Origin of the sequence: Pseudomonas sp. Pc102 (assembly GCF_018408275.1) — a bacterium.
Classification (GTDB): Bacteria; Pseudomonadota; Gammaproteobacteria; order Pseudomonadales; family Pseudomonadaceae; genus Metapseudomonas; species Metapseudomonas tohonis.
In genome coordinates, this window is record NZ_AP021905.1 from 6152222 (window position 1) to 6380232 (window position 228011).

Consider the following 228011-nt stretch of genomic DNA (forward strand, 5'->3'; position numbering starts at 1 on the left):
GATACAGCAAAAAGCCACTATTGAAGTGACAACTTCGCGCAACTCGCGGTCTCAGGCGCCCTTGCCCTGCCCCTTCAGAAGGCTCAGCGCCATCAGCACCAGCAGCCCCACGCCGAGCAGCAGCACCGCCCACAGGCCGATGCGTTTCCAGGCCAGCGCCGAGTCCTTCTCCGCAGCGACCACCACGGCCTTCTGCTCGGCCAGGCGCAGGTCGCCGTCGAGCTGGGCGCGGCCCATCTTCTCCAGGCTGCCGGGGCCGTAGCCGGGCACCAGGGTGGTCAGCGGCAGCTCGGCGGTCGCGGCTCCCGGTTGGCCGATGGCCAGGGTATAGGGCGGCGTGCCCCGGGCCAGGAACACCACCTGCAGCGCGCGCATGCCCACCTGCAGGGTCGGGGCCTTGGCGCCGAAACCACCGGCACGCGGGTCGACGCTCATCTTCAGGTGCTGCACCGGCGTCCAGCCCGACAGCACCAACTGGTCCTGCACCGCCTCGCTGCCGTCCTGCGGCAGGCGATAGAGCAGCCCGGACGTCAGCCCCTGCCACTGCGCGGTGTCGTTGCGCCGCGCCTGCAGCTGCACCGGTGCCAGGGTATTGGCCTGGTCAAGGGAGAACTTCAGCCGCTCGATCGGCAGGGGCAACGGCAGGTCCCAGGCGTACTCGCCCTTGCCCGTCGTGCTCGCGACCAGCGGCTCGGACCACACCAGCGGTGCCGGGCGGCTCTCCTGGCGGGCACCGGTGACACGGGCCTCGGTCAGCAACGGCGCTTCGCGATCCAGCCAGAGCAGGCGCAGGTAGCGCGCCTTCTGTCCCGGCAGCACCACTTCGCGCTGGTAGATGTGGTCATCGCCGAAACTCAGCCGGGCGATCTGCCCGGTGCCCCAGGAGCGCCAGCCCTGCAGGTCGTCGCTGGCCTCGATGCTGAAGCGCTGGAAGCCTTCGCCCGCCTCGCTCCAGTCGATCACCAGCTTCTCCAGGGGCGTCTTCACCGCGCTGGCGTCCAGCAACCAGCCACGCAGCCGCTCGCCTGTGGCGGCCGGGTCCTCCGGCAGCACCTCGACCACGGTGCCGGTGGTGCTGCGCTGCACCCTCACCCGTGGCGCACCCTGGCCGGCATCGGCCGGGCCACGCAGGGGGAACCACTTGAGCGCCACGTCCTCCTCGTTGCGGGTGACCTCCGATTCGCTGCGGGTCAGCGCATAGGCCAGCGGTTCGCCCTCGGCGTTGAAGATGCGCAGGTCGCGCAGGTCCGCGTGACGGGCGACGAAATGCAGCGACATCGGCAGGTCGACGCGGTACCAGGGCCCGTTGCCCTCGACCTTGAGCGGCACCCGGGCGGCGAAGTCGTCCAGGCTGTCCTGGGCCTGGGCCGGCTGCGTCACGCACAACAGGCCCAGGCAGATATTCAGCAAGAGGGGGAAACGGCTCATGCGTTGACCTGCTCCGATTCGGGCGCCGCCCGCTTGGGCGGGAGCGGCGCGAAATAACCGACGACCAGCAGCAACACGCCGACGCCGATGAAGGAAATGATCCGTTCCAGGCCGCCCCGGTTGCCCAGTTCGACGAAGAACAGCTTGGCCACCACCACGGCGATAAGCGCGGCCCCCACCAGCCAGAGCTCGCGATGGACGCGCCTGTGGCCGCCGATCATCAGGCCCAGGGCGATGCTGGTCCAGACTATGGACAGCCCGGCCTGCACCAGCATCGAATCCAGCTGCGCATCCAGCACGAAGGGCACGCCGCCCCAGTGGTGCGCGCTGCGGAAGACGATGGCCGTGGCCAGGGCGAACAGCGAGGCGCCCACTACCCACTGCGGCGCCAGGCGCTGGACAGTGGCGTCGAGGCCGAACTCGCCGAGGTTGTCGCGCAGCCACAGCCAGACCCCCAGCAGGGCGAACAGCAGCCCCAGCTCCAACGGGTTGACCAGCGGCAGGTAGGGCAGCGGGTCGGCGCTGCCATCGCTCCAGGCGTTGGCGATCCAGAACCAGGCCAGCATCATCGCCGCCAGCGGCATGGCCGCCCACAGGCGGTATTCACGCGCGAAGGCGGCGATCGGCCAGGGCAGGCGCATCACCCGGGTGACCAGCAGCAGGTAGAGGCTCGGCAGCAGCGCCCAGCCCAGCCAGCGCCAGGCGTTGTAATGCTCGGACAGCAGCATCAGCAGGTAGCGCAATTCCAGCGCCAGCACGCCGAGGATCAACCAGCAGCCGAGCACGTGGGCAGCGCTGCGGGCTCCCTCCGGCAGCAGGCCATGCAGCTTGCGCAGCGCCAGCAGGTGCACCGCGAACAGCACGCCCCAGCCCAGCCAGCCAAAGTCGGCGGCGGGATGGTAGTTGGGGTGCCAGGCATGCATCAGCGCCACCAGGGCCGCCGGCACCAGCAACAGGCAGAGCAGGGCTAGGGTGCGCCACTGGGCACGCAGCGCCAGCAGCATCCACAGCACGACGGTCACCGAGGCCGCCAGCAGCGCCAGCGGCACCTGCAGCCCAGGTGCGGCGAAGCGGCCGATCTCGGCGACCCAGGCCAGCGTCCACCAGCCGGCGCTCCAGACCAGCAACAGCTGCGACAGGTGCCCCAGGCTCACGCCTTGCAGGCGCGGGTCCTCGCGCCGGGCCTCGCTGTGCAGGCGCCAGGCGCCGACCAGGGCGGCCAGGGCCAGCACCAGCGGCGTCCAGAAGCCGGCGTGGGCCAGCGGGCGCAGGCCCTCGGCGCTGAGCTGGCCGAGCAGCAGCGGGCTCACGCTGAGGAAGCTGAGGCCGGCGACCACCTGCAGCGCCAAGCCGAAGATGAAGCTGGCGCGCAGTTGCAGGTGCAGGCTGAGCCAGACGATCAGCAGGCCGCTTCCGCCCCAGACCGCACTGGCCGTGCGCCAGGGCAGCACGAAGAGCACCGCGAGGTTGATGAATACCAGGCCCACCAGCAGCACCACGGACATGCTGCGCAGCAGGCGCCGGTCATTGCGCACCATGTCGTCGCGGGCCGCCACCAGCATGCCGCCGATCAGCGCCAGGCCGATCAGCGAGGCGGTGACCAGGCCGTTCCAGCCCAGCGCGCTGCCACTGCCAAGCCCGCTGCGGTCCATGCCCAGGAGGAACACGGCGCCACCGAGCAGCTGTACGGCGAAGGCGCTGAAGAGGAAGGTGCGCGAGGTCAGGCGCAGGCCGGCATACAGGGTCGCCAGGCCCGCCAGGGCCCAGGCGATGGCCGTGCCTTCGGCGCGCAGGCACAGCGGCGCGATCAGGTAGAGGAAGGCCAGCCCGCTGCTGGCCAGCATCGGCAAGCCGCTGCGTTCCCAGGCGGAGGCCTCCTCCTCCTGCGCCCCGCGCAGTTGCCAGAAGCTGAACAGCAGCGCCACGCCCAGCATCAGCGCGCCCAGCGGCGCGCCTTCCAGCAGGCTGTCGACGCCCAGGCGCAGGCTGGCCAGGAAGGCCAGGGCCGCCCCCACCTGCAGCAGCAGGGCGAAGGCGCGGGCCAGCGGCCGGCGCTGGCGCAGGCCCAGCCAGAAGATGCCGGCGCCCTCCACCGCCCAGGCGGCGGAGGTCCAGCGCGCATCCAGGCCCAGCGGAATGGCCAGGGTGCCGAAGACCACGCCGAGGGCCATGCAGGTTTCCACCAGCAGCAGCGCGCGCCCCGGCGCACGGCCCGCCAGCACCCGGGCGATCAGCATGTACAGCAGGCCCAGGGCCAGGGCGCTGAAGGCGGCACCGAACTCGATGTGATGGATCACCGCGTACTGCAGGCCGAAACCGACCAGCGGCGGGCCGAACAGCACGGTGCCGTCGATGTAGTCGCCCTGGCGCGCCGACCAGCGCAGCAGTGCGTCGCGCTCGCCATCCGGCGCGGCGGCCGCCTCGCGCAGCTTGCGCCGGGCGAACAGCAGGCCGATGGCCAGGTACATGAGGAAGAACAGCACCAGGAAGGGCTCGGTACTGGCGAACAGCTCCGGCGTGTAGGAGCGCATGCCCCAGGCGAAGCCGATGCCGAAGGTGCCGACGAAGCCGATCAGGTTGAGCAGGCGCCAGGCCTTGAACCAGGCGATGGCGAAGATGCCCGCGTTGAGCAGGGCGAAGTAGGAGAACAGCGCGACATGGTTGCCGCTGCCGGTGGAGGTGAGGATCGGTGCGGCGAAACCGCCCAGCGCCGCGGCGGCGGCCAGGCCCAGGGCATCCTGCAGCACGGCGAGGATGGCCGAGCAGATCGTCACCACGATCAGCAGGATCAGCGCCATCTTCGGGTCCAGCAGCGGGTGCAGCCGCATCGCCGCGAACACCGTCAGGTAGAGCACCGCGATACCCGCGCCCTGCAGCATCAGGCCGTAGTTGGGATTGCGCCGGCGCAGCCACCAGCCCAGCCCCAGCAGGGCGATGGCGGCAGCCGCGACGCCCGCATAGCGCACCTCGATGGGCACCACCATGCCTTCGGTGGCATAGCGCAGGAGGAAGGCCAGGCCGAGGAACAGCAGCAGCACACCGACCCGCAGCACGGTGTTGCCGCCGAACAGCCAGTTGCGTGCAGCCTCGAAGCCGCGCTCGAACAGCGAAGGTTCGCGAGGCGGCGGCGGTGGAGGCGGCGTGACCGGCGGGCGCGTGACCACGGGTGCGGGCTGGCGTGGCGGCAGTGGCTCGGCGGCGGGCTCGGGCAGCGCCTCGAGGGTCCAGTCGCTGACCTCCGGCTGGCGAGGGGGCGGCGTGACCACCAGCGGCTCGGGCTCCAGCTCCGCCGGCAGCTCCCAGACCAGCTCGCTGTCGTCCACCGGTTTCTCGGGCGCCGCGTCTTGGGCATGGGCGACCGGCACCGCGGGCACCTCGGGCGAAGGCGCTTCGGCAGGCGGCGTGGCGGCGGGTGCGGGCTGCACGCCACTGCGCTCGACCTTGAGCAAGCGTTCGTGGATGGCCTGGGTGCCGACATCGAAGCGGGCGGCGAACTCGCGCAGCTGCTTCTGCAACGCGGCGTTTTCCGCGCTCAGCCCCTGCAGGCGGATCGCCTGTCCGAGGCCCAGTCCGAGCAGGCCGCCCAGCAGGGCCCCGGTGATCGATTCACCGGCTGCCGCTCCCATGGCCAGTCCTACCAGCATGAAGATCCATTGCATGCACTGAATTCCCAAATGACTGAGAAGAAACGCCAGATCCCTGCACGTTCAACGCCGTCGCCCGGCGTAAATAGCGACGAGCCAGTATATCGAGCGAAACGGAACACTCCCTACAGACGAATGCTGGGCATCTCACAGACACAGAAAATTCATCCGCTTGCCCATCAACCGTGAAAATGGCTGATCCGGCCGGCGGCAACCTGTTCACAAATTCGCCAATCCCGCTATGATGCGCGCCCTCCCAGCCCCCACCCGTACCCAAGCCATGAAGACCATGCTCATCGTCGGCGCCGATATCGACCGCACCGAAACCTGGATCCGCTACGAAAAGAGCATGTGCCACGCCTGCGTCTCCAGCTGCTGCACCCTACCGGTGGAAGTGCGCATCAGCGACCTGATCCGCATGGAGCTGGTGGCCGACTTCGAGCGCGGCGAGCCGCCGAAGAACATCGCCAAGCGCCTGATGAGGGACGGCCTGGTGGAGCGCTTCAACCAGAAGTCGGGCATCTTCACCCTGACCCGCATGTCCAACAACGACTGCTACTTCCTCGACCGCAAGTCGCGCCTGTGCACCATCTACGACAAGCGCCCGGAAACCTGCCGCAACCACCCCCGGATCGGTCCGCGCCCCGGCTACTGCGCCTTCAAGCCCAACCCCTGATCCCACGCCCCGCTTCGCTTGCCCTTGAGGGAGCGAGTTCATTCGCGATACCCCGGCCCCTGGCTGAAGCCCGGGCTACGGTCCGAGCGGCGATGCGCGCCCTGAAAAACGAAAACGCCCCGCGAGCCAGAGCCGGCGGGGCGTTTTTTTGAGCGGAATCAGCCCTTGCCGAACAGCTTCTTGGCCAGGCTGACCACGGCCAGCACCAGCGCGCCGGCAACGATGCCCACCACGCCATTGACCAGGGTCGGCACCAACCAGCCTGCGGCGCCCGCCGCTTCGGCCAGGTGGTGGATAGGTTCATGGGCAGCAGGAATGCCGTGGGTGAGGATGCCCCCGCCCACCAGGAACATCGCGGCGGCGCCGATCACCGACAGCCCCTTCATCATGTAGGGCGCGGCACGCAGGATGGCGCGGCCGATGCCCTGCGCTGCCTGGCTGGCCTTGCGACTGAGGTACAGGCCCAGGTCGTCCAGCTTGACGATGCCGGCTACCAGGCCATACACGCCGGCGGTCATGATCGCGGCGATGCCGACCAGCACGGCCACCTGCACGCCGAAGGAGGACTCGGCGACGGTGCCCAGGGTGATGGCGATGATTTCGGCGGAGAGGATGAAGTCGGTGCGGATCGCGCCCTTGATCTTGGCCTTCTCGAAGGCCACGACATCCACATCGCTCCTGGCCAGCGCCTCGACATGGGCGGCATGGCCCTGCTCGTCTTCCTCGGCGCTGTGCAGCCACTTGTGGGCGAGCTTCTCGAAGCCCTCGAAGCACAGGTAGGCGCCGCCCACCATCAGCAGCGGGGTCACCGCCCAGGGCGCGAAGGCGCTGATCAGCAGTGCGGCCGGCACCAGGATCGCCTTGTTCACCGCCGAGCCCTTGGCCACCGCCCAGACCACAGGCAGCTCACGCTCGGCCTGCACGCCCGAAACCTGCTGGGCGTTGAGGGCCAGGTCGTCACCCAGAACGCCGGCGGTCTTCTTCGCGGCGACCTTGGTCATCAGGGAAACGTCGTCCAGGACGCTGGCGATATCGTCGAGCAGGGTGAGCAGGCTGGCTCCGGCCATGTGGAAATCCTTGAGTGGGTAAGCGTTGCGAGGGCGGAATGATGCAACAGCCTACGACGCCGTTCCATGCGTCAGACGGATTTCCGAGCAAAAAGCTGATGGAACGCCACCCCGGCAGGTTGCCTGCCGGGGCAATCGGGCCCAGCCCCTAGCCGCGCGTGCGGTCGGGCCCGCTCTTCAACGGCGGGTCGCCCTCCTTCGCCAGCTCCACCGGCTTGGGCTCGGCCTTGGGTTTGGGCTTGATCAGGCTGAAGTCGATCATCGCCTTCGGCGTGTAGGGGTTGCCGATCATCAGCGGGCGCGCCTTGAAGTCCGCGCTGACCAGGCTGCGACTGGGGTCCAGCTCGTCGAAGCGCAGGCCGGCGAGATCCGCCCAGGTGTGCACCAGGCCGGCGCTGCTGAAGGGACGGTCGAGCGTACCGGCGAAGCTGCGCGGATGGCTGCGCTGCCACGCGGGGCTGGTCCAGACCATGAAGGGGATGGTGTACATCGGCGCAGTGGGCGCCGCCTCGTTACGGCCCAGCACCTGCGGGTGCTCGGGGTCGAACACCGCCTCGCCGTGGTCGGACAGATAGAGCAGGAAGCCGTTCGGGTCGGTGGCCTTGAAGCGCTCGATCAGGGTGGAAACCACGTGGTCGTTGAACAGCACGGCGTTGTCGTAGCTGTTGTAGGTGGGCAACTGGTCGTCGGTGACGTTCGGCGGCACGCCCTGGCGGTCGGTGAAGCGCTCGTACTCCGGCGGGTAGCGGTACTGGTAGCTCATGTGGGTGCCCAACAGGTGCACCACGATGAACTTGCGCGGCGCCTGGTCGGCGAGGACCTTGGAGAAGGGCTCGAACACGTCGTCGTCGTACTGGCGGGCGTTCTGGTTGCGGTTGTTGTTCAGGTAGACCTGCTCGTCGGCCTGCTTGGAGAAGGTGGTGAGCATGGTGTTGCGCTTGGTCAGGGTCTGCTGGTTGGTGATCCAGAAGGTCTTGTAGCCCGCCTGCTTCATCATGTTCAGCAACGACGGCTTGCTCAGGTAGGCGTCCGGGTTGCTCGCGTCGGCGAAGCTCAGCACCTGCTGCAGCGCCTCGATGGTGTAGGGGCGCGGGGTGACCACGTTGTCGAACACCTGCAGCTCGTCGCGCAGCTTGTCGAGGTTGGGGGTGGTCGGGCGCGAATAGCCATAGAGGCTCATGCGCTGGCGGTTGGTGGACTCGCCGATGACCAGCACCAGGGTCGAGGGCTGGTTGCCGTTGATGTCGCGCAGGTTGGCGAGCGGCGCGATGCGGGCGTTGCCTTCCAGCAGCTCCTGCATGTTCGAGAGCTGCTGGCGGTACTGCCGGTAACCCACCGCCAGTTGCCAGGGCGCGGCCGGCTCGAGGCGCTTGTCGATACCGTCCATGGCCTGCTCGAAGCTGTCGTTGACCATGATCTGCTTGGTCACCGGGTAGCCGAGCAACCCGACCAGCAGCGCGACACTGACCACCAGCGCCTGCCGGCGGGGCAGGTACACCGGTCGCAGGCGCCGCCAGATCAGCCAGGCGACGGCGGCATAAGCCAGGAGCACCAGCGGGATCCACCAGGTCATGTACTGGGTCAGGTATTCGCTGGCCTCGGCGGCATTGGACTCGAACATGATGAAGATGACGCTCTGGGAGAATTCCTGGCCGTACACCAGGAAGTAGAAGAGCGCCGGCAGCGAGGCCAGCCAGAGCATCACGCCGATTACCGCGGCGAGGGTGCGGGTGCGGGCCGGGAACAGCAGCACCGGGATCAGCCACAGGCCGCTGAGCAGGAAGGCCTGGCGGAAGCCGGTGAAGCCGCTGGTGTCGGTGGCGAGGATCAGCGCCTGGGTGAGGCCCGAGAAGCACCAGAAGAACAGGAACAGCCAGCCCAACCCGGCCCAGTCGAGTTTCCGGGCCCCTTCATCACGCGCGTGCGACGGCATAAGAACTCCATCAGTCGGATACAGGCTGCCGAACGAGACGGCAGGAACTTCACGGACTGTGCACAAGGGCATGTGAAAACTTCGTCAAGAAGGTGTGCGAGCCCCTGGAATCCGCATCCGCGCATGACGAGCCGTCGCGCAGGCGGGAAAAATCGCTACACTCCCCCGCCACCAGCACCCTCAGGACACGGAATGTCGATGCCCGCCCCCGACCAGAACGCCCGCCTTCGCCAACTGCTCGTCTACTGGCTGTACGCCGCCGCCTTCGGCCATCTCTGTGCCGGCATCGCCCTGACCTGGGCCAATCACCTGCCGCTGTTCGAGCTCTACCAGCAGAGCGTGGAGCGAGCCTTCTGGGCCGGCGCGGTACCGGACGGTGCGCGCGCGCAGCAACTGTGGTGGCAGGCCTTGTTCGGCGCGACCATGCAGAGCTACGCGGTGTTCATGTTCGCCCTGGTGCGCCTCGGCGACCGCCGGCGCAACGCCTCGGCCTGGGGCTGGATGATCCTCGGCATCCTGCTGTGGGCCCCGCAGGACATGCTGCTCTCCGCGCAACGGGGTATCTGGACGCACCTGTGGGTCGACGGCTTCGCCCTGCTCGCCCTGCTGCCGCCCCTGGCCTGGCTGTACCGCCACGATCGCCGCAGCGCCCCGGACTGACCGCTCATCGGCGGCGACGAGCCGCTTCCGGCGCACGCCACGGGCAAAGACCCCTGGAATCCGACGATCGGCGCTGTTTCACTTCTATTTCCCCGGACTTCCCAGCCGTTGCGCTTTGCCACCCCGAAGCCCCGTGGTTACTGGGCTGCAGGCCCTCCCGCCCTGCGCCCGGGCGCCGCGCCAAGCGCAACGGCTGGAAATTGACACCCTGTCAATTCGCGACAAATAACCACCTTATTGCCGAAATTTGCAGAAAATATCGCGATTATTTCTGCAAAATTCGTTGATATCTCTTTCCTTCCGTCTATACCTACCTCCTTGTCGCCCCCCCAACCGGCCATCCGCCGGACACCGGCGTCACCTCGCTCCTAGAGCGCCCACAAGGCCACTGGAGCACCACGGAGATACCCTCCGACCATCACCAAGGAGCTACACAATGCAAAGGAAGTTCGTAGGAAAGTCGTTGATCCTGGCCACTCTTGCCTCTCCCGCGATAGGACTCGCGGCCGAGCTGGTAGATGTCGCCAAACTGCCGACCCGGGCGGGAATAGCCGGTGGCAGCGATATCCACTCCGACCTGGGCCTGGCCGCCGAGGAGCTCGACAAGGGCACCAGCGCGAAGCTGCCGAACGGCACCCAGGTCACCCGCTACCAGCAGTACTACAAGGGTGTGCGGGTCTGGGGCGAAGCCATCACCGAAACCCGCAACGGCAGCACCAAGCGCAGTGGCCGGATGCTCGTGGGCATCGAGCAGGACCTGGTGCGTGACGCCACCCCCACCCTCACCAAGGAGCAGGCCCTGCAGCAGGCCAAGGCCCTGGTGCAGAGCAGCCAGCCGCTGAGCAACGAGCAGAGCGAACTGGTGGTGCGGCTGAACGAGCAGAAGCAGGCGCAGCTCGCCTACGTCGTGTCGTTCTTCGTGGGCGGTGACGAGCCGTCCCGCCCGCACTTCATGATCGAAGCGAACACCGGCGAGGTCCTGCAACGCTGGGAAGGCCTCAACCACGCCGAAGCCACAGGCCCGGGCGGCAACGCCAAGACCGGCAAGTACCTCTATGGCACCCAGTACGGCCCGCTGATCGTCAACAGCCGCTGCGAGATGAACAGCGGCGACGTGATCACGGTGAACCTCAACAACAGCACCAACAACAGCAGCGTCAAACCCTTCCGCTTCGCCTGCCCGTACAACGAGTACAAGCTCACCAACGGAGCCTACTCGCCGCTCAACGATGCCCACTACTTCGGCAACGTGGTGTTCCAGATGTACGGCAACTGGTTCGGCGGGCTGCGTCCGCTCAACGAGAAGAAGCTGTACATGAAGGTGCACTACGGCAACGGCTACGAGAATGCCTTCTGGGACGGCCAGGCCATGACCTTCGGTGATGGCAAGAACCGCTTCTACCCGCTGGTTTCCCTCGACGTATCGGCCCACGAGGTCAGCCACGGCTTCACCGAGCTGAACTCGGGCCTGGTCTACGACGGGCAGTCCGGCGGCATGAACGAGGCCTTCTCGGACATGGCCGGCGAAGCCGCCGAGTACTTCATGAAGGGGCAGAACGACTGGAAGGTGGGCGCCGATATCTTCAAGGGCACTGGTTCGCTGCGCTACATGGACCAGCCGAGCCGTGACGGCAGCTCCATCGATAACGCCAGCGACTACTACGAAGGCATCGACGTGCACCACTCCAGCGGGGTGTACAACCGCGCCTTCTACCTGCTGGCCAAGTCGACCGGCTGGAACACCCGCAAGGCCTTCGAGGTCTTCGTCGACGCCAACCGCTTCTACTGGACCGAGACCAGCACCTACGACCAGGGCGCCTGCGGCGTGATCAAGTCGGCGCAGAACCGCAGCCTGCCGACGGCGGATGTAGTCAACGCGTTCAAGACCGTGGGCGTGACCTGCAAGACCTCGCTGTAGAACGGGCCAAGCCCCCTGCCAAGCCCCCTGCCGGCACCCGCTGCAGGGGGTCATGAAAATGGGCATCGAACAGCGGAACGGGGCATGACGCCTGCACGACGGCCCCAGCGCGGTTCCTCTTTCTAAAAACGGCAGGGTTCAACTGGCCACTCAAGTTCTGTCAGAGTATTCCGAAACAAAAGTAAGCCGCTGCAAGAGCGGCTGGACTCTCCACTCGGATGGAACTGAACCGATGTCATCCCTGCGCTCCGTCAGCCTGCAGACGAAGATCCTGCTGGCCTTCACCCTGGTCAACCTGATCAGCATCGCCACCTTCATCAGCTATGCGCAGTACGTGAAGTCCCTGGACATCCGCGAGCAGATGGACAACCGCCTGCGCGCGGCGGCACACGCGGTGCCGCGCCTGCTGGGCAACGACTACCTGGAGCGCGCCCGGACGGCCGACGGCCTGCGCGAGGGCGAGTACCTGGAACAGGTGCGCAACCTCGGCGAGTACGCAGGCGAGGTGGACCTGAAGTTCGCCTACACGCTGATGGTCGACAGCGGCGACCGGGTGTTCTACCTCTCCGATGGCGCCAGCAGCAGCGAGATCGCCAGCGACAGCTACGCCAAGCACCTGGAGGAATACACCGACGCCAGCCCGGCGGTGACCCGGGCGGCCCGCAGCAACCAGGCGCAGTTCGACGAGTACACCGACAGCTACGGGACCTTCCGCTCGATCTTCCTGCCCATGCGCACCAGCGCCGGCCAACCCTATGTGGTCGGCGTGGACGTGACCCTGAGCAGCCTCGATGAGGCCATCGCCGACAGCCTGCGCAGCCTGCTGCTGATCGGCGCGGTGACCCTGGGCATCGGCCTGCTGCTGTCCTGGCTGGCCACGCGCATGCTGGTCCACGCCATCCGCCAGATCACCGGGCAGCTCAACCGCATCGCCCAGGAACGCGACCTCTCGCACGCCCTCGCCGTCACCAGCAACGACGAACTCGGGCAGATGGGCACGCGCCTGTCCGGCCTGCTGCAGGACCTGCGGCAGACGCTCTCCGGCGCCCTCGGCATGGCCGACAGCAACCAACAACTGGCGGAAACCTTCCTCCACCGCGCCGACGACATCACCCAGCAGATCCAGCAGGCCGCGCACCAACTGGCCGACGTCGACCAGCACGGCCAGTCGATCCAGCAGGCCGCCGGGCAGTCCCACAGCCTCGCCGGCGCGGTGCGCAGCAACCTCGAACGCACCAGCGCCGAGCTCAGCCGCGCCCACCAGGAGCTGCAGCAACTGATCGCCGACGTGCACGGCAGCACCTCGTCCAACATCGAACTGGCCACCGACCTCGACGGCCTCAGCCGCGAGGCCGAGCAGATCGGCCAGGTGCTGCAGATGATCGCCGGCATCTCCGAGCAGACCAACCTGCTGGCGCTCAACGCCGCCATCGAGGCCGCGCGTGCCGGTGAGGCCGGCCGTGGCTTCGCGGTCGTGGCGGACGAAGTACGCAAGCTCGCCGGCCAGACCAAGAGCGTGCTCGCCGATGCCCACCAGGTGATCGACCAAGTGACCGGCGCCATCCGCCAGATCGCCCAGCGCATGGGCAGCACCGCCGAACGCTCGCGCGCCCTGGCCGGCAATGCCGACGAGGCGCTGGACGCCCTCGATGCGCTGGTCCGGCAGATGGACGAGGTGAACGCCAACGTCGAGCAGGCGCTGACCAGCAGCGAGAACATCCAGCACGCGGTGGCCGACATGTCCGGCCGCCTGGGCGACATGCGCGGCGCCTTCGAGCACACCCGCCAGGACGTCGACGCCATCAACCATTCCGCCGCCGAACTGGGCAAGACGGCGCGTGCCCTCAAGAGCGGCCTGGGCGCCTTCCGCACCTGATCGGTGCAGGCGCGAAAACTGACCGCTCGCACAAGATCGCCGGCGCCCCTATAATCCGCGCCCCCCGCAGGAGAGCGAGGCGCCATGCGCCTCCGCCGAAGGCGCAAACTCCCATAATCGCTCAGGCAGAAGTCACTGCGGGTTCCATGATCGCCAACTGGAGAGCGGCCGCCGGCGAGCGGCCCACCGAAGGGGCAAGCGGCCAACGCCGCGCAAACTCTCAGGTACACAGGACAGGGGGAGGGGCAGCACAACGCAGGAGTTCTGTGTGCTTACCTACGTCTACCTGATCGCCATCGTCGCCGAAGCCATGTCCGGTGCCCTCGCCGCCGGCCGGCGCAACATGGACCTGTTCGGCGTCAGCCTCATCGCCTTCCTCACCGCCCTCGGCGGCGGCACCGTCCGCGACATCCTCCTCGGCCACTACCCGGTGAGCTGGACCCAGCACCCCGAATACATCTTCCTCACCATCGGCGCCGGCCTCTCGGCCATGGTCCTGGCCAGGTTCATGCACCACCTGCGCCAGCTGTTCCTGGTGCTCGACGCCATGGGCCTGATCGCCTTCACCGTGATCGGCTGCAACGTCGCCCTGGGCCTGGACTACGCCCTGCCGGTGGTGGCCATGGCCGGGATCATCACCGGCATCTTCGGCGGCATCCTCCGCGACATCCTCTGCAACCGCACCCCGCAGGTCCTGCGCCAGGAGCTCTACGCCAGCGTCTCCCTGCTGGTCGCCCTGCTCTACCTGGGTCTGCGCCAGCAAGGCGTCGACGACGACCTCAACCTGCTCGCCTCCTTCAGCGTCGGCCTGCTGCTGCGCCTCTCGGCGATCCGCTTCGGCTGGTCGCTGCCGATGTTTTCCTATGCGCCAGGGCGTTGGGAGCATTGAACAGCTTTGCCGCCAGCCCCCCCTGAAAGCAGGGAGCGCTGAACGAACAGTCCCGCCCGGGTTTCGGCTCGATATCGGTAACGGGCCGACAGATAGATGCCGAACGGCATAACGCTGGATGCGTGGCGAAATCCCACCATTCCTCCGAAGTCCCCCTGAAACCGATTTCGATGAAACGTCGCGCGAGCGGCTGGCGGTTTCATCGGTTGGCTGATGTCGACGTGACTGCCGCCGCAGGTGTGGCTCTATGCCGCACTCATGGCACTGCTCTCGACGGCGCTGCCGATCGACTGGATGGCCTTGGGGATCCAGAGCGAGGGGTGAACCCAGGCGGCCCCCATGAGCAGCCTGGGGCGGCGCCGAGCGAGGCGGTGTCGGTCTACCCGGTGGGCCGGCTGGCCCTGGCGCGGTCCGGTGTTCCCGTGCGCAGCTGCCGAGCACGGCCGCATCACCAGATCCTGTGTCGCGCGGATGATGGCACTGCGCTGTTTCGGCCTTGGTTTCGCCTTGTCCGAGGGGTAAAATCCACACGTTTTCCGGGCTTTTTCCCGGCCTGTGACGGCCCTGTCCAAAGCCCGTTTTCTCACCACGACGATGCGTCGCCCGTAGGACCCGCTGCAAGGATCGCAGTCGCCTTGAGCGCGCGACCCATCGGGACATGACCCATGCCGTTCGGGCCGCCCCCCAAGCTCAACCTCCGTAACCTCATCCTGCTGTTCGCGCTCGCCGCGACCCTGGCGACGCTCGCCAACAACCTGCTGGTGACCTATGGCATCCAGCGCCAGGCGCTGGTGCAGAACGCCCTGGAGGCCAACCGTGCCTATGCGGCCAAGCTTGCCGCCAGCATCAACGAAAGCCTGGCCGGTGACCTGGAACGCCTGCGCTTCAGCGCCACCCTGCTGGGCAATGCGCCGGGTGACGCGCAGCGGATGGCGCTCGAAGCGGAGCGCCTGCTGATGCAGGACCGCAGCTTCAATACCGTGCTGGTGGCCGATGCCGCAGGCACCGTGGTGGCCTCCAAGCCGGACAGCCTGGGCATCAATGGCCAGGCCCTGCGCTCGCGGGAAGCCCTGCAGCAGCGCCGGGCGATGGTCAGCCCGGCGTTCCGCTCCCTGGCGGGCAACCTCATCGTCTTCGTCTCCCACCCCATCTGGGGCCGCGACGGCCAGTACCTCGGGCTGATCGGCGGCACCATCTACCTGGGCAAGCCCAATGCCCTGGATTCGCTTGTCAGCCAGCACTTCCACCACGACGCCTCCAACGTCTACCTGGTGGACCCGGACCGCAAGGTGCTGTTCCACCCCGACGCCAGTCGCGTCGGCGAACGGCTGGGCGCCAACCCGATCGTCGATGCGGTGCTAAAGGGGGAAAGCGGCGCCATGCAGGCCATCAACTCACGGGGCGTGGAGGTGCTCGCCGGCTACGCCAGCGTGCCGTTGAGCGGCTGGGGCGTGGTGGCGCAGCAGCCCCTGGCGGCAGCCCAGGCGGCGCTTGAAGAACTGATGAAGCGACTGCTTGCCGGGCTGCTGCCCATGAGCCTGCTGGGCATCGGGCTGATCCTCTGGATCTCCGCCCGCATCAGCCGTCCGTTGCGGCAACTGGCCGAAAGCGCCGCGCAGCCGGAGCGGGCGGAGAAGGCCCTGCGGGTGAAGGCCTGGTTCTTCGAGGCGTGGATGATCAAGCGCGCACTGCTGGCGGGCCTGGAAGTGACCCGGGCCAAGCTCGGCCAGCTGGACCTGCAGGCCAAGAGCGACCCCCTGACCGGGCTGGCCAACCGGCGTGCCATGGAGGAGCGCTTGCAGGCCTGGCAGCGGCTGGGCACGCCGTTCTCCGTCATCAGCCTGGACATCGATCACTTCAAGCGGGTCAACGACACCTTCGGCCACGACACGGGCGACGACGTGCTGCGCCAGTTCGCCGAGCTGTTGCGCCAGAGCTGCCGGGAGCGCGACCTGCCGTGCCGTGTCGGCGGCGAGGAGTTCATCCTGCTGCTGCCCGACGCGCCCCTGCGCACGGCAGCAGAGGTGGCCGAGCGCTTCCGCGCCCGGCAGGAGGCCACCCCGATCGACCCGGTGGGGCAGATCACCGTTTCCCTCGGCGTGGTGCACTGGTCGCCCCGAGGCGGGCGCAGCGTGCAGGACGTGCTCAAGCGCGCAGACGAGCTGCTCTACCAGGCCAAGCAGGCCGGGCGTAACCGGGTGATGGCGGACGAAACGCTGCTGTTAGAGCCAATCAGTTGACGTCAAGAATTCATGCTGTAAAAAATTCCTGACAGCCAATTCCTACGTAAAAGTCGCCGTGATATACAACGGCGGCTTTCTCGAGCCCTTCTTGCCGTCAAAGGACTGCTGTCATGAATCGAGCCTTCTCGCTGGTCTGGAATCCCCGTCTGCGTGCCTGGTGTGTCGCCGATGAGCATGCCCGGCGGCGCAAGGCGGGGTCGGGTGCGGTCCTTGCGTGCGCGCTGCTGGCTCCGGTCGCGGCGCTGGCGGCGGACCTGCCCACCGGCGGCCAGGTGGTCTCCGGCAGCGGCGCCATCAGCCAGCCCAACGCCCAGCAGATGGTCATCGACCAGTCCAGCAACAAGCTGGCGATCAACTGGCAGAGCTTCGACATCGGCGCCGGCAAGCGCGTGACCTTCAACCAGCCCGGCAGTGACGCCATCGCCCTCAATCGCGTGGTGGGCAGCGACGGATCGAAGATCATGGGCCAGCTGGATGCCAACGGCCGGGTCTTCCTGATCAACCCCAACGGCGTGCTGTTCGGCAGCGGTGCCCAGGTCCAGGTCGGCGGCCTGGTGGCCTCGACCCTGGACATCGACCCGCAGGATTTCGAACGCGGCCACTACCGCTTCAAGGGCGACGGCACGCCGGCGGCCGTGGTCAACCAGGGCACGATCACCGCAGCCGATGGCGGCGCGGTGGCGCTGCTGGGGGGCACCGTGAGCAACCAGGGGGTGATCGTCGCCCAGCAGGGCAGCGTGGCCCTGGCGGCCGGCAACGCCATGACCCTGGACTTCGCCGGCGACGGCCTGCTCAAGGTCCAGGTGGACGAGGCGGCGGCGGATGCGCTGGTGGAGAACCACAAGCTGATCCGCGCCGACGGCGGCAAGGTGCTGCTCACCGCCGACGCGGGCGATGCGCTGCTCAAGACCGTGGTCAACAACACCGGCGTCATCGAGGCCCGCACCCTGGGCCAGAAGAACGGCAAGATCATGCTCATGGGCGACTTCGACGGCGGCGTGGTCAAGGTGGCCGGCACCCTCGACGCCAGCGCCCCGAACGGCGGCAACGGCGGTTTCATCGAGACCAGCGGTGCCCGCGTGCAGATCGCCGACGACGTGAAGGTCACCACACTGGCCCCCAGGGGCAAGACCGGCGAATGGCTGATCGACCCCTACAACGTGACCATTTCCAACGCCCCCAGCTCCGGCATGGGCGGCTTCAACGGCAACGCCAACGACAGTGTGCTCAACGTCACCACCCTCACCAACGCCCTGGCCAGCACCGGTGTGACGGTGACCACCGGCGTCGGCGGCAGCCAGGCCGGCAACATCACCGTGGATGCGCCCATCAGCTGGAGCGCCAACACTGTGCTGGCGCTCAACGCCGCCGGCAGCATCATCATCAACAAGGACATCACCGCCACCGGCAACAACGCCGGGCTGTCCATGTCCTACAGCGGCAGCTACAGCCTGAACAAGGGCGCCCGCGTGACCCTGTCCGGCAGCAATGCCAGCCTCAGCCTGGCGGGCACCGGCTACACGCTGATCCATGACATCAGCGCCCTGCAGGGCATCAACAGCAGCGGCTTCTATGCCCTGGGCAACGACATCGACGCCAGCGCCACCGCCGGCTGGAACGGTGGCGCCGGCTTCAACCCGCTGGACGGGGTGAGCGCCAACTTCGCCGGGCTTGGCCACAGCATCGACAAGCTGACCATCAACCGCGGGCTGGAGAACGACGTCGGGCTGTTCCGCACGGTGAGCGGTAACGTCCGTGACCTGACCCTGTCCAACGCCCGCATCATCGGTCAGCAGAACGTCGGCGGTGTCGCTGCCACCCTCGGCGGCAACCTCAACAACGTCCACCTGACCGGCAGCGTAGTCGGCGCCGGCGTCTTCGTCGGGGGCCTGGCCGGCTCGGTGAACAACGGCTCCATCCGCTATTCGTCCTCCGCCGGCGATGTGGTCGGCCTGGCCGTGGTGGGTGGGCTGGTGGGCAACGTGCAGAACATCGCCGTAGCCGACTCCTACGCCACCGGCTCGGTCACTGCCACCGTCAGCAACACCGGTGCGTTTGCGGGCGGGCTGCTCGGCGAGGTGAGCGGCAGCGCGACGCTGACCAACACCTACGCCAGCGGCAAGGTCACCGGCTACACCACCACGGGCGGCCTGATCGGCGGCGGCTTCCTGCCGACCATCACCGTCAACACCAGCTACTGGGACATCAACAGCACCGGCCAGTCCACCTCCCTGGGCGGCGGCACCGGCCTGTCCAGTGGCGTGCGCAACCAGTCCACCTACGACGGTTTCGACTTCACCAACACCTGGGTGATGTTCGAAGGCGATACCCGGCCGATGCTGCGCAACGAATATTCCACGACGATCTTCACCCCCCACGCCCTGCAACTGATGGGGCTGGACCTGACCGCCAACTACAGCCTGGGCACCGACCTGAGCCTGGCCAGCGCCATGGCCGCCAGCGGCGGCTACTACAGCGAGGTGTGGGGAGCGTCGGGCTTGCGCCCGATCGGCAACAACGCCCAGCAGTTCACCGGCAGCTTCAACGGGCAGGGCCGCAGCATCAGCGGCCTGGCCATCAACCGTGCGGCCACCAACTACGTCGGCCTGTTCGGCTACACCTCCAATGCGACCCTGGCCAACGTGAAACTGCTGGGCGGCAGCGTCACCGGCAACGACGGCGTCGGTGCCCTGGTCGGGTACATGCAAGGGGGTACCCTGGGCAACGTATCGGCCAGCACCACCATAAGCGGTACCAGCACTGGCGAGGCCAACACCGGCGGGCTGGTGGGCACCAACGACGGCGGCGCCATCGCCGATGCCTCCGCCACCGGCAATGTCACCGGGGCCGGCTACCAGGTCGGTGGCCTGGTCGGCTTCAATGTCAACGGCGGCAGCATCACCCGCTCCTATGCCACCGGCAACGTCACCGGCACCAACACGACCGCAAACCTCGGCTACGTCGGTGGCCTGGTGGGCGCCAACGGCTACAGCGGCGATGGCGGCTCCATCAGCCAGTCCTACGCCACCGGCACGGTGAGGGCGTCCTCGGGGCCGGTCGGCGGCTTCGTCGGCCACAACGAAGGCAGCATCACCGACTCCTATGCCACCGGCGCGGTGATCGGACAGGGTTCCGCCAGCAACATCGGCGGCTTCGCCGGGGTCAACTTCGTCAACGGCACCATCGGCAACAGCTATTCCACCGGCTACGTCACCGGCCCTGCCCAGGTTGGCGGCTTCACCGGCTACAACAACGGTACCAACGGCGCCATCAGCAACTCGTACTGGAACACCCAGACCAGCGGCCAGCTGCAAGGCACTGCCGGTGGGCTGTCGGGCGGCATGACCGGGCGTACCACCGCGCAGCTCCAGGGCGGGCTGCCGTCCGGCTTCTCGTCGTCCATCTGGGGCACTGGCGCCAACCTCTACCCCTACTTCACCTGGCGCTACAGCAGCACACCCATCGCCGTCAGTGGTCGCGTCTTCAGTGACGCCGGCAGCACTGCCCTGGCGGGCGCCACCCTGACGGCCATCTCCGGCAACGCGGCCATCGGCAGCGCCAGCAGCGGGGCGGACGGCTACTACTACATCCTCAGCGACGCCAGCGGTCTGAATGCCAATGGCGCCATCGCCTACCTGGATGGCAACGCCACGACGGGTGCGGCCTTCAGCGATGTGATCGGCACCAATGGGGTCCAGGGGCTGGATGTCTACGGTTCCGCCGCGCGCCTGGTCACCGGTCAGGCCAGCCTCTCGGCCACCCGCAACCGCTACCTGGTCACCCGAGGCAGCTATGCCGACAGCGACGTTGACTTCTTCGGGCTCGCTAACTTCTTCGCCCTGACCAGCAGCGGCTATGGCCTGTACCTGTCTGCCAGCGCTGCCAACTATGCCCTGGACCTCCACTTCGGTTCCGGCGGCCTGCTGAGCCTCGACAGTGGCGGCAGCTTCAGTGTCAGCGGCACCCGCCAGCTGTCGGCAGGCGGCAATCTCAACGTGGCCGACCGCCTGACCTGGGGCGATAACGCCGCGCTGACCCTCAGCACCAGCAATGGCGGCAACGTCGTGCTGGGGGATGGCATCGGCGCCTCCAACGGCAGCCTGACCCTGTCCGCCACCGGTTCCGTGACCAGCAACGGGGGCGTCGACCTCGGCGTGCTGAATCTCACCGGCGGCACCTGGAGCCAGGTGGCCGCCAGCCTGCCCAGCTTCAGCGTCACCGACTTCCGCCTCAGCCCCGGTGCCACCTTCGTGCGCGCCCTGGGCGGTGACGGCAGCCTCGCCACGCCGTACCGCATCACCGATGTCTATGGCCTGCAGGGCCTGGCCTCCACCAGCCTGGCGGGCAGCCGCTTCGTCCTGGCGAACGACATCAATGCCTCCAGCAGCGCACTGTGGAACAGCGGCACCGGCTTCCTCTCCATCGGCAGCCTGGCCAACCCCTTCATCGGCCGGTTCGACGGGCAGGGACATCGCATCGGCGGCCTGGCCATCAACCGTCCCGGCAGTACCTACAGCGGCCTGTTCGGCTACAACGCCGGCTACGTCGGCAACCTCAACCTGGTGGGTGGCAGCGTGGCCGGCGGCACCTACGCCGGCGCCCTGGTGGGCTACAACGCCGCCGCCGGGGTGGTCGAGCGGGTCAGCAGCGACACCGCCGTCACCGGTACGGGCAACGTCGGCGCCTTGGTCGGCACCAACGCCGGCACAATCAGCGAGTCCCTGGCCACGGGCAGCGCCAGCGGCGGCCTCAATGGCGGCGGCCTGGCGGGCAGCAACGCCAGCACCGGCACCCTCCGCGACAGCTACGCCACCGGCAGCGCCCAGGGCAGCGCCACGGCGGGCGGCCTGGTCGGGCTCAACGACGGCAGCCTGCTGCGTGTCTACTCCACAGGCACTGCCAGTTCCAGCGGCGGCGCGGTCGGTGGCCTGGTGGGCAGCAATGTCGGCACTGCCACCGGCAGCTTCTGGAACACCACCACCAGCGGCCTGGCACAGGGCGTCGGGGCCGGCAACGCCACGGGCGTATCGGGGCTGACCAGCACCCAACTCACCAGCCTGGCGCCCTTCGTGGCGGCCGGCTGGAGCATCGATGACGCCGGCGGCACGGGCGCCACCTGGCGGATGTACGAGGGCCACAGCGCACCGCTGCTGCGCAGCTTCATGACCGCCCTCAGCGTCAACGTCGGCAACGCCAGCAAGACCTACGACGGCAGCGCCACCAGCGGCACCGGCGCCCTGGTGTTCCCCATCGGCTACGACCCGGCCCTGGTTTCCGGCAGCACCCTCTACACCGCCAGCAGCGCCAACGCCGGCACCTACAGCGGCGCCAACCTGCGCGCGAGCGGGCTCTATTCGAGCCAGTTCGGCTATGACATCGAGATGCTCGCCGGCACCCTGACCATCGACAAGGCCGCGCTGACCATCACCGCCGGCAATGCCGGCAAGACCTACGGCCAGACCGCTTCGCTGAACGGTTTCACCACCTCGGGCCTTATTGCGGGTGACCAGGTCAGCGGTGTGGATCTCACCAGCCTGGGCTCCGTCTTCAATGCTGGCGTCGGCAACTACGCCATCGTCGCCAGCAACGCACAGGGCAGCGGGCTGGGCAACTACGACATCACCTACGGCAATGGCACCCTGACCATCGGCAAGGCCGCGCTGACCATCACCGCCAGCGACGCCAGCAAGACCGCCGGCCAGGTGGCGAACCTCAGCGGCTTCACCACCGCTGGGTTGGTAGCAGGGGACCAGGTCAGCGGTGTCAGCCTGGACAGCTCCGGTGCCGGGGCTGGGGCCACGGCGGGCAACTACGCCATCGTCGCCAGCAACGCCCTGGGCAGTGGTCTTGCCAACTACGACATCAGCTATGTCGACGGCCTGCTCACCGTCACCGGGACCCTGCCTTCCAGCACCGTCAGCGATCCACGTGTGCAGGTGGCGCAGATGACCGGCAAGCAGCCTGGCAGCGAAACCGAACGGCCCCTGGTGGTGGCCACCCCGGCACTCTTCGCACCGGCTGAGTTCGGCGCGCAGCTCAACCTCGTCAACAACGGCATTCGTCTTCCCGAAGGAATCTGAAGATGCGTTCGAACCCCGTGCTGGCCGGCCTCGCCGCCTCACTGATCAGCCTGTCCGTCTCCGCCGCCACCGCGCCGGATGCCGGCCAGGTGCAGCAGGGCCTCGACCAGCAACCCCTGCAGCTCAGCCCCCGGCAGTCCCTGCCGCTCAACCTGCCGGACGCACCCGCCGACCCGGCGGCCGACGCCGGCCCGCGCCTGCAGGTCAACGGCTTCGCCCTGGAAGGCAACAGCGCGCTGGGCAGCGAGGAGCTGCTGGACCTGCTGGCGGACCTGCCCGGCAAGGAACTCAGCGTCGGCCAGCTGCAGGCCGCCGTCAACCGCATCACCCGGCGTTACCGCGAGCAGGGCTACCCCCTGGCCCGCGCCTACCTGCCGGCCCAGGAGATCGAGGGCGGCGTGGTGAAGATCGCCGTGCTGGAAGGGCGCTACGGCGAGATCAAGGTGGACAACCCGGTGGGCCTGGGCGGCAGCGCCCTGGCGCCGCTGTCCGCACTGAAGACGGGCGATGCCGTGCAGGGCCAGCCGCTGGAGCGCAGCCTGCTGTTGCTGCAGGACACCCCCGGCGTGGAGGTGAAGTCCACCCTGCGCCCCGGTGCCAGCACCGGCACCACCGACCTGCTGGTGGGCCTGCAGCAAGCGCCCCTGGTCACCGGCTCGGTGGACATGGACAACTACGGCAACCGCTTCGTCGGCCAGTACCGACTGGGCGGCACCCTGAACCTGAACAACCCGCTCAACCTCGGCGACCGTCTCAGCCTGCGGGCCATGGGCAGCGACCAGGACCAGCACTACGGCCGCGTGGCCTACCAGTTGCCGCTCGGCCCCTGGGCCACCCAGTTCGGCGTCGCGTACTCGGACATGGACTACGAGCTGGGCAAGGACTTCGACGACCTGCGCGCCCACGGCAACGCGCGCATCGCCAGCGTCTACGCCATCCAGCCGCTGGTGCGCTCGCGGGACTTCAGCCTGTTCACCCAGCTGCAGTTCGACGACAAGCGCCTGAAGGACGACATCGACCTGTTCGACGAGAAGAGCGACAAGCACGCCCGCGTCGTCACCCTGACCCTCAACGGCAACAGCCGTGACGACCTGCTCGGCGGTGGGGTCAACAGCTTCGCCCTCGGCTGGAGCCAGGGCAGCCTGACCCTCGACGGCACCCAGGCCCAGCGCGCCGACGACGCCACCGCCGGCACCCGTGGACGCTTCCACAAGCTCAACCCCAGCCTGGTGCGCCTGCAGCGCCTCAGCGGCCGCCTCAGCCTCTACACCCAGCTCCAGGGCCAGTGGGCCGACGGCAACCTGGACAGCTCCGAGAAGCTTTACCTGGGCGGCGCCTATGGCGTGCGCGCCTACCCCCAGGGCGAGGCCTCCGGCGACCAGGGCTGGCTGGCCAACGTCGAGCTGCGCTACGCCCTCACCGAGGCCTGGCAGCTGTCCACCTTCGTCGACCACGGCGAAGTGCGCCTGAACAAGGACACCTGGACCTCGGACGACAACCACCGCAGCCTCTCCGGTGCCGGCTTCGGCGCGCTGTGGGCGGCCCATGGCTGGCAGGTCAACGCCGTGGCGGCCTGGAAGCTGGGCAACGCCGAAGCCGAGAGCGACGTGGAACGCACGCCGCGGGTCTGGGCCCAAGTGGTGCGCGCCTTCTGAGCCGTTGCCCCTGCCTGATGGGCAGGGGTATCGCTGGGTTTGCCGGTGCCTCGGACGCAGGGTAGAGAAAGGTCGCCCCTATTCGGCGGCGGCCTCATCGCACGGTGGTGAACCGGACCCAGCTTCCAAGTACGTCTTCATCACCGTCGGTGTCGGCTTCAGGGATGAACCTGACCAGGCTCACGCCCCCCTGCGGCATCAGCACTCGATGCCGATCATCCACTGGGTCTTGTCAGCGTTGCTGCGGTCCAGATCGGCACGACGGACGAGCGGTTCCGTGCATCCCCGAGGCTTGATGTACTCCTGCGCTGCGCGCGCCGCCTCATCGATCGACATGGGGTGGCGGTCATCCCGCTCCACGGTGATATAGAAGGGCTTCTGGAACATCACGATGTAGGCATCCAGCGTGTAGCGCTGGCCGGCGATCTCGAGGTTGGCGTGGTACTCGTCGAAGCGAGTGAGATGGCGGGTGTCGATCTCACGGGACAAAGCGCATCCCTGGACCAGCAACACGAAGCCCGACAGGCAGGCCAACGAAGTACTTTTCATGTGCCTCTCCTTATGCAGGCTCCACTCGAGTGCGAAACCCCTCAGTAAAAACGCCGGCTCGCTCCGGCAGGGCCCGTTCAGTTACCAACTGGAGGTCAGCCAAACCATGGCGAATTAGTAGTACAGGCGGACGGGCTTCGGTAATTTAGCGCCACGCATGTTACTGAACTCGTTTTTACCTATGTGGCCGTCCCATACATATGCCCCCTTTCTACTATGGTGCATCCTCGTTTACGTGGATTGGCCAAGAATACTGCGCAGCTGATGATACTGTTTTGCGATTTGCCCCTCTTGAAATTCGAACCTAGGAAAACAACAAGAAGCGCCCCACTTTTTAATGAAGCCACTCTTATTCCTTCTGAAAATCCCCGCTTAGACGATCAGGTAAAATCCACCTCCTTTTCCATCAGTCAAGCCCCCCCTAAAGCACCGCCGGTAAAATATCTAGTATCAATGTCCGCTGCCGGCTCAGTCCACCGTAAAATTCTTTTATATCGAATCTCTTTGATAGACCATCTGCATACACTTGCATAGCAAGCATTATGCGGCCAATATCAAGCGACGGGATTTCATTGAAAGAAAGCTCAACATCCACTTCGCCCTTGTACTTAATCACCCTCAACAGAACCAACGGAAGGCATACCGCCTCCGAAATCTTGAATCCACGTAGCTTTCCCGTAAGGCAAACATCACCCTCATAGGCAAAAAATGCGTCAATTAAGGCCTTATTAATCCCTGCAATGTCAATTTTTCCAAAATCTTCAGAAGCAGCCAAATTAGAGAGCTCTTGGGACTCCGCCTCTATCAACTTCAGCAACATAAATAAGTCGCCAGCTGCAATTTGCTGAAGAACAACCTCATAGGACTCAGACATAAATAATCAATCAACAAAGCCTTTGAAAGTTCCATCCATATTTAGCCGAACACCTCGACCATCAGGCAGCCACTTCCCCATAAAGGTAAGCCCTTTATCTGTTGTAACCTGTTTGAATTCCCCAGGGGCTCGGACAATTTCCCGCAAGTGCTTCATCGCCTGATCGTTCCAAGTGCTCATTGACCCTGTAGTTTTCCCCAGACATCTGGATTCCTACCGGCATGCTTAGATAGGGCGTGTCCGATTACCGTGCTGCCCTTGTAAGGGGCTTGGGCAGACTCAAGAACCGTCTTAACTTCACCGAAAGATGCAGTTGCTTTTGTACCATCGCCCGCCGCACCAGAAGCCACTTTGGAAGCATTCAGCTTTCCATCCACTGCCTTGGCGACCCGCTCGAGAGCCTTGCCACCCACACGCTCCAGCACCAGATCAGCTGCTGCAGATACTACAAACTCACCAATGCTGCCAGCCAGACTCTCGTCACCAGGATGCGTTCCCGGCCTGAATGAGTCGATGGCCTTCTGGCCCTCAATGGAAGTGTAGCCGTTGCTCAAGCGATCTAGACCATCCCTAGCTCCGATTATCAACTGACGGCTTGATGGCTGTCGCTATATCCCCAGCCGCTATTTTTCCTCGAGGTTCCTTCGCTACGAAAATTACAACATCATCCCCATCAACCCTCCCATAAAAACCCTTTACAGCTTGCCCACCTTGATTCATTAGATGATCAACGGTCTTTGTCCGTTTGGTAAGGATCGTCTGTCCCATTTCTTGAGCGGGTGATTAGGTCGTTTGGATCGACTTCCTTTCTTCAAAAACGGCAGGTGCTGAAGTTAGCCAGAACTACCGGACTATTTCAGACTATCCCTTACGATCCGCCAGTACTTGCCCTACGGACTTGTCCAGACACGGCTAGGAGCAACTGGCTGCAACTGAACATGCGCGCGCAAACGCTTCGCCTTCAAATGCCCGATCGAAACCCATGGGTGAAGTGATGCAAAGAAGCTTGGCTATGCAGCATGATGTTCCGGCTTCAATTCATTAGCCGCGTTGCAACTCCTGAAACCGCCAATTCAGGACAGGCTACTTAGTCAGGATTGATCGGCTTGTATCTTTCAAAACCGACAGAAACTGAAATCGATCAAGATCAACAGCCTACTTCAGGGCATCCTTAGTGACATACTTATTTAAACAGTCTCTCACCTCCTGCCCACCCTCCCCTATGATAGCCAATAGCCCACCAGATTTAGTATCTGGAATACTGGCGCCATAGACAAAATAGCCAACCACATCATCTACAGGCTCATCATCATGATATGTAGTAGTAACTTCTAACTCTTCCTCAGCATGAAAATACTCACAACGCTCATAGATAACCCTATCAATCTCATCATGCAAAGCTTCTGAAAACGGACCAGCACAAATAAAGCTTTTAGCACCTCTTCCCAAGAGCATATTAACCAACTTACACAATACAACACCCTCAACCGAGGGTTTACTGTAGGCTGTAATTAAAACCACATACGGCACCCAACCAAACCCTAATCCCTCCTCTAAATATTCAACATCTGTCACGAGTAAAATACGGCCATTTTTGCACTTTTCCATCATGACTCAATCTCTCCTCGCTTTATTTTTTCTATATTATCTTTAAATGTTCTAATTTCTGTCTCCAGATGCTGAATCCTTCTCTGCTGCTGCATTTTAATTGCCTCCTTTGGCATATTTTCCATGCCCGACCTTACAGTTGGATTATCTTTGAAATCTTGGATTTTCTTCTCATGCTTGGCAATTTGCTTCTCAAGAGATCGTATGGATTTTTGCTGCTGAACAGTTAATTCTTTTATGCCAGCTTTTCCAGCGCGTCCTGCTGTATCTTTAGCCAGAGACTCACCGAATTTCTTTTCAAGAGCCTCTGCTGTCTCCTTTCCAATTTTATTAGTTACCTTAGCTGCCACCTTCGCCTTGCCAGAAACATCAGGGAAGGCCAAATCGATCACTAGCGGCAGATTATCAACTACATTTTCTTTAAGGCTTTCTGGGAAATATATTTCATAGCGTAGGTCTTTATCCCTGCGCAACATATATCCAGCGAACGCAACGGCATCTTTATCTAAAGCCCGCGCAGCGGATACATCTTTTCCTCCAATAACCCTCAGTGCCTGAAGTGCTACATCTGTATCAACAGTCTTGGGGCAGAGTGGGTCTGACTTGCAACGCTCCTTGGCCTCTTCAATCGCCTCACGAGCAATCTCTTCATGTAGTAAATAATTATACTGAGTCGCATTTTTGGTCACCCATGCCGTATTTTCAGGATCGCCATTGGTTATCCCTGCGGCAAGGATGCCTACGAGTTGTGACGCCATCTGCAGAAGGGTTTCATTACCTTTCACCAAAGCATTGAGGTCTTCGATCAGCGCCTCGTTCGCTCCGGCCGCCAATGCTCCACTTGCAAAGTCACCGCCTGTTGCCTCACTAAGCAAACCTCCCACAAGGGCGTGGATGGCGACTTTTCCCGGACTCCCATCAGCCAGAACATCCTTCGTGTGGTCTCCCACTGCATTGAAGGCGGCCGCTGCAATCGTGTTGAACCATGCCGTTTGCAAGGCATCCTTGAGCTCCACTTCTCGGCCCAACGCCTTGTTCAACGCTGCCGAAGTGCCCGCCTGTAGTGCCTGGTTGCCGGCAAAGCGCCCAATACCCTCAATACTGCTGAGGTCGACCGTAACCTTGCCGGTGACCGGGTTGGTTTTAGTCTTCAGCACACCGTCATAGAAGCTCTCAGTCAGGCCCGCTGTTACGCCTGCAACCGCTGCGTTTTTCAGGCTGTCGCCGCTGAAGGTCTCCTTGAGAGCAGCCCCGAGGTTGCCTTTGTTGTTGACCGTGCTGATCGTTCCCGTTGTAGCCAAACTGGTAGCCGCGCTACCGCCTACGGTGCCCAATGCTTCAATTGCCATGGGTCCAACAACGGCTGCAATGAAGACAGCGATCGCCAACTGCGCGCCAACGCCTAGTCCCGAGTGGCTGTACCTGAAGGAGTCATGGATCTCTTTAACCCGGCGCCAGTCGACATCGCCGCGCTGCTCGACCTGCTTCAGCCAGGCCAGTTTCGGGTCAGCAGTCACCATCGCATCGATGGTCTGGCTGACGGTCTTCTGATCGATGTGCTTGATGTCGATCTTCAGGCCATCAGCAGCTTTGATGACGATTTCGCCTTGGACAATCAGTTGGCTTTGCAGCACCGTTTCATCGGTGTTGCCCTTCCCCTTCATGGAATTCCAGGCAAGGCCGCTTTTGCTCTTCTCGTGGCTCTCCTGATGCAGGTCCTTCACCGCTTCGAAGGTGATGGCACCACCACTGTCCAGAGTCAGGTCGCCGCCGCTTTCGAGGTGGGCGCGCTGGTAGAGCTGGTCGCCTTCACTGGCAAGGGTCAGGTCGCCTCCGCTGGTGATCTGGCTGCCAACGTTGCGTACGTCGGTCACTTCGTCGCGGCGCGTTTCCTTGGCGCCGAAGCTGCCTTTCTTCTTCTTGTCGTAGAGGCTGTATTCGCTGTCCTGTGCGGCCAGCAGCTGGAGATCTTTACCGGCGTAGAGATAGGCCTCGTCACCGGCCTTGAGCTGGCTGGCGACAACGCTCAGGTCTTCGCCTGCCTTCACCGACAGGTCACCGCCAGCGATGAGTTCAGCGCCCTGCTGGGTCACCCGGCTCTGCTCGATGTCCTCCTTCTTGCCGCGGCTCTTGCGGTGGGATTCGTAGTGGCTCTCATTGGCGGCTGAACCGATCAGGACGTTGCCGTCGGCTTTTACGGTTAGGTCCTCGCCGGCCTTCACGCGGCTGGCTACCACGGCCAGGTCTCGATCGCTGGAGAGTGTCAGGTCACGCCCAGCGCTGACGTCGGAGCCGTACTGGGTAATCTGCTCGCGCCGGCTGTTGCCCTTGCGGTCCTTCTGGCTGCTCAGATCGTGCTGCTCGGCCGAGACGATCAGTAGGTCCCGCCCGGCATCGATCCGCAGGTCTCGCCCCGCGCTGAGGCCGCCACCGACGTTCTGCACATCGCGTCCTGCGCGCAGGTCCAGGTCGTTGAGGGCTTCGATACGCGCCGCACCGTCGACGTAGTCCTTGCGGTAGGTGTAGTTGCTTCCACCGGACTCGAAGGTGGTGACGCTGCGCTCGTTGATGATGTCGCCGCTTAGGGCTTTCACCGAAACATCCCGCCCGGCAATGATCCCGCCCTGGGCATTGCGGATGCTCTCGGTGGCCAACAGGCTCAGGCGTTCGCCGGCCTGCATCGATCCGCTGTTGGTGAGGTTGACGGCACTGGCGCTGAGGTTCTGGCTGGCCTTCAGGGTGCCCTGGTTGTTCAGGCTGCCGCCGCTGATGAGGGTGACATCACGGCCCTGGATAAGGGCCCCGTTAGGTGCCACGCGGCCTTGTGCCTGGGCCAGGTAGAGCACCGGTACGAGGACCTTCTCGCCCTGTATTTCGTGCTCTTCCATCCACACGATGTCGTGGGTCAGGGCCGCGACCTGCTCGGCACTCAGGCTCACGCCCAGGGCGAGGTTGAGGGCCTGCTTGCTGGCGATGGCGTTGTCCATCAGGTAGCGGAACATGGCTTCGTCGCTGGTCAGGCCAGCGAGGTAACGCTGGCCGGTGCGAGCCACCACCGCTTCGCGGATCAACCGCTGCTCGAACAGGCCATCGCCCAGGCGCCTCTGGGCCTGGTCCGGGTCATAACCCAGCTTGCCCAGCATGTAGTCGGAGCTGAGGAAGCGCGCCAGATCGGCGAAAGCCGGGTTGGTTTCAATCAGGTACTTGTGGCCCTTGACGGGCACCTCGCCCAGGGAGACCTGGCCAACCCCCGAGGGGACTCGTGTGCCGGTATCCACCGGGTTGCTGCCTGCAGCCTGGCTGCCCTGCACCTGCCAGCCGCCGCTGTTGGCCAGGCTTTGCGCCTGGCTGGCGCCGTCGTCATTGGCTGCCTGGGTGTTCAGGCGGAACAACCCGTTATCACCTTGCGGCAGGACGAAGCCAGGCAGGGTGAGCGGGTTGACCTGCCGTTGCTGCAGGTCGGGCGGCAATTGGGCGTTCAGCACGACCACGGGCTGGGCGGCTCGGTTCAGCGAAACATCCGCCCCGCGGGCCTGGCCATGGTTGATGGCGGTGTTCGGGTAGGTTTGCAGGTTGTCCAGGTTATTGTTGGCCTGGAGGGTGACATTGCCGCCAGCCTGGATCACCGCAGGTGCGAGTATCTGCCCGCTTCCGGATACGGAAACGGGCGCATCGATCCCCAGGTAGTACGCCGGGCTGAAGCCCGCCTTCATGGCCAGGTAGGCAGCCTCGCTGAAGGTGGCAGCCGTGCCGTGCTGGGCCATGAAGTTCTGTACACGCGCCTGATGGCCGTAATACACCCCGTTGGATTCCTTGGGGTTGGCGGTGATGACTTTCTGCACGCTTCCGGACATGGCCTGGGCGCCGATGTTCTTCAAGTCACCGGCCTTGATGGCAATGTCGTTGCGGGCGGACAGGGTGCTGTAGCGATTGGTGACCTGGTCACCTTCGATCTGCAGGTTGGCGCCTGCCAGGATCTGGCCCGCTGGCGAGTCCTTGGAGATGACAGCCCCCCACTCTTCATTGAGGGTCAGTTGGCCACGCTTATCACCCCAACTGCTTTTGCAGTGCTGAACGCAGATCAGGTACGCCTGGGCCGAGAGCAGCTTGCCCTCCATGGCGAACTCGTCCTTGGCGTTCAGCAGGGTGGTTGCAGCCAAGCGCATGTCCTTGGCGCTTTCCAGCGTAGCGGACAGGTTCTCGAGCAAGTCGCTGCGTGCCAATTGGTCATTGCTGGCGATGCTCAAGGCCCCCAGGCTGTACACGTCGGCATAGCGGTTGGTGAAGCGCTTGACCCGCAACGCCATGTCGTCGCCGCTGAAGATCAGGCCTTTTTCGTTGAGCAGCGATGGCGTCTCGAGGCGCAGCAGGCCGGCGCTGCCGAGGGTGCCGTAGTTGTTGAGACTGCCGGCGCGAGCCGTCAGGCTGCCGGCAGAAGTGATGCGTCCCTGGTTGGCCAGCAGTCCGCTGACGGTGAGGGTGCTGGCCGCGCCCCCTGCGATCCGGGCGCTGCTGGCGATATCGAGGCTGCCCGTGTTCAGAGTCAGCTCGCCCAGGCTGGAGAGCTGTCCCTGGCCGGTGTAGGCGCCGCTCAGATTGAGCGTGAAGCTGCCGTCACTGGCGAGCACGCCGTGGTTGGTCCAGTTCTCCCCGCTGCCGCTGAAGGACTGCCGTGCGACCAGCTTGCCGCTGGCGGTCTGGGTGAAGGTGCCGATGTCGAGGACCAGTTGGTCCGCTTCCAGCACGCCGCTGTTGGTCCAGTTGCTGGCGCTGAGGTTCAGCCTGCCCTGGGTGCTGAGGTTGCCCCCGCCGCCCATGACCTGGGCGGCGCTGAGGCCGAAACGCCCAGCACCGGTGTGGACGATGCTGCCGCCGGTGCCGTAGAGGTCATCGACGTCCAGCGCCAGTTCGGCGTTGGCGGTTTCCAGGGTGCCGTTGCGGTTGTCCAGCGCGCTGCCGAGGATCCGGGTGCTCCCCGCCTGGCCCAGTGCCCGCATGCGGCCGTGCTGGTTGTCGATGCGAGCGGCGGCAAGGCGCAGGGTGCTGCTGCTTTCGAGCAGGCCGTTGCCGTTGCGCAGGGCGCCGGACAGGGTGAAGTCGATGCGCTCGGCGGCCACCTTGCCACCCAGGCCTCGGCTGTCGGCCCGGTTGTCGAAATCGCCGGCGATCACGCTCAGCAGTTGGTGGGCGTAGAGGCCGCCCCCCTGGTTCAGGAGGGTGCCAGTGCCCAGGTCGATGCGGGTTTCGCCGCTGAGTGCAGATAGATGCCCACCCTGGTTGTCCAGGGCCTTGGCGGTGACGGTGACGGCTTGCGCCTGGGCGGTGCCCGAGGCGTTGTCGAACGCTCCGCCACTGGTGACGGTAAGCCCGCCCTGCAGGCTGTTGAGAACACCACCGTGGTTGTCCAGGTCGCCCGCGCTGTGCAGGTCCAGGTCGCCTTGTGCGGTTTCGATGCGGCCACTGCGGTTGTTGAGCGCACCCTCCAGCCTGGCGACGACACCCTGCTGGCCACTGAGGCTGCCGCCCTGGTTGTCGAGGCGTTGCGCCTGCAGGTCGATGAGACCTTCCTGGCTGTGCACTAGGCCATCGGCGCTGTTGTCCAGCACGCCGCTCAGCAGCAGTCCCTGGCCATTGCGAGCTGCCAGGGTGCCACCGGCGTTGTTCAGGTCGCCGGTGGTCAGCTTCATCAGCTGCTGGCTGATCAGGCTGCCCCCGCGGTTGTCGAGGGCGGCAGCCTGGAGCACCAGCGGGCCGCCACTAGCCAGGCGGGCCTTTTGCGCGTTGAGCAACTGCCCGGTCAGGGTGAGGGTCATCGCGGCCTTGCTGGTCAGCTCACCCGCGCTGTTGTCCAGGCGGTTGGCGTGGATGCTGGCCGACTGTTGGCTGCTGATCTGGCCGGTGCGGTTGTCGAGGGTATCGGCGAGCGTGAGGTTCAGGTCGCCCACGCTGGAGACGACGCCCCCTGTGCGGTTGTCCAGGCTCTGTGCGTCGACCGAGACCGTGCCCTTGCCGACCAGGTCACCGGCATCGCGGTTGTCCAACGCGCCGCTCAGGGTGATCTGCAGGTCGCCATCACGGCTGGACAGGGTGCCCTGGCTGCGGTTGTCGAGGCTGCCGGCCTTGACCGTCAGCCCCTTCCAGCCGGAGACCAGCCCGGTTCCGGCATTGCGCAGCGCGCCTTGCCCCAGGTCGATGTCGAGCTGGCCCGTGCTGATCAGCTTGCCCTGGTCGCCGTTGTCGATGGCCTGCGCCGTCAGGTTGTAACCCTGGCGGCTGGACAGCTCACCTCCTCGGTTGTCCAGCCTGGCAAGGCGTTCGAGGGTGAGCGGCCCCTTGGCACTGAGCAGGCCGCCGCGGTTGTCCAGGTCGCCGTCTTGCAGGTCCAGGTGTACGGCGGCTTCGCCGATCAGGCGCCCCTGCTGCTGGATCAGGCGAGCCACGCTCAGGCGCAGGTCACCCTTGGAGGACACTTCGCCTCCCTGGCTGGAGTCCAGGCTGGCGGCCTCGAGGTGCAGGCCGGCGGTGCTGGTGATCAGGCCCTGCTGGTTGACCAGCCCGCCCTGGAGGCTGAGATCCAGGCTGCCCTGCCCGTTGACCACGCCGCCGGCGCTGTTGTCCAGGCTTTCACCCCGGACCACCAGCCGATCACGTGCGGTCAGCACGCCCTTGGTGTGGTTGAGCAGGCGCTGGACGGTCAGGGTCAGGCCCTGGTCGGCCGAGATAAGGCCGGCCTGGCTGTTGTCCAGTACGGCGGGGGCTTGTCCGGCTATGGCCTGGGCGCGGATGTCGGCCTGGCCTTGGGTGGAGATTTCTCCGCTGCTGTTGCGCAGGCGCTCGCTGACGCGCACATCGATGCCTTGGCGGGCAGCGATCAGGCCGCCGCTGAGGTTGTCCAGCTGCCGTGCTTCGAGGCTCAAATGGCCCTGACTGAGCAATTCGCCGCCCTGCTGGGCAAGGGTGTCGACCTTGATCTCGACGTTACCCTTTGCCCCCACCTGGCCGGCGGCGCTGTTGCGCAGCTCGCGGGCAGTGACCTGGAGCGCGCCTTCGGCCACGACACGGCCCGGCCCGGCGTTGTCCAGAACACCCTCTACCGCAACGCTCGCATCGCCCTTGCTGCTGACCACTCCCCCCGGTTGTCGAGGCGCTGGCCAGTGATGTCCAGGCGCTGGTCGGCAACGACGGTACCGCCCTGGTTGTTCAGGGCCGCCTTCTGCACCACCAGGCTGCCACGGCTGCTCAAGGTGCCTTTTGCACTGTTGTCCAGCGCGTCGGCGCTGACGGTCAGGGTGCGGTCTGCGCTGATCTGGCCACCCCGGTTGTCCAGCTGTCCGGCGTCAATGGTGGTCACTGCTCGGCTGGAGAGCTCGCCGTCCTGGTTGTCCAGGCGCTGGGCGACCTTGACGTTCAGGGACTGGTCGGCGGCAATCGCGCCCTTGCGGTTGTCTAGTGATTCGGCATCCACCGTGACGCTGCCCTTGGACAGCAGCAGGCCGTCGTCGCGGTTGTCCAGCGCCCTGGCCGCCACCCGAGTGTTGGCCTTGCCGCTGATGGCACCCGCGCGGTTATCCAGCGTGCCGGTGAGCGCGGCCTCGAGGTCTCGGCTGGCCACCACGGTGCCCTGGTTACGCAGGGAGCCGCCACTGAGCTTCACATCACCCGTGGTATTGCGGCTGTTGTCGCGATTGACCCCCGCTTCGATCACGCCCTGGTTGCCGAGCTGCTCGGCCTTCAGGTCGATCTGCGCGCCGGCCGCCAGGCTCCGGTCTTTTTCCAGCGTCAGGCTCTGGGCCGCTTCGGCTTTGACGTTACGGCCGGCGTAGGTCTTGTTGCCCAGTTCGATCGATTGCGCCTTGAGGGCGATATCCCGGCTGGCGGCGGCCTGGGAAAGGGTCAGCTTGCCGTTGGCGTCGATCTGGATGTCGCCGCCGCTGGCGGCCATGTCGCCGGCCAGTTTGACGCCGACGCCCTGTTCGGTGCCGACGAGGCGGATGGCGCCGGCGTACATGCCGCCCAGGGCGCTGCTGTCGATGGCCAGTTGGGGTTTGTCGGTGCCGTCGTCGGCCTTGGCGGTGGCGGCGAGGGTGGTGGCGTCGACGTCGTTGCGGCCGGTGACCATTGCCAGTTGCCGGGCGTGCAGTGCGGCGTTGATCTGGGCGCTGCGGGTGATCAGTTCGAACTGGTCGACGTTGCTGGCGTTGAGCCCCTGCCCTTCGATGCGGATCTGTCCGCCGTCGACGTCGTAGCGCTTGAGGGCGCCGTTCTCGACCATGGGGGCGCCGGTGCTGAGGGTGGCGCGGGGGGTGTTGATGAAGCCGCAGCCGTCGCAGGTGATGCCGTGGGGGTTGGCGACGATGACGTGGGCGCCCTGCCCGGCCACTTCGGTGTAGCCCTTGAGCTGGCTGGGGTTGGTGCCGGTGACTTCGTTGAGGATGACGCCGGCGGCGCGCCCGTTGAGGTTGGCGTTGCCGAGGATGTAGCCCCCAACTGAGTCGACTGAGTCTTGCCTGTCGCGTTGTTGAGGATCAGCCCCTGCTCGCCGACGTTGTAGTCGCTGAATGTGTTGTGCGACAGGCCGTTGCCATTGGGCGTGGCGATGTTCACCACAGGTACGCCGTTGGCGGCGGCACCGATGCTGGTGTTGCCACCGGCGGCGGCATCCACGGCCAGGTCGGCGGCGATGCTGACGATTGGGTTGAGGAACATGACGCCGACGAGGATGGTGGCGATGTTCTGGAAGAAGGGGCTGCGAACGTCCATGAGGTGAGGCTCCGGGTGACGCGAAATCAGTAGAACAGGTCGAGGCGGGCGTAGATCGGGTGCTCCCGGCGTTCGATGACGCCAGGGCGCTCCAGGGACCGCGCGAAGGTGAGCGAGACGGCCAGGTTCAGGCCACGGGCGCTGAATTCGAGGGCGTTGCCGCTCAGGCGGCCATGGGTGCGGGCGTTGTTGCGGTCGCCCTGGATCTGCCCCAGGTCGTAGGCGAAGGCGAGGCCGTACTGGCGCACGAAGGGCTGCAGCGGTGCCCAGCCCACGGGGCGGGTCCAGCGCAGTTGGTTGCGCCAGTAGCCGCCGCTGTTGCCGGACAGGGATTGGTCCTTGAAGCCGCGCACCGAGCTGAGGCCGCCGATGCTGATGTGCTGGGGGCTGTTGAGTTCGTCTTCGCTGCGCTGGTAGTTGATGAGGCTGTCGACGCTGAGGTTTTCCCCGAGCAGCTGGAAGGGCTGCAGGTAGCTGGCGGTGAGGCCGTATTTGTCTTAGCGGGCGTTGGTGCCGCTCTTGCCGTCGATGCGGCTGTTCTTGGCGTCCAGGGCGCCGATGCCCTGTTGCCAGCCGAGGTCGAGGTTGACGAAAGCGCTGCCGAGCCGGCGGCCGTGGTTGAAGCCCAGCTGGGTTTCGGTGATGCGCGGGCTGGAGTTGCTTAGCAGGGCGTTCTCGATGTAGTTGCGGTTTTCCAGGTGGGCGAGGCCGAGGCTCAGGCCGGTCTTGCTGACGCTGTCGCGGTGCAGGACGCGGTCGGCGCGCAGTTGGTGGGTCTTGCTTTCACCGTCGGTGACGAAGGGGAATCCGCTGCTCTCGTTGCGGGTACGGTAGTAGCTCTGGCTGTAGGCGTAGCTGAAGCTCCACCAGCCATACGGCAGGCTGTAGGAAAAGCTCTGGTTGGCGGAGTGGCGCCAGCGGTCGCTGACAGCGTCGCCGCCGGCGCGCAGGCTGAGCTGGTCGGCCAGGCCCAGGGGGCTGTCCCATTCCAGGCTGGCGCCCCACTGCTGCTCGCCGGTGCTGCGCTGGCCGTCGTTGTGGCGGTTGAAGCCGACCCGCCAGGGCTTGCCGGGCTCGCCCTTGAGCTGGACGCGGCTGCCGCCCACTTCGCTGCCGGGCACCAGTTCCAGTTCGGCGGGGCGCGAGGGCAGCCGGTTGATCTGCTCCACCAGTTGCTCCAGTTCCCGCAGGTTCAGCGGCTCGCCGGTCTGCGCAGGGGAGGCCAGGGCCAGTTCGCGGTCGCTGGCGATCGCCGAGCCTTCCACGCCCTCCAGGCGGCCTTCGACGACGATGACGTCCAGTTCGCCGTCGGCCAGGTCCTGCTGCGGCAGATAGGCGCGGGAGGTGACGTAGCCGCGGTCGATGTAGTGCTGGGTGATGGCCTTGAGCAGGTCGTTGAGGCGCCCGCTGTCCAGGCACTGGTGTTCGAAGGGCTTGAGCAGTTCACGCTGGCGCACCTCGCTGATCAGGTGCACGCCCTGCAGGCGGATGCGCTGGATGTCGAAGCACGGGCCCTTTGCCTGGGGCTGGCTGGGGGCCACCGGCTCGGCGCGGCCGGGCAGTTGCTGCAGTTCCTGCAGGCGCTTGCGCTGCTCTTCCAGCAACCGCTCCTGGCGGTCGCGGATCAGGTCCCGATCGCCTGGAAGCGGCTCGGCAGCCTGCAATACCAGGGGCATCAAAAGTAGCGGTGAAAACAGCGCGAGAAAGGTCGAAAGGCGCACGGCGAGCAGTCCTTGCAAGGGCCTGGCGAAACAGGCGCCTATGAGAGCAACTCGACAAAGACCGGCCTATCGGCCCTGGCCTGATGAGGCCAGGGGAAATTTCTCATGCAAAGGAACGATGCTGTGGCTCACCTGTAGGTCCACCGGGCAGGAGCTGCCGAATGCCCAATAAAAAGCCCCCGCCGGATCGCTCCGGCGGGGGCTTTTCAGTCACTGATCGGAGATCAGACCTTGCTGCGCTCGTAGCGCTTGCGGTCGTTCTCGTTCAGCATTTTCTTGCGCAGGCGGATGGACTTCGGCGTCACTTCCACCAGCTCGTCGTCGGCGATGAATTCCAGCGCCTGTTCCAGGGTGAACTTGATCGGCGGAACCAGGGCGATGACTTCGTCCTTGCCGGAAGCGCGCATGTTGTCCAGCTTCTTGCCCTTGGTGGGGTTGATCACCAGGTCGTTGTCACGGCTGTTGATGCCGGCCAGCTGGCCTTCGTAGATCTCGTCGCCCGGGGCCAGGAACAGCTTGCCGCGGCTCTGCAGGGTTTCCAGCGAGTAGGTCAGGGCGGTGCCGGTGGCCATGGAGACCAGTACGCCGTTCTGACGGTTGCTGACTTCGCCGGCCTTGATCGGGCCGTAGTGGCTGAAGGTCGAGGTCAGGATGCCGGTGCCGGAGGTCAGGGTCAGGAAGTTGTTGCGGAAGCCGATCAGGCCACGCGCCGGGATGGTGTACTCCAGGCGCACACGGCCCTTGCCGTCGGGGATCATGTTGGTCAGATCGCCCTTGCGCAGGCCCATCTGCTCCATCACCGAGCCCTGGTGCTGCTCTTCGATGTCGATGGTGACGTTCTCGTAGGGCTCCTGCTTCTCGCCGTCCTTCTCGATGATCACCACTTCCGGACGGCCCACGGCCATCTCGAAGCCTTCACGGCGCATGGTTTCGATCAGTACGGACAGGTGCAGTTCACCGCGGCCGGAGACCTTGAACTTCTCGGCGGACTCGCCCGCTTCGACGCGCAGGGCGACGTTGTGCAGCAGCTCCTTCTCCAGGCGGTCCTTGATGTTGCGGCTGGTGACGAACTTGCCTTCCTTGCCGGCGAAGGGCGAGTCGTTGACCTGGAAGGTCATGCTCACGGTCGGCTGGTCGACGGTCAGGGGCGGACGGGCTTCGACGTTCTGCGGGTCGCACAGGGTGTCGGAGATGAACAGCTCTTCCATGCCGCTGACGCAGACGATGTCGCCGGCTTCGGCTTCGGCGACTTCGACGCGCTGCAGGCCGGAGTGACCCATGATCTTCAGGATGCGGCCGTTGCGCTTGGTGCCGTCGTCGCTGATGGCGACCACCGGGGTGTTGGACTTGATCTTGCCGCGGGCGATGCGGCCGATGCCGATCACGCCGAGGAAGCTGTTGTAGTCCAGCTGGGAGATCTGCATCTGGAACGGGCCGTCGACGTCGACGTCCGGAACCGGGACGTGGTCGATGATCGCCTGGAACAGCGCGTCCATGTTGTCGTCCATCTTCTCGTGGTCGAGACCGGCGATGCCGTTCAGGGCGCTGGCGTAGACGATCGGGAAGTCGAGCTGCTCGTCGGTGGCGCCGAGGTTGTCGAACAGGTCGAAGATCTGGTCGATGACCCAGTCAGGGCGCGCGCCCGGACGGTCGATCTTGTTGACCACGACGATCGGGCGCAGGCCGGCCTTGAAGGCCTTCTGGGTCACGAAGCGGGTCTGCGGCATGGGGCCGTCCTGGGCGTCGACGACCAGCAGCACGGAGTCGACCATCGACATCACGCGCTCTACCTCACCGCCGAAGTCGGCGTGGCCGGGGGTGTCGACGATGTTGATGTTGTAGCCGTTCCACTTGATGGCGGTGTTCTTCGCCAGGATGGTGATGCCGCGCTCTTTCTCCTGGTCGTTGGAGTCCATCACGCGCTCGGATTCCGCTTCTTTGCGGTCGAGGGTGCCGGAGAGCTTCAGCAGCTTGTCGACGAGGGTGGTCTTGCCGTGGTCGACGTGGGCGATGATGGCGATGTTGCGTAGTTTTTCGATCACTTGTGTATCTCGATCAGAGGATTCGGTTCGCCGCTGAGTCTAGGCGGCCTGTATGAAAAACGTTCGATTCAGCCCGCCCACTGGTCGGGGGGGCGGTGGCGGATGCTGCCGCCGTACAGCCCGGGCTGTTTAGGCCGGGCGATAAACGCGCACATTGGCATGCCCCTCGCTGAGCAGATGGTGAGCATGCAGGCGGCTCATGACGCCTTTATCGCAATACAGGAGGTACTGGCGGTTTTCGTCCAGTTCCTTGAAGCGGCTGTTGATGGCGTAGAACGGCAGGGCCTGGACTTCGATGCCGGGCAGCTCCAGCGGTTCATCTTCCTGGGCATCCGGATGGCGGATGTCGATGACGATCTGGCCCGGCAGCGCCTCGCCCACCTCTTCCACCTTCAGGTCCTGGCCCAGTTCCTCGATCACGCGGTCGATGGGGATCAGGCGGGCACGCTCGATGGCACGCTCCAGCACGGCCATGTCGAACTGCGCCTCTTCGTATTCGATGCGGCTCTGCTTGGCGCGGGTGGTCGGGTTCACCGAGATCACGCCGCAGTACTCGGGCATGTGCTTGGCGAACTCGGCGGTGCCGATCCGGGTGGCGGTGTCGATGATGTCCTGCTTGTGGCTGGCGATCAGCGGGCGCAGCACCAGCATGTCGGTGGCCGAGTCGATCACCGAGAGGTTCGGCAGGGTCTGGCTGGACACCTGGGAGATGGCCTCGCCCGTGACCAGCGCCTCGATGCGCAACTGCTCGGCCATGCGCGTGGAGACCCGCAGCATCATGCGCTTGAGGATCACGCCCATCTGGCTGTTGTCGACCTTGCCGAGGATCTCGGCCACCACTTCCTCGAACGGCACGCTGATGAACAGCACGCGCTGGGACCGGCCGAACTTCTCCCACAGGTAGTGGGCCACTTCCATCACGCCCAGCTCGTGGGCGCGGCCCCCGAGGTTGAAGAAGCAGAAGTGGGCCATCAGGCCACGACGCATCATCTGGTAGGCGGCGACGGTGGAATCGAAGCCACCGGACATGAGCACCAGGGTCTGTTCCAGCGAACCCAGCGGGTAGCCGCCGAGGCCGTCGTGCTGGTGATGGATGACGAACAGGCGCTGGTCGCGTACCTCGATGCGCACTTCCACTTCCGGGTTCTTCAGCGAGATGCCGGCGGCGTTGCACTCGCGACGCAGGCGGCTGCCCACGTGGCTCTCCAGCTCCATCGAGGTGAAGGTGTGCTTGCCGGCGCGCTTGCAGCGCACGGAGAAGATCTTCCCGGGGATCTGGTCGGCGTAGTGCAGCTTGCACTTTTCCAGCACGTCGTCGAAGTCGCCGAGCGGGTACTCGTTGACCTCGAGGAAGTGGGTGATGCCCGGGGTGCAGGTGAGGCGCTCGATCATCTCGGCGAGGAGCTTCGGATCGGTTTGCGTCGTAACCAGCTCCAGGTTGTCCCAGATGCCGCTCACTTCGACTTCCGGGTCGAGATCACGCAGCACCACGCGAATGTTCTTCGCGAGCTGGCGGATGAAATGCTTGCGCACCGGCCGGCTCTTGATGGTGATTTCGGGGAAGACCTTGATGATGAGTTTCATGAAAACAGCGCTTGCTGGGACAACGGAAAAAGAGGGGCGCGGATTATAGCGGAAATTGTTCAAGCTTTGACCAAAATCAATCACACCCCCTGAACGCGCACCAAACAGGTGCAATCACGACGTGCGGAGCACGGAATTGGTGCGCAAAACTGTACACAATCGATCTTCAGCCCCCGGCCTGCCTGTGTTCTAGGGCGCTTGCCCATTCCAGGGCACTGGCACGCAATTTGCTCCCTTGTGAGGCAGGTTGCCCTGGCGGACTATGCCGCCCCGGCTTCACCTTTTATTGGGGGCTCAAACTTTTCCAGCTCCCCATTCACCTGGAGGACACCATGTCGAAGTCGCTTCAACTGATCAAAGACCATGACGTGAAGTGGGTAGACCTGCGCTTCACCGATACCAAAGGCAAGCAGCACCACGTGACCATGCCGGCACGCGACGCACTCGACGACGAGTTCTTCGAAGTCGGCAAGATGTTCGACGGCTCGTCCATCCACGGCTGGAAAGGCATCGAAGCCTCCGACATGATCCTGCTGCCGGTCGACAGCACCGCCGTGCTCGATCCGTTCACCGAAGAGCCGACCCTGATCCTGGTCTGCGACATCATCGAGCCGAGCACCATGCAAGGCTACGACCGCGACCCGCGCTCCATCGCCAAGCGCGCCGAGGAGTACCTGAAGACCACCGGTATCGGTGACACCGTCTTCGTCGGCCCGGAACCCGAGTTCTTCATCTTCGACGAAGTGAAGTTCAAGTCCGACATCTCCGGTTCCATGTTCAAGATCTACTCCGAGCAAGGCTCCTGGATGACCGACCAGGACGTCGAAGGCGGCAACAAGGGCCACCGCCCGGCCGTCAAGGGCGGTTACTTCCCGGTTCCGCCGTGCGACCACGACCACGAAATCCGTACCGCCATGTGCAACGCCATGGAAGAGATGGGCCTGGTCATCGAAGTTCACCACCACGAAGTGGCGACTGCCGGCCAGAACGAAATCGGTGTGAAGTTCAACACCCTCGTTGCCAAGGCTGACGAAGTCCAGACCCTGAAGTACTGCGTGCACAACGTGGCCGATGCCTATGGCAAGACCGCCACCTTCATGCCGAAGCCGCTGTACGGCGACAACGGCTCGGGCATGCACGTTCACCTGTCGATCGCCAAAGACGGCAAGAACACCTTCGCAGGTGAAGGCTATGCCGGCCTGTCCGACACCGCCCTGTACTTCATCGGCGGCATCATCAAGCACGGCAAGGCCCTGAACGGCTTCACCAACCCGTCGACCAACTCGTACAAGCGTCTGGTTCCGGGCTTCGAAGCACCGGTCATGCTGGCCTACTCCGCCCGCAACCGTTCCGCCTCGATCCGTATCCCGTACGTATCCAGCCCGAAAGCACGCCGCATCGAAGCGCGCTTCCCGGACCCGGCTGCCAACCCCTACCTGGCCTTCGCCGCCCTGCTGATGGCCGGCCTGGACGGCATCCAGAACAAGATCCACCCCGGCGATGCCGCCGACAAGAACCTGTACGACCTGCCGCCGGAAGAGGCGAAAGAGATCCCGCAGGTTTGCGGCAGCCTGAAAGAGGCGCTGGAAGAACTGGACAAGGGCCGTGCGTTCCTGACCAAGGGCGGCGTGTTCAGCGACGACTTCATCGATGCCTACATCGAGCTGAAGAGCGAAGAAGAAATCAAGGTGCGCACCTTCGTGCACCCGCTGGAATACGACCTGTACTACAGCGTCTGATCCGGCAGCCTGCACAGGCAGCGTGCCGCGCGAGCGGCACGGACTAGAGAGGCCTCCTTCGGGAGGCCTTTTTTTGTCCCGGGAATGGGCCCCGTGCGCTCGGCATCGGCCACGCCGCAAGCGCAGCGCACTCCGGACGGATCACGATTTTCCGGCTGCGCCGCACAGCCGCATCAGGCCGAACTTGCCAGCCCGGCGCGCCGGTGCAACGCTTAGCGGCATCATCCAGAGGAGACCGGCCCATGCGCCTCCTGCTCACCTGCCTGCTGTTGTCGCTGACGCTTCCCGCGACGGCGCAGATCTACAAGTACACCGACGCCAACGGCAACACGGTCTTCACCAACCAGCCGCCGGATGGCACCCGGACCGAAGAGGTCACCCTGCCCACCACCAACACCGTGGAAGCACAGAAGCCCGCCACCCCGCCCGCCGCCGCGAAGGACCAGGCAGCCGAGGCGGCCTACCAGGAACTCCGCCTGACCGACGTGCCCAGCGACGAAGCCCTGCGCGCCAACAACGGCACCTTCTCCGTCGGCGTGCACCTGGTGCCGCGCCTGCGCACCGGCCACCGGCTGCAACTGCTGCTGGACGGCAAGCCCGAGGGCCAGAAGGTCAACGTGCCGCGCCTGCTGGTGGTCAACGCCGATCGCGGCGAGCACAGCCTCGCGGTCCAGGTGCTCGCAGGCGACCAGGTCGTGCAACAGAGCGAGACCATCACCTTCACCGTGCAGCGGGTCAACACCAGCAGCCCCGCGCTGCGCCCGCCGCCCCCTCCGAAACCCACTCCGAAGCCAGCCACCTGACCCATGCGCACGATCCTGTTCTGCCTGCTGTTCACCTGCCTGCCGGCGATGGCCCAGGTCTACACCTACATCGACGAGGAAGGTAACCGCGTCTTCACCGACCGGCCCAAGCCCGGCAACGCCGAGCGCATCGAACTGGCCCCCTCCAACGGCATGACCGCCCAGCCGGCGGCCCCGGCCGTACTGCCGCCCGCCGCCATCCCCCGCGAACTGGGCTACCAGGTGCTGCGCATCCTGGTACCCGAGCCGGACGCCACGGTGCGCGACATGGAGGGCAACCTCATCGTCACCGCCATGAGCGAGCCCGGCCTGCGCGACGGCCACAACTACCGCCTGGTGCTCGACGGCAAGGCCCAGGGCGAACCCGGTCGCAGCCCGGTCTTCCCGCTGAGCAACCTGGATCGCGGCACGCACCAGCTGGCGGTGGAGATCATCGACGACAAGCAACGGGTGGTGGAGCGCACGCCGAACCAGCCGGTGCACATCATGCGCATCACCCTGGCGCAGAAGCGCCAGGCGCGCCCCTGCAAGAAGGCCGACTACGGCGTACGCCCCGAATGCCCGCTCAAGGACAAGCCCAAGGAGCCGGACAAGGGCATCATCGGCATCCTCCCGTTCTTCTGATCCCGCGACGCACCGCAATGGTGCGCCAGGCTGCACCGATTTCTATACTCTCCCCATTTTGGTTCGCCCGCATGCCGCCGCACTGCGCTGAAAAGCAGCCGCAAGCGGCTGGCGGCCTGTTCCAGCGCGTCTTTTCAGGGCTTGGTTTGCTTCTTGCATTTTCCTGCCCATCGCCGAGATGCCCGACCTATGACCATCAACGACGCCCTGCACCGACTGCTGCTCGACAACCTGACCACCGCGGTGATCCTGCTCAACGCCGACCTGCGGCTGGAGTACATGAACCCGGCGGCCGAGATGCTCCTGGCCGTCAGCGGCCAGCGCAGCCACGGCCAGTTCATCAGCGAGCTGTTCACCGAGTCGCCCGAGGCCCTGACCTCGCTGCGCCAGGCGGTGGAACAGGCGCACCCCTTCACCAAGCGCGAGGCCATGCTCACCTCCCTCGCCGGGCAGACCCTGACGGTGGACTATGCGGTGACGCCCATCCTCAACAAGGGCGCCACCCTGCTGCTGCTGGAAGTGCACCCGCGCGACCGGCTGCTGCGCATCACCAAGGAAGAGGCCCAGCTGTCCAAGCAGGAAACCACCAAGCTGCTGGTGCGCGGCCTCGCCCATGAGATCAAGAACCCCCTGGGCGGCATCCGTGGCGCCGCCCAGCTGCTTTCCCGCGAGCTGCCGGAAGAGCACCTGAAGGACTACACCAACGTCATCATCGAGGAGGCCGATCGCCTGCGTAACCTGGTGGACCGCATGCTCGGCTCCAACAAGCTGCCGTCGCTGGCGATGACCAACGTCCACGAAGTGCTGGAGCGTGTCTGCAGCCTGGTGGAAGCGGAGAGCCAGGGCGGCATCACCCTGGTGCGCGACTACGACCCGAGCATCCCGGACGTGCTCATCGACCGCGAGCAGATGATCCAGGCCGTGCTCAATATCGTGCGCAACGCCATGCAGGCCATCTCCGCCAACAACGACCTGCGCCTCGGGCGCATCACCCTGCGTTCGCGCACCCTGCGCCAGTTCACCATCGGCCACACCCGGCACCGCCTGGTGACCAAGGTGGAGATCATCGACAACGGCCCGGGCATCCCGCCCGAGCTGCAGGAAACCATCTTCTACCCCATGGTCAGCGGGCGCCCGGACGGTACCGGGCTCGGGCTGGCCATCGCCCAGAACATCATCAGCCAGCACCAGGGGCTCATCGAGTGCGAGAGCCATCCCGGCCACACCGTCTTCTCGATCTTCCTGCCGCTGGAACAAGGAGCCGCATCCTCATGACTCGTAGTGAAACTGTCTGGATCGTCGATGACGACCGCTCCATCCGCTGGGTCCTGGAAAAGGCCCTGCAACAGGAAGGCATGACCACCCAGAGTTTCGAAAGCGCCGACAGCGTGCTCACCCGCCTGACCCGCCAGCAGCCGGACGTGATCATCTCCGACATCCGCATGCCCGGTGCCAGTGGCCTGGACCTGCTGGCGCGCATCCGCGAGCTGCACCCGCGCCTTCCGGTGATCATCATGACCGCCCACTCGGACCTGGACAGCGCGGTGGCGTCCTACCAGGGCGGTGCCTTCGAATACCTGCCCAAGCCCTTCGACGTCGACGAGGCGGTGTCCCTGGTCAAGCGCGCCAACCAGCACGCCCAGGAGCAGCAGAGCCTGGAAGCCCCGGCCAACCAGCCGCGCACCCCCGAGATCATCGGCGAGGCACCGGCGATGCAGGAGGTGTTCCGCGCCATCGGCCGCCTCAGCCACTCCAACATCACCGTGCTGATCAACGGTGAATCCGGCACCGGCAAGGAGCTGGTGGCGCACGCACTGCATCGCCACAGCCCGCGCGCCGCCTCGCCCTTCATCGCCCTGAACATGGCGGCGATCCCCAAGGACCTGATGGAGTCCGAGCTGTTCGGCCACGAGAAAGGCGCCTTCACCGGCGCGGCCAACCAGCGTCGCGGTCGCTTCGAGCAGGCCGACGGCGGCACCCTGTTCCTCGACGAGATCGGCGACATGCCGGCCGACACCCAGACCCGCCTGCTGCGGGTGCTGGCCGATGGCGAGTTCTACCGCGTGGGCGGCCACACCCCGGTGAAGGTGGACGTGCGCATCATCGCCGCCACCCACCAGAACCTGGAAAACCTGGTGCAGGCCGGCAAGTTCCGCGAAGACCTCTTCCACCGCCTCAACGTCATCCGCATCCATATCCCGCGCATGTCCGACCGCCGCGAGGACATCCCCGCGCTGGCCCGCCACTTCCTCGCCCGGGCGGCCCAGGAGCTGGCCGTGGAGCCCAAGCTGCTCAAGCCGGAGACCGAGGAATACCTGAAGAACCTGCCCTGGCCGGGCAACGTGCGCCAGCTGGAGAACACCTGCCGCTGGATCACCGTCATGGCCTCGGGTCGCGAAGTCCACGTGGACGACCTGCCGCCGGAACTGCTCACCCAGCCCCAGGACGCGGCGCCGGTCACCAACTGGGAGCAGGCCCTGCGCCAGTGGGCCGACCAGGCGCTGGCCCGCGGCCAGTCCAGCCTGCTGGACAGCGCCGTGCCGTCGTTCGAGCGGATCATGATCGAGACCGCGCTCAAGCACACCGCGGGCCGTCGCCGCGACGCCGCCGTGCTGCTGGGCTGGGGCCGCAACACCCTCACCCGCAAGATCAAGGAACTGGGCATGAAGGTGGATGGCGGCGACGAGGACGACGGCGACGACGCCTGATCGGCCCGGCTCCACCCTCCACTCCGACCTCGCGGGCCTGCTGGCCCGCGAAGCATTTCAGGCGGCCACCCCGCCTCACCGCGTTGTAGGAGCGAGTTCGTTCGCGACGGACCGCCAGCCGGTCCTTGGAAGCCCCTCGGAAAGGCCGCCCGCGAATGGATTCGCTCCTGCTCCCTCCCCCCGCGTCTTTCTCCGTGACGCCAGCTTGAAGCCCGCCCGCTGTCCGGGACGCACCAACGCAGGCGGCAGCCGGGGAAAACGTTCACGACTGGTGCCATGCACCGCTTCGGCGCATCAAAAATGTGCCCAGAAAATGTTCAGGACCTGACTGCCGCCCGCCTGGAGACGGGCATTCCATGATGCTCCCGAAAAAGCCAGGAAGGGCCAGAGCCCAATAACCACGGGGCCTCTGGCCATGAGGCGCGAATTCCAATGGAGGTGGACAGGGGCCGAATGCGAAAACTGGCACAGCCTCTGCATTGGTAGAGACAACCGTTTTCGGGGACCTTGGTACAGGCAGGCCGGGGATCCCTCTTTTATGCAAGACCCTTCACTGCCCCGCCGTCGCGTCGAGCCGAGCTCCGCGGGCGAGCGGTGAAGGACGATGGTTTTGGGGCCTTGGTACAGGCAGGCCGGGGATTCCCCTTTCTTATCCCGCCCGGGAGCCGAGACAACGGCCCCGGACAGCAGCGACGACCCGTTTCGGGGACCTTGGTACAGGCAGGCCGGGGAATCCCCTTTCTTATCCCTCCCGCAGGCTGATCTGCAGCCGCCACTTGCCATCCACCTCGGCACCGCTCCACTCCCCATGCAGGGGGCGGGTCGCCACGAAGTGCAAGAGCAACCCATTGCGGGTCATCTGCAAGCGCCAGTTCAGCGCCTTGCCACCCAATTGCAGGCGGCCCTTCTGCGGCTCGGCGCTGGCATCGAAGATGAAGGCCAGCGCCCCGTCCATGTGCTCGGCACGCTGGCGCGGCTCGCCGTCGAACCACAGCGCCAGCCCGTCGGGCAAGGCCTCCACCCGCTCCAGGTGGATGGGCCCCGGTGCGGTCAGGCGGCCGATCATCAGCCCGACCAGCAGTCCGAAAATCGCCAGCGAACCTAAAAACCGCGGCCACATGCGCCGCCTCGGGTCCTCATCGGGAGTAGAATGCCGCCGGTTTTGGGGCAGGGGGCCACGCATGTTTCACGTCATCCTTTTTCAACCGGAAATTCCGCCGAACACCGGCAACATTATCAGGCTGTGCGCCAACTCGGGCTGCCACCTGCACCTGGTCGAACCCCTGGGTTTCGAGCTCGACGACAAGCGCCTGCGCCGCGCCGGGCTGGACTACCACGAGTACGCCACCCTGCAGCGCCACGCCGACCTGGAGAGCTGCCTGGCGAGCCTGGGCCACCCCCGCGTGTTCGCCTTCACCACCAAGGGCACCCGGCTGTTCCACGAGGTCGCCTTCGAGAAGGGCGACGCCTTTCTCTTCGGCCCGGAAAGCCGCGGCCTGCCGGAAGAGGTGCGCGAGGCCCTGCCGCCCGAGCAGCGCCTGCGCCTGCCCATGCGTCCCGGCTGCCGCAGCCTGAACCTGTCCAACAGCGTGGCCGTGGCGGTCTACGAGGCCTGGCGCCAGCATGGCTTCAGCCTGGACTGAACCGGGCGAACACGCGCCCACAAAAAAGCGCCCCGAGGGGCGCTTTTTCTTCATCCAGCGTGGATCAGGCGTTGGCCGGAGCTTCGCCGGCGGCCTGCAGGCGCGCCATTTCCTGCGCGTACAGGGCGTCGAAGTTCACCGGAGCCAGCATCAGTGCCGGGAACGAGCCGCGTACGACGAGGCTGTCCAGGGTTTCGCGGGCGTAGGGGAACAGGATGTTCGGGCAGAAGGCGCCCAGGGTGTGGCTCATGGAAGCCGCGTCCAGGCCCTTGATCAGGAAGATGCCGGCCTGCTGCACTTCGGCGATGAAGGCGGTTTCTTCGCCGTTCTTCACGGTCACGGAGAGGGTCAGCACCACTTCGTGGAAATCGCCGTCCAGCGACTTCTGGCGTGTGTTGAGGTCCAGCGCCACGCTCGGGGTCCACTCCTGGCGGAAGATCTCGGGGCTCTTGGGGGCCTCGAACGACAGGTCACGCACGTAGATGCGCTGCAGCGAGAATTGCGGGTTCTGAGCTTCCTGGGAAGCGCCGTTGCTTGCTTGTTCAGTCATGGCAGAGCCTTCTTGTTCGTACGTTTTCGAGTGGGGTCACGCCTTGAGCAGAGCATCCAGCTTGCCCGCCCGCTCAAGGGCATAAAGGTCGTCACAGCCGCCCACATGGGTCGAACCGATCCATATCTGCGGCACCGAGGTGCGGCCCGCCTTGCGGGTCATCTCGGCGCGGACGTCGGGCTTGCCATCGACCCGGATCTCTTCGTATTGGACGCCCTTGCTGCCGAGCAATTGCTTGGCCCGGATGCAGTAGGGGCACCAGTCACTGGAGTAGATGACGACGGCAGCCATGTTCACTTCACCAACGGCAGGTTTTCGCCACGCCAGCTGCCGATGCCGCCGGACAGCTTGAAGGCGGTGAAACCGGCTTTCTGCAGGTCACGGCAAACGGTACCAGCGTGCTGGCCCATGGTATCGACCACTATGATGGTCTTGTCCTTATGCTTATCCAGCTCCGCAAGGCGAGCAGCCAGCTTTTCGTAGGGGATGTTCAGCGAGTCGACGATGCGGCCGCTGGAGAAGTCCTTGCTGCTGCGCACGTCGAGGACGATGCCCTGGCCGCTGTTGACCAGCGCGGTGAGCTCGCGGGTGCTGATGCTGCGGCCGCCACGGCGCAGTTCGTGGGCGATCAGGAGCACCAGCAGGACGACGAAGGATGCGCTCAGTACATAGTGGTTGGTGGCAAATTCAATCAGGTGGGCGAACATCGACGGGTCCCGGGACGGTAAAATGCCGGCCAGTATACACAGCACCACAGGTCCACCAAACCCCGCACGGCGGTGACGCACAAGGAACTTGTACGTAAAATGCCGCTCCCTTTTTGATCTTCTTGTGCCATGCGAGTCGGACTTATGACAGCCACGCCCAACCCCCTGGTTCTGATCATCCTGGACGGCTTCGGTCACAGTGACAGTCCCGAGTACAACGCCATCTACGCCGCCACCAAGCCGGTCTACGACCGCCTGCTGGCCACCCAGCCGCACGGCCTGATCTCTGGCAGCGGCATGGACGTGGGCCTGCCGGACGGGCAGATGGGCAACTCCGAGGTGGGCCACATGAACCTCGGCGCCGGCCGCGTGGTTTACCAGGACTTCACCCGCGTCACCAAGGCCATCCGTGATGGCGAGTTCTTCGCCAACCCCGTGATAGTCGAGGCCGTGGACAAGGCCGTTGCCGCCGGCAAGGCCGTGCACTTCATGGGCCTGCTTTCCGACGGCGGCGTACACAGCCACCAGGACCACCTGGTCGCCATGGCCGAGCTGGCCGCCCAGCGCGGCGCCGAGAAGATCTACCTGCACGCCTTCCTCGACGGCCGCGACACCCCGCCGAAAAGCGCCGAGCCCTCCATCGAGCTGCTCGATGCCACCTTCGCCCGCCTGGGCAAGGGCCGCATCGCCAGCCTGATCGGCCGCTACTTCGCCATGGACCGCGACAACCGCTGGGACCGCGTCGAAGCCGCCTACAACCTGATCACCGAAGGCCAGGCCGAATTCACCGCCGCCAGCGCCCGTGAAGGCCTCGCCGCCGCCTACGAGCGCGGCGAGAGCGACGAATTCGTCAAGGCCACTCGTATCGGCGACGCCGCCCCGGTGCAGGATGGCGACGCGGTCATCTTCATGAACTTCCGTGCCGACCGCGCCCGCGAGCTGTCCCGCGCCTTCGTCGAGCCCGGCTTCAAGGAATTCGCCCGTGCTCGTGAAATCGCCCTGGCCGGCTACGTGATGCTGACCCAGTACGCCGCCAGCATCCCCGCGCCCAGCGCCTTCAAGCCCGAGTCCCTGGACAACGTGCTGGGTGAATACCTCGCGGCCAACGGCAAGACCCAGCTGCGCATCGCCGAGACCGAGAAGTACGCCCACGTGACCTTCTTCTTCTCCGGCGGCCGCGAGGAGCCCTTCGAAGGCGAAGAGCGCATCCTCATCCCCTCGCCCAAGGTCGCCACCTATGACCTGCAGCCGGAGATGAGCGCCCCCGAGGTGACCGACCGCATCGTCGACGCCATCGAGAACCTGCGCTACGACGTGATCATCGTGAACTACGCCAACGGCGACATGGTCGGCCACACCGGCGTCTTCGAGGCCGCGGTCAGGGCCGTCGAGTGCCTGGACACCTGCCTGGGACGCATCACCGCCGCCCTCGACAAGGTCGGCGGCGAGGCGCTGATCACCGCCGACCACGGCAACGTCGAGCAGATGGAAGACGAAGCCACCGGCCAGGCGCACACCGCGCACACCTGCGAGCCGGTGCCCTTCATCTATTACGGCAAGCGCCAGGTCAGCCTGCGCGAAGGCGGCGTGCTCGCCGACGTGGCCCCCACCCTGCTGACCCTGATGGGCCTGCCGGTGCCGGCCGAGATGACCGGCAAGAGCATCGTCGAACTGAAATGACCCACGCGCCGACCACCGGCGCCGCGGTTTCGCATCGAACGCCCCGCAGCTCAGGCTTCGGGGCGTTTTTTTTGCCGAGCGCGACGGGCATACTAGGCCCGTCTTCTTCCCTGGTGCCGCACGCCCCCATGTTTCGCGCCCTCACCCTCATTCTCCTTGCCTGCCTACTCGCGCCGGCCGTCGCCGACGAGCGCGCGCAGACCCAGCAACAGCTGGACCAGGCCGCCAAGGACGTCACCGAACTCAAGAAACTCCTCAAGCAGCTGCAGGAGGAGAAGTCCGGCGTGCAGGCGGACCTGAAGAAAACCGAATCGGAGATGGGCCAGCTGGAAAAGCAGGTCAAGGACCTGCAACAGGAACTCGACAAGGGCGAAGGCGAAGTGAGGCGCCTGGACCAGGAGAAAAAAAAGCTCCAGGGCGCGCGCCTTGAACAGCAGAGGCTGATCGGCATCCAGGCGCGCGCCGCCTACCAGAGTGGCCAGCAGGAATACCTCAAGCTGCTGCTCAACCAGCAGCACCCCGAGAAATTCGCCCGTACCCTCACCTACTACGACTACCTCAGCCAGGCCCGCCTGGAGCAGCTCGACGCCTTCAACGAGACCTTGCGCCAACTGGCCAACGTCGAGCGCGACATCGCCAGCCAGCAGGCCGCGCTCGTCGAGCAGAAGAGCGCCCTGGACGGCCGCCGCGAGCAACTCGCCGGCCTGCGCAAGGAGCGCCAGCTGGCCCTGGCCAAGCTCAACCGCGACGTGACCGACCGCGACCAGAAGCTCAAGGCCCGCCAGCAGGAGCAGGCCGAGCTGGGCCGTGTGCTCAAGACCATTGAGGAAACCCTCGCCCGCCAGGCCCGCGAGGCCGAAGAGGCACGCAAGCGCGAACTGGCCGAACGGCAGCGCCAGGAAGACGAGCTCAAGCGCTCCCCGGCCGCCGCCAAATCCCTTTCCGGCCCCCTGGTTTCGAGCACCGGCGGCAACTTCGGCGGCCCCTTCGCCAGTGCCCGGGGCAAGCTGCCCTGGCCGGTCGATGGCCGTCTCGTTGCGAGATTTGGAACTCCTCGCGGCGAAGACGCACGAACTAAGTGGGACGGCGTGCTGATCGGCGCCGCCGCAGGCAGCCAGGTGCGCGCCGTGCATGGCGGCCGCGTGGTCTTCGCCGACTGGTTGCGCGGCGCGGGGCTGTTGGTCATCCTCGACCACGGCAACGGCTTCCTGAGCCTGTACGGCCACAACCAGAGCCTGTTGAAAAATGCCGGCGACATCGTCAAGGCGGGGGAGTCCATCGCCACCGTCGGCACCAGTGGCGGGCAGGATACGCCCGCGTTGTATTTCGCCATCCGCCAGCAGGGCCGCCCCAGCGACCCCGCGCAGTGGTGCCGGGCGCAAGGATAAGCGCCACTTCATTCCGTAGGAGTTGATTCGCATGCCGCATCTGTCCCGCCTTACCTCCCTGGCCATGGCCCTGGCGCTGCTCGGCGGTGCATCGCTCGCCTCCGCCGCCCAGGAGCCCGCAGCGCCGGCGCCCGCCCCGGCACCGGCGGCGAACGGCAAGGCACCGCTGCCCCTGGACGAGCTGCGCACCTTCGCCGAGGTGCTGGACCGGATCAAATCCGCCTACGTCGAACCGGTGGACGACAAGACCCTGCTGGAGAACGCCATCAAGGGCATGCTCAGCAACCTCGACCCGCACTCCGCGTACCTGGAGCCCGAGGCGTTCCAGGAGCTGCAGGAAAGCACCAGCGGCGAATTCGGCGGCCTGGGCATCGAAGTGGGCACCGAGGACGGCTTCATCAAGGTCGTCTCGCCCATCGACGACACCCCTGCCTCCAAGGCCGGCATCCAGCCGGGCGACCTGATCGTCAAGATCGACGGCCAGCCGACCAAGGGCCTGTCGATGATGGAAGCCGTGGACAAGATGCGCGGCAAGGCCGGCAGCCCTATCGTGCTGACCCTGGTACGCGAGGGCGGCCAGCCCTTCGACGTCGAGCTCAAGCGCGCGGTGATCAAGGTCAAGAGCGTCAAGAGCCAGGTGCTGGACAAGAACTACGGCTACATCCGCATCACCCAGTTCCAGGTCAACACCGGCGAGGAAGTGGGCAAGGCGCTGGCCAAGCTGCGCAAGGACAACGGTGACAAGAAACTCGCCGGCCTGGTCCTGGACCTGCGCAACAACCCCGGCGGCGTGCTGCAGTCCGCGGTGGAGGTGGCCGACCACTTCCTCACCAAGGGCCTGATCGTCTACACCAAGGGCCGCATCGCCAACTCCGAGTTGCGCTTCTCCGCCGACCCGGCCGACGCCAGCGAAGGCGTGCCGCTGGTGGTGCTGATCAACGGTGGCAGCGCCTCGGCGGCCGAGATCGTCGCCGGCGCCCTGCAGGACCACAAGCGTGGCGTGCTGATGGGCACCGACAGCTTCGGCAAGGGCTCGGTACAGACCGTGCTGCCGCTGAACAACGACCGCGCCCTGAAGCTCACCACCGCGCTCTACTTCACCCCCAACGGTCGCTCCATCCAGGCCCAGGGCATCGTCCCCGACGTGGAAGTGGCCCGCGCCAAGGTGACCCGCGAGCAGGACAGCGAGAACTTCAAGGAAGCCGACCTCGCCGGCCACCTCGGCAACGGCAACGGTGGCGCCGACAAGCCCAGCTCCGGCAAGGCCAAGGCCGCCCAGGCCCGCCCGCAGGACGACGACTACCAGTTGAACCAGGCGCTGAACCTGCTCAAGGGCCTGAACGTCACCCGCGGGGATTGAGGTGAGCCGGGGAGCCTGGCTGCTGGCGCTGCTGCTCGGCGCGTCGGCGACCCAGGCCCGCGATCCCCTTCCGCCCCTGCCCCGGCTGCCCCTCGCGGCGCCGGAGCAGGCGGCGCCCGCCCAGGCGCTGCCCATCCAGCCCGGCCCCTTGAGACTCGGCCCCGAGCAGCCGGCCACCGCCTCGCCCACCGCCCCTTCCAACCCAGGCCCGGCAACACCGCCCGCCAGGGCCGACAGGCCGGCGAAGACCGCCTCCCCCGCTCCGGCCACCCCGCTCGACAGCCGCCAGCGTCCACGCCTGACGCTGGTGATCGACGACCTCGGCCAGACGCCCGAGCGCGATCGCCGCGTGCTCGCCCTGCCCGGCCCGGTGGCCCTGTCGATCATCCCCGACGCGCCCCACGCCACCCAGTTGGCCAACACCGCCCACGCCGCCGGCAAGACGGTGATGCTGCATCTGCCCATGGACCCGGCCGGCGGCCCCTTCGCCTGGCACCCGGGCATGCCGGTGGACGAACTGCAGCGGCGCCTCGACGCCGCCTTGCGCGTCGTGCCCCACGCCCAGGGCCTGAACAACCACATGGGCAGCCGCATGACCGCCCAGCCCCAGGCCATGGCCTGGCTGATGCACCGCCTGCAGGGCGATCACCGTTTCTTCATCGACAGCCGCACCAGCGCCGCCACCGTGGCCGCCGCCGAAGCACAGAAGATCGGCCTGGCGAGCCTCTCGCGGGACGTCTTCCTCGACGACGACATGCACCCCGAAGCCATCGCCGCGCAGTTCGAAGCCGCCCTCAAGCTCGCCCGCAAGCAGGGCTCGGCGGTGATGATCGGCCACCCCCACCCCGCCACCCTGGCGTTGCTCGAACGCGAGCTGCCGCGCCTGAAGGCGCAGGGCTTCGAGCTGATCGGGGTGCAGCAGATGATCGCCCTGCGCAGCAACCGCGCCATGGCGGCCCACGGCAAGGGCGGCGTCTATCGCTGAATCGGCGTGCGCCAGCGCATGTTCCCCGGCACAGCGGCTGGGCAAACGGACGTCGAGTCCTTAGGCTTCAGCGCTTCTCCCGCAAGGATGCCGTTCCATGCCCCGTCGCCAATCCCTGATCAAGGCCCTCGTCATCCTGGCGTTCGTCATCGCCGCCGTGGTGCCCACGGGCTACCTCTGGATCATCGTCAGCGCCAAGCTGGAACTCGGCGGCGCCAGCCCGGGCGAAGCAGTCGTGGGCACCACCAGCCGCGTCGAGCAGCGGGCCCGGCAGCAATACTGCACCGGCGTGCTGGCGACACCGAAGAACACCTGGCTGGTCGGCCGCATGGACCGCGCGGAAAAGACCGAAGGCCAGCCCGGCATCGACCTCGATGCCCTGATCCGCGGCAATGCTGCCGAACAGGACGACGAGGAGCCCTCGGGCTTCGGCGGCCTCTTCGGTGGCGGCTTGTCCAGCGACCCGCAGACCACCTACCTGTCACGGCTCGACGATAAGGGTGAATTCGTCCAGGTCGCCCACCTCGGCGAAACCGCCTGCCTGGTGGCGACGCCCGATGGCGACACCCTCTACCTGCTCACCGGCGTCAACCGCCCCGAGGATGCGCAGCAGGCGGACATCCGGCAGACGGTGGTCCTGCGCAGCGACGACCAGGGCACCAGCTGGGCGCCCCTGGAACAGGGCCTGCTGGCCGAAGCCAACGACCTGGCCTGGTCGCTCGAGCCCTACTTCTTCGACAACCAGCAGTTCTGGGCCTGGGCCAGCCTGCCGCAGAGCAGCAGCGCCTATGGCGAGCCCGAGAACCTGCGCGGCGGCCTCTACTACTCGCCCGACCAGGGCGCGACCCGCGAGGCGATCATCGCCAGCGACGACCTCCTGGTCAGCCTCGACGCCATCCGCAGCCGCGCACCGGAAGGCGTCAACTGGGGCGACTACAACAGCGGGTACGGCCGCATCACAAGCCATGTCCAGCAGTTCGACGACCAGCACGCGGCGATCTGGGTCTCGCAGTCCTTCCTCTACGGCGAGCCCGACGGCAAGTACCTCACCACCCCGGTGTTCGTCACCAGCAGGGCCCGCCTGGTACGTGACGGCGGCCAGTGGCGGATGGGGCCGCTGGAGCGGGAGTACGGCCTGCACCTGGACGAGGTGGTGAGCAACGACGACGAGCGCGTGATCGCGGTGATCGAGCGCGAGGGGGAAGAAGCCGTCCAGGTCGCCGAACTGGACCGGCAGACCCTCGCCTGGCAACCCCGGGGCAGCCTGCCCAGCCCGTTCTGGCCACTGCCCTCCAGTACCGGCCTGCGCGGGTTCAGCATCGGCAAGGGGGTGCTGCTGGCCAATACCGACAGCAGCTACAGCGTCCCCCTGTGGCTCTACCCCACGGCCGATGGCGAGCCGGCGACCATTTCCTCCGACGCGGTGTTCTATTCACGGGACTGGGGCCGGAGCTGGAGCCGCCTCGCCATCGAAGGCTACCTGGGCGTGCAGGGACTGGACCCGCGCACCGACCGGGTGTTCTGGGCGGAAGGCGACTGGTACGACGTCAACCCGGACAAGCGCATCCACAGCTACCGCCTGGACTGACGCGCACGGCGAATCCTGCCGGAACGGCTCTGCATGAAGGTGTTCATGGGTAATGGGCAGCCCGCATGCATGCGGGGCCTGATCGACAGAACGTCAACGCACCAGAACGGTGCAAGCGCCACCCACCCCTGCTGGGTGGGTGGCGGCAGGCGGGATCACAGGTAGTTCTTGGTCACTTCGTCGACGAAGCCATCGGCGCGCATCTGGTCGAGGGCCTTCTGCAGGCGCTCGATCACCTCGTCCGGGGTGTCCTTGTTGAAGGCCAGGTACAGCTCGGCATCATTGAAGCGCAGCACGGTCTGCAGGCCGGTGACGCCTTCCTGCTTGGCCAGGTAGCGGCCGACCGGGTCGGTGGTGGCCCACAGGTCGATCTGGCCCTTGATCAGCTTCTTCACGTTCTCCTGGTCACGCAGGGCGTTCTGCGGGGACAGGCCCTGGCTTTCCAGGTGCTGGCTCACGGCGTCGTTCTTGTAGGCGCCGATGCGGTACTGGCCGGCGCTCTTCAGGTCCTTGAGGGCGATGTTGTTGCCCGGGGCGGCGAGCAGCACCCAGCCGGTCTTGGCGACGGGGCCGACCCACTTGAACAGCGGCTGGCGCTCGGGGGTGAAGGTGGTGGAGAACAGGCCGTAGTTGGGCTTGTCCAGGGTCAGGCGATACAGCCGGTCCCAGGGGAAGCGCAGGGTGAGGGTGTATTCGATGTTCGCGCGCTTGAACATCTCGCGGACGATATCGGTGCTGATGCCGTCGATGCCGTCGTCGCGGGCGAAGTTCTTGTCGTCCACCGCCATGTTGAAGGGCGGGAAGTTCTCGGTCAGCAGCACGACCTTGTAGTCGGCCGGAAGCTCGGCGCGGGCCCCGAAGGCCAGGAACATCAGGCCCAGGGTCAGGGCGTTTCTCATCAGTTTGTGCATTGTCATCCGCTCGCTTGAATTTGTGGTTATGGCTAGCGACTTCCCTGCATGGGCCTCGGCCCACGGACGTATGGATCGCCCCGTCCTGCCATCCAATGGCAAGCGACCGGCTCTTGGCCGGTCGCTGGGTATCACAGGTAGCTGTTGAGGATCTGGTCGACCAGGCCCTCGGCGCGCATCTTGTCCAGCGCGTCCTGCAGGCGCTTGACCACCTCGTCGGGGGTCTCCTTGTTCAGCGCCAGGAACAGCTCGGCCTTGTTGAAGCGCAGCACGGTCTTCAGGCCCGAGACGCCTTCCTGCTTGGCCAGGTAGCGGCCGGCGGGGTCACCGGTGGCCCAGAGGTCGATCTGGCCTTTCTCCAGCTTCTTGGCGTTTTCCTGGTCACGCAGGGAGGTGGTGGCCTCGATGCCTTTCTCGGCCAGGGCCTGGGAGATGGCATCGCCCTTGTAGGCGCCGACCTTGTATTGCTTGGCCTGCTCCAGGCTGGTGAGGCTGATGGTGCTGTCGCCACGGGCGAGCAGGACCCAGTCGTCGGGGCCGATGGGGCCGACCCACTTGAAGGACTGCTCGCGCTCCGGCAGGCGGGCGGTGACGAAGATGCCGTAGTCGGGCTTCTCCAGCGCCAGCTTGTAGATGCGGTCCCACGGGAAGCGCAGGGTCAGGTTGTACTTGATGCCTGCGCGCTTGAACATTTCCTTCACCACGTCCACGGCGATGCCGTCGACGTTGTCTTCCTGAGCGAAGTTCTTTCCGTTGATCGCCATGTTGTAAGGCGGGAAATTCTCCGTCAGCAGCACCACCGAGTAATTCTCATCCACATCGGCGCGGGCGAATCCGGCCAGCACCATGAGAGTGCCCGCCAGAGCGAGCAGGAGGCGTTTCGACATATACAACTACCTTGTAAGGAGGGATGGGAAAAACCGCTGATTCGGTCCCCGTGGGTACAGGGTAACGACGTCAGCCGCCCAGGCTGCGAACCGGATCACGGTTGCAGCCGAAGCTCAATTAAAGGCAAGAATCGTGCTCAACGCACGACGATGCCGCGACTTGCGAGATAGGCCTTGGCTTCCGGCACGGTGAATTCGCCGAAGTGGAAGATGCTCGCCGCGAGGACCGCGTCGGCCTTGCCTTCGAGAATGCCGGCCGCCAGGTGCTCCAGATTGCCCACGCCACCGGAGGCGATCACCGGGATGCCGACGGTTTCGCTGATGGCCCGGGTGACGCCGAGGTCGTAGCCGCTCTTCACGCCGTCCTGGTCCATGCTGGTCAGGAGGATCTCGCCGGCACCCAGCTCTTCCATCTTCTTCGACCAGGCCACGGCATCCAGGCCGGTGGGCTTGCGCCCGCCGTGGGTGAAAATTTCCCAGCGCGGCGTTTCCCCGGGCGCGGAAACCTTCTTCGCATCGATGGCGACCACGATGCACTGGGAACCGAAGCGCGCGGCGGCCTCGCCGACGAACTCGGGGTTGAACACCGCGGCGGTGTTGATCGAGACCTTGTCGGCCCCGGCGTTGAGCAGGTTGCGGATGTCCTGCACGGTGCGCACGCCACCGCCCACGGTCAGCGGGATGAACACCTGGCTGGCCATGCGCTCCACCGTGTGCAGGGTGGTGTCGCGGCCATCGACGCTGGCGGTGATGTCGAGGAAGGTGATCTCGTCCGCGCCCTGCTCGTCGTAGCGACGGGCGATCTCCACCGGGTCGCCGGCGTCGCGGATGTTCTCGAACTTCACGCCCTTGACCACGCGGCCGTTGTCCACGTCGAGGCAGGGGATGATGCGTTTAGCCAGGGCCATGCTTTTTCTCCGAAAAACAGCTGCAGGCTGCAAGCGGCAAGCTTCAAGAGCGAGCCAGGGCCAGCAGCGCCGTTACGTGTCGCTTAAGGCTTGCCGCCCGTCGCTGCATCGCAGAAGGCCTGGGCCTCGGCGACGTCCAGGGTGCCTTCGTAGATGGCGCGACCGGTGATGGCGCCGATGATGCCGGGGGCCTTGGCGGCCAGCAGCTTCTCGATGTCACCCAGGTTGTGGATACCGCCGGAGGCGATCACCGGGATGCGGCTGGCGGCGGCCAGGGCCGCGGTGGCCTCGACGTTGCAGCCCTGCATCATCCCGTCCTTGGCGATGTCGGTGTAGACGATGGCGGAGACGCCATCGGCCTCGAAGCGACGGGCCAGGTCCACGGCCTGCACGGTGCTGACCTCGGCCCAGCCGTCGGTGGCGACGAAACCGTCCTTGGCGTCCAGGCCGACGATGACCTTGCCCGGGAAGGCCTTGCACGCCTCGGTGACGAATTCCGGCTGCTTCACCGCCTTGGTGCCGATGATCACGTAGCTGACGCCGGCCTTGACGTAGTGCTCGATGGTTTCCAGGGAGCGGATGCCGCCGCCGATCTGGATCGGCAGGTTCGGGTAGCGCCTGGCGATGGCGGTGACCACCTCGCCGTTCACCGGCTGGCCTTCGAAGGCGCCGTTCAGGTCCACCAGGTGCAAGCGGCGGCAGCCACCCTCCACCCACTTGGCGGCCATGCTCACCGGGTCATCGGAGAACACCGTGGAATCTTCCATGCGGCCCTGGCGCAAGCGCACGCAGGCACCGTCCTTCAGATCGATTGCGGGAATAATCAGCATGTCTTTTTTCCTAACGTCAAAAAGAGCGACAAGTTGCGAGCCTCAAGCTGCAAGCAGGCGCATTCGTGTCTCTTGCAGCTTGGCTGCCTGTCGCTTTCAGCTACCTTTTTCGAGCGCCCACAAATCACTCTCGATGCTTTCGAACCTGTCTTTCAGGTGCGCCTGCACATCGGAGATCGCCTTGTTGTAGAAACTCGGGGCGAATTCCCGGGCGAAGAAATCCAGTACTTCCTCGGCCTCGAAGGAGCCCAGCTCCAGCTCGAAGCGCTCCGCCATGAAACGCTTGATCGCCAGCACGGCGCCTTGCGTCTGGGCGGCATCGAGTTGCAGGACGGGGGCTTTCTTCGCGCGGCTCATGGCTTACCAGCGGCCATCCCAGGCGGCGAAGTTCTGCAGCAGCTGCAGGCCGTTGGTGTGGCTCTTCTCGGGGTGGAACTGCACGGCGAAGCGCGAGCCTTCGGCCAGCGCGGCGGCGAAATCCTTGCCGTAGTGGCCGCGACCGGCCACCTGGCGCGGGTTGCCGGCCTCGATGTAGTAGCTGTGCACGAAATAGAAGCGGCCGTGGTCGGGAATGCCGTGCCAGAGCGGGTGGTCCAGGGTACGGGCCACTTCGTTCCAGCCCATGTGCGGCACCTTCAGGTGCTCGCCGTCCTCCACCATGCCCTTGCCGAAGAAGCGCACCTTGCCGGGGAACAGGCCGATGCAGTCGACCCCGCCGTTCTCCTCGCTGTGCTCCAGCAGCGCCTGCATGCCGACGCAGATGCCGAGGAAGGGACGGTCCTTGCTCACTTCGCGCACCAGTTCGTCGAAGCCCAGGCGGCGGATCTCGGCCATGCAGTCGCGGATCGCACCCACGCCGGGGAAGACCACGCGGTCGGCCTCGCGGATGACGTTGGCGTCGCTGGTGACCATCACCCGCCCGGCGCCCACGTGCTCCAGGGCCTTGGCAACCGAGTGCAGGTTGCCCATGCCGTAATCGATGACAGCGACCGTCTGCATCAGAGCACGCCCTTGGTGGAAGGCATCTGGCCGGCCATGCGCGGGTCGAGCTCGATGGCCATGCGCAGCGCGCGGCCGAAGGCCTTGAACACGGTCTCGATCTGGTGGTGGGTGTTGTGGCCACGCAGGTTGTCGATGTGCAGGGTCACCAGGGCATGGTTGACGAAGCCCTGGAAGAACTCCTGGAACAGGTCGACATCGAAACCGCCGACCACGGCGCGGGTGAAGGGCACGTGCATCTGCAGGCCGGGGCGACCGGAGAAGTCGATCACCACGCGTGACAGCGCTTCGTCCAGCGGCACGTAGGAGTGGCCGTAGCGGACGACGCCCTTCTTGTCGCCGATGGCCTGGGCGAAAGCCTGGCCGAGGGTGATACCGACGTCTTCGACGGTGTGGTGGTCGTCGATATGCAGATCACCCTTGCACTCGATGTCCAGGTCGATCAGCCCATGGCGGGCGATCTGGTCGAGCATGTGCTCGAGGAAGGGCACGCCGATGTCGAAGCGCGCCTTGCCAGTGCCATCCAGGTTGATCGAGACCTTGATCTGGGTCTCCAGGGTGTTGCGTTCGACGGATGCCTTACGTTCGGCCATCACCAGCTCCGCAAAAATCATTGGGCAAAAGGGGCGACATTATAGGCCGAGAATGCGACGGGCTTGAAGCCGATCGGCGGGAGGACTGCAGGAGGGCTGAAACGCACGGGGCCGACATGATGTCGGCCCCGGCGATTCACAGGCGTGGCACTCAGCTGAACAGCGCGGCTGTCTTCTGCAGGGTGATCCACACGCCCCAGGCCAGCGGCAGGCCCACGGCCAGCCAGGCGGCGATCACCAGCGGCTTGCTGGACGGATCGGCCGCCCACTCGAGGTCCGCGGCTTCCTTGGTGGCGTCATGGCCGATGGCGCGCTCGGCGGCCAGCTCGGCGTCGGTCATGAAGTGCTTCGGATCGACCGGGCGCACCAGCATGTTGCAGATGAAGCCCAGCACCAGCAGGCCGGCGAGGATGTACAGGGTGATGTCGTACGCGGCGGCACGCTCGACGCCGATGCTCAGCTGGTATTCGCGGATGTAGTTCACCAGCACCGGGCCGAGGATGCCGGCGAAGGCCCAGGCGGTCAGCAGGCGACCGTGGATGGCGCCGACCATCTGGGTGCCGAACAGGTCCGCCAGGTAGGCCGGCACGGTGGCGAAGCCGCCGCCGTACATGGACAGGATCAGGCAGAAGCAGAACACGAAGAACGCGACGCTGCCCAGGTGACCGGTCCAGGGCACCAGCGCGTAGAGCACGAAGCCGAGTGCGAAGAACACGAAGTAGGTCGCCTTGCGGCCGATCAGGTCGGAGAAGGACGCCCAGAAGAAGCGGCCACCGATGTTGAACAGGCTCAGCAGCCCGGTGAAGCCCGCGGCGATGGCGGCGATCTGCGCCAGCTGCGCGGCATCGAGCTGGTTGAAGCTCAGGTGGTTGCCGATCAGCTTGCCGGCGAAGACTTCCTGCAGCAGCGGGGAGGCCATGCCGATGATGCCGATGCCGGCGGAGACGTTGAGGCACAGCACCGCCCAGACCAGCCAGAACTGCGGGGTCTTCCACGCGGTGTTCACGTGGACGTGGCCCTTGGTGATCATCGCGTTGTTGACGCGTTTCACCGGCGCGGTCCAGCCCTTGGGCTTCCAGCCGGTCGGCGGCACGCGGTAGGCCAGGGCACCACCGACCATGAAGACGAAGTAGATCGCCGCCATGACCACGAAGCTCTGCCACACGCCGACGCTTTCAGCGCTGGCGAAGTGGTTCATCAGCTCGGCGGCCAGGGGCGCACCGACCATCGCGCCACCGCCGAAGCCCATGATCGCCATGCCGGTGGCCATGCCGCGCTTGTCCGGGAACCATTTGATCAGGGTCGACACCGGCGAGATGTAGCCGAGACCGAGGCCGATGCCGCCGATCACGCCCAGGCCTACCCACATCAGCCAGATCTGGTGGATATAGACGCCGAACGCCGCGATCAGCAGACCGCCGCACCAACAGAAGGCCGAGACCAGGCCCGCCTTGCGCGGCCCGGCATGCTCCAGCCAGCCGCCCCAGACGGCGGCCGAGCAGCCGAGGAAGATGAAGAACAGGGTGTAGATCCAGCCGAGCATCGAGATCTGCCAGTCGCAGTCGCTGGCGAAGACCTGGGCGAAGAAACCCAGCTCGGGGGCACAGGCGACCGGCGCGCTGATGCCGATGGCCTTGGACAGGGGCAGCCAGAACACGGAGAAACCGTAGGCCATGCCGATGCAGAGGTGGATGGCGAGGGCTGCCGGCGGAACCAGCCAGCGGTTGAAGCCCTGTCGGGCCACCGTCCGTTCCTTCGACAGGAACGCAGGCCGGACGTCACTGCCCGGACTCAAGGTACTGCTCATTGATTATTTATCCTTTATAGGTGCACGCAGGTGGGCGGCCCGTACGAAACTGGTTGCTCCCCAAGCACGGGCCACACGCAAAACCGCAAGTCCCACGAGACTGCGGCATTGCGTCGCGTATTATCCCGCCGTCACCGCCCGCGCCTCAATAAGGACTCGCATGCCCGTCATCGTCGAAACCCCCAGCACGATCAGCGATCAGGACAGGAACGACCTCGCCCGCATCTACGCCGACGCCCCCGATTGGCTGTTCGCACCTTTTGCCGGGACTGAGCACCTGGTCACATCCGCGCTGGCAGAAGGCAGCCTGATCACCGGCCGCTTCAACGATCGCCTGCTCGGTGCCGCGCTGCTGCGCCGAGGCGAAAGGCACTGGCAGCTCTCGCACCTGTGCGTCCGCGCCATCACCCGCCAGCGTGGCGTGGCCCGGCGCCTGCTCGACGAAGCCCGGCGCATGGCCCGCGAGGCCGGCTGCGAGCTGCAGCTGGCGGCCCCCGCCGACCACCTGGAAAGCCAGGCCCTGGCCGCCCGCACCCACCTGCCGCTGGTCGGCTTCTGAGCCTCAGGCCGTCGCGGCGCCCTCCGTCGCGCGGCCCAGCCACCCCAGCCAGGCGAGGCTGCCCAGGCAGAACCCCGCCAGCGCCACAGCCAGCCACCAATACCCCGGCGCCAGCCAGGCGGCCCAGCCCAGGGCCAGCCCGGCCATCGCCACCAGGCGCATCGCCTCGACTCGCCACAGGTGGCCGCGCCCCTCGAACAGCAACCCCAGGCTCAGGCAGCCGGAGAGGATCGCCAGCACAAGCAGCCAGGGCTCCCACACCGCCGCGCGGCGCACGCAGGCGAGAAACCCCAGCGCCAGCAGGTTGATCGCCAGGAACTGCACGAAGGCGTAGGCCACCAGCTGGCGGGGGTAGTTGGCCTCGAAGCGCGCCTCGGTCATCACTGGCCAGGGCCGTTCGCGCACATCCGCCGGGCGCCAGCCGGTAGGCATCCACCACAGGCGCAGCTTGTCCCACCAGGAGCGCGTCGCCCGGGCGTCGGCCCAGAGCAGCCGCCACCAACTGAACTGCAGGCGGATCGGGTCGAAGGTGCGCACCGGCGTGGTCACGCCGTAGATCACCGGCTCGCGCTCCTTGGTGAAGGTGCCGAACAGCTTGTCCCAGAGGATGAACACGCCACCGTGGTTGCGATCGATGTAGCAATCGTTCTGGCCATGGTGGACGCGGTGCAGCGACGGCGTCACCAGCACCTTCTCCAGCCAGCCGAGGCGCCCCACGTGCTGGCTGTGGATCCAGAACTGGTAGGTGAGCTGCACGCCCAGCAGCACCAGGAACAGCGGCAATGGCAGCCCGAGCAGCGCCAGGGGCAGGTAGAACGGCCAGTCGAAGGCGGTCTGGAAGGCCCCCTTGCGCAGCGCGGTGGAGAGGTTGAAGTCCTCGCTGGAATGGTGCGGCTGGTGCGCGCCCCACAGCAGGTTGTAGCGATGCAGGGTGCGGTGGGCCCAGTAGAAGCAGAAATCCACCGCGACGAAGCCCCCCAGCCAGACCCAGGGCGAGGCCGCATCCAGCTCCAGCAATCGTCCGTGCTCGTAGAGCCAGGCATAGGGCAGCACCAGCAGCAGGCGCAGCGGCCCTTCCAGCAGCACCCGCAGCACGGCGGTGTTGATGCTGGTGGCGGCGTCCGCCAGGCGGTAGGTGGAGCGGCCGGAATACCGCTCGTAGGCGAGCTCCAGCAGCATCAGCAGGATGTAGAGCGGGAAGGCCAGCACCGCCACGTTCATGGGCACCTCGTCATCGTCATACCGGTGACGGCCAGACTAGATCAGCGCCACGCCGCCCTTCCCGGCCGCTCGCGCCAAACGGTGGTGCGACGCGCGCCAGGTCCGCCGGGCAGCCGGTGAACCGCCGGGCGATTTCATCATCCAAACACCTGACCTCGCGGGCGCTATACTCGGCGCCCTCAATCCAAATGCATCCACCACAAGGACTCGTCCATGAAATCCATCGGCAAACTCCTGGGCCTCCTTCTCCTCGGACTGTTGCTGATCGTCGTGGCGCTGGGCTTCGCCCTGACCCACCTGTTCGACCCCAACGACTACAAGGACGAGATCCGCCAGATCGCCCGCGACAAGGCCAACCTGGAACTCGACCTCAAGGGCGACATCGGCTGGAGCCTGTTCCCCTGGCTGGGCCTTGAGCTGCACGACACCACCCTGGCCAGCGCCGCCAGCCCGGACAAGCCCTTCGCCGACCTCGCCATGCTCGGCCTCTCCGTGCGCGTGCTGCCGCTGCTGCGCAAGGAAGTGCAGATGAGCGACATCCGCGTCGAGGGCCTCAACCTGACCCTGGTGCGCGACGAGAAGGGCCACGGCAACTGGGAAGACATCGGCCGCCCGGCCCAGGCTTCCCAGGCCGCGCCCGCCGACGCCGCCAAGCCGGGCGCCCCGGGCGATACCCCGGCCCAGCAGCCCGACAGCGCCCCGGCACGCCCGCTGAAGCTGGACATCGACAGCCTCACGGTGAACAACGCCCGCGTCGACTACACCGATGCCAAGACCGGCAAGCAGTACAGCGCCGAAAGCATCGAGCTGACCACCGGCGCCATCCGCGAAGCCGCCAGCATCCCGTTCAAGCTCACCGCCTTCTTCGGCAGCAACCAGCCGCTGATGCGCGCCAAGACCGAACTGGCCGCCAACCTGCGCTTCGACCGCGCCCTCAAGCGCTACCAGCTCGAAGACGCCAGGCTCAACGGCGAAGCCTCCGGCGAGCCGCTCAAGGGCAAGACCCTCACCTTCAACGCCCAGGGCCAGCTGCTGGCCGACCTCGCCGCCAACGTCGCCGAGTGGAACGGCCTGAAGCTCTCCGCCAACCAGCTGCGCGCCCTCGGCGAACTCAAGGTCCACGACCTCGACAAGACCCCGCGCCTGGAAGGCGGCCTGTCCATCGCCCAGCTCGACTTGCGCGAGTTCCTCGCCGGGCTCGGCGTCGAACTGCCGCCCATGCAGGACGCCGGCACCCTGAAGAAATTCGAGATGGCCGCCAAGCTGGCCGGCACGCCCTCCAGCCTCGCCCTGGAACAGCTCAACCTGAAGCTCGACGACAGCACCTTCAGCGGCCGCCTGGCCATCGCCGACCTCGACAAGCAGGCCCTGCGCGTGCAGCTCAAGGGCGACAAGCTCGACCTCGACCGCTACCTGCCGCCGCAGAAGAAGGACAAGGACGCCAGCGCCCGCCAGGCCGAAGTGCAAGGCGCCGTCGCCGCTGCTGGCCAAGCCGGCACCACGCCGCTGCCCGACAAGCCCACCCAGCAGGCCTGGAGCGAGGAACCGGTACTGCCGCTGGAGACCCTGCGCAAGCTCGACCTGGAAGCCGACCTCGCCTTCGGCCAGCTGACCTTCGACAAGCTGCCCCTGGGCGACGCCCGCCTCAAGGCCCGCGGCAAGGGTGGCCTGGTCGAACTGGAACAGCTGCGTGGCGCCCTCTATGGCGGTGACTTCGACGCCAAGGCCAGCCTCGACGTGCGCCCGCCGGTGCCGCTGATCACCGCGCAGAAGCGCGTCAACCACATCCCGGTGGAGAAGATCCTCACCGCCCTGGAACAGAAGCCCCCGGTACGCGGCGCCCTGGACCTCACCGCCGACATCCGCACCAGCGGCAACAGCCAGAAGGCCTGGGTCGACGGTCTCAACGGCACCGCCAGCTTCGTCCTGAACGACGGCGCGCTGCTCGACGCCAACCTCGAACAGCAGCTGTGCCAGGGCATCGCCACGCTCAACCGCAAGGCCCTCACCACCACCTACAGCGGCAAGGAAACCCCCTTCGAGCAGCTGCAGGGCAGCCTGGTGTTCAACAACGGCGTGGCCAGCAACCCCGACCTCAAGGCGCGCATCCCCGGCCTGTCGCTGAGCGGCAACGGTGATGTGGACCTGCGCGTGCTCGGCCTCGACTACCGCGTAGGCATCGTCATCGAGGGCGACAAGGGCGAGATGCCCGACCCGGCCTGCCAGGTGAACAAGCGCTACGTCGGCATCGAATGGCCGCTGCACTGCCGTGGCCCGCTGGAGATCGGCGCCAAGGCCTGCCGCCTGGACAAGGACGGCATGGGCAAGATCGCCGCCAGGCTGGCCGGCGACAAGATCAGCGAGAAGCTCGAAGAGAAGCTCGGCGACAAGGTCAGCCCGGAACTCAAGGACGCGCTCAAGGGGTTGTTCAAGCGATGAGCCCCGAGCAGTTCTCCAGCGCCGTCCTCGACTGGTACGACCGCCACGGGCGCCATGACCTGCCCTGGCAGCTCGGCATCACCCCGTATCGCGTCTGGGTCTCCGAAATCATGCTGCAGCAGACCCAGGTCAGCACCGTGCTCGGCTACTTCGACCGCTTCATGGCCGCCCTGCCCACCGTGCGCGATTTGGCCGAAGCCCCCGAGGACGAAGTGCTGCACCTGTGGACCGGCCTGGGCTACTACACCCGCGCGCGCAACCTGCAGAAGACCGCGAAGATCGTCATGGAACGCCACGGCGGCGAGTTCCCCCGTGACGTCGAGCAGCTCGCCGAGCTGCCCGGCATCGGCCGCTCCACCGCCGGCGCCATCGCCAGCCTGTCCATGGGCCTGCGCGCGCCGATCCTCGACGGCAACGTCAAGCGCGTGCTGGCCCGCTACGTCGCCCAGGAGGGCTACCCGGGCGAGCCCAAGGTCGCCAAGCAGCTGTGGGCGGTCGCCGAGCGCTTCCTGCCCCACGAACGCGTGAACAACTACACCCAGGCGATGATGGACCTGGGCGCCACCCTCTGTACCCGCAGCAAGCCCAGCTGCCTGCTGTGCCCCCTGCAGAGCGGCTGCCAGGCGCACCTGCTCGGCCTGGAGATCCGCTACCCGATCCCCAAGCCCCGCAAGGAACTGCCGCAGAAGCGCACCCTGATGCCCATCCTGGCCAACCGCGAAGGCGCCATCCTGCTCTACCGTCGCCCCTCCACCGGGCTCTGGGGCGGGCTCTGGAGCCTGCCGGAGCTGGACGACCTCGCCGCCCTCGAACCTATCGCCAGCCAGCACGCCCTGAGCCTGGGCGAGCGCAAGGCGCTGCCGGAACTGACGCACACCTTCAGCCACTTCCAGCTGGCCATCGAGCCCTGGCTGGTGCACGTGGAGGGTGACCAAGGCGCCGTGGCCGATGCCGACTGGCTCTGGTATAACCTCGCCACCCCGCCGCGCCTGGGCCTCGCCGCCCCGGTGAAGAAGCTGCTCAAGCGCGCGGCCGATGTACTGAATGCAGGAGAAAAGCCATGACCCGCACCGTCAAGTGCCGCAAATACAACGAAGAACTGCCCGGCCTCGAGCGCCCGCCCTACCCCGGCGCCAAGGGCGAGGACATCTTCAACAACGTCTCCAGGCAAGCCTGGGACGAATGGCAGAAGCACCAGACCCTGCTGATCAACGAGCGACGCCTGAACATGATGAACGCCGAGGATCGCAAGTTCCTCCAGGCCGAGATGGACAAGTTCTTCTCCGGCGAGGAATACGCCAAGGCGGACGGCTACGTCCCCCCGAGCGCGTAAGCGCCCGTAAAGGCTGAAAATTTTTTTCGAAACACGCTTGACGACCCCCGATGAAATCCGTTTAATAGCGCCCCGTTGCCCAGGTAGCTCAGTTGGTAGAGCAGGGGATTGAAAATCCCCGTGTCGGCGGTTCGATTCCGTCCCTGGGCACCACCTTCAAGCTTTCAGGTGGTGCCGGCATCAGCTGAAAGCAAACGAAAAACCCGCCTAGTGCGGGTTTTTTGTTGCCTGCGATTTTCCTCCGGCACGTGCCATCCGGGTTTCGGATTGAACGCCTGCACCGCGGGCACGCTCGAAACAGCATGACCCCAGGAGGTGCCCCATGACCGGAAAAGACGACCTGCCCGCGGACAGGGACCCGCACAAGCCCGGACGCGACCCCGAGCCCGTCGACCCGGACCGCGACGATGGCGAGCAGCCGCGCGACCCGGACGAGTCGCAGGTGGAGTGAAGGGCCTCAGCCCAGGGGCAGCACCAGGCTGAAGGTGGCACCCTCGCCCTTCTCGCTGGTGACGTCGATGCGCCCGCCGTGGGCCGCCACGATCTGCTCGGAGATGTACAGGCCGAGCCCGAGGCCGGCGATCTTCTCCGAGCCGTTGACCCGCTCGAACTGCTGGAAGATGCGGCGCTGGTCGGCCGGCGAGATGCCCACGCCCTGGTCGATCACGTCCACCCAGGCTTCGCCCCCTTCCGCCCGCACCCGCACCCGCACCGGCTTGCCCGGCCCATAGCGCAGGGCGTTGCTCAGCAGGTTGCTGATCACCTGCTCGATGCGGAAGGCATCCCAGACGCCATGCAGCTCGCCTTCCACCTCCAGGCCGAGCTCGCAGCCGGCGCTCTGCATCTGCTGCTCGAAGTTCTCGGTCACGTTGCGCACCAGCCGTCCCAGCTCGGTGCGTTCGGGGCGGATGGACAGCTTGCCGGTGCGGATGCGCGAGACGTCGAGCATGTCCTCGATCAGGCGGATCAGGCTCCTGATCTGGCGCTCGTCACGGTCGAACATGGCCTTGAGCTTGTCCTCGGTGAAGACCGCCGAGTTGCCCTTGGCCAGGTACATCTGGCGCAGCTGGGTGTCGAGGATCAGGCCGTTGAGCGGCGTGCGCAGCTCGTGGGAGACGATGGACATGAAGTCGTCGCGCATCTGCACCGCGCGCTGCAGCTCGGCCTGGGTGGCGCGCAGCTCGGCCAGCAGGGCGTCCTGCTCGCGACGGCCCTGCTCCAGGGCCTCCAGCTGGCAGGCCATGAGCTTGCGCTGGCGGTGCAGCTCGACGAACACCGCCACCTTGCTGCGTACCGCATGGTTGTCCAGCGGCTTGTAGAGGAAGTCCACCGCGCCGCTCTCGTAGCCCTTGAAGGCGTAGTTGAGTTCGCGCCCGGCAGCGCTGACGAAGACGATGGGGATGTGCTTGGTCTTCTCCGTGCCGCGCATCAGCTCGGCCAGCTCGAAGCCGTTCATGCCCGGCATCTGCACGTCGAGGATGGCCAGGGCGAACTCGTGCTCCAGCAGCAGCGCCAGCGCCTCGTCGGCGGAGCCGGCCTTGTACACCCCGCGCCCCTCGCCCTTGATCAACGCCTCCAGCGCCAGAAGGTTTTCCGGCAGATCGTCGACGATCAGCAGCTTGCTCGTTTGGCTAGTCGGCATGGGAGGGGTCCAGTTGGGCCAGGAGTGCGCGAATGCCGCGCAACGGAAGGATGTAGTCGGGCACGTGAGAGGCCAGGGCAGCTTCGGGCATGGTGGGCACCTGCGCCTCGGCCGGGTCCTGGACGATGCTCAGGCCGCCGGCGCGCTTGATCGCGGCGAGCCCGGCGGCACCGTCCTGGTTGGCACCGGTGAGCAGCACGCCCGCCAGCCGCTCCTGGTAGCTGTCCGCAGCCGACTCGAACAGCACGTCGATCGAAGGCCGCGAATAATGCAGCGGCTCCTCGCGACTCAGGGAGAAACTGTGGTCGCTCTCGATCGACAGGTGATAGCCGGGCGGTGCGAAGTACAGCGTGCCGGGGCGCAGGTCCTCCTTGTCCTGGGCCTCCTTGACGCGCAGCGCCAGGCGCCGGCCGAACAGGTCGGCCAACAGGCTGTCGCGGGATTCCGGCAGGTGCAGCACGCAGACCAGGGGCAGGCCGTAGCCGGCGGGCAGCCCGCTGAATACCCTCAGCAAGGCCTCCACGCCACCGGCGGATGCCCCGACCACCACTGCGTCCCGCTTCTGCGCGTTCATAGTTTTCGGAAGACCCTTTCCTGGCGGTTGAGCGCTTCGAAGCGTCCGGAATAGGCGGAGAAGTCCAGGCTCTCCTTGCTACCCAGGCCGAGGAAGCCCCGGTGGCACAGCGATTCGTGGAACAGGCCCAGGGCCCGGTCCTGCAACTGCTTGTTGAAATAGATCAGCACGTTGCGGCAGGAGATCAGCTGGGTCTCGGAGAACACCGCGTCGGTCGCCAGGCTGTGGTCGGCGAAGGTGACGTTCTCCCGCAGCGACTTGTCGAACAGCGCGCCGTCGTACGCCGCAGTGTAGTAATCCGACAGCGACCCGCGCCCGCCCGCCTTGCGATAGTTCTCGCTGTACTGGCGCATGTCGTCGAGGGAGTAGATGCCGCGACGGGCCTTCTCCAGCGACTGCGGGTTGATGTCGGTGGCATAGATCAGGGTGCGTTCCAGCAGCCCCTCCTCGTGCAGCAGGATGGCCAGGGAGTGCACTTCCTCGCCCGTGCTGCAGCCGGCGATCCACACCTTGATGGAGGGGTAGGTGCGCAGGATGGGCACCACTTCCTGGCGCAGGGCGAGGAAGTAGGACGGGTCGCGGAACATCTCGCTGACCGGGATCGTCAGGTACTGCAGCAGCTCGTGGAATGCCTGGGCGTCGTGGATGATGCGTTCCTGCAGCGCCGAGATGGTGGCGCAGTCGAACTGGCGCAGGGCGTAGAGCACGCGACGCTTGAGGGACGCGCCCGAATAGTCGCGGAAGTCGTAGCTGTACTTCAGGTAGATCGCCTCGATCAGCAGGCGCAGCTCGATTTCCTGGGTGCGTTCGGACATCTCAGATGCGCTCCAGCTTCGGCAGCCACACGCGGATCAGCGAGAACAGCCGGTCCAGGTCGATGGGCTTGGCCAGGTAGTCGTTGGCACCGGCCTTCATGCACAGGTCCTGGTCGTCCTTCATCGCCTTGGCGGTGACGGCGATGATCGGCAGCTTGGCCCAGCGCGCGTCCTGGCGGATCAGGCGCGTGGCTTCGTAGCCGTCCATCTCCGGCATCATCACGTCCATCAGCACCAGGTCGATGTCGGCCACCTCGTCGAGCTTGTCGATGGCCTCGCGGCCGTTGCGGGCGATCTCCACCCGCGCGCCCTTCTGCTCCAGTGCGCTGGTGAGGGCGAAGATGTTGCGCACGTCGTCGTCCACCAGGAGGATGCGCCGCTCCTCGAATACCTTGTCGCGGCTGCGCGCGGTCTTGAGCATCTTCTGCCGCTCGCTGGAGAGCTCCGACTCGACCTTGTGCAGGAACAGCGTGACCTCGTCCAGCAGCCGCTCGGGCGAGCGCGCGCCCTTGATGATGATAGAGCGCGAGTACTTCATCAGCTCGGCTTCTTCGTCGCGGGTGAGGTTGCGCCCGGTGTAGACGATGACCGGCGGGAAGGAGCAGATGTCCTCGCTGCCCATGCGCTTGAGCAGGTCGTTGCCCTGCATGTCCGGCAGCTTGAGGTCGATGATCATGCAGTCGAACAACGTGTTGCGCAGCAGCTCGAGGGCCTGCTCGCCGAACTCGACGGCGGTGATCTCGATGTCCTCGTCGCCGATCAGGCGGGCGATGCTGTCGCGCTGGAGGGCGTCGTCCTCCACCAGCAGCACGCGCTTGACCTTCTGCGTGAGCTTGGCCTCCAGCTTGCCGAACACATCCTTGAGCTGCTCACGGGTGGTGGGCTTGACCGCATAGCCGATGGCGCCCAGGTGCAGGGCCGCCTCGCTCAGGTCTTCCACCGAGATGACGTGCACGGGGATGTGGCGGGTACGCGGATTGCCTTTCAGGCGCTGCAGCACCGAGAGCCCGGACTCGTCCGGCAGGCGCATGTCGAGGAGGATGGCGTCCGGCGAATGACCGTCGGCCAGCTGGTAGCCCTCGTCGGCACCATGGGCCACCAGGCAGCGGTAGCCGAGTTCATGGGCCAGGTCGTAGAGGATCTGCGCGAACTTGGGCTCGTCCTCGATGACCAGAACGCAGCGCCCGCCCAGCTCGGCCAGGCCGCGATCATCGGGGAAGCTGGGGATGGGTTCGGCGCGGGGCGCCTCCTGGGCCGGCGGCGGGGCGAGGCGCGGAGCCTGGCGTTCCACCGGCGGGCGCTCGACCAGCGCCAGGGGCCCGGCCTCGGCCTCGCCACGGCTCTGGTAGGTTTCCGGCAGCAGCAGGGTGAACAGGCTGCCCTTGCCCGGCTCGCTGGACACCAGGATGGAGCCGCCGAGCAGCTCGGCGAGGTCGCGGGAAATGGACAGCCCCAGGCCGGTGCCGCCGAAGCGCCGGTTGGTGGTGCCGTCGGCCTGGTGGAAGGCCTCGAAGATCGGCTCGAGCTGGTCACTGCGGATACCGATGCCGCTGTCGCTGACGGCGAAGGCGATGCCGCCCTGGGCGCGGCTGACACGCAGGCCGACGGCGCCGTGGTCGGTGAACTTGAAGGCGTTGGAGAGCAGGTTCTTGAGGATCTGCTCGACGCGCTGGCGGTCGGTGTAGAGCACGCTCGGCGCGTCGGCGTCGATGTCCAGGTGGAAAGCCAGGTGCTTCTCGTCGGCCAGCGGCTGGAACACCCCCTTGAGCCCCTCGACCAGGCGCTGGACGTTGGAGTTCTCGGCGCGCACGTCGAGCTTGCCGGCTTCGACCTTGGAGATGTCGAGGATGTCGTTGATCAGGCTCAGCAGGTCGTTACCGGCGGAGTAGATGGACTCGGCGAACTTGATCTGCTCCTCGTTGAGGTTGCCCGCCTGGTTGTCCGCCAGCAGCCTGGCCAGGATCAGCGAGCTGTTGAGCGGCGTGCGCAGCTCATGGGACATGTTGGCGAGGAATTCGGACTTGTAGCGGCTGGCGCGCTGCAGCTCCTCGGCGCGGGCCTCCAGCTCCAGGCGCGCCTGGTTGAGTGCGTTGTTCTTCTCGTCCAGGTCGTCGCGCTGGGCGGCCATTTCCTGGGCCTGCTCGCCGAGCCGCTCGTTGGTCTGCTCCAGTTCGGCCTGCTGGGTCTCCAGATGGGCCTGGGACTCGCGCAGCACGCGGGACTGTTCCTCCAGCTCCTCGTTGGCGGTCTTGAGCTCCTCCTGCTGCACCTGCAGCTCTTCGTTGAGCTGCTGGGTCTCCTCCAGCACCGCCTGCAGGCGCTGGCGGTAGCGGGACGCCTCGAGGGCGGTACCGAGGTTGCTGGCGATCATTTCCAGCAGCGCACTGTCGCGGGGCTCCAGGCGCCTGAGGAAGCCCAGCTCGATGACGCCATTGACCTCGCCATCGCTGAAGGTCGGAACCAGCAGCACGGATTGCGGTTCTACGTCACCCAGCCCGGAATTGACCTTGATATAGCCTGCCGGCAGAGCATCGAGCACGCGCGCGCGCTTCTCGATGGCCACCTGGCCCACCAGGCTCTCGGCGCTGCCGAAGTTCTGCTCGCGCGCTTCCTGCTCGCGGGAGAAGCCGTAGGAGGCGACGCGCTGCAGGCCGCCATGCTCGTCGCGCCCATAGAGCGCCCCCACGGCCATGTCGAGGTAGCCGGCCAGGAACTCCAGCATGTTGCGCCCCAGCACCGGCGGGGTCTGCTGGCCGATGATGCGCTCGGAGAGCCGCGCCTGGCCGTCACGCAGCCAGGCCTGGCGCTGCAGGTGCTCGCTGTGGGCCCTCTGTTGCTCCAGGGAGGCGCTGTAGGTCGAAGACAGCGAGAGCAGTTCGCGGCGCCCGAAGTAGGCCAGCAGGCCACTCAGGCTGAGGCTGAAGAGCAGGTAGAGGACGATGGTGAGGATCGCCGTATCGCTGGCCTTCTCGTTGCGCTCGTGGCGCAGCTGGCGCTCCAGGTTGATGAAGATGCGGTACTGCTCGCGGATGCCGTCGACCAGTTGCTTGCCGCGCCCTTCGCTGACGGTGTCCACCACGTCCAGGCCGTTGCGCTTGCGCTCGATCATCTCCTTGGCGAAGCGATCCCACTCCTCCTGCAGCGCTTCGATGGTGCGCACGCGCTCCACCTGGGGCGGGTTGTCCTTGACCATCTCGCGCAGGCCGGCCATGGCCGCCCTGATGCGCGGGCGCGCCTGCTCGTAGGGCTGCAGGAAGGCGGCGTTGCCGGAGATCAGGTAACCGCGCAGGCCCGACTCCTGGTCCACGGACAGGCGCAGGCCGTCGTTGGCGTTGCTGATGACGATATCGGTGTGTTCGACCCAGCTCAGCACGTAGAGCAGGTAGGAAATCAGCGCCACGAAGAGCATGGCCCCGAGCACACCGACACCCAGCGGCAGGGCGACGTTGCGGGCGAGAATGCGCCGGAAACTCTTCTCGTCGGTGGAATTTTCGTGAGTCATCTGGGGGTTCCCTGGCCTGGTGCCTAAAATCACCGATCTATTGGGGATATCGAAGGGTTTCGCATGGTAATGCGCCCGTTCCCTTTAACCAATCACCCCCGTCACATGGCAAATCGACACCAAGTGCCAGGGTTCCGCTTGGAACACGGGGAGCGGGAAAAAGGTTCATCAAGAAAAAGGGAATTTTTTCCGGCCGCCCATTTCAAAGTTATCCCGCTCCGGATTGCGCGCATGCGCCTCGAATGAAAGCGATGGAATCCAGCCAAAACGGACACCTCCAGCCCATGCAGGCGACGCCGCCGGACCTTTGCGTCGGGCCTGCGGCAGCGGGTGACTTCCTCACCAGCAGCGGGGCCATGGCTCCACTGATACGCGCCCACGACTGGAGCGCCACGCCGCTGGGCCCCCTGGAGGGCTGGTCGGGGCCCCTGAAGTCGATCCTCGGCGTCGGCCTCAACGCGCGCTTTCCCGTCTGCATCTATTGGGGCCGGGACTACCACCTGCTCTACAACGACGCCTACAGCGCGATTCCCGGCGACAAGCATCCCGCCGCCCTGGGCCGGCCGGCGCGGGAGGCCTGGTCGGACATCTGGGACACGCTCGAGCCGATGTTCGACGGCATCATGCAGACCGGCATCGCCGTGCACACCGAGGACGGACTGCTGCCGATGCAGCGCTTCGGCTATGTCGAGGAGTGCTACTTCAATTACAACGTCAGCCCGATCTTCGGCCCCGACGGCCGCCCGGTGGGGCTGTTCAACACGGTGATCGAAACCACCGCGCAGGTGCTGGAGAACCGCCGCGTACGCCTGCTCAGCGATCTGCGCAGCAGTACCCGCAACGCCACCAATCCCGACGAAACCTGCCAGATCGCCCAGACGATGCTGGCCATGGCCGGCGCCGACCTGCCCTTCTGCCTGCTCTACCGCCTCGACGGGGACGGCCGCAGCGCCCGGCTTGCAGTGCGCTGCGGGCTCGAAGCGGACAGCCCACTGGCCCCCGCGACGATCGACCCGGGCGATGCCGACGGGCCCTGGGACCTGTCGATCGGCATGCCTGCGCAGGATTGCACGCTCGCCACGGCGCTGCCGCTCGCCCCCTGGCCGGAGGCGGTGACCCGTGCACGCATCCTGCCGTTGCTGGAGCCACAGGGTGAAGCCCGGACGCTGGGCTTCCTGGTCTGCGGCATCAGCCCCCGCCGGCAGCTGGATGAGCGCTACAGCGCCTTCCTCGACGAACTCGCCGGCAGCCTGGCGAACGACCTGCAACGCAGCGCGCGCCACGCCGAGGAGGCCCAGCGCCTGCACCTGCGCACCCTGGAGCGCGACCGCATCTGGAACCTGAGCCAGGACCTGCTCTGCGTCGCCGACCAGCAGGGGCGCCTGCTCAGCATCAACCCGGCCTGGACCGCCACCCTGGGCTGGAGCGAGGAGGAGCTGCTGGGCCGCACGACACATTGGCTGGAGCACCCGGACGACATCCCCGGCACCGACAAGACCCGCCAGGCGCTGGCCGAAGGGCAGCGCATCTGGCGCTTCGAGAACCGCCTGCGCCACCGCGACGGCAGCTACCGCTGGCTGTCCTGGAGCGCCACCCCGGAAAACGACATCCAGTACGGCAACGGCCACGACATCACCGAGGAAAAACGCACCGCCGAGGTGCTCCAGCGCACCGAAGAAGCGCTGCGCAACGCCCAGCGCATGGAGGCGGTCGGGCAACTGACCGGTGGCATCGCCCACGACTTCAACAACCTGCTGGCGGGCATCCGTGTCGGCCTCGACCTGATCCGCCGGCGCCTGCCCGACGAGGCGCGCCGGGACCTGGAGCGCTTCATCGACGCTGCCACCGATTCGGCGGAGCGGGGCGCCGCGCTGACCCACAACCTGCTTTCCTTCGCCCGCCGGCAGGCCCTGGACATCCAGCCGGTACGCCTGGAGACCCTGCTCGCGGCACACCGCCAGCGCCTGGCAGAACGGGCAGGCCCTGCGGTCGAGCTGGAGCTGCAGGTGGAGGAGCTGCCCGCCAGCGTGCTGTGCGACGCCGAGCAGTTGCGCAAGGCGCTGGAACACCTGGTGGACAACGCCCGTGAGGCGATGCCCGACGGCGGCCGGCTGCTGATCCGCGCCAGCGCTCCGGAAGCCGCACCGGAAGAATCCGAGGGTGCCCCCATGGGCCATCTGCTGCTGGAGGTCCGCGACACCGGGCATGCCATGGACGAACGGGTGCTGAGCCACGCCTTCGAGCCCTTCTTCACGACGAAACCGCTGGGTCAGGGAAGCGGGCTGGGGCTGTCCATGGTATATGGCTTCATCAAACAGACCGGAGGCCAGATCCGCCTGCAGAGCATTGCCGGTCAAGGCACCTGTGTCAGCCTTCTATTACCGCGAGGTCCCGTTTTGTCGGAACAACCAGAGAACCCAATCGAGCAACCGACGACGGCCGCCAGCCGTGAAACCGTACTGGTGGTGGAAGACGCCGATGTCGTGCGCATGCTGACGGTCGAGGTGCTGGACGAGCTCGGCTACCAGGTGCTGGAAGCCTGCGATGGCCAGCAGGCCTTGGCGATCCTGCGCAGCGACACCGAGATCGACCTGCTGCTCACCGACATCGGCCTACCCGGCATGAACGGCCAGGAACTGGCCGCCGTGGCCCGTGAGCTGCGACCGGGCCTGCGGGTGCTGTTCGCCACCGGCTACGCCGAGATCGTCAGCATCGACGGCAGCGAGCTGGCCACCCAGATGGACATGATCGCCAAGCCCTTCTCCATCGACGAACTGCGCGACAAGGTCGCCAGCCTGCTGGATGGCCGCGGCAAGACCCGCTGAGACGCCCTGCCCCACTTCCGCCTGGCACTGGAATTGCGAGCGGTTTGCGCGTAGGGTGCGCCGCCTTTGCGTCGAACCCAGGCAAAAACCGTCTTTTCTTGCGTTTGCGCGACAATCGTCTGCATCCATGCGACAAGCCCCACAAGCGAGCCGGCGCGGTACCAGTACCGCCCTTGGCGCCCCCTGGGGCCTATGCTAGGTTGGCCTCCTTCGCCAGGAAGGCCGATCGCAGCCGGAGCGCATCCGAACAATAAGAGGAACCCCCATGGCCGAGGCCACGCCCGCGCTAGAAATCCGCAACCTGCACAAACGCTACGGCGATCTTGAAGTGCTCAAGGGCATCTCCCTTACCGCCCGCGATGGCGACGTCATCTCCATCCTCGGCTCTTCCGGCTCCGGAAAGTCCACCTTCCTGCGCTGCATCAACCTGCTGGAAAACCCTCACAAGGGCCAGATCATCGTCGCCGGTGAAGAACTCAAGCTCAAAGCCGCCCGCACGGGCGAGCTGGTCGCCGCCGACAGCAGGCAGATCAACCGCCTGCGCAGCGAGATCGGCTTCGTATTCCAGAACTTCAACCTGTGGCCACACATGACCGTCCTCGACAACATCATCGAGGCACCGCGCCGCGTGCTCGGCCAGAGCAAGGCGGAGGCCACCGAAATAGCCGAGGCCCTGCTGGCAAAGGTCGGCATCGCCGACAAGCGCCACGTCTACCCCGCCCAGCTCTCCGGCGGCCAGCAGCAGCGCGCGGCGATCGCGCGCACCCTGGCAATGCAGCCTAAAGTGATCCTGTTCGACGAACCCACCTCGGCGCTCGACCCCGAGATGGTACAAGAAGTGCTTAACGTGATCCGCGCGCTCGCCGAAGAGGGCCGGACCATGCTGCTGGTGACCCACGAGATGAACTTCGCCCGCCAGGTGTCCAGCGAGGTGGTCTTCCTCCACCAGGGCCTGGTCGAAGAGCAGGGGACGCCACAACAGGTGTTCGAAAACCCGAACTCGGCGCGCTGTAAACAATTCATGTCCAGCAATCGCTAAACACGGAGCAACATCGCATGAAGAACTACAAGAAGATCCTGCTGGCCGCTGCCGCCACCCTGGCCTTCGGGACCAGCGCCGTCGCCGCCGACAAACTCAAGATCGGTACCGAAGGCGCCTACCCACCCTTCAACCTGATCGACGCCAGCGGCCAGGTCGGCGGCTTCGACGTCGAGATCGCCCAGGCCCTCTGCGCCAAGATGAAGGCCGAGTGCGAAGTGGTCACCTCCGACTGGGACGGCATCATCCCGGCCCTGAACGCCAAGAAATTCGACTTCCTCGCCGCCTCCATGTCGATCACCGAGGAGCGCAAGCAGGCCGTCGACTTCACCGACGCCTACTACACCAACAAGCTGCAGTTCATCGCCCCCAAGGACGCTGACTTCAAGACCGACAAGGCCAGCCTGAAAGGCAAGGTCATCGGTGCCCAGCGCGCCACCATCGCCGGCACCTGGCTCGAAGACAACATGGCCGACGTCGTCGACATCAAGCTCTACGACACCCAGGAGAACGCCTACCTGGACCTGTCCTCCGGCCGTCTCGACGGCGTCCTGGCCGACAAGTTCGTCAACTGGGAATGGCTCAAGAGCGATGCCGGCAAAGGCTTCGAATTCAAGGGCGAACCGGTGTTCGACAACGACAAGATCGCCATCGCCGTGCGCAAGGGCGACCCGCTGCGCGAGAAGCTGAACGCGGCCCTGAAGGAAATCGTCGCTGACGGCACCTACAAGAAGATCAACGACAAGTACTTCCCCTTCAGCATCTATTGATGCCCGCCTGACCGGCGCCGCCCACGCGGCGCCGGTCCCCAGCAGTAGCCTTGCAGATGAACCTCGACCTCTACGGATTCGGCCCCGCCCTGGCGGCCGGCACCCTCATGACCATCAAGCTGGCGCTCTGCGCGCTGTCGCTCGGTCTGGTGCTGGGCCTGCTCGGCGCCCTGGCCAAGACTTCCCCCAAAAAGCCGCTGCAGTGGCTTGGCGGAACCTATTCCACCCTGGTACGCGGTGTGCCCGAGCTGCTCTGGGTCCTGCTGATCTATTTCGGCACCGTGAACCTCATGCGCGCCATCGGCGAGAAGATCGGCGTGCCCGGCCTGGAGCTGTCGGCCTTCGCCGCCGGCACCATCGCCCTGGGCCTGTGCTTCGGCGCCTACGCCACCGAGGTGTTCCGCGGCGCCATCCTGGCCATCCCCAAGGGGCATCGTGAGGCGGGCCTGGCGCTCGGGATGTCCAACGGGCGCATCCTCTGGCGCCTGATCCTGCCGCAGATGTGGCGCATCGCCCTGCCGGGCCTGGGCAACCTGTTCATGATCCTGATGAAGGACACCGCGCTGGTCTCGGTGATCGGCCTCGAGGAAATCATGCGGCGCTCGCAGATCGCCGTGACCGCCAGTAAGGAGCCCTTCACCTTCTACATGGTGGCGGCCTTCATCTACCTGGGCCTGACCATCCTCGCGATGATCGGCATGCACTGGCTCGAAAAACGCGCCGGACGCGGCTTCAAGAGGAGCGCGGCATGAACTGGGACGTGATCGTCAAATACCTGCCGCGCCTGTTCGACGGGGCGCTGCTGACCCTGGAGCTGGTGGCCATCGCCGTGGTCGCCGGGCTGATCCTCGCCCTGCCCATGGGCATCGCCCGCTCCTCGCGCCACTGGTACGTGCGCGCCCTGCCGTACGGCTACATCTTCTTCTTCCGTGGCACACCGCTGCTGGTCCAGCTGTTCCTGGTCTACTACGGCCTCGCCCAGTTCGACCTGGTGCGCAAGGGCCCGCTCTGGCCCTACCTGCGTGACCCGTTCTGGTGTGCGGTCATCACCATGACCCTGCACACGGCGGCCTATATCGCCGAGATCATCCGCGGCGCCATCCAGGCCATCCCGCCGGGCGAGATCGAGGCCGCGCGGGCGCTGGGCATGTCGCAGTTCAAGACCCTGGTGCACATTGTCCTGCCGCGCGCTGCGCGCATCGGCCTGCCGGCGTACAGCAACGAGGTGATCCTTATGCTCAAGGCCAGCGCCCTGGCCAGCACCGTGACCCTGCTGGAACTCACCGGCATGGCCCGCACCATCATCGCCCGCACCTACCTGCCGGTTGAAATCTTCTTCGCCGCCGGGATGTTCTATCTGGTGATCGCCTTCCTTCTGGTGCGCGGCTTCCGCCTGCTGGAACGCTGGCTGCGCGTCGACGCCTGCCAGGGCCGCTGACCAGGCGCCGCCCCTCGCCACGAGGGGCGGCGTTATACTGCGCGTCCGACCGCCTTTATCCTCCCCGTCATGCCAAGCCCCGCGCCCCTTCAGGGCCCCCTGCTGCTCGAACGCTTAGCCGCGCTGGATGAGTTCCTCAGCCACGGCTACCCGTTGTGGCACCCGGAGCCTTTCACCGAGCTGCGCCTGGGCTGGGAAGACCAACTGCCCGATCTCGCCCGCTGGCTTCGCAGCCGCAGCCTGGAGCAGGCGGAAGCCAGCCATGGCCTGTTGCAGCTGCCCGATGCGCCTGCGCCCTTCCCCGGGCTGGCCGGCCGCTCGCGCGAGCTGGCCGAGATCGGCGCCTTCGACCAGGCCCCAGCGCGCGAGTGGCCGTCCGCCTTATGCCTCGACGTACCCGGGCGCAAATGGCAGCAGATCCAGGCCTTCGCCGGTAGCCTGCGGTTCAGCCGGGCGCCCCGTCACTGGCTCGACTGGTGTGCCGGCAAGGGCCACCTGGGGCGCAGCCTGGCCCACCCTGATGCGGCGCTCACCTGCCTGGAATTCGACCCCCTGCTGGTGGAAGACGGCCAGCGCCTCAGCGACCGGCTCGGGATCGACGCATCGCACCGGCTGCAGGACGTGATGGCCTGCAACACCGCCGCCCAGCTGCGCCCCGAACACACCGCCATCGCCCTGCATGCATGCGGCGACCTGCACGTACGCCTGCTGCACCTGGCCAGCGACCAGGGCTGTGGACAACTGGCCGTGGCGCCCTGCTGCTACAACCGCATCAGCGAACAGCACTACCAGCCCCTGTCCACCGCCGCGCAACGCTCCAGCCTGCGCCCGGACCGGCGGGACCTGCGCCTGGTGCAGAGCGAAACCGTCACCGCCGGCGCCCGCGTCCGTCGCCAGCGCGACCAGTCCATGGCCAGGCGCCTGGCCTTCGACCTGCTGCAGCGGGAGCAGCGCGGCATCGACCTCTACCTGCCCACGCCCTCGCTACCGGTGAGCTGGCTGGAGAAACCCTTCGAGCGCTACTGCCACGACCTCGCCGAATTGAAGGGCCTGGTCCCTCCCGCTTCACGCGATTGGGATCGGCTGGAAGCCCAGGGCCGGGAACGCCTGGCCCAGGTGCGCAACCTCGAACTGCTGCGCGCCCTCTTCCGCCGCCCGCTGGAGGTCTGGCTGTTGCTCGACCGCGCCCTGTTCCTCCAGGAGCGCGGCTACCGGGTGCAGGCAGGCCGCTTCTGCGAACACCGCCTCACCCCCCGCAACCTCCTGCTGCTCGCGGAGCGCAGCGACTTGCCCACAGAACCTGTGGATAACTTTGTTGATGATTTATGAGCAACTGCCCGAACGCCCATCCGGGCAAGGCCTGCTGAGAATTGATCGCTTTTTGAGCAAAAAATAAATCATCAGAAAAACAGCCAGTTACGCCATTCCGCGATCCGGATCACAGATCGCGAGTACTCCCGTGCCAAAAACCTCACACTTGTGCATAAGCCCACGCCTTCTGATTCTGAGCAGCACCATCAGGTGGTTTACTCAGCCCAGCCAATCGCTATAATGGCCGCCCCTTGCCGGTATAGCTCAGCTGGTAGAGCAACTGACTTGTAATCAGTAGGTCCCGGGTTCGATTCCTGGTGCCGGCACCATATTTCTCTAGGTCTCCAGCCCATCAAGGGCGCGACCAACGCGGCTTAACGTAACAAGCCGCGTAACAAGCAGAACGCATCGCACGTATGCGCATGCGCCCCACGCGCGAAACCTGTTTCTCAGGTAGTGGGGGGTCTGCAAAAAGAGTAATTTTTGTAATCTTTTCCAGAGCCCGAGCCTAACCCCTTGATTTCCGGGGCTTTTCAGGATGGGTAAAAAGGTAATTTCTGAGTAACAAAGTAGTAACCAGATTACCTTTCTGAGATGTGATTTCTCATTTTCAAAAAATCCTTTCCAATCAACGGGTTAGGCGAAAACTGAAATCCTGATTACATAAAGATTACCTACTTTTGTAATCCTGAAAGCCCCGGTTGGCGCGGGCTCCAGGGCAACTAGCCCCTGGGATTACCGAAATTACTCTTTTCAGAAATCGCCCCCCATCCCCAGCATTTCCCTGCTTCATCCGCTCCCCCTCGAAATGCCCTTTGCTGCAGGGTTTCGCAGGTTTTTCGCGCGTTACACATACCCGACCCAGCCCAGCACCTGGGCCTCGCTGGCAGCCCCGCAGGGGTGCAGAAAAAGCGACCCATTTAGCCCGCAGGCGTGGCGGGGGGACGACTCCGCGCCGCCGGGTGCGACGGCCTCGCTTTGGGTCTAGGATTTGGGGTCATGATTGACGCGCGCAGAGGCGCAGCATGCCGGTGGAGGGGCATCATGAACTTGCCAGATGGGGTGTACCGAATCGTGTGTCGAAACGGCTCAGGGATGAATGTGGAGGTTCGGGCAGATCGGGTTCTACCGATCGATCCGGGATATGAGGTACGCGGTGAGATCCTGGTCGAGGACCTGACTTTCAATCTGAATAGGTGGGATGAGCCCCTGGAGCTGGTTGCGGGGCTCATTAAGCAGGGTGACAAGCGCTACTCTTACACGGTACGTGAGTATCTCAGACCTTGGCCGGCAGCTCGGTCGGATTGAACCGCACCACCTCCTCCCCCAACCACTCATTCACCTGCTGAAGCCGCGCCTGTAGCGGCTCCAGCTCGTTCTGCACCCACACCTCCGTCGCCTCCTTGATCGATCCGAAGCCCCCGGCGTTCTGCGGCACGATGCCCATGAGCTGCGGAGGGATTCGTAGTCCCGCGAGCATGTCGTCGCGGGTGATGTTCTTGATCGAGCCGAACTCGTCCTTGGCTGCCACCTCGCTGACCGGGATCAGCTGCAGGCCCTCCTTCTTGCCGTTCGGGGCGTAGACGAACAGGTTGCGGAAGTTGCCCGGGCCCTTGGCGTTCTTGAGGGCGTTGCGCAGCGCGTCGATGTCCTCCTCCTTCTGCGCCGCGTCGGTCATGTACAGGATGAATCCGGCGTGCGAGCCGTTGTTGTAGTACTTGCGGCGGAACAGTGTGGCCGATTCGTTGAGCAGCCCGGACTGGAGGGCCGCCAGCCACTCGGGCATGCCGTAGACCTCCTGGTGAATGTCTGCCTCGCGCAGGTGGCAGATGGTTCCCTTCTCGAATTCGTGCTCGTCCTTCCACCCACGCACCAGGTAGTAGCGCTCCAGGTCCTCGCCGCGTCGCATGTACTTGGCCAGGCAGGGCTGCAGGGCCACCGAGGTGCCCAGCATCGACCGGCGCCGCTCGAGGTAGGCGTTGCCCGACCAGAGCCAGTCGAGGGCGAACTGCTCGAAGGCCGGCCGCGAAAGCAGGCGATGGGGGATGAATGACCGGGCCAGCATGTTGCGTTTGAACGTGAGCCCCGACTGCATGTACACGCTCGCCGTGATCGACCGGGACAGGCCATCCAGGGAGAGCGGCGGCTCATACCAGCGGCCGTTGAAGGCGCACTCCAGGTAGTCGAAGATCTCGCGACCGCTGAGGACAGGGGTCGGGTCGCCAAAGGTGAAGGCCTCAACGCCTGCGGGTACTGCGGCTGGGGTGTCGGTGGTCATTACTGAAGCTCCATGAAGCCGGTGTTGGAGGTGGTCTGGCCCTCGAGCGGCTCGTTCTGCAGGGCGTGGAATAGGGCCCAGGCCAGGTCGGCATGGCCGGTGGTTTCGGTGCGGCCGGCGGTATAGGTCATGTGCCGGCCGCTGGTGGTCATCGTCTTGCGGATGGCCATGAGAGCCTGCGCGAAGTCGGTCCAGCCGGCGTCGAACTCGAGCCGGCCCTTGTGGATCACGTCGTAGGCCTTGAGCACCAGGCGCGTCTTCACCTCCGGCGAGTAGCTGAAGGTCACCAGGTTGGGGAAGAACTGCTTCACCAGCTGCGCGACGCCGGAGCCCATACCGGTGGTATCGATACCGATGTAGGTGACCCAGAAGCGCTCGGTGATCTGCTTGATCACCTTGGCCTGGGCGGCAAAGTCCATGCCCCTGAACTGGTGCTTCTCCAGCACGCGGAAGGTGCCGCCCGGTATCTGGGGCGGTGCCAACACCACCAGGCCGGCGGTGTCGCCGGTTTCGGCCGGGTCGTAGCCCACCCACACCGGCCAGCTGGCATAGGGGCGCTTGGTGAAGGGCTTGTACTCGCCCTCCCACTTCACCCAGCTGTCCACCATGCAGGGCTGCAGCATGGCAAGGGGGAACACCGAAGCGCCGTCGTCGACGAACTCGCACATCAGCAGGTTGGCGAAGGCCTCGGGCGAGTACTCGAAGCGCAGCTCGTCGATATCGAACAGGTCGCAGCCCCGGTCGGCCGCGTCCATGATCGTCACGATCTGCCGCCACATCTTGTCTTCGCACAGCCGGCCCTGCTGCAGCGTGCCGTGGCTCACGTCGACCTTCAGGTGCTGGGCCACCGGCTTGCCCTTGTTGAACCGCTCCCCCGTCCAGAACGAATACGCCTCGTGGGCCATGCTCGAGGGCGTCGAGAAGTAGGTCTTGCGCCACTTCTTGTGCATCGCCATGCCCGAGGCGACCTTGTTCAGCTCGTCGAACTTGAAGGTCCAGAAGAACTCGTCGAAGTAGAAATTGCCGTGGTAGCCCTGGGCCGTGCGGGCGTTGGTACCGAGGAAGTGCAGCTCGGCGCCGTTGGGCAGGATGATCGGGTCGCCGGTGAGATCGACGCCCGTGACTTCGCGCGCAAAGGCCTGGATGTACGCCTTGAAGATGTGCGCCTGGTTCTTCGAGGCCGACAGGAAGATCTGGTTGCGCCCGGTGGTCAGGGCGTCGATCAGGGCCTCGCGGGCGAAGTAGTAGGTGGCGCCGATCTGGCGCGACTTCAGGATGACGCGGGTGCGCTGGTTTCCGGCCCGGTACCAGTCCTTCTGGTAGTCGAAGCAGCCATCAAGGAACGCCTCGACCAGCAGCTCGACTTGGTCCTCGCTGAACTCGTTGCGCCGGGGCTTCTTCTTCGGCTCCGCGTTGCGCTTGGCCAGCTCCGGGTTGAGGTCCGTCTCGCTGCCGCCGCCCTGGTACCGCTCAATCCGCGCCTGCCGCTCCAGCTGCCGGTGCAGTAGGTCAATCTCCTTGAAGTCGCCGCCGGTCTTGCCGTCCTTGAGGATCAGCTGCACGAGCCGCGCCTCCAGCGCCCCCCCGATGCGCTCGACGTTGCCCGCCCGGTCCCACTCGTCCCGGGCCTTCCAGCTGTGCAGGGTCTTTTCCTTCTCGCCCAACAGATCGGCGATATCGGTGACGCGCCAACCCATCCAGTACAGGTGCTTGGCGTGGCGGCGGGGATCAGTGGGCAATTGGGCGATGGCATTCATGGCGCCGATGCTGCCGCCCGCGCGCGAAGCACACCCGCGCCGCCCGTTGTAGAGCCGGCGCGTACAAGCCAGGCGCGTTGCCCGGCTCGCGCCGTCTGCCGACCATGCCCCTCAACGCCGACTGCGGCAAAGCAGCCCAAATTGAGGACAACCCATGAAGAAATTTCGCTCCAAGTGGCTCCGCGTTGCCGTGGAAGGCGCCACTACCGACAAGCGCGAGATCAAGCGCAGCTGGCTGGAGCAGGCCGCCAAGAACTTCAACCAGGCCACCTACGGCGCGCGCATCTGGCTGGAGCACTACCGCAGCCTGCTACCGGACAGCCCCTTCAAGGCCTACGGCGATGTGGTCGCGCTGAAGACCGAAGAGGTCGAAATCGCCGGTGTGAAGAAGCTGGCCCTGTTCGCCCAGCTGGAGCCCTCCAACGAGCTGATCGCCCTGAACAAGGCCAAGCAGAAGATCTACACCTCGATCGAGATCGACGAAAACTTCGCCGACAGCGGCGAGGCGTACATGGTGGGCATTGCGGTCACCGACTCGCCCGCCAGCCTGGGCACCGACGTGCTCGCGTTCTCCGCCGAGAAACCGGAATCCAGCCCGTTCCGCGACCGCCACTACTCCGCAACCTCCATGTTCACCGAGGCCATCGAGGCCAACCTCGAATTCGAAGAGGTCGCCGACCAGGTCGGGCTGTTCAGCAGCCTGAAGACCGCTATCAGCGACCTCGTCAACAAGGGTAAGGACAAGGACGGCAGGGATGCCACTTCCTTCAAGGAGCTGGGCGAGGCCCTGGAGGGCCTGGTCACCTTCGCCACCCAGCAGCAGGAGCGCGCGACCAAGACCGACGCCGCCCTCACCAGCCTCACCCAGAAGCTGGAGCAGATCACCACCGACTTCACCGCGCTGAAGGATCAGCTCGGCACGACCCAGGACCTCAGCCAAAGACAACGCCCGCCGGTCACCGGTGACAAGCAGCACGTCGTAACTGACTGCTGATCCCCAGGAAAAGCACTCAGCCAAGGATCAACCGGAGAGACCCATGCGTAACGACACTCGAAAAGCCTTCAATGCATACCTAGCGCAGGTGGCAGCCCTCAACGGCGTGGAAAGCGCCGCAACCAAGTTCGCCATCGAGCCGAGCGTCCAGCAGAAGCTTGAACAGCGAATGCAGGAGTCCAGCGAGTTCCTGGGCCAGATCGGCATTGTCGGCGTCGACGAACTGATCGGCGAGAAGGTCGGCATCGGCGTCAGTGGCACCATCGCCAGCCGTACCGACACCACCGGCAACGGCGTGCGTACGCCCCGCGACGTATCGGCCCTGGACAACCAGAAGTACGAGGCCAAGCAAACCGACTTCGACACCGCCATCCGCTATTCCCAGCTGGACGCCTGGGCCAAGTTCCCCGAGTTCCAGGCCCTGCTGCGCGACGCCATCATCAAGCGCCAGGCCCTGGACCGCATCATGATTGGCTTCAACGGTACCAGCGTCGCGCCGACCACCAACCGCAGCACCAACCCGCTGCTGCAGGACGTCAACATCGGCTGGCTGCAGCAGTACCGCACCAATGCCCCTCAGCGGGTGCTGAAGGAAGGCAAGGCCACCGGCAAGATCGTCATCGGCAACGGTTCCACCGCCGACTACAACAACATGGACGCCCTGGTATTCGACGCCGTGGCCAACCTGCTGGACCCGTGGCACCGCAAGGACCCCGGCCTGGTCGTGATCCTCGGCAGCAACCTGGTGCACGACAAGTACTTCCCCCTGGTGAACAAGGAACAGCCGGCGTCCGAGAAACTCGCCACCGACATGATCCTGTCGCAGAAGCGCATGGGCGGTAAGCAGCCGGTCGAAGTCCCCTACGTGCCGGACGGCGCCATGCTCATCACCTCGCTGCAGAACCTGGCCATCTACTGGCAGATCGGCGGCCGCCGCCGCTACGTCCAGGAGAACCCGAGCAAGAACCGCATCGAGAACTACGAGTCCAGCAACGACGCCTATGTCGTCGAGGACTACGGCCTCGGCTGCCTGGTCGAAAACATCGAGCTGCTGGAGGCCTGACGCCATGGCCCTTAGCCCCGCCAAACGCCACTTCATCAAGGCATCCGCCGCCCTCGCGGCCGAAACCACCCCGCATGGCGAAACCGTGGAAGGCCTGCCGGCCTACGAGCAGCAGCTCGCGCAGCTGCACCAGGACCGCCTGCGCCTGAGCCAGATCCAGGGCAACGAGCGCAAGGCCGAGCTCAAGCGCGAGCTGACCCCGGCCTATGCGCCCTACGTGGAAGGAGTGCTCGAGGCGGGGCAAGGCGCCCAGGACGAGGTGCTGGTCACCCTGATGGTCTGGCGCATCGACACCGGCGACTACCAGGGCGCCCTGGACATCGCCGAATACGTGTTGGCCCACAACCTCAGCCTGCCTGATCGCTTCGAGCGCTCCAGCGGCTGCCTGGTCGCCGAGGAGATCGCCGAGGCCGCGCTCAAGGCGCAAAAGGCCAAGGACAGCTTCGACCTCGAGGTTCTGCACCGCACCATCGCCATCACCGACGACCAGGACATGCCCGACGAGGCGCGGGCCAAGCTCTACCTCGCCGCCGGCCGCGCCACGCTGGAAGGCCTCACGTTGGACAACCCCGGCCCCGCCGGGAAGGTCCAGGCCGGCGCCGATTTGCTCAAGCGCGCGATCGAGCTGCACAGCATGTGCGGCGGCAAACAGGCCTACGACGCAGCCATCAAGCTGCAAACCAAACTCGCCGCCCTGCAGGGCGGCTAACCGAGCGGTCCCCCGCAACCCGGGCGGCTCGGGGCCGATCAGCAGGTCACTCCATCCTCGCTGTGACGCCCCGACCACCGCCCCCTAATTCCGAGCGCAGCGCATGAGCGGTTTCGTGGCCGGCGGTCCCTCCGCCCCCTTCAACCTGGTCAACGACGGCTTCTGGCCGGATATCGACGCCAACGAGCTGCGCGCTGCCCAGCGCATCGACGGCACCATCACCAACGCCCGGCTCGAAATGGCCATCGTCAACGCCATGCTCAGCGTCAACGGCGACCTAGTGCACCGTCGCGCCGAATGGATCGCCGCCGGCCACGCGACCCTGGCCGATGTGCCGAGCCTGAAGGTCAACGACATCAGCGGCCTGGTGCATGCCTACAACCGCGCCGTCTACAGCGCCGTCAGCGCCGAGGTCGCCGAGCGCTACCGCAGCTTCGACGCCACCAACAGCGGCGAGAAGAAGGCCGCCGAGGAAGTCGACAGCATCGCCGAGTACCGCCGCGACCAGCGCTGGGCCGTTCGCGACCTGCTGGGCATCGGCCGCACCACGGTGGAACTGATCTGATGAGCACCGTGCGCGCGCTCCAGGGCGACACAGTCGACGCCATCTGCTGGCGCCAGTACGGGCGCACGGCGGGCGTCACCGAGGCCGTGCTCGAGGCCAACCCCGGCCTCGCCGACCTGGGCGCGCAGATCCCCCAGGGCACCCTGATCACCCTCCCCGAGCAAGCCCCCCAACCTCAACGCCAGATGGTGAACTTATGGGACTGATCTACCTCGCCCTCTACAAAGCCCGGGGCACACTGTTCAACCGCCTCATTCGCCTGTGGACGCGCTCGCCCTACAGCCACTGTGAACTGGTCATGCCCGACGGCCGCTGGCTATCCGCGTCCGGCCGTGACGGCGGCGTGCGCGCCAAGCGCATCGAGCTGGACCTCGCGCACTGGGACCTGATCCCGCTGCCCTGGGCCGACGCCCAGTTGATCGAGCAGGTCTTCGCCGAGCACGAGGGCAAGGGCTACGACTGGCTCGGCCTGCTCGGCAGCCAGCTGGTACCGCTCACCATCGACAACCCGCGCCGCATGTTCTGCAGCGAGTTCTGTGCCGCCGCCCTGGGCTTCCCCCTGGCGCAGCGCTACAGCCCCGCGCTGCTCGGTGAAGTCGTGCACCGCATCCACTCCATCACCAACGCCGGACAATGGAATGAAGCGCATGCCTGACCGTCCCGAAACCTGGGCCTTCCTCAGCGTCTGGCTGGAGCACAACTGGCCCGGGGTCTATGCCGCCATCCTCGCCGGCATGATCGCCGGCCTGCGCGTGGTCTACGGCGGCGGCAACCTGCGCCGCGTGCTGCTCGAGGCCTCGCTCTGCGGCCTGCTGGCCCTGGCCGTAAGCCACGGCATCGGCCTGGTGGGCATCCCATCCGAAAGCGCCCCGTTCTTCGGCGGCGCCATCGGCCTTCTGGGCGTCGAAGGCACCCGTGCCGCCGCCCGCCGATTCTTCAACCGCAAGGTAGACACCCTATGACCCGGCTCAAACACGGCGATCGCTCGCAGGCGGTCGCGCAGCTGCAGAAATCCCTCAATGCGCGCGGCGCCAACCTGGTGGCCGATGGCGACTTCGGCGACGCGACCGAGAAAGCCGTCCGCGCCTACCAGGCCAGCATCGGCCTGGTGGTGGACGGCGTCGCCGCCGGCAAGACCCTCGCCGCGCTGGCCGGCGCCGATGTGTCGCGCCTGCTCAAGCACCAGGATCTGGTAGCCGCCGCCAAACGCCTGGGCGTTGAGCTGGCTGCCGTCTACGCCGTCAACGAGGTGGAGAGTGCCGGCGAAGGCTTCCTCAGCAATGGCCGACCCGCAGTGCTGTTCGAGCGGCACGTCATGTTCGATCGCCTCAAGCTGGCCCGCGCTCCGGGCGACGACGTGCAGCAGCTGGAGCAGCGCGCCCTGGATCTGGCGGTGAAATACCCCAACCTGGTCAACGCCAAGCCCGGCGGCTATGCCGGAGGCACCGCCGAGCACCAACGCCTGGCCAGCGCCCGTCAACTGGACGACACCTGCGCCCTCGAGGCAGCCAGCTGGGGTGCCTTCCAGATCATGGGCTACCACGCCACGACCCTGGGCTACGCCAGCGTGCAGGCCTTCGTTGAGTGCATGCAGCGCAGCGAGGCCGAGCAGCTCGAGGCCTTCGTCCGTTTTATCGAAGCCGACCCGGCCCTGCTCAAGGCCCTGAAGGGCAGGAAGTGGGCGGAGTTCGCCAAGCGCTACAACGGCCCGGCCTACGCCCGGAACCTCTACGACGTGAAGCTCGAGCGCGCCTACGAGCGCCACAGCGGCACCCACGCGCAGAAGGCGGCGGCGTGACCACGCTGCGCCAGGTCCTCCTCGGTAGTGCCTTGCTGCTCGTCCTGGGCGTGCTGCTCTGGACCCAGCACCTGCGCACCCAGGCCGAAGACGCCCGCGCCGAGCTGGACGGCCAGCGCCTGCTGCATGCCGAGCAGCGCATCGAGCGCCAGGCCCAGACCATCACCCAGTTCGACCAGGCCCTTCAGGCCGAACGCACCGCCCAGGCCGCGCTGCGCACCCTCCAGAACCAGCTGCGCCAGGGCCTGGCCGAGCGCGAGCGCACGATCAAGGAGTTGAGTCATGACGATCCTTCACTTCGGGCGTGGGACGCTGAGCCTTTGCCTGGCGCTGCTCGTGGGCTGCGCGAGCGGCCCGCCCTCACCGGAGCCGCTGCCTATCGCGATTGGCTGTCCCGCAGTGGTGCCGTGCAGCCTGCCGGCAACAGCGCCGGCCAGTAACGGCGACCTGCTCACCGATACCGAGCGCCTCGAGACCGCCTGGGCTGAATGCGCCGCCCAGGTCGACATGATCTACAACCACCAACAGCCGAGGGCTGACCCGTGAACAAGCCCAGCAGTCTGCGCAACCACCTGATCGGCGCCGTTGCCGAGCTGAAGAACGACCCCGACCGGGTGTTGATCTTCATCGACAGCGGCAATGTGCGCTGCACTGCGGCTCCGAGCCTGTCCTTCGAGTACGTCTACGAGCTGCAGGTCATCCTCACCGACTTTGCCGGCCACCCCGACGCCGTCTTCCTGCCGCTGCTGGCCTGGCTGCAGGTGAATCAGTCGGAGCTGCTGCACAACCTGGAGCGCTCCAAGGAGGCCATCCAGTTCGAGGTGGACGTCCTAGCCAACGACAAGGTCGACATGTCCATCAAGCTGCCGTTGACCGAGCGCGTGGTCGTGCAACGCCAGCCCGATGGGCGCTACGACCTCAGCCACCCCGAGGAACCGCAGTACAGCGCGCAGACCGAGGTGGACGGCGACATCCAGGTCTTCGCCAACGGGGAGCTGCTGGCCAGCTGGCCGGCGGTCGCGCCGGCTGATGTCCTCCTGCTCGACATGCCCTTCCCACCGGTGCCAAACCGTGGCTGACACCCTGGACGACCTGAGCACGTGGCTCACCCCGCTGATGCTGCGCCTCGAGCCAGCCCAGCGGGCGCGCCTGGCTCGTGACGTCGCCCAGGCTCTGCGCCGCAGCCAGCAGCAGCGCATCATCGCCCAGCGCAACCCCAACGGCACCGCCTACGAACCCCGCAAGGCGCGGCAGCTCCGTGGCAAAACCGGGCGCATCAGGCGCAAAGCCAAGATGTTCACCAAGTTGCGCACCGCCCGCTACCTCAAGGCCCGGGGCACCGCAGACGAGGCCGCTGTCAGCTTCGCCGGCCGCATCAGCCGCATCGCCCGCGTCCACCAGTTCGGCCTACGCGATCGCGCCGAGCGCGGCGCACCGGATGTGCAGTACGCCCAGCGCGAACTGCTCGGCCTGACCGAAGCCGAGCGCGAGCGCCTCCGCGACCAGGTGCTCGCCTACCTCACGGCCTGATTGCCGCACCTGGTTGATCTGCACTTCGAACGGATGGCAATGTGCCCACTCAACACGACGGGAGTTCAAGGATGTCCTCTGTAGAAACGAAGCGCATTGCGCTGCTCATCGACTGCGATAACGTGAGCCACAACTCGATTGAAGGGGTGCTGGAGGAGTTGGCCAAGTACGGCATGGTCAATATCCGGCATGCACACGGAAACTGGAGCTCGCCGAATCTCGGGGGCTGGACCGAAAAGCTTCACCCTTTCGCCATTCGGCCCATGCAGCAGTTCGCCTTCACCAAGGGCAAGAACGCCACTGACTCCGCGATGATCATCGACGCGATGGATCTGCTGTACAGCAAGAACGTCGACGCCTTTGCTCTAATGACCAGCGACAGCGACTTCACCCCCCTGGTCCTGCGATTGCTCGAAAGCGGATTGCCCGTCTACGGCTTCGGGGAAAAAAAGACTCCAACCCCCTTTGTAGATGCCTGTTCCCAGTTCATCTACACCGAAAACCTGGTCCGCGAAGATGAGGAGAAGCAGGCGGCGGAAGGGCCTAAGCGTCCTCAGAAGCGAACCCGTAATGACCTGCGTAGCGATACCTCGCTGGTACGTCTGCTCAGGACTGCGGCAGCCCAGACTACGGATGTCGATGGGTGGTCCCACCTAAGCAAGGTCGGCGACTACATCCGCAACAACAGTTCTTTTTCCGCCATCAACTACGGCTACAAGACCCTCGGGGACCTGGTGCGGGCTTCTGAGCTATTCGAGATATCAATGCGTCATGGTGGGACTGCCATGTTTATCAAGGATGCCCGCCGCCCGATTGCCGAGCTGGCCGCAGCACTGGACAAAGCGTAAGGCTCTGACTGTGTTGTACGTGGCGTAGCTACAAACCCACCCAGCTGCACCCCTCGCGCGTGACCGCCATCCTCGGCGGCATGAACGAAATCGCCCAACTCAACCGCCTGCTGGAGAACCTGGTCCGCCTCGGCACCGTCGCCGATGTGGATCACCAGGCCGCGCGCGTGAAGGTCCAGAGCGGCCGGCTGCTCACCGGCTGGCTGCCCTGGCTCACCCTGCGCGCCGGTGATGACCGCGAGTGGAACCCGCCGACCGTAGGCGAACAGGTCGTGCTGCTCAGCCCCTCCGGGCAGACCGCCAACGGCGTGGCCATCGTCGGCCTGTTCAGCGACCAACACCCCGCCAATGGCGATCGGCCGGGGCTGCACCGTCGCACCTACCGCGACGGTGCCGTTATCGAGTACGACAGCATCGCCCACCACCTGCGCGCCATCCTGCCAGCGGGTGGCAGCACCGAGCTGGTGAGCACCGGCGGCATCACCATCACCGGCGACATCACCCACCAGGGCAACTACACCCAGACCGGCAACCAGACCGTCACCGGCACCGTGACAGTCTCCGAAGACGTGCTCGCCGCCGGCATCAGCCTGGTGACCCATGTTCATGGCGGGGTCATGCCTGGCCCGGGCGCCACCGGAGCGCCGCAATGAACCGCGTCACCGGCGGCACCATCAGCACCCAGGACCACATCCGCCAGAGCGTGGCGGACATCCTCACCACTCGCCTGGGCAGCCGCGTCATGCGCCGCGAGTACGGCAGCCAGCTGGTGGACTTGATCGACCAGCCCGGCAACAGCAACACCCTGCTGCTGGCCTACGCGGCGATCGCCATGAGCCTGGTGCGCTGGGAGCCGCGCATCCGCCTGAGCCGCATCCAGCTCAGCGCCGCCACCATGGCCGGCCAGTACGAGCTGACCCTCGAGGCCACGCTCGTCGACACCAACGAGGCCACCAGCCTGAGCATTCCGTTGAGCCTGGGGGCCGTGGCATGAGCACGATTGACCTGTCTCGCCTGCCGGCGCCTGACGTCATCGAGACCATCGACTACGAGGAGATCCTCGAGCAGCGCAAGGCCTACATCGTCAGCCTTTTCCCAGAGGATCAGCAGGAAGAGATTGCCGCGCGCCTGGCCCTGGAGTCCGAGCCACTGACCAAGCTGGCCGAGGAGAACGCCTACCGCGAAATGCTGCTCCGCCAGCGCATCAACGAGGCCTGCCGCGCCACGATGCTGGCCTTCGCCGTCGGCAACGACCTGGACCAGATCGGCGCCAACTACGAAGTGGCGCGCCTGCTGATCAGCCCGGCCGACCCAGACGCCTACCCGCCGATACCAGCCGTGTACGAGAGCGACGCCCGCTTCCGCGCGCGCATTCAGCTGTCACTGGAAGGCATCACGACGGCCGGCTCGAAGGGCGCCTACGAGTTCCACGCGCTGTCGGCCTCGGCCGAGGTGAAGGACGTCAACGTCGGCACCCCCGATCCGGGCGTGGTGCGTGTCACCGTGCTGAGCACTACCGGCAGCGGGGTGCCCTCGGCCGAGCTGCTGAACACCGTCAACTTGGCGCTCAACGACGAGGACGTCCGCCCGCTGTGCGACACCGTCCAGGTGGTCGCGGCCGAGATCACGCCCTACACCGTCGACGCCACGCTCACCTTCTACAACGGCCCGGATATGGCCCTGGTGCGCGACGCCGCCGAAGCCGCCGTGCGCGCCTATGTGGACGAACACCACCGCCTGGGCCACGACATCAACCGGTCGGGCCTGTTCGCTGCGCTGCACCAGGTCGGCGTGATGAACGTGACGCTGGCCTCGCCGGCCGTCGACGTCGTCATCGAGGACAGCCACGCCGCGTACTGCACCGCCATCAGCGTGATTGCGGGGGGCTTCGATGTCTGACCTGCTGCCCTCCAACGCCACGCCGCTGGAGCGCGCCGTCGCGGCGGCCGGCCAGCACCTGAACGAGCTGCCTGTCGAGATCCGCCACATCCGCAACCCGGCGCGCTGCCCGGCCCCGCTGCTGCCGCACCTGGCCTGGGAACTGTCGGTCGACGAGTGGAACCCCAATTGGAGCGAGGGCGTGAAGCGACGCGTGGTCGCCGAGAGCCTCGCCGTGCATCGCCGCAAGGGCACCCGAGGCGCGGTGCGCCGCGCGCTGGCGGCGATCTTCGGCGATGGCGGCTTCTCCCTGGTGGAGGGTGCCGATGCCGGCCTCTACGACGGGAGCCGCGTCTACAACGGCGTCTACTTCCACGGCCGCGCCGAGAACTGGGCGAAGTACTCCGTGTTCGTCAACCGCCCCATCACCCAGGCCCAGGCCGCCGAGGTCCGCCGCGTGCTGGCCTGGGTGGCCCCGGCCCGCTGCCAGCTGCTGGCCCTGAACTTCGAGCAGGCGCTCAACGCCTACGACGGCTCGATCCGCTACGACAACACCTTCACCCACGGGGTCGCCTGATGACCAACCTGACCGAAACGCCCGACTACTCCCCCGGCATCTACCAGCTCGAGCTGACCGACCCCGTGGTCGGCGGCCCCGAGGGCATTTCCAACCGCCAGGCGCGGGAGCTGGCCAACCGCACCGCCTACCTCAAGCAGCGCACCGACGCGCTCGAGGCCGGCACCACGCCCGCCGGCAAGGCCGGCCAGTTGGCGACTGCGCGCAACATCGCCATCAGTGGTGATGCGAGCGGCTCGGCGGCCTTCAACGGCACGGCCAACATCGCCATCAGCATTGCGCTGGCCAACAGCGGCATCGGCGCCGGCACCTACCGCAGCGTCACCGTGGACGCCAAGGGGCGCGTCACCGGCGGCAGCAACCCCACCACCCTGGGCGGCTACGGCATCACCGACGCGCAGCCGCTGGACACCAACCTCTCCGCCCTGGCCGCCATCAACGCGGTCGGCTTCTACGTCAGCAACGGCGCCGGCACGGCCCTGGTCCGGTCGCTGGCCTCGGGTACAGGCATCAGCATCAACTACCCCGACGGCGTCAGCGGCAACCCAGTGATCACCAACACCGGCGTCACCTCAGTTACCGGTACCGCCAACCAGGTGCTGGTTTCCGCCTCCATTGGCGGGGTGGTGTTCTCGCTGCCGCAGGCGATCCACGCGGGCGCCACCGTCAACTTCAACCAGGTGCTGCTGGGCAGTGACCCGCTGTCGGCCATGCACGCGGTCACCAAGCAGTACGTGGACAACCTAGCCTCGGGGATTCACGTCAAGGATTCGGTGCTGGTGGCCACCACCGCCAACATCACCCTGTCGGGCACCCAGACCATTGACGGCGTTGCCGTCACGGCCGGCGCCCGGGTGCTGGTGAAGAACCAGACCATCCCCGCGCAGAACGGCCTCTATACCGCTGCGGCGGGCACCTGGACGCGCACAAGCGACGCCGACGTGTGGGAAGAGCTGGTCAGCGTGTTCGTGTTCATAGAGCGCGGCACCGTCAACGCCGACACCGGCTGGGTCTGCACCGCCGACCAGGGCGGCACCCTCGGCACTACGGCGGTGAGCTGGACCCAGTTCGCCGGTGCCGGGGTGATCACCGGCGCCAACGGCATTGTCGTCAACGGCAACCAAGTCAGCCTGACCACCAGTGGCGTGATTGCCGGCACCTACGCCAAGGTCACCGTCGACCAGTACGGCCGCGTCACCAACGGCGGTGCCCTGGTCGCGGGTGACATCCCGTCGCTGCCCTGGTCGATCATCACCAGCGGCAAGCCGACCACGCTGCCCGGCTACGGCATCACGCTGCCGACCCAGGCGGAGGCCGAAGCCGGCACCGACAACACCCTGCCGATGACCGCCTTGCGCGTGGCCCAGGCGATCGCCACCAAGCTGGCTCAGGCCACCGAGGCCGTACTCGGCATGGCCCGCGTTGCGACCCAGGCGCAGACCAACGCCGGCACCGACGACACCACCATCGTCACCCCGAAGAAGTTGCGCGCCGGCGTGGCCATGAGCCTGGGCGCCAACGGCTACCTGGCACTGCCCAGCTGGCTGGGCGGGGTGATCATTCAATGGGGCATCACCAGTGCGGCGGGCCTCACCCGGACGGTGACCTTCCCGTTGGCGTTTCCCACGCGCAACTGCGGCGTACAGGCCAGCGCCAACGCCCTGAACAACGGCAGCGCCTACGAGATCGCCAACCCGGCCGACCTCACCCTCACGGGCTGCAACCTCTACGTGAACAACTCCGCCGGTGACTACTGGTGGTTCGCCATCGGCTACTGAGGACACCGACATGCACTACAGCCCTTCGACTGGCGGCTTCTACGACGCCCGCATCCACGCCGCGATCCCAGCCGATGCGCTGGAGATCACCAGCGAGCTCTATCAGCAGTTGCTGGCCGGCATCGCCTCGGGCCTGGTCGTAACCATCGGCGACGACGGCCTGCCGCGCCTGGCCCCGCCACCGCTTCCCGATGCCGCCGGGATCTGCACCCGGGTGGATGTGGCTGCCGATACAGCCCGGCGCAAGGTCGCGGGTGACCCGCTGCGCGCCGTGGAGTACGAGACCGCCGCCGCCGAAGCCCGCACCTTCGCCGCAGCCGGCTATCCGGCCGATGCGGTGCCCCGTACCGTTTCGGCCTGGGCACTTAACGGCCGCACCGCCCGGCAGGCCGCCGACGACATCCTCGCCGAGGCCCGTGCCTACACCGAAGCCTTCTACCTGATTCGCGAAACCCGGCTGCAGGCCAAGGAACTGGTCCGGGCGGCAATCGCCAACGGTGACGGCCTGCTCGCGCAGGACATCGCCGACGAAGCCATCGCCGCCATCGAGGCCGCCGTCCAGGGCGTGGGCAACGCCCGCGCCTGACCGCTTACCCTGGGGAGGGTTGGCCCCGCTTCGGCGGGGCTTTTTTATGCCCGGCCGTTGTAGCGCACCAGGCTACAACCCCCGCCGCTCGCGGCGCCGTCGCGCGCGCGGCAGCCTGTGCACTGTCAATCCACCACGCAGGCACAGACCATGGCCGACTACCTCCACGGCGTCCGCGTCCTCGAAATCAACGAGGGCGTGCGCCCCATTCGCACCGTCTCTACCGCCGTCATCGGCATGGTCTGCACTGGCTCCGACGCCGATGCGGCCGCCTTCCCGCTGGACACCCCGGTACTCATCACCAACGTACAGACCGCCGTCGGCAAGGCCGGCACCAAGGGCACCCTAGCGGCCAGCCTCCAGGCGATCGCCGATCAAACCAAGGCCTGGACCGTGGTCGTGCGCGTTGCCGACGGCACCGGCACCACCGACGAAGAGAAGGCCACCTCCCTGGTCTCCAACCTGATCGGCACCGTCACCGCCGAGGGTAAGTACACCGGCATGAAGGCCCTGCTCACCGCCAAGGCCAAGTTGCAGGTGGTGCCACGCATCCTGGGCGTGCCCGGGCTCGATAGCCTGCCGGTGGCCACCGCCCTGGCAGCGCTGGCCAAGCAGCTGCGCGCCTTCGGCTACATCAGCGCCTGGGAGTGCAAAACCAAGGAAGAGGCGACCGCCTACCGCGAAGGCTTTGGCGACCGCGAAGTGATGGTGATCTGGCCCAACTTCCTGCGCTGGGACACCACCACCAACGCCACCGTCGTAGCCCCAGCCGTGGCCGTTGCACTGGGCCTGCGCGCCAAGCTCGACCAGGAAGTGGGCTGGCACAAGACCCTTTCCAACGTCGCCGTCAGCGGCGTGACCGGCATCAGCGCCGACGTCTGGTGGGACCTGCAGAGCACCGCCAGCGACGCCAACTACCTCAACAGCAACGAGGTGACGACCCTGATTCACGAGTCCGGGTACCGCTTCTGGGGCTCGCGCACCTGCGGCGACGACCCGCTCTTCGCCTTCGAGAACTACACCCGCACCGCCCAGGTGCTGGCCGACACCATGGCCGAAGGGCAGTTCTGGGCGGTGGACAAGCCCATGCACAGCAGCCTGATCCGCGACATGGTCGAGGGCATCAACGCCAAGTTCCGCGAGCTGAAGGCCCAGGGCTACATCATCGACGGCTTCTGCTGGTACGACCCCGAGGCCAACACCGAGACCACCCTCAAGGCCGGGCAGTGCTACCTGGACTACGACTACACCCCCGTACCGCCGCTCGAGGACCTGACCCTGCGTCAGCGCATCACCGACCGCTACCTCGCCACCTTCGCCGCGAAGATCAGCGGCTGACCCATTACCCGCGCGGCCCCGGCCGCGCCGTAGGAGATCCTCAGCATGGCCATGCCCAGCAAGCTCAAGAACATGATGACGTTCAACGATGGGGTCGCTTACAGCGGCCTCGCCAAGACCGTCACCCTGCCGCCCCTCAGCCGCAAGATGGAGGGTTACCGGGGCGGTGGCATGAACGGCACCGTGAAGGCCGACCTCGGCCTCAGCGACGACGGCATCGTCTTTGAATGGACTGCTGGCGGCCTGGTGACCCATGCGTTGCGCCAGTTTGGGGCTAGCTCCGCCACGGCCGTGCCCATGCGCTTTGCCGGCGCCTACCAGGCCGATGACACCGGCAAGGTCACGGCGGTGGAGATCGCGCTCCGGGGGCGTCACGAGACCATTGAGATGGGTGACGCCGCCCCGGGCGAAGACACCGAGCAGAAGATCACCACCACCTGTTCCTACTACAAGCTCACCGTCGACGGCGAGGTCATCGTCGAGATCGACATCCTCAACTTCATCGAGATCATCGACGGCGAGGACCGGCTCGCCGAGCAGCGTAAGGCCATTGGCGTCTGATCAACCCCGCGCGCCCCGCCCGGGGCGCCTCCCCACCCCAGAAGGAACCGCACCATGACCACCCCCACCGACAACGTCGTCCAGCTCGACACCCCCATCAAGCGTGGCGAGCAGAAGATCACTCAACTCGACCTGCGCAAGCCCCAGGCCGGCGAACTGCGCGGCGTGCACCTGGGCGAGCTGCTGCAGCTCGACGTCAACAGCCTGATCAAGGTCATCCCGCGTATCAGCATCCCCACCCTCACCGAGCCCGAAGTCGCGGCCATGGACCTGGCCGACCTGCTCGCCGTGGGCACCAAGGTCGCCGGTTTTTTGTTGCAGAAAGCGGCGAGGACGGAAGCGTCCCTCGGCGCGTAGAAGACGCCATGGCGGACCTCGCCGTGGTGTTTCACTGGGCCCGGCCGACATGGACCGGCTGGGCCTGCGGGAACTGATGGAATGGCGCGAGCGCGCCCGCTTACGGAGCCAGGCCGATGGCCGCTGATACGTTGAAGCTCCAGGTCGTCCTGTCGGCCCTGGACAAGGCCGCCGCGCCGCTCAAGCGCATCCAGGGCGGCGCGATCGACGCCGGCCGGGAGCTGAAGGCGGCCCGCGAGCGCCTGAAGGAGCTCAACGCCCAGCAGAAGGACATCAGCGCCTGGCGCACCCAGCGCGCCGCCGCCGTGGAGACCGAGGCCGCGCTCGCGGCCGCACGGCAGAAGGTCCAGGACCTGGGCCAGGCCATGGCTGCCTCCGACGTGCCCACCAAGCAGATGACCCGCGACCTCAAGGCCGCCATCCGCGAAGCCACCGCCCTCAAGCAGAAGCACGCCGACAACCAGGTCCAGCTGCAGGGCATGCGCAACAAGCTGGCCGCCGCCGGCATCAGCACCCGCAACCTCAGCGACGCCGAGCGTGACCTGCGCTCGAAGATCGCCAGCACCAACCAGGTGATCAGCGAGCAGGGCCGGCGCCTTGAGCGCATCACTCAGCAGAACAGGCGCCTGGCCAAAGCCCGGGGGCAGTACGACAGAGCCCAGCAGCTCGCCGGCAACATGGCCGGCGCGGGTGCCGGTGCGGCTGCTGCCGGCGCCGCCATGGGCGTGCCGGTGCTGGCTGCGGCGAAGAGCTACATCAGCTTCGAAGACGCCATGCTCGGCGTCGCCAAGCAGGTGGACGGCGCCCGCGACGACAGCGGCCAGCTCACCAGCGTCTATTACGAGATGGGCAACGCCATCAAGGCCATGGCCGAGCGCATCCCCATGGCCACCACCGAAATCGCCGCCCTGGTGGAGGGCGCCGCGCGCATGGGCGTCCAGGGCAAGGACAACCTGCTCGGCTTCGCCAAGGTCGCCGCCAACGCCGCCACGGCCTTCGAGCTGCCGGCCGACGAGATCGGCGAGAACCTGGCGCGCATCGCCGGCCTGTACAAGCTGCCGATCGCCAACGTCGACCAGCTGGGCGACGCCATCAACTACCTGGACGACAACGCCCAATCCAAGGGCGGCGACATCATCGACGTGCTGCAGCGCACCGCCGGCATCACCGCATCGGTGGGCATGAGCTTCAAGGACGCCGCCGCCCTGGGCTCCACCTTCCTCAGCCTCGGCGCCACAGCCGAAGTGGCCGCCACCGCGACCAACGCCATGATCCGCGAGTTGGCGATCGCCGGGCAGCAACCGAAGCGCTTCCAGAAGGGGCTGAAGGCCCTGGGCCTCGAGGCGGATGCCATCCAGGCCGGCATGGCGAAGAACTCCACCAAGACCCTGCAGAGCGTGCTGGACGCCATCAACAAGCTGCCGCAGTCCGAGCAGCTCACCGTCACCACTCAGCTCTTTGGCAAGGAGTTCGGCGACGACGCCGCCAAGCTCGCCGCCAACATGGGCGAATACCGTCGGCAGCTCGAGCTGGCCAACTCCGAGGCGGGCAAGGGCTCCATGCAGCGCGAGGCCGACATCCGCGCCGAGTCGCTGTCGGCACGCCTGCAGATGGCGCAGAACCGCGCCTTCAACCTCTCCGCCACCCTGGGCGAGACCCTGCGGCCGGCGATCATCCGACTGATCGAAGGCTTCAACCGCATCATCGAGAAGGTCACCCAATGGGTGGAGGCCAACCCGGAGCTGGCCTACACCGTGCTCAAGGTAGTCGCAGGCCTGGCCGCCATGGCCACCGTGTTCGGCACCGTCACCCTGGGCCTGGCCTCGCTGCTCGGCCCGTTCGCCATGTTCCGCTACGCGCTGGCGCTGACCTCCATCAAGGGCGTCTCCGTGTTCGGCATGCTCTGGCGCCTCGGCAAGGTCGCGCTGCCCGTCGTTGCCCAGGCCATCCTCTGGATCGGCCGCGCACTGATGATGAACCCCATCGGCCTGGCCATCACCGCCATCGCCCTGGCCGCGCTGCTCATCTACAAGTACTGGGACCCGATCAAGGCCTACGTCATGAGCCTGTGGGCCGAGATCAAGGCCGGCTTCGACGGCGGCCTGGTGGGCATCCTCGGGCTGATCGCCAACTTCAGCCCGATCGGCATGTTCTACCGCGCCTTCGCCGCGGTGATGAACTACTTCGGCTTCGAGATGCCCAGCAAATTCACCGAGTTCGGCGCCATGCTCATGCAGGGCATGGTCACCGGCATCACCAACGGTCTGGCCGCCGTCAAGAACGCCATCACCGGCGCCGGCGACAGCACCATCAACTGGTTCAAGGAGAAGCTCGGCATCCACTCGCCAAGCCGCGTCTTCGCCTCCCTCGGCGGCTTCACCATGGCCGGCCTGGTCCAGGGCCTGGCCGGCGGCGAGGGCGACGTCCTGGGCCAGATCACCAACACCGTGCGTCGCCTCACCGAGGCCGGCGCCGGCATGCTCGGCGCAGGCGGCGGGCTCAGCATCGACACCCGCGCCCCGATCCAGGCCGGCGGCGGTGGCGTCGTCGTCCAGGGCGACACCGTCACCTTCAACATCCAGGCCGCGCCCGGTACCGACGTCGCCGGCCTGCGCCAGATGCTCAACCAGCTGCTCGACGAGCGCGAGCGCAGCAAGGCCGCACGGGTGCGCTCGCGCCTGGGCGACCAGGAGTAACCGCCATGATGATGGCCTACGGAATGTTCGTGTTCAGCCTGCACACCCTGGCCTACCAGGAGTTCCAGCGCCAGACCGACTGGCGCCACCCCAGCAGCAGCCGCGTGGGCAACAACCCCGCGCGCCAGTATGCCGGCCGAGGCGAGGACGCCATCACCCTGCCCGGCATCCTGCTGGCCGAGCTGGCCGGTACCCAGCTCAGCCTCGACACCCTGCGGCTGATGGCCGACACCGGCAAGGCCTACCCCCTGGTGGAAGGCACCGGGCGCGTATACGGCCTGTGGGTGATCGAGAGCCTGAGCGAGACCCGCACCCTGTTCTTCCCGGACGGCGCCGCGCGCCGCATCGAGTTCAACCTCCAGCTCAAGCGCGTCGACGACGGCAAGACCGATCTGCTCGGCGCCGCCACCGGTGCCGGCGCCAACATCCTGCGGCGGATCTTCCTGTGATCGAAGAAGCGCTCCGCTCCGTCCTGGGCGTGGTCAGGGACGCCGCCCGCAGCGCCCTGGGCGACAACGACTACGCCGCCCCCATCTACCGCCTCAGCGTCGACGGCCTCGACATTGCCCAGTTGGTGAGCCCGCGCCTGATCAGCCTCAATCTCACCGACAACCGAGGCATCGAGGCGGACCAGCTCGACATCAGCCTCAGCGACCACGACGGCCTGCTCGCCATCCCACCCAAGGGCGCCGTGCTGCGCCTGTGGCTGGGCTGGACCGATACCGGCCTGGTGGACAAGGGCACCTTCACCGTCGACGAGGTCGAGCACAGCGGCGCCCCCGACGTGCTCAACATCCGGGGGCGTAGCGCGGATCTGCGCAAGCAACTCAAGGTGAAGCGGGAGGACAGCTGGAGCAACGCCACGGTGGCCGACGTCATCCGCCGCATCGCCCAGCGCAATGACTTGGTGCCGGTGATCGCCGACGCCCTGGGCGTGCTGCCGGTGCTGCAGCTGGACCAGGCCAACGAGTCCGACGCCAACATCCTCACCCGCCTGGGGGAGGACTTCGATGCGGTGGCCACCGTCAAGGCGGGTAGGTTGCTGTTCCTGGGCGGCAACGGCGGCAAGACCGCCAGCGGCGCCGCGCTGCCCCACATCACCCTGACCCGGGCGGACGGGGACCAGCACCGCTACCTGGTGGCCGACCGCGACAGCTACGACGGCGTGCGCGCCTACTACTATGACGTGAACAGCGCCAAGAAGCAGGAGGCCATCGCCGGCGGCGGCGACAACCTCAAGGACCTGCGCCACAGCTACAGCGACAAGGCCAGCGCCCTGCGCGCCGCCCGCAGCGAGTGGAACCGACTGCAGCGCGGCACCGCCACCCTCAGCTACAACCTGGCCAAGGGCCGGCCAGACCTCATCCCCGAACTCACCTACACCCTGGTCGGCGTGAAGGGCGAGATCGACGCCATCATCTGGCACGGCGGCAACGTGCAGCACAGCCTCAGCGGCGACGGCGGTTACACCACCAGCCTGGAGCTGGAGAGCAAGCTGCCCGAGGACATGGTCGACGCGCTGTACGAGGACACACCCGGCGACTACACCGGGATCATTGCCTACTACCGGGACAAGAAGACCGGAACCGAGAAGACGCTCACCGCCGGCGACCAGGCCAAGCCGCGACGGCTGCGGCACCTGTACGCCAGCAAGGCGAATGCGAAGCGGGCGGTGGATCGTGAGTGGGCGAAGATGAATCCAGACGGGTGATGGCAAAATAGTAGCCGCTCGGCTATATGTACAGTCCCCCCATTCAAGGATGGAATGTGATGAAGTTTCTACACCTATTGCCGCTCTGTTTTGTCGCCTCGGCACATGCTTACGACTTCACCAATGCGGACTTGTGCAAGGCCGCAGTCGCAATCGACATGGGAAGAGATACGTCCATTATGAAGACGAAAAATGCGGGGGAAATACCCGTCATCTCTTACACACGCGACGACGGGGATTCGTTCACCTATCGCTGTAAGATCGTTGGCAATCAGATCATCTGGTCCGGCTTTATCGAAGGCCAATGGGGACGTTGGAGAGACTCAGTCGAGTATGGTGATACCACTTTTACCTATCGAGTAAGCAATGGAACCTTGATTGTTCACAGTGATATGGCAGAAGCCGAGTCCACCTATCAGGCGAGGGATTTTCAATAGATAGTCGCTCGGTATGCTGCGCATATCGCCCTAATGGTTCATACACTGGGGCGGCCTACACTACTAATTTCCGGCCCACCTTATACATTGCGCTATCAATGCGCATCTCAAGAGGGTAGTCATGTTCAAAGAAATGAAAGAATTGCGACTGCCGTTGTTACTGCTGTTGCTCTTTACCGTTTTGTGCGTATTTCTTTACCAAAAAACAGATAGCGATGAAATCAAAGATATATTTCTTAGTCTAGGGACAGGTTTTATTTCGACAGTTGTGACTGTAATTATCCTTGATATTTTCGTGAGCGCGAAAGAGGCGAGAAGCAAAAGAGAGCTGAGCAGTGCTTGCCTTAGAACATTGCGCCCCGCTTTGGCCATGGTGGCGAATACCATCTTTGAGATGCACAAGGCCACTTCGACAACGAAGGGTAGCGATGGCCTAATGGAATTTCCGCAATTATTTGCTACCGCCGCAAGCTCCAACATACGTCAGCTTCACCCAGGGGCATATGCGCCAGTTTGGCCAGGAATATTATGGCCTCACTATGTTTCAGATTCTCTGGATAAATTTGCAATCAGCGTTAATGACTTTATTGATAAATATTCGGTTCACTTAGACGCCGAAACAATCTCTCTATGTTATACGCTGGCAAATCACGGATTCGTACACATGATGAGATACCCCAAGCAGCACCCCTTTCCAAATATGAATATGCCAATATTTTCAATGGTCACCACAGTTATTGATGGCGGCTCGCCTTTTACAAATTACCTTATAGAACTTTCAAAATTGAGCCGAATTCTTAAAGATGCCTCTTATCCTGACGACTTCCTTTTTGCACCGTGTTGGAGTGACGGGGTTGCACCGGGGCTAGGTTCTGGCCTGCAAGCAGGCACGCCGCCGATAGGCCCTTTCGGTCCGTTTCCACCTAATTAATCCCTTGATATAGAGATAAACACCGGCCACCGATCATGTATCCAGGCAAACTCCTCGGGCGGATCGGTGGTGACCACATACACTCGCCGATCCTCTCCCTCGCCAATCACTAGGCATTCCAGGGCCTGGCCCTCGGGCACATCGAACCAGTGTGACGGCCGGTTCTTCTCGCCCTTGTGGCCTTCCTTCTCCATGAACCGCTGCACCAGGCCGAAGACACGTTGCGGGTGGTACTTGGCCCAGCCGCCGGCCTGCACGGTGCTGAGCCTGGCCCAGCCTCCCTGGGGGCCGATGCCGGGTTGGCCTTCGCGGCGGCCCCAGCCGATCCAGTCGATCTGGCTGCCGCCATCGAGCTGCACCGGGATGGCCGCCTTGGGGTTGGGGAAGTAGATCTTCCACACCTTGTCCGCCTCTCTGGCTTCAACGCCGCCGCACATACGCGCCTCCGGTTTCGGGTGTCAGGGTTCAGCGTAGGACAGGCTCACGGCCTTCCTCCCGTCGGCTGACGGATTGACCGATTAGGGAACCTGAAAAATACTGTATCTATATCCAGTATTCGCGAGTGTGTGAGATGTCGCTTTCGATCCTTGCCCGGGGCCAGCGCCTGCGGGAACGCCTGCTAGCCGAGGCCGCTGATCTACGGATCACCGGCTTCCAATCCCCTGCCGAAGACGAGAAGGAGGAAGGGCTCTCCCTCGACCGCCTTACCGGCCTGGGTGCGCCGCACATCTGGGGCGTGCGGGTGCTGGATGGCTCGCTGGAGGGTTTCGGGGTGTTCCAGGGCGACCGCCTCATCGTCAACCGCGCGGCCAGCCATGCGGATGACCGGCTCGTGGTGGTGGACCTGGGCGGGGAGGGCTACCGGGTGCGCCTGGTGGTGAAGGACATGTTCGGCGGCCGCTGGCTGCGCGCCGCCGAGACGCACATCCATGACATCCAGCTCGACGGTGACGAGCCCATCGAGATCTGGGGCGTGGTGACCTGGGTGGTCAGCCACGTGGCGCCATGAGCGGCCAGCAGGTCTTCGCCCTCATCGACTGCAACTCCTTCTACTGCAGCTGCGAACGCATCGGCCAGCCGGAGCTCAAGCGCCGGCCGGTGGTGGTGCTCTCCAACAACGACGGCTGCGTCATCGCCCGTTCCGCCGAGGCCAAGGAGCTGGGCATCGCCATGGGCGCACCGTTCTACCAGGTGCGCGAGCAGATGCGCCGCAGTGGCGTGGTGGCGCGCTCGAGCAACTACACCCTGTACGCCGACATCAGCAACCGGGTGATGCGGGTGATGGCCGAGATGCTGCCCGGCATCGAGGTCTATTCCATTGATGAGGCCTGGGGCGACATGACCGGCATCACCGACCTCGAGGCGCACGGCCGCGCCATCCGCCAACGCCTGGCGCGCGAGATTGGCATGCCCGTGGGCATTGGCATCAGCACCACCAAGACCCTGGCCAAGCTCGCCAACTGGGCGGCGAAGAAGTGGAAGGCCACCGGCGGTGTACTCGACCTCACCGACCCGGCCCGCCAGGAGCGGCTGCTGCGCCTGGCCCCCATCAGCGAGGTATGGGGCATTGGCCACCGCTCGGCGGCGAAGCTGGCCGCGCTGCGCATCAACAGTGCCTGGGAGCTGGCGAACTTCGACATCGGCACCCTGCGCAAGACCTTCGGCGTCACCATGGAGCGCACTGCGCGCGAGCTGCTCGGCGTGAGCTGCATCGGCTTCAACCAGGGCCCACCGCCGAAGGAGGCCATCTGCAGCAGCAAGATGTTCGGCGTGCGGCAGACGGAACTGGCACCGATCCGCGAGGCACTCGCTGCCTACGTCAGCCGTGCCGCCGAGAAGCTGCGCAGCCAGGGCTCGCTATGCCAGACCATCCAGGTAGGCCTGCAGACGCAACTCGCCGAACGCGAAGGGCCGCGCTTCTGTGAGGCCATCACCCTGGCGTTGCCCGCGCCCACCAACGACACGCGGGAGATCCTCGCGCTCGCGCAACGCGGGCTCGGTGAGATCTACCGACCCGGTTACCGCTTCTCGAAGTGCTCCATCCTGCTGATGGACCTGTGCCAGCCCGGCGAGGTGACGCCGGATCTATTCGCGCCGCAGCCGCGTCGAGGGGCGGAACGGCTGATGGAGGTGTTGGACCGGATCAACCAGCGCGAGGGGCGCGGCACCGTGCGCATCGGCCGGGTGCCTGAGGCACCGGCCTGGAGTATGCGCAGGGAGATGTTGAGCCCGAGGTATACAACACGGTGGGAGGAGGTGATTGGGGTAAGGGGGTAAGCCTTACTTGTTCGTATCGTCGGGCTCTACGAACTTTGCTTCAGGGCGGTGAATTCGCTCAGTCATGTAGTAGAGACCTAGAAGGGTAGTGCAAAGCATATTGTAAATTATAAACATATATATCGCGCAGAATACCCACTTTATATAAGCCGCATATTGTCCCGCTACAGTGTAAACATGGGGCGCGACAACATTGGCCGCAATACCTGAAAAGAACAGCAGTATGGAGATGAAAGATAAATATCCGAAAAGGAAAGAGAGAAATCGCCTGCGAGTGAGAGTCTCAGTGCCGGCCACACCTTTACGCTTATGCTCAAGCGTAGGAGCATCTCCCTTCATCGGCAAATCCATACTTGCCTGATTAAATGTCGCAATTGCAGCGAGAGAGGCAATATAGAAACCACTCACAATCTGCAAGTAGCCACCTACGGCGCTTAAAATACCGTCCTTGCCGAAAACAGTTACCTTCCAATCGATCAGGTACATTGTAATAAAAGAAAGAACAAGCAGAACTAAAGGCAATGCAATTTCGTCGAAGTATTTATCTTCGCGCGAAATCCTCAAATAAAGCAACGGCGTAAGTAGTCGACGAATGCTAGCGATCATTTTGGTCACCAGTAATGTTGCTAGGAGTGTAGCTTATCACTCAAGCTGCAGCATCTTCAAAACAACCTCATCATTAATTTCGTCAGCACATTGCGGCAGTTTCTCCTGAGTCGTGAAGGCTTCCATCTTTCCAAAAACAACATCCCCACATCTTCCCGGAAGGTACTGAGATCAACAGAGCGCTGTTTTCCTTCGGGTCGCTTATAAATGACCTTCATATGATCGAAGCCATTCTTATTGAAAAAATTCTTTACTTTGTTGATGGCGGATATTGCTTCATCACCATAAGTCTTCGGAGCTACTTTGACCTTAACAGTATTGCTTAATCGCTTGAGATAAGGATCTTCATCAAGCTCAGCCACATTGAAATCCTTGACGAACTCAATAAAGCGTAATTCGCCTTTCTCGAGGTCCTCTCTCAAGGTCTGGGAAATATGATGCCCAAGATCGAAGTGGGGATGGCATGCCTTACGCTTATTGTCATCAGGATCAACAAAGTCGCGAGCCAACAAAGCTTTTATCTCTTTATTTAAGAAGGGGAGGATCTTAGTTTTCCCTACGCCTGGCGCGTCTTCTAATAAAAAGAGAAATTCGACTTGCCTGCCAGGAAGAGGATTCAATCTTAGAACCGCATGGGCCGATACAGCAATTCCCTCACCATCTAGTTTAGGTTCCTCTCTTGTTTCACCAGACTGGAGATCGCTAAATGCCGGATCGGACACCTTGGAGTCGGAGTATTGAAACAGAAAAGTTGCAAGTGTGGCGTCGTCGTTGATTTTCAAATCAGTGATTCTAACGCAGGCTGTTTGCCTCTCGATGAGATTGAAACATTTCCCATCATTTGTTTTTTTGCGTAACAGCTCGATGCACTCAATGAGTGTGAAAGGGGGAGCATGAAGTGGGATTGATTGAAGAGTCAAAGTATAAAAATGCACCCAGCGCTCATACTGATCAAGCATTTGAAACTCCCTAGCATTTTATTAGGCGAACCCAAGTTTTCTGAGTTCGCTCCATTCTATTTACACTTGCTTGCCAAACCTTCAACAGCCCGTCGAATGAATGCCCTTTCGGCCAGATCCAAATCACGGTAGTGCTTGATAAGCAACCTTTCCTCTAGTGTTAGCTCATCCAATTTGGACGAAGTGACAGATCTCAATGCTTGTTGCTCCGTCGTTACAACTATCTCCATTCCGCATGCTCCTTCATTGGCAGTTGTCCAACGAAGGTACAGTCACATTCAGATATGCAAACCCGCCTACGACAAGGGTCTATCCCTCCTCAGAAAGCGCTTTCACGATGCGCATGACAGTGCCTCGGGTGACGTTCGGCATCGCCCGATAGAGGCTTAGAAGCTGGTTTTCATCTTGGGTTAGGGCGGATGCGTTTCGATTGCCTGTCAGTACGAACTGAAGGTCGACCCCTATGGCCGCAATCGCCTGAAGGTAATCCGCACTGGGGGATCGCTCGCCGCTTTCATATTTCCCTTGAGCATTCGCTTGCACACCACCGGCCTTTCCGAAGGCGGATTGGCTCATGCCCAAGCGCTGGCGTTCATTTCGTAACCGATCTGCAAACTCATCCTTGAGAAGCATGTGGTCAGCCTTCTGGTGGGGGAGGCATCGCCGCAAGCGCTGCGGCCATACGAGCCAGATGCTCGCGATCAGATAAAGCCAGGGTGCGGAGAGATCTGATGATCTCAGCTTCAAGAGGGCTCAGCTCGCCGGCAGCCACCTCTGGGCGAGTACCAGCCACTACATACAGCACATCGACGCCCGCACTTTGTAAGGCCGCAAGGTACTTCACATCCGGCGAGCTACTACCGAGCTCATAGGCTTTTTGGGTGCCACGGCTCACGCCCGCGATGGCGCCGAAATCGGTCTGGTTCATGCCCAACCGATCACGTTCTTCCCGCAGGCGTTCACCTATTCCAGGGGCTATGAGCATTTTTCTGATCAATACCAGTTGACTTGAACAGATTTCTGCCCAAGAATCCTTGTCGCTGAACACGATTAAACACGGATGAACACTATGCATTCCGCCCTAACCCCCGAGCAAGCCCGCGCAGCTCTTGATCGCGAGGGCATCACCATCGCTGCGTTCTGTCGCAAGCATGAATTGAACAAAAATCTGGTCAGTGACCTGTTGAACGGACGCAAGAAGGGGAGATTCGGGGAGGCGCATCGCGCAGCTGTCCTCCTTGGGATCAAAGACGGTGTGGTAGAGGGGCAACAGTAATGCGCCGCCTGACAGGGGAAAACGAGAAGGCCACACGCCCCGTTCTCGACAGCCGCCGCAAGGCTGTGATGGCTGCCATCGCTGGTTTCCCAGGCGGTCGCGAGTGCGCTGCTGCGAACCTGGGCCTGGAGCTGAAACGCCTCGAGAACCAGGTCTATGAGAACCAGGGCCACCGCCCGCTGACCGACGAGCAGGTCCGCCAGGTCGAGTTGATCGCCGGCACCACCTACCTGCCCGACTACCTCTGCGCCCTGTATGGCGGCGTCTTCGTGCCCATGCCCGAGGCCACCGAGCTGGACAACCTCGACCTCTACACCCGGTCGCTCGCCACAGACGTGGCCGAGGGCAAGGTCGACCAGGTCATCGCCAAGGCCCTGGAAGACGGCCGCATCACCGAGGTGGAGCTGGCGAAGATCATCGCCGCCCACCGCGCGCACATCGCCGCCCGACACGCTGAGGTTGGCGCCGTGATCACCCTGCACCTGGAAGGCCAGGGCGGGAAGGAACAGCAGTAAGGCGCACGACGCGTCGCATTTGACTGGCGAAAGCCATGGCCGCGACTGGTGGCCGGGGAGAAACACGATGAGCACCTACAAGCTGGTATGCCCGCACTGCCAGGGCCCGCTACGCATCCGCACGAGCGCCGGGCAACACGTGTTCCTGCGCACCGCCTACCTGCAATGCGGCAACGAGTCCTGCGGGGCCACCTTCCGCGCGCAGTTCGAGATCACCCACGAAATGAGCCCCTCGGGCATGCCGAACCCCAGTGTTCGCCTGCCGGTGGCGCCTGTTTCCATCCGCCGGGAGGCCATGCGCAAGCCCGACGACGCCCAGCTCGACCTGTTGGAGGCTCACGCATGAACACCGCGACCAATACACTCGACACCCAGGCCTACCGTGACCAGATGCAGCGCGCCGCGCTGGCCTTCCTGCATCGCCACCAGGCCGAGCACCTGGGCGACGACACCCAGCTGATCGAGCGCGCCACCGACTACCTCACCCGCGCCCTGGAAGTGCCGCTGTTCATGGCCAGCACCCTGGTGGAGCGGGCCTTCCTCCAGCTCAGCAGCCCGACCTGGGTCGGCATCGACCTGGCCGAGAGCGGATGCCGCGACGACATCTGCCTGATCGACAGCCGCAACGGCAACCGAACCTGGGTGCGACGCCGGGTGATCCCCGACGCCTTCCTGGCCCGCTTCACCACACCCTGACCCCATTCACCCCCAGCCCACGCCGTGGGTTTGGGCAAGTTGCGTCCAGCGCAAGGAGAGCCGCATGCAAAAGGCCCTGGAAATCCAGCTCCAGCTGTCGCGGAAGGAAGCCGAAGCGCTGCTCGAGGACGAGCGCCAGCGCCTGCAGATGGCCTTCAACGAACTCTGGTACGCCGACTGTTACCGCCACACCCCGGCCGGCCTGCGCAGCGGGGCGATCCTCACCGATCACCCGCATCTGGCCGCCCACAAACGCACCATCGGCGCGCTGAAAGCAGCGCTCGCCGCCAACCTGTAAGGCCCAACCCATGACCACACCCGCCATCACCCCCGAAGCGCTGCCACTCTGCTGCGCCCTGGCAGCCGACCCGCGTCGGCATCACTTCGCGCGTGGCATCCAGCTGCTGCTGAAGTCGAAGTCCTACGAAACCAAGCTCGAGGCCATGCTCCGCCTGCAGGGGATGGTGGACGCCTACTTCGAAGCCGGCGTTGTCCAGGGCGACCAGTACCAGCCGCTGTGCAGCGAACTGGCCGCCTTCGTGTGGGGCCAAGCATGAGCAAGATGGCCGAGAAGCTCCGGGCCGAGGTGCTGCGCCGTGTCGCGAGCGACTACGGCCTCCAGCACATGTCGGGCACCAACTACATGCGCAAGGGTGAATGCCCGAACTGCCACAAGAAGACCCTCTACACCTTCTTCGACTCGCCGTGGATGCTGATCTGCGGCCGCGTGGAGAAATGCACCAACCGTTACCACCCGGTGAAGGAGCTCTACGGCGACCTGTTCAATGACTGGAGCGAGCAGGCACCGGCCACGGCCGAGGACCCGACCGCCACCGCCCGCGCCTACCTGGAAATGGCGCGGGGCTTTCGCATCGAGCTGATTCAGGGCTGGTTCACCCAGGAGAACTACTGGGACCGCGACCTCGGCATCGGCAGCGCCACCGTGCGCTTCCCCCTGGAGAAGGGCGGCTACTGGGAGCGGCTCATCGACCGCCCCGACCGCTTCGGCAAGAAGAAGGCCCGCTTCAAGCCGGGCGATAGCTACAAAGGCGTCTGGTGGTGCCCGCCCTCCGTCAACCCGGTGGAGGCACGCGAGCTGTGGGTCGTCGAGGGCATCTTCGACGCCATCGCCCTGCTGCATAACGACATCGCCGCCGTCTCCATGATGAGCAGCGCGCCCTTCCCCGCCGAATCCATCAAGGCCCTGAAGAAGGCCTGCATCGAGGCGGACAAGCCCCTGCCGCGCCTGGTCTGGGCCTTGGACAACGAGCCGGTGGCGAAGGCCAACATGCGCCGCTGGGCCAAGGAGGCGCGCGAGCTGGGCTTCAAGTGCGACGCGGCCGTGATCCCGCAGAAGGGTGGCAAGAAAACCGATTGGAACGACCTGCACCAGCGCTGGGGCTTCATCGACGACGAGGAAGAACGCACCCATCGCATCGAGCTGGACCTCGCCGCCGCGCGCCACCAGGGCGCCCTGCTGCTGGCCGAGTCGGCCGAGGAAAAAGGCCTGCTGATGTACTGCTGGGAGGAGCGCAAGGAGTTCCACTTCTCCTTCCGCTCGCGCCTCTACTGGTTCCGCCTGGACGAGGAAAAGTATGAGCGCGCGCACAGGGAGCTGGAGAACAGCGAGAGCCAGGAAGCCGCCCTGCTCAACGACAAACAGCGCCGTGACAAGGCGCTGCGCCAGAGCGCGTGCGTGCACCGAATCGGCAACTGCTACTTCCAGGCGCTGTACTTCATGCGCAACGAGGTGACAGACGAAGCCTGGTACTACTTCCGCGTCGAGCGCCCGGACGCGCCCACCATCAAGAGCACCTTCACCGCGGCGCAGATCTCGTCGGCGCCGGAGTTCAAGAAGCGTCTGCTCAACGTGTGCAACGGCGCCTTGTTCAGCGGTACGCCCCAGCAGCTGGAGCGCATGCTCGAGGGGCAGCTCGACATCCTCAAGACCGTCAACACCATCAACTGGATCGGCTACAGCCGCGAGCATGGCGTCTACGTGTTCAACGACCTGGCCATCGCCGGCGGCAAGGTGCACAAGCTGAACGAGGAGGACTTCTTCGACATCGGCAAGCAGAGCATCAAGTCGCAGAGCATGTCGCCGGTGCTGCACATCAACGACAACCTGGCCGAGTACGACGCGGGCTGGTTCGACCTGTTCTGGAAGTGCTTCGGGGTGCGCGGCACCGTGGTGCTGGCCTGGTGGCTGGGCGCGCTGTACGCCGAGCAGATCCGCCAGCTGCAGAAGTCCTACCTGTTCCTGGAACTGATCGGCGAGGCCGGCGCCGGCAAGACGACCCTGGTCGAACTGCTGTGGAAGCTCAACGGCCGCAGCGAGTACGAGGGCTTCGACCCCTCCAAGTCCACCCAGGCAGCCCGGGCGCGGATCTTCTCCCAGGTCGGCAACCTGCCGACGGTGCTGATCGAGTCCGACCGCGAGCAGGCCGAAGGCGGCCCGGTGAAGCACTTCGACTGGGACGAACTCAAGAGCGCTTACAACGGCCGGGGCGTGCGCAGTACCGGCGTGAAGAACAGCGGCAACGACACCAACGAGCCGCCCTTCCGCTCGGCCATCCTGATCGCGCAGAACAACGCCATCAGCGCATCCGAGGCGATGCTCCAGCGCCTGGGCCACGTGAACCTGACCCGCGCCCACCACACGCCGGAAACCAAGAAGTTCGCCGAGCAGCTCGAGCGGATGCCCATCGAGCAGCTGAGCGGCTTCCTGATCAAGGCGCTTCAGCCCGAGGCGGAGATCCTCAAGCTGATGGACGAACGCACCTCGGGCTACGAGCAGCAGCTGCTCGCCCTGCCCGGCATCCGCACCGTGCGCATCGCCAAGAACCATGCACAGCTGCGCGCCCTGGCCGACTGCCTGCAGCTGGTGGTGCCCATGACGGACGAGCAGCTCGCCCTGGTGCACGACGAGATCGCCGCCATGGCCCTGGACCGGCAGGTCGCCATCAACTCCGACCACCCGATGGTGACGGCCTTCTGGGACATGTTCGAGTTCCTCAACGGCCCGCTCGACGAGCCCGGCGGCCGCCTGAACCACTCCCGCAAGAGCAACTTCGTGGCCCTGCATCTCAACGAGTTCGCGGAAATGGCGGCCAACAAGCGCCAACAGGTGCCGCTGCTGCAGGAGCTCAAGCGCCTGCTCAAGACCAGCAAGTCGCCCAAGTTCATCGAGACGAACAAGCCCATCAACTCGGCGATCGCGACCGATGGCATGGACCAACCGAAAACCGTGCGCTGCTGGCTGTTCCAGCTCGTATGACAACACCCGGCGCGGCAACGCCGGCACCCACCCCAAGGAGAAGCACCATGCATGACGAACACGACACCCACTCCCACGAGCTGCTGCTCACGCTGCTCGGCAGCGCCATCGCCCTGGCGCTGCTGATCGCCCTCGGCAACCTCGGCCCCGACCTGCTGCTCGCAGTCCTCAGCTAACCCCCCACCCGGGCGCGGCAACGCCCGGGCACCATCCCCAAGGAGAAGCACCATGGAGAAAGCCAACCTGCAGCTCGCCTTCAAGGCCTGGGCGGTTCCGCGCGGTTACGACCTGACCGAAACCTGCTACGGCGACTTCCTTCACCTCGAGACCCGCAGCGCCTGGCTCGGCTTCGAGGCAGCCCATGGCGAAGCCGGCTGTCGCCCTGCTGGCCAACAGCTCTACGCCCGCATCAAGAAGACCAGCAAGTACGCCCACCAGACCGACAAGTTGTTCCCCGTACGTGTCGGTAAGGCCCCCTACGACAACTTCGTCGTCCATGGCGGCCCGGGAGGCCTGTATGCCCTGCGGGACGTGAGTTTCTACGTCCTGGTCGACGACAAGCCCATGCGGCTCACCTGATTGCACCACCACACGGAAGAAGGCCCCGCCGAGCGGCAACTCGGCAGGGCCTGCCCCCAAGGAGAAGCACCATGCACCACCTGCAACAGCGTCACCGCCTGCCGCTTCTGGCCATGGTCGCCGCACTGGCAGGCGTGACCGCCACCTCTGTGGCGCTGGCGATCGCAGCACTGATCGAAAACACCCTGCTCGCCGCTCTGTTCGCTTCGGCCGCCGTGGTCCTGGACCTGTTCAAGTATGTGGCCTGGCCGCTGGCCCTCGGCCTGCTGGGCATGCGCCGAACCCTGTGCGCGCTGCTGATGATGGCCTGCGCGCTGGCCCTGGGCGGCGTCTCCGGCTGGGCCAGCTATGACCGACTCATGTCTTCGATCATCACCAGCCGCGCCGAGCACCAGGCGCGCCAAGAGCAACGCCGGCTCGACCTGGTGGAGCAGCGCAACACCGACGCCGCGCGCATCGAGCAGCTCGACGCTGAGGCGGTGGTCGTCCACCAACAGGCCAGCGCGCTGCGCGATCGCGGCATGGTAAGTCGCGCCCTGGAGCTGGAAGCCGCCGCCATGGCGCGCATCGACGCCGAGCGTGACCGCGCCCAGGTGCGCCGTGACCTCGCCTCCCAGGAACTCACCGCCCTGCTGGCTCGACCGACCAAGGCCGCTGGCCTGCCACTGGAACTGGCCACCCTGCTCTGCCTCGGCTTTGCCGCCGCGCTGGAGATCGTGCCTGCCCTGATCCTCTCCGCCCTGCGCCCCTCCCCCGCCCAGGAATACGCCTCAGTCGCAGAAACCGCGAAACAGGAACAGCCCCAGGAACGCCGGCAGGAACGACCCGTAACGGAGCGGGAAACCGTGGCCATCGACGGCCTGCCGGCCGAGCTGCTCCAGCTCATCGGCAGTACGGAGAGCGGAACCAAGGTGGCAGTGCGGCAGGTCGCCAAGGTGATGCGGATAGGCAGCGACAAGGCCACCAGGCTGATGCAGAAGGCCGCCGAGGCCGGACTGCTGAGCAAGACCGCCGCCGGTTACGTGGCGGCATAAGAGAAGGCCCCGGAGGGCGGCAACCCCCCGAGGCCATACCAACCCCAAGGAGAAGCACCATGCAAGTGAACCCCCAAGAAGTCAGCGCGGCAGAGGCTACCACGAACCCCATCAAGGTCGGCGAAACGGTCTCTTACGTCGCGGTACGTAGCAGCGGCCGCAGCGTCCAAATGAGCACCCGCAAGGGCAAGGTTGAGCGGATCGAAGGCAACGTCGCCTGGATTCGTGCCGGCAACGGCCGGCTTATCAGCACCAACCTGCGCGACGTCACCCGGGAAGGAGAGCGCAACGCACTCACCCGCGCATTGCTGGGTACCGGCCAATGACCACCGTGGCTCGCACCCGGCCTGCACTGGCCGCCAGCAAGCTGGAGCTCAACCCCATCTGCGACGTCTGTGGCCGGGCCCGCTCCACCCGCAAACACCAGGCCTGCAGCCGCGCGCGCCAGAAGCGCATGACGGTGGAGTGGGCCGCCAAGATGGCCGAGATGGCCGCCATCCGTGAGAACAAGCCGCGCCGTTTCGCGCGCTGAACCAGGAGCCGGCAGAGCGGCAACTCCGCCGGCATCCTCCCCAAGGAGAAGCACCATGCAAACCAACCAGCTCCCGGGCCAGGTGCCCACAGCTGCCCGCAACCTGAAGCTGTACCGCGTCACCGAAGAGTTCGGCAACGACTGGGTCCTGCTCGAGGTCGACCTCGACAAGCTCACCGCCGAGCGGGCCGGACTGATCACCGACTTCTGGTCAGAATCCAACGCGTTCATTGAGCTGGAGGACGGCGACGCCGTGCGCGCCGTGGTCCGCCTGTTCGGTATGTGGATGATCAGCACCATGATCAACCAGGGCGGCGCAGGGTTCGGCCCGAACACCATCAGCCCGGACGGCGACCCGAACCCGGGGCAGCTGTGGACGGCCGACATGCACGACCAGGAAGGGTGGGGTGGCAACGACAACGGCGACCCCTACGGGTGGTGCGGCATCCGCTGCATCGGGGCCAGCGTTGCGCCCATCAACTACGACAGCGTGACGCTGGCGGAGGTGGGGGCATGATCAAGCGCACCCTCTACCACTTCCACTTCTGTTGCGGCCTCGGCGGCGGCGCCAAGGGCTTCAACCGCGCCAAGCCCATCGTCGGCAACCTGCAGGCGCATTGGGAATGCCTGGGCGGCATCGACGTCGACCCCGCCGGCCTGCGCGACTTCGAGCGCCTGGCCGGCGTGCCCGGCACCCTGCTGGACCTGTTCACCCGCGACCAGTACGTACGATTCCACGGGAAGGAGCCGCCGGCCGGCTGGCGCGAAGCGACCCCCGAGGATGTCCGGCGCGCCGCGCGCGGCATCCGCCCTGACGCCGTCTTCATCTCCAGTCCCTGCAAGGGCGCCTCTGGCTTGTTATCCGAGAAGATGAGCGCGACGCCGAAGTACCAGGCCCTCAACGAGCTGACCCTGCGCTGCATCTGGCTGATGGGCGAGGCCTGGGCGGATGATCCGGTGCCGCTGATCGTGTTCGAGAACGTCCCGCGCCTGGCCACCCGTGGCCGGCACCTGCTGGACCAGATCAACAGCCTGCTGGGCGGGTTCGGCTACGCGGTCGCCGAGACCACCCACGACTGCGGCGAGCTGGGCGGCCTGGCGCAGAGCCGGAAACGCTTCCTGCTGGTGGCGCGCCACGTCGAGAAAGTCCCGCCCTTCCTGTACGAGCCGGAGAAGAAGAGCCTGCGCGCCGTGGGCGACATCCTCGGGCGCATGCCGCTGGCAGGCGATATCGCTGCCGCCGGCCCGATGCACCGCGTTCCGTCCCTGCAGTGGAAGACCTGGGTGCGTCTCGCCCTGGTCGAAGCCGGCGGCGACTGGCGCAGCCTGAACAAGCTGGCGATCGAGGACGGCTACCTGCGCGACCTGGTGATCGTACCGGCCTACCGTAGCGGCTACATGGGAGTTCACGGCTGGGATGACAGCATGGGCACCATTGCCGGTCGCAGCAGCCCAACCAACGGAGCCTTTTCGGTCGCAGATCCTCGAGCACAGCCTTCGTCCAACTGGAACCACGGCCAGAACTATGGCGTGGTCGGCTGGGACGGTTCCACCGGCACCATCAGCGGTCAGCAGTGGCCGAATCAGGGCAAGTTCGCAGTTGCCGACCCGCGTGGCCAGAGCTTCGGCAAATACCCGGTCACCGACTGGGACGACCACGCCGGCACTGTCATCGCGGCCAGCACCACCGGCCAGGGCGCCTTCGCCGTGGCAGATCCGCGCCCGAGCGGCGTGCGCCATAACAACGTGTTTCGTGTCGTCGGCATGGACCAGCACGCCGGCACTGTAACCGGCGGCCAGTCGCCCACGGCAGGCGGGCAGGCCGTCGCCGATCCCCGCTACCTCAATTGGCACGCCGGCGCATCGAGCCGGAAGCTGAATGTGGTTCCGTGGTCCAGCACCGCCGGCACCGTAACCGGCTCCCAGCAGGTGGCCAGCGGCGCGCTGTCGATCGCCGATCCCCGGGCGCTGCACCGCAGCAAGGGCGACAACTACCTCACCGGCGGCCACTACGGCGTGGTGGGCTTCGACCAGCCGGCCGGCGCCGTATCCGCCAGCGCGCGCTGCGACAACGGCCGCTGGAGCGTCGCCGACCCGCGCATGCCGGCGGCTGATGAACGCCTCACCTGCATCATCCAGTCGCTCGACGGCACCTGGCACCGCCCCTTCACCACCCTGGAGCTGGCCGCCCTGCAGAGCCTGGTCGACCCCGAAGAGCAGCTGGAACTGGACGGACTCAGCGACAGCGACTGGCGCGAGCGCATCGGCAACGCCGTTCCGCCGGCAGCGGCCGAGGCGATCGCCCACGTAATGGGCACCACCCTGCTGCTGGCCGAACTGGGCGAGACCTTCATCCTGAGCAGCATGCCGGTGTGGGTGCGGCCGGTGGCCGTGGGGCTGAGCGTCGCGCAGCAGGAAGTTGCGCATGGTTGACCAGGACGAGCGCCAACACATGTTGGAATGCGAGGCCCGGCACTGGCTCCGGCGTGGGTACATCACGCCGGAGAAGGTGGCCGAGCTGAAGGCTGAACTCGAGAAAAAGCGCGGGGCGGCAGCTGTCGAAAAGCTGGTTGCTGAGATGCGCACGCAATGGGGCATTCGCCGCGAATGGCTGAGGGGGGATCATGGCTAAGAGCTGGCGAGAGGCCTGGCCCGACTGTTCTCGCCGATGGCCGCAGGCGGCGGGCGGTACACTTGAGGCCTGGCTATGAGCGAGGCATCCCGTGTGCTGACCTTCGAAGATCTCAAGCGGATCACCGGCTATGCCCGCCGGGCGGACGTGGAGCGGACCCTGCACGAGCAGGGCATCCGCATTTTCCGGGGGCGCAACGGCCCCTGGACCACGGTAGAGCTGATAAACCAAGCCGGCGGGCTGAAGGCCGGCAACCAGGAGCAGTACGGCGTCGAGATTCTATGAGGCGATCCAGGAAGCGTCAGCACAATCCGCATATCCCCAAACACATCGATCAGGCCGCTATCCCAGCGGCCGTTTTCTATGACCACCGAGGTAAAGGCACCTGGTACACATCGTTCCGGGACGAGGCCGGCCGCCAGCGCCGGCAGAACATCGCGACCAGTCTGGCGACCCTCTCCGAACTGCACCGAATCATGGAAGAGCGCACCGGTACCGACCGCGACAGCCTCAACTATCTGTGTAAGCAGTACCACGACAGTTCCAAGTTCAAGCGGCTGACCCCAGGCACCCAGGCCGACTATCTCTACTGCCGCGACATCCTGGTCAACATCCCCACCAAGCTGCAGAAACCACTAGGCGAGTTGGCCGTCCGCAAGTTCACCCCGGCGCTGATCCAGCGGATCATCGACAGCATCGCCGATGAGGGCACGCCATCTAAGGCTGCCCACGCCTTGCGCTACATCCGCCTCGTGATGCAGTGGGGCAGGAATCGCGGCTACCTGGACGTGAACCCTGCCTTGGGGATTGAGTCGCCGACCGAACGAAAACAACGCCGGCTTCCGGCACCGGCCGTTATGCAACGCCTGATCGATCGGGCCCGGGAGCTGGGGAAGTTGAAGCGTGGCCAGAAAGGCGCCGTACCACCACACCTCAGCCTGGTGATGGAGCTCGCATACCTGTGCCGCCTACGCGGTATCGAGGTAGTGACTCTGACCGACGCCAACGAACTGCCCGAAGGCGTGCTCACAAACCGGCGCAAGGGCAGCCGAGACAATATCGTTCAGTGGACGCCCCGCCTCCGTTCAGCATGGGAAGCGGCGAAAAAGCGGAGAGCGGACATATGGCAGGCCAGAGGCACCGCCGAGCCGAGGCTGCCCGAGCAACGTTTCATCATCACTGCAGAGCACGGCGGGAAACTCAGTAAGTCTGGCCTGGACTCTGCGTGGCAACGCTTCATCACCACTGCAATCGAAGCTGGAATCATCACTTCCGAGCAACGATTCGGCCTGCACGACCTGAAGCGCCGGGGCATCACCGACACCCCCGGCAACCGAGCTGACAAGCAGCAAGCCAGTGGCCACAGGGACGAATCGATGCTCGACATCTACGACCTCAGCGTCCCGACCGTACCGGCTTCAGCGCTCTAAAACAGCCATTCCCCTACGTAACAAGGCCGCCGGACTCCGCATGGAATCCGGCTTTTGGCGTACCCGTTACGTAACAAGGAATCAGCTAAATAGCTGAATATTAAGGAGAAAGCATCTTTCTTGTAATCAGTAGGTCCCGGGTTCGATTCCTGGTGCCGGCACCAAACATGAAAAAGCCCCGCGGTGATGCGGGGTTTTTTTTTGCCCCTAGGCGTCTGGAATGAGTGAAGCGAATAGCTCGGTCCAGCTCATGGTTGACCCTCGCTACCGCGGGTCAGACCGGCCCCCAAGCTTCCCCGCTGAGATGAATTGCATCAAAAACTTACAGGGAAATCAGCAAGGTACCAGCTAGCCACATGCCAAAGACCCATTTAGAATTCGGCAACCTAACCGCTCCTATCTGACTCTCTCCAAGAGACCCCAACGGTGCGCAGCCATGGCTAGCGAGTCACGTGTGAATATGACTGCTAGGAATGGCGCCTTCAAGGACGATATATGCTCTATCCAGTGATCATATGTGGCGGCGCCGGCAGCCGTCTTTGGCCTGCCTCGCGCGAAGATCATCCCAAACCATTTCTGCAATTACCTGACGGTCAGTGCTTGTTAGAGAAAACTCTATTAAGAGCCTCGAAATTAAATGGCACTAAAGAGATTCTGACAGTAACCAATCAATCTCTTTTCTTCATCACTGAAGATATTTATTCAGCAGCCAAGAACCCACAGGAATGTAAGCTCAACTACATCCTCGAGCCAATGGGTCGCAACACCGCCGCGGCTATAACAAGTGCGGCTCTATACCTTGAGCGCAACCATGGCCCACAGGCCACCATGTTAGTACTACCCGCCGATCATCTAATACAGGATGAGGAGAGTTTTGCCGAAGCTACCCGCCGTGCGTCTTTGATCGCGCAGGAAGGCTTGTTGGTAACCTTTGGAGTCGAACCAACTCACCCCGAAACGGGCTTTGGGTATATTGAAGCTGATATCGGAAGAAGCGCGGCTTACGGAATGATAGTCAAGCGCTTCATAGAGAAACCTGACCTCAGTAGTGCGCAAAAATACTGTGCAGCCGGAAACTTCTACTGGAACTCTGGGATGTTCTGCTTCCAGGCCGGAGCATTCATTGGCGAGATGAGAAGCCATGCACCTGACGTTCTTGAGGCAGTTGAAACTGCTCTATCTGCCTCCAAAATTCAAAACAACGAACAGCGGTTAAGGCTAGACCCTGAACTCTGGAGTAAGGTACCCGACATATCTATAGATTATGCGTTGATGGAGCACTCTGAGAAAGTTGCCACCATCCCCTGCTCGATCGGCTGGAGTGATATCGGCTCTTGGTCGGCAATGAGCGCCCTCGTCGAGCCTGACGAAAAAGGCAATCGACTAACAGGCGACATCCTGAATCATGCCGCCACCAACAATTTTGTCCACAGCCCGGACCGGTTAACAGCACTGGTCGGTGTAGAGGATCTTTTGGTGGTGGATACAACGGACGCATTGCTTATTGCCCACAAAGACCGAGCGCAGGACGTCAAACATATCGTAGGGCAATTAAAGCAAAGCGGGCATGAGACCTATATCAGGCACCGAACTGTTCACCGCCCGTGGGGCACTTACACCACTTTAGAAGAAGGTGATCGGTTTAAAATAAAGCGTATAGTAGTCAAGCCCGGAGCCTCACTTTCTCTCCAAATGCATCATCACCGAAGTGAACACTGGATTGTTGTCAGCGGTATTGCAAAAATAGTAAACGACGAAAGCGAAATGCTGCTCGCTGCTAACGAGTCCACCTTCATACGTGCGGGCCATAAACACCGGCTTGAAAACCCCGGAATTATAAATCTCGTATTAATCGAAGTGCAGTGCGGCGACTACCTCGGAGAAGACGACATAGTCCGCTTCGAAGATTTATATGGGCGCACCAATTAATTTAGCTTGGCTTTAAGTGAGTATTACATGGACAAAAAAATTGCTTTAATCACAGGGATCACAGGGCAAGACGGTGCTTATCTGGCCGAATTTCTCTTAACAAAAGGATATAAAGTCCATGGCATACGAAGACGCGCCTCCCTGTTCAATACGGATCGAATCGACCACTTGTACCATGACCCCCACAGCAAAGGCTACGATCTAACCCTTCACTATGGGGACCTTACCGACTCCTCCAGCTTGATTCGTATAGTTCAGGAAGTTAAACCAGACGAAATCTACAATCTGGCCGCACAAAGCCACGTTGCAGTTTCCTTTGAAGAACCTGAATACACAGCAAACTCTGATGCCTTGGGCGCGTTGCGCATTCTAGAAGCCATCCGCATTGCTGGCCTAGAGAAGAAGACCCGCTTCTACCAAGCCTCAACTTCTGAGCTCTATGGCTTGGTCCAAGAGACCCCCCAGAAAGAAACAACACCATTCTATCCACGCTCGCCGTATGCCGTGGCCAAAATGTACGCCTACTGGATAACCGTGAATTATCGCGAAGCGTATGGTATGTATGCCTGCAACGGGATTCTATTCAACCACGAGTCTCCCATTCGGGGAGAGACTTTCGTGACTCGCAAAATTACCCGCGCATTGGCACGTATAAAGCTGGGCCTGCAAGAGTGCCTATACCTCGGCAATATGAATGCGCTACGAGACTGGGGCCATGCTCGTGATTATGTCGAGATGCAGTGGCTTATGCTTCAACAGGAAACACCAGAGGACTTTGTTATCGCTACCGGCGAACAACATTCTGTTAGAGAATTTGTAGAGCTAGCGGCAAAAGAGATTGGCATCGAGATCCGGTGGGAAGGAAAAGACGAAGAAGAAAGGGGCTTTGACGCTGCAAACGGGAAGTGCATCGTAGCCGTAGACCCGCGTTACTATCGACCTGCTGAAGTTGAAACACTGCTGGGCGACCCAACAAAAGCCAAAGCTAAGCTCGGCTGGACACCAGCAACCTCATTCCAAGAACTTGTCGCTGAAATGATGCATGAAGACATGAAAGAGGCACACCGAGATGAACTCGTGAAACAAAACGGCTTCAAATACTTTAATTACCACGAGTAAATGGAGGTAAATAAGATGATTCCAGTCTATCAACCTCACTTTACAGGGCGAGAGAAAGAGTATGTGAACCAATGCCTGGACTCCACATGGATATCCTCAAAAGGAGAGTTCATAGGTCGTTTTGAGCGTGGTTTTGCTGATTATATTGGTGCGAAACATGCGACCACTGTGTCTAACGGCACCGTTGCCATTCACCTTGCGCTTGAAGCCATTGGAATTGGCCCGGGCGATGAGGTGATAGTACCCACTCTCACCTACATCGCATCAGTAAATACAATTCTACAGACCGGCGCCACCCCCGTCTTTGTCGACTCGCTAGAGGACACTTGGCAGATTGATCCAGAGGATATTGAACGGAAGCTATCAGCTAAGACGAAAGCGATAATGGCCGTGCACTTGTATGGCCTCCCTTGTGACATGGATACGATAACAGCCATTTGCAGAAAGCATAAGCTGTATCTTATAGAGGACTGCGCGGAAGCCTTCGGCACTTTATACAAGGGGCAACATGTTGGCACCTTCGGGGATATAGCAACTTTCAGCTTCTTTGGTAACAAAACCATCACCACCGGCGAGGGTGGCATGGTCATCACGAAAGAAGAGCACATCCTCGATAAAGCGTATCATCTTAAAAACCAAGGCGTATCGCAGGCACGCGAGTATTGGCATGACACCGTGGCCTATAATTACCGGATGACAAATATCTGCGCCGCAATCGGGCTAGCTCAACTTGAACAAGCAGATAAAATTTTAGCCAAAAAACGCATCATCGCGACGTGGTATCAAGAGGGACTTTCAGCCTTACCGCTGAAGACTCATCAGGAGCAGCCGGATACTAGACACTCATACTGGATGTTTTCAGTTGCGGTAGATCAACCTGCAGTTCGCCAACTGCTCCGTGAACATCTCAAGCAAGCGGGTATTGAGACGCGCCCCCTATTCTACCCAGCCCACACCCTACCCCACTGCTCAACCGATGAGTCTTTCCCGATAGCGGAGTCGCTCGCCTCCCGCGGCATAAACCTCCCAAGTTATCCGGACCTCACACGCGAGGATGTTTCGCAAGTAATCCAAGCAATGCGCAACTTCCCCGGCTGGAGCTAAATATGCGCTATGTGCTAGTCGCCACATCGAGCTGGCTGCTCCTAGTCGATCTACAAAGCCGACAGGTTCAGCCTTTAGAGCACCATCGACCTGAATACTATGGCATTTCTTGGTTTCAAGACGGTGATGGGCTAGTCCTTTCCCACTCCGGGGTCGACAACTCCACCCTCGTGGATATCGCCTCTTACGCTCAGTCAGAACGCGGCTGGCTATCACATGCGTTAACAGACAGCAGAAAATTCCTTTCATCCCCTCATCAAATTCTTTGCGCCACGGACGGTCGGATTATCTGCGCCAATACCGGCCGCAACGTCGTCACCGTCTTGGACCCAGCTAAACCCACTCATTTCCAAGAGGCCGGCATAAGCTCAGCACGTTGGGATAGACTTACGCTGGAGCAGCCGATAGGAGATCATTTAAACTCCGTATACCTTAAGGACGAGCGGCTCTATGTCATGGCACATGCCCACAGCAGCGGGTCCAAGCTTGCTGTTTTTTCTTATCCCGATCTCGAGTTGATAGAGATTGACTCACTAGGGAAAAGGACCGGCCTTCACAACATCTGGATTACAGATCAAGGCCAACGTATAAGCTGCCATAGTGAGAACGGTAGCCTAATTGACCTTGATGAGAAACAGGCACTCTGGGAATCAGGTTCTGCTGTCTATACCCGTGGCCTCGCCGCCTCAGAACAATATGTAATCGTAGGTGAAAGCCAAAAGACAGGCCGCGATCTGCGTCGAAGCTCAATGTGTGGGATCTGGATATTGGACAGGCACACATGGCAAGCAGATGACTATCTTTGCCTAGGTCCTTATGGGGCAATAAACGAAGTTCGGCTGCTAGATACTCCTGACCATGCACATCATGGATCTCCGTTCAAGGGTCTTCAATCGTTACTTTCAAAAGACGTGCGAATTGATCAATCACAACACCGCATGAATACGGCGTCCATCGCCTTTCGGACAAGACATCTCTGGGACGAGTTTGAAGTGGTATTTGGCTCGCCGGAAGCATGGATTGATGGGGCAAGGAGGTCCTCGATTGATCAACTCTGCCTAGCCATAAGAAAGTCGACAAACGACACGCTATTAACCTTCTCATACTCTATTGAATCAACCCCAATAGCCCATGTCTCAGCGGTCATTGGCTATAAAGGGCTTGGTGCCGATACTCATATGGCCGCCTTGCTAATACAGCCCATAGAAGACTCTGCAGCGTTAACCGTCTGGACTCATGATGGAAACAGCTGGGTATTATTGGAGGGAATCTACATGGGGGGTATCCCACAAGCTGGTACGCTGCATCTCGCAACCTCTCCTCAAGATGCAGTCTTGTCAATTAATGGCGATCAGGTCATTACATTAAAAGCTGAAGCTCTTGGACTTAAACGCTGCGATGAAGGACTGGGAATTCGCTGGACTGGTGCATCGGTGTGCCTCACGGAGGCAGTCGCATGACTAGTTATCTTTCGGGAGTCTGGTACTCACGTCATTTTTGGATTCACCTATCTTTGGCAGATTTACGCTCCAGATGGCGACGTTCATTTTTCGGGTTGCTTTGGTCAATTATTCAACCACTCGGCATGACCGCTCTGCTCGCCGTTGTCTTCAGTAAATTATTCAATACAGACATCATAACCTATGCTCCATATATTCTATCCGGCATCATAATCTGGGAGTGTATAACTGCATGCGTGACTGGTGGCTCGCTGTCCTTTGTTCAAGCCGACGCCTACATTAAGCAATGCAGGCACCCGCTCGCTATTTATACCTTGCGCACTGTGTTAACAAGTTTGATTGTCCTAGCTTTGGCAAGCTTGGCTCTATTAGGATGGTCAGCCATAGTGCTGCCTGAGCATTTTGGTTGGCCCTGGCTAGCAGCATTCAGTATTTTTCCAATGCTTGCACTTATTCTTTGGCCACTCTCAACGCTATTAGCCTATATCGGCACGCGCTTTCGTGATGTGCCTCATGCAACAGGCTTAATCATGCAGGCGCTGTGGTTTATATCACCTGTCTATTTTGAAACAAAGTTGTTCCGTCAAGGCGGACTGGATGGGCTGGTCGACTACAACCCTATCTATCATCTCTTGCAATTGGTGCGCGCGCCTTTGCTGAATGGGGAGTGGCCCACTTTCGAAAACTACGCTTTCCCAGCCCTAGCTGCGGCGATTTTTTTGCTACTGGCCCTGATCGTCGGTTACAAAGCAGAGCGCAAGGTTATTTTTTACCTATGAAACAGCAACCCTTCATTCGGCTTGAGTCAGTTGATCTATTCTATGCATCCTTGGCATTCAAAGAGCGTTCACTAAAAGCGGCACTTGCAGGCCTCTTTCAACGTCAAGATCCCAAGAAAAAAGTCCATGATATTCACGCACTAAAAAATGTGACTGTCGAAATCAAAGGAGGAGAACGTATTGGGCTTCTTGGTCACAACGGTGCCGGCAAGAGTACTTTTCTCAAAACGGTAGCGGGCCTTTACCCCGTCTCAAGTGGTTCGATTGAGGTAAAAGGCCAGGTGCGGTCTCTGTTTGATCTAAGCTTGGGATTTGAACCTGACGCCACTGGCCGGGAAAATATCCTCTACCGTGGCTTGCTGCTGGGGCTAGCTCCCGGATTTGTCCGCGAAAGGGAGGCAGAGATTGTAGAGTTCGCTGGTCTTGGCGAGTTCATCGACTACCCAATCAAAACCTACTCTGCAGGTATGCAAGTCAGACTCGCATTTGCCATCTCCACCGCAGTTGGGGGGACGTCCTTTTACTTGATGAGGTTATCGGAGCGGGTGACGCTAATTTCATGGCCAAAGCGAAGAGCCGCATCGCCAAATTAGTGGAGGATGCAGAAATTCTGGTGCTGGCCTCGCATGACTTTTCAGCATTGAAAAATTTCTGCACACGCGGTCTTGTTTTCCATCAGGGACAAATCATCTTCGATGGCCAGGTAAGCGACGCAATCAACGAATACAAGAAAGTGAACAATCTCAAATGAGCCACGAGAAACCTTTACGGGCGATGTGGTTGCTGAACCACTCAACGCTGCGTCAATTTGAAATTCGACAACTTTCCAGCCTCGGCATTGAGGAGTTATACCTTCCAAAGTCCTTTCCCTATGATGAAGGCAATCTGTCGGCCAGCGTGACTTACGAGCATGATGATCAAATAGATCTATCGCCAGAAGAGATAGAGCTGCTCAACGGGCAAAACTGGTATGAAGAGCCAAGCGAGGAGGCATGGGCGGTTGCTAACCGGCACTTTGACATAGCGTTTATTGGTTTTTTCCCTCAGCAGATGCTTTCTGCTTGCCGCAATTTTAGAGGGGCGATCGTAGTTAGAGCTTTTGGGCTCGGAGGCGAAGAAACCTATTCAAAACTAATTAGACAGATCGGCAAAGAGCCACTGCAGTCCGCCATCCATAGATGCGGGAAAAGATTCTGGTTTGGAATGGGATATGAGCATCTTGCCGACATTGAAGAGCCCTATATTGAAGAGCGCTCCCTTCACATGCCGGTCGGCCTCAACAATGCTACGGTAACAGATCGCTGGGAGGGCAATGAGCGTCTGGTCTTTTTTGTTTGTCCTAGGATCGGCTCCTCTCCATATTTCAACCGTATTTATAGTGATTTCAAATACCTGATGGGCGAACTTCCCTACCGGGTTGGAGGAGCTCAACCAATTCATGTGAATGATAAAGACGTTCTCGGCTATGTTTCTAATGAGCAACATGCATACAACATGACACAAAGTCGAGTGATGTTTTATCACTCCCAAGAGCCTAACCACATCCACTACCACCCCTTCGAAGCTATCCGGAATGGGATGCCGCTGGTCTTCATGGCCGGTGGCATGCTGGACAAAATGGGTGGTATCAATCTACCAGGACGCTGCAAGACTCTTGCTGAAGCAAAGCGAAAGCTTAAGCAAATCCTTTCAGATGACTGGAGTCTTATTGAAAAGATCCGTGCCAGCCAAGCTGTCTTACTTAATCCCATGGAGGCAAGGAACTGCGAGCCTATTTGGCGAGAGAGCTTTTCCACAATCACAGATGAGCTGGCACAGTGGCGAGCAGACAACGCGTCAAGACCGGCAGTAGCACGAACTAAACGTATCGCCGTTATTCTTCCCGTCGCCTATAGGGGCGGAAGCTTGCGGGGAGCGATTGCACTCGCACGTGCCCTGCATTTGGGTAGTCGACAATGTGGTGAAGATGCTGACGTTGTGTTTTTCCACCTTGATAATCCTAAGGAATATCCGGAATCAGAGTTCAATGATCTGCCATCGTCAATTACACGCCGTCCGTTCAACTGGAAGTATCTATCCGGTGCAGAAGCGAAGCGCGCGATGCGCTACGCGGACTACGCTGGGTGGGAGCCATCAAGTCCTCACTATATGGTTCCTGACGATGGCATTCGGCAAGCAATGGACTGCGACCTGTGGCTTGTAGTAAGTGATCGCTTGTCTCACCCTCTGCTTCCCCTGAAACCAACCACTCTGATGGTGTACGACTACCTGCAGCGTTACGAAGACCTCCTATCCCATGGGGCCGATCAGCCCTTCCTTGCTTCGGCTCGGTCCGCTGAAAAGGTATTGGTAACAACTGAGTTCACTCGCCAAGATGCGTTGCAATATGCCGGATTGGACCCAAGAAGGGTGAACAAGGTTCCCATGCTAGCCCCAGAGTTCCCCATTGAGCGCTTTAGCAGCAATATCGCGAGCGGTGGATATTTCATCTGGACAACAAATGCTGCCCCGCACAAAAACCACACTCATGCCGCAGAGGCACTGCAAATCTATTACGAAGAACTCGACGGGAGCCTCGAGTGTCGTGTTACAGGTGTTAATACGAAGAAATTGCTCGCAAGTGAACTTCCTCATCTAAAAGCAATGGCCGAGGTGTTTTCGCGCAGTAAAAAACTTAGAAAGCGTGTGAAGTGGTTGGGAGAGCTTCCTGACACTCAATATAGGCGCACGCTGACCAGGGCAGCTTTTCTTTGGCATGCAGGGCGTATTGATAACGGCACATTCGCCGTAATCGAGGCGGCGTGCTTTGGAATCCCTGCGTTAAGTAGTGACTATCCAGCAATGCGCGAAATTGATGCGCAATTCTCTTTAAGTCTCGCTTGGATGAACTCGAACGACCCTAGACAGATGGCCGAACAACTCAAGGTAATGGAAGAAGAAGCTGAGTCAAGGCGTACTCTATTACCCAACGAGGAGCAGTTAATTGCACAGCGTTTGGACGCTCATGCAAAGGCCTACTGGCAGGAGATCAGAGCATGCCTGTGAAAAATTACGGAATTTATCTCGCTTATCCTCCTACCGTTGATTTACGAACAGCGGGACTTGGACGGCATCTTGCCATGCTGCTAAAAGGAGCTGCCTCGCTGGAGGATGTTCGCTTTACAATAATATGCCCAAGTTGGTCACGAGAAATGCTTCGCATTTTATTCGATGCGGAGCAGGTACCCGAGAAACAGTATGAAATAATTTCCCCTAAGGGTCAGCCCTACATACTGTACTGTTTTGAGCTTTGGCGGGCATTCTGTGCTAGAGCACGCCAAAAACTAAGCAAGCGCCAGCGGATTACATTGAAGATACAAGCGACAATTGAGTCTCTGTGGCTGCGACTGACCACCCGTATGGTTTCCATTTATGGCCCTCTGTCTTTGGGGGTATTTTTAGGCGAAATACTAATTATAGTTCCGCCCTTACTGTTACTCGGACTGATCGTCTCTCCGTTCATTATTTTTGCTATCGGGGTGCGTGCATTCAAGATGGGGGCGGGACGAATCTTGTCCCCCTTTACAAAACGCTGGTCAACATTAGTCGCCAGGCTAACGAGGATACTGGCGACACCGCAAAAAGATGGCTGGGTATTGCGCCTCTACGACGAGATGCAGAAAGCAGAGACCCAACGCATGCAGCAGGCAATCGATTCTCTAACGAATGTCAAAGCATGGTATAGCCCCACTGCTTTCTGGCCATCCTTCAATAACATTAGGGCACCACGCTTAATGTGTGTCCCTGATGTCGTATTGAGAGAGTTCCCCAGCGGATTTGCCTCTCTGGGCGGCGATCATTTTCTCAACACATTTGACGCCATAAAGCGCTCCATACAAGGATCAGAGAATTTTGTCACTTACAGTGACTCGGTCAAATGGCAAACACTCGTTGACGAATATGCGGTCAAGGCATCTAACATAACTGTTATTAAACATGCTCCGAGCGACTTGAGCCTTCGGGTGCGGATCAATGGTTTCTCAGACACCGAAACAACAACACGCTACTACTGCCAGACTCTATTACGGGTGGCACTACAGCGAAGCACAAACCCTCACTACACGGCAACATTTCTGAATGGAAACGTGCGCTTCTTGTTTTATGCTAGCCAACTGCGGCCAAACAAGAATGTAATGCTACTTCTTCGCGCCTATAAATACCTCCTGCGCGAGCGCTATCTAGGGCACAAGCTGATTCTGACGGGTAATCCTAGTGACTTTCCTGAAATCGGGCGCTTTGTGGTAGACCATCGTCTAGAAAGCGATGTCATATTTCTACCTGGCCTTAGCGTCGCCGAACTAGCTGCCTGCTACAAATTAGCTGATCTCGCTGTGAACCCGAGCCTGAGTGAGGGCGGATGCCCATTCACATTCAGTGAAGCGCTGTCCGTGGGGACGCCTGTCGTCATGGCCCGCATCCCTGTTACGGAAGAGGTTCTTTCCGAGCCCGAACTACAAAGAGTCACCCTTTTCGATCCTTACGACTGGCGCTCCTGTGCAGAACGAATCGAGTGGGCAATACTTAACAGAGATGCACTGTTACCTGTTCAGTTGGCGGTCCACGGAAGGCTTTCAGAACGCACTTGGGTAGATGTAACTAAGGAATATGTAGCTGCACTAGACCGCATTTCGGCGGAATCAGAGAGCCGTACGGAATGAGAAGAAAAAAACTGGTGATACTAGGCTTCGGCGGCCATGCTCGGAGCGTCGCCGATGTAGCCCTTTGTGCAGGCTATGATGAGCTTCTTTTTGTAGACAGTAATGTACGCCCAGAAGAGAATTTTTTGGGCCACCCCACTCAAGTCTCGACAGAAAACATCGACTGGTCTCAGTGGGACGTTATACCCGCAGCTGGCGACAACCTCCGCCGAAGCCAACAGTTCCGAGACATGGAGGAACTGGGGGTCATCCCCGTGTCGTTGGTTTCCCCGCATGCCACCCTGGGAGCAGGCAGCTCGCTTTCAGTTGGATGTCTTGTTGGCCATCACGCGCACATAGGACCCATGACCATTATTGGCTGCGGCTGCATTATAAATACGGCAGCAGTTATTGAGCATGAATCTATTGTTGGGAATTTCTCGCATATCTCCGTCCATGCCACGATTGCTGGTCGAAGCAGGCTGGGTGAGTTCTCAATGCTCGGTGCCGGGGCAACGATAATAGATGGAATTTCAGTCACGGCGGGAGTAACTGTCGGCGCCGGTGGTGTTGTCAACAGGCCTATATCCTCCCCAGGCACATACGTCGGGGTACCTGTTCGAAAAATCGAAGAAGCAAGCAAATGAGAGTTCTTTCTTTTTACAAGACCGCACTACCGGATAGTGTTGGTGGTGTTGAACAAGTCATCTCCCAGCTCTCTCGCGGCGCAAACAAACTAGGTGTCGAAGTCGATATCCTTACGACCTCGACACACGCTGTCCCACCTCAGAAAATAGACGGATATATGCTTCACCGTGCAAAACTGGATATCCACATAGCCTCTACTAGCTTCTCTATGGCTGCAGTATCCATGTTTGCCTCGCTATCAAAAAAGGCGGATCTGATTCACTATCACTTCCCATGGCCGTTCATGGACATGGTGCACTTTCTGACCCGAGTCAAAAAGCCAACGCTATTGACCTACCACTCAGATATAATCCGGCAAAAAAACTTACTTCGAGTATATCGCCCACTAAAATCAGCTTTTCTGAACAATGTAAATCACATAGTAGCGACTTCACCCAATTATTTCGCCACCAGTGATGTATTGACAAAATTTAAAGAGAAAGTTTCAGTCATTCCTATTGGTCTGGATAAAAATAGCTATCTAACCCCGAGCAGTGAGCGGCTAGAATACTGGCGCACTTTAGTAGGCGATAGATTTTTTCTATTTGTGGGTGTTCTTCGCTACTACAAAGGGCTGCATATTTTGATGGAGGCGGCCCAGGGAACTGACTATCCGATTGTGATTATTGGCGCTGGACCTATCGAATTAGAGCTTAAGGCTCAAGCCTCTCGCTTAGGTTTGAATAATGTCCACTTCCTGGGCCGACTCCCAGAAGAAGATAAAGTCGCGCTACTAGCGCTTTGCTATAGTGTGGTTTTCCCTTCCCACTTACGCTCGGAAGCTTTTGGTGTGTCATTGCTCGAAGGCGCCATGTACGGTAAGCCGATGATTTCCAGCGAGATAGGTACAGGCACTACATTTATCAACATTGCAGATGAAACTGGTTTGGTAGTACCCCCGGGTGACCCACTAGCACTTCGCAACGCAATGTATCGCTTATGGAATAATCCGCAGCTTGCAGCAGAAATGGGAAAAAAAGCTGAAGCCAGGTACTGGCAGAACTTCACTGCAGATCAGATGGTTCAGTCATACGTCGATTTATACAAAAGCCTAGTCAAGTAACTCTATTCATCCCGCGCAGCCCTGCTTATACAGCGATCGATATAGAGCGGCCTATCGTCCACTTTTATCAGAGCCAAATTCCTGGCGACATAGGCAACTATCGGCCTCAGTCAGTTTAACTGGGAAATTCAATTCTCCCTTTTTTTCAGCACAGTGATAACTCCAGCTCCGCCATATTAAGTACTCCCACTGCGCAAAAGTCGCTCACCTGCCACAGCGCGCTATACCCTCTGACCCAATCAAGCGCAGCAGGCTGTTCTGCCCTCCAGCCGAAGTCAGAGGGATAGCCGACCCCGGGTCAGCGACATGCTCTTGGCGCGAACTCCTCGTTCTTCTTCCTCGCGAACACTGGCCAGATAGGCCTTGCTCACTGGCAGCAGTGGGCCATCCTGGCGACCCCGTCCACTCTCCAGTCAGTTACCGCGATCACAGTGCATCCGAAACGAGCTGATGGAATTGGACACGTACAGAATCGTCGCGCCCTGGCAGGTGAGCGCTTTCATCCTCTGGATGCACTTGCCGAGGAAATAGGCGCCCCCGCCCCAAGAGTCTCGCCGGTGATCAACACTTCGGGCGTGATGGTAGTCGCCACGGCGAAAGCTAGACGCACATACATTCCCGCCGAATACTCCTTCACCGGACGCTGGAGGAGGGCATCCAGCTCGGTGAAATGGGCTATTTCCTCTATGCACAAGTCCATCACCGATGGGACTGGTCCCCTGATACGAGAGCGCTGAGCGGATGTTTTCGATGCCAGTGAAATCGGGGTGAAACCCGGTTCCCAGCGTCATCAACGCCTGTACTTGACCGTTCACCTGAATCTGCCCGCTGTCCGCACGCATCTAACCGGAAATCAAGCGCAGTTACGCGAAACTGGTCAGCCAAGCGCATCGAGCGCACGCCAGCCGGGATGCTGGCAGCGCCGGAGAGCCTTGTTAGCACCCGAAAGGGAATCGCCAGATCATACATGGTCAGCAAACAACGGCTTGAGTCGAAGAACAAGCGCCCCGCCAAGAGCGAACAATGTGCAGGCGAGCAGTGTAAACAATCCAAGTTGCTCAAGCAGCACCACGTCTTTCATCAGGCACGCGCGATAAAGCTCCATCAGCCAAGCCAAGGGACTGAAAAGCAGGACGCCTTGCGGCCCTTCCTGAACCATTTCGGAGGTGTAGCCAATTGGCGGGACCGTCATCAGAAACAACACCAGAACCGGAATCGCCTGCTGAAAATCACGAAAGAGCACTGTCAGGCTCGCGGTGATCCAGACCAGCCACGACACCATCATGATCTGAAGCAGATAGATCAGTGGCACCAGCAAATGCGTCCAGTGAAGTCCGTGGTAATGGAAAACCGCTCCCCACAGTAAAAGCCCCCCATACCCATGGTCGTGTGGCCAATGAGCACTTCACGAGCCGCGACCAATTCAATGGGAAACAACGTGTTCATCGACAGATCACGGTTGCCGACAATGCTCACAGTGCCCGCTCCAAAGGCCTCCGCAAACGCCAGGAACGACACCAGGTCAGAGAACACGACCAGAATGTAATCAGAAGTCCCCAGTCCGGGAACTCAAACCTGCATTATCTGCACGAAAACCAGGCTGTACATGCCCAGGAACAACAGCGGATAGAGCAGAAGCCATAGCGCGCCCAAGACATTGCCACTGGTTCGTTTCTTCAGCCCCTGCACAACGGTTGAATAAAGAATGTGGCGATACTTCAACAGGCCCACTAGAGCATATATTTCAATACTCTCTCATGAGTTCTTCGAGAATCAGGCGACTGGCGGAGCCATTCCCATAGGGCGCAACCTGGGTCGTTCTCACGGGGCTGGCTAGGCTCGAATAGGCTGCGGATATCTGGGCGTTGCTGGCCCCTACCAATTGGTTCCATCCCAACTCGACCGTTTCCACCCATTCGGTTTCATCACGCAACGTGATACAAGGCACCTGATAGAAGAAGGCCTCTTTCTGCACTCCGCCCGAATCCGTCAGGATCACCTTGGCGGCCTGTTCAAGAGCGACCATGTCGAGGAAAGGAAGAGGCTCGACCACTTTCAGGTCAGCCAGGTAATGCTCAAGACCGAACTGCTGAAGAAGCTTTTTAGTGCGCGGATGCAGCGGAAGCACGACGGGAACTTCGCGAGCGATTTCGGCCAGGGCGGAGATGATGCCCTCGAGCCGTACAGCATCATCGGTATTTTCAGCACGATGGCAGGTAGCAAGCGCAAACTCCTTCTCCACCAGCCCGAGCGTTTCCAGGATGCGGCTGCTGGCCCGCGCTCGCTCGCGATAGTAGAGCGCAACGTCGTACATCACGTCGCCGACGTTATGCACCCCTTGGATGAGGCCTTCGAGCGCAAGGTTGTCGACGGCGGTCTGCGTCGGGCACAGAAGAAGAGCCGAAACCCGATCGGAAAGAATGCGGTTGACCTCTTCTGGCATGCGCATGTTGAACGAGCGCAGGCCGGCCTCGACGTGAGCCACTGGAATGTGCAGCTTGGCGGCGGCCAGTGCACCGGCCAGGGTCGAGTTGGTATCGCCGTAAATCAGCACCCAGTTCGGCTTCTCGTCAATGAGGATCTTTTCGATCCCCTCCAGCATCCGCCCCGTCATGACGCCGTGGGTTCCCCCGGAAACTTCTAGGTTGTACTTGGGCACAGGGATTTCCAGTTCGTCGAAGAAAACCTGGGACATGTTGGGGTCGTAGTGCTGGCCAGTGTGGACCATCACCTCTTCGAGCGTGCCTGGGTGCTTGAGGATTTCTCGCGATATTGCAGCCGCCTTGATGAATTGCGGACGGGCTCCGACGATGGTGACAATTTTGCGGGTCATACGGAAAAGCTCGCGCTTAGGGCCTTGATGATGGTTTGTTGGGAGGCTTCATCCAGATACGGATGCATCGGCAGACTCATGGCCTCATTGGCCACCCGGTCGCCAATCGGCAGACACGCCGCCTCATCAGCTACCGTCGGCTGGCGATTCAACGAGATCGAATAATGCACCACCGTCGGGATCCCCGCCTCCTTCAATTGCTGCTGCACGTGATCACGCGCACCGTGTATTGCGCTCAGGCACTGCTGTTATGCGCCTCCACGTACCGGGCCTCCAGGCCGATCTCGCCCAGCAGGATCGCATACCGGCCAGCCAACTGCTGACGCAGTTCCAGCTCTTCGCCGAAGAGCTCCAGCTTGGGCAGCAGGATCGCGGCCTGCTGGATGTCCAGTCGGCTGTTCACGCCCGCACGCAGGAGCGGCGGCCCATGTAGGTCGCCCCGAAGCTTTGGGCGCCATCTTCGATGACGGTGATGCCGTGCCTGGCGGCGATGAAATTGATGGGATCGAAGTCGACGGCACTGGCCGTAAAGCGAAACCGAGATGATAGCCTTGGTGCGACCGCTGATCGCGGCTTCTAGCTGGCCAGGATCGAGGTTGTAGGTGCGCGGATCAACAGCCACATACACCGGCTTCGCACCGAACAGAGCGACGGTTTCCGCTGAAAGCATCCATACACCCATTGCGGGCATTGCTACTGGGCGGCAAGTCTAAAACATTCAAGGAAGTGGTGAAAGCCACACTGCAGGCTCAAGTCAGGGCAATACATTGGCCTTCAGTCCAATTAAGTTGCGTTCCAAGAGCGCTGTAGACACTCTATGTCTCCACTTTCGCTTTCAGGACAAAAAGCATGCGACTTCTGGTGACCGGCGGTGCCGGCTTCATCGGCTCGGCACTCATTCGCCATTTGCTGAGCAATACAGATCACTACGTCCTCAATATCGACAAGTTGACTTATGCCGGTAATCTCGAGTCACTGATCCCTGTATCTGACAACAACCGATACACATTCCTACATGCCGACATCGCCGACAGCGACGCCGTCAACGCCGCCCTGCAGCGCTTCCAGCCCGACGCCATCATGCACCTTGCGGCCGAGTCCCATGTCGATCGCTCCATCGACGGCCCGGCCGAGTTCATCCAGACCAACATCGTCGGCACCTATGCGCTGCTGGAAAGCACCCGTGCTTACTGGTCCGGACTGGACGCCGAGCGCAAGGCCGCCTTCCGCTTCCATCACATCTCCACCGACGAGGTGTATGGCGACCTGCATGGCGTGGACGACCTGTTCACCGAGACCACGCCCTATGCCCCCAGCTCCCCCTATTCGGCGAGCAAGGCGGCATCCGATCACCTGGTCCGCGCCTGGAACCGCACCTATGGCCTGCCGGTGCTGCTGACCAATTGCTCCAACAACTACGGCCCCTATCACTTCCCCGAGAAGCTGATCCCGCTGATGATCCTCAATGCCCTCGAAGGCAAGCCGCTGCCGGTCTATGGCGATGGCCTGCAGGTGCGCGACTGGCTGTTCGTCGAGGATCACGCCCGCGCCTTGGTCGAGGTCGTCACCCGTGGGGTGGTCGGCGAGACCTACAACATCGGCGGCCATAACGAGCAGAAGAACATCGATGTGGTGCGCGGCATCTGCGTACTGCTGGAAGAGCTCGCACCCGCCAAGCCCCAGGGCGTCTCCCGCTTCGAGGAACTGATCACCCACGTCAAGGATCGCCCGGGCCACGACCTGCGCTACGCCATCGACGCCGGCAAGATCGAGCGCGAGCTGGGCTGGAGGCCACAAGAAACCTTCGAGACCGGCCTGCGCAAGACGGTGCAGTGGTACCTCGACAACCTGGAGTGGTGCCGCCGCGTACAGGACGGCAGCTACCAACGCGAACGCCTGGGAGCCCAAGCATGAAAGGCATCATCCTCGCCGGGGGCTCCGGCACCCGCCTGCACCCCATCACCCTCGGCGTGTCCAAGCAGTTGCTGCCGATCTACGACAAGCCGATGATCTACTACCCCATCTCCGTGCTGATGCTCGCCGGCATCCGCGAGATCCTGATCATCTCCACCCCCCAGGACCTGCCCCAGTATCGCAACCTGCTGGGTGACGGCAGCCAGTTCGGCGTGCGCTTCAGCTACGCCGAGCAACCCTCGCCGGACGGCCTGGCCCAGGCCTTCCTGATCGGCGAGGAATTCATCGGGGGAGACTCGGTCTGCCTGATCCTCGGCGACAACATCTTCCACGGCCAGCACTTCACCGAGAAGCTCAAGCGCGCGGCCGAAGGCAAAATGGGCGCGACCGTATTCGGCTACTGGGTCAACGACCCGGAGCGCTTCGGCGTCATCGAGTTCGATGCCCAGGGCCAGGCCATCTCGATCGAGGAAAAGCCCGCCAAGCCCAAGTCCAGCTACGCCGTCACCGGCTTGTACTTCTACGACAACGACGTCATCGACATCGCCAAGGCGGTGAAGCCCTCACCCCGCGGCGAGCTGGAGATCACCGACGTCAACAACGCCTACCTGCAGCGCGGCGACCTGCGGGTCGAGAAACTCGGACGCGGCTTCGCCTGGCTCGATACCGGCACCCATGACAGCCTGCTGGAAGCCTCCCAGTACGTTCAGACCATCGAACACCGCCAGGGCCTCAAGGTCGCCTGCCTGGAAGAGATCGCCTTCCAGAACGGCTGGATCGACAAGACGCGGCTACTGGAGCGCGCCAAGGCGTTCGGCAAGACCGGCTACGGCCAGTACCTCTACAAGCTGGCGGGGGAGCAGGCATGAAGGCCATCGCCACCGACCTGCCGGACGTGCTGATCCTCGAACCCCGCGTCTTCGGCGACGAACGCGGCTTCTTCTTCGAGAGCTTCAACGCCCGCACCTTCGAAGAGGCCACCGGCCTCAAGCGGGACTTCGTCCAGGACAACCACTCGCGCTCGCAGAAAGGCGTGCTGCGCGGCCTGCACTATCAGCTGCAGCAAGCGCAGGGCAAGCTGGTGCGGGTCACCGCCGGCGAGGTGCTCGACGTCGCCGTCGACGTGCGCCGCAGCTCGCCGACCTTCGGCCGCTGGGTCTCCGTACTCCTCTCTGCCGAGAACAAGCGCCAGCTCTGGGTCCCGGAAGGCTTCGCCCACGGCTTCGTGGTCCTCAGCGAGTTCGCGGAGTTCCTCTACAAGACCACCGACTACTACGCCCCTGCCCACGAGCGCTGCATCCGCTGGGACGACCCGACCCTCGCCATCGACTGGCAACTGAGCGAAGCGCCCCAGCTCTCCGCCAAGGATCAGGCCGGTCTCAGCCTCGCCGAGGCCGACGTATTCCCATGAAGATCCTCATCACCGGCCACAACGGCCAGGTCGCCCGTGAACTGCGACTGGCCCTCGCCGACCGGGCCGAGCTGCTCGTCCTCGGCCGCGACCGCCTGGACTTGGCCGACAGTGACGCCATCCGCCGCCTGGTACGCACCGAGCGCCCCGACCTGATCATCAACGCCGCCGCCCACACCGCCGTGGACCAGGCCGAAAGCGAGCCCCAGGCCGCCTTCGCCCTCAACGCCAGCGCCCCCGGCGTGCTGGCCGAAGAGGCCGCCGCCCTGGGTGCGCCGCTGATCCACTACTCCACCGACTACGTCTTCGACGGCAGCAAGAACGCGCCCTACACCGAAGACGACCAGCCCAGCCCGCTGGGCGTCTACGGCCGCAGCAAGCTGGCCGGGGAAGAGGCAATCCGCGCGGTGGGCGGTGCGCACCTGATCCTGCGCACCAGTTGGGTCTACTCCCTGCACGGCCGCAACTTCCTGCTCACCATGCAGCGCCTGCTGCAGGAGCGCGAACACCTGCGCGTGGTGGACGACCAGGTCGGCGCGCCCACCTGGGCCGGCCACATCGCCGCCGCCACCGCCACGCTGATCCAGCGCTGGCAGGACGGCCGCCAGGCCTGGGGCACCTATCACTTCAGCGCCGGCGGCGAGACCTCCTGGTTCGGCTTCGCCAGCGCCATCGCCGATACGCTCAAGGCCGAGGGCAAGCCCTGCGCCCGCCTGGAGCCCATCCCCAGCAGCGCCTACCCGACGCCGGCACAGCGGCCACTCAACTCGCGGATGGACGGCAGCAAGCTGCTGCGGGACTGGGACGTCGCCCTGCCCGACTGGCGCCAGGGCCTGGACGAGTGCCTGCGTCACCCTCGCTGAGCCCGCCGGTGTCATAATGCGCCGCATCCCCGGCGCATTCCGACACCCATGACCGCCAACGCCCTCCCCTATCGCCCCCGCTGGCGCAGCCTCGTCCTGCTGGCCCTGGTCCTGGCGCCCCTGCTGTGGCCGGCCCATCACCTGGCCGAGCGCTACTACAACCAGGCCCTTGCCGAGCAGAACCGGCAGACCCTCGACCTCTACGTCGCCAACCTGCTGGGCACCCTGCGTCGCTTCGAAGTCCTGCCGCCGATCCTCGCCGACCTGCCCGCCCTGCGCAGCCAGCTGGCCGAGCCGCACGACCCGGCGCGCCTGGAAGCCGCCAACCGGTTGCTGAGCGAGGTACGCGACGAGACCGGCGCCGACGTCATCTACCTGATGAACCCCCAAGGCATCACCCTCAGTTCCTCCAACTGGGACAAGGCGGACAGCTTCATCGGCCGCGACTTCGCCTTCCGCCCGTACTACCGCGAGGCGCTGCAGGGCCGCCAGGGGCGCTTCTTCGGCCTCGGCACCACCTCCGGCAAGCGCGGTTACTTCTACGCAAGTCCCGTGCGCGAGGGCCAGGCGGTGATCGGCATCCTGGTCGTCAAGGTCGACCTGGACGACGCCGAATCGCTCTGGGGCAACACCCCGGAACAGCTGCTGGTGACGGACTCCAACGGCGTCGCGATCATCACCTCGCGCCCGCAATGGCGCTTCCATGCCACCCGTGAGCTGGACAACGCCGAACGCGCCGCCATCGCCGCCAACCAGCCCTACCCGACCCAGTCACCCGAGCCGATCCGCCTGCGCCCCGGCGAGTGGATCACCCAGAGCCGCGAGCTCCGTGAAACCGGCTGGACGGTGAGCATCCTCGCGCCGCAGGTCCTGGTCGACCGCCAGGTGCGCACCACCGACGCCATCGCCGCCGCCACCCTGCTCGCCCTGCTGCTGCTGCTCGGCCTGATGATGCAGCGCCGCCGCCACTACCTCGACCGCATCGCCCTGGACACCCGAGCCCGCCGCGAACTGGAGCAGCGCGTGCAGGAGCGCACCCAGGACCTCGAAGCCCTCAACAGCCGGCTCAAGGTCGAGGTGCTGGAGCGCGAACAGGCCCAGCAGGAGCTGGTGCGCGCCCAGGACGAAGTGGTGCAGGCCGGCAAGCTCTCCGCCCTCGGCACCATGTCCGCCAGCATCAGCCACGAGCTCAACCAGCCGCTGGCCGCCATCCGCAGCTATGCCGACAACGCCGGCGTGCTGCTGGACCACGAACGCTACGACGATGCCCGCGGCAACCTGCGGCAGATCAGCGAGCTGACCGGACGCATGGCCTCGATCATCGCCCACCTGCGCGCCTTCGCCCGGCGCGACCGCCATGCGCCGGAGAACGTCGCCCTGCAACCTGCGCTCGACGACGCCCTGGCGCTGCTGGCCAAGCGGCGCCGGGCGATGGAGGTCGAACTGATCCGCGACATGCCCGAGGCCCAGCTCTGGGTACAGGCCGGCGAAACCCGACTGCGCCAGGTGCTCGGCAACCTGCTCGCCAACGCCCTCGACGCCCTGGGCGAGAAGCCGCAGCCCCGGCGCATCTGGCTCAGCGCCGAAGCCCATGCCGACGGGGTGACCCTGACCCTGCGCGACAATGGCCCCGGCTTCACCCGCGAAGCCCTGCAGCGCGCGCGCGAGCCCTTCTTCACCACCAAGACCAGCGCCCAGGGCCTGGGCCTCGGCCTGGCCATCTGCGACAGCCTGATCCGTGCCCTCGGCGGCGAACTGCTGCTGGCCAACCACCCCGAAGGCGGCGCCTTGCTGACCCTGCACCTGCGCTCGGCCATCCCCGGCGCCAACCCCCTCTCACCCGAGGACCATTCCGCATGACCCAGCCACTCGAAGCCGGAACCCAGGTCCTGCTGGTCGACGACGACCCGCACCTGCGCCAGGCCCTGAGCCAGACACTCGACCTCGCCGGCCTAAAGGTCGCCACCCTGGGCGACGCCAAGGGCCTGGCCGCGAACCTGCCCGCCGACTGGCCGGGCGTGGTGGTCAGCGACATCCGCATGCCCGGTGTCGACGGCCTCGAACTGCTGCGCCAGCTTCACGAACGCGACCCCCAGCTGCCCGTGCTGCTGATCACCGGCCACGGCGACGTGCCCCTGGCCGTGCAGGCCATGCGCGCCGGTGCCTATGATTTCCTGGAGAAGCCCTTCGCCAGCGAAGACCTGCTCGACAGCGTGCGCCGCGCCCTCGACCTGCGCCGCCTGGTGCTGGAGAACCGCAGCCTGCGCCTGGCCCTCTCCGACCGCCAGCAGCTCAGCGCCCGCCTGGTGGGCCAGTCCGCCGCCGCCCAGCGCCTGCGCGAGCAGATCGGCGCGCTCGCCGGCACCAGCGCCGACGTACTGATCCTCGGCGAGACCGGTGCCGGAAAGGAGGTGGTGGCCCGCGCGCTGCACGACCTGTCCGCACGCCGCGACGGCCCCTTCGTCGCCATCAACGCCGGCGCCCTGGCGGAGTCCGTGGTGGAGAGCGAACTCTTCGGCCACGAACAGGGCGCCTTCACCGGCGCGCAGAAGCGCCGCATCGGCAAGTTCGAGTACGCCAACGGCGGCACCGTGTTCCTCGACGAGATCGAGAGCATGAGCCCCGACGTGCAGGTCAAGCTGCTGCGCCTGCTGCAGGAGCGCGTTGTCGAACGGCTCGGCGCCAACCAGTTGATCCCGCTCGACATCCGCGTCATCGCCGCCACCAAGGAAGACCTGCGCCAGGCCGCCGACCAGGGCCGCTTCCGTGCCGACCTCTACTACCGCCTCAACGTCGCCAGCCTGCGCATCCCACCGCTGCGTGAACGCGGCGAGGACATCCTCCTGCTGTTCCAGCACTTCGCCGAAGCCGCCGCCGCGCGCCACGGCAGCCAGCCGCGCACGCTGGACAGCTCGCAGCGCGCCCTGCTGCTGACCCACGACTGGCCCGGCAACGTGCGCGAACTGCAGAACGCTGGCGAGCGCTTCGCCCTCGGCCTCGACCTGGCCCTGGACAACGGTGCGCCGGAGCTGCCCAGCAGCAGCGGCGGCCTGAGCGAGCAGGTGGAAGCCTTCGAGCGGGCGCTGATCCTCGCGGAGCTGGGCAACCCGCACAACTCCATGCGCAGTCTCGCCGAGGCCCTGGGCCTGCCGCGCAAGACGCTGTCGGACAAGCTGCGCAAGCACAACCTCAGCTTCGGTGGCGGAAATCCCGCCGACGAGCAGGACTGATAGGCGGACTTCCGCTCAGACCGGAGCCGCTCCCTCGGGCCGATGCCAGCAATCCCGGCATTCACGGGCACTGGCACAGGCCTTGCTCCGTGCACCGCATCTCAATGCCGAGGCATTGAACCAGGGCATCCCGCCTCCCCGGGATGCCCGCCCGCAGCGGCCACAAGCCGCCACCGGGTTTCTTTCCCCAGCGCAGCCTCGGTCCTCCCCGGCCCTGGCGGCAGGCGGCGGTCCATCAGCCCGTCGCCTTCCACGTCGAACCCGGCCCTCGCGCCGGGTTCGTCGTATCCACCCCGTCAAAGCGACCTGTCGAGAAGAACGCGCCCCAAGTCCACCGGCGTCCCCGGCGCAGCGTGCAATTGCCTGCGCAGGTCGGCGAACACCCGCTCGTTATCCCCACGCATGCCCGCGGTGATCCGCAGGTGCGGGGGGAATCCATGCCGTCGCAGGCGCCGGCAGGTGCTCTGCAGGAAGTTGTAGGCGACATCGCGATGCAGCTCGAAGGTGTCATGGAAGCCGTGCCCGGCCACCTACCCCCGCAGATCGAAGTGCACGTAGGTTTCGCGATCACGCTGCCGGAGCTGGTAATCCATGTCGATGAAATAGCCAGGGCAAGGCCCCGCCCCATCCCGTCTGACGACCAGGTGCCCTGGTCGGAACATGCTCGATCCCCTTATGGAAAGTTGATGTAGGAAACTTCCAGGCGAGTTGCCTTATATCCATTCGAAATCAAGTGAAAGTTGAATAATTCCGATATAAGAAAATGGCATTTGGCCATGTTTCTTACAACAAATCCTTACAACTTGAACTGTCACAAAAACCAACTAGCTTGAACTGGGCGCCGCCTGGGATGGCTTGCCGATCCCCTATTTTGCTCGCTCCGAGCCTGCCTCCGATGCTGCCATGTCCCCTCCGAAGTCTGTAAGGAAATAGTCCCGCGCGAATTGTTAGCTAGCTATTGACCTACGTCATAACTCTTCCCCGAAAGGAAGAGCCAACTAAGCACAGTTCCTACTCCTACTGGAGGTGCAAGATGTCAGACTCCACCCAAAAACTCCGACTAGGCGCCTTGGTGGCGCTGGTAGTTGGCTCTATGGTCGGCGGCGGTATCTTCTCGCTGCCGCAGAACATGGCGGCCAGCGCCGATGTCGGCGCCATTCTCATCGGCTGGGGTATCACCGCCATCGGCATGCTGACCCTGGCCTTCGTCTTCCAGACCCTGGCCAACCGCAAGCCCGATCTCGACGGCGGCGTGTACGCCTACGCCAAGGCCGGCTTCGGCGACTACATGGGTTTCTCCTCGGCCTGGGGCTACTGGATCAGCGCCTGGCTGGGCAACGTCGGCTACTTCGTCCTGCTGTTCAGCACCCTCGGCTACTTCTTCCCGATCTTCGGCGAGGGCAACACCCCGGCGGCCATCATCGGGGCCTCGGTGGTGCTCTGGGCCGTGCATTTCCTGGTGCTGCGCGGGATCAAGGAGGCAGCGTTCATCAACCTGGTGACCACGGTCGCCAAGATCGTGCCGCTGTTCCTGTTCATCCTCATCTGCCTGTTCGCCTTCAAGCTGGACATCTTCACCGCCGACATCTGGGGCTCGATGAACCCCGAGCTGGGCAGCGTGATGAACCAGGTGCGCAACATGATGCTGGTCACCGTCTGGGTGTTCATCGGCATCGAGGGCGCGAGCATCTTCTCCGCCCGCGCCGAGAAGCGCAGCGATGTCGGCAAGGCCACCATCATCGGCTTCGTCACCGTGCTGCTGTTGCTGGTACTGGTGAACGTGCTGTCGCTCGGCATCATGACCCAGCCTGAACTGGCCAAGCTGCAGAACCCGTCCATGGCGGCGGTGCTGGAACACGTGGTCGGCCACTGGGGCGCGGTGCTGATCAGCGTCGGCCTGATCATCTCCCTGGTCGGTGCCCTGCTGTCCTGGGTGCTGCTGTGCGCGGAGATCCTCTTCGCCGCCGCGAAGGACCACACGATGCCGGAGTTCCTCCGTCGCGAGAACGCCAACCATGTGCCGGCCAACGCCCTGTGGCTGACCAACGCCATGGTCCAGCTGTTCCTCATCGTCACGCTGTTCAGCGCCAGCACCTACCTGTCGCTGATCTACCTGGCGACCTCGATGATCCTGGTGCCCTACTTCTGGTCCGCCGCCTACGCCCTGCTGCTGCCGATCCGTGGCGAGACCTACGAGACGGACGGCCGCGACCGCAACAAGGACCTGGCCATCGCCGCCGTCGCCCTGGTCTACGCCGTGTGGCTGCTCTACGCCGGCGGCGTGAAGTACCTGCTGCTCTCGGCCCTGCTCTACGCCCCTGGCGCGATCCTCTTCGCCAAGGCCAAGCACGAGCTCGGCCAACCCATCTTCACCAACGTTGAGAAGCTGATCTTCGCCGCCGTGGTAATCGGCGCGCTCGTGGCGGCCTACGGCCTCTACGACGGCTTCCTGACTCTGTAACTCGTAAGGAGACCTGCCATGTCCAAAGTCAAACTCGGCGTTCATTCCGAAGCCGGCAAACTGCATAAGGTGATGGTCTGCTCGCCCGGTCTGGCCCATATGCGCCTGACCCCCAACAACTGCGACGAGCTGCTGTTCGATGACGTCATCTGGGTCAACCAGGCCAAGCGCGACCACTTCGACTTCGTCACCAAGATGCGCGAGCGCGGCGTCGAGGTGATGGAGATGCACAACCTGCTCACCGACATCGTGCAGAACCCCGAGGCCCTGAAATGGATCCTCGACCGCAAGATCACCGCCAACCAGGTCGGCATCGGCCTGACCAACGAAGTGCGCTCCTGGCTCGAGGGCCTTGAGCCACGCAAACTCGCCGAGTTCCTCATCGGCGGGGTCGCCGGCTCCGACCTGCCGGACAGCGAGGGCGTCAGCGCGGTCAAGATGTACCGCGACTACCTGGGCCATTCCAGCTTCATCCTGCCGCCGCTGCCCAACACCCAGTTCACCCGCGACACCACCTGCTGGATCTACGGCGGCGTGACGCTCAACCCGATGTACTGGCCGGCGCGACGCCAGGAAACCCTGCTCACCACCGCCATCTACAAGTTCCACCCCGAGTTCACCAACGCCGAGTTCGAAGTCTGGTACGGCGACCCCGACCAGGACCACGGCAGCGCCACCCTCGAAGGCGGCGACGTGATGCCCATCGGCAACGGCGTGGTGCTCATCGGCATGGGCGAGCGCACCTCGCGCCAGGCCATCGGCCAGCTGGCCCAGTCGCTGTTCGCCAAGGGCGCGGCACAGAAGGTGGTGGTCGCCGGCCTGCCGAAGTCCCGCGCGGCCATGCACCTGGACACCGTCTTCACCTTCTGCGACCGCGACCTGGTCACGGTCTTCCCGGAAGTGGTCAAGGAGATCGTCCCCTTCATCCTGCGCCCGGACGAAAGCCGCCCATACGGCATCGACATCCGCCGCGAGGAGAAGAGCTTCATCGACGTGGTCGCCGAGTCCCTCGGGCTCAAGCAGCTGCGCGTGGTGCAGACAGGCGGCGACAGCTTCGAGGCCGAGCGTGAGCAATGGGACGACGGCAACAACGTCGTCTGCCTGGAGCCTGGCGTGGTGGTCGGCTATGACCGCAACACCTACACCAACACCCAGCTGCGCAAGGCCGGTGTCGAGGTGGTGACCATCAGCGCCAGCGAACTCGGCCGCGGCCGCGGCGGTGGCCACTGCATGACCTGCCCGATCCTGCGCGACCCGATCGACTATTGATCCAATAAGCCGAACCCCGGCGGCCGCCACCCGCGGCCGCCCGCCCCGCCAGCCACGAGCTGTTCTGACGGGGCCTGGATTCCGACCTGCCCAAAAGGAGAAAGACCATGGCTTTCAACATGCACAACCGCAACCTGCTCAGCCTGATGCACCACAGCACCCGCGAGCTGCGCTACCTGCTGGACCTCTCCCGCGACCTGAAGCGCGCCAAGTACACCGGCACCGAGCAGCAGCACCTGAAACGCAAGAACATCGCGCTGATCTTCGAGAAGACCTCCACCCGCACCCGCTGCGCCTTCGAGGTCGCCGCCTATGACCAGGGCGCCAACGTCACCTACATCGACCCCAACTCCTCGCAGATCGGCCACAAGGAGACCATGAAGGACACCGCCCGCGTGCTCGGGCGCATGTACGACGCCATCGAGTACCGCGGCTTCAAGCAGGAAATCGTCGAAGAACTGGCCAAGTTCGCCGGCGTCCCGGTGTTCAACGGCCTGACCGACGAGTACCACCCCACCCAGATGCTCGCCGACGTGCTGACCATGCGCGAACACAGCGACAAGCCGCTGCACGACATCAGCTACGCCTACCTGGGCGATGCCCGCAACAACATGGGCAACTCCCTGCTGCTGATCGGCGCCAAGCTGGGCATGGACGTGCGTATCGCCGCACCCAAGGCGCTGTGGCCGGAGGACGACTTCATCGCCCAGTGCAAGGAATTCGCCGAGGAAAGCGGCGCGCGCATCACCATCACCGAAGACCCCAAGGCGGCGGTAAAGGGCGTCGACTTCATCCACACCGACGTCTGGGTCTCCATGGGCGAGCCGGTGGAGGCCTGGGGCGAACGCATCAAGCAGCTGCTGCCCTACCAGGTCAACGCCGAGATGATGAAGGCCTCCGGCACCGCGCGGACCAAGTTCATGCACTGCCTGCCGGCCTTCCATAACAGCGATACCAAGGTCGGCAAGCAGATCGCCGAGCAGTACCCGCACCTGGCCAACGGCATCGAGGTGACCGACGACGTGTTCGAGTCCCCGGCCTGCATCGCCTTCGAGCAGGCGGAGAACCGCATGCACACCATCAAGGCGATCCTGGTCTCGACCCTCGCCGACGTCTGATTCCAGTTCGCCACAGGGGCGCTGGCGTTGTCGGCGGCACTGCGCGCCATCATCCCTGTGGCTTCCTGGAATGTCCCTGATACCGGAGAAGGAGCAGCCTATCGCTCCTTCTCCACCGCAACAGGAGAACAATCATGCGAATAGTCGTCGCATTGGGCGGCAACGCCCTGCTGCGCCGTGGCGAGCCCATGACTGCGGAGAACCAGCGCATCAACGTGCGCATCGCCGCCGAGCAGATCGCCAAGATCCAGCCCGGCAACGAACTGGTGGTCGCCCATGGCAACGGTCCCCAGGTTGGCCTCCTGGCCCTCCAGGGCGCCGCCTACACGGCGGTCAGCACCTACCCGCTGGACGTCCTCGGCGCCGAGACCGAGGGCATGATCGGCTACATGATCGAACAGGAACTGGGCAACCTGCTGCCCTTCGAGGTGCCCTTCGCCACGCTGCTCACCCAGGTGGAAGTGGACGCCAAGGACCCCGCCTTCCAGAACCCCACCAAGCCCATCGGCCCGGTGTACTCCAGGGAAGAGGCCGAGCGCCTGGCCGCGGAAAAAGGCTGGGCCATCGCCCCCGACGGCGACAAGTTCCGCCGTGTGGTCGCCAGCCCCCGGCCCAAGCAGATCTTCGAGATCCGCCCGGTGAAGTGGCTGCTGGAGAAGGGCTCGGTGGTCATCTGCGCCGGTGGCGGCGGCATCCCCACGCTCTATGACGACAACGGCAAGCTCAAGGGCGTCGAGGCGGTGATCGACAAGGACCTGTGCTCCGCACTGCTGGCCCAGCAGCTGGAGAGCGACCTGCTGGTGATCGCCACCGACGTCGACGCCGCCTACATCGACTGGGGCAAGCCGACCCAGAAGGCCATCGCCGAAGCCCACCCGGATGAGCTCGAACGCCTCGGCTTCGCCGCCGGCTCCATGGGACCCAAGGTCCAGGCCGCCAGCGAATTCGCCCGCAACACCGGGCGCGTCGCGGTGATCGGCTCCCTGGCCGATATCGAGGCCATCGTCCAGGGCAAGGCCGGCACCCGCGTCAGCACCGCCAACCCGGGCATCAGCTACCGCTGAAGCCTCCAACCCACGGGGCCGTGCAGGCGGCCCCGGCTCCTCCCGCCGCCCCGCACGACCATGCCCGCCGTCCATGCACACGGGCAGTACCGATCAATCCTCAAGTGACTCGACGGTCAGCTGCCGCGTCAGGTTAGGCATTCGAATCTTTCGAGCTGCCACCTGGTTCGTCCACGGTGGCCGGACATCCCCGACGCGTTCCCTGGCCAGCCGCACCTGCGGCCCTCACGGCCCATCTTCACCGCGCTCGGCCCGGCCCCGGTCACGAAATGGTCTATTTGAGGAGTTCCCGCGTCATGTCTCGACTTCCGGTCATCGTTGGTTTCGGCGGTTACAACGCAGCGGGCCGAAGCTCGTTCCACCATGGCTTCCGCCGTACCGTGATCGAGTCCGTCGACGCCGCCGCGCGCCAGGAGACCCTGGCCGGCCTGGCGGTAATGACCAAGCTGGTGACCGTGGTCGATGGCCAGTACCTGGACGCCGACGGCGCGCCGCTGAGCCTGGCCGACATCGAGTCGCGCTTCGGCGAACGCCTCCTCGCCTCGACCCTGGTGCGCCGTATCGAGAAGCAGCACCTGGACGTCGACGCCGCCCCCTGGCAGAAGAGCATCGGCGTCGCCGCCGAACCGGGCTCCAGCATCCGCTTCGTCACCTCGCGCAAGCAGTTGCCCGAACCGCTGCCGGCCAGCTGGTCGGTCGAGCCGCTGGAATCCGGCGAGGTGCGCGTCACCCTCAATGACGCCACCGAGTTCAAGATCGAGAGCTTCCGCGCCCTGCCGGTCAAGTCCGCCGGCCAGCTGCCCACCGGCTTCGAGCCGGGCGAGCTGTACAACTCGCGCTTCCACCCGCGCGGCCTGCAGATGTCCGTGGTCGCCGCCACCGACGCCATCCGCTCCATCGGCCTGCCCTGGCAGCACATCGTCGACCGGGTGCAACCCGACGAGGTCGCGGTGTTCTCCGGCAGCATCATGAGCCAGCTCGACGAGAACGGTTTCGGCGGCCTGATGCAGTCGCGCCTCAAGGGTGGCCGCGTCACCGCCAAGCAACTGCCGCTGGGCCTGAACACCATGCCCGCCGACTTCATCAACGCCTACGTGCTGGGCAGTGTCGGCACCACCGGCAGCGTCACCGGCGCCTGCGCCACCTTCCTCTACAACCTGCAGAAGGCCATCGAGCTGATCGGCTCCGGCCGCGCGCGGGTCGCCCTGGTGGGCAACGCCGAGGCGCCGATCAACCAGGAATGCATCGACGGCTACGGCGCCATGGGCGCCCTGGCCACCGAGGACGGCCTGCGCCAGGTCGGCGGCCGCGAGGACGTGGACTTCCGCCGTGCCAGCCGCCCCTTCGGCGAGAACTGCGGCTTCACCCTGGCCGAGTCCAGCCAGTACGTGGTGCTGATGGACGACGCCCTGGCCCTGGAGCTGGGTGCCGATATCCATGGCGCGGTGACCGACGTCTTCATCAACGCCGACGGCTTCAAGAAATCCATCTCCGCCCCCGGCCCGGGCAACTACCTGACCCTGGCCAAGGCCGTGGCCAGCGCCACCCAGCTGTTCGGCAGCGAGACCGTGCGCCAGCACAGCTTCGTCCACGCCCACGGCTCCAGCACCCCGGCCAACCGCGTCACCGAGTCCGAACTGCTGGACCGCGTCGCCGCCGCCTTCGGCATCGAGTCCTGGCCCATCACCGCGGTCAAGGCCTTCGTCGGCCACAGCCTGGCCACCGCCAGCGGCGACCAGGTGGTCTCGGCCCTCGGCACCTTCCGCTACGGCATCCTGCCGGGCATCAAGACCATCGACCGGGTCGCCGACGACGTGCACCAGCAGCACCTGTCTATCTCCACCCGCGACCAGCGCATGGAGCAGCGCAGCCTGGACATCTGCTTCGTCAACTCGAAGGGTTTTGGCGGCAACAACGCCAGCGGCGTGGTGATCTCGCCGCGCCTGACCGAGAACATGCTGCGCAAGCGCCATGGCGAGAAAGCCTTCGCCGACTACTGCGAGAAGCGCGAAGCCACCCGCGCCGCCGCCCGCCAGTACGACGAGCGCGCGCTCAAGGGCGAGCTGGACATCATCTACAACTTCGGCAACGACCTGATCGACGACAAGGCCCTGGAAGTCACCGCCGAAGGCATCAAGGTCCCGGGCTTCGCCCAGCCGCTGCTCTACGGCAAGGACGAACGCTTCAAGGACATGCTCGACTGAGCGTCGCGAGATCAATGGGGAGGGGCGAGGCCCGCCCCACCCGATAGCCCGACAGGCGCGTTACGGATCAATCCAGGGCGCGCGCCAGCTCCAGCAGCTCCCCACGCCAAGCGGCAGCCGCCGGCAACGCCAGGAAGGACGGGTTGAGGAAGGATTCGCGGGCCGCGTAGCCCAGCGGTTCGCCGGCCAGGTCGAGCACCTCGCCACCGGCGCCTTCCAGTACGCCCTGCGCGGCGGCGGTGTCCCACTGCGAGGTGGGCGCCAGGCGCGGGTAGCAATCCGCCGCCCCTTCGGCCAGCAGGCAGAACTTCAGCGAGCTGCCGATATTGGCCAGCTGCAATTCCCCGAAGCGCTCCCCCAGCCCGGCCAGCAGGCGTTCCTGCGCGGGGCTCGAATGGCGCTTGCTGGCCACCAGGGTGAAGGCCTGTGCAGGCGCCACGCGCACCCCGATCGGCTCGCGCACGCCCGCGTCGATGCGCCAGGCACCCAGGCCCGTGCCGCCCAGGTAGCAGCGGCCGGTGACCGGCACGCCGACGACGCCGAAGACCACCCGCCCACGCTCGATCAGCGCGACGTTGACGGTGAACTCATCGGAGCCGGAGATGAATTCCTTGGTGCCATCCAGCGGGTCGACCAGCCACCAGCGCTCCCAGGCGGCGCGCTCGGCGAGGGGGATGTCCGCCGCTTCCTCGGAAAGCACCGGGATGCCGGCATCCAGCGCTGCCAGGCCGTCGGCGAGGATACGGTGGGCAGCCAGGTCGGCGGCGGTGACGGGAGACGCATCGGCCTTCTCGACCACGGCGACGTCCGCGCGCCAGAACGGCAGGGTGGCCTGGCCGGCGAGGCCGACCAGTTCGATGACGGCAGGCAGCAGCGGGTGGCTCATGCGGGGAACTCCCCGCGCTGGCCCAGCAGGTCACGGGCCAGGTAGAGCGCAGCCAGGGCGCGCCCCTCGCTGAACTGCGGGTGCTGCACCAGGCTCGCGATCTCGCGCAGGCTGATCTTCTCCACGCCCAGCGACTCGGGTTCGTCGCCCGGCAGGCGCTCTTCATAAAGGTCACGGGCCAGCACCACCTGGATCTTCTGGCTCATGTAGCCCGGCGACAGCGACAGCTCGGTCAGCAGCTCCAGCTTGCGCGCGCCGTATCCCGCCTCTTCCTTGAGTTCGCGGTCGGCCGCCACCAGCACGTCCTCGCCCGGCTCGATCAGCCCCTTGGGCAGCGACAGCTGGTAGTCGTCGGTGCCGGCGCAGTACTCCTCCACCAGCAGCACGTGCTCGGCGTCCACCATCGCCACCACCATCACCGCGCCATAGCCGGAGCCCTTGCCCACCAGACGCTCGTAGGTGCGCTCGACACCGTTGGAGAAGCGCAGCTGCAGCTCCTCGACACGGAACAGGCGGCTGCTGGCGACGATCTCGCGAGCGAGCACGGTGGGCTTCTGACGCATAACGGAACTCCTTGGCATGACCGGCGGGTTATCATACCCCGGCTTTTCCGATTATCTGCGTAGGAGATTGCACGCCGACGACCGTCCACGGTGCAATCGCGACAGCCCTCCCACCTACAGCCCCGGACGCGCATGCCACAGCTCAACTGGTCCGCCATCGACACCGTCCTGCTGGACATGGATGGCACCCTCCTCGACCTGCATTTCGACAACCACTTCTGGCTGGAATACCTGCCCCAGCGCTACGCCGAACACCACGGCATCAGCCGCGAGGCGGCCGACGCCGAACTGGTGCCGCTGTTCAAGCACCACGCCGGCCAGCTCAACTGGTATTGCACGGACTTCTGGAGCCGCGAGCTGAAGCTGTCGATCCGCGACCTCAAGCGCGAGGTCGCCGACCTGATCGCCCTGCGCCCCGACGCCGACCACTTCCTCGCCGCCCTGCGCCGCGCCGGCAAGCGCGTGGTGCTGATCACCAACGCCCACCGCGACTCGCTGTCGCTGAAGATGGAACGGGTCGAACTGGCCCCCTGGTTCGATCGCCTGATCAGCTCCCACGACTACGGCTTCCCCAAGGAAGACCAGCAGTTCTGGCACGCCCTGCAGCAGGACTCGCCCTTCAACCCGGCGCGCACGCTGTTCATCGACGACAGCCTGCCGATCCTGCGCAGCGCCCGCGCCCATGGCGTCGCCCACCTGCTGGCGGTGCTGCAGCCCGACAGCCGGGGCGCGCTCAAGGACACCGAGGAATTCGCCGCGGTCGACGGCTACCGCGAACTGGTGGACGGGCTCTAGCCCGGCGGGAGCGACCATGGACATCAAGCAGCTCAAGTTCCTCGTCGCCCTCGACGAGACCCGCCACTTCGGCCAGGCCGCCGCGCGCTGCCACGTCACCCAGCCCACCCTGTCCATGCGACTGCGCAGCCTGGAAGAGGAGCTGGGCCTGGAACTGGTGCAGCGCGGCCAGCGCTTCGAAGGCTTCACCGATGCCGGCCAGCGCGTGCTCGCCTGGGCGCGCACCCTGCTCGCCGCCCATGACGGCCTGCACGCCGAGGCGGCCGCCTGCCGCGGCCACCTGGTCGGCACCCTGCGCCTGGGCGTGGTGCCCCTGGCCGGCTACGACCCCATGCGCCTGGTCCAGGCCTTCGCCGGGCAGCATCCCGACCTGCGCTTCCAGTTGTTCGCCCTCAGCTCCGAGCAGATCCTCGAGCGCCTGGCACGCAACCAGCTCGACCTCGGCCTCTCCTACCTGGACCGCCTCGATCGCGAACACTTCGACAGCCTGGAAGTCGCCGACACCCGCATGGGCCTGCTGCACGACCGCCGCCACTTCGCCTTCGACGCCCCGCAACTGACCTGGGAGGCCCTCGCCGGCCTGCCCCTGGGCCTGCTCTCGGCCGGCATGCACTTCCGCCAATCGATCGACCACGGCTTCCGCAGCCGGGGCCTGGCGCCGCAGCCGCGCCTGGAGACCGACGCCGTGCACCAGCTGCTGCAGGCGGTCAACGTCGGCCTGTGCTGCGCCATCATGCCGCTCGCCAGCGGCCTCGACGAACTCACCGAACACCTCGCGCTGCTGCCCATCGAGCACGCCCACACCCTGGCCCCGCTGGGGCTCATCCAGCGCCGCGGCCAACCCCGCTCCGCACTGGCGGATGCCTGCTTCGAAGAGGCCCGCCGGCTGTTTTTCCCAGCCTGATAGACACTGTCGATCACAGTATCGGCAATAGCGATTAGACGGACCCCGCCACCAACGCCTAGGCTGCCTGTGTCAATCCGTCGCAGGGGCGCCACCCGTGCCACGCCAGCTATCCACCTCCCCTCTCAACGACACCGAGCCCGTGACCCAGGCGCGGGGCTATGCCTATGCCGAACTGGGCGGCGCAGCCACGACCGGCGAGGGCCTGCTGGCCGAGGAATGCGCCCTGGCCATCGCCTACAACGGCATCAGCCACGCGGTGATGATGGTCTCGCCCGCCGATCTGGAAGACTTCATAGCGGGCTTCAGCCTCAGCGCCGGTATCGTCGATTCGATCGATGACATCTATGACACCCGCCTCGGGGGCTGCGACGACGCCCGCCAAGCCGAGGTGGAAATCGCCAACCGCGCCTTCTGGGCCCTGAAGGACCAGCGCCGCCAACTGGCCGGCACCACCGGCTGCGGCCTTTGCGGCGTGGAGGCCCTGGAGCAGGCCCTGCCCACCCTCGCCGTGCTGCAGCCACAGCCGCTGCCCCCGCCGGAGCACCTGGCCGACCTGCGCCAGCGCATCGCCGCCAAGCAGGACCTCGCGCGCCGCAGCGGCGCCCTGCACGCCGCGCTCTTCGTCGACGCCAGCGGCGCACTGGCGCTGTGCCGCGAAGACATCGGCCGCCACAACGCCCTCGACAAACTCATCGGCGCCGTCCTGCGGCACAAGCTCGACCCGCGTGCCGGTTTCGCCGTGGTCACCAGCCGCTGCAGCCTGGAACTCATCCACAAGGCGGTGCGTGCCGGCCTCGGCACCCTGGTCAGCCTCTCGGCCCCCACGGCACTCACCGTGCAGTGGGCGCGCCGGCACAACCTGAACCTGATCCACCTGCCCCATCACAGCGCGCCCCGGGTCTACAGCCCGGCGCCCCGGACAGAAGAAGTACAGCCATGAGCCTGCAACCCGTGCATCCCCGCTACAAGCCCTACAACGGCGCCGCCGCCGGCTGGGGCGCGCTGAAGAGCGTCGCTCACTTCTGGCTGGACAGTAAGCAGCCGTTCAAGAACCTGCGCGCCCTGCTCAAGACCAACCAGAACGGCGGCTTCGACTGCCCCGGCTGCGCCTGGGGCGACTCCCCCGAAGACGGCCGCATCAAGTTCTGCGAGAACGGCGCCAAGGCGGTCAACTGGGAAGCCACCAAGCGCCGCGTCGACGCCGCCTTCTTCGCCCGCTACAGCGTCAGCCAGCTCCGCGAGCAGAGCGACTACTGGCTCGAATACCAGGGCCGCCTGACCCAGCCGATGCGCTACGACGCCGCCAGCGACCACTACCTGCCGGTCAGCTGGGACGACGCTTTCGCCCTGGTCGCCAGCCACCTCAAGCGCCTGCCCGACCCGAACCAGGCCGAGTTCTACACCTCCGGCCGCGCCAGCAACGAAGCTGCCTACCTCTACCAGCTGTTCGTCCGCGCCTACGGCACCAACAACTTCCCCGACTGCTCGAACATGTGCCACGAGGCCAGCGGCGTCGCCCTCGGCCAGAGCGTGGGCGTCGGCAAGGGCAGCGTGACCTTCGCCGACTTCGAGCACGCCGACGCCATCTTCGTCCTCGGCCAGAACCCCGGCACCAACCACCCGCGCATGCTCGAACCGCTGCGCGAGGCGGTGAAGCGCGGCGCCCAGGTGGTCGCCTTCAACCCGCTCAAGGAGCGCGGCCTGGAACGCTTCCAGCATCCCCAGCACGCCCTGGAGATGCTCACCAACGGCTCCGCCCCGCTGAACACCGCATTCTTCCGCCCGGCCCTGGGCGGCGACATGGCCGCCATGCGCGGCATCGCCAAGTTCCTCCTGCAGTGGGAGCGCGAGGCCCAGGCCGCAGGCCAGCCGGCGGTGTTCGACCACACCTTCATCGCCGAACACACCGACGGCGTCGACGCCTACCTGGCCGAGCTGGACGCCACCAACTGGGACCACATCGAGCGCCAGTCCGGCCTCACCCTCGCCGAGATCGAGCAGGCCGCGCGCATGTACCGCCGCGCCGAGCGGGTCATCATCTGCTGGGCCATGGGCATCACCCAGCACCACCATTCGGTGCCGACCATCCAGGAAATCGTCAACCTGCAACTGCTGCGCGGCAACCTCGGCCGCCCCGGCGCCGGCCTGTGCCCGGTGCGCGGCCACAGCAACGTGCAGGGCGACCGCACCATGGGCATCAACGACCGCCCGCCGGCGGCCCTGCTCGACGCGCTGGAGAAGCGCTTCCAGTTCAAGGTGCCCCGCGAGAACGGCCACAACACCGTGGAAGCCATCAACGCCATGCTCGACGGCCAGGCCCGCGTCTTCATCGGCCTGGGCGGCAACTTCGCCCAGGCGACCCCGGACAGCCCGCGCACCCACCAGGCGCTGATGAACTGCGACCTCACCGTGCAGATCAGCACCAAGCTCAATCGCAGCCACCTCACCGTCGGCCGCGACGCACTGATCCTGCCCTGCCTCGGCCGTACCGACATCGACCACCAGGCCCACGGCCCGCAGGCGGTGACGGTGGAAGACTCCTTCAGCATGATCCACGCCTCCAACGGCCAGCTGGAGCCGCTGTCCCGCGAAATGCGCTCGGAGCCGGCCATCGTCGCCGGCATCGCCAAGGCCACCCTGGGCAACCACCCGGTGGACTGGGACGCGATGATCGCCAACTACGACCGCATCCGTGAGCTGATCGCCGACACCATCCCCGGCTTCGCCGACTTCAACCAGCGCGTGCAGCACCCGGGCGGCTTCTACCTGGGCAACTCGGCCGGTGCCCGCACCTGGAAGACCGCCAGCGGCCGCGCCAACTTCAAGGCCAACCCGCTGCCGGAAACCCTGATCCACGAACGCATCCGCGCCAGCGGCCTCAAGCCCGACCTGATCCTCCAGACCCTGCGCTCCCACGACCAGTACAACACCACCATCTACGGCCTCGACGACCGCTACCGCGGCGTGCGCGGCCAGCGCCAAGTGGTGTTCGCCAACGAGGCCGACATCCAGCGCCTGGGCTACCAGAGCGGGCAGAAGGTGGACATGGTCTCGCTCTGGGACGACGGCATCGAGCGCAAGGTCGAAGGCTTCACCCTGCTCGCCTTCGACATCCCCGCCGGCCAGGCCGCCGCCTACTACCCGGAAACCAACCCCCTGGTGCCCCTGGACAGCTTCGGCGTCGGCAGCCACACACCCACCTCCAAGTTCATCGCCGTGCGCCTCCAGCCGGCGCAGGAAAGCGGGCGCATTCTCTGACCGTTCGGCACGCATCGCACCCTACGGCGGGCACGGAGCCTCCCGCAGGGTGTGCCGCGCGTACCTGCCCCCTCCGCGCCCGCGCACAGGTCCAGGCACGCGATGGAAACGGTGCGAACGACACAAACAGGGTGCATCGATCATGCGCATCGAAAGGCTGGGGAAAAGCGGAATCACCCCCACTGCAGGGGGCGCAAAGACAAGGCGCAATGCCATCAGGAAATGGCCTGGAAAAGGGCCGAAACGCAGTGCTGGAATAGGCCTCTGACACCGCCGAAACAGCCAAAGTTCTCCAGCAAAAACAATTATTTAGAGATTGTGAAGAACCCTGTGCAATTCGTCGGGAGACGCTTGTACGGCGCCGCTCCGCTCGCAACTATCGCCTCGTCCAAACCACAGAGGCTCTCCTCTCCATGAAGCACTCCTCGATCCTCCTTCTGTCTTTCTGCCTCGCCAGTGGCGGCGCCTTCGCGGGCGGCACCACCGAAGCCGGGGTGGGTGGCGCGCTGGGCGGGGTACTGGGCGCGGCCGTCGGTCAATCCATCGGTGGCAACACCGGCGCGGCCATCGGTGCCGGCGTCGGCGGTGCAGCGGGTAGCGCGGTCGGCGCCGACCGGCGCAGCCGCACCGAAGCGGCCCTCGGTGGCGCTCTGGGCGCAGCCGGCGGCAACGTCATCGGCCGCCAGGTCGGCGGCGACACCGGCAGCCTGATCGGCGCCGCAGCCGGCGGCGGTGCCGGTGGTGCGCTGGGCAACTACATGGGCAACGAGAGCCGCGACGACGACCGTGACGATCGTCGTTACTACGACCGCCGTGGCGATCGCCACGAACATGGCCGCGGCCATGGCTGGGGTCACCGCAAGCACAAGCACCGCCACCACCATGACTGGGATGACTGATCGCGACCGTTAGTCGCCAATCCCGGCCGATCGCATCCCCTCACAGAACTCCCGTAACACTCTCAGCCTCTTTCTGTTCGAGGGCCACTTGCCACGCAGGCGAGCGGCCCTCGTCACCTTGCCTGGAGAAACACCCGATGCGCCTCACTCTTCCCGCCCTGGCCCTGAGCCTGCTCGCGACCCAAGCCGTGGTCGCCGGCGAAACCACCAAGAACGCCCTCGGCGGCGGCATCGGCGGTGCGCTGGGCAACGTGGTCGGCCAATCCATCGGTGGCAGCACCGGCGCCGCCATCGGTGCCGGCCTCGGCGGTGCCGCCGGCGGCGTGATCACCGCGCGTGACGGCAACAAGACCGGCGCCGCGCTGGGCGGCGGCTTGGGTGCCGCCGGCGGCTCGGTGGTGGGCGGCAAGCTCGGCGGCAGCACCGGCTCGACCATCGGTGCGGGCCTGGGCGGCGCGGCCGGTGGCGCCATCGCCAGCGAGCTGGACAAGGACAGCGGTGGCAAGAAGCACCGCAAGCACAGGCACCGCGATTGAGCATCATGGAGCCACACGCCCAGCCTCCGCGTTGCACGCTGCGGGGGCCGGTGCTGCCAGTGGCTTACGAGAATCCCCTGCCCCACCTGCAACGCTGGCTGCGCGGCGACGGCCAGCGCCTGCTGGCCCTGCGTTGCGTCGCCAGCCTGGGCCTGCGCGATGCCTGGCTGGCCGCCGGCTTCGTGCGCAACCTGGCCTGGGACCGGCTGCACGGCTACCGCGACACCACGCCGCTCGCCGATCTCGACCTCATCCACTTCGACCCCGATGACCTCGACCCCGAGACCGACCTGCGCATCGAGCACACCCTGCGCGGCATGACCGGGCACCTGCCCTGGTCGGTGAAGAACCAGGCGCGCATGCACCTGCGCAACGGCGACGACCCCTACCGCGACAGCCGCGACGCCATGAGCCACTGGCCCGAAGTGCAGACCGCCATCGGCGTGCGCCTGCGCCCGGGCGGCGGCATCGAGATTATCACGCCCTTCATCCAGTCCGGCCTGCTCGACCTGCGCGTCACCCCCAACCCCCTGCACCCACGCCAGGAAGCTTTCAGCGAACGTCTGCGGGAAAAAGGCTGGCTGCAACGCTGGCCGCGCCTGCAGGTGGACACGGCGCCCCTGGGCTGCCTGCTGCATAGCAGCCACTTCGACGACGCCTGAAGGGCGCGCCTCCCTGCGCGCCGGGTGCATCAGGCCGAACGCCTGCCCAACTGCTCGCGCAGGGCCATCGCCAGCGGCTCCGGGCGCAGCTCCACGCGACGGTACTCGCGCCCGTCGGGCGTGCGCACCAGCCAGCCGGCATCGACCATCTCGCGCCGCAACAACACGTGGTCACCCAGGCTCGCAGCCGCGCGGATATGGCCGTCGACCTCGCGCTCGCTCATCGCGATGCGTGGCGGCAGCGCCATCCAGGTCATCCACAGGCAGGGGCGCCGGTGGCTGTGCTTGCCCGGCCAGGCATGCAGGCGGCCCTGCTCGTCGAAGTAGCGCAGCAGGCGGCGGACCAGCACGTAGTCCACCGCATCGCCGGCGGGCACCTCGGCCAGCTGGCGCTCGGCGACCTGGCTCGCGCGCAGCGCCTGGAAGCTGCGAAAGCCCCGGGCACGGGCAAGCAGGTTGAGCATCTCCACATGGCCCGGCGGCCGCTCGCGTCCCTCCAGCTGGCGGACCAGCGAGCGGGCGAGCGCGGACATGTCATGGGTGGCGAAAGGGATAAGCGTCTTGGACACAGTTCGTTCCTCGTGTGTGCCAAGTCCTCGGACGAGGATGTCGGGGGTCGCCGGGTTCCGACGCGGCACGGGACGAGTGTCGGTCGAGGGTGAGCCTGGGGCTCGTGGCAGGTTTAGCTGCCCGAATGGGCACCGGTGACGCCTGGGTGAACTGCCGACCGCGCGCCAGAATAGCTCTGGGTGTCGAGTAGCTCAACAGCTACCGGGCGAAGCGTCTGAGAAGACTGTAATCTTCTGCCATTACCCTGCTGGCGCATGCACGCCGGTCGCCGTGGAAACGCCATGGGCTTCATCCGATACGCCGCACCTTTGCTCTGCCTCTTCACCCTGCTCCCGGCCGCCTTCGCCGGGCAGCAACTGCGTGTCTGCCAGCAGAACCCCGTCACCTACGCCTACCGCATAGAGCTGGCGAACCTCATCCTCGCCCGCACCGCCGAGCGCTACGGCGCGGCCAGCATCGCCCCCAGCAACGCACCGGACCCATCCCAGGAACGTTGCCTGGCGATGCTCAAGGCCGGCCAGGTGGACCTCGCCTACGTGCCACCGAACCGCGAACGCCTGGCCGACTTCCGCATGCTGCCCATCGACATGCACCAGGGCCTGCTCGGCTACCGCGTGCTGATCATCCGCAAGGACCGCCAGGCCGACTTCGCGCGCATCGACGAACTCGAAGGCCTGCGCCGCATGACCGGTGGCTTCGGCAGCCAATGGAGCGATTTCCCGCTGTTCGCCCGCAACCACCTGCCGGTGCTGGGCATGGCCAACCCCGGCAACCTGCTGCCGATGCTCGAACAGCGCCGCTTCGACTACTTCCACCGTGGCCTCAGCGAAGCCTGGGCCGAGGTGGACGCCAACCGCCTCGCGCTGCCGGACCTGGTGGTGGAGCAGCACCTGGCGCTGAAATACCCGATGCCGGTGTACTTCACCTTCGCCCACGACAACCGGGTGCTGGAACGGCGCTTTGCCGAAGGCTTCGAGATGATCCGCGCGGACGGCACCTTCCAGGCCCTGTTCCTGCGCCATCACGGCCACCTGATCGACAAGGCGGGGATGGCCGGGCGGCGGGTCATCGAGCTGGACTCCGACCTGCCGGGCCGGCTACCGGACGGCGGCGAGGGGTTCGCCGAACCCGCCACCGCCAGGACGGGCGACACGCCCTAGGCGTGCGCCCGGGCTATCAGCCGATGTGCGCTTCGCCCGGCTCGTCGACATCCCCGCTGGCGATGCAGGCCGCGGCGGTGAACAGCACGTCGGTGGAGGAGTTCAGCGCGGTCTCGGCGGCGTCCTGGAGGATGCCGATGATGAAGCCCACTGCAACCACCTGCATTGCCACCTCGCTGGGAATGCCGAACAGGCTGCAGGCCAGCGGGATCAGCAGCAGCGAGCCGCCGGCCACACCGGAGGCGCCACAGGCGCAGATGGACGCCACCACGCTGAGCAGGATGGCGGTGGGGATGTCCACGGCAATGCCCAGGGTCTTCACCGCCGCCAGGGTCAGCACCGTGATGGTGATCGCCGCGCCGGCCATGTTGATGGTCGCGCCCAGGGGGATCGACACCGAGTAGGTGTCCTCGTGCAGGCCGAGCTTTTCGCACAACTGCAGGTTCACCGGGATGTTGGCCGCCGAACTGCGGGTGAAGAAGGCCGTGATGCCGCTCTCGCGCAGGCAGGTCAGCACCAGCGGATAAGGGTTGCGGCGGATCTTCCAGTAGACGATCAGCGGGTTCACCACGAAGGCCACGAACAGCATGCAGCCGATCAGCACCGCCAGCAGGTGGGCGTAGTCCGCCAGCACCTTCAGGCCGTTCTCCGCCAGGGTCGAAGCCACCAGGCCGAAGATGCCCAGCGGGGCGAAGGCGATCACCACGCGCACGATCAGCGACACACCATGGGACAGGTCGCTGAATACCGCGCGGGTGGTCTCGCTGCCCTGGCGGATGGCGATGCCCAGGCCCACGGCCCAGACCAGGATGCCGATGAAGTTGGCCTCCATCAGCGCCTTGACCGGGTTGGCCACGGCGCTGGAGAGCAGGCTCAGCAGCACCTCGGAGATATTGCCGGGCGGCGCCAGCTCAGTGGCCGCCGCGCTCAGGTGCAGGGTGGACGGGAACAGGCTGGAGGCCAGCACCGCCACCACCGCGGCGGAGAAGGTGCCGATCAGGTAGAGCAGCAGGATCGGGCGGATGTGCGTGCGCTCGCCCGGCTTGTGGTTGCCGATGGCGGCGATCACCAGGACGAACACCAGCACCGGTGCCACGGCCTTCAGGGCGGTGACGAACAGGGTGCCGAGCAGGCCCACGGCCGCAGCCGCTTCGGGCTTGAGCATGGCCAGCAGCACACCGGCCACGAGGCCGATGAGGATGCGCGTCACCAGGCTGGTGCCCTTGAGGCGCTGGAGGGTGGAGCGTTTTTCCGAAGACATGGCAGATTCACTGAACAGGGGCCGTGGACACGGCCGATACCCAAGATGCCCCGCTGCACCACCCCGGCCCGGCCGAAACGGAAATACTCGCCAGGCCGCAGGGTCTGTCGCCCTGCAGTCAGTGGAAGCGCAGCGGATTTGCCGCGCATTCTGCGGGCAGAAGCCCATTTAGGGTAGAGCGACCGGTCAGCGCACCCCGCCGATGTCGCCATTCCGGCTGTTCGGGGTCGATCTGGTGAAAAAACCGGCCCGCGAACCGCGCATGGGAATGAACCGTAGCCCGGGCTTCAGCCCGGGAGCGGTCTTGCCGACGCCGCGATCAACCCGCGACGACGAGTTCCGCCAGGGCCGCGCGCAGCCGCTCGGGTATCGGCACGGGGCGGTTGCTGGCGCGGTCGACGAAGACGTGGACGAAGCGGCCGGCGGCGCAGGCCTCGTCTTCGCCGGCCTTGAAGATGGCCAGTTCGTACTGCACCGAGCTGTTGCCCAGCTTGCCGACGCGCAGGCCCACCTCGATGCGATCGGGGAAGGCGATGGAGGCGAAGTAGTCGCAGGAGGAGCTGACCACGAAGCCGACGACCTCGCCGTCGTGGATGTCCAGGCCGCCCACTTCGATCAGGTAGGTGTTCACCGCGCTGTCGAAGAAGCCGTAGTAGACGACGTTGTTCACGTGCCCATAGACGTCGTTGTCGTGCCAGCGGGTGGTGATCGGCTGGAAGTGGCGGTAGTCGCTGCGCAGGTGCTGGGGTTGGCTCATGGGGTTCCCTGGTTCGGATGGGCTCAGTACGCCGCTTGGTAGATCGCCAGCGCGTCGCGCTCGCTGACTTCGCGCGGATTATTCACCAGCAGGCGCTGTTGCAACATGGCGTCCTTCGCCAGCTGCGGCAGCATCGCGCAGGCGACGCCAGCATCGCGCAGGCGCGTGGGCAGGCCGCTGCGCTCGCTGAAGTCGGCCAGCTCGAAGATCAGTTGCTCGGTGAGGTGCAGGTCGTTGCCCGGCTGCAGCTTGCGGCCCAGCACCAGCGGCGCCAGTTCGGCGTAGAGCGGCGCGGCGACCTCGGCGTTGAAGCCCAGTACATGGGGGAGCACCAGCGCGTTGGAGAGGCCGTGGGGGATGTGGTAGTGCCCGCCTAGCGGATAGGCCAGGGCGTGCACCGCCGCCACCGGGGCGTTGGCGAAGGCCTGGCCGGCGAGGCAGGCGCCCAGCAGCATGGCCTGGCGCGCCTCGCGGTTGCGGCCGTTGTGCACCGCCTCGTCGAGGTTGGCGCAGAGCAGGCGCAGCGCCTCGCGGCCGAGCAGGTCGGACATGGGGTTCTTCTTGTGCCGGCTGGTGTAGGACTCGATGGCATGGACCATGGCGTCGATGCCGGTGGCGGCGGTCACCGCGGCGGGCAGGCCGAGGGTGAGGTCGGCGTCGAGTACCGCCAGGTCCGGCAGCAGCAGCGGGGAGACCACGCCCATCTTGGTGGTTTCGCCGGTGGTGATGATGGCGATCTGGGTGACTTCCGAGCCGGTGCCGGCGGTGGTCGGCACCTGGATCAGCGGCAGGCGTCGGCCCCGGGCATTGCCGACGCCGTAGAGGTCCTTGAGCCCCTGCCTGCACTCGGGATGGGCCAGCAGCGCCACCAGCTTGGCCACGTCCATGGAGCTGCCGCCGCCGAAGCCGATCACCAGCTCGGCGCGCAAGGCCTTCGCCTGTTCCACCGCCTGCAGCACCACCGCTTCCGGCGGGTCGGCCTGCACCTGGTCGAAGATCTCCACCGCCACGCCGGCGGCGGCGAAGCCCGGGAGGATCGGGTCGAGCATGTTCAGGCGGGTGATGCCCGGGTCGGTGACGATCAGCACGCGGTGGGCATCGCGCTCGCGGCACAGCTCGGCCAGGCGCAGGGCCGAGCCGGATTCGCAGAGGATCTGCGCGGTGGTGGCAAAGCTGAAGGGCTGCATGGGGTGGCCTCTTGTTGTGGTGCGGCGTGATCCGTTGAGTGAAGCCTCTTTGCCGGGGCCCTGCGCTCGCGAGGTGGCAGGAAGGCTCCCGTCACCTCGCGAGCGCGGGGTTGCACTCAGAACGCGAAATGCGCCTCCGGCAGGGCCATCAGGCAATCCGCGCCGCCGAGCAGCGACTCGCGGTGGCCGCTGGCGCGGGGCAGCAGGCGGCGCACGTAGAAGCGCGCGCTGTGCAGCTTGGCCTGGTAGAAGTCCGCCTCGCCGGTGCCGCCCTCCAGGGCGTCCTGGGCGCGGGCGGCGGCCTGCAGCCAGAGCCCGGCCAACAACACATAGGACGAGTACTGGAGGAAGTCCACCGAGCAGGCGCCGATTTCCTGGGGGTCGTGGCGCGCGCGGTCGAGCACGGTGGCGGTGAGGTCGCGCCATTCCTTGAGGCGCGCCAGCACGGCACCGGCCAGTTCCGCCAGTTCGCTACGGCCGGCCTGGGCTTCGGCCATGGCGGCCAGCTCGTCCTGCAGCGCATGGAGTTCGGCGCCGCCGTCGCCCATCAGCTTGCGGCGGATCAGGTCCAGCGCCTGGATGCCGTTGGTGCCTTCGTAGATCTGCGTGATGCGGCTGTCGCGCATCAGTTGCTCCATGCCCCATTCGCGGATGTAGCCATGCCCGCCGTACACCTGCACGCCGAGGCTGGCCACTTCCTGGCCCATGTCGGTGAAGAAGGATTTGACGATGGGGATCAACAACGCCGCGCGCTTGCCGGCGGCCTTGCGCGCGGCCGCGTCGGGGTGGCCGTGCTCCAGGTCCAGCTGGCGCCCGCAATAGGCGGCGAGCATGCGGCTGCCTTCCACCAGGGTCTTCTGGGTCAGCAGCATGCGCCGCACGTCGGGGTGATGGATGATCGGGTCGGCGGCCTTGTCGGGTTCGGCGGCCCCGGTCAGCGCGCGGGATTGCAGGCGCTCGCGGGCATAGGAAAGCGCCCCCTGGAAGGCGCGCTCGGCGATGCCCAGGCCTTGCAGGCCGACCTGGAAGCGCGCGTCGTTCATCATGGTGAACATGCAGGCCAGGCCCTGGTTGGCCTCGCCGATCAGCCAGCCGGTGGCCCCGTCGAAGTTCATCACGCAGGTGGCCGCGCCCTTGATGCCCATCTTGTGCTCGATGGCCCCGCAGGACAGGGCGTTGCGCGCACCCGGCGTGCCATCGGCGTTGGCGATGAACTTGGGCACCAGGAACAGCGAGATGCCCTTCACCCCGGCCGGGGCATCGGGCAGGCGCGCCAGGACCAGGTGGACGATGTTGTCCGAGAAGTCCTGCTCGCCACCGCTGATGAAGATCTTGCTGCCGCTGACCTTGTAGCTGCCGTCCGCCTGGGGCTCGGCGCGGCTGCGCAGCAGCGCCAGGTCGGTGCCGGCCTGGGGCTCGGTGAGGCACATGGTGCCGGTCCAGGTGCCGCCGACCATCTTGTCCAGGTAGGCCTGCTTGAGCGCCTCGCTGCCGTGCTTGTAGAGCGCCAGCACGGCGCCTTCGGTGAGGCCGGAATAGACGCGGAAGGACAGGCTGGCGGCCATCAGCATCTCGTGGAAACTGGCGGCGACCATCTGCGGGAAGCCCTGGCCGCCATGCTCCACCGGGCCGGTCATGCTGGCCCAGCCGTTGTCGCAGTACTGCTTGTAGGCCTCGCGGAAGCCCGTGGGGGTGGTCACGGCGCCGCCCTCGAGGGTCACGCCTTCTTCGTCGCTGGTGCGGTTCAGCGGGGCGATGACCTCGCCGGCGTAGCGCGCGCCTTCTTCCAGCACGCCGTCGATCAGCTCGCGGTCCAGGCCATTGCCCAGCAGTTCGCAGTGGCCGGCGACGTCGAAGACTTCATGGAGTACGAAACGCATGTCGCGCAGGGGGCGGTGTAGCTCATCTCAGGCTTCCTCTTGGAAATCGGCGAAGCGGCGGCCTTCGGCGGCCAGGCGCTGGATCAGGGCAGCGGGCTGCCAGTGCAGGCCGTGGCGGCCGGCGAGGTATTCCAGGCGCTCGCGGATGAGCTCCAGGCCCTGGCCATCGGCCCAGCTCATGGGGCCGCCCTTGTCGGCGGGGAAGCCGTAGCCGTTGAGGTAGACGGTGTCGATGTCGGCACTGGAGGCGGCGATGCCTTCTTCGAGGATCTTCGCGCCTTCGTTGACCAGCGCCAGCAGGCAGCGCTCGAGGATTTCCTCCTGGCCGATGCCGCGACGCTCGAAGCCGAGCTGCTCGGATACCTGCAGCACCAGGGCATCCACTTCCGGGTCGTGCTCGGCCTGGCGGCTGCCTTCGGCGTAGCGGTAGTAGCCCATGCGCGACTTCTGGCCGAAGCGGCCGAGGGCGCAGAGGCGGTTGTCCACCTGCACCGCCGGGTCGTCCTGGCCCTTGCCGGCCAGTTCGCGGGCACGCCATTCGAGGTCGATGCCGACCACGTCGTACATGCGGAACGGGCCCATGGCGAAGCCGAAGCCTTGCAGGGCGGCGTCGACCTGATGCGGATAGGCGCCTTCGAGCAGCATCATCCGCGCCTCGCGTACATAGGTATGGAGCATGCGATTGCCGATGAAGCCGTCGCAGTTGCCGGCGATGACGCTGACCTTGCCCATGCGCTTGCCCAGCTCCAGGGCCGCGTCCAGCACCGGCCTGGCGGTCCTGGCGCCACGCACGATCTCCAGCAGCTTCATGATGTGCGCCGGGCTGAAGAAGTGCAGGCCGAGGACCCGCTCGGGGCGCCCGGTGACGGCGGCGATGGCGTCGATGTCCAGCGCCGAGGTGTTGCTGGCGAGGATGGCCGAGGGCTTCAGCCGGGCGTCCAGCTCACGGAAGATCTGCTGCTTGAGCTCGAGGTTCTCGTACACCGCCTCGATCACCAGGTCGACGTCGGCCAGGGCGTCATAGTCGCTCACCTGGGTGATGCAGGCGCGACGCGCGGCCGCCTGGGCCTCGTCGATGCGCCCCTGGCGCACGTTGTGGGCATAGGTGTCGGCGACCACGCCCAGGGCCTGCACCAGCATCTGCGGGTTGTTGTCCAGCCACAGCACCTGCACGCCGGCATTGGCCAGGCTCATGACGATGCCTCGGCCCATGGTGCCGGCGCCGATCACGGCGGCTTGTCGAATGTCGTGGGGGCTCTGGGTCATCGGATCGTCCTCTTGTTGTTCTGCGGTGGCTCGGGCCTGCGCGCGGGGATACGAAAATCGCCAGACACCTTAAGGAAGCCGGTACTATTTTTGAAATTTAGTCTTGTGATAGGTCGTATTCCCACGGTGAATATCTCCACGTTCGATCTCAACCTGTTGCGTGTGCTCGACGCCCTGCTACGCGAGCGCAATGTCTCCCGTGCCGCCGAGCGCCTGTCCCTCAGCCAGCCGGCGGTGAGCAACGCGCTCAACCGCCTGCGCGAGCTGCTCGGCGACCCGCTGCTGGTGCGCGTGGGCCGCAGCATGCAGCCGACGCCCCGGGCGCTGGCACTGGAGGGCCCGATCCGTACCGCCCTGGCGCAGATCGAGCAGAGCCTCGTCGCCGGCGAGGCCTTCGACCCGGCACGCAGCCGCCAGCGTTTCAGCATCGCCGTGACCGACTACGTGGAGCTGATCTGCATGACCCGCCTGCTGGAGCGCCTCGCGGTGCTGGCGCCCGGCGTGCAGATCGCCATCAGCCACCTCAGCCCCAGCCTGCCCGCCGAGGCGCTGGACAAGGGCGAGCTGGACCTGGTGCTGGGGCGCTTCCAGGGCATTGCGCCGCGCTTCGCCAGCCGCCGCTGGATGAGCGAGACCCTGCGCCTGACCGCGCGCCGCGACCACCCGCTGCTGCAAGGCCAGCCGGACCTGGAGGGCTTCCTCAGGCTACGCCACCTCTGGGTGCATGGCGGCCAGACCAAAGGCATGGTCGACCTGTGGCTCGCCGAGCGTGGCCTGAGCCGGCAGATCCTCTACACCACGCCCAACTACCTGCAGGCGGCCCACATCGTCGCCGGCAGCGACCTGGTGGCCGTGCTGCCCACGCAACTGGCCCACTACTTCGCCCGCCTGCTACCGCTGGAGCTGCACGAGCTGCCCTTCGCCGTGGGGCCCTTCCACCTGGATGTGGTCAGCGTGCAGGCACGGGAACGGGACGCGGCGCTGCAGTGGCTGATCGGGCAGATCCTCGAATTGGGCGAGCCCGGCTGAGCCTCGACCGACGAACGGTAGAAGAGGCGTTTCCTGCACGTGCGTACCCAGCTGCCAGCGGCCGCCTCCAGCACGGATCACTCGCAACGCCCATGGCTCGGGCGATGCAAGCGCGACGGGAGCGCGCGCAGCGAAGCGGCGGGACAGAAGGAGGCGGAAAAAGTGCTAGACGATCGAGTCACGAGCCTTATGCGCGATCGACCTAAAAGAGGGCTTCTCCTGCCCTTAGACTGAAGCTCCCAGGCCGAAAAACCAGGGAGAACCCAATGGCTATCGCAATCACACCGACAGGACCGACCCTGTTCACCAATACCCCGCTGCCGCGGACCAACGACCCGCTGGCGATCACCGCCCAGCCCGGCGTCACCACCCAGAACGCCATCGACACCCGGAACGAGCGGGCGCGTATCGCCCGGGAAGAAGCCCAGCAGCAGTTCGAGGAGAACCGGCAGCTGGCCCGGGAACGGGCACAGGCGTTGCGGGAGGAACAGGCCCAGCAGATCCGCGAGAACGCCGCCGAGACAGCCCGGCTGCAGCAGCAACAGCTCCAGCAGCAGCGGATCGCCGACTACATCGAAGCCCAGCAGACCGATGACCTGAACCCCGACAACCCGCTTTCCGGGGACTTCATCGCTCGTCAGCGTCTGCAGCTGGATGGCAACCAACAGGCCTTCACCCAGCCCGATCTGGGCCTGGTGACGCCGCGACTGGCCAACCAGGCCATCTCCACCTACCAGGCCGTGCAACAGCCCAGCTTCAGTGACCGGGCCCTGGTGGCCTGACGAGGCTGCAGGCAGGCCATGGTGAATCCCGGGCTACAGGTCGAGCTGGCGGCTGACCCAGTCGCGCACCTGGGCGTAGGGGTAGTCCTCCAGCGCCGCGAAGCCCGGCAGGTTGCGGGCCTTCAAGCGGGTGAAGAACGGCGTGGCGATGCCGCAGAGGAAACGGGTGAGGCTCTCCGCCCCCGCATCGCGGCCGTCGTATTCGTGCTGGCGCTGGCGGAATGCTTCGCACAGCGCGGCGAAATCCTTCCCCTCCAGCGCGGGTAGCGCCGCCGGCTCGGGCAGGCGTGCCACCTGGCCACGGCACACCGAGCAGTGACCGCACCGTGCGGGTGCCTGGTGGTCCCCGAAGTAGCCGGCCAGGCGCTGGCTGAGGCAGGTGTCGCTGGCGAACAGGTCGAGCATCGCGTTGATGCGGCCGATCTCGCTGGCCTCCTGGCGCTTGAAGTAGCCGTGCAGTTCATCCGCCAGGGCGTCGGTGTTCCAGTCGCTGCGCAGCGAGGCGTAGACCTCGGTCATCTGCTTGCTTTCCAGTTCGATCCAGCCGCGCTCCTGGAAGAAATCCAGGGCCTTGACCACCCGCGCACGCTCGGCCTGGTGTTCGTTCCACAAGCGGTCGAAGTCCACCGTGCTCCAGGTCCGTGCCCGTTGCGAGGTGGCCACCAGCGCCTCGACGAACCGGCGCCGCTCGCCCTCGAACCGGGCCACCAGCGCCTCGGGCTCCACGAGGTACTTGAAGCGGTATTCGGCGAAGTAGGCGAACAGCGGGGCGATGATGCCGCGCAGCTCCAATTGCACCAGCAGGGTCTTCAGCGGCAGCTGGCGGATGTTGCTCTGGTCCGACAGCGCGTTGAGGGTCAGCTCCCAGCGCCCGCCCTCCCCAACCGCGCCCCTGAGTTCCTGCAGCACGCGGAGGATGCCGTCGCGCTCCGGCGTGTCGCCGTAGACGAAGTTCTCCAGCACGTTGAGCCCATCGCGATTGGCCAGTACCAGGCACTCGGAGCGAGCGCCATCACGCCCGGCGCGGCCGATCTCCTGGCTGTAGTTTTCCACCGACTTGGGCAGGTCGTAGTGCACCAGGTTGCGCACGTCGCTCTTGTCGATGCCCATGCCGAAGGCGATGGTCGCGACGATCATGTCCACCTGCCCGGCCATGAACCGCCGCTGCAGCGCCTCACGGGCCTCATGGCCCATACCGGCGTGGTAGGCGGCGGCGGACAGGCCGCTGCGCACCAGCACCTCGGCCACCTGCTCGGCGGTCTTCTGCAAGGTGACGTAGACGATGCCCGGCTGGCCCTTGCGCGGGGTCAGCCAGTCCACCAGGCGCGCCATGCGGGCCGGCCCGGGCACCGCCTCGACGGCGAGGTCGAGGTTGCTGCGGTAGAAGCCGGTGGTGACCACGTCCTCTAGGGCGATGGCGAACTTCTTCTGCATGTCGGCAATCACCGCCGGTGTCGCCGTGGCGGTCAGCAGCAGCACCTGGGGAATGCCGAACTGGCGCTGGTAGTCCGGCAGCTTGAGGTAGTCGGGACGGAAGTTGTGGCCCCACTCGGAGATGCAGTGCGCCTCGTCCACCACCAGCAGGGAGATCGGCACCTGCTGGATGAAACCCCGGAAGCGCTCGTTCTTCAGGCGCTCCACCGAGATCATGAGGATCTTCAGCTCGCCCGAGCGCGCCCGCGCCATGACCTCGGCGGCCTCCTCGCGGCTCTGCGCGGAGTCGATGCTGGCGGCGGCGATGCCGTGGCGATGGAGAAAGGCCAGCTGGTCCTGCATCAGTGCCAGCAGCGGCGAGACCACCAGGGTCAGGTGCGGCAGGTGCAGCGCCGGGAGCTGGTAGCACAGCGACTTGCCGGAGCCGGTGGGAAAGATCGCCGCCGTCGAGCGGCCGGCCAGCACCGAGCGGATCGCCGCCTCCTGGCCGGGGCGGAAGGCGTCGTAGCCGAAGGTGGCGGCGAGGGTGTTGCGAGGCATGGCTTCACTCCGTCGAAAGGGGCCGTCGATCATGGCCCGAAGCGCAACGCAACAGCGCCGCGACAGGGCAAGGCGCCGCCCTGTATGTCCGTAGGATGGCGTAGAGCGCAGCGAAACCCATCATGATCCGTTCCCAGCATCAGCGCCCGGCTCAGGCACCGCGAACGCGGGCGTCGCACGGCGAGCAATGAAAAAGCCGCCCGGAGGCGGCTTCTTCTACAACGGGCTCGCTTACAGCTGCGGGCCGGCGTTGCGGATGGCGTCGGAGACGTCGAACTTCTTGAAATTCTCGATGAACTTCTCGGCCAGGCCCTTGGCGGCTTCGTCGTAGGCAGCCTTGTCAGCCCAGGTGTTGCGCGGGTTGAGCAGGTTGGTCTCGACGCCCGGAACGGCCTTCGGCACGTCCAGGTTGATCAGCGGCAGGTGCTCGGTCTCGGCACCGATCAGAGCGCCGCTCTGGATGGCCGCGATCACGCCACGGGTGGTGGGGATGTTGAAGCGCTTGCCGACGCCGTAGCCACCACCGGTCCAGCCGGTGTTGACCAGGTACACCTTGGAGCCGAAGCCCTTGATGCGCTTGATCAGCAGCTCGGCGTACTCGCCGGCCGGGCGTGGGAAGAAGGGCGCGCCGAAGCAGGTGGAGAAGGTCGACTTGATGCCGCCGCCGGAACCCATCTCGGTGGAACCCACCAGGGCGGTGTAGCCGGACAGGAAGTGGTAGGCAGCCTGCTCGTTGTTGAGGATCGACACGGGCGGCAGTACGCCGGTCAGGTCGCAGGTCAGGAAGATCACGGCGTTCGGCTCGCCGGCACGGTTGGCCTCGACGCGCTTCTCGACCAGCTCCAGCGGGTAGGCCGCACGGGAGTTCTGGGTCAGGCTGTCGTCGCTGTAGTCGGGCAGGCGGGTTTCCGGATTCAGCACGACGTTTTCCAGGACGGCGCCGAACTGGATGGCTTTCCAGATCACCGGCTCGTTCTTCTCGGACAGGTCGATGCACTTGGCGTAGCAGCCGCCTTCGATGTTGAACACGGTGCCCACGCCCCAGCCGTGCTCGTCGTCACCGATCAGGTAACGGCTTTCGTCGGCGGACAGGGTGGTCTTGCCGGTGCCGGACAGGCCGAAGAACAGGGTGGTGTCGCCGTCTTCGCCGACGTTGGCGGCGCAGTGCATCGGCAGCACGTCTTTTTCCGGCAGCAGGAAGTTCTGCACGGAGAACATGGCCTTCTTCATTTCACCGGCGTAACGCATGCCGGCGATCAGCACTTTCCTGGCGGCGAAGTTGAGGATCACGCAGCCATCGGAGTTGGTGCCGTCACGCTCCGGCTCGCAGACGAAGTTCGGGGCGTTGATGATCTGCCATTCCTGGCGGGCCTGCGGGTTGTACTGCTCGGGGTTGATGAACAGGCAGCGGCCGAACAGGTTGTGCCAGGCGGTCTCGGTGGTCATCTTGACCGCCAGGTAATGCTCGGGGTCGGAGCCGACGTGCACGTGGGAAACGAAACGCTCGCGCTCGGTCACATAGGCTTCGACGCGGTCCCACAGGGCATCGAACTTGTCCGCCGGGAAGGGACGGTTGATGGCGCCCCAGGCGATCTTGGATTCGGTGGTCGGCTCCTGGACGATGAAGCGGTCGGCCGGAGAACGGCCGGTGCGGTGACCGGTCCTAACTACCAGCGAACCGTTGGCGGCCAGCTCACCCTCGCCACGGCGGATGGCCTCTTCGACCAGTTGCGCGGCGCTGATATCGGTGTACACGGCGGTATTGGCTTGCGTCATGTGGTTCCCCGTCGGCGAGAGGCCGAGTCCTCCAATCAAATATGTAGTGGGTCATGCGACCCGCTACAGCGAAAAAAGTGCGCCGGATTATGCCAGAGGAACTATGGCTTAGGCGAGATGACTGGACGTAAGGCAGACGATACGGGGGTTTCAGTCAGACCGGGCACCGGGAGCCGCGACTCTGGCGAGCGCTTTTCAAGCGGGTTCGTCGCTGGAAATGACCGAGTCGGCAATGCCGGTCACCCTCGGAACGCCACGCGAGAAAACGAGGCCAGGCGGGCGCTTGCGGAGATATCCACAGGCCCGGGCTGCGCTACGAAACACTACAAATAGGTAGGAGACTTATTAGTTGGACGAGATAGCTGGAAGCCTGAAGAAGGCGTCGTGCCACTTCCGGCTTCGAGCTTCGAGCTTCGCCCGTCAGTGTTTTGTGCTGGACGGCGCCGCGCTGCCGCCACCGGCGAACAGTTGCGCCACGTCGGCGGCGTCGAAGCTGTAGCGCTGGTTGCAGAACTGGCAGTCGATGACCACTGTGCCGCCGTTCTCGTCCAGCAGGGCTTCGGCGTCGGTGCGGCCCAGGCTGACCAGGGCGTTGGCCGAGCGCTGGCGCGAGCAGCTGCAGCGGAAGCTGATGGGGCGCGGGTCGAACAGGCGCACCTGCTCCTCGTGGTAGAGGCGGTGCAGCACGGTTTCGTTGTCCAGGCCCAGCAGTTCCTCGGCGGTGAGGGTGTCGGCCAGGGTGGTCAGGTGCTGCCAGCTGGCGGCACGGGCTTCCGGGTCCTTCAGGCGGTCCGCCGGCAGTGCTTGGAGCAGGAGGCCCCGGGCGTTGCGGCCATCGGCGTTGAGCCAGAAGCGGGTCGGCAGCTGTTCGGAGTTGGCGAAGTAGGCGGACAGGCTCTCGGCCAGGTTGCTGCCCTCCAGGCTGACGATGCCCTGGTAGCGCTGGCCCTGCCTGGGGTCCACGGTCAGGGTCAGCACGCCCTCGGGCATCAGTTCGTGCAGGCCGGCACCCGGCTCCACCTGCTCGGCGTGGTAGCGGGCGATGCCGCGCAGCTCGCGATCGCTGGAGCACTCGACCATCAGCAGCGGCACGGCGCCGGAGGAGCGCGCCTGGAGCACCAGGAGGCCGTCGAACTTCAGGGTGCCGACCAGCAGCGAGGCGGCGGCGAGCATTTCACCGAGCAGCTGGGCCACCGGCTCCGGGTAGGGGTGCTTGGCCAGCACGTGGGCGTAGCTCTCGCCCAGGGCGACCATCTCACCGCGCACGTCGGTGTCGTCGAAAAGGAAGCGCTGGGTATTGTCGAAGGTCGGCATGAGGAGGGAACCCGGGAAGGAAAGATGACAGAACGATGACGGCGGACTATAAAGCGCGCCTTTCCACGGCCTGCGATAGATGAGGATGGGAATTTTATGGAGAAACCGATGCGTGTCCAAGCCTCCTGGCGATGGCCGGCCCTGATCGGCCTGCACGCCTTCGCCCTGCTGCTGCTCGCCAGTTGGCTGTCGCCGGCCACCCGGGCGCTCTGGGACCAGGCCGACCGGGCCGTCTACCTGGCCCTCAACGGCTCCCTGGAAGGCCACCCGCTGTGGATGGGCTTCTGGGCCTTTTGCAGCACGCGGCTGTTCGACATCCTCGCCGGCGGCCTGATGCTCGCGCTGCTGATCCGCCAGGACTGGGTGTTCCGCCGCCACCAGTTGCGCCCCGCGCTGTTCACCTTCATCGCCCTGATGCTGGTGCTCGTGGCGGTGCGCATCCTCTTCACCCGCATCGCCGTGCACCATGGCTGGCAGCACGCCAGCCCGTCCATGGTGCTGGGCGGCATGCAACTGTCCGATCACTTCCCGCTGCTGGAAAGCGTGTTCGAGGTGAAGGACCGCTCCAGCCGCAGCTTCCCCGGCGACCACGCCTCGGTGCTGATGCTCTGGGGCCTGTTCATGGCGATCTTCGCCCGTGGCTGGAACCGCGTGACGGTGATCGCCCTGGCCACCGCGATGATGCTGCCGCGCCTGGTGGCCGGTGCCCACTGGCTGGCGGACGACCTGGTCGGCGGCCTGTTCATCACCCTGCTGGTGCTGGCCTGGGGCTGGTGCACCCCGGCGGGCGACCACCTCGCCCGCGTGCTGGCCTGGCTGGCCAGCCCGGCCATGCGCCTGGGCAGCCGCGTGCCTTTGCTCAACCGCCTGGCGCTGCTGGACGACAAGCGCCTGCGCTAGCCCTCGAAATCGCCGGAGCCGCCGCGCAGGTAGTGGATCTGCCGGCGCTGCTTCTTGGTCGGCCGGCCCTCGGTCTGCACGCCCAGGGCGCCGGCCTTGCGCAGGGCCGCCGCCTCCTCGCGGCGGGCGATGCTCTCGGCGGTCTCCTCGTAGAGCGTCTGCGCCTCGGGCGCGCCCCGGCGCACCACCGACAGCGCACGGACCACCACGGTGCGCTCCTCGAAGCCGGTGCGGATCACATACTGGTCACCGATCCGTGGCTCCTTGCCCGGCTTGCAGCGCTCACCCCGGTGGTGGACCTTGCCGCCCTCGATGGCCTCCTTGGCCAGCGCGCGGGTCTTGTAGAACCGCGCAGCCCACAGCCACTTGTCCAGGCGCACCTTGTCGTCGTCTTTGTCGCTCATGCCTCGGTTTCCATGCTGGCAGGCTGCACGGGATCGCAACCTGAAAATTTGCCTCCCGGGCGCACGCCGGGCCGGATGCAGTTGTCACAAGGGGCAACTAGAATGCCGACAACTTTACCGGAAAGCCTGCTTTGAAGACTTTCGACCAACTCTCCGTGATCGGCCTGCGTGAATGGATAGCCCTGCCCGAACTCGGCATGGTCGGCCTGCGCGCCAAGATCGACACCGGGGCCAGCACCTCCACCCTGCATGCCAGCGACATCGTGCCCTTCGAGCGCGATGGCCAGCGCTGGGTGCGCTTCACCGCGCACCTCGGCACCCTGGTACAGCGGCGCCATCGCTGCGAGGCGCAGGTGGTCTCGGTGAAGACCATCAAGAGTTCCAACGGCCAGGCCCAGAGCCGCTATGTGATCAGCACCACGGTCGCCCTGGGCGATCGCGCCTGGCCGATCGAGTTCACCCTGGCCTGTCGCAAGACCATGCGCTACCGCGTGCTGATCGGATCCAAAGCCCTGGTGGACGGCCAACTGGTGGTCAACCCGGCCCTTAGCTACGTACAGGACAAGCCGACCCTACCGGCCTTCGACTCCCTTCCAGGTGCCCAATGAAAATTGCCGTGCTGTCGCGCAACCCGCGTCTGTATTCGACCCGTCGCCTGGTGGAGGCCGGCCAGCAGCGCGGGCACGAGATCCAGGTGATCGACACCCTGCGCGCGTACATGAACATCGCCAGCCACAAGCCGCAGATCCACTACCGCGGCCAGCCGCTGGAAGGCTTCGACGCGGTGATCCCGCGCATCGGCGCCTCGGTGACCTTCTACGGCTGCGCCGTGCTGCGCCAGTTCGAGATGATGGGCGTGTTCCCCCTCAACGAGTCGGTGGCCATCAGCCGCTCGCGGGACAAGCTGCGCTCCCTGCAACTGCTCTCGCGCAAGGGCATCGGCCTGCCGGTGACCGGCTTCGCCCACTCCCCCGACGACATCCCCGACCTGATCCGCATGGTCAACGGCGCCCCGCTGGTGATCAAGGTGCTGGAAGGCACCCAGGGCATAGGCGTGGTGCTGTGCGAAACGGAGAAGGCGGCCGAATCGGTGATCGAGGCCTTCATGGGGCTGAAGCAGAACATCATGGTGCAGGAGTACATCCGCGAGGCCGGCGGCGCCGACATCCGCTGCTTCGTGGTGGGCGACAAGGTCATCGCCTCGATGAAGCGCCAGGCCAAGCCGGGCGAGTTCCGCTCCAACCTGCACCGTGGCGGCAGCGCCAGCCTGATCAAGATCACCCCGGAAGAACGCATGACCGCCATCCGCGCCGCCAAGGTCATGGGCCTGTCGGTGGCCGGCGTCGACATCCTGCGTTCCAACCACGGCCCGCTGGTGATGGAGGTGAACTCCTCCCCCGGCCTGGAAGGCATCGAAGTGACCACCGGCAAGGATGTCGCCGGGATCATCATCGAACACCTGGAAAAACACGCCGGCCCCAACATGACCCGCACCAAGGGCAAGGGCTGAACCGCCCTCGCCCACCCGCGAATCCACCCTACATCCCGCCGTGCGCCGACCCCCTTCGCGGATGAATCCGCTCCCACGGAAGAGCCGGCCGTGCGTAGGGTGGACGACGCTCTCCACGTCCACCAGCGGAGTCACGCCCGGCACCCCGTGGTGGACCGGTGAAGCGGGGTCCACCCTACTCCCGCCATAGGTCGAGCCCCGTGCGCGGCGTCGATTCCTTCGCGGATGAATCCGCTCCCACAAAGCCGAGGGTTTCGCCCGACCTGCGGATGCATCAGGGGAGCATTGCGCTGAAACAGGCTCCGTTCCCCGGCCGGGGGCGGAGCCGTCCCGTCAATGGGGGGTGGTGTCCCCGGCGGCCTTCTTCGCCAGGTAATGCGCGAACAGCTGGTTGGCGTTGCCCAGGGAGATCAGGTGGGCGTAGATCCAGCCGAGGAAGCCGGACTTGTGCAGGTCCAGCACCTTGTCGTCGGAGAGGGCCAGGAAGCGTTCCTCGTCCACCGCCAGGAAGTCGCTGAGCACGAAGCTCTCGCCGTTGCTGTGGCTCAGCTTGAGGCTGCGCGGGGACAGCAGCTCCAGTTCGTTGAGCCTGTCGACGAAGCGGCGGGTGCGCTCCATCTCCGTGGTGAAGTTCTGCAGGAAGTGGATCATCTCTTCGAGGAAGGGGCTGTTGTGGCCTTGCTCGTCGAACAGCTCGCGGCCCTCTTCCTCGTTCCAGCCCGAGTAGGCGGCGTCGAAGCAGACGGTGAAGTTCTCCGCGCTGTCCTGGGCCAGCACGAACGGGTAACGGCGCACGAAGGCTGGGATGTAGCAGTTCTCCTGCCACAGGTTGTTGGCGTCGACGTAGCCGTTGTGGCCGGCTTTCAGGCCCAGCAGGGCGATGGGCACGGCCTGGACGCCCTCGCCGATGAACACGATCGGGTAGTGACGGGAGGCCTGGAAGAACTCCAGGCCGGCCAGCGGCACCAGGTGGGTGCTGGCGGCGAATTCGCTGTTGTGGAGGCTGGCGAGCTTCAGCGAGCGGTGCTCCTCGCGGTTCAGCGCCTTGATGTCCTTGTACAGCAGCAGCGTGGTCATTACGGGGATCTCCTGGGAAGAGCGGGTTGACGGATGACGATCTGCGCCAGGACCTGTCCACCATCCTGGTCGGGCACCCCATCCTTGAGGGTATGGGCCGCCACCAGGCTGATGTTCAGGTGGCGAGCCCCGTTGAAGTTAAGACCAGCACCGACGCTTTGCCGCGCCGGCCCCGGCACCCCGGGATGCAGGAGCAGGCTCACGGGGCGCGCTGCCCCATCCAGTCGACGAAGGCGGCCTCGTCCAGCGGCGGGCTGAAGTGGAAGCCCTGGCCGAGGGCGCAGCCCAGGGCGCGCAGGCTCTGGTGCTGGCCGCTGGCCTCGATGCCTTCGGCGATGCACTCCAGGCCGAGGTTGTGGCCGATGGCGAGGATGGTGTCCACCAGCGCGGCGTCGCTGCCGGCCTGCTCCAGGCCTTCGACGAAGCTGCGGTCGATCTTCAGGCGGTCCAGCGGCAGGCGCTTGAGGTAGGTGAGCGAGGAATAGCCGGTGCCGAAGTCGTCGATGGCGAAGCGCACGCCCAGGCCCTTGAGTGCCTGCATGGCGGCGATGCACTGCTCGACGTCCTCCAGCAGGCTGCCTTCGGTGATCTCCAGCTCCAGGCGCTGGGCCGGTACGCCATGGCGCTGCAGGCAGTCGCTGACCCGGGCGACGAAATCACCCTGGCGCAGGTCGCGCGGGCTGATGTTGATGGCCATGACCAGCTCCGGCCAGCGCGGCAGCCACTGGGCCAGGGCGGCGCAGGCGCGGTCGAGCACCCAGTCGCTGAGTTCCAGGATCAGCCCGGTCTCCTCCGCCAGGGCGATGAACTGGGCAGGCGGCACCACCCCCCGCGTGGGGCTGCGCCAGCGCAGCAGCGCCTCGGCGCCGACCACGCGCTCGTCGGCCAGGGCCAGTTGCGGCTGGAACTCGAGGAACAGCTGCTCGCGCGCCACGGCCTGGCGCAGCTCGCTCTGCAACTGCAGGCGCTGGTCGATGGCGGCCTGCATGGCCGGGGCGAAGAAGTGCAGCGCATTGCGGCCGCCCTGCTTGGCCCGGTACATGGCGGTGTCGGCCTGCTTGAGGACGTCCGACGCGCCCTGGCGCTCGAAGGGGTGCAGGGCGATGCCGATGCTGGCGCTGACCGACAACTCGTGCTCGCCGATGCGATAGCTGCCATGCAGGCTGTGGAGCAGCTTGGTACCCACCTCGGCGGCGTGTTCGGCGGCCGCCTCGGGGTGTTCGCCCAGGGCCTCGAGCAGCACCACGAACTCGTCGCCGCCCAGGCGCGCCAGGGTGTCCTCGGCACGCAGGCAACTGGCCAGGCGCGCGGTGACCTCGCGCAGCAGCGCATCGCCCACCGGGTGACCGAGGCTGTCGTTGACCGTCTTGAAATGGTCCAGGTCGATGAACAGCAGGGCGCCGAAACGGCCCTCGCGCACCTCCCGGGCCATCGCGTGCTGCAGGCGGTCGAGCAGCAGGCGGCGGTTGGGCAGGCCGGTGAGTTCGTCGCTGTAGGCCAGGCGCTCGATCTCGCGCTGGTAGCGCTGGCGCTCGGAGATGTCGGTGATGCTCAGGCGGATCAGCGGCGATGCGCCGCCGGGCAGGCGCACCAGGCGCACTTCGCAGGGGCGCACGCGGCCGGCGACGTCGCGCATCAGCCATTCGAACACCGGTGCCTCGCCGGCCAGCGCGGCCTGTGCGTAGGCGTGGCCGACGTCCCGCGAGGGGCGGCCGTCGGCCTGCAGCGGCGGACTGAAGCTGGTGGGCATGCGCCCGATCAACTGTTCGCGGGGCAGCCCGTAGAGGCGCGCGGCGTTTTCGTTGGCCTCGGTGATGCCGCGCTCGACGTCGAATACCAGGATCGCCTCGGGAGCGTGCTCCACCAGGATGCGGTAGCGCGCCTCGGCCTCGCGACGGGCGCTGACGTCTTCCACCAGGGCCAGCAGGGCGTACATGCGACCATCGCCATCACGCACCGCGCGGACGTTGACGCGGGTGTAAACGATGCTCCCGTCGGGCCGCAGGAAGCGCTTGTCCAGTTCGTAGCCGTCGCGCTGGGCGCTGCGCACCTGATGCAGCAAAGCCTGCTCGGCGCCCCGGTCGTCGGTGTGGGTGATGCTCATCCAGTCGGCGCCCTGGAGCATCTCGCGGGAGCGCCCGAGGATGCTGCAGAGCTTGAAGTTGACCTCTTCCCAGCAGTGCTCGGGCGAGCACAGGGCCATGCCGATCAGCGGGGCCTCGAAGAACAGATGCAGGTGCTCTTCGCGCTCGCGCTGGCGGCGCGCGGCGCGCTTCTGCTCGGTAAGGTCCTGGATCGCGCCGTAGATGCGGATGACCCGCTCGCCATCGTGCTCGGCCAGCCCCTTGAGGCGCACCCAGCGGTAGTTGCTCTTGGCGGTGACGACACGCAGCTCGATGTCGAAGGGGTCAGCGCTGCGCAGCACATGATCGAGGGTGGCGCGGGCGCGGGCGCGGCTGTCCTCGTCGAAGTAGTTCATCGCCTGCTCCAGGTTGGGTGCGCCGCCCACCGGCTCCAGGTCGTAGATGCGGAAGGTGCCCTCGCTCCAGAACATCTGCTCGCTGGGCAATTCCAGTACCCAGCCGCCGATGTCGGCGATGGCCTCGGTCTGGCTCAGCAGGTGGGTCTGGCGCATCAGTTCCTCGCGGCGCATGCCCAGCTCCTCGGCAAGCAGTTCGCGGCGGCTGACGTCATGCTGCAGGGCGACGAAATGGCTGATGCCATGGTCGTCGTGCATCGGGGCCAGGGTCACTTCGTTCCAGAACAGGCTGCCGTCCTTGCGGTAGTTGCGCAGGATCGCCTGGCACGGCTCGCCGCGCCGGATGGCCGCCAGCATGCGCGGCAGTTCGGGCTGGTTGCGGTCGTGGCCGACCAGGAAGCGGCAGTTGCGCCCCAGCACTTCCTTGCGGCTGTAGCCGGTGATGCGCAGGAAGGCGGGGTTGCAGTAGGTCAGCGGGAAGTCGGGCTGGCGCGCGTCGACGATGATCACGCCGAGCGGGCTGGCCTCCAGTGCCAGGCTGTTCATCGCCAGGGCCTGCTGCATCTCGGCACGACGGCGCAGCTCCAGGCGCAGGTCGCTGAGGGTCCGCCCCACCAGCAGAGTCGAAACCATCAGCAGCAGCACGCTCAGGTGCAGTTCGATGCGCTGCGGCTCCAGCCACTGCGGAGCTTCGCCCAGCTCACGCAGGAGCGGCAGCGAGAGCACGGTGGCGGTGGCCAGGCCGGCGCCGCAGAGGGCTCCGGGGAACCCCCGGGCGAGGGCCAGGCTGAGCATCACCAGGCCGATCAGGGGGAGGGTCAGCAGCAGCGGCATCACCGCGATCGCCAGCGGCAAGGCGATGGCCAGCAGCAGCAGCAGCGGCCAGGGCGGCAGGCGCAGCATGGATTCTGCCAGCGGCGCGGGGGTCCCCAGCGCCCAGCGACGACGACGCAGCCAGGGGGTTAGGTAGGTGAGCAGCGGCAGGCAGATCACCAGGGTGGTCAGGCTGTCGCCCAGCCACATCAGCAGGCTGGCGGTGCCCCAGGCTTCAGGGCGGATCACACCGGTGAGCAACAGACTGCCCTGCACGCCGACGGCCACCAGGGTCACGGGCACCAGCACGCCGAGCAGCATGAAACGCAGCAGGCTGGCGAAATCCGGCAGGGCGACATCGAAGCGCGGCGGCCGCAGGAGCAGCCAGCCGACGCCGATGCTGAGGGTCTCGGGCAGGGCGTAGAAGGGCGCGAGATGCCAGTCCAGTCCCCAGAGCGGTGCACTCAGAACGGCATTGAGAAAGACCGCGAGCAGTACCCGTGGGCCCCACCAGAGGCACGCCACAAGCCCCAGGGAAAAGGGCAGGTACCAGAGCGCGACGCCGCCGGAAACCTGGGTGCCCAGGGAGAGCCAGGTGGCGAGGTGCAGCAACGGCAGTGACGACCACCAGGTCCAGTTGGGCAAGCGGGCTTTAGCGGCGGGCATTCTGACCTCAAGTCTACGCGCGCAGGAGGATTGTCCAGGGCGCCTAGAGTACGTGGGTCAGGGCAAAGTGACACTATGCAAAAACGAGCCCGCGTCGCAGCCTGACGGAAGGCGTCGCGGTTGGACGCGGGCCCCGCCGCGCGGGGCCTGTCAGGCGGCGTCGCGAGGCAGCAGCAGGCCCAGGGGAAGGCACACGCGGGCTTCCAGCCCACCGCCGGAACGGTTGCGCAGCTCGACGCTTCCGCCGTGCAGCGCGGCGATGCGCTTGACGATGGCCAGGCCCAGCCCGGTGCCCTTGCCGCCACGGGCGCGGTCGCCACGGATGAAGGGGTTGAAGATGTCGCCCAGCTCGGCCGGGTCGATGCCCTGGCCACGGTCGAGCACGCTGAGGACGACATAGGGCGCGGTGTGATCGCCCGCCACGAAGGCGGCCACTTCGACGCCATTGCCGCCATAGCGCAGCGCGTTCTCGATCAGGTTGGCCAACAGCCGCTTGATCGACACGCGCCGCAGGGGGAACGGCGGCACCGGTTCCAGGCACAGGCGCACGCGCTCCTCGTGCTGGTTGTAAGGGGCCACCACCTCGCGCACCAGTTCGCCCAGGTCGAGCTCCTCCTGGCGCTCGTCGCGGCCATCGCGGATGAAGGCGAGGAACTGGTCGAGGATGGCGTCCATGTCCTCGATGTCGCGAACCATGTCCTCGGTGAACTCGCTGTCGCTGCTCATCAGCTCCAGGGACAGGCGCAGCCGCGTCAGCGGGGTGCGCAGGTCGTGGGAGACGCCGGCCAGCATCAGCTCGCGCTCGCGGGCGGCCTGCTCGACGTCCTCGGCCATCTGGTTGAAGGCGCGGTAGACCTCGGTCATCTCGCTGGGCGTGTCGCTCACCGGCAGGCGCACGCTGCGGCCCTGGCCGAGCTGGCGGGCGGCGAACACCAGGCGCTTGAGCGGGGCGTTGAGCTGGCGCACGAAGATCCACGCGGCGGCGGTGGACAGCAGGCCGATGCCGAGGAACCAGCCGAGCACGCTCCAGATGCGCTGCCCGCGCAAGGGGTGTGGATAAAGGGGGATGCGCACCCAGTCGGGGCCCAGTGCCGGTGCCCGCACCCAGAGCGCCGGCGGGCTCTTGGCGCGCAGGCGCACCTCGGTCTCGGGGCCGAGCTCGGTCTGCATCTGCCGCTCGAAGATCTCGCTGTAGGGCCAGTGCTGCTCGCTGGGCGGCACGGCGTCGCTGGTCACCCGCTTGAGGCCGGCGGCGCGCGCCAGGTCGTCGCGCTCGGATTCGCTGGCCGCCCAGTAGGCACGCAGGGTCAGCGCCGCGCCGTGGCTGTACTGGCGGTCCACGAGGACGTCCTCGTTCATCATCAGGTAGACCAGGGTCAGCGCCTTGGAAAACAGCACGACGATGAGCACCAGCCAGAGGGTGCGGGAGAAGAAACTCTGCGGGAACCAGTACGGCGCTTTCATCGGGTTTTCCGGGCAGGAGGCTCAGGTGCCTTGCGAGGCAGTGCCGCGCCCGGGATGCGGGCGCGGCGGGGGGAGGTCACTTGTTGCCGTCGGGCACGAACACGTAGCCGACGCCCCAGACGGTCTGGATGTAGCGGGGCTTGGACGGGTCGGGCTCGATCAGCCGGCGCAGGCGGGAGATCTGCACGTCGATGGAGCGCTCCAGGGCGTCCCACTCGCGGCCACGGGCGAGGTTCATCAGCTTGTCGCGGGTCAGCGGCTCGCGGGCATGCTGGACCAGGGCCTTGAGCACGGCGAACTCACCGGTGGTGAGCATGTGCACGTCCTCGCCCCGCTTCAGCTCGCGGGTGGCCAGGGACAGCTCGTACTCGCCGAAGGTGACGCTCTCGTCGGCGGCGGCCGGGGCGCCGGGCACCTGGGGCGCCTGGCGGCGCAGCACGGCCTTGATCCGCGCCAGCAGCTCGCGCGGGTTGAAGGGTTTGGCCAGGTAGTCGTCGGCGCCCAGTTCCAGCCCCTGGATACGGCTGGACTCGTCACCCTTGGCGGTGAGCATGATGATCGGCACCTGGTTGTTCGAGGCACGTAGGCGGCGGCAGGCGGAAAGGCCGTCCTCGCCAGGCAGCATCAGGTCCAGGACCACGAGGTTGAACAGTTCGCGGGCCAGCAGGCGGTCCATCTGCTCGACGTTCTCCACCGCCCGCACGCGGTAGCCCTGCTCTTCGAAAAAGCGCTCGAGCAAGCGACGCAGGCGCGCGTCGTCGTCGACGATCAGGATCTTTTCGCCCTCGGCATTGGGGATGCTGCTCATGTTCTCTCCTGGTTTCTCAAGCGCGGCATTATTACTCAGCACCGGTGTCGCGCGGCTCGACCATTGTTAGCAGATTTTTCCCCGAACGGTTCCCTGGCCAGCGCAACGGGGTGTTTATAATGCGCCGCTTGTTTCCCGGCCAGGGCCAGGCCCGGCCGGTCTTTCGTTGGTCATCAGGTGTGTCTTTTTCATATGGAAAGCATCAACAACCGTATCGCTGAAGAGCTGGGCGTGCGCCCGCAACAAGTCGCCGCCGCCGTCGCCCTGCTCGATGAAGGCTCCACCGTTCCCTTCATCGCCCGCTACCGCAAGGAAGTCACCGGCAGCCTGGACGACACCCAGCTGCGTACCCTGGAAGAGCGCCTGCGCTACCTGCGCGAGCTGGAGGACCGCCGTGGCGCGATCCTCGCCAGCATCGAGGAGCAGGGCAAGCTGACCCCGGAACTGGCCCGCGAAATCAAGCTGGCCGACACCAAGACCCGCCTCGAAGACCTCTACCTCCCCTACAAGCAGAAGCGCCGCACCAAGGGCCAGATCGCCCTGGAAGCCGGCCTCGGCGAGCTGGCCGACGGCCTCTTCGCCGACCCGACCCTGAACCCGGAGACCGAAGCCGCGCGCTTCATCGATGCCGAGAAAGGCTTCGCCGACACCAAGGCCGTGCTCGAAGGCGCCAAGTACATCCTCATGGAGCGCTTCGCCGAAGACGCCACGCTGCTTGCCAGCCTGCGCGGCTTCCTCAAGGACAACGCCACCCTGACCGCCCGCCTGGTTCCCGGCAAGGAGCAGGAAGGCGCCAAGTTCAGCGACTACTTCGAGCACGACGAGCCCCTCAAGGGCGCGCCCTCGCACCGCGCGCTGGCGATCTTCCGCGGCCGCAACGAGGGCGTGCTCAGCGTCGCCCTGAAGGTCGGCGAGGAGCTGCCCGGCACCATGCACCCCTGCGAGGTGATGATCGGCGAGCGCTTCGGCGTGAAGGACCAGGGCCGCGCCGCCGACAAATGGCTGGGCGAGGTGGTGCGCTGGACCTGGAAGGTCAAGCTCTACACCCACCTGGAGACCGACCTGCTGGGTGAGCTGCGCGAAGGCGCCGAGACCGAGGCGATCAACGTCTTCGCCCGCAACCTGCATGACCTGCTGCTGGCCGCCCCGGCCGGCCCGCGCGCCACCCTGGGCCTGGACCCGGGCCTGCGCACCGGCTGCAAGGTCGCCGTGGTCGACGCCACCGGCAAGCTGCTGGAGACCGCCACCGTCTACCCGCACGTCCCGCACAACAAGTGGGACGACACCCTGGCCACCCTCGGCAAGCTCTGCGCCAAGCACGGCGTCGACCTGATCGCCATCGGCAACGGCACCGCCAGCCGCGAGACCGACAAGCTGGCTGGCGAGCTGATCAGCAAGCTGCCGGGCCTGAAGATGACCAAGATCATGGTCAGCGAGGCCGGCGCATCGGTGTACTCGGCCTCGGAACTGGCCGCCAAGGAGTTCCCCGAGCTGGACGTGTCCCTGCGTGGCGCGGTGTCCATCGCCCGCCGCCTGCAGGACCCGCTGGCCGAACTGGTGAAGATCGAGCCGAAGTCCATCGGCGTCGGCCAGTACCAGCACGACGTCTCCCAGCTGCAGCTGGCGCGTAGCCTGGACGCCGTGGTCGAGGACTGCGTGAACGCCGTCGGCGTGGACGTGAACACCGCCTCCGCCGCCCTGCTGGCGCGCATCTCCGGCCTCAACGCGACCCTGGCGCAGAACATCGTCGCCCACCGCGACGCCAACGGTGCCTTCAAGACCCGCGAGGAGCTGAAGAACGTCAGCCGCCTGGGCGAGAAGACCTATGTGCTGGCCGCCGGCTTCCTCCGCGTGATGAACGGCGACAACCCGCTGGATGCCTCGGCGGTGCACCCGGAGACCTACCCGCTGGTGCAACGCATCGCCGAGGGGACCGGCCGCGACGTGCGCTCGCTGATCGGCGATTCCGCCTTCCTCAAGCGCCTCGACCCGGCCAAGTTCACCGACGAGACCTTCGGCCTGCCGACCGTCACCGACATCCTCAAGGAGCTCGACAAGCCCGGCCGCGACCCGCGCCCGGAGTTCAAGACCGCCGAGTTCCAGGAAGGCGTCGAGAGCCTCAAGGACCTCAAGCCCGGCATGGTGCTGGAAGGCGTGGTGACCAACGTCACCAACTTCGGCGCCTTCGTCGACATCGGCGTCCACCAGGACGGCCTGGTGCACATCTCCGCGCTGTCGGAGAAGTTCGTCAAGGACCCGTACGAGGTGGTCAAGGCCGGCGACATCGTCAAGGTCAAGGTCATGGAGGTGGACATTCCGCGCAACCGCGTCGGCCTGTCCATGCGCATGAGCGACACCCCCGGCGAGAAGGTCGAGGGCCCGCGCGGCGGCGGTCGCCCGCAGGGCGGCCAGCGTCCCGAGCGTGGTGCTCCGCGCCAGCAGCAGGCGGCCCCGGCGAACAACGCCATGGCCTCGCTGTTCGCCAACGCCAAGCAGATCAAGAAGAAGTGAGCTGATGGAAGTCTCCGACCTGCACACCGCCAGCGCCTACAGTAAGCTGCTGGGCATCGAACCGGTCAGCCTGGGCGACGGCGTCGCCGAGGCGCGCCTGTCCATGGCCGAGCACCTGCGCAATCGCGGCCAGGTGATGCACGGCGGAGCCATCTTCTCGCTGCTCGACATCGCCATGGGCCTGGCCTGCACCAGCGTCCATGGCTTCGAGCGGCGCAGCGCCACGATCGAATGCAAGATCAACTACATCCGCCCCGTGGCCGAGGGTGACATCCTCTGCCGCGCGCGGGTGGTGCACGCCGGCTCGCGGACCCTGGTGGTCGAGGCCGATGTGCTGCAGGGCGACAAGCTGGTCGCCAAAGGGCAAGGCACCTTCGCCCAGCTGTAAGCGCCAGGACGGCGACGCTCTATTCTGGACAAAGCGACAACGCAGTCATGTCCGCCCCTTGTAGACCGACCAGTCCACCCTCATATTGGGGCGACTGTCCCTGGGACCCACAGGATTCCAAATTGAGCGACCTTCTCTCCCGCCGCCTGGCATTGCTGGGCGAGCGTGCCCACCTGTCCCTGCTGACCCAGTGCCTGCACGGCATCGAGCGCGAATGCCTGCGCGTCGACGACAACGGCCAGCTGGCCCTGACCCCGCATCCGGTGGCCGTCGGTTCCGCGTTGACCAACCCGCAGATCACCACCGACTACTCCGAGTCGCTGCTGGAATTCATCACCCCCACCGAGCACGACCCGGCGGCGACCCTGGCGGACCTGGAGAAGATCCATCGCTTCACCTACCAGAAGCTCGACGGCGAGCTGCTGTGGAGCGCCTCGATGCCCGGCCGGCTGCCCAGCGAAGAGGCGATCCCGATCGCCCGCTACGGCACCTCGCCCATCGGCCGCCTCAAGTACGTCTACCGGCGCGGCCTGGCCGTGCGCTATGGCAAGACCATGCAGTGCATCGCCGGCATCCACTACAACTTCTCCCTGCCGGAAGCCCTGTGGCCGCTGCTCAAGGAGGCCGAAGGCGATCCGCAGAGCGACCGCGACTTCCAGTCCGCGCGCTACATCGCGATGATCCGCAACTTCCGGCGCTACAGCTGGCTGCTGATGTACCTGTTCGGCGCGGCACCGGCGCTGGACCAGAACTTCCTCCGCGGCCGCCCCCACGACCTCGACCGCCTCGACGCCGACACCCTGTTCCTGCCCTGGGCCACCAGCCTGCGCATGAGCGACCTGGGCTACCAGAACAACGCCCAGTCCGGCCTGACGCCCTGTTACAACAGCCTCGACAGCTACCTGTCGAGCCTGCGCCAGGCCGTTTCCACGCCCTATCCGCCCTATGCCGAGATCGGCACCAAGCGCGATGGCGAATGGATCCAGCTGAACACCAACGTCATCCAGATCGAGAACGAGTACTACTCCTCGATCCGTCCGAAGCGCGTCACCTACACCGGCGAGCGCCCGATCCAGGCGCTGATGGCCCGTGGCGTGCAGTACGTCGAAGTGCGCTGCCTGGACATCAACCCCTTCCTGCCGCTAGGCATCGACCTGGCCGAATCGCGTTTCCTCGACGCCTTCCTGCTGTTCTGCGCCCTGCAGGACAGCCCGCCCCTGGCCGGCGGCGAGTGCCGCGACTGCACCGACAACTTCCAGCGCGTGGTCAAGGAAGGCCGTCGCCCCGGCCTGCACCTGCAGCGCAACGGCCAGGAGATCGGCCTCAAGGAATGGGCCTTCGAGTTGCTCGGGCAGATCGCCCGCACCGCCGACCTGCTGGACCGCGCCCAGGGCGGCCAGGCCCATGCCGAAGCCCTCCAGGCCCAGCGCCTCAAGGTCGAGGACACCCGCCTCACGCCGTCGGCACAGGTGCTGGCCGAGCTGCGCGAACGCGGCGAGAGCTTCAGCGAGTTCTCCCTGCGCCAGAGCCGCCTGCACGCCGAGTATTTCCGCGCCGAGGCCCTGGCCCCGGACGACCAGGCACGCCTCGAAGCCATGGCCCGCGAATCCCTGGAGGAACAGGCGCGCCTGGAAGCCGAGCCCGACGTCGACTTCGACACCTTCGTCGCCGCCTACCAGGCGAGCATCCTCGGGCTGCTGAGCAACTGACGCGGTCCCTGCCGTTCCCGGGCTGAAGCCCGGGCTACGTCAACGTAGGTTGGCGCCGAGCGCAGCGAGGCCCAACGGTGCTAGCCGCAACCCCGCTCGTTGCGCTTCGTACCTCAGCCCAACCTACGGATTGCAACTGCGCCCAGCGGCACCGAAACCACCCGTGAACCCACGCGCCCCAAAAAGGCGCGGCCCGTCACAAAACCGACAAGCTGGGGCTCGAAGCGGGACAGGCGGCCACCCGCGCCGGAAAACCGACAGCTAGCATGAGCACAAATCCAGAGCCTGCGAGCTTTGCCCATGGCGCCCCCAGACGCCCACCCCGAAGACAGCCAGCAATGGAGCCTGGAAAGCCTCAACAAGGCCTACCAGCAAGGCTACATGGCGGGCCTCACCGGCCAGACGATCGACCAGCAACCCTACCCCGCCGAAGTCCTCGCCGCGGCCTGGGAAGCCGGTTGGGACGACGGCCACGACCAGTACGAGCTGCAGCGTCCCTCGCGGATCGCCTGAATCAGTCCTCGCGAAACGCCGCGTCCAGCGGAACCCGGTAGCCCGTCGCCAGCCGGTTGGTCTCGTTGGCCATGCCGATCACTGCCTGCAGCTCCCCGAACATCGCCTCGGTCATCCCAGCCTTGCGCGCCGCCGCCGTGTGCGAGCCGATGCAGTAGGCGCAGTTGTTGGTCACGCTGATGGCGACGTAGAGCAGCTCCTTGGTCAGCGGGTCCAGCGCGCCGGGGGCCATCACCTGCTTCAGGCTCTCCCAGGTGCGGCGCAGGTTGTCCGGGTGCTGGGCCAGGGCCTTCCAGAAGTTGTTGACCTGGTCGACCTTGCGCGTGGCCATGATGTCGTCATAGACGGCGCGGACTTCCGGACTGGCATGTTCATATTCGATCAAGTGCTTAGACGACATCACGTTTCCCCTTCTAAGTTATGAGTCAGCCAGTATAGGCAGAGCGCCCATACCGGCCCGGTCCCAACCATGGAGAAGGTCACGCATGTCGATACGCACCCTGGGCCGCCTGGCCCTCACCGCCTCGCTGTCCCTGCCGTTGCTGGCCCAAGCCGCGCAACCCGGCCTCTGGGACACCTACGCCACCCTGAAAGCCAAGACCTGGGTCGACCTGACCCACGCCTACGACGAGCAGGTGCCGCACTGGAAGGGCTTCGAGAACGCCCAGCGCAAGACGCTCTACACCGTCGACAAGGACGGCTTCCAGGTGGACCTCTACACCCACGTCGGCCAGTGGGGCACCCATGTCGACCCGCCGGTGCATTTCCACAAGGGCCTGCGCGGCATCGACCAGATCGACGTGAAGGAACAGCTGCTGCCGCTGGTGGTGCTGGACATCCACGAGCAGGCGGCGAAGAACCCCGACTACGTGCTGACCCTGGCCGACGTGAAGGCCTGGGAAGCCAAGCACGGCCCGGTGCCCGAAGGCGCCTTCGTGGCCCTGCGCAGCGACTGGTCCAAGCGCTGGCCGAGCCAGGAGAAGATCCAGAACGCCGACGCCCAGGGCGTGGCCCACTACCCGGGGTGGAGCAAGGAGGCGCTGGTCTACCTCTACGAGACGCGCAAGATCACCGCCTCCGGCCACGAGACCACGGACACCGACCCGGGCATCGCCACCAGCAAGGACGACTATTCGCTGGAGTCCTACATCCTCGGCAAGGACCACTACCAGGTCGAACTGCTGGCCAACCTGGACCAGGTGCCGGAAGCCGGCGCGCTGGTGGTCGTGAGCTTCCCGAAGATCGCCCGGGGCACCGGCTTCCCGGCGCGGGTGTTCGCCATCCTGCCGTGATGGAGTAAGCGGGACTCCCCCCTGTGGGAGCGGCTTCAGCCGCGATGGGCCCGGCTCGGCGCCGGGCCCTTTGAACTCGAAGCAGGCAGCCGTCGCTCACACCCTACGGCACACGCCCATCCTGCCGAGTCCTCAGCCCCGTAGGAGCGGCCTCACAGCACCTTTTCGAAGATCTTCGAGTTGCGCTGGTAGTTGTAGAGCGAGGCGCGCGCCGCCGGCAGGCTTTCCACGCCGCTGGGCTGGAAGCCGCGCTCGCGGAACCAGTGGGCGGTGCGCGTGGTGAGCACGAAGAGGGTCTTCAGGCCCAGGGCACGGGCGCGGTCCTCGATGCGCTCCAGCAGCTCGTCGCCACGGCCGCCGTGGCGGTACTCGGGGTTCACCGCCAGGCACGCCAGCTCGCCCGCATCGGAGTCGGCGATGGGATAGAGCGCCGCGCAGGCGATGATGTGGCCGTCGCGCTCGACGATGGTGAACTGGCCGATCTCGCGTTCCAGCACCTCGCGGGAGCGGCGCACGAGGATGCCCTGGTCCTCCAGCGGAGTGATCAGGTCGATCAGCCCGCCGACGTCGTCGATGGTGGCTTCGCGCAGGGACTCGAACTGCTCCTGGTCCACCAGGGTGCCGCCACCGTCGCGGGTGAACAGCTCGGTGAGCAGCGAGCCGTCCTCGGCGTAGCTGACCATGTGGCTGCGCTTGACCCCGCTGCGGCAGGCCTGGGCGGCGGCGTCCAGCAGCTCGGCCTGGTAGCTGTTGCCCAGGCGCACGAGGTGGCCGGGCACCTGTTGCGGGCGCAGTTCGCGCACCAGCTTGCCGGATTCGTCGATCAGCCCGCGCTCGCTGCCGAACAGCACCAGCTTGTCCGCGCCCAGGTCGATGGCGGCGCGGGTGGCGACGTCCTCGCAGGCGAGGTTGAAGATCTCCCCGGTGGGCGAGTAGCCCAGGGGCGAGAGCAGCACGATGGAGCGCTCGTCGAGCTGGCGGCCGATGCCCTTGCGGTCGATGCGGCGCACCTCGCCGGTGTGGTGGTAGTCGACGCCATCGACGACGCCTATGGGCCGTGCGGTGACGAAGTTGCCGCCTGTCACGCGCAGGCGCGAGCCCTGCATGGGCGAGGCGGCGATGTCCATGGACAGGCGCGCTTCGATGGCGATGCGCAGCTGGCCCACGGCGTCGATCACGCACTCCAGGGTCGGGCCGTCGGTAATGCGCAGATCGCGGTGGAAGTGCGGGGTCAGCCCGCGCGCAGCCAGGCGTGCCTCGATCTGCGGACGCGAGCCGTGCACCAGCACCAGGCGCACGCCCAGGCTGTGCAGCAGCACCAGGTCGTGGACGATGTTGCCGAAATTCGGGTGGGCGACACCCTCGCCGGGCAGCATCACCACGAAGGTGCAGTCCCGGTGGGCGTTGATATAGGGCGATGCGTGGCGAAGCCAGTTGACGTAGTCGTGCATGGAATCCATGAACCTGTGGACGTTGGCGAAATGAGCGTTGCTACTCCGGAGACGGAGTTGGGGGCGTCGCGTTTATCGTCGTCGCAGGAGCATCAACGGATTCCCTCCACGTCAGGCCTTGTCGGCGGGGTTCAGGCAGTAGTGCTGGATGAGCTGGCGCAGCAGCGCCACGGTAGGCTCGATGCGTGACAGTTCGAGGTGTTCATCGGGCTGGTGGGCGCAGGCGATGTCGCCGGGCCCGAGCACCAGGGTCTCGCAACCGAGCTGCTGAAGATACGGGGCTTCGGTGCCGAAGGCCACCGCTTCTGCGGCATGCCCGGTGAGACGTTCGGCCAGGCGCACCAGATCACTTCCGGCCGGCTCCTCGAAGGGGGGCACGGCGGGGAACAGCGGCTGGTAGTCGATGGCCACGCCATGGCGCTCGGCGAGCGGCGCCAGGCGCTGGCGGATGGCCGCGCGCAGCGTCTCCGGCTGCATGCCCGGCAGTGGGCGCAGGTCGAATTCCAGGCTGCACTGCCCGCAGATCCGGTTGGGGTTGTCGCCACCATGGATGCAGCCGAGGTTGAGGGTCGGCTGCGGCACGTTGAACAGCGGGTTGTGGAATTCGCGCTGCCACTCGCCACGCAGGGCCACCAGCGCGGCGATGCTCTCGTGCATCGCCTCCAGGGCGCTGCGGCCCAGGCTCGGGTCGGAGGAGTGGCCGCTCTGCCCGAGGATGTCGATGCGCTCCATCATCACGCCCTTGTGCAGGCGGATCGGCTTCAGCCCGGTGGGCTCGCCGATCACCGCGGCGCGGCCCAGCGGCTGCCCGGCGGCGGCCAGGGCACGGGCGCCGGACATCGAGCTTTCCTCGTCGCAGGTGGCCAGGACGATCAGCGGGCGGCGGAACGGCTGGTCGCGCAGGGTGCGCACCGCCTCTATCACCAGGGGGAAGAAGCCCTTCATGTCGCAGCTGCCCAGGCCGTACCAGCGGTCATCGGCCTCGGCGAGCTTCAGCGGGTCGCTCTTCCACAGCGCGGCGTCGAAGGGCACGGTGTCGCTGTGGCCCGCCAGCACCAGGCCGCCGGGGCCGCTGCCCAGGGTGGCCAGCAGGTTGGCCTTGCCGGGCGCCACCTGCTGCACCTCGCATCGGAAGCCGAGCTCGCCCAGCCAGGTCGCCAGCAGGTCGATCACCGCCTGGTTGGACTGGTCCCAGCCGGGCTGGGTGCAACTCACCGAAGGCGCGGCGATCAGCGCGGCGAACTGGCTCTTCAGGTCTGGAACGGGCATCGGCTTTCTCCACGGACGAGGACTCATCATAGGGACAACGCCCCGGCGGCGAAACCGCCCGGCAGGGCGCCTCGGCCTCCTGTAGACTTCACGGCCTCGGCAGCCATCCCGTGCTGCGATTGATAAAACTCCGGCCATGCAAAAAGAAACCGAAATCAAGCTCCGCGCCAGCCGCGAGACCCTCGAAGCCCTCCGTGACCACCCGCTGCTGAAGAAGCGCAACAAGAGCGGCTGGGAGAAACGCGAGCTCTTCAACCAGTACTACGACACCCCCGAGCGGGATCTGTCCCGGGCCAGGGTCGCCCTGCGCCTGCGTCGCGACGGCGACCAGTTCATCCAGACCCTCAAGAGCCGTGGCCAGAGCGTGGCCGGGCTGTCCGAGCGCAACGAATGGGACTGGTACCTGCCCAAGGCCAAGCTCGACCCGAAGAAGCTCGGTGACGACTGCTGGCCGGCCAGCCTCGCCGACCTGGACAAGAAGACCCTGGCGCCGATCTTCACCACCGACTTCGTCCGCCAGCGCGCCGAGATCGCCTGGGGCCGCGGCAAGGCCAAGGTCGTGGTGGAAGCCGCGCTGGACCTGGGCAAGGTCATCGCCGGCAAGGCCGAGGAGGAAATCTGCGAGCTGGAGCTGGAACTGCGCCAGGGCGAACCCGAGGCGCTGCTGGAGCTGGCCCGGGAACTGGCCGCCGACCTGCCCCTGATGCCCTGCGACATCAGCAAGGCCGAGCGTGGCTACCGCCTGTTCGACGCCAACAGCTACAGCGTCGCCCTGCCGGCCCCGGCGCTGGACGCCGAGATGCCCCTGGACGACGCCATCGCCGCCATCGCCTGGCACCTGCTCGGCAGCAGCCAGCGCCTGGCCGAGCAATACCGTTTCAACGGCCACTGGAAGCTGCTCGGCGAATGGCTGCAACAACTGATCGACCTGCGCGCCCTGCTCGGCAGCCTCGGCCAGGCCGCGCCGCGTGCCAGCAGCCACGGCCTGCGCGAAGCCCTGGACGCCCTGATCGGTGACTGGCGCCCGCGCCTGGCTGCCGGCCAGGACGACGAAGCCGCGCGCCAGGCGGCGCCGCAGCAATTCGCCGATGAACTGGCCGGCACCCGCTGGGGCCTGTTCTCCCTCGACGCCTCCAGCTGGCTGCTGGCCCGCTCCTGGGCCGTCGGCCGCAACGACCGTGGCAACCGCCAGGGCAAGGCCGCGCTGGGCAAGTGGCTGCCGCGCCTGCTGGGCGACGAGGCCCGCGACCTGCAGTTGGACCGCTACAAGCGCCAGCCCGAGGACCTCGCCGAGCAGCTGCCGCGCATCGAGCGCCTGCTGGTCTGGCTGCGCCTGGCCCGCAGCGTGCTGCTGGAGATCCCCGAGACCGACCGCTGCTACGGCGAGCTGAACAAGCTGGCCGAACTGGCTGGCCGGCCGATCGACGAGGAGGCCCTCGAAGCCCGCGTCAGCCAGGCCCACCAGGTGCTGACGCTCAAGAGCTGGAAGCAGCTGCTCAAGTGATGCGACCCGGCACCGCGCGCCCGCGCGGTGCCGACGAGGACCCCCGCGATGTTCAAGCAAAGCTTCAGATCCCTGCTCGGCACCTGGCTGACCGGCCTGCTGGCCCTCTTGCCCCTGGTGCTGACCCTGGCGCTGCTGGCCTGGATCGTCAGCCTGCTCAATCGCCTGGTGGGCCCCTCGACGCTGATCGGCCAACTGCTCGCCGCCCTCGGCCAGCCGTTCGCCAGCAGCCCGGTCCTGGCCTGGTTCGTCGGCACCCTGGTGCTGCTGGCCAGCCTCTATCCCCTCGGCCTCGCCGTGCAACTGGGCCTGCGCCGGCCGCTGGCCTGGCTGTTCGACCAGACCCTGCGGCGCACCCCGCTGATCGGCAACGTCTACAACATCGCCGACCGCTTCGTCGGCATGCTCGACAAGGAAAAGAACGCCGACATCACCACCATGCAGCCGGTCTGGTGCTTCTTCGGTGGCGACGGCGCGGCGGTGCTCGCCCTGCAACCGAGCTCCGCGCCCATCGAACTGGAAGGCCGGCCCTACTGCGCCATCCTGGTGCCCACCGCGCCCATCCCGGTGGGGGGCGGCCTGCTCTACGTACCGGTGGACTGGGTGCGCCCGGCCGACATGGGGGTCGATGCGCTGACCAGCATCTATGTCTCCATGGGCCTGACACCACCCCCCGCCACCACGCCGCCCGACGCCTCGCGGACCTGATCCGCCGACGCGCTTGGCCAAGGCGCCGCCGCGCTGGTTACAATGCGCGCCCCGCTCTTCATTCGTCTGTCCGAGAGAGTCCGCCATGGTTTTCAAAGTGTTCGTAGATGGTCAGGAAGGCACCACCGGCCTCCGTTTGCTCGACTACCTGTCCGGCCGTGCCGATGTCGAGCTGCTGCGCATCGCCGATGACAAGCGCAAGGACCCGCAAGAGCGTGCACGCTTCCTCAATGCCGCCGACGTCGCCTTCCTCTGCCTGCCCGACGTCGCCTCGCGCGAGGCGGTGTCCCTGGTGACCAACCCGAACACCTGCATCATCGACGCCAGCACCGCCTTCCGCACCGACGACAGCTGGGCCTACGGCCTGCCGGAACTGGCTGCCGGCCAGCGCGAGAAGATCCGCACCAGCAAGCGCATCGCCGTGCCCGGCTGCCACGCCAGCGCCTTCATCCTCGCCGTGCGCCCGCTGATCGACGCCGGCCTGCTGCCCGCCGACTACCCGCTCTCCGCCTTCTCCCTCACCGGCTACAGCGGCGGCGGCAAGGGCATGATCGCCGAGTACGAAGCCGGCAACGACGCCAGGCTGATGAGCCCGCGTCCCTACGCCCTGGGCCTGGAGCACAAGCACCTGCCGGAAATGCGCGTGCAGGGCCGCCTGGCCCAGGCACCGGTGTTCAACCCCATCGTCGGCCCCTTCCTCAAGGGCCTGGCGGTCACCGTGCCGCTCTACACCGAGCGCCTGGCACGCAAGGCCAGCGCCGCCGAGATCGCCGAGATCTACCGCCAGCACTACGCCGGCGAGCAGTTCGTGCGGGTGATGCCGGCCGGTGACGAAGGCAACCTCGACGGCGGCTTCTTCGACGTCCAGGGCTGCAACGACACCAACCGCGTCGACCTCTTCGTCTTCGGCTCCGCCGAGCGCCTCAACCTGGTCGCGCGCCTGGACAACCTCGGCAAGGGCGCCGCCGGCGCCGCCGTGCAGTGCATGAACGTGCACATCGGCGCCGACGAGGCCACCGGCCTCAACGCCTGATCCGCACCACCCTGGAAAAGCCCCGCCGATGCGGGGCTTTTTCGTTTCCGCGGGATAAGCCGGCGGGTTTCACCTGCCCTACGGCAGCCAGCGCATCGGCATGCTCCTGTAGGGGCGAATTCATTCGCCCAAGGACTTCCAGCAGGCCTGAGCCCATATGACCGGTAGGAGCGAATTCATTCGCGAAAGGGCCGCGCAGCGGCCCCCAGGGGCTACCCGGCAAGGAGCGGCAGCCTATCGGCTGCCATCGCGAATGAATTCGCTCCCACAGATACCGTTGCTCCCTCCGCTTTTCTCTTAACCCCCCACCGGCAAGCAGGTGGTGGACTTGATCTCCGACAGCGCGACAATGGAATTGACCTCCTGGATGCCCGGCACCAGCGACAGCTTCTCGAAGAAGAAGCGCTCGTAGGCCTCGATGTCCTTCGTGACGATGCGCAGCATGAAATCCACCGCGCCCATAAGCACATGGCACTCCAGCACCTCGGGGAAGCCCTGCATGGCTTCGGCGAACTCGGTGAGGTTGGAGCGGCCGTGGGCGTTGAGCTTCACCTGGGCGAAGATCTGCGCGTTGAGGCCGATCTTGCGCCGGTCCAGCAGGGTCACCTGGCGGCGGATCACCCCCTCCTCCTTGAGCCGCTGGATGCGCCGCCAGCAGGGCGACTGGGACAGGCCGATGCGCTCGGCGATCTCGGCGGTGGCGATGCCGGCGTCCTCCTGCAGCAGCTCGAGGATGCGGCGATCGTAGGGATCGAGCTCGATAGGCATGAAAAACCCCAATAAATGGATATAGGGGAAATTCTATTCCCCAATCAGTCGGAACGACCAATAAACAGGCAGAAATTCTCCCTCCGGCGCCCGGAAAATAGGCCATCGCCTCCGGAGCCACGCCACCATGCTCGATCTCGACGAATCGCCCCGCGTCACCCCGCCACTGCCCTTCCCCACCGCCCTGGCGCCGCGTGAGGATGTATGGAGCAAGACGCACCTGCCCGGCCAGGCGCGCACCCTGAGCTTCACCATCCTCGCCGAGGCCGACGCGGACATCCTCAGCCGCCTGCTCGCCTACTTCGCCCAGCTGCAGTTGGTGCCGCAGTGGCTGGAGTCGAGCCGCCAGGGCGACGAGCTGCTGCTGCGACTGCGCCAGGACGGCCTGACCCTGCACCGCGCCGAGGTGATCGCGCAGAAGATGCGTTCCCTGGTCAGCGTGTTTTCGGTGGACGTGCAGCCTGCGGCATCCTGACCGCGCCGTTCGGTGCACCCGGTCACGCATTGCCCTTCGCTCCGGGGCGCCGATTCGGGCATCCTGTGCACCCTCCACGGAAGAGTGCGTTGGCTACTCTTCCCTGACCGGGATCGCGTGACCAAGGAGCCTGCATGTCCGCTTTTGCCTCAGCCGCCCAGGATCGCTGGCTGGACCTCAACGACCTCCTGCGGGAGCTGGTGAACCAGGGCCGGATCGCCCAGGACACCGCCGAGCAGTGCATGGCGATTCGCCGCAGTGCGGTGAACAACCAGCAGCACCCGCTGGAATTCCTCGCCAGCCAGCAGGTCGACGACCTCAAGCGCCCCGGCAAGAAGCTCGACCTCGAAGCCCTGACCGTATGGCTCGCCGAGTACGCCGGCCAGCCCTACCTGCGCATCGACCCGCTGAAGATCGACGTCGCCGCGGTCACCCCGCTGATGTCCTACGCCTTCGCCCAGCGCCACAAGATCCTCGCCGTGGCCGCCGACAGCGAGAGCGTCACCATCGCCAGCGCGCAGCCCTTCGTGCACAGCTGGGAAGGCAACCTGACCCACGTCCTCAAGCGCCCGATCAAGCGCATCGTCGCCAACCCGGCGGACATCCAGCGCTTCACCGTCGAGTTCTACCGCCTGGCCAAGTCGGTCAGCGGCGCCAACGCCGTGGACCAGAAGATCAGCGGCGTCGGCAACTTCGAACAACTGCTGAAACTGGGGGCGAACGACCAGGAACCCGACGCCAACGACGCGCATATCGTCAACATCGTCGACTGGCTGTTCCAGTACGCCTACCAGCAGCGCGCCAGCGACATCCACATCGAGCCGCGCCGCGAGCAGGGCACCGTGCGCTTCCGTATCGACGGCGTGCTGCACACCGTCTACCAGTTCCCGCCCCAGGTGACGATGGCCATCGTCAGCCGCCTGAAGAGCCTCGGCCGCATGAACGTGGCGGAGAAGCGCAAGCCCCAGGACGGCCGGGTCAAGACCAAGACCCCGGAGGGCGGCGAGGTGGAACTGCGCCTGTCGACCCTGCCCACCGCCTTCGGCGAGAAGATGGTGATGCGGATCTTCGACCCCGAGGTGCTGCTGAAAAGCTTCGACCAGCTGGGCTTCTCCCAGGACGACCTCAAGCGCTGGCAGAGCATGACCAACCAGCCCAACGGCATCATCCTGGTCACCGGCCCCACCGGCTCGGGCAAGACCACCACGCTCTACACCACGCTCAAGCAGCTGGCCACCAGCGAGGTGAACGTCTGCACCATCGAAGACCCCATCGAGATGATCGAGGGCGCCTTCAACCAGATGCAGGTGCAGCACAACATCGACCTGACCTTCGCCAGCGGCGTGCGCGCCCTGATGCGCCAGGACCCGGACATCATCATGGTCGGCGAGATCCGCGACCTGGAGACCGCCGAGATGGCCATCCAGGCGGCGCTCACCGGACACCTGGTGCTTTCCACCCTGCACACCAACGACGCCCCCAGCGCCATCACCCGCCTGCTGGAACTGGGCGTGCCCTACTACCTGCTGCGCGCCACCCTGCTCGGGGTCATGGCCCAGCGCCTGGTGCGCACCCTGTGCCCGCACTGCAAGGCGCCCATCGAGCTGGAGGAGGAAGACTGGCAGAACCTCACCCGCCCCTGGAGCGCACCGCTGCCCACCGGGGCGCATCGCGCCGTGGGCTGCCTGGAATGCCGCGACACCGGCTACCGGGGTCGTGCCGGGGTCTACGAGATCATGCTGCTGTCGGATTCGGTGAAGAGCTACATCACCGCCGATACCGACCTCGTCGGCCTGCGTCGCAACGCCTTCAAGGAAGGCATGCGCAGCCTGCGCCTGTCCGGCGCGCAGAAGGTCGCCGCCGGGCTCACCACGGTCGAGGAAGTGCTGCGGGTCACGCCGCAGAGCGAACAGAAGTAACCACCGCCGCCCGGCGCAGAATCCGGGCGGATCACCGAGAAAGGCCGCTCCGGCACTCACCTACAGGGAACAGTCATGGGCATCACCACAGTCGTACTTCTCTTCGTCGCGCTCGCCGTGGCTATCGTCTTCATGGGTTTCAAGGTCGTGCCGCAGGGCTACGAATGGACGGTGGAGCGTTTCGGGCGCTACACCAACACCCTGAAGCCGGGCCTGAACATCATCGTCCCGGTGATGGACCGCATCGGGCGCAAGCTCAACGTCATGGAGGCGGTGCTGGACATCCCCCCGCAGGAAGCCATCAGCGCCGACAACGCCATCGTCGAGATCGACGCCGTGTGCTTCTTCCAGGTGATCAACGCGGCCCAGGCGGCCTATGAGGTGAACAACCTCGAGCACGCCATCCGCAACCTGGTGATGACCAACATCCGCACCGTGCTCGGCTCCATGGAGCTGGACGCCATGCTCAGCCAGCGCGACGCCATCAACGAGCGCCTGCTGCGCACCGTCGACGAGGCCACCGCGCCCTGGGGCATCAAGGTCACCCGTATCGAGATCAAGGACATCAGCCCGCCCGCCGACCTGGTCGAAGCCATGGCCAGCCAGATGAAGGCCGAGCGCCTGAAGCGCGCGCAGATCCTCGAGGCCGAAGGCTCCCGCTCCGCCGCCATCCTCACCGCCGAGGGCCACAAGCAGGCGGAGATCCTCCGCGCCGAGGGCGAGCGTGCCGCCGCCTTCCTCGAAGCCGAGGCCCGCGAACGCGCCGCCCAGGCCGAAGCCGAGGCGACCCGCGTGGTGTCCCAGGCCATCGCCAGCGGCAACGTGCAGGCGGTCAACTACTTCGTCGCGCAGAAATACGTCGAGGCCCTGGGCAACCTGGCCAGCGCCAACAACAGCAAGGTGATCCTCATGCCGCTGGAGGCCAGCCAGGTGATCGGCTCGGTGGGCGGCATCGGCGAGATCGTCAAGGCCACCTTCGGCGACAAGAAGGTCTGACCATGCTCGGCTACCTGCAGACCCTGTCCTTCTGGGACTGGCTGGCACTGGGCACCCTGTTGCTGATCCTCGAAGTCTTCGGCGCCGGCGGCTACCTGCTGTGGATCGGCCTGGCCGCCGCCGCGGTCGGCGCCCTCACCTTCATCGTGCCGGGCATCCCGTGGGAGGTGCAGTTCCTCCTCTTCGGCGTGCTCTCGGTGTGCACCGCCGTCTACTGGTGGCGCCGCCAGCGCAGCGCCGCCAAGCCCTCCGACCAGCCTGGGCTGAACCGCCGGGGCCAGGAATTCATTGGCCGCCAGTTCGCCCTGCACCAGGCCATCGAAGGCGGGCGCGGCAAGATCAAGGCCGGCGACTCGGTCTGGCTGGTGGTCGGGCCCGACCTGCCCGTTGGCGCCCAGGTGCGTGTCATCGGCCAGGACGGCGTGCTGCTCAAGGTCGAACCGGTCAGCGCCGGTTGAACGAACGGGACGCGTCGGTATTGCATGGGGCTCATGGCTAACGTCCAATAGCCGCCTCATGCCAAGGAGCCGTCCATGCCGCGTCCCGCCACCCCCCGCAAACCCCGCGCCAGCAGCCAGCTGCGCATCGCCGGGATCCTCGACTCCGCCCGCGCGCTGCTGGCCGAGGAAGGCGTGGCCAACCTGTCGATCTACAGCGTGGCCGAGCGCGCGGAGATGCCGCCCTCCTCCGTCTACCACTTCTTCGCCAGCGTGCCGGCGATCCTCGAAGGCCTCACCGCCGAAGTCCACGCCGCCTTCCGCGCCTGCCTGCAGGAGCCGGTGGAGCACGAGCGCCTGGCCAACTGGCGCGACCTCTCGCGCCTGGTGGAAGAACGCATGCTGGCGATCTACGCCGAGGACACCGCCGCGCGCCAGTTGATCCTCGCCCAGCACGGCCTCACCGAAGTGACCCAGGCCGACCGCCAGCACGACATCGAGCTGGGTCGCCTGATGCACCGCCTGTTCGAGCGCCATTTCGAACTGCCGGCGCTGCCGGGCGACCTCGACGTCTTCGCCCTGGCCATGGAACTGGGCGATCGCGTCTACGCCCGCTCGGTGCAACTGCACGGCGAAATCACCCCGCGCTTCGCCGAGGAAGGCATGCGCGTCTTCGACGCCTACCTCGGCCTCTACCTGCCGCCCTTCCTGCCCAAACGTGCCGCCGCGCTGGCGGACGCCCTCTGAAGCCTTCGATTTTTATCCGATAAATAGCCGATAAACATCGGCATTACTGGGCATTATTTCTTTCAAATATTTTATTACCACTTTTAAATCGGATTTTTATCGATTATAAAGTCGCCATCCGGGCGACTCACGCCCGCTCATCGACAGCAATCGTCCTGACGAGGTGTCTCCATGCCCCGCATCGTTACCGTCGCCGCCACCCAGATGGCCTGCTCCTGGGATCGCGCCGCGAACATCGCCAACGCCGAGAAACTGGTGCGCCAGGCCGCCGCCAGGGGCGCGCAGATCATCCTCATCCAGGAGCTGTTCGAGACCCCCTACTTCTGCCAGAAGCCCAACCCCGACTACCTGCAACTGGCCACCCGCACCGAGGCCAACGCCGCCATCGCCCACTTCCAGAAGGTCGCCGCCGAACTGCAGGTGGTGCTGCCCATCAGCTACTTCGAGCTGGCCGGGCGGGCGCGCTTCAACAGCATCGCCATCATCGACGCCGACGGCAGCAACCTCGGCGTGTACCGCAAGAGCCACATCCCGGACGGTCCCGGCTACCACGAGAAGTACTACTTCAACCCGGGGGACACCGGCTTCAAGGCGTGGAACACCCGCTACGCGCGCATCGGCGTCGGCATCTGCTGGGACCAGTGGTTCCCCGAGTGCGCCCGCAGCATGGCGCTGCTGGGCGCCGAGATCCTCTTCTACCCCACCGCCATCGGCAGCGAGCCCCACGACGCCAGCATCACTTCGCGCGACCACTGGCAGCGCGTGCAGCAGGGCCACGCAGGCGCTAACCTGATGCCCTTGGTGGCGTCGAACCGCATCGGTCGCGAGGAGCAGGACGGCTACGACATCACCTTCTACGGCTCCTCCTTCATCGCCGATCAGTTCGGCGCCAAGGTCGAGGAACTGAACGAGACCGAGGAAGGCGTGCTGGTGCACAGCTTCGACCTGGACAAGCTGGAACACACCCGCAGCGCCTGGGGCAGCTTCCGCGACCGTCGCCCGAACCTGTACGGCCCGCTGAAGACCCTGGACGGCGTCCTGGAGTCCTGACACCCATTTACAGTGGCCCCCGCCCATGCGGGGCCCACTCCACAGCCACCGCATCGCCCCTGACCGGGCGACCCTAGGGAACCCGCATGAAACCTCTGAACAGCACACCCCGCGCCGATGGCTTCCGCATGCCGGCCGAGTGGGAACCCCACAGCCGCACCTGGATGGTCTGGCCAGAACGCCCGGACAACTGGCGCCTCGGCGGCAAGCCCGCGCAGGCGGCCTTCACCGCCGTGGCCCGCGCCATCGCCCGCTTCGAGCCGGTGACCGTGTGCGTCAGCGCCGGCCAGTACGAAAACGCCTGCCAGCGCCTGGACGAGCCGAACATCCGCGTGGTGGAAATCACCACCGATGACGCCTGGGTGCGTGATACCGGTCCCACCTTCGTCACCAACGACACGGGCGAGGTGCGCGGCGTGGACTGGGCCTTCAACGCCTGGGGCGGCTTCGACGGCGGTCTCTATTCGCCCTGGAACCGCGACGACCAGGTGGCCTCGAAGATCCTCCGCATCGAAGGCTGCCAGGGCTACCGCACCGAAGGCTTCGTGCTCGAGGGCGGCTCCATCCACGTGGACGGCGAAGGCACCCTGATCACCACCGAGGAATGCCTGCTCAACCGCAACCGCAACCCGCACCTGAACCGCGAGGAGATCGAGGCAGTGCTGCGTGACCACCTGGCGGTGGACAGCATCATCTGGCTGCCGGATGGCCTCTATAACGACGAGACCGACGGCCACGTCGACAACTTCTGCTGCTACGTGCGCCCGGGCGAGGTGCTGCTGGCCTGGACCGATGACCCGGCCAACCCCAACTACCCGCGCTGCCAGGCGGCGATGAAGGTGCTGGAGCAGGCCCGCGACGCCAAGGGCCGCCAACTGGTGGTGCACAAGATGCCGATTCCCGGCCCGCTCTACGCCACGGACGAAGAGTGCGCCGGCGTCGACCTGGTGGCCGGTACCCAGGAGCGCGACCCGTCGATCCGCCTGGCGGGTTCCTACGTCAACTTCCTGATCGTCAACGGCGGCATCATCGCGCCCAAGTTCGACGACCCGAAGGACGCCGAGGCCGAAGCCATCCTCAAGCGCCTGTTCCCGCAGCATGAGGTGGTGATGGTGCCGGGCCGCGAGATCCTCCTCGGCGGTGGCAACATCCACTGCATCACCCAGCAGCAGCCGGCGCCGCAGAAGCGCTGAGCCACCGCTGGATGAACGAAGCCCCGCGAAAGCGGGGCTTTTTCATTCCGACACAAGGCACCAGCTACCCGTAGGATGGGTAGAGGTACGAAACCCATCATCGGGCGTGCCCAGGACCGCATGGGTTTCGCTCCGCTCTACCCATCCTACGAACCACGCCTCTGTGGGAGCGAATTCATTCGCGAAGGATCGCGTAGCGATCCCGATACTGCCGGGCGGCCCTGCGGTCCGCATCGCGAATGAATTCGCTCCCACACGTGCCCCCAAACGAACGAGCCCCCGCATGCGCGGGGGCTCTTCATGTCGGCACAAGGCAGCTGACGCAACCTCTTTCCACCGGATCACAGCTTGGCGATGGACACCTCGGTGGACTTCACGAAGGCGATCACCTCCGAGCCGATGCCCAGCTCCAGCTCGCGCACGGAACGGGTGGTGATCACCGAAGTGACGATGCCGGCGGCGGTCTGCACGTCGATTTCCGACAGCACCGGGCCTTCGATGATTTCCTTGATGGTGCCCTTGAACTGGTTGCGGACGTTGATGGCTTTGATGGTCATGGCGTTTTCTCCTGGGGTCGAAAAGCAGCTTCAAGTTGCAAGCTCCAAGCGGCAAGTCGGAGCGTCCTGCTCTTCCTTGCGGCTTGTGGCTTGCGCTTGCCGCTGAGGGTTAAAGCGCCCAACGCAACTGCGTGGGCAGGGGTGAAAAGGGTTCCGGCTCCGGTGGCGAGGCGGGTTGCGACAGCACCCGCTCCAGCACCTCGGCCTCCAGTGCCGCCAACCGTGCCGAACCACGGGCGCGGGGGCGGTGCAGTTCCACGGCCAGGTCGAGGCCGACCTCGCCGTCTTCGATCAGGATCACCCGGTCGGCGATGGCCACGGCCTCGCTGACGTCGTGGGTGACCAGCAGCACGGTGAAGCCGTGCTTCTGCCAGAGGCGTTCGATCAGTTGCTGCATCTCGATGCGGGTCAGCGCATCCAGCGCGCCCAGCGGTTCGTCCAGCAGCAACAGGCGCGGTTCGTGGATCAGGGCGCGGGCCAGGGCCACGCGCTGCTTCTGGCCACCGGACAGCGCCGCCGGCCATTCCTGGGCACGGTCGGCCAGGCCCACGGCCTCCAGCGCTTCCAGGGCCTTGGGCCGCCAGTTGCCGGAGAGGCCGAGGCCGACGTTGTCGATCACCCGCTTCCAGGGCAGCAGGCGGGCGTCCTGGAACATCAGCCGGGTGTCCTCGCGGGCCTCGGCCAGGGGGGCCGAACCGGCCAGCAGCTCGCCCCGGCTGGGCTGGTCGAGCCCGGCCAGCAGGCGCAGCAGGGTGCTCTTGCCGCACCCGCTGCGACCGACCACGGCAACGAACTGGCCGGCGGGAATCAGCAGGTCGATGTCCTTGAGCACCTCGCGCTCGCCGAAGGACTTGCCGATGCTGCGGATCGCCAGCGGGATGCCGCGCTTCAGGCGCTGGGGCGTGGACAGGGCATTCATGCCGCACCTCCCTTGGCCTGGTAGGCCGGGTGCCAGCGCAGCCACAGGCGTTCGAGGCCACGGGCGGCGACGTCGGCCAGCTTGCCGAGCACCGCGTAGAGCAGGATCGCCAGCACCACGACGTCGGTCTGCAGGAACTCGCGGGCGTTCATCGCCAGGTAGCCGATGCCGGAACTGGCCGAGATGGTCTCGGCGACGATCAGGGTCAGCCACATGAAGCCGAGGGCGAAACGCACGCCCACCAGGATCGAGGGCAGCGCGCCGGGCAGGATCACCTGGCGGAACAGGCCGAAGCCGGAGAGGCCGTAGCTGCGCGCCATCTCCACCAGCGCCGGGTCGACGTTGCGGATGCCGTGGTAGGTGTTGAGGTAGATGGGGAACAGGGTGCCGAGGGCGACGAGGAAGATCTTCGCCGACTCGTCGATGCCGAACCACAGGATCACCAGCGGGATCAGCGCCAGGTGCGGCACGTTACGGATCATCTGCACCGAGCTGTCGAGCAGGCGTTCGCCCCATTTCGACAGGCCGGTGATGAAGCCCAGCAGCAGGCCGAGGCCGCCACCGATGGCGAAGCCGATGCCGGCGCGCCAGCCGCTGATGGCCAGGTGGGTCCAGATCTCGCCGCTGGCCACCAGTTGCCAGCCGGCGGTGACCACGGCGCTGGGTGCCGGGAGGATGCGGGTGGAGAGCAGGCCGGTCTCGACGGCGAGCTGCCAGGTGGCCAGCAGCACGAAGGGCAGTGCCCAGGGCGCCAGGCGCTGGAGGATTGACTGGAAATTCATCTCGGCGCCCTCAGCTCTGCGAGACCTTGAGGCGACGCTCGGGCAGCGCCTCGTTGGCCACCATCTCGCCGAAGGGGCTGACGAAGGCCAGGCCATCGCTCGCCTGCGGGCGTGCCACGTCCAGGTGGGGGAACAGCAGTTCCGCCACGCGGTAGGACTCTTCCAGGTGCGGGTAGCCGGAGAAGATGAAGGTGTCGATGCCGAGGTCGGCGTATTCCTTGACCCGCGCGGCCACGGTGGGCCCATCGCCCACCAGCGCAGTGCCCGCACCGCCACGCACCAGGCCGACGCCGGCCCAGAGGTTGGGGCTGACTTCCAGCTGGTCGCGCTTGCCATTGTGCAGGGCGGCCATGCGTTGCTGGCCGACCGAGTCGAAGCGGGCGAAGGCCGCCTGGGCCTTGGCGATGGTGGCGTCGTCGAGGTTGGCGATCAGGCGGTCGGCGGCGGCCCAGGCTTCTTCGTTGGTCTCGCGCACGATCACGTGCAGGCGGATGCCGAAGCGCACGCTGCGGCCGAGCTTGGCGGCCTTCTCGCGCACCTGTTCGATCTTCTCCTTCACGGCGGCCGGCGGCTCGCCCCAGGTCAGGTACAGCTCCACCTGTTCGGCGGCCAGGTCCTGGGCGGCTTCGGAGGAGCCGCCGAAGTACAGCGGCGGGCGCGGTTGCTGCAGCGGCGGGTAGAACAGCTTGGCGCCCTTCACCTGGATGTGCTTGCCGTCGTAGTCGACGGTCTCGCCCTCCAGCACGCGGCGCCAGATACGGGTGAATTCGACGGAAGCCTCGTAACGCTCTTCATGGTTCAGGTGCAGGCCGTCGGCGGCCAGCTCGTCCGGGTCGCCCCCGGTCACCAGGTTGAACAGGGCCCGGCCGCCGGAGAGGCGGTCGAGGGTGGCGGCCTGGCGCGCAGCGACGGTGGGCGAAATGATCCCCGGGCGCAGGGCGACGAGGAGTTTCAGGCGCTGGGTCACCGGGATCAGCGAGGCGGCAACCAGCCAGGAGTCCTCGCAGGAACGACCGGTGGGGATCAGCACGCCGCCGAAACCGAGGCGGTCGGCCGCCTGGGCGATCTGCTGCAGGTAGCCGTGGTCGACAGCGCGGGCGCCTTCGGATGTGCCGAGGTAGTGGCCGTCGCCGTGGGTCGGCAGGAACCAGAAGAGGTTGAGACTCATCGCAATAACTCCAGGGTGAGCGCGCCGGCGTGGCGTAGCCGCGCGATGATGGTTCGTTTACGGGTATCGAAACCTCCCCCGCGCCGTCCTGGCGCGGGGCGAGGCGCCAATCACTGCTGCTGGGCGACCTTGGCGGGCGGCGTCCAGATCACATCCTTGATGCTGAGTTTTTTCGGGATCAGCTTCAGGTCGGTGAAGGTGTCGGCGATCTTCTGCTGCGCAGTGACCACCTCCGGGGTGAGGAACTGGGCGCCGTAGCCCTGGCGCTTCACCGCGATGGAGGTGATGTCCCTGGGCAGGCCGAGCAGCGGCGCGACCTGTTCGGTGACGGTGTCCGGGTCGGCCTTGGAGTCCTCGCCCACGGCGCGGACTTCCTCCACCAGGGTGCTGATCACCTGCGGGTGCTGGGTCGCGTACTGCCGGGTGGCCAGGTAGAACTGGTGGTTATCCACAAGCTGGGTGCCGTTGCGCAGGGTGCGGGCCTGCAGCTGCTGCTCGGCGGCCGCCTGGAAGGGGTCCCAGATCACCCAGGCGTCGACGCTGCCACGCTCGAAGGCGGCGCGGGCATCGGCCGGCGGCAGGTACACGGGCTGGATGTCGCTGTACTTCAGGCCCGCCTCTTCGAGGGCACGGACCAGCAGGTAGTGCACGTTGGAGCCCTTGTTCAGGGCGACCTTCTTGCCGGCCAGTTCCTTGACCGACTGGATCGCCGAGCCCTTGGGCACGAGGATCGCCTCGCTGGTGGGCGCCGGCGGCTCGTAGGCGACGTAGAGCAGGTCGGCACCGGCGGCCTGGGCGAACACCGGCGGGGTCTCGCCGGTGACGCCGAAGTCGATGGAGCCGACGTTGAGGCCTTCCAGCAGCTGCGGGCCGCCGGGGAACTCGGTCCATTTCACCTCGATGCCCTGGTCGGCCAGGCGCTTCTCCAGGGAGCCCTTGGCCTTGAGCAGCACCAGGGTGCCGTATTTCTGGTAGCCGATCCGCAAGGTCTCGGCCTGTGCCTGGGTGATGGCGCCGAAGGTGATGGCCGCTGCAAACAGGGCGACCAGGCTCCGACGCAAAGTGATGGTGCGCATGGCGCTCTCCTCGAACTCTGCTTTGGGTAGTGGTTGCGCCTGCTTGCCCGTTGGCGGGCGAGTAAGGCCTTGTTCTTGTCACCCCCGGGGGAGTGTCCTGCCGTACTTCAGATGCTCCAGCGCGCGTTGCGCAGGGCATCCGGCTCCAGGGGGCGAGGCCTTCTGGCCAGGGCCCGCTGGAACTGTTCCAGTGATTCGTCCAGGCGTTGCTCCAGGGACGGGGCGAGTTGCACACCGCCGTTCTGGTGCTCCACCTGGCCGTCGTCGGCGAAGATGCCGTGCAGCACTTCCTCGGCCTTGAGGGCCGTCAGAACGGGCCGCAGTGCGTAATCCACCGCCAGCATGTGGGCCTTGCTGCCACCGGTGGCGATGGGCAGCACGACCTTGTGTTCCAGGGCCCGCTCGGGCAGCAGGTCGAGCAGGGTCTTGAGGGCACCGGCGAAGGACGCCTTGTACACCGGCGTCGCCACCAGCAGCCCGTCGGCGCGGCCGACCTGCTCGATCAGGTGCTGCACGCGGGGGCTGTCGAAGCGTGCGTGCAGCAGGTCCTCGGCGGGGAAGTCCCGTACCGCGAAGCCCGCCAGCTCCACCCCATGCCGCTCCAGCCACTGGCGGGCGCGGGTCAGCAGGGCTGCCGAGCGCGACTCCAGGCTGGGACTGCCGGAAAGGGTCACCACCAACATCGGGACTGTTCCTCTTCGATAAAAAACGGACCGGCGCACCGGTCCGAACCCTGCTCTTTCATTCATTGGGGGGCTGACCGAGGGCCGCCCCGTCGCCCCGCACAGGCGGGGCCCGCTCAATGCCTCAGCGATTGGGCTGCGGCGTCAGGCGCAGGTACGGCCGGATCGCCTTGTAGCCACGGGGGAAGCGCTGCTTGATCTCGTCCTCGTCTTTCAGCGAGGGCACGATCACCACGTCATCGCCGTCCTGCCAGTTACCAGGGGTGGCGACCTTGTGGTTGTCGGTGAGCTGCAGGGAGTCGATCACCCGCAGGATCTCGTTGAAGTTGCGCCCGGTGCTGGCCGGGTAGGTGATGATCAGGCGCACCTTCTTGTTGGGGTCGATGATGAACAGCGAACGCACGGTGAGGGTGTCGTTGGCATTCGGGTGGATCAGGTCGTAGAGGCCGGAAACGGCACGGTCGGCGTCGGCGATGATGGGGAAGTTGACGACGGTGTTCTGGGTCTCGTTGATGTCGTCGATCCACTTCAGGTGCGAATCCACCGGGTCCACCGACAGGGCGATGGCCTTGACCCCACGGGCGGCGAATTCGTCCTTCAGCTTGGCGGTCAGGCCCAGTTCGGTGGTGCACACCGGCGTGAAGTCGGCGGGGTGCGAGAAGAGCACGCCCCAGCTGTTGCCCAGCCACTCGTGGAAACGGATGCGGCCTTCGCTGGAGTCCTGTTCGAAGTCGGGGGCGATGTCGCCGAGTCTGATGCTCATGTGCAGCTCCTTGAGACTGGATTCGTCGTTCTGTGCGCTCACTATGCCCAGCCTCGAAGGAAATCAAAAAGAATAAATAACAATTTATTTATAACTTTAAGAGCTATATCTCCCCATCCACTCAAACACCCGGTCAGCACTTGTAGGATGGGTAGAGCGAAGCGAAACCCATGGGGTCCTGGGCACTCCGCAATGATGGGTTTCGCTCGACTCTATCCATCCTACGAAGCCCGATTTGCCGCCTGCCCCGAATCGCGCCCACAAAAAAGCCCCGCCTCCGCCTGGGGCGGAAGCGGGGCTCGGTGACGCTGCTTACAGCAGGGTCAGGGTGTAGCTCACGATCAGGCGGTTTTCGTCCTGGTCGCGGGTGGCGTCGCTGCGCAGGGCAGCGTTACGCCAGGACAGGCCCAGGCCTTTCAGCGGGCCGTCCTGCAGGGTGTAGTCCAGGCGGAAGTCACGCTCCCACTCGCCCTGGTCGCTGCCCTGGGTCTCGATGTTGCTGCCCTTCAGGTAGGTGGCGACGGCCTTCAGGCCCGGTACGCCGGCCTTGGCGAAGTCGTAGCCGTACTCGGCCACCCAGGTGCGCTCGCCGGCACTGAGGAACTTGCCGATCTGGCGGTCGGTGATCAGGTAGGCGGTGGCACCGTCACCCTGGTTCAGGAAGGGGAAGGCGCTGTCGCCGGACACCTGCTGGTAGCCCAGGCTGGCGGCATGGCTGCCCAGGGTGTAGGTGAAGAAGGCACTCCAGGTCTTGTTGTCGACTTCCCAGCGGTTCGCGTCGGTGGTCGCCCAGTTGCCGGAGCTGCGATAGCCCTCGAGGCGGCCGGCGGCGCTGGCGTTCTTGCCATCGGAGTCGCTGTAGAAGTAGCGCAGGTCGGATTTCAGGGAACCCGGGCCAACCGGCAGCACGTGGGTCAGGCCAAGGAAGTGCTGCTCATAGAAGTCTTCCAGGTTGCCGTAGTAGTACTGGGCGGTCAGGTCCTTGGTGACCTTGTAGTCGCCACCGGCGTAGTAGAACTTGTTGCTGAACTGCCCGTTCTTGTAGGTGGCCGGGGAGCCCAGGCTGTTGGCACCGCCGATGGACAGGCCACGGGCGTCGCTGGAGTTACGGCCCTTGGCGTGCTCGAGCTGGCCCCCGACCAGGGTCAGGCCGTCGATCTCGTTGGAGGTGACCTGGCCACCTTCGAAGGTCTGCGGCAGCAGGCGACCGTCGTTGAAGGTCACGACCGGCAGCTTGGGCTGCAGGGTGCCGATGCGGGCTTCGGTCTTGGAGACGCGGACCTTGCCGGTCACGCCGATGCTGCCGAAGTCATCCACGGCACGGCCGTCGCCGTCGGTGGGGAACACGGTGCCGCCGTAGGCATTGCTACCGGCGTTGTAGTGAGTGCCCTTGCCGGAGTCCAGGCGCACGCCCAGCAGGCCCAGCGCGTCGACGCCGAAGCCCACGGTGCCCTCGGTGTAGCCGGAGGTGTAGTTGAAGAGGAAGCCCTGGCCCCACTCTTCCTGCTTGGAGGGGTTGGCAGTGCCTTCGCGGTTGTCCTGGTTGATATAGAAGTTGCGCAGGCCGAGGGTGGCCTTGCTGTCCTCGACGAAACCGCCCGCGACGGCCTGTTGGGCCAGTACACCGGCAGCGATGGCCAAGGCCAGGGAAGATCTGTTCATGCTCGTGCTCCAGATGGTGCTTGTTTCTTGGTGTTTTAGTTTTAGAGGTGAGGCGCGCTCACGCCTCGCTGTATATAAAAATATACAGCGAGGCAGTATGACCACAGGGTCATGGATTTCCAGCGCGATTCAAGCGAAAGCACCCCGCCCCGGATGGCTGGCAATCTAGGGCAAGGCGCTTAAGGCTTAAAAAGAATTTATTGTCACTTTATTGTAACTAAATCGCATAAAAAGCATCACGGACGAGCTTTGAACCCGTTCTCATCTCGCCGCATAAGCTAATGATTAAAAATTATTGGTCCCGCCTTTTTTAGATCACCTAGCTTCTCGCCACCGGACAACCGGACGAACTTCCCGCTTCGCGATGAAAGCGGGGTCCCGTTCCGGCCTCCCGAGATCGCCGGAAAGCGCATCTTCGAGAGGTTCGTCATGGCCCAGGCCAAACCCTTCACCCGTACCGCACTGCTCGCCCTCGCACTGGGCATCGGCCTGCTGGCCGCCCTGCCCGTGGACGCCGCCAGCCAGCAGCTGCGCATCGGCTTCCAGAAATCCTCGACCCTGATCACCCTGCTCAAATCCCAGGGCGGCCTGGAGCGCGAGCTCGCCAAGCAGGACATCGCCATCAGCTGGCACGAATTCCCCAGCGGCCAGCCGCTGCTGGAAGCCCTCAACCTGGGTAACGTCGACCTTTCCGCGGATGTCGCCGACACCGTGCCGGTGTTCGCCCAGGCGGCGGGCGCGCAACTTACCTATTTCGCGCAGGAAGCGCCATCACCTTCCGCCCAGGGGATACTGGTGCGCGCGGATTCACCGCTGAAAAGCCTCGCCGACCTCAAGGGCCGCACCGTCGCGGTGACCAAGGCCGCTGGCAGCCACTACCTGCTGATCGCCGCCCTGAACAAGGCCGGGCTGAAGTTCTCCGACATCAAGCCCGCCTACCTCACCCCAGCCGACGGGCGCGCCGCCTTCGAAAACCACAAGGTCGACGCCTGGGTCACCTGGGAGCCCTTCCTCACCAGTGCACGCGAGCAGTTGCCGACCCGTACCCTCAGCGATGGCGCGCACCTGGCCGACTACCAGCGCTACTACCTGACCGGCAGCGCCTTCGCCAAGGCCAACCCCAAGGTGCTGCAGACGGTGTTCGACGAGCTGGTGAAGACCGGCGACTGGCTGCGCGCCAATCCTCGCCAGGCGGCCGAGATCCTAGGCCCGCAATGGGGTGGCCTGGCGCCGGCGATCGTCGAGCAGGCCAACACCCACCGCAGCTACCAGGTACGCGCCGTGCAGCCAGGCAGCCTGGCGGAGCAGCAGAAGATCGCCGATGCCTTCTTCGCCGAAGGGTTGCTGCCCAAGAAGGTGGACGCCCTGGCGCTGCCCATCTGGACCCCGGAAGCCCACTGACTCACTCCTAGGGCCCGCGAGCCGGGCCCTTCGCCTGGACGGGGCAAGTAGCCAGCACTCATAAGCTAATGACTAAAAAGTATTTATTCTGAATTTTTTAGATCATTTAGATTCGCTCCACCGGATCACCGGACACCCTGAGAAAACCCCGATTCCCGTCCCGTGGCCCGGCCTCCGAACCGGCCCGTCGCCCGTTTAGGAGCACCACCATGATCAGCTCTCTGTTCCCCCGTCGCCTGCTGGCGGCATTGACCCTCGGCGGCCTGGCCATCAGCGCGCAGGCCGCGGATTTCACCGTCGCCTACCAGACCACCGTGGACCCGGCGAAAGTCGCCCAGGCCGACGGCGCCTATGAAAAGGCCAGCGCCTCCAAGATCGACTGGCGCAAGTTCGACAGCGGCGCCGAAGTCATCACCGCCGTCGCCTCCGGTGACGTGCAGATCGGCTACGTCGGCTCCAGCCCCCTGGCGGCGGCGGCTACCCGCCAGCTGCCGATCCAGACCTTCCTCATCGCCACCCAGATCGGCGACGCCGAGGCCCTGGTCGCCCGCAACGGCGCCGGCATCGCCAAGCCCGAGGACCTGGTCGGCAAGAAGATCGCCGTGCCTTTCGTCTCCACCGGCCACTACAGCCTGCTGGCCGCCCTCAAGCACTGGAAGATCGACCCCAGCAAGGTGACCATCCTCAACCTCGCGCCGCCGGCCATCATCGCCGCCTGGCAGCGCGGCGACATCGACGCCACCTACGTCTGGGACCCGGCGCTCGGCGTGGCCAAGTCCAGCGGCAAGGTGCTGATCAGCTCCGGTGAGCTGGGCAAGCTCGGCGCCCCGACCTTCGACGCCTGGATCGTGCGCAAGGACTTCGCCGAGAAGCACCCCGAGGCGGTCCGCGCCTTCGCCAAGGTGACCCTCGACGCCTACGCCGACTACCGCAAGGACCCGCAAGCCTGGCTGGCCGACAAGGCCAACATCGACAAGGTGGTGAAGCTCTCCGGCGCCAAGGCCGAGGACATCCCGCTGCTGCTGCAGGGCAACGTCTTCCCGCTGGCCGCCGACCAGGTCACCGCCCTCGGCGCACCGACCACCCAGGCCATCAACCAGACCGCCACCTTCCTCAAGGAGCAGGGCAAGGTCGATGCGGTGTTGCCGGACTACGCCCCCTACGTGAGCGCCAAGTACGTCACCAACTGATCGGCTGCGCGTCGGCGGGGCGTCGTTGAAAACGACCTGGGCTTGCTCACCCGCAGCAGCCCCGGTCGTTTGCGACTGGCCCCGCTCCAACTCGCTCGATCCGACACATTCAGAAGAGCGCAAAAGAAAATGGCCTTACTCCAGCTGGAGCGCATCAGCGCACAGTACCCCGGCACGGCCGAGCCGGTACTGACCGACATTTCCCTCTCCCTCGGGCCACAGCAGCTGCTGGTCGCCCTGGGGCCTTCCGGCAGCGGCAAGACCACGCTGCTCAACCTCATCGCCGGCTTCGTGCCCCCCAGCGACGGTCGCATCAGCCTCGACGGCCAGCCCGTGCAGGGCCCTTCCGCCGAGCGTGGGGTGGTGTTCCAGGACGACGCCCTGCTGCCCTGGCAGAACGTCCTCGGCAACGTCGCCTTCGGCCTCGAACTGGCCGGCGTGCCCCGTGCGCGGCGCGAAGCCAAGGCCCGCGAGATGCTCGCCCTGGTCGACCTCGCCGGCTTCGAGAAGCGGCAGATCTGGGAACTCTCCGGGGGCCAGCGCCAGCGCGTCGGCATTGCCCGGGCCCTGGCCGCCGACCCGCGCGTGCTGCTGATGGACGAACCCTTCGGCGCCCTCGACGCCTTCACCCGCGAACAGATGCAGGAGCTGCTGCTGCAGGTCTGGCAGCGCGCCGCCAAGCCGGTGTTCCTGATCACCCACGACATCGAGGAAGCGGTGTTCCTCGCCACCGACCTGATCCTCCTGTCACCCAACCCCGGTCGCATCAGCGAGCGCCTGACCCTCGACTTCGGCCGCCGCTACGCCGCCGGCGAGAGTGCACGGGCGATCAAGTCCGACCGGGCCTTCATCGAAACCCGCGAGCACGTCCTCGCCCAGGTCTTCGCCGAACGGCAAAGGAGAAGCGCATGAGCAGCCTCGACCTGCCCCTGCCGGAAAACAAGGCAGCGACCCCCGCATCCCGCACCTGGCGCCTCTCCACCTTCGCCATCAGCAGCCTGACCCTCGTCGGCCTGCTGCTGGCCTGGTGGGCGGTGACCACCGCCGGCCTGATCGAGCCGCTGTTCCTGCCCAGCCCCCAGGCGGTGCTGCGCAAGGGCTGGCAGCTGGCCACCCAGGGCTACATGGATTCCAGCCTCTGGGCGCACCTGCTGGCGAGCCTCGCGCGCATCGGCACCGCCCTGCTGGCCGCCGTGCTCACCGCCATCCCCCTGGGCATCGCCATCGGCCGCAACCGCATCGCCCACGGCATCTTCGACCCGCTGATCGAGTTCTACCGGCCGATCCCGCCGCTGGCCTACCTGCCGCTGATCGTCATCTGGTGCGGCATCGGCGAGCTGTCCAAGGTGCTGCTGATCTTCCTCGCCATCTTCGCCCCCATCGCCATCGCCACCGCCACCGGCGTGCGCAACGTCAACCCGGCGCGCCTGCGCGCGGCGCAGTCCCTCGGTGCCACCCCGGCGCAGCTGATCCGCCACGTGGTCCTGCCCAGCGCCCTGCCGGACATCCTCACCGGCGTGCGCATCGGCCTCGGCGTCGGCTGGTCGACCCTGGTCGCCGCCGAACTGGTGGCCGCCACCCAGGGCCTCGGCTTCATGGTCCAGTCGGCCGCGCAGTTCCTGGTCACCGACGTCGTGGTGCTCGGCATCCTGGTCATCGCCCTGGTCGCCTTCGCCCTGGAACTCGGCCTGCGCACCCTGCAACGCAAGCTCGTGCCCTGGCACGGGCAGAACCACTGATCGAGGCCCGTCATGCCCCTGCACATCACCCCCCTCAGCCCCGCCCTCGGCGCCCTCGTCGGCGGCGTCGACCTGCGCGAGCCGCTGAGCACCGAACACCGCGATGGCATCGAGGCCGCCCTGCTCCAGCACCAGGTGCTGTTCTTCCGCGCCCAGCCCCTGGAGCCCACCCAGCAGGCACGCTTCGCCGCCCAGTTCGGCGACCTGCACATCCACCCCATCTACCCCAACATCCCCGAGCAGCCGGAAGTGCTGGTGCTCGACACCGCCGTCACCGACGTGCGCGACAACGCCCTCTGGCACACCGACGTGACATTCATGGAAACCCCGGCCCTGGGCGCCGTGCTCAGCGCCAAGCTGCTGCCGCCGGTGGGGGGCGACACCCTCTGGGCCAGCAGCAGCGCCGCCTTCGAAGCGCTGTCGGCGCCGCTGCAGCGGATGCTCGAAGGCCTCACCGCCACCCACGACCTGGCCCGCTCCTTCCCCGAGGAGCGCTTCAGCCTGACGGCACAGGAACGCGAGAAGCTGGAAGCGGCCAAGCGCAAGCACCCGCCGGTCAGCCACCCGGTGGTGCGCACCCACCCGGTCACCGGGCGCAAGGGGCTGTTCGTCAGCGAAGGCTTCACCACCCGCATCAACGAGCTGTCGGCGGCGGAAAGCGACGCCCTGCTGCGTTTCCTCTTCGCCCACGCCACCCGCCCGGAGTTCACCCTGCGCTGGCGCTGGCAGGAGAACGACGTGGCCTTCTGGGACAACCGCATCACCCAGCACTTCGCCGTCGACGACTACCGCCCCGCCCGCCGCGTGATGCACCGCGCCACCATCCTCGGCGACAAGCCGTTCTAAGGGGCTCCCGCCCACCGTCTGTGGGAGCGAATTCATTCGCGAAGCAGCCTGCAAGGCTGCCCTTGGCAACACCGGGGAGCGCTTCGCGCTCCTTTCGCGAATGAATTCGCTCCTACGAGTCGCCCCTGCATGTTTCGGCACCCAGCCGCACCATGGCCGATCCCTGCACGTTCACGTCCGTTCCCTGCAACCAAAGGCCGCACCCGCTGGTCTAGGCTTTCCCCCGTCGGCAGAATGCGCGCCGGCATACCCCTGGAGAGCCCCATGACGGACCGCATCCCCGACCACCTCGACCTGCCCGAACTGACCCTGCGCGGGCTGGTCCTCGGCGCGCTGATCACCCTGGTGTTCACCGCGTCCAACGTCTACCTCGGCCTCAAGGTCGGGCTGACCTTCGCCTCGTCGATCCCCGCCGCCGTGATCTCCATGGCGGTGCTGCGCTACTTCAAGGGCTCGAACATCCTCGAGAACAACATGGTGCAGACCCAGGCCTCGGCGGCCGGCACCCTGAGCTCGATCATCTTCATCCTTCCCGGCCTGCTGATGATCGGCTACTGGGCCGGCTTCCCCTTCTGGCAGACCGCGGCCATCTGCGCCATCGGCGGCATCCTCGGCGTGCTCTACACCATCCCCCTGCGCCGGGTGATGGTGGTGCAGAGCGAGCTGCCCTACCCCGAAGGCGTGGCGGCGGCGGAGATCCTCCGTGTCGGCAGCGGCGATGACGAGGGCGCCGATGGCACGCCCACCGCCCGTGACAAGAACGAGCCCGGCCTGCGCGACATCCTCGGCGGCGGCCTGGTGGCCGCGGCCTTCAGCCTGTGCAGCAGCGGCTTCAAGGTGCTCGGCGAAGGCATCAGTGTCTGGGCCACCGCCGGGCAGGCCGCCTTCCGCTTCACCACCGGGTTCTCCTTCGCCCTGGTCGGCGCCGGGTACCTGATGGGCATCACCGCCGGCATCGCCATCCTCATCGGCGTGCTCATCTGCTGGGGGGTCGCGGTGCCGCTGCTCACCATCAACGCCACGCCCGCCGAGGGCCAGGCCATCAGCGACCTGGCCACCCAGATGTGGAGTTCCCAGGTGCGCTTCCTCGGCGCCGGCACCATCGGCATCGCCGCGCTCTGGACCCTGGCCACCCTGTTCAAGCCCATGGCCCAGGGCGTGTGGACCTCGCTGCAGGCCGTGCGCGGCAAGGCCGAGGCCAGCACCGCGCGCACCGAGCGCGACCTCTCGGCGCGGGCCATCCTGTCGCTGGCGGGCGTCCTGCTGCTGGCGCTGTTCACCGTGTTCGGCTTCTTCCTCCACGAGGCGGCGCCGGAACTCACCGGCCCGGGCTTCTGGGGCATGGTCGCCGGCTGCGTGCTGTTCGCCTTCTTCTTCGGCTTCCTGATCGCCGCCGCCTGCGGCTACATGGCCGGCCTGGTGGGCTCCTCCAGCAGCCCGATCTCCGGCATCGGCATCATCGCGGTGATCCTCGTCTCGCTGCTGATCCTCGGCATGGGCAGCCTGGAGACCGGCCTGCTGCAACTGGCCGGCGGCAAGGTGGCCATCGCCCTGGCGCTGTTCACCACCGCCGTGGTGCTGGCCATCGCCGCCATCTCCAACGACAACCTGCAGGACCTCAAGACCGGCTACCTGGTCGGCGCCACGCCCTGGCGCCAGCAGGTGGCGCTGATCGTCGGCTGCCTGGCGGGCGCCCTGGTGATCCCGCCGGTGCTCGACCTGCTCTACAACGCCTACGGCTTCGCCGGCGCCCTTCCCCGCGAAGGGATGGACCCGCAACAGGCCCTGGCCGCGCCCCAGGCCACCCTGCTCACGGCCATCGCCAGCGGCATTTTCAAGAACGCGCTGAACTGGAACATGATCCTCATCGGCGTGGTGCTCGGCGTCGCGCTGATCCTCATCGACATCATCCTGCGGCGTACCAGCAAGGCCAGCCTGCCGGTGCTCGCGGTGGGCCTGGGCATCTACCTGCCGCCCACCATCGGCATGACCCTGGTGGTCGGCGCCGTGCTCAGCCGGGTGATCGAGGGCCGCCTGCAGGCCCGCGCCCAGGCCGCCGGGGAAGACCCGGAACGCTACGCCGAGGTGCCGCGCCGCCGTGGGGTACTGCTCGCCTCGGGCCTGATCGTCGGCGAGAGCCTGATGGGCATCCTGCTCGCCGGGCTGATCGGCGGGACCGGCGAGGACGCCCCGCTGGCACTGGTCGAGGCGGGCTTCTCGGGCACCGCGCAGTGGCTCGGCCTGCTGGTCTTCGCCCTGGTGTGCGTAGGCTTCTGCCGTCATGTACTGGGGTCGCAACGCAGTTCCTGAAACGCGTGTGAACCCCTTGGCAAACCTGTTCGTTCCCCCCTTTTCCGGGGGAACTGTCGCTATGCTGGCTGCCTAACTGGAGTGAGAGTCAACACAGACAGGGCCCGTCAGCCATGAGTGCAGCCATCTACATCGTTCCTGAAAAGCCCCTCGCGGGCATCGATGACTTCGTCAACGGCAAAGCCGTGGCCAGCGTGGACGAGGTCGAGCTCGACGAGCTGTGCAAACGGCTCAAGGTGAAGTCCCTCTGGGCCTTCGTCAGCCAGGACCCGGGCGACTTCGCCGACCTGCTAGAAGAAGGCGACGTGCCGGACCTCGGCGACAGCCTGCCCGACGAGCAGTGGTTCAACGCCGAGGACGGCCTCAAGACCGTGCGCGCCCTGCAGGGCCACCTGGTCACCGAGCCCCGCGCGCTGTCCAACTCCACCGACTTCCTCGAAGACCTCCAGGAGTACGAGTGGGTGCTCAACGCCCTCGCCGAACAGGAAATCCGCTGGCACTTCGCCGTGGATTTCTGAGCCCCGCCCCGCTTCCGTGGGCGGCCTGTAGGGGCGACTTCAGTCGCCAAAAGCTTCGCGAGCAGAGCTCGCTCCCACGGCACAGGTGCCAGGCCCGGCGCCTTTCTGTGGGAGCGAATTCATTCGCGATCCTGCGCATCGCCCTATCGCACAGAACGGTCCCGCAGGAGGGGCGGCCGTGTCCGGCAACAGCATGGGTTTCGCTTCGCTCGCGGAACGCCGCCCGACCCATCCTACGAACTGCACGGCGAACTGTAGGGGCGACTTCAGTCGCCAAGGACGGCGCAGCGGCCCCATGCCCGGGAGGGCAGACCTGCGGCCTGCTGGACGAATGAATTCGCCCCTACACCGATTCCCGCACCTTTCGGCTCCGTAGCCCGGGCTTCAGCCCGGGGATGCGCCCAGTTCCCGCAAGTAGTCCCAGGGATAGATCCCGCGCTCGTGCCCATCGCTGAACACCAGCTGCACGCCGTAGCCCTGCGGGTGGATGGCGGTGAGGCGCACCGCCTCGTCCACCAGCGGTATGGCGCCACGGATGCGCGCAGCCTTGCACTGCGAGCAGGGGCAGGCGCCGCGCAGGCGGGCGTGGCTGATGGCCTGGTGCGCGCCATCGTGCCATTCCAGGGTCAGCCGCCCTTCGCTGCGGGAATTGCGCAGGCCGGACGGGGCGTCCATCAGGCCGCCCCCTGCAGCTGGACCAAGGCGATGCGCACGGCCTTGCGCACCTCCGGATCGCCATCGGCTTCTGCCGCACGCAGGGCCGGCACGGCCCACGCGTCACCCAGCTCGCCCAGGGCCAGCGCAGCTTCCTTGCGCAGGTTGGCGATGCCGTGCACCAGCAGCCCGGCGAGCCCCGGTGCGGCCGGGCGGTGGCGCAGGCGGCCGAGGGCACGGGCGGCGCGCAGGCGCACCTGCCAGTAGCTGTCGTCCAGGGCGGCGAGCAGGGCCGGGCCGGCCTCGTCCAGGCCCACCTTGCCGAGGGTGGTGGCAGCCTCTTCGCGCACCTGCCAGGCCTCGTCGGCCAGGGCCGCGCGCAGGGCCGGCAGCACGCTGGCGTCGCTGGCCAGGCCCAGGGCGCCGGTGGCGGCGCGGCGCACTTCGGTGTCCGGGTCATCGCTGGCCAGGCGCGCCAGGGCCGGCAGCGCATCGCTGCGCTTGAGCCAGCCGAGGATGCCCACCGCCTCGCGGCGTACGCCAGCGTCACCGTCCTCCAGGGCCTGCAATGCCGGCGTGGCGGCGGCGTCCAGGCGCAGCTCGCGCAGGGCGCGCAAGGCACTGGTGCGGACGAAAGCGTCGGCATGGCGCACCCAGGGCAGGATCAGCTCGCCCGCATCCAGGCTCTTCAGCTCGCTCAGGCTCTGCGCGGCGGCCAGGCGCACCGGCTCGGCGGGGTCCGCCAGGGCGGCGCAAAGCGCCTGCACCACATCGGGTTCCTCCCAGGCTTCCAGCAGGCGCGCGGCCTCGGCGCGCACCTCGGCGGCCGCGTCGGCCACCAGCGCGTCGGTGAGCCAGGGCAGGCCTTCGGGGTCTTCCAGGTCGGCCAGTTCGATCAGGGCGATGCGCCGCACGCCGGCATCGTCGGCGGCGAGACGCGGCAGCAGGTCGAGAATGTCGGGGTGGGTGGTTTCACGGTCGGTCATAGGGCGATTCGCAAGGGCGGGTGGTCGGTAGGCAGGCCGAGCGGGGTGAGGCGCGGCAGTTCGCGGCCTTCCTCGTGGCGCAGCAGTTCCAGGCAGTGGCGCTTGAGGTGGGTGAAGCCCGGGCTGGTCAGCAGGCTGGCGCGGCGCGGGCGCGGGAAGTCGAGGCGCAGGTCCTCGATGAAGCGGCCGGGGCGCGGGCTCATCACCAGGATGCGGTCGGCGAGGAACAGCGCTTCGTCGATGTCGTGGGTGACGAAGACCACGGTGGTGCGGATGCGCGTCCAGATATCCAGCAGCAGCTCCTGCATGCGCGAGCGGGTCTGCGCGTCGAGGGCGCCGAAGGGCTCGTCCATCAGCAACAGGCGCGGGCGGTTGATCAGCACCCGGGCGATCTCGGCACGCTGCTGCATGCCGCCGGAGAGCTGCCCCGGCCAGCGCCCGGCGAAATCGGCGAGGCCGACCAGGCGCAGGAATTCGGCGGCCTGGCGGCGCCGCTCGTCCTTGCCGATGCCCTGCATCTTCAGGCCGAAGGCGACGTTGTCCAGCACGCTGCGCCAGGGCAGCAGGGTGTGGTGCTGGAACACCATGCCGCGCTCCGGCGAGGGCCCGCCCACGGCGCGGCCATCCACCTCCAGGGTGCCGGTGCGCGGCCGCAGGTGGCCGGCCAGGGCGCCGAGCAGGGTGGACTTGCCGCAGCCCGACGGGCCGAGGATGCAGACGAACTCGCCGGGGGCGATGGAAAAGTCCAGGGCCTGCACGGCATCGAAGGCCTGGGCCCCCTCGCCGAGGCGGATGGACAGTTGCCGCCCCTCGATGCGGCCGGGTTCGACGGCCTGCTCGAATGCGCTCATCAGGCGTTCCTCCCCGTGCGGTACCAGGGCGTGACCAGGCCGCCGAGGCGCTTCACCAGGCCGCTGCTGCCCATGCCCAGCAGGCCGATCAGCAGCATGCCGACGACGATGTCCGGGTAGTTCTGCAGGGTGTAGGACTCCCAGGTGTAGTAGCCGATGCCGAACTGCCCGGAAATCATCTCGGCGGTGACCAGACAGAACCACGAGGTGCCCATGCCGATGGCGAGGCCGGTGACGATGCTCGGCGCCGCGCCGGGCAGCACCACCTCGCGCAGGATGGCCAGGCGCCCGGCCCCGAGGCTGCGCGCCGAGGCCACCAGGCGCGGGTCGACGCCTTCGACGCCATGCACGGTGTTGAGCAGGATGGGGAACAGCGCGCCGGTGAAGGTGATGAACACCATCGACAGCTCCGCGGATGGGAACATCAGGATCGCCAGGGGGATCCAGGCCACCGCCGGGATCGGCCGCAGCACTTCCAGGGGCGGCAGCAGGCTGTACTCGGCCCAGCGCGAACGGCCGATGGCCAGGCCCAGCAACACACCCAGGACGGCGGCGGTCAGGTAGCCGGCGAACACCCGCGCCAGGCTGCTGGAGAGATGCGCCAGCAGCTTGCTGGAATGCACCAGCTGCCAGGCGGCCTCCAGCACCGCGCCCGGCGTGGGCACGTAGCTGAAGGTGATCAGCCCCAGGTCGAGCCGCGCCGTGGCCGCCAGCTGCCAGCACAGCAGGCAGGCGGCCAGGGAGGCGAGGCGCAGGGGCCAGCGGTAGAAGTGAGTCATGAGGTCCTCCTGTAGGTTGGCGCCAAGCGGAGCGCGGCCCAACATGGCCCTGCCCGGCACCCACCTACGTATTCAACGGCTGGCGACGGCCTGCTTCTGGTTGGCGCTGCTGAAGTCCAGCGCCGTGCCGCCGTTCTCCCGGGCGTAGCGCTCGGCCTGGTCCTTGAGCAGGAAGGCACTCAGCTCACCCTTGTCGTTGCGCACGAACCAGGCCTGGTTGGCCAGCAGCTTGATGCCGCTGTCGGCGGCCTGGGCGTAGATGGCGCGGATGTCCTTGCCCTCCTGTTCCAGCTGGGCCAGGGCCGCCAGCGCCGCTTCCGGCGAGGCGTAGTGGCGCACCTTGTCTTCGCCGCGCACCCAGATCTGCGCCAGGCGCCTGAAGTCGGTGATCGGCTGGCCGGTGGCGGCGTCCTTGGCCACCAGCGGCAGCGGGGCGTAGTTCTTCAGCGCCTTGTCGTAGTCCTGCCCGGCCGCCTGGAAGGCTGCGCGGATGAAGCGGTCGTCGATGAAGGTGCCGGTGTCCAGGCCGCGGTCGGTCTTCTTCAGCAGCTTGAGGGTGTCGATGGAGGTGGCCACCGCCTGGCGGTACTCCGGCTTCCAGGTCAGGTCGCGGGTCTGCAGGCCGAGGGGGCCGTGGAACAGGTAGTTCACCTCGGCCTCGATGCCGGCGACCTTCTCGATCAGCTCGCTGTACTTCTCCGGCTCGGCGGCCAGCAGGCGGTCGGCCTCCAGGCTGGCGCGCAGGTAGGCGGTGACCACTTCCGGGTACTTCTCGGCATAGGCGGCGTCCACCAGCGCGCCGTGGAA

General features: G+C 65.4%; 205 protein-coding genes, 2 tRNA genes, 5 pseudogenes and 1 riboswitch (1 of these 213 cut by a window edge). Of the genes and pseudogenes, 137 read left to right on the forward strand and 75 right to left on the reverse strand.

Annotated features, from left to right (window positions below; all coding sequences use genetic code 11):
• Positions 1-51: 51 nt before the first annotated feature.
• Together PHLH3_RS28070 and PHLH3_RS28075 are read right to left on the reverse strand one after the other, a co-directional pair.
• Positions 52-1428: a DUF3999 domain-containing protein gene (locus tag PHLH3_RS28070; protein WP_213626807.1), complete on the reverse strand. Its 1377-nt coding sequence runs from the start codon at positions 1426-1428 to the stop codon at positions 52-54.
• Positions 1425-5087, reverse strand: coding sequence for a DUF2339 domain-containing protein (locus tag PHLH3_RS28075; protein WP_213626809.1), 3663 nt, complete (start codon positions 5085-5087; stop codon positions 1425-1427). The genes PHLH3_RS28070 and PHLH3_RS28075 overlap by 4 nt, the downstream gene beginning before the upstream one ends.
• Positions 5088-5352: 265 nt before the next feature.
• Here PHLH3_RS28075 and PHLH3_RS28080 point away from each other — a divergent pair, with 265 nt between their 5' ends.
• On the forward strand, positions 5353-5748 hold the full coding sequence (locus PHLH3_RS28080; RefSeq protein WP_213626811.1) for a YkgJ family cysteine cluster protein: 396 nt from the start codon (positions 5353-5355) through the stop codon (positions 5746-5748).
• 158 nt (positions 5749-5906) lie between these two features.
• Here the strand turns inward: PHLH3_RS28080 and PHLH3_RS28085 are convergent, their stop codons facing one another.
• Positions 5907-6815, reverse strand: a complete 909-nt coding sequence (locus tag PHLH3_RS28085) for a DUF808 domain-containing protein (RefSeq protein ID WP_213626812.1) — start codon at positions 6813-6815, stop codon at positions 5907-5909.
• A 148-nt stretch (positions 6816-6963) separates the two neighbouring features.
• Positions 6964-8748, reverse strand: a complete 1785-nt coding sequence (locus PHLH3_RS28090) for a phosphoethanolamine transferase CptA (protein ID WP_213626814.1) — start codon at positions 8746-8748, stop codon at positions 6964-6966.
• A 198-nt stretch (positions 8749-8946) separates the two neighbouring features.
• On the opposite strand from PHLH3_RS28090, the gene PHLH3_RS28095 reads away from it, so the two are divergent.
• From PHLH3_RS28095 to PHLH3_RS28125, 7 genes are all read left to right on the forward strand, one after another.
• Positions 8947-9408 (forward strand): cell division protein, encoded by a 462-nt coding sequence (locus PHLH3_RS28095; RefSeq protein WP_213630714.1) that lies wholly within the window; start codon positions 8947-8949, stop codon positions 9406-9408.
• Between the two features lie 436 nt (positions 9409-9844).
• Positions 9845-11326, forward strand: a complete 1482-nt coding sequence (locus PHLH3_RS28100) for a M4 family metallopeptidase (protein WP_213626816.1) — start codon at positions 9845-9847, stop codon at positions 11324-11326.
• 232 nt (positions 11327-11558) lie between these two features.
• On the forward strand, positions 11559-13202 hold the full coding sequence (locus PHLH3_RS28105; RefSeq protein WP_213626818.1) for a methyl-accepting chemotaxis protein: 1644 nt from the start codon (positions 11559-11561) through the stop codon (positions 13200-13202).
• Positions 13203-13259: 57 nt separating this feature from the next.
• Positions 13260-13350: riboswitch (glycine riboswitch) on the forward strand.
• 120 nt (positions 13351-13470) lie between these two features.
• Positions 13471-14091 (forward strand): trimeric intracellular cation channel family protein, encoded by a 621-nt coding sequence (locus tag PHLH3_RS28110; RefSeq protein ID WP_213626820.1) that lies wholly within the window; start codon positions 13471-13473, stop codon positions 14089-14091.
• Positions 14092-14756: 665 nt separating this feature from the next.
• Positions 14757-16331 carry a sensor domain-containing diguanylate cyclase gene (locus PHLH3_RS28115; protein ID WP_213626822.1) on the forward strand — a complete coding sequence of 525 codons (1575 nt, stop codon included), beginning with the start codon at positions 14757-14759 and terminating at the stop codon, positions 16329-16331.
• Positions 16332-16444: 113 nt separating this feature from the next.
• A complete protein-coding gene (locus PHLH3_RS28120) occupies positions 16445-22414 on the forward strand; it encodes a filamentous hemagglutinin N-terminal domain-containing protein (protein ID WP_213626824.1) in 5970 nt (1989 codons plus the stop codon).
• A gap of 2 nt (positions 22415-22416) precedes the next feature.
• Entirely contained in the window at positions 22417-24069 is a 1653-nt protein-coding gene (locus tag PHLH3_RS28125; protein WP_213626826.1) for a ShlB/FhaC/HecB family hemolysin secretion/activation protein, read from the forward strand.
• Positions 24070-24267: 198 nt separating this feature from the next.
• Here PHLH3_RS28125 and PHLH3_RS28130 read toward each other — a convergent pair whose 3' ends face one another.
• From PHLH3_RS28130 to thiI, 9 genes and pseudogenes are all read right to left on the reverse strand, one after another.
• The gene (locus tag PHLH3_RS28130) at positions 24268-24618 is read right to left on the reverse strand and encodes a hypothetical protein (RefSeq protein ID WP_213626828.1); all 351 of its coding nucleotides are present in this window, start codon (positions 24616-24618) and stop codon (positions 24268-24270) included.
• A gap of 421 nt (positions 24619-25039) precedes the next feature.
• On the reverse strand, positions 25040-25492 hold the full coding sequence (locus PHLH3_RS28135) for a hypothetical protein (RefSeq protein ID WP_213626830.1): 453 nt from the start codon (positions 25490-25492) through the stop codon (positions 25040-25042).
• A gap of 176 nt (positions 25493-25668) precedes the next feature.
• Positions 25669-26046 (reverse strand): hypothetical protein, encoded by a 378-nt coding sequence (locus tag PHLH3_RS28140; protein ID WP_213626832.1) that lies wholly within the window; start codon positions 26044-26046, stop codon positions 25669-25671.
• 601 nt (positions 26047-26647) lie between these two features.
• Positions 26648-27103, reverse strand: a complete 456-nt coding sequence (locus tag PHLH3_RS28145; RefSeq protein WP_213626834.1) for a hypothetical protein — start codon at positions 27101-27103, stop codon at positions 26648-26650.
• A complete protein-coding gene (locus tag PHLH3_RS28150; protein WP_213626837.1) occupies positions 27100-34227 on the reverse strand; it encodes a DUF637 domain-containing protein in 7128 nt (2375 codons plus the stop codon). The genes PHLH3_RS28145 and PHLH3_RS28150 overlap by 4 nt, the downstream gene beginning before the upstream one ends.
• Positions 34191-35945, reverse strand: coding sequence for a filamentous hemagglutinin N-terminal domain-containing protein (locus PHLH3_RS28155; RefSeq protein WP_348529851.1), 1755 nt, complete (start codon positions 35943-35945; stop codon positions 34191-34193). Before PHLH3_RS28155 ends, PHLH3_RS28150 begins: the two co-directional genes overlap by 37 nt.
• Positions 35887-37536 (reverse strand): annotated as a pseudogene (locus PHLH3_RS28160) (ShlB/FhaC/HecB family hemolysin secretion/activation protein). Before PHLH3_RS28160 ends, PHLH3_RS28155 begins: the two are co-directional and overlap by 59 nt.
• A 269-nt stretch (positions 37537-37805) precedes the next feature.
• Complete coding sequence (typA, locus tag PHLH3_RS28165; RefSeq protein WP_111264267.1) at positions 37806-39623, reverse strand: translational GTPase TypA; 1818 nt, start codon at positions 39621-39623, stop codon at positions 37806-37808.
• A 129-nt stretch (positions 39624-39752) separates the two neighbouring features.
• On the reverse strand, positions 39753-41207 hold the full coding sequence (gene thiI / locus PHLH3_RS28170) for a tRNA uracil 4-sulfurtransferase ThiI (RefSeq protein ID WP_111264266.1): 1455 nt from the start codon (positions 41205-41207) through the stop codon (positions 39753-39755).
• Between the two features lie 332 nt (positions 41208-41539).
• Between thiI and glnA the strand changes: the two genes are divergently transcribed.
• The 5 genes from glnA (at position 41540) to ntrC (ending at position 47081) form a co-directional block, all read left to right on the forward strand.
• Complete coding sequence (gene glnA / locus PHLH3_RS28175) at positions 41540-42946, forward strand: glutamate--ammonia ligase (RefSeq protein ID WP_111264265.1); 1407 nt, start codon at positions 41540-41542, stop codon at positions 42944-42946.
• Positions 42947-43188: 242 nt separating this feature from the next.
• Entirely contained in the window at positions 43189-43749 is a 561-nt protein-coding gene (locus tag PHLH3_RS28180) for a DUF4124 domain-containing protein (protein WP_213626841.1), read from the forward strand.
• A gap of 3 nt (positions 43750-43752) precedes the next feature.
• The gene (locus PHLH3_RS28185; RefSeq protein WP_213626843.1) at positions 43753-44373 is read left to right on the forward strand and encodes a DUF4124 domain-containing protein; all 621 of its coding nucleotides are present in this window, start codon (positions 43753-43755) and stop codon (positions 44371-44373) included.
• A gap of 189 nt (positions 44374-44562) precedes the next feature.
• A complete protein-coding gene (gene glnL, locus PHLH3_RS28190) occupies positions 44563-45648 on the forward strand; it encodes a nitrogen regulation protein NR(II) (RefSeq protein WP_111264262.1) in 1086 nt (361 codons plus the stop codon).
• Complete coding sequence (ntrC, locus tag PHLH3_RS28195; protein ID WP_111264261.1) at positions 45645-47081, forward strand: nitrogen regulation protein NR(I); 1437 nt, start codon at positions 45645-45647, stop codon at positions 47079-47081. Before glnL ends, ntrC begins: the two co-directional genes overlap by 4 nt.
• A gap of 742 nt (positions 47082-47823) precedes the next feature.
• Here the strand turns inward: ntrC and PHLH3_RS28200 are convergent.
• A complete protein-coding gene (locus PHLH3_RS28200) occupies positions 47824-48264 on the reverse strand; it encodes a hypothetical protein (protein WP_213626845.1) in 441 nt (146 codons plus the stop codon).
• Here PHLH3_RS28200 and trmL point away from each other — a divergent pair.
• Positions 48263-48724 (forward strand): tRNA (uridine(34)/cytosine(34)/5-carboxymethylaminomethyluridine(34)-2'-O)-methyltransferase TrmL, encoded by a 462-nt coding sequence (gene trmL, locus PHLH3_RS28205; RefSeq protein WP_111264747.1) that lies wholly within the window; start codon positions 48263-48265, stop codon positions 48722-48724. The genes PHLH3_RS28200 and trmL overlap by 2 nt on opposite strands.
• 64 nt (positions 48725-48788) lie before the next feature.
• On the opposite strand, the gene secB is transcribed toward trmL, so the two are convergent.
• The 3 genes from secB to PHLH3_RS28220 are packed head-to-tail and all read right to left on the reverse strand — an operon-like array spanning position 48789 to position 49981.
• Positions 48789-49274 (reverse strand): protein-export chaperone SecB, encoded by a 486-nt coding sequence (gene secB / locus PHLH3_RS28210; RefSeq protein ID WP_021218677.1) that lies wholly within the window; start codon positions 49272-49274, stop codon positions 48789-48791.
• Positions 49275-49310: 36 nt separating this feature from the next.
• Positions 49311-49565, reverse strand: coding sequence for a glutaredoxin 3 (gene grxC / locus PHLH3_RS28215; protein WP_111264746.1), 255 nt, complete (start codon positions 49563-49565; stop codon positions 49311-49313).
• Between the two features lie 2 nt (positions 49566-49567).
• The gene (locus tag PHLH3_RS28220; protein WP_213626847.1) at positions 49568-49981 is read right to left on the reverse strand and encodes a rhodanese-like domain-containing protein; all 414 of its coding nucleotides are present in this window, start codon (positions 49979-49981) and stop codon (positions 49568-49570) included.
• Between the two features lie 144 nt (positions 49982-50125).
• On the opposite strand from PHLH3_RS28220, the gene gpmI reads away from it, so the two are divergent.
• The 5 genes from gpmI to PHLH3_RS28245 all read left to right on the forward strand — a co-directional run bounded on the left by gpmI (position 50126) and on the right by PHLH3_RS28245 (position 56982).
• Complete coding sequence (gpmI, locus tag PHLH3_RS28225; protein WP_213626849.1) at positions 50126-51661, forward strand: 2,3-bisphosphoglycerate-independent phosphoglycerate mutase; 1536 nt, start codon at positions 50126-50128, stop codon at positions 51659-51661.
• A gap of 128 nt (positions 51662-51789) precedes the next feature.
• Positions 51790-53049 carry a murein hydrolase activator EnvC gene (locus PHLH3_RS28230; protein WP_173170993.1) on the forward strand — a complete coding sequence of 420 codons (1260 nt, stop codon included), beginning with the start codon at positions 51790-51792 and terminating at the stop codon, positions 53047-53049.
• Positions 53050-53080: 31 nt separating this feature from the next.
• Positions 53081-54409, forward strand: coding sequence for a S41 family peptidase (locus PHLH3_RS28235; protein ID WP_213626851.1), 1329 nt, complete (start codon positions 53081-53083; stop codon positions 54407-54409).
• A gap of 298 nt (positions 54410-54707) precedes the next feature.
• Entirely contained in the window at positions 54708-55394 is a 687-nt protein-coding gene (locus tag PHLH3_RS28240) for a divergent polysaccharide deacetylase family protein (RefSeq protein ID WP_244863102.1), read from the forward strand.
• 97 nt (positions 55395-55491) lie between these two features.
• Positions 55492-56982: a hypothetical protein gene (locus tag PHLH3_RS28245; protein ID WP_213626853.1), complete on the forward strand. Its 1491-nt coding sequence runs from the start codon at positions 55492-55494 to the stop codon at positions 56980-56982.
• 155 nt (positions 56983-57137) lie between these two features.
• Here the strand turns inward: PHLH3_RS28245 and PHLH3_RS28250 are convergent, their stop codons facing one another.
• The 8 genes from PHLH3_RS28250 to PHLH3_RS28285 form a co-directional block, all read right to left on the reverse strand.
• Positions 57138-57893, reverse strand: a complete 756-nt coding sequence (locus tag PHLH3_RS28250) for an ABC transporter substrate-binding protein (protein ID WP_111260736.1) — start codon at positions 57891-57893, stop codon at positions 57138-57140.
• 131 nt (positions 57894-58024) lie between these two features.
• Positions 58025-58780 carry an ABC transporter substrate-binding protein gene (locus PHLH3_RS28255; RefSeq protein ID WP_173170984.1) on the reverse strand — a complete coding sequence of 252 codons (756 nt, stop codon included), beginning with the start codon at positions 58778-58780 and terminating at the stop codon, positions 58025-58027.
• Positions 58781-58917: 137 nt separating this feature from the next.
• A complete protein-coding gene (gene hisF, locus PHLH3_RS28260) occupies positions 58918-59688 on the reverse strand; it encodes an imidazole glycerol phosphate synthase subunit HisF (RefSeq protein ID WP_111260738.1) in 771 nt (256 codons plus the stop codon).
• 83 nt (positions 59689-59771) lie between these two features.
• Positions 59772-60518, reverse strand: coding sequence for a 1-(5-phosphoribosyl)-5-[(5-phosphoribosylamino)methylideneamino]imidazole-4-carboxamide isomerase (gene hisA / locus PHLH3_RS28265; RefSeq protein WP_213626855.1), 747 nt, complete (start codon positions 60516-60518; stop codon positions 59772-59774).
• 96 nt (positions 60519-60614) lie between these two features.
• On the reverse strand, positions 60615-60875 hold the full coding sequence (locus PHLH3_RS28270) for a DUF2164 domain-containing protein (RefSeq protein ID WP_213626857.1): 261 nt from the start codon (positions 60873-60875) through the stop codon (positions 60615-60617).
• 3 nt (positions 60876-60878) lie between these two features.
• A complete protein-coding gene (gene hisH, locus PHLH3_RS28275) occupies positions 60879-61517 on the reverse strand; it encodes an imidazole glycerol phosphate synthase subunit HisH (RefSeq protein WP_213626859.1) in 639 nt (212 codons plus the stop codon).
• The gene (gene hisB / locus PHLH3_RS28280; RefSeq protein WP_111260742.1) at positions 61517-62110 is read right to left on the reverse strand and encodes an imidazoleglycerol-phosphate dehydratase HisB; all 594 of its coding nucleotides are present in this window, start codon (positions 62108-62110) and stop codon (positions 61517-61519) included. Before hisB ends, hisH begins: the two co-directional genes overlap by 1 nt.
• Positions 62111-62261: 151 nt before the next feature.
• A complete protein-coding gene (locus tag PHLH3_RS28285) occupies positions 62262-63917 on the reverse strand; it encodes an OFA family MFS transporter (RefSeq protein ID WP_213626860.1) in 1656 nt (551 codons plus the stop codon).
• Positions 63918-64077: 160 nt separating this feature from the next.
• Between PHLH3_RS28285 and PHLH3_RS28290 the strand changes: the two genes are divergently transcribed.
• Positions 64078-64476, forward strand: coding sequence for an acetyl-CoA sensor PanZ family protein (locus PHLH3_RS28290; protein WP_213626862.1), 399 nt, complete (start codon positions 64078-64080; stop codon positions 64474-64476).
• 3 nt (positions 64477-64479) lie between these two features.
• Here PHLH3_RS28290 and PHLH3_RS28295 read toward each other — a convergent pair whose 3' ends face one another.
• A complete protein-coding gene (locus PHLH3_RS28295; RefSeq protein ID WP_213626864.1) occupies positions 64480-65697 on the reverse strand; it encodes a sterol desaturase family protein in 1218 nt (405 codons plus the stop codon).
• A 213-nt stretch (positions 65698-65910) separates the two neighbouring features.
• Between PHLH3_RS28295 and PHLH3_RS28300 the strand changes: the two genes are divergently transcribed.
• The 5 genes from PHLH3_RS28300 (at position 65911) to PHLH3_RS30745 (ending at position 69920) form a co-directional block, all read left to right on the forward strand.
• Positions 65911-68136: an AsmA family protein gene (locus PHLH3_RS28300; protein WP_213626866.1), complete on the forward strand. Its 2226-nt coding sequence runs from the start codon at positions 65911-65913 to the stop codon at positions 68134-68136.
• Positions 68133-69200, forward strand: a complete 1068-nt coding sequence (gene mutY, locus PHLH3_RS28305; protein WP_213626868.1) for an A/G-specific adenine glycosylase — start codon at positions 68133-68135, stop codon at positions 69198-69200. Before PHLH3_RS28300 ends, mutY begins: the two co-directional genes overlap by 4 nt.
• The gene (locus PHLH3_RS28310) at positions 69197-69469 is read left to right on the forward strand and encodes an oxidative damage protection protein (protein ID WP_173170964.1); all 273 of its coding nucleotides are present in this window, start codon (positions 69197-69199) and stop codon (positions 69467-69469) included. Before mutY ends, PHLH3_RS28310 begins: the two co-directional genes overlap by 4 nt.
• 77 nt (positions 69470-69546) lie before the next feature.
• Positions 69547-69622 (forward strand) — tRNA-Phe (locus PHLH3_RS28315).
• 169 nt (positions 69623-69791) lie between these two features.
• On the forward strand, positions 69792-69920 hold the full coding sequence (locus tag PHLH3_RS30745) for a hypothetical protein (protein WP_280527443.1): 129 nt from the start codon (positions 69792-69794) through the stop codon (positions 69918-69920).
• A gap of 6 nt (positions 69921-69926) precedes the next feature.
• On the opposite strand, the gene PHLH3_RS28320 is transcribed toward PHLH3_RS30745, so the two are convergent.
• Genes PHLH3_RS28320 through PHLH3_RS28335 form a run of 4 tightly spaced genes read right to left on the reverse strand, consistent with a single transcriptional unit; the run spans position 69927 to position 76002 of the window.
• Positions 69927-71111 (reverse strand): hybrid sensor histidine kinase/response regulator, encoded by a 1185-nt coding sequence (locus PHLH3_RS28320; RefSeq protein WP_213626869.1) that lies wholly within the window; start codon positions 71109-71111, stop codon positions 69927-69929.
• Complete coding sequence (locus PHLH3_RS28325; RefSeq protein WP_213626871.1) at positions 71101-71685, reverse strand: chemotaxis protein CheB; 585 nt, start codon at positions 71683-71685, stop codon at positions 71101-71103. Before PHLH3_RS28325 ends, PHLH3_RS28320 begins: the two co-directional genes overlap by 11 nt.
• Positions 71682-72500, reverse strand: a complete 819-nt coding sequence (locus tag PHLH3_RS28330; RefSeq protein ID WP_173170951.1) for a protein-glutamate O-methyltransferase CheR — start codon at positions 72498-72500, stop codon at positions 71682-71684. Before PHLH3_RS28330 ends, PHLH3_RS28325 begins: the two co-directional genes overlap by 4 nt.
• 1 nt (position 72501) lies before the next feature.
• Positions 72502-76002, reverse strand: a complete 3501-nt coding sequence (locus PHLH3_RS28335) for a response regulator (RefSeq protein WP_213626873.1) — start codon at positions 76000-76002, stop codon at positions 72502-72504.
• A gap of 356 nt (positions 76003-76358) precedes the next feature.
• On the opposite strand from PHLH3_RS28335, the gene PHLH3_RS28340 reads away from it, so the two are divergent.
• The 7 genes from PHLH3_RS28340 to PHLH3_RS28370 all read left to right on the forward strand — a co-directional run bounded on the left by PHLH3_RS28340 (position 76359) and on the right by PHLH3_RS28370 (position 83714).
• Complete coding sequence (locus PHLH3_RS28340; RefSeq protein WP_213626875.1) at positions 76359-78827, forward strand: PAS domain-containing sensor histidine kinase; 2469 nt, start codon at positions 76359-76361, stop codon at positions 78825-78827.
• 265 nt (positions 78828-79092) lie between these two features.
• On the forward strand, positions 79093-79866 hold the full coding sequence (locus PHLH3_RS28345) for an ABC transporter ATP-binding protein (protein ID WP_111260755.1): 774 nt from the start codon (positions 79093-79095) through the stop codon (positions 79864-79866).
• 17 nt (positions 79867-79883) lie between these two features.
• Complete coding sequence (locus PHLH3_RS28350; protein ID WP_021218649.1) at positions 79884-80636, forward strand: ABC transporter substrate-binding protein; 753 nt, start codon at positions 79884-79886, stop codon at positions 80634-80636.
• 56 nt (positions 80637-80692) lie between these two features.
• Positions 80693-81388, forward strand: a complete 696-nt coding sequence (locus PHLH3_RS28355) for an ABC transporter permease (RefSeq protein ID WP_173170942.1) — start codon at positions 80693-80695, stop codon at positions 81386-81388.
• Positions 81385-82074 (forward strand): ABC transporter permease, encoded by a 690-nt coding sequence (locus PHLH3_RS28360; protein ID WP_213626877.1) that lies wholly within the window; start codon positions 81385-81387, stop codon positions 82072-82074. Before PHLH3_RS28355 ends, PHLH3_RS28360 begins: the two co-directional genes overlap by 4 nt.
• Positions 82075-82143: 69 nt before the next feature.
• Positions 82144-83403: a methyltransferase gene (locus PHLH3_RS28365; protein WP_213626879.1), complete on the forward strand. Its 1260-nt coding sequence runs from the start codon at positions 82144-82146 to the stop codon at positions 83401-83403.
• Between the two features lie 235 nt (positions 83404-83638).
• Positions 83639-83714 (forward strand) — tRNA-Thr (locus PHLH3_RS28370).
• Positions 83715-84661: 947 nt separating this feature from the next.
• Here PHLH3_RS28370 and PHLH3_RS28375 read toward each other — a convergent pair.
• Together PHLH3_RS28375 and PHLH3_RS28380 are read right to left on the reverse strand one after the other, a co-directional pair.
• The gene (locus PHLH3_RS28375) at positions 84662-85663 is read right to left on the reverse strand and encodes a phage portal protein (protein WP_213626880.1); all 1002 of its coding nucleotides are present in this window, start codon (positions 85661-85663) and stop codon (positions 84662-84664) included.
• The gene (locus PHLH3_RS28380) at positions 85663-87420 is read right to left on the reverse strand and encodes a terminase ATPase subunit family protein (protein WP_213626882.1); all 1758 of its coding nucleotides are present in this window, start codon (positions 87418-87420) and stop codon (positions 85663-85665) included. The genes PHLH3_RS28375 and PHLH3_RS28380 overlap by 1 nt, the downstream gene beginning before the upstream one ends.
• 154 nt (positions 87421-87574) lie before the next feature.
• On the opposite strand from PHLH3_RS28380, the gene PHLH3_RS28385 reads away from it, so the two are divergent.
• The 28 genes and pseudogenes from PHLH3_RS28385 (at position 87575) to PHLH3_RS28515 (ending at position 107777) form a co-directional block, all read left to right on the forward strand.
• Positions 87575-88414, forward strand: a complete 840-nt coding sequence (locus PHLH3_RS28385) for a GPO family capsid scaffolding protein (protein ID WP_213626884.1) — start codon at positions 87575-87577, stop codon at positions 88412-88414.
• Between the two features lie 43 nt (positions 88415-88457).
• Positions 88458-89477, forward strand: a complete 1020-nt coding sequence (locus PHLH3_RS28390; RefSeq protein ID WP_213626886.1) for a phage major capsid protein, P2 family — start codon at positions 88458-88460, stop codon at positions 89475-89477.
• Positions 89478-89481: 4 nt separating this feature from the next.
• Positions 89482-90186, forward strand: coding sequence for a terminase endonuclease subunit (locus PHLH3_RS28395; RefSeq protein ID WP_213626888.1), 705 nt, complete (start codon positions 89482-89484; stop codon positions 90184-90186).
• 103 nt (positions 90187-90289) lie between these two features.
• A complete protein-coding gene (locus PHLH3_RS28400) occupies positions 90290-90751 on the forward strand; it encodes a head completion/stabilization protein (protein WP_213626890.1) in 462 nt (153 codons plus the stop codon).
• The gene (locus PHLH3_RS28405; RefSeq protein WP_213626891.1) at positions 90751-90957 is read left to right on the forward strand and encodes a tail protein X; all 207 of its coding nucleotides are present in this window, start codon (positions 90751-90753) and stop codon (positions 90955-90957) included. Before PHLH3_RS28400 ends, PHLH3_RS28405 begins: the two co-directional genes overlap by 1 nt.
• Positions 90948-91406 carry a hypothetical protein gene (locus PHLH3_RS28410; RefSeq protein WP_213626893.1) on the forward strand — a complete coding sequence of 153 codons (459 nt, stop codon included), beginning with the start codon at positions 90948-90950 and terminating at the stop codon, positions 91404-91406. The genes PHLH3_RS28405 and PHLH3_RS28410 overlap by 10 nt, the downstream gene beginning before the upstream one ends.
• Positions 91390-91713: a phage holin, lambda family gene (locus PHLH3_RS28415; protein ID WP_213626895.1), complete on the forward strand. Its 324-nt coding sequence runs from the start codon at positions 91390-91392 to the stop codon at positions 91711-91713. Before PHLH3_RS28410 ends, PHLH3_RS28415 begins: the two co-directional genes overlap by 17 nt.
• Positions 91710-92549: an N-acetylmuramidase family protein gene (locus PHLH3_RS28420; protein ID WP_213626897.1), complete on the forward strand. Its 840-nt coding sequence runs from the start codon at positions 91710-91712 to the stop codon at positions 92547-92549. The genes PHLH3_RS28415 and PHLH3_RS28420 overlap by 4 nt, the downstream gene beginning before the upstream one ends.
• A 50-nt stretch (positions 92550-92599) precedes the next feature.
• Positions 92600-92911 (forward strand): annotated as a pseudogene (locus tag PHLH3_RS30555) (LysB family phage lysis regulatory protein); the annotation flags it as partial.
• A complete protein-coding gene (lysC, locus tag PHLH3_RS28425; protein ID WP_213626899.1) occupies positions 92832-93095 on the forward strand; it encodes an Rz1-like lysis system protein LysC in 264 nt (87 codons plus the stop codon). The pseudogene PHLH3_RS30555 and the gene lysC, both read left to right, overlap by 80 nt.
• Complete coding sequence (locus PHLH3_RS28430) at positions 93092-93628, forward strand: phage tail protein (protein WP_213626901.1); 537 nt, start codon at positions 93092-93094, stop codon at positions 93626-93628. Before lysC ends, PHLH3_RS28430 begins: the two co-directional genes overlap by 4 nt.
• On the forward strand, positions 93621-94079 hold the full coding sequence (locus PHLH3_RS28435; RefSeq protein ID WP_213626903.1) for a phage virion morphogenesis protein: 459 nt from the start codon (positions 93621-93623) through the stop codon (positions 94077-94079). Before PHLH3_RS28430 ends, PHLH3_RS28435 begins: the two co-directional genes overlap by 8 nt.
• A 71-nt stretch (positions 94080-94150) precedes the next feature.
• The gene (locus tag PHLH3_RS28440) at positions 94151-94927 is read left to right on the forward strand and encodes an NYN domain-containing protein (protein WP_213626904.1); all 777 of its coding nucleotides are present in this window, start codon (positions 94151-94153) and stop codon (positions 94925-94927) included.
• A gap of 80 nt (positions 94928-95007) precedes the next feature.
• Positions 95008-95580 (forward strand): phage baseplate assembly protein V, encoded by a 573-nt coding sequence (locus PHLH3_RS28445; protein ID WP_213630718.1) that lies wholly within the window; start codon positions 95008-95010, stop codon positions 95578-95580.
• Positions 95577-95921 carry a GPW/gp25 family protein gene (locus tag PHLH3_RS28450; RefSeq protein WP_213626906.1) on the forward strand — a complete coding sequence of 115 codons (345 nt, stop codon included), beginning with the start codon at positions 95577-95579 and terminating at the stop codon, positions 95919-95921. Before PHLH3_RS28445 ends, PHLH3_RS28450 begins: the two co-directional genes overlap by 4 nt.
• A complete protein-coding gene (locus tag PHLH3_RS28455; protein WP_213626908.1) occupies positions 95918-96826 on the forward strand; it encodes a baseplate J/gp47 family protein in 909 nt (302 codons plus the stop codon). Before PHLH3_RS28450 ends, PHLH3_RS28455 begins: the two co-directional genes overlap by 4 nt.
• The gene (locus PHLH3_RS28460) at positions 96819-97382 is read left to right on the forward strand and encodes a phage tail protein I (RefSeq protein WP_213626910.1); all 564 of its coding nucleotides are present in this window, start codon (positions 96819-96821) and stop codon (positions 97380-97382) included. The genes PHLH3_RS28455 and PHLH3_RS28460 overlap by 8 nt, the downstream gene beginning before the upstream one ends.
• Positions 97382-99160: a hypothetical protein gene (locus tag PHLH3_RS28465; protein ID WP_213626912.1), complete on the forward strand. Its 1779-nt coding sequence runs from the start codon at positions 97382-97384 to the stop codon at positions 99158-99160. The genes PHLH3_RS28460 and PHLH3_RS28465 overlap by 1 nt, the downstream gene beginning before the upstream one ends.
• Positions 99161-99170: 10 nt before the next feature.
• Positions 99171-99746 carry a hypothetical protein gene (locus tag PHLH3_RS28470; protein WP_244862948.1) on the forward strand — a complete coding sequence of 192 codons (576 nt, stop codon included), beginning with the start codon at positions 99171-99173 and terminating at the stop codon, positions 99744-99746.
• A 150-nt stretch (positions 99747-99896) separates the two neighbouring features.
• Entirely contained in the window at positions 99897-101084 is a 1188-nt protein-coding gene (locus PHLH3_RS28475) for a phage tail sheath protein (RefSeq protein WP_213626913.1), read from the forward strand.
• Between the two features lie 45 nt (positions 101085-101129).
• Positions 101130-101645 (forward strand): phage major tail tube protein, encoded by a 516-nt coding sequence (locus tag PHLH3_RS28480; protein WP_213626915.1) that lies wholly within the window; start codon positions 101130-101132, stop codon positions 101643-101645.
• A gap of 54 nt (positions 101646-101699) precedes the next feature.
• A complete protein-coding gene (locus PHLH3_RS28485; protein WP_213626917.1) occupies positions 101700-102002 on the forward strand; it encodes a phage tail assembly protein in 303 nt (100 codons plus the stop codon).
• Positions 102003-102010: 8 nt separating this feature from the next.
• Positions 102011-102129 (forward strand): annotated as a pseudogene (locus tag PHLH3_RS28490) (GpE family phage tail protein).
• The gene (locus PHLH3_RS28495; RefSeq protein WP_213626919.1) at positions 102119-104698 is read left to right on the forward strand and encodes a phage tail tape measure protein; all 2580 of its coding nucleotides are present in this window, start codon (positions 102119-102121) and stop codon (positions 104696-104698) included. Before PHLH3_RS28490 ends, PHLH3_RS28495 begins: the two are co-directional and overlap by 11 nt.
• A 5-nt stretch (positions 104699-104703) precedes the next feature.
• The gene (locus PHLH3_RS28500; RefSeq protein ID WP_213626921.1) at positions 104704-105147 is read left to right on the forward strand and encodes a phage tail protein; all 444 of its coding nucleotides are present in this window, start codon (positions 104704-104706) and stop codon (positions 105145-105147) included.
• Positions 105148-105176: 29 nt separating this feature from the next.
• A complete protein-coding gene (locus PHLH3_RS28505) occupies positions 105177-106409 on the forward strand; it encodes a phage late control D family protein (RefSeq protein WP_244863103.1) in 1233 nt (410 codons plus the stop codon).
• Positions 106410-106468: 59 nt separating this feature from the next.
• A complete protein-coding gene (locus PHLH3_RS28510) occupies positions 106469-106846 on the forward strand; it encodes a hypothetical protein (RefSeq protein ID WP_244862949.1) in 378 nt (125 codons plus the stop codon).
• A 121-nt stretch (positions 106847-106967) separates the two neighbouring features.
• Positions 106968-107777, forward strand: a complete 810-nt coding sequence (locus PHLH3_RS28515) for a hypothetical protein (protein ID WP_213626925.1) — start codon at positions 106968-106970, stop codon at positions 107775-107777.
• Here PHLH3_RS28515 and PHLH3_RS28520 read toward each other — a convergent pair.
• Positions 107774-108214, reverse strand: a complete 441-nt coding sequence (locus PHLH3_RS28520) for a hypothetical protein (RefSeq protein ID WP_213626926.1) — start codon at positions 108212-108214, stop codon at positions 107774-107776. The genes PHLH3_RS28515 and PHLH3_RS28520 overlap by 4 nt on opposite strands.
• A gap of 134 nt (positions 108215-108348) precedes the next feature.
• On the opposite strand from PHLH3_RS28520, the gene PHLH3_RS28525 reads away from it, so the two are divergent.
• Positions 108349-108786 carry a S24 family peptidase gene (locus PHLH3_RS28525; protein WP_213626928.1) on the forward strand — a complete coding sequence of 146 codons (438 nt, stop codon included), beginning with the start codon at positions 108349-108351 and terminating at the stop codon, positions 108784-108786.
• Positions 108783-110054 carry a translesion error-prone DNA polymerase V subunit UmuC gene (gene umuC / locus PHLH3_RS28530; RefSeq protein WP_213626930.1) on the forward strand — a complete coding sequence of 424 codons (1272 nt, stop codon included), beginning with the start codon at positions 108783-108785 and terminating at the stop codon, positions 110052-110054. Before PHLH3_RS28525 ends, umuC begins: the two co-directional genes overlap by 4 nt.
• Before the next feature lie 3 nt (positions 110055-110057).
• On the opposite strand, the gene PHLH3_RS28535 is transcribed toward umuC, so the two are convergent.
• From PHLH3_RS28535 to PHLH3_RS28550, 4 genes are all read right to left on the reverse strand, one after another.
• Positions 110058-110669: a hypothetical protein gene (locus tag PHLH3_RS28535; protein ID WP_213626932.1), complete on the reverse strand. Its 612-nt coding sequence runs from the start codon at positions 110667-110669 to the stop codon at positions 110058-110060.
• 47 nt (positions 110670-110716) lie between these two features.
• Positions 110717-111619: a hypothetical protein gene (locus PHLH3_RS28540; RefSeq protein ID WP_213626934.1), complete on the reverse strand. Its 903-nt coding sequence runs from the start codon at positions 111617-111619 to the stop codon at positions 110717-110719.
• 309 nt (positions 111620-111928) lie between these two features.
• Complete coding sequence (locus tag PHLH3_RS28545) at positions 111929-112252, reverse strand: helix-turn-helix transcriptional regulator (protein WP_213626936.1); 324 nt, start codon at positions 112250-112252, stop codon at positions 111929-111931.
• 4 nt (positions 112253-112256) lie between these two features.
• Complete coding sequence (locus PHLH3_RS28550; RefSeq protein ID WP_348529829.1) at positions 112257-112667, reverse strand: helix-turn-helix transcriptional regulator; 411 nt, start codon at positions 112665-112667, stop codon at positions 112257-112259.
• A 21-nt stretch (positions 112668-112688) separates the two neighbouring features.
• Here PHLH3_RS28550 and PHLH3_RS28555 point away from each other — a divergent pair, with 21 nt between their 5' ends.
• The 28 genes from PHLH3_RS28555 to PHLH3_RS28680 all read left to right on the forward strand — a co-directional run bounded on the left by PHLH3_RS28555 (position 112689) and on the right by PHLH3_RS28680 (position 136407).
• A complete protein-coding gene (locus PHLH3_RS28555) occupies positions 112689-112895 on the forward strand; it encodes a DNA-binding protein (RefSeq protein ID WP_213626937.1) in 207 nt (68 codons plus the stop codon).
• A complete protein-coding gene (locus tag PHLH3_RS28560; protein WP_213626939.1) occupies positions 112895-113410 on the forward strand; it encodes a YmfL family putative regulatory protein in 516 nt (171 codons plus the stop codon). Before PHLH3_RS28555 ends, PHLH3_RS28560 begins: the two co-directional genes overlap by 1 nt.
• Positions 113411-113477: 67 nt before the next feature.
• A complete protein-coding gene (locus PHLH3_RS28565) occupies positions 113478-113756 on the forward strand; it encodes an ogr/Delta-like zinc finger family protein (RefSeq protein ID WP_213626941.1) in 279 nt (92 codons plus the stop codon).
• The gene (locus PHLH3_RS28570) at positions 113753-114106 is read left to right on the forward strand and encodes a hypothetical protein (RefSeq protein ID WP_213626943.1); all 354 of its coding nucleotides are present in this window, start codon (positions 113753-113755) and stop codon (positions 114104-114106) included. The genes PHLH3_RS28565 and PHLH3_RS28570 overlap by 4 nt, the downstream gene beginning before the upstream one ends.
• 64 nt (positions 114107-114170) lie before the next feature.
• The gene (locus PHLH3_RS28575) at positions 114171-114404 is read left to right on the forward strand and encodes a hypothetical protein (RefSeq protein ID WP_213626945.1); all 234 of its coding nucleotides are present in this window, start codon (positions 114171-114173) and stop codon (positions 114402-114404) included.
• A 10-nt stretch (positions 114405-114414) separates the two neighbouring features.
• Positions 114415-114663 (forward strand): hypothetical protein, encoded by a 249-nt coding sequence (locus PHLH3_RS28580; protein WP_213626947.1) that lies wholly within the window; start codon positions 114415-114417, stop codon positions 114661-114663.
• 5 nt (positions 114664-114668) lie between these two features.
• A complete protein-coding gene (locus tag PHLH3_RS28585) occupies positions 114669-117383 on the forward strand; it encodes a toprim domain-containing protein (RefSeq protein WP_213630726.1) in 2715 nt (904 codons plus the stop codon).
• Between the two features lie 47 nt (positions 117384-117430).
• Positions 117431-117559: a hypothetical protein gene (locus tag PHLH3_RS30750; RefSeq protein ID WP_280527444.1), complete on the forward strand. Its 129-nt coding sequence runs from the start codon at positions 117431-117433 to the stop codon at positions 117557-117559.
• Positions 117560-117611: 52 nt separating this feature from the next.
• On the forward strand, positions 117612-117962 hold the full coding sequence (locus PHLH3_RS28590) for a hypothetical protein (protein ID WP_213626949.1): 351 nt from the start codon (positions 117612-117614) through the stop codon (positions 117960-117962).
• 71 nt (positions 117963-118033) lie between these two features.
• On the forward strand, positions 118034-118996 hold the full coding sequence (locus tag PHLH3_RS28595; RefSeq protein ID WP_213626951.1) for a hypothetical protein: 963 nt from the start codon (positions 118034-118036) through the stop codon (positions 118994-118996).
• Positions 118997-119055: 59 nt separating this feature from the next.
• Positions 119056-119322, forward strand: coding sequence for a hypothetical protein (locus tag PHLH3_RS28600; protein WP_213626952.1), 267 nt, complete (start codon positions 119056-119058; stop codon positions 119320-119322).
• Positions 119319-119528 (forward strand): hypothetical protein, encoded by a 210-nt coding sequence (locus tag PHLH3_RS28605; protein WP_213626954.1) that lies wholly within the window; start codon positions 119319-119321, stop codon positions 119526-119528. Before PHLH3_RS28600 ends, PHLH3_RS28605 begins: the two co-directional genes overlap by 4 nt.
• Before the next feature lie 55 nt (positions 119529-119583).
• Positions 119584-120045 carry a DUF2528 family protein gene (locus PHLH3_RS28610; protein ID WP_213626956.1) on the forward strand — a complete coding sequence of 154 codons (462 nt, stop codon included), beginning with the start codon at positions 119584-119586 and terminating at the stop codon, positions 120043-120045.
• A complete protein-coding gene (locus PHLH3_RS28615) occupies positions 120042-121961 on the forward strand; it encodes a DNA cytosine methyltransferase (protein WP_213626958.1) in 1920 nt (639 codons plus the stop codon). Before PHLH3_RS28610 ends, PHLH3_RS28615 begins: the two co-directional genes overlap by 4 nt.
• Positions 121954-122160, forward strand: a complete 207-nt coding sequence (locus tag PHLH3_RS28620) for a hypothetical protein (RefSeq protein WP_213626960.1) — start codon at positions 121954-121956, stop codon at positions 122158-122160. The genes PHLH3_RS28615 and PHLH3_RS28620 overlap by 8 nt, the downstream gene beginning before the upstream one ends.
• A gap of 75 nt (positions 122161-122235) precedes the next feature.
• On the forward strand, positions 122236-122445 hold the full coding sequence (locus PHLH3_RS28625) for a hypothetical protein (RefSeq protein WP_213626962.1): 210 nt from the start codon (positions 122236-122238) through the stop codon (positions 122443-122445).
• Complete coding sequence (locus PHLH3_RS28630) at positions 122442-123590, forward strand: integrase (RefSeq protein ID WP_213626964.1); 1149 nt, start codon at positions 122442-122444, stop codon at positions 123588-123590. Before PHLH3_RS28625 ends, PHLH3_RS28630 begins: the two co-directional genes overlap by 4 nt.
• Positions 123591-124085: 495 nt before the next feature.
• The gene (locus tag PHLH3_RS28635) at positions 124086-125519 is read left to right on the forward strand and encodes a mannose-1-phosphate guanylyltransferase/mannose-6-phosphate isomerase (RefSeq protein ID WP_213626966.1); all 1434 of its coding nucleotides are present in this window, start codon (positions 124086-124088) and stop codon (positions 125517-125519) included.
• Between the two features lie 27 nt (positions 125520-125546).
• The gene (gene gmd / locus PHLH3_RS28640) at positions 125547-126638 is read left to right on the forward strand and encodes a GDP-mannose 4,6-dehydratase (RefSeq protein ID WP_213626969.1); all 1092 of its coding nucleotides are present in this window, start codon (positions 125547-125549) and stop codon (positions 126636-126638) included.
• 15 nt (positions 126639-126653) lie between these two features.
• A complete protein-coding gene (locus PHLH3_RS28645; protein WP_213626971.1) occupies positions 126654-127742 on the forward strand; it encodes a DegT/DnrJ/EryC1/StrS family aminotransferase in 1089 nt (362 codons plus the stop codon).
• 2 nt (positions 127743-127744) lie between these two features.
• Complete coding sequence (locus tag PHLH3_RS28650) at positions 127745-129202, forward strand: hypothetical protein (RefSeq protein ID WP_213626973.1); 1458 nt, start codon at positions 127745-127747, stop codon at positions 129200-129202.
• Positions 129199-129981: an ABC transporter permease gene (locus PHLH3_RS28655; RefSeq protein WP_213626975.1), complete on the forward strand. Its 783-nt coding sequence runs from the start codon at positions 129199-129201 to the stop codon at positions 129979-129981. Before PHLH3_RS28650 ends, PHLH3_RS28655 begins: the two co-directional genes overlap by 4 nt.
• Positions 129978-130574: an ATP-binding cassette domain-containing protein gene (locus tag PHLH3_RS28660; RefSeq protein ID WP_244862950.1), complete on the forward strand. Its 597-nt coding sequence runs from the start codon at positions 129978-129980 to the stop codon at positions 130572-130574. Before PHLH3_RS28655 ends, PHLH3_RS28660 begins: the two co-directional genes overlap by 4 nt.
• Positions 130541-130732, forward strand: a complete 192-nt coding sequence (locus tag PHLH3_RS30560; protein WP_244862951.1) for a hypothetical protein — start codon at positions 130541-130543, stop codon at positions 130730-130732. Before PHLH3_RS28660 ends, PHLH3_RS30560 begins: the two co-directional genes overlap by 34 nt.
• A complete protein-coding gene (locus PHLH3_RS28665; RefSeq protein WP_213626976.1) occupies positions 130729-133026 on the forward strand; it encodes a glycosyltransferase in 2298 nt (765 codons plus the stop codon). Before PHLH3_RS30560 ends, PHLH3_RS28665 begins: the two co-directional genes overlap by 4 nt.
• Positions 133017-134678, forward strand: coding sequence for a glycosyltransferase (locus PHLH3_RS28670; RefSeq protein ID WP_213626977.1), 1662 nt, complete (start codon positions 133017-133019; stop codon positions 134676-134678). Before PHLH3_RS28665 ends, PHLH3_RS28670 begins: the two co-directional genes overlap by 10 nt.
• Positions 134675-135304 carry a NeuD/PglB/VioB family sugar acetyltransferase gene (locus tag PHLH3_RS28675; RefSeq protein ID WP_213626978.1) on the forward strand — a complete coding sequence of 210 codons (630 nt, stop codon included), beginning with the start codon at positions 134675-134677 and terminating at the stop codon, positions 135302-135304. Before PHLH3_RS28670 ends, PHLH3_RS28675 begins: the two co-directional genes overlap by 4 nt.
• Entirely contained in the window at positions 135301-136407 is a 1107-nt protein-coding gene (locus PHLH3_RS28680; RefSeq protein WP_213626979.1) for a glycosyltransferase family 4 protein, read from the forward strand. Before PHLH3_RS28675 ends, PHLH3_RS28680 begins: the two co-directional genes overlap by 4 nt.
• A gap of 961 nt (positions 136408-137368) precedes the next feature.
• On the opposite strand, the gene PHLH3_RS28685 is transcribed toward PHLH3_RS28680, so the two are convergent.
• The 5 genes and pseudogenes from PHLH3_RS28685 to PHLH3_RS30570 all read right to left on the reverse strand — a co-directional run.
• Positions 137369-137770, reverse strand: coding sequence for an ABC transporter permease (locus tag PHLH3_RS28685; RefSeq protein ID WP_213630728.1), 402 nt, complete (start codon positions 137768-137770; stop codon positions 137369-137371).
• Between the two features lie 381 nt (positions 137771-138151).
• Complete coding sequence (wecB, locus tag PHLH3_RS28690) at positions 138152-139240, reverse strand: UDP-N-acetylglucosamine 2-epimerase (non-hydrolyzing) (protein ID WP_213626980.1); 1089 nt, start codon at positions 139238-139240, stop codon at positions 138152-138154.
• A complete protein-coding gene (locus PHLH3_RS30755; protein ID WP_280527445.1) occupies positions 139237-139449 on the reverse strand; it encodes a DegT/DnrJ/EryC1/StrS family aminotransferase in 213 nt (70 codons plus the stop codon). Before PHLH3_RS30755 ends, wecB begins: the two co-directional genes overlap by 4 nt.
• Before the next feature lie 26 nt (positions 139450-139475).
• A pseudogene (locus tag PHLH3_RS30760) lies at positions 139476-139688 on the reverse strand (DegT/DnrJ/EryC1/StrS family aminotransferase); the annotation flags it as partial.
• A gap of 120 nt (positions 139689-139808) precedes the next feature.
• A pseudogene (locus PHLH3_RS30570) lies at positions 139809-139931 on the reverse strand (DegT/DnrJ/EryC1/StrS family aminotransferase); the annotation flags it as partial.
• Positions 139932-140089: 158 nt separating this feature from the next.
• Here PHLH3_RS30570 and rfbB point away from each other — a divergent pair.
• The 12 genes from rfbB to PHLH3_RS28760 all read left to right on the forward strand — a co-directional run bounded on the left by rfbB (position 140090) and on the right by PHLH3_RS28760 (position 154774).
• Complete coding sequence (gene rfbB / locus PHLH3_RS28700) at positions 140090-141154, forward strand: dTDP-glucose 4,6-dehydratase (RefSeq protein WP_213626981.1); 1065 nt, start codon at positions 140090-140092, stop codon at positions 141152-141154.
• The gene (gene rfbA / locus PHLH3_RS28705) at positions 141151-142023 is read left to right on the forward strand and encodes a glucose-1-phosphate thymidylyltransferase RfbA (protein WP_213626991.1); all 873 of its coding nucleotides are present in this window, start codon (positions 141151-141153) and stop codon (positions 142021-142023) included. The genes rfbB and rfbA overlap by 4 nt, the downstream gene beginning before the upstream one ends.
• Positions 142020-142565: a dTDP-4-dehydrorhamnose 3,5-epimerase gene (gene rfbC, locus PHLH3_RS28710; protein ID WP_213626993.1), complete on the forward strand. Its 546-nt coding sequence runs from the start codon at positions 142020-142022 to the stop codon at positions 142563-142565. The genes rfbA and rfbC overlap by 4 nt, the downstream gene beginning before the upstream one ends.
• Positions 142562-143428 (forward strand): dTDP-4-dehydrorhamnose reductase, encoded by an 867-nt coding sequence (gene rfbD, locus PHLH3_RS28715; protein ID WP_213626995.1) that lies wholly within the window; start codon positions 142562-142564, stop codon positions 143426-143428. The genes rfbC and rfbD overlap by 4 nt, the downstream gene beginning before the upstream one ends.
• A gap of 48 nt (positions 143429-143476) precedes the next feature.
• Positions 143477-145288 (forward strand): ATP-binding protein, encoded by a 1812-nt coding sequence (locus PHLH3_RS28720; protein ID WP_213626997.1) that lies wholly within the window; start codon positions 143477-143479, stop codon positions 145286-145288.
• A complete protein-coding gene (locus PHLH3_RS28725) occupies positions 145285-146658 on the forward strand; it encodes a sigma-54 dependent transcriptional regulator (RefSeq protein ID WP_213627005.1) in 1374 nt (457 codons plus the stop codon). The genes PHLH3_RS28720 and PHLH3_RS28725 overlap by 4 nt, the downstream gene beginning before the upstream one ends.
• Before the next feature lie 437 nt (positions 146659-147095).
• Positions 147096-147350, forward strand: coding sequence for a hypothetical protein (locus tag PHLH3_RS28735; RefSeq protein WP_213630751.1), 255 nt, complete (start codon positions 147096-147098; stop codon positions 147348-147350).
• Positions 147351-147691: 341 nt separating this feature from the next.
• On the forward strand, positions 147692-149119 hold the full coding sequence (gene arcD / locus PHLH3_RS28740; RefSeq protein ID WP_213627008.1) for an arginine-ornithine antiporter: 1428 nt from the start codon (positions 147692-147694) through the stop codon (positions 149117-149119).
• A gap of 18 nt (positions 149120-149137) precedes the next feature.
• Positions 149138-150388: an arginine deiminase gene (gene arcA / locus PHLH3_RS28745; protein ID WP_111260772.1), complete on the forward strand. Its 1251-nt coding sequence runs from the start codon at positions 149138-149140 to the stop codon at positions 150386-150388.
• A 107-nt stretch (positions 150389-150495) separates the two neighbouring features.
• Positions 150496-151506: an ornithine carbamoyltransferase gene (locus tag PHLH3_RS28750; RefSeq protein ID WP_213627011.1), complete on the forward strand. Its 1011-nt coding sequence runs from the start codon at positions 150496-150498 to the stop codon at positions 151504-151506.
• 134 nt (positions 151507-151640) lie between these two features.
• Positions 151641-152570: a carbamate kinase gene (gene arcC, locus PHLH3_RS28755; RefSeq protein WP_213627013.1), complete on the forward strand. Its 930-nt coding sequence runs from the start codon at positions 151641-151643 to the stop codon at positions 152568-152570.
• 296 nt (positions 152571-152866) lie between these two features.
• Complete coding sequence (locus PHLH3_RS28760) at positions 152867-154774, forward strand: beta-ketoacyl synthase (RefSeq protein ID WP_213627015.1); 1908 nt, start codon at positions 152867-152869, stop codon at positions 154772-154774.
• Between the two features lie 67 nt (positions 154775-154841).
• Here PHLH3_RS28760 and cysQ read toward each other — a convergent pair whose 3' ends face one another.
• Together cysQ and nudE are read right to left on the reverse strand one after the other, a co-directional pair.
• Entirely contained in the window at positions 154842-155660 is an 819-nt protein-coding gene (gene cysQ / locus PHLH3_RS28765; protein WP_213627017.1) for a 3'(2'),5'-bisphosphate nucleotidase CysQ, read from the reverse strand.
• Complete coding sequence (gene nudE / locus PHLH3_RS28770; RefSeq protein ID WP_213627019.1) at positions 155657-156223, reverse strand: ADP compounds hydrolase NudE; 567 nt, start codon at positions 156221-156223, stop codon at positions 155657-155659. The genes cysQ and nudE overlap by 4 nt, the downstream gene beginning before the upstream one ends.
• Before the next feature lie 132 nt (positions 156224-156355).
• Here nudE and yrfG point away from each other — a divergent pair, with 132 nt between their 5' ends.
• From yrfG to PHLH3_RS28805, 7 genes are all read left to right on the forward strand, one after another.
• On the forward strand, positions 156356-157018 hold the full coding sequence (gene yrfG / locus PHLH3_RS28775; RefSeq protein ID WP_213627021.1) for a GMP/IMP nucleotidase: 663 nt from the start codon (positions 156356-156358) through the stop codon (positions 157016-157018).
• A gap of 16 nt (positions 157019-157034) precedes the next feature.
• Positions 157035-157922: a LysR family transcriptional regulator gene (locus PHLH3_RS28780; RefSeq protein WP_213627023.1), complete on the forward strand. Its 888-nt coding sequence runs from the start codon at positions 157035-157037 to the stop codon at positions 157920-157922.
• Between the two features lie 97 nt (positions 157923-158019).
• The gene (gene fdhD, locus PHLH3_RS28785) at positions 158020-158865 is read left to right on the forward strand and encodes a formate dehydrogenase accessory sulfurtransferase FdhD (RefSeq protein WP_213627025.1); all 846 of its coding nucleotides are present in this window, start codon (positions 158020-158022) and stop codon (positions 158863-158865) included.
• The gene (locus tag PHLH3_RS28790; RefSeq protein WP_213627027.1) at positions 158862-161183 is read left to right on the forward strand and encodes an FdhF/YdeP family oxidoreductase; all 2322 of its coding nucleotides are present in this window, start codon (positions 158862-158864) and stop codon (positions 161181-161183) included. Before fdhD ends, PHLH3_RS28790 begins: the two co-directional genes overlap by 4 nt.
• Before the next feature lie 413 nt (positions 161184-161596).
• A complete protein-coding gene (locus tag PHLH3_RS28795) occupies positions 161597-162082 on the forward strand; it encodes a YMGG-like glycine zipper-containing protein (RefSeq protein WP_213627029.1) in 486 nt (161 codons plus the stop codon).
• 137 nt (positions 162083-162219) lie between these two features.
• On the forward strand, positions 162220-162618 hold the full coding sequence (locus PHLH3_RS28800; protein ID WP_173178600.1) for a hypothetical protein: 399 nt from the start codon (positions 162220-162222) through the stop codon (positions 162616-162618).
• A gap of 59 nt (positions 162619-162677) precedes the next feature.
• The gene (locus tag PHLH3_RS28805) at positions 162678-163280 is read left to right on the forward strand and encodes a nucleotidyltransferase family protein (protein ID WP_244862953.1); all 603 of its coding nucleotides are present in this window, start codon (positions 162678-162680) and stop codon (positions 163278-163280) included.
• A gap of 29 nt (positions 163281-163309) precedes the next feature.
• Here the strand turns inward: PHLH3_RS28805 and PHLH3_RS28810 are convergent, their stop codons facing one another.
• Positions 163310-163849, reverse strand: a complete 540-nt coding sequence (locus tag PHLH3_RS28810; protein WP_244862954.1) for a DUF2087 domain-containing protein — start codon at positions 163847-163849, stop codon at positions 163310-163312.
• A gap of 282 nt (positions 163850-164131) precedes the next feature.
• Between PHLH3_RS28810 and PHLH3_RS28815 the strand changes: the two genes are divergently transcribed.
• Complete coding sequence (locus tag PHLH3_RS28815; protein WP_213627033.1) at positions 164132-165010, forward strand: hypothetical protein; 879 nt, start codon at positions 164132-164134, stop codon at positions 165008-165010.
• Between the two features lie 16 nt (positions 165011-165026).
• Here the strand turns inward: PHLH3_RS28815 and sstT are convergent, their stop codons facing one another.
• The 5 genes from sstT to PHLH3_RS28840 form a co-directional block, all read right to left on the reverse strand.
• Positions 165027-166271: a serine/threonine transporter SstT gene (gene sstT, locus PHLH3_RS28820; RefSeq protein WP_213627035.1), complete on the reverse strand. Its 1245-nt coding sequence runs from the start codon at positions 166269-166271 to the stop codon at positions 165027-165029.
• Positions 166272-166590: 319 nt separating this feature from the next.
• Positions 166591-167028, reverse strand: a complete 438-nt coding sequence (locus tag PHLH3_RS28825) for a thioesterase family protein (RefSeq protein WP_213627037.1) — start codon at positions 167026-167028, stop codon at positions 166591-166593.
• 23 nt (positions 167029-167051) lie between these two features.
• Complete coding sequence (locus PHLH3_RS28830) at positions 167052-168215, reverse strand: iron-containing alcohol dehydrogenase (protein WP_213627039.1); 1164 nt, start codon at positions 168213-168215, stop codon at positions 167052-167054.
• A 116-nt stretch (positions 168216-168331) separates the two neighbouring features.
• Entirely contained in the window at positions 168332-170104 is a 1773-nt protein-coding gene (locus PHLH3_RS28835) for an acyl-CoA dehydrogenase C-terminal domain-containing protein (protein WP_348529852.1), read from the reverse strand.
• Between the two features lie 18 nt (positions 170105-170122).
• Positions 170123-171361 carry a 3-hydroxyacyl-CoA dehydrogenase gene (locus tag PHLH3_RS28840; protein ID WP_213627043.1) on the reverse strand — a complete coding sequence of 413 codons (1239 nt, stop codon included), beginning with the start codon at positions 171359-171361 and terminating at the stop codon, positions 170123-170125.
• A gap of 126 nt (positions 171362-171487) precedes the next feature.
• Here PHLH3_RS28840 and PHLH3_RS28845 point away from each other — a divergent pair, with 126 nt between their 5' ends.
• Both PHLH3_RS28845 and PHLH3_RS28850 read left to right on the forward strand, forming a co-directional pair.
• A complete protein-coding gene (locus PHLH3_RS28845) occupies positions 171488-172390 on the forward strand; it encodes a LysR family transcriptional regulator (protein ID WP_213627045.1) in 903 nt (300 codons plus the stop codon).
• A gap of 266 nt (positions 172391-172656) precedes the next feature.
• Complete coding sequence (locus tag PHLH3_RS28850; RefSeq protein WP_213627047.1) at positions 172657-173172, forward strand: hypothetical protein; 516 nt, start codon at positions 172657-172659, stop codon at positions 173170-173172.
• 33 nt (positions 173173-173205) lie between these two features.
• On the opposite strand, the gene PHLH3_RS28855 is transcribed toward PHLH3_RS28850, so the two are convergent.
• The 3 genes from PHLH3_RS28855 to hslO form a co-directional block, all read right to left on the reverse strand.
• Positions 173206-175146 carry an ATP-dependent DNA helicase RecQ gene (locus PHLH3_RS28855; protein WP_213627049.1) on the reverse strand — a complete coding sequence of 647 codons (1941 nt, stop codon included), beginning with the start codon at positions 175144-175146 and terminating at the stop codon, positions 173206-173208.
• A 231-nt stretch (positions 175147-175377) separates the two neighbouring features.
• On the reverse strand, positions 175378-176922 hold the full coding sequence (locus PHLH3_RS28860; RefSeq protein WP_213627050.1) for a phosphoenolpyruvate carboxykinase: 1545 nt from the start codon (positions 176920-176922) through the stop codon (positions 175378-175380).
• Between the two features lie 420 nt (positions 176923-177342).
• Complete coding sequence (hslO, locus tag PHLH3_RS28865; protein ID WP_173178587.1) at positions 177343-178236, reverse strand: Hsp33 family molecular chaperone HslO; 894 nt, start codon at positions 178234-178236, stop codon at positions 177343-177345.
• 108 nt (positions 178237-178344) lie between these two features.
• On the opposite strand from hslO, the gene PHLH3_RS28870 reads away from it, so the two are divergent.
• Positions 178345-179136, forward strand: coding sequence for a phosphatase PAP2 family protein (locus PHLH3_RS28870; protein WP_173178586.1), 792 nt, complete (start codon positions 178345-178347; stop codon positions 179134-179136).
• Here the strand turns inward: PHLH3_RS28870 and PHLH3_RS28875 are convergent.
• Positions 179133-179540, reverse strand: coding sequence for a S4 domain-containing protein (locus tag PHLH3_RS28875; RefSeq protein ID WP_111260796.1), 408 nt, complete (start codon positions 179538-179540; stop codon positions 179133-179135). The two genes, PHLH3_RS28870 and PHLH3_RS28875, sit on opposite strands and share 4 nt — an antisense overlap.
• 164 nt (positions 179541-179704) lie before the next feature.
• Between PHLH3_RS28875 and PHLH3_RS28880 the strand changes: the two genes are divergently transcribed.
• Complete coding sequence (locus PHLH3_RS28880; protein WP_256604779.1) at positions 179705-180148, forward strand: ATP-dependent zinc protease; 444 nt, start codon at positions 179705-179707, stop codon at positions 180146-180148.
• Positions 180145-181050, forward strand: coding sequence for a 30S ribosomal protein S6--L-glutamate ligase (rimK, locus tag PHLH3_RS28885; RefSeq protein ID WP_173178584.1), 906 nt, complete (start codon positions 180145-180147; stop codon positions 181048-181050). Before PHLH3_RS28880 ends, rimK begins: the two co-directional genes overlap by 4 nt.
• Before the next feature lie 333 nt (positions 181051-181383).
• Here the strand turns inward: rimK and PHLH3_RS28890 are convergent, their stop codons facing one another.
• The 4 genes from PHLH3_RS28890 to ompR form a co-directional block, all read right to left on the reverse strand.
• Positions 181384-182127, reverse strand: coding sequence for a SapC family protein (locus tag PHLH3_RS28890; RefSeq protein WP_213627052.1), 744 nt, complete (start codon positions 182125-182127; stop codon positions 181384-181386).
• Between the two features lie 199 nt (positions 182128-182326).
• Positions 182327-186085, reverse strand: a complete 3759-nt coding sequence (locus tag PHLH3_RS28895) for an EAL domain-containing protein (RefSeq protein WP_213627057.1) — start codon at positions 186083-186085, stop codon at positions 182327-182329.
• A 150-nt stretch (positions 186086-186235) separates the two neighbouring features.
• Complete coding sequence (locus tag PHLH3_RS28900) at positions 186236-187549, reverse strand: ATP-binding protein (RefSeq protein ID WP_173178580.1); 1314 nt, start codon at positions 187547-187549, stop codon at positions 186236-186238.
• Positions 187550-187625: 76 nt separating this feature from the next.
• Positions 187626-188357: a two-component system response regulator OmpR gene (ompR, locus tag PHLH3_RS28905; RefSeq protein ID WP_184489780.1), complete on the reverse strand. Its 732-nt coding sequence runs from the start codon at positions 188355-188357 to the stop codon at positions 187626-187628.
• Between the two features lie 192 nt (positions 188358-188549).
• On the opposite strand from ompR, the gene PHLH3_RS28910 reads away from it, so the two are divergent.
• The 4 genes from PHLH3_RS28910 (at position 188550) to PHLH3_RS28925 (ending at position 193478) form a co-directional block, all read left to right on the forward strand.
• Positions 188550-190868 (forward strand): Tex family protein, encoded by a 2319-nt coding sequence (locus tag PHLH3_RS28910; RefSeq protein ID WP_213627059.1) that lies wholly within the window; start codon positions 188550-188552, stop codon positions 190866-190868.
• 4 nt (positions 190869-190872) lie between these two features.
• Positions 190873-191256, forward strand: coding sequence for a PaaI family thioesterase (locus tag PHLH3_RS28915; protein WP_111260805.1), 384 nt, complete (start codon positions 190873-190875; stop codon positions 191254-191256).
• Between the two features lie 122 nt (positions 191257-191378).
• Positions 191379-192965 carry a glutamate--cysteine ligase gene (gene gshA, locus PHLH3_RS28920; RefSeq protein ID WP_213627062.1) on the forward strand — a complete coding sequence of 529 codons (1587 nt, stop codon included), beginning with the start codon at positions 191379-191381 and terminating at the stop codon, positions 192963-192965.
• Between the two features lie 300 nt (positions 192966-193265).
• Complete coding sequence (locus PHLH3_RS28925; RefSeq protein ID WP_173178575.1) at positions 193266-193478, forward strand: ribosome modulation factor; 213 nt, start codon at positions 193266-193268, stop codon at positions 193476-193478.
• A 1-nt stretch (position 193479) separates the two neighbouring features.
• Here the strand turns inward: PHLH3_RS28925 and PHLH3_RS28930 are convergent, their stop codons facing one another.
• A complete protein-coding gene (locus PHLH3_RS28930; RefSeq protein ID WP_213627064.1) occupies positions 193480-193878 on the reverse strand; it encodes a carboxymuconolactone decarboxylase family protein in 399 nt (132 codons plus the stop codon).
• 85 nt (positions 193879-193963) lie between these two features.
• Here PHLH3_RS28930 and PHLH3_RS28935 point away from each other — a divergent pair, with 85 nt between their 5' ends.
• Entirely contained in the window at positions 193964-194770 is an 807-nt protein-coding gene (locus tag PHLH3_RS28935; protein WP_213627073.1) for a cyclase family protein, read from the forward strand.
• Between the two features lie 152 nt (positions 194771-194922).
• Here the strand turns inward: PHLH3_RS28935 and argA are convergent, their stop codons facing one another.
• Positions 194923-196221 (reverse strand): amino-acid N-acetyltransferase, encoded by a 1299-nt coding sequence (argA, locus tag PHLH3_RS28940; RefSeq protein ID WP_213630732.1) that lies wholly within the window; start codon positions 196219-196221, stop codon positions 194923-194925.
• 111 nt (positions 196222-196332) lie between these two features.
• Positions 196333-197490 carry an acetylornithine deacetylase gene (argE, locus tag PHLH3_RS28945; protein ID WP_213627075.1) on the reverse strand — a complete coding sequence of 386 codons (1158 nt, stop codon included), beginning with the start codon at positions 197488-197490 and terminating at the stop codon, positions 196333-196335.
• Between the two features lie 136 nt (positions 197491-197626).
• Between argE and PHLH3_RS28950 the strand changes: the two genes are divergently transcribed.
• The 3 genes from PHLH3_RS28950 (at position 197627) to argC (ending at position 200735) form a co-directional block, all read left to right on the forward strand.
• Positions 197627-198994, forward strand: a complete 1368-nt coding sequence (locus tag PHLH3_RS28950; RefSeq protein WP_213627077.1) for a CYTH domain-containing protein — start codon at positions 197627-197629, stop codon at positions 198992-198994.
• A gap of 48 nt (positions 198995-199042) precedes the next feature.
• On the forward strand, positions 199043-199702 hold the full coding sequence (locus tag PHLH3_RS28955; protein ID WP_213627079.1) for a DUF502 domain-containing protein: 660 nt from the start codon (positions 199043-199045) through the stop codon (positions 199700-199702).
• Between the two features lie 85 nt (positions 199703-199787).
• On the forward strand, positions 199788-200735 hold the full coding sequence (gene argC / locus PHLH3_RS28960) for an N-acetyl-gamma-glutamyl-phosphate reductase (RefSeq protein WP_213627081.1): 948 nt from the start codon (positions 199788-199790) through the stop codon (positions 200733-200735).
• A gap of 297 nt (positions 200736-201032) precedes the next feature.
• Here argC and PHLH3_RS28965 read toward each other — a convergent pair whose 3' ends face one another.
• Positions 201033-201503 carry an Lrp/AsnC family transcriptional regulator gene (locus PHLH3_RS28965; protein ID WP_213627083.1) on the reverse strand — a complete coding sequence of 157 codons (471 nt, stop codon included), beginning with the start codon at positions 201501-201503 and terminating at the stop codon, positions 201033-201035.
• A 127-nt stretch (positions 201504-201630) separates the two neighbouring features.
• Here PHLH3_RS28965 and PHLH3_RS28970 point away from each other — a divergent pair, with 127 nt between their 5' ends.
• The 7 genes from PHLH3_RS28970 to aguA all read left to right on the forward strand — a co-directional run bounded on the left by PHLH3_RS28970 (position 201631) and on the right by aguA (position 208320).
• Positions 201631-201978, forward strand: coding sequence for a hypothetical protein (locus tag PHLH3_RS28970; RefSeq protein WP_213627085.1), 348 nt, complete (start codon positions 201631-201633; stop codon positions 201976-201978).
• Positions 201979-202112: 134 nt separating this feature from the next.
• Positions 202113-203897 carry a GspE/PulE family protein gene (locus tag PHLH3_RS28975; protein ID WP_173178566.1) on the forward strand — a complete coding sequence of 595 codons (1785 nt, stop codon included), beginning with the start codon at positions 202113-202115 and terminating at the stop codon, positions 203895-203897.
• Between the two features lie 75 nt (positions 203898-203972).
• Complete coding sequence (locus PHLH3_RS28980; protein ID WP_173178565.1) at positions 203973-204893, forward strand: SPFH domain-containing protein; 921 nt, start codon at positions 203973-203975, stop codon at positions 204891-204893.
• A 2-nt stretch (positions 204894-204895) separates the two neighbouring features.
• Entirely contained in the window at positions 204896-205351 is a 456-nt protein-coding gene (locus PHLH3_RS28985) for an NfeD family protein (protein WP_213627086.1), read from the forward strand.
• A gap of 75 nt (positions 205352-205426) precedes the next feature.
• Complete coding sequence (locus PHLH3_RS28990) at positions 205427-206077, forward strand: TetR/AcrR family transcriptional regulator (protein WP_213627088.1); 651 nt, start codon at positions 205427-205429, stop codon at positions 206075-206077.
• A 171-nt stretch (positions 206078-206248) separates the two neighbouring features.
• Positions 206249-207127: an N-carbamoylputrescine amidase gene (aguB, locus tag PHLH3_RS28995; RefSeq protein WP_213627090.1), complete on the forward strand. Its 879-nt coding sequence runs from the start codon at positions 206249-206251 to the stop codon at positions 207125-207127.
• Between the two features lie 86 nt (positions 207128-207213).
• Positions 207214-208320 carry an agmatine deiminase gene (aguA, locus tag PHLH3_RS29000; RefSeq protein WP_213627092.1) on the forward strand — a complete coding sequence of 369 codons (1107 nt, stop codon included), beginning with the start codon at positions 207214-207216 and terminating at the stop codon, positions 208318-208320.
• Positions 208321-208661: 341 nt separating this feature from the next.
• Here the strand turns inward: aguA and PHLH3_RS29005 are convergent, their stop codons facing one another.
• The 8 genes from PHLH3_RS29005 to PHLH3_RS29040 all read right to left on the reverse strand — a co-directional run bounded on the left by PHLH3_RS29005 (position 208662) and on the right by PHLH3_RS29040 (position 215930).
• A complete protein-coding gene (locus tag PHLH3_RS29005; RefSeq protein ID WP_003455791.1) occupies positions 208662-208877 on the reverse strand; it encodes a molybdopterin-binding protein in 216 nt (71 codons plus the stop codon).
• A gap of 109 nt (positions 208878-208986) precedes the next feature.
• Positions 208987-209796 (reverse strand): aliphatic sulfonates ABC transporter ATP-binding protein, encoded by an 810-nt coding sequence (gene ssuB / locus PHLH3_RS29010; protein ID WP_213627094.1) that lies wholly within the window; start codon positions 209794-209796, stop codon positions 208987-208989.
• Positions 209793-210578, reverse strand: coding sequence for an aliphatic sulfonate ABC transporter permease SsuC (gene ssuC / locus PHLH3_RS29015; RefSeq protein ID WP_213627096.1), 786 nt, complete (start codon positions 210576-210578; stop codon positions 209793-209795). Before ssuC ends, ssuB begins: the two co-directional genes overlap by 4 nt.
• A 10-nt stretch (positions 210579-210588) precedes the next feature.
• A complete protein-coding gene (gene ssuD, locus PHLH3_RS29020; protein ID WP_213627098.1) occupies positions 210589-211746 on the reverse strand; it encodes an FMNH2-dependent alkanesulfonate monooxygenase in 1158 nt (385 codons plus the stop codon).
• Between the two features lie 110 nt (positions 211747-211856).
• Complete coding sequence (locus tag PHLH3_RS29025; RefSeq protein ID WP_213627100.1) at positions 211857-212822, reverse strand: sulfonate ABC transporter substrate-binding protein; 966 nt, start codon at positions 212820-212822, stop codon at positions 211857-211859.
• A gap of 107 nt (positions 212823-212929) precedes the next feature.
• Positions 212930-213505, reverse strand: a complete 576-nt coding sequence (ssuE, locus tag PHLH3_RS29030) for an NADPH-dependent FMN reductase (protein WP_173176793.1) — start codon at positions 213503-213505, stop codon at positions 212930-212932.
• Between the two features lie 124 nt (positions 213506-213629).
• Positions 213630-214268, reverse strand: coding sequence for a peroxiredoxin (locus PHLH3_RS29035; protein WP_173176795.1), 639 nt, complete (start codon positions 214266-214268; stop codon positions 213630-213632).
• Positions 214269-214580: 312 nt separating this feature from the next.
• Positions 214581-215930: an OprD family porin gene (locus tag PHLH3_RS29040; RefSeq protein WP_213627102.1), complete on the reverse strand. Its 1350-nt coding sequence runs from the start codon at positions 215928-215930 to the stop codon at positions 214581-214583.
• A 429-nt stretch (positions 215931-216359) separates the two neighbouring features.
• Here PHLH3_RS29040 and PHLH3_RS29045 point away from each other — a divergent pair, with 429 nt between their 5' ends.
• From PHLH3_RS29045 to PHLH3_RS29075, 7 genes are all read left to right on the forward strand, one after another.
• A complete protein-coding gene (locus PHLH3_RS29045) occupies positions 216360-217331 on the forward strand; it encodes an aliphatic sulfonate ABC transporter substrate-binding protein (RefSeq protein ID WP_213627104.1) in 972 nt (323 codons plus the stop codon).
• A gap of 209 nt (positions 217332-217540) precedes the next feature.
• Positions 217541-218521 carry a taurine ABC transporter substrate-binding protein gene (gene tauA / locus PHLH3_RS29050; protein WP_213627106.1) on the forward strand — a complete coding sequence of 327 codons (981 nt, stop codon included), beginning with the start codon at positions 217541-217543 and terminating at the stop codon, positions 218519-218521.
• Positions 218522-218650: 129 nt separating this feature from the next.
• Positions 218651-219433 carry a taurine ABC transporter ATP-binding subunit gene (gene tauB / locus PHLH3_RS29055; RefSeq protein WP_213627107.1) on the forward strand — a complete coding sequence of 261 codons (783 nt, stop codon included), beginning with the start codon at positions 218651-218653 and terminating at the stop codon, positions 219431-219433.
• Positions 219430-220260, forward strand: coding sequence for a taurine ABC transporter permease TauC (gene tauC / locus PHLH3_RS29060; RefSeq protein ID WP_213627109.1), 831 nt, complete (start codon positions 219430-219432; stop codon positions 220258-220260). The genes tauB and tauC overlap by 4 nt, the downstream gene beginning before the upstream one ends.
• Positions 220261-220272: 12 nt before the next feature.
• The gene (gene tauD, locus PHLH3_RS29065) at positions 220273-221106 is read left to right on the forward strand and encodes a taurine dioxygenase (protein WP_213627111.1); all 834 of its coding nucleotides are present in this window, start codon (positions 220273-220275) and stop codon (positions 221104-221106) included.
• A 264-nt stretch (positions 221107-221370) separates the two neighbouring features.
• Positions 221371-223416 (forward strand): oligopeptide transporter, OPT family, encoded by a 2046-nt coding sequence (locus tag PHLH3_RS29070; protein ID WP_213627113.1) that lies wholly within the window; start codon positions 221371-221373, stop codon positions 223414-223416.
• Between the two features lie 113 nt (positions 223417-223529).
• A complete protein-coding gene (locus PHLH3_RS29075) occupies positions 223530-223934 on the forward strand; it encodes a hypothetical protein (RefSeq protein WP_173176811.1) in 405 nt (134 codons plus the stop codon).
• A gap of 384 nt (positions 223935-224318) precedes the next feature.
• Here the strand turns inward: PHLH3_RS29075 and PHLH3_RS29080 are convergent, their stop codons facing one another.
• The 5 genes from PHLH3_RS29080 to PHLH3_RS29100 all read right to left on the reverse strand — a co-directional run.
• The gene (locus PHLH3_RS29080; RefSeq protein ID WP_213627115.1) at positions 224319-224609 is read right to left on the reverse strand and encodes a gamma-butyrobetaine hydroxylase-like domain-containing protein; all 291 of its coding nucleotides are present in this window, start codon (positions 224607-224609) and stop codon (positions 224319-224321) included.
• Positions 224609-225574: a HEAT repeat domain-containing protein gene (locus PHLH3_RS29085; RefSeq protein WP_213627117.1), complete on the reverse strand. Its 966-nt coding sequence runs from the start codon at positions 225572-225574 to the stop codon at positions 224609-224611. The genes PHLH3_RS29080 and PHLH3_RS29085 overlap by 1 nt, the downstream gene beginning before the upstream one ends.
• Entirely contained in the window at positions 225571-226425 is an 855-nt protein-coding gene (locus PHLH3_RS29090) for an ABC transporter ATP-binding protein (RefSeq protein ID WP_213627118.1), read from the reverse strand. The genes PHLH3_RS29085 and PHLH3_RS29090 overlap by 4 nt, the downstream gene beginning before the upstream one ends.
• A complete protein-coding gene (locus PHLH3_RS29095) occupies positions 226425-227204 on the reverse strand; it encodes an ABC transporter permease (RefSeq protein ID WP_213627120.1) in 780 nt (259 codons plus the stop codon). Before PHLH3_RS29095 ends, PHLH3_RS29090 begins: the two co-directional genes overlap by 1 nt.
• Before the next feature lie 72 nt (positions 227205-227276).
• Positions 227277-228011: the 3' portion of an ABC transporter substrate-binding protein gene (locus PHLH3_RS29100; protein ID WP_213627122.1), read on the reverse strand. 675 nt of this gene lie beyond the right edge of the window; 735 of the gene's 1410 nt are visible here — the last part of the coding sequence; its start codon lies off the right edge, out of view; the stop codon is at positions 227277-227279.

What these genes read in the sequence shown, in the direction of transcription:
- PHLH3_RS28070 (WP_213626807.1), bottom strand. Translation starts at nt 1,428, where the DNA reads ATGAGCCGTTTCCCCCTCTTGCTGAATATCTGCCTGGGCCTGTTGTGC.
- PHLH3_RS28075 (WP_213626809.1), bottom strand. Translation starts at nt 5,087, where the DNA reads ATGCAATGGATCTTCATGCTGGTAGGACTGGCCATGGGAGCGGCAGCC.
- PHLH3_RS28080 (WP_213626811.1), top strand. Translation starts at nt 5,353, where the DNA reads ATGAAGACCATGCTCATCGTCGGCGCCGATATCGACCGCACCGAAACC.
- PHLH3_RS28085 (WP_213626812.1), bottom strand. Translation starts at nt 6,815, where the DNA reads ATGGCCGGAGCCAGCCTGCTCACCCTGCTCGACGATATCGCCAGCGTC.
- PHLH3_RS28090 (WP_213626814.1), bottom strand. Translation starts at nt 8,748, where the DNA reads ATGCCGTCGCACGCGCGTGATGAAGGGGCCCGGAAACTCGACTGGGCC.
- PHLH3_RS28095 (WP_213630714.1), top strand. Translation starts at nt 8,947, where the DNA reads ATGCCCGCCCCCGACCAGAACGCCCGCCTTCGCCAACTGCTCGTCTAC.
- PHLH3_RS28100 (WP_213626816.1), top strand. Translation starts at nt 9,845, where the DNA reads ATGCAAAGGAAGTTCGTAGGAAAGTCGTTGATCCTGGCCACTCTTGCC.
- PHLH3_RS28105 (WP_213626818.1), top strand. Translation starts at nt 11,559, where the DNA reads ATGTCATCCCTGCGCTCCGTCAGCCTGCAGACGAAGATCCTGCTGGCC.
- PHLH3_RS28115 (WP_213626822.1), top strand. Translation starts at nt 14,757, where the DNA reads ATGCCGTTCGGGCCGCCCCCCAAGCTCAACCTCCGTAACCTCATCCTG.
- PHLH3_RS28120 (WP_213626824.1), top strand. Translation starts at nt 16,445, where the DNA reads ATGAATCGAGCCTTCTCGCTGGTCTGGAATCCCCGTCTGCGTGCCTGG.
- PHLH3_RS28125 (WP_213626826.1), top strand. Translation starts at nt 22,417, where the DNA reads ATGCGTTCGAACCCCGTGCTGGCCGGCCTCGCCGCCTCACTGATCAGC.
- PHLH3_RS28130 (WP_213626828.1), bottom strand. Translation starts at nt 24,618, where the DNA reads ATGAAAAGTACTTCGTTGGCCTGCCTGTCGGGCTTCGTGTTGCTGGTC.
- PHLH3_RS28135 (WP_213626830.1), bottom strand. Translation starts at nt 25,492, where the DNA reads ATGTCTGAGTCCTATGAGGTTGTTCTTCAGCAAATTGCAGCTGGCGAC.
- PHLH3_RS28145 (WP_213626834.1), bottom strand. Translation starts at nt 27,103, where the DNA reads ATGATGGAAAAGTGCAAAAATGGCCGTATTTTACTCGTGACAGATGTT.
- thiI (WP_111264266.1), bottom strand. Translation starts at nt 41,207, where the DNA reads ATGAAACTCATCATCAAGGTCTTCCCCGAAATCACCATCAAGAGCCGG.
- glnA (WP_111264265.1), top strand. Translation starts at nt 41,540, where the DNA reads ATGTCGAAGTCGCTTCAACTGATCAAAGACCATGACGTGAAGTGGGTA.
- PHLH3_RS28180 (WP_213626841.1), top strand. Translation starts at nt 43,189, where the DNA reads ATGCGCCTCCTGCTCACCTGCCTGCTGTTGTCGCTGACGCTTCCCGCG.
- PHLH3_RS28185 (WP_213626843.1), top strand. Translation starts at nt 43,753, where the DNA reads ATGCGCACGATCCTGTTCTGCCTGCTGTTCACCTGCCTGCCGGCGATG.
- glnL (WP_111264262.1), top strand. Translation starts at nt 44,563, where the DNA reads ATGACCATCAACGACGCCCTGCACCGACTGCTGCTCGACAACCTGACC.
- ntrC (WP_111264261.1), top strand. Translation starts at nt 45,645, where the DNA reads ATGACTCGTAGTGAAACTGTCTGGATCGTCGATGACGACCGCTCCATC.
- trmL (WP_111264747.1), top strand. Translation starts at nt 48,263, where the DNA reads ATGTTTCACGTCATCCTTTTTCAACCGGAAATTCCGCCGAACACCGGC.
- PHLH3_RS28200 (WP_213626845.1), bottom strand. Translation starts at nt 48,264, where the DNA reads ATGCGTGGCCCCCTGCCCCAAAACCGGCGGCATTCTACTCCCGATGAG.
- secB (WP_021218677.1), bottom strand. Translation starts at nt 49,274, where the DNA reads ATGACTGAACAAGCAAGCAACGGCGCTTCCCAGGAAGCTCAGAACCCG.
- grxC (WP_111264746.1), bottom strand. Translation starts at nt 49,565, where the DNA reads ATGGCTGCCGTCGTCATCTACTCCAGTGACTGGTGCCCCTACTGCATC.
- PHLH3_RS28220 (WP_213626847.1), bottom strand. Translation starts at nt 49,981, where the DNA reads ATGTTCGCCCACCTGATTGAATTTGCCACCAACCACTATGTACTGAGC.
- gpmI (WP_213626849.1), top strand. Translation starts at nt 50,126, where the DNA reads ATGACAGCCACGCCCAACCCCCTGGTTCTGATCATCCTGGACGGCTTC.
- PHLH3_RS28230 (WP_173170993.1), top strand. Translation starts at nt 51,790, where the DNA reads ATGTTTCGCGCCCTCACCCTCATTCTCCTTGCCTGCCTACTCGCGCCG.
- PHLH3_RS28235 (WP_213626851.1), top strand. Translation starts at nt 53,081, where the DNA reads ATGCCGCATCTGTCCCGCCTTACCTCCCTGGCCATGGCCCTGGCGCTG.
- PHLH3_RS28245 (WP_213626853.1), top strand. Translation starts at nt 55,492, where the DNA reads ATGCCCCGTCGCCAATCCCTGATCAAGGCCCTCGTCATCCTGGCGTTC.
- PHLH3_RS28250 (WP_111260736.1), bottom strand. Translation starts at nt 57,893, where the DNA reads ATGCACAAACTGATGAGAAACGCCCTGACCCTGGGCCTGATGTTCCTG.
- PHLH3_RS28255 (WP_173170984.1), bottom strand. Translation starts at nt 58,780, where the DNA reads ATGTCGAAACGCCTCCTGCTCGCTCTGGCGGGCACTCTCATGGTGCTG.
- hisF (WP_111260738.1), bottom strand. Translation starts at nt 59,688, where the DNA reads ATGGCCCTGGCTAAACGCATCATCCCCTGCCTCGACGTGGACAACGGC.
- hisA (WP_213626855.1), bottom strand. Translation starts at nt 60,518, where the DNA reads ATGCTGATTATTCCCGCAATCGATCTGAAGGACGGTGCCTGCGTGCGC.
- PHLH3_RS28270 (WP_213626857.1), bottom strand. Translation starts at nt 60,875, where the DNA reads ATGAGCCGCGCGAAGAAAGCCCCCGTCCTGCAACTCGATGCCGCCCAG.
- hisH (WP_213626859.1), bottom strand. Translation starts at nt 61,517, where the DNA reads ATGCAGACGGTCGCTGTCATCGATTACGGCATGGGCAACCTGCACTCG.
- hisB (WP_111260742.1), bottom strand. Translation starts at nt 62,110, where the DNA reads ATGGCCGAACGTAAGGCATCCGTCGAACGCAACACCCTGGAGACCCAG.
- PHLH3_RS28285 (WP_213626860.1), bottom strand. Translation starts at nt 63,917, where the DNA reads ATGAGCAGTACCTTGAGTCCGGGCAGTGACGTCCGGCCTGCGTTCCTG.
- PHLH3_RS28290 (WP_213626862.1), top strand. Translation starts at nt 64,078, where the DNA reads ATGCCCGTCATCGTCGAAACCCCCAGCACGATCAGCGATCAGGACAGG.
- PHLH3_RS28295 (WP_213626864.1), bottom strand. Translation starts at nt 65,697, where the DNA reads ATGAACGTGGCGGTGCTGGCCTTCCCGCTCTACATCCTGCTGATGCTG.
- PHLH3_RS28300 (WP_213626866.1), top strand. Translation starts at nt 65,911, where the DNA reads ATGAAATCCATCGGCAAACTCCTGGGCCTCCTTCTCCTCGGACTGTTG.
- mutY (WP_213626868.1), top strand. Translation starts at nt 68,133, where the DNA reads ATGAGCCCCGAGCAGTTCTCCAGCGCCGTCCTCGACTGGTACGACCGC.
- PHLH3_RS28310 (WP_173170964.1), top strand. Translation starts at nt 69,197, where the DNA reads ATGACCCGCACCGTCAAGTGCCGCAAATACAACGAAGAACTGCCCGGC.
- PHLH3_RS30745 (WP_280527443.1), top strand. Translation starts at nt 69,792, where the DNA reads ATGACCGGAAAAGACGACCTGCCCGCGGACAGGGACCCGCACAAGCCC.
- PHLH3_RS28320 (WP_213626869.1), bottom strand. Translation starts at nt 71,111, where the DNA reads ATGCCGACTAGCCAAACGAGCAAGCTGCTGATCGTCGACGATCTGCCG.
- PHLH3_RS28325 (WP_213626871.1), bottom strand. Translation starts at nt 71,685, where the DNA reads ATGAACGCGCAGAAGCGGGACGCAGTGGTGGTCGGGGCATCCGCCGGT.
- PHLH3_RS28330 (WP_173170951.1), bottom strand. Translation starts at nt 72,500, where the DNA reads ATGTCCGAACGCACCCAGGAAATCGAGCTGCGCCTGCTGATCGAGGCG.
- PHLH3_RS28335 (WP_213626873.1), bottom strand. Translation starts at nt 76,002, where the DNA reads ATGACTCACGAAAATTCCACCGACGAGAAGAGTTTCCGGCGCATTCTC.
- PHLH3_RS28340 (WP_213626875.1), top strand. Translation starts at nt 76,359, where the DNA reads ATGGCTCCACTGATACGCGCCCACGACTGGAGCGCCACGCCGCTGGGC.
- PHLH3_RS28345 (WP_111260755.1), top strand. Translation starts at nt 79,093, where the DNA reads ATGGCCGAGGCCACGCCCGCGCTAGAAATCCGCAACCTGCACAAACGC.
- PHLH3_RS28350 (WP_021218649.1), top strand. Translation starts at nt 79,884, where the DNA reads ATGAAGAACTACAAGAAGATCCTGCTGGCCGCTGCCGCCACCCTGGCC.
- PHLH3_RS28355 (WP_173170942.1), top strand. Translation starts at nt 80,693, where the DNA reads ATGAACCTCGACCTCTACGGATTCGGCCCCGCCCTGGCGGCCGGCACC.
- PHLH3_RS28360 (WP_213626877.1), top strand. Translation starts at nt 81,385, where the DNA reads ATGAACTGGGACGTGATCGTCAAATACCTGCCGCGCCTGTTCGACGGG.
- PHLH3_RS28365 (WP_213626879.1), top strand. Translation starts at nt 82,144, where the DNA reads ATGCCAAGCCCCGCGCCCCTTCAGGGCCCCCTGCTGCTCGAACGCTTA.
- PHLH3_RS28375 (WP_213626880.1), bottom strand. Translation starts at nt 85,663, where the DNA reads ATGACCACCGACACCCCAGCCGCAGTACCCGCAGGCGTTGAGGCCTTC.
- PHLH3_RS28380 (WP_213626882.1), bottom strand. Translation starts at nt 87,420, where the DNA reads ATGAATGCCATCGCCCAATTGCCCACTGATCCCCGCCGCCACGCCAAG.
- PHLH3_RS28385 (WP_213626884.1), top strand. Translation starts at nt 87,575, where the DNA reads ATGAAGAAATTTCGCTCCAAGTGGCTCCGCGTTGCCGTGGAAGGCGCC.
- PHLH3_RS28390 (WP_213626886.1), top strand. Translation starts at nt 88,458, where the DNA reads ATGCGTAACGACACTCGAAAAGCCTTCAATGCATACCTAGCGCAGGTG.
- PHLH3_RS28395 (WP_213626888.1), top strand. Translation starts at nt 89,482, where the DNA reads ATGGCCCTTAGCCCCGCCAAACGCCACTTCATCAAGGCATCCGCCGCC.
- PHLH3_RS28400 (WP_213626890.1), top strand. Translation starts at nt 90,290, where the DNA reads ATGAGCGGTTTCGTGGCCGGCGGTCCCTCCGCCCCCTTCAACCTGGTC.
- PHLH3_RS28405 (WP_213626891.1), top strand. Translation starts at nt 90,751, where the DNA reads ATGAGCACCGTGCGCGCGCTCCAGGGCGACACAGTCGACGCCATCTGC.
- PHLH3_RS28410 (WP_213626893.1), top strand. Translation starts at nt 90,948, where the DNA reads ATGGGACTGATCTACCTCGCCCTCTACAAAGCCCGGGGCACACTGTTC.
- PHLH3_RS28415 (WP_213626895.1), top strand. Translation starts at nt 91,390, where the DNA reads ATGAAGCGCATGCCTGACCGTCCCGAAACCTGGGCCTTCCTCAGCGTC.
- PHLH3_RS28420 (WP_213626897.1), top strand. Translation starts at nt 91,710, where the DNA reads ATGACCCGGCTCAAACACGGCGATCGCTCGCAGGCGGTCGCGCAGCTG.
- lysC (WP_213626899.1), top strand. Translation starts at nt 92,832, where the DNA reads ATGACGATCCTTCACTTCGGGCGTGGGACGCTGAGCCTTTGCCTGGCG.
- PHLH3_RS28440 (WP_213626904.1), top strand. Translation starts at nt 94,151, where the DNA reads ATGTCCTCTGTAGAAACGAAGCGCATTGCGCTGCTCATCGACTGCGAT.
- PHLH3_RS28445 (WP_213630718.1), top strand. Translation starts at nt 95,008, where the DNA reads ATGAACGAAATCGCCCAACTCAACCGCCTGCTGGAGAACCTGGTCCGC.
- PHLH3_RS28450 (WP_213626906.1), top strand. Translation starts at nt 95,577, where the DNA reads ATGAACCGCGTCACCGGCGGCACCATCAGCACCCAGGACCACATCCGC.
- PHLH3_RS28455 (WP_213626908.1), top strand. Translation starts at nt 95,918, where the DNA reads ATGAGCACGATTGACCTGTCTCGCCTGCCGGCGCCTGACGTCATCGAG.
- PHLH3_RS28460 (WP_213626910.1), top strand. Translation starts at nt 96,819, where the DNA reads ATGTCTGACCTGCTGCCCTCCAACGCCACGCCGCTGGAGCGCGCCGTC.
- PHLH3_RS28465 (WP_213626912.1), top strand. Translation starts at nt 97,382, where the DNA reads ATGACCAACCTGACCGAAACGCCCGACTACTCCCCCGGCATCTACCAG.
- PHLH3_RS28470 (WP_244862948.1), top strand. Translation starts at nt 99,171, where the DNA reads ATGCACTACAGCCCTTCGACTGGCGGCTTCTACGACGCCCGCATCCAC.
- PHLH3_RS28475 (WP_213626913.1), top strand. Translation starts at nt 99,897, where the DNA reads ATGGCCGACTACCTCCACGGCGTCCGCGTCCTCGAAATCAACGAGGGC.
- PHLH3_RS28480 (WP_213626915.1), top strand. Translation starts at nt 101,130, where the DNA reads ATGGCCATGCCCAGCAAGCTCAAGAACATGATGACGTTCAACGATGGG.
- PHLH3_RS28485 (WP_213626917.1), top strand. Translation starts at nt 101,700, where the DNA reads ATGACCACCCCCACCGACAACGTCGTCCAGCTCGACACCCCCATCAAG.
- PHLH3_RS28495 (WP_213626919.1), top strand. Translation starts at nt 102,119, where the DNA reads ATGGCCGCTGATACGTTGAAGCTCCAGGTCGTCCTGTCGGCCCTGGAC.
- PHLH3_RS28500 (WP_213626921.1), top strand. Translation starts at nt 104,704, where the DNA reads ATGATGATGGCCTACGGAATGTTCGTGTTCAGCCTGCACACCCTGGCC.
- PHLH3_RS28510 (WP_244862949.1), top strand. Translation starts at nt 106,469, where the DNA reads ATGAAGTTTCTACACCTATTGCCGCTCTGTTTTGTCGCCTCGGCACAT.
- PHLH3_RS28515 (WP_213626925.1), top strand. Translation starts at nt 106,968, where the DNA reads ATGTTCAAAGAAATGAAAGAATTGCGACTGCCGTTGTTACTGCTGTTG.
- PHLH3_RS28520 (WP_213626926.1), bottom strand. Translation starts at nt 108,214, where the DNA reads ATGTGCGGCGGCGTTGAAGCCAGAGAGGCGGACAAGGTGTGGAAGATC.
- PHLH3_RS28525 (WP_213626928.1), top strand. Translation starts at nt 108,349, where the DNA reads ATGTCGCTTTCGATCCTTGCCCGGGGCCAGCGCCTGCGGGAACGCCTG.
- umuC (WP_213626930.1), top strand. Translation starts at nt 108,783, where the DNA reads ATGAGCGGCCAGCAGGTCTTCGCCCTCATCGACTGCAACTCCTTCTAC.
- PHLH3_RS28540 (WP_213626934.1), bottom strand. Translation starts at nt 111,619, where the DNA reads ATGCTTGATCAGTATGAGCGCTGGGTGCATTTTTATACTTTGACTCTT.
- PHLH3_RS28545 (WP_213626936.1), bottom strand. Translation starts at nt 112,252, where the DNA reads ATGCTTCTCAAGGATGAGTTTGCAGATCGGTTACGAAATGAACGCCAG.
- PHLH3_RS28555 (WP_213626937.1), top strand. Translation starts at nt 112,689, where the DNA reads ATGCATTCCGCCCTAACCCCCGAGCAAGCCCGCGCAGCTCTTGATCGC.
- PHLH3_RS28560 (WP_213626939.1), top strand. Translation starts at nt 112,895, where the DNA reads ATGCGCCGCCTGACAGGGGAAAACGAGAAGGCCACACGCCCCGTTCTC.
- PHLH3_RS28565 (WP_213626941.1), top strand. Translation starts at nt 113,478, where the DNA reads ATGAGCACCTACAAGCTGGTATGCCCGCACTGCCAGGGCCCGCTACGC.
- PHLH3_RS28570 (WP_213626943.1), top strand. Translation starts at nt 113,753, where the DNA reads ATGAACACCGCGACCAATACACTCGACACCCAGGCCTACCGTGACCAG.
- PHLH3_RS28575 (WP_213626945.1), top strand. Translation starts at nt 114,171, where the DNA reads ATGCAAAAGGCCCTGGAAATCCAGCTCCAGCTGTCGCGGAAGGAAGCC.
- PHLH3_RS28580 (WP_213626947.1), top strand. Translation starts at nt 114,415, where the DNA reads ATGACCACACCCGCCATCACCCCCGAAGCGCTGCCACTCTGCTGCGCC.
- PHLH3_RS28585 (WP_213630726.1), top strand. Translation starts at nt 114,669, where the DNA reads ATGGCCGAGAAGCTCCGGGCCGAGGTGCTGCGCCGTGTCGCGAGCGAC.
- PHLH3_RS30750 (WP_280527444.1), top strand. Translation starts at nt 117,431, where the DNA reads ATGCATGACGAACACGACACCCACTCCCACGAGCTGCTGCTCACGCTG.
- PHLH3_RS28590 (WP_213626949.1), top strand. Translation starts at nt 117,612, where the DNA reads ATGGAGAAAGCCAACCTGCAGCTCGCCTTCAAGGCCTGGGCGGTTCCG.
- PHLH3_RS28595 (WP_213626951.1), top strand. Translation starts at nt 118,034, where the DNA reads ATGCACCACCTGCAACAGCGTCACCGCCTGCCGCTTCTGGCCATGGTC.
- PHLH3_RS28600 (WP_213626952.1), top strand. Translation starts at nt 119,056, where the DNA reads ATGCAAGTGAACCCCCAAGAAGTCAGCGCGGCAGAGGCTACCACGAAC.
- PHLH3_RS28605 (WP_213626954.1), top strand. Translation starts at nt 119,319, where the DNA reads ATGACCACCGTGGCTCGCACCCGGCCTGCACTGGCCGCCAGCAAGCTG.
- PHLH3_RS28610 (WP_213626956.1), top strand. Translation starts at nt 119,584, where the DNA reads ATGCAAACCAACCAGCTCCCGGGCCAGGTGCCCACAGCTGCCCGCAAC.
- PHLH3_RS28615 (WP_213626958.1), top strand. Translation starts at nt 120,042, where the DNA reads ATGATCAAGCGCACCCTCTACCACTTCCACTTCTGTTGCGGCCTCGGC.
- PHLH3_RS28620 (WP_213626960.1), top strand. Translation starts at nt 121,954, where the DNA reads ATGGTTGACCAGGACGAGCGCCAACACATGTTGGAATGCGAGGCCCGG.
- PHLH3_RS28625 (WP_213626962.1), top strand. Translation starts at nt 122,236, where the DNA reads ATGAGCGAGGCATCCCGTGTGCTGACCTTCGAAGATCTCAAGCGGATC.
- PHLH3_RS28630 (WP_213626964.1), top strand. Translation starts at nt 122,442, where the DNA reads ATGAGGCGATCCAGGAAGCGTCAGCACAATCCGCATATCCCCAAACAC.
- PHLH3_RS28635 (WP_213626966.1), top strand. Translation starts at nt 124,086, where the DNA reads ATGCTCTATCCAGTGATCATATGTGGCGGCGCCGGCAGCCGTCTTTGG.
- gmd (WP_213626969.1), top strand. Translation starts at nt 125,547, where the DNA reads ATGGACAAAAAAATTGCTTTAATCACAGGGATCACAGGGCAAGACGGT.
- PHLH3_RS28645 (WP_213626971.1), top strand. Translation starts at nt 126,654, where the DNA reads ATGATTCCAGTCTATCAACCTCACTTTACAGGGCGAGAGAAAGAGTAT.
- PHLH3_RS28650 (WP_213626973.1), top strand. Translation starts at nt 127,745, where the DNA reads ATGCGCTATGTGCTAGTCGCCACATCGAGCTGGCTGCTCCTAGTCGAT.
- PHLH3_RS28655 (WP_213626975.1), top strand. Translation starts at nt 129,199, where the DNA reads ATGACTAGTTATCTTTCGGGAGTCTGGTACTCACGTCATTTTTGGATT.
- PHLH3_RS28660 (WP_244862950.1), top strand. Translation starts at nt 129,978, where the DNA reads ATGAAACAGCAACCCTTCATTCGGCTTGAGTCAGTTGATCTATTCTAT.
- PHLH3_RS30560 (WP_244862951.1), top strand. Translation starts at nt 130,541, where the DNA reads ATGGCCAAAGCGAAGAGCCGCATCGCCAAATTAGTGGAGGATGCAGAA.
- PHLH3_RS28665 (WP_213626976.1), top strand. Translation starts at nt 130,729, where the DNA reads ATGAGCCACGAGAAACCTTTACGGGCGATGTGGTTGCTGAACCACTCA.
- PHLH3_RS28670 (WP_213626977.1), top strand. Translation starts at nt 133,017, where the DNA reads ATGCCTGTGAAAAATTACGGAATTTATCTCGCTTATCCTCCTACCGTT.
- PHLH3_RS28675 (WP_213626978.1), top strand. Translation starts at nt 134,675, where the DNA reads ATGAGAAGAAAAAAACTGGTGATACTAGGCTTCGGCGGCCATGCTCGG.
- PHLH3_RS28680 (WP_213626979.1), top strand. Translation starts at nt 135,301, where the DNA reads ATGAGAGTTCTTTCTTTTTACAAGACCGCACTACCGGATAGTGTTGGT.
- wecB (WP_213626980.1), bottom strand. Translation starts at nt 139,240, where the DNA reads ATGACCCGCAAAATTGTCACCATCGTCGGAGCCCGTCCGCAATTCATC.
- rfbB (WP_213626981.1), top strand. Translation starts at nt 140,090, where the DNA reads ATGCGACTTCTGGTGACCGGCGGTGCCGGCTTCATCGGCTCGGCACTC.
- rfbA (WP_213626991.1), top strand. Translation starts at nt 141,151, where the DNA reads ATGAAAGGCATCATCCTCGCCGGGGGCTCCGGCACCCGCCTGCACCCC.
- rfbC (WP_213626993.1), top strand. Translation starts at nt 142,020, where the DNA reads ATGAAGGCCATCGCCACCGACCTGCCGGACGTGCTGATCCTCGAACCC.
- rfbD (WP_213626995.1), top strand. Translation starts at nt 142,562, where the DNA reads ATGAAGATCCTCATCACCGGCCACAACGGCCAGGTCGCCCGTGAACTG.
- PHLH3_RS28720 (WP_213626997.1), top strand. Translation starts at nt 143,477, where the DNA reads ATGACCGCCAACGCCCTCCCCTATCGCCCCCGCTGGCGCAGCCTCGTC.
- PHLH3_RS28725 (WP_213627005.1), top strand. Translation starts at nt 145,285, where the DNA reads ATGACCCAGCCACTCGAAGCCGGAACCCAGGTCCTGCTGGTCGACGAC.
- PHLH3_RS28735 (WP_213630751.1), top strand. Translation starts at nt 147,096, where the DNA reads ATGCCGTCGCAGGCGCCGGCAGGTGCTCTGCAGGAAGTTGTAGGCGAC.
- arcD (WP_213627008.1), top strand. Translation starts at nt 147,692, where the DNA reads ATGTCAGACTCCACCCAAAAACTCCGACTAGGCGCCTTGGTGGCGCTG.
- arcA (WP_111260772.1), top strand. Translation starts at nt 149,138, where the DNA reads ATGTCCAAAGTCAAACTCGGCGTTCATTCCGAAGCCGGCAAACTGCAT.
- PHLH3_RS28750 (WP_213627011.1), top strand. Translation starts at nt 150,496, where the DNA reads ATGGCTTTCAACATGCACAACCGCAACCTGCTCAGCCTGATGCACCAC.
- arcC (WP_213627013.1), top strand. Translation starts at nt 151,641, where the DNA reads ATGCGAATAGTCGTCGCATTGGGCGGCAACGCCCTGCTGCGCCGTGGC.
- PHLH3_RS28760 (WP_213627015.1), top strand. Translation starts at nt 152,867, where the DNA reads ATGTCTCGACTTCCGGTCATCGTTGGTTTCGGCGGTTACAACGCAGCG.
- cysQ (WP_213627017.1), bottom strand. Translation starts at nt 155,660, where the DNA reads ATGAGCCACCCGCTGCTGCCTGCCGTCATCGAACTGGTCGGCCTCGCC.
- nudE (WP_213627019.1), bottom strand. Translation starts at nt 156,223, where the DNA reads ATGCGTCAGAAGCCCACCGTGCTCGCTCGCGAGATCGTCGCCAGCAGC.
- yrfG (WP_213627021.1), top strand. Translation starts at nt 156,356, where the DNA reads ATGCCACAGCTCAACTGGTCCGCCATCGACACCGTCCTGCTGGACATG.
- PHLH3_RS28780 (WP_213627023.1), top strand. Translation starts at nt 157,035, where the DNA reads ATGGACATCAAGCAGCTCAAGTTCCTCGTCGCCCTCGACGAGACCCGC.
- PHLH3_RS28790 (WP_213627027.1), top strand. Translation starts at nt 158,862, where the DNA reads ATGAGCCTGCAACCCGTGCATCCCCGCTACAAGCCCTACAACGGCGCC.
- PHLH3_RS28795 (WP_213627029.1), top strand. Translation starts at nt 161,597, where the DNA reads ATGAAGCACTCCTCGATCCTCCTTCTGTCTTTCTGCCTCGCCAGTGGC.
- PHLH3_RS28800 (WP_173178600.1), top strand. Translation starts at nt 162,220, where the DNA reads ATGCGCCTCACTCTTCCCGCCCTGGCCCTGAGCCTGCTCGCGACCCAA.
- PHLH3_RS28815 (WP_213627033.1), top strand. Translation starts at nt 164,132, where the DNA reads ATGGGCTTCATCCGATACGCCGCACCTTTGCTCTGCCTCTTCACCCTG.
- sstT (WP_213627035.1), bottom strand. Translation starts at nt 166,271, where the DNA reads ATGTCTTCGGAAAAACGCTCCACCCTCCAGCGCCTCAAGGGCACCAGC.
- PHLH3_RS28825 (WP_213627037.1), bottom strand. Translation starts at nt 167,028, where the DNA reads ATGAGCCAACCCCAGCACCTGCGCAGCGACTACCGCCACTTCCAGCCG.
- PHLH3_RS28830 (WP_213627039.1), bottom strand. Translation starts at nt 168,215, where the DNA reads ATGCAGCCCTTCAGCTTTGCCACCACCGCGCAGATCCTCTGCGAATCC.
- PHLH3_RS28840 (WP_213627043.1), bottom strand. Translation starts at nt 171,361, where the DNA reads ATGACCCAGAGCCCCCACGACATTCGACAAGCCGCCGTGATCGGCGCC.
- PHLH3_RS28850 (WP_213627047.1), top strand. Translation starts at nt 172,657, where the DNA reads ATGGCTATCGCAATCACACCGACAGGACCGACCCTGTTCACCAATACC.
- PHLH3_RS28855 (WP_213627049.1), bottom strand. Translation starts at nt 175,146, where the DNA reads ATGCCTCGCAACACCCTCGCCGCCACCTTCGGCTACGACGCCTTCCGC.
- PHLH3_RS28860 (WP_213627050.1), bottom strand. Translation starts at nt 176,922, where the DNA reads ATGACGCAAGCCAATACCGCCGTGTACACCGATATCAGCGCCGCGCAA.
- hslO (WP_173178587.1), bottom strand. Translation starts at nt 178,236, where the DNA reads ATGCCGACCTTCGACAATACCCAGCGCTTCCTTTTCGACGACACCGAC.
- PHLH3_RS28870 (WP_173178586.1), top strand. Translation starts at nt 178,345, where the DNA reads ATGCGTGTCCAAGCCTCCTGGCGATGGCCGGCCCTGATCGGCCTGCAC.
- PHLH3_RS28875 (WP_111260796.1), bottom strand. Translation starts at nt 179,540, where the DNA reads ATGAGCGACAAAGACGACGACAAGGTGCGCCTGGACAAGTGGCTGTGG.
- rimK (WP_173178584.1), top strand. Translation starts at nt 180,145, where the DNA reads ATGAAAATTGCCGTGCTGTCGCGCAACCCGCGTCTGTATTCGACCCGT.
- PHLH3_RS28890 (WP_213627052.1), bottom strand. Translation starts at nt 182,127, where the DNA reads ATGACCACGCTGCTGCTGTACAAGGACATCAAGGCGCTGAACCGCGAG.
- PHLH3_RS28895 (WP_213627057.1), bottom strand. Translation starts at nt 186,085, where the DNA reads ATGCCCGCCGCTAAAGCCCGCTTGCCCAACTGGACCTGGTGGTCGTCA.
- PHLH3_RS28900 (WP_173178580.1), bottom strand. Translation starts at nt 187,549, where the DNA reads ATGAAAGCGCCGTACTGGTTCCCGCAGAGTTTCTTCTCCCGCACCCTC.
- ompR (WP_184489780.1), bottom strand. Translation starts at nt 188,357, where the DNA reads ATGAGCAGCATCCCCAATGCCGAGGGCGAAAAGATCCTGATCGTCGAC.
- PHLH3_RS28910 (WP_213627059.1), top strand. Translation starts at nt 188,550, where the DNA reads ATGGAAAGCATCAACAACCGTATCGCTGAAGAGCTGGGCGTGCGCCCG.
- PHLH3_RS28915 (WP_111260805.1), top strand. Translation starts at nt 190,873, where the DNA reads ATGGAAGTCTCCGACCTGCACACCGCCAGCGCCTACAGTAAGCTGCTG.
- PHLH3_RS28925 (WP_173178575.1), top strand. Translation starts at nt 193,266, where the DNA reads ATGGCGCCCCCAGACGCCCACCCCGAAGACAGCCAGCAATGGAGCCTG.
- PHLH3_RS28930 (WP_213627064.1), bottom strand. Translation starts at nt 193,878, where the DNA reads ATGTCGTCTAAGCACTTGATCGAATATGAACATGCCAGTCCGGAAGTC.
- PHLH3_RS28935 (WP_213627073.1), top strand. Translation starts at nt 193,964, where the DNA reads ATGTCGATACGCACCCTGGGCCGCCTGGCCCTCACCGCCTCGCTGTCC.
- argA (WP_213630732.1), bottom strand. Translation starts at nt 196,221, where the DNA reads ATGCACGACTACGTCAACTGGCTTCGCCACGCATCGCCCTATATCAAC.
- argE (WP_213627075.1), bottom strand. Translation starts at nt 197,490, where the DNA reads ATGCCCGTTCCAGACCTGAAGAGCCAGTTCGCCGCGCTGATCGCCGCG.
- PHLH3_RS28950 (WP_213627077.1), top strand. Translation starts at nt 197,627, where the DNA reads ATGCAAAAAGAAACCGAAATCAAGCTCCGCGCCAGCCGCGAGACCCTC.
- PHLH3_RS28955 (WP_213627079.1), top strand. Translation starts at nt 199,043, where the DNA reads ATGTTCAAGCAAAGCTTCAGATCCCTGCTCGGCACCTGGCTGACCGGC.
- argC (WP_213627081.1), top strand. Translation starts at nt 199,788, where the DNA reads ATGGTTTTCAAAGTGTTCGTAGATGGTCAGGAAGGCACCACCGGCCTC.
- PHLH3_RS28965 (WP_213627083.1), bottom strand. Translation starts at nt 201,503, where the DNA reads ATGCCTATCGAGCTCGATCCCTACGATCGCCGCATCCTCGAGCTGCTG.
- PHLH3_RS28970 (WP_213627085.1), top strand. Translation starts at nt 201,631, where the DNA reads ATGCTCGATCTCGACGAATCGCCCCGCGTCACCCCGCCACTGCCCTTC.
- PHLH3_RS28975 (WP_173178566.1), top strand. Translation starts at nt 202,113, where the DNA reads ATGTCCGCTTTTGCCTCAGCCGCCCAGGATCGCTGGCTGGACCTCAAC.
- PHLH3_RS28980 (WP_173178565.1), top strand. Translation starts at nt 203,973, where the DNA reads ATGGGCATCACCACAGTCGTACTTCTCTTCGTCGCGCTCGCCGTGGCT.
- PHLH3_RS28985 (WP_213627086.1), top strand. Translation starts at nt 204,896, where the DNA reads ATGCTCGGCTACCTGCAGACCCTGTCCTTCTGGGACTGGCTGGCACTG.
- PHLH3_RS28990 (WP_213627088.1), top strand. Translation starts at nt 205,427, where the DNA reads ATGCCGCGTCCCGCCACCCCCCGCAAACCCCGCGCCAGCAGCCAGCTG.
- aguB (WP_213627090.1), top strand. Translation starts at nt 206,249, where the DNA reads ATGCCCCGCATCGTTACCGTCGCCGCCACCCAGATGGCCTGCTCCTGG.
- aguA (WP_213627092.1), top strand. Translation starts at nt 207,214, where the DNA reads ATGAAACCTCTGAACAGCACACCCCGCGCCGATGGCTTCCGCATGCCG.
- PHLH3_RS29005 (WP_003455791.1), bottom strand. Translation starts at nt 208,877, where the DNA reads ATGACCATCAAAGCCATCAACGTCCGCAACCAGTTCAAGGGCACCATC.
- ssuB (WP_213627094.1), bottom strand. Translation starts at nt 209,796, where the DNA reads ATGAATGCCCTGTCCACGCCCCAGCGCCTGAAGCGCGGCATCCCGCTG.
- ssuC (WP_213627096.1), bottom strand. Translation starts at nt 210,578, where the DNA reads ATGAATTTCCAGTCAATCCTCCAGCGCCTGGCGCCCTGGGCACTGCCC.
- ssuD (WP_213627098.1), bottom strand. Translation starts at nt 211,746, where the DNA reads ATGAGTCTCAACCTCTTCTGGTTCCTGCCGACCCACGGCGACGGCCAC.
- PHLH3_RS29025 (WP_213627100.1), bottom strand. Translation starts at nt 212,822, where the DNA reads ATGCGCACCATCACTTTGCGTCGGAGCCTGGTCGCCCTGTTTGCAGCG.
- ssuE (WP_173176793.1), bottom strand. Translation starts at nt 213,505, where the DNA reads ATGTTGGTGGTGACCCTTTCCGGCAGTCCCAGCCTGGAGTCGCGCTCG.
- PHLH3_RS29035 (WP_173176795.1), bottom strand. Translation starts at nt 214,268, where the DNA reads ATGAGCATCAGACTCGGCGACATCGCCCCCGACTTCGAACAGGACTCC.
- PHLH3_RS29040 (WP_213627102.1), bottom strand. Translation starts at nt 215,930, where the DNA reads ATGAACAGATCTTCCCTGGCCTTGGCCATCGCTGCCGGTGTACTGGCC.
- PHLH3_RS29045 (WP_213627104.1), top strand. Translation starts at nt 216,360, where the DNA reads ATGGCCCAGGCCAAACCCTTCACCCGTACCGCACTGCTCGCCCTCGCA.
- tauA (WP_213627106.1), top strand. Translation starts at nt 217,541, where the DNA reads ATGATCAGCTCTCTGTTCCCCCGTCGCCTGCTGGCGGCATTGACCCTC.
- tauB (WP_213627107.1), top strand. Translation starts at nt 218,651, where the DNA reads ATGGCCTTACTCCAGCTGGAGCGCATCAGCGCACAGTACCCCGGCACG.
- tauC (WP_213627109.1), top strand. Translation starts at nt 219,430, where the DNA reads ATGAGCAGCCTCGACCTGCCCCTGCCGGAAAACAAGGCAGCGACCCCC.
- tauD (WP_213627111.1), top strand. Translation starts at nt 220,273, where the DNA reads ATGCCCCTGCACATCACCCCCCTCAGCCCCGCCCTCGGCGCCCTCGTC.
- PHLH3_RS29070 (WP_213627113.1), top strand. Translation starts at nt 221,371, where the DNA reads ATGACGGACCGCATCCCCGACCACCTCGACCTGCCCGAACTGACCCTG.
- PHLH3_RS29075 (WP_173176811.1), top strand. Translation starts at nt 223,530, where the DNA reads ATGAGTGCAGCCATCTACATCGTTCCTGAAAAGCCCCTCGCGGGCATC.
- PHLH3_RS29080 (WP_213627115.1), bottom strand. Translation starts at nt 224,609, where the DNA reads ATGGACGCCCCGTCCGGCCTGCGCAATTCCCGCAGCGAAGGGCGGCTG.
- PHLH3_RS29085 (WP_213627117.1), bottom strand. Translation starts at nt 225,574, where the DNA reads ATGACCGACCGTGAAACCACCCACCCCGACATTCTCGACCTGCTGCCG.
- PHLH3_RS29090 (WP_213627118.1), bottom strand. Translation starts at nt 226,425, where the DNA reads ATGAGCGCATTCGAGCAGGCCGTCGAACCCGGCCGCATCGAGGGGCGG.
- PHLH3_RS29095 (WP_213627120.1), bottom strand. Translation starts at nt 227,204, where the DNA reads ATGACTCACTTCTACCGCTGGCCCCTGCGCCTCGCCTCCCTGGCCGCC.